210 protein-coding genes, 1 tRNA gene, 12 pseudogenes, 2 riboswitches and 1 other annotated feature (2 of these 226 cut by a window edge) are annotated in these 230,686 nt (G+C 36.8%); of the genes and pseudogenes, 53 read left to right on the forward strand and 170 right to left on the reverse strand.

Annotated features, from left to right (window positions below):
• The 4 genes from G7057_RS00595 to G7057_RS00610 form a co-directional block, all read right to left on the reverse strand.
• On the reverse strand, positions 1–601 hold the beginning of the coding sequence (locus tag G7057_RS00595) for an ABC transporter ATP-binding protein (protein WP_166160563.1). 1,130 nt of this gene lie to the left of the window's left edge; only the first 601 of its 1,731 coding nucleotides appear in the window; the start codon lies at positions 599–601; its stop codon lies beyond the left edge, outside the window.
• 21 nt (positions 602–622) lie between these two features.
• Complete coding sequence (locus tag G7057_RS00600; RefSeq protein WP_166160564.1) at positions 623–1,249, reverse strand: TetR family transcriptional regulator; 627 nt, start codon at positions 1,247–1,249, stop codon at positions 623–625.
• 127 nt (positions 1,250–1,376) lie between these two features.
• On the reverse strand, positions 1,377–2,573 hold the full coding sequence (locus tag G7057_RS00605; protein WP_166160565.1) for an AI-2E family transporter: 1,197 nt from the start codon (positions 2,571–2,573) through the stop codon (positions 1,377–1,379).
• A gap of 19 nt (positions 2,574–2,592) precedes the next feature.
• Positions 2,593–2,946 carry a PTS glucitol/sorbitol transporter subunit IIA gene (locus tag G7057_RS00610; RefSeq protein ID WP_166160566.1) on the reverse strand — a complete coding sequence of 118 codons (354 nt, stop codon included), beginning with the start codon at positions 2,944–2,946 and terminating at the stop codon, positions 2,593–2,595.
• A 161-nt stretch (positions 2,947–3,107) separates the two neighbouring features.
• On the opposite strand from G7057_RS00610, the gene G7057_RS00615 reads away from it, so the two are divergent.
• Positions 3,108–4,139 carry a lactonase family protein gene (locus tag G7057_RS00615; protein WP_166160567.1) on the forward strand — a complete coding sequence of 344 codons (1,032 nt, stop codon included), beginning with the start codon at positions 3,108–3,110 and terminating at the stop codon, positions 4,137–4,139.
• A 266-nt stretch (positions 4,140–4,405) separates the two neighbouring features.
• Here G7057_RS00615 and G7057_RS00620 read toward each other — a convergent pair whose 3' ends face one another.
• Positions 4,406–4,912: a PTS sugar transporter subunit IIA gene (locus G7057_RS00620; protein WP_076765583.1), complete on the reverse strand. Its 507-nt coding sequence runs from the start codon at positions 4,910–4,912 to the stop codon at positions 4,406–4,408.
• Positions 4,913–5,137: 225 nt separating this feature from the next.
• Here G7057_RS00620 and G7057_RS00625 point away from each other — a divergent pair, with 225 nt between their 5' ends.
• Together G7057_RS00625 and G7057_RS11780 are read left to right on the forward strand one after the other, a co-directional pair.
• Positions 5,138–6,796 carry a heavy metal translocating P-type ATPase gene (locus G7057_RS00625; protein ID WP_227004610.1) on the forward strand — a complete coding sequence of 553 codons (1,659 nt, stop codon included), beginning with the start codon at positions 5,138–5,140 and terminating at the stop codon, positions 6,794–6,796.
• The gene (locus G7057_RS11780) at positions 6,757–7,023 is read left to right on the forward strand and encodes a hypothetical protein (protein WP_227004611.1); all 267 of its coding nucleotides are present in this window, start codon (positions 6,757–6,759) and stop codon (positions 7,021–7,023) included. Before G7057_RS00625 ends, G7057_RS11780 begins: the two co-directional genes overlap by 40 nt.
• 25 nt (positions 7,024–7,048) lie before the next feature.
• On the opposite strand, the gene G7057_RS00630 is transcribed toward G7057_RS11780, so the two are convergent.
• From G7057_RS00630 to aroF, 7 genes are read right to left on the reverse strand one after another with little or no spacing between them, the layout of a single operon-like run.
• The gene (locus G7057_RS00630; protein WP_076765581.1) at positions 7,049–8,236 is read right to left on the reverse strand and encodes a pyridoxal phosphate-dependent aminotransferase; all 1,188 of its coding nucleotides are present in this window, start codon (positions 8,234–8,236) and stop codon (positions 7,049–7,051) included.
• Between the two features lie 5 nt (positions 8,237–8,241).
• Positions 8,242–8,754 (reverse strand): shikimate kinase, encoded by a 513-nt coding sequence (locus G7057_RS00635; RefSeq protein WP_076765579.1) that lies wholly within the window; start codon positions 8,752–8,754, stop codon positions 8,242–8,244.
• Positions 8,755–8,769: 15 nt separating this feature from the next.
• Positions 8,770–10,050, reverse strand: coding sequence for a 3-phosphoshikimate 1-carboxyvinyltransferase (gene aroA, locus G7057_RS00640; RefSeq protein WP_166160568.1), 1,281 nt, complete (start codon positions 10,048–10,050; stop codon positions 8,770–8,772).
• Between the two features lie 4 nt (positions 10,051–10,054).
• Positions 10,055–11,248, reverse strand: coding sequence for a chorismate synthase (aroC, locus tag G7057_RS00645; protein ID WP_166163977.1), 1,194 nt, complete (start codon positions 11,246–11,248; stop codon positions 10,055–10,057).
• A 25-nt stretch (positions 11,249–11,273) separates the two neighbouring features.
• On the reverse strand, positions 11,274–12,152 hold the full coding sequence (gene aroE / locus G7057_RS00650; RefSeq protein WP_166160569.1) for a shikimate dehydrogenase: 879 nt from the start codon (positions 12,150–12,152) through the stop codon (positions 11,274–11,276).
• Complete coding sequence (gene aroB / locus G7057_RS00655; RefSeq protein WP_166160570.1) at positions 12,136–13,230, reverse strand: 3-dehydroquinate synthase; 1,095 nt, start codon at positions 13,228–13,230, stop codon at positions 12,136–12,138. Before aroB ends, aroE begins: the two co-directional genes overlap by 17 nt.
• An 18-nt stretch (positions 13,231–13,248) precedes the next feature.
• The gene (aroF, locus tag G7057_RS00660) at positions 13,249–14,106 is read right to left on the reverse strand and encodes a 3-deoxy-7-phosphoheptulonate synthase (RefSeq protein WP_076765569.1); all 858 of its coding nucleotides are present in this window, start codon (positions 14,104–14,106) and stop codon (positions 13,249–13,251) included.
• 393 nt (positions 14,107–14,499) lie between these two features.
• On the opposite strand from aroF, the gene G7057_RS00665 reads away from it, so the two are divergent.
• Positions 14,500–14,763 carry a chorismate mutase gene (locus G7057_RS00665; RefSeq protein ID WP_166160571.1) on the forward strand — a complete coding sequence of 88 codons (264 nt, stop codon included), beginning with the start codon at positions 14,500–14,502 and terminating at the stop codon, positions 14,761–14,763.
• Between the two features lie 29 nt (positions 14,764–14,792).
• Here G7057_RS00665 and G7057_RS00670 read toward each other — a convergent pair whose 3' ends face one another.
• Positions 14,793–16,142, reverse strand: coding sequence for an aspartate kinase (locus G7057_RS00670; protein ID WP_076765563.1), 1,350 nt, complete (start codon positions 16,140–16,142; stop codon positions 14,793–14,795).
• A gap of 201 nt (positions 16,143–16,343) precedes the next feature.
• Between G7057_RS00670 and G7057_RS00675 the strand changes: the two genes are divergently transcribed.
• Positions 16,344–16,721 carry a DUF4828 domain-containing protein gene (locus G7057_RS00675; RefSeq protein WP_166160572.1) on the forward strand — a complete coding sequence of 126 codons (378 nt, stop codon included), beginning with the start codon at positions 16,344–16,346 and terminating at the stop codon, positions 16,719–16,721.
• A 50-nt stretch (positions 16,722–16,771) separates the two neighbouring features.
• Here the strand turns inward: G7057_RS00675 and G7057_RS00680 are convergent, their stop codons facing one another.
• The 7 genes and pseudogenes from G7057_RS00680 to G7057_RS00710 form a co-directional block, all read right to left on the reverse strand.
• Positions 16,772–19,213, reverse strand: coding sequence for a glycogen/starch/alpha-glucan phosphorylase (locus G7057_RS00680; RefSeq protein WP_166160573.1), 2,442 nt, complete (start codon positions 19,211–19,213; stop codon positions 16,772–16,774).
• 27 nt (positions 19,214–19,240) lie between these two features.
• A pseudogene (glgA, locus tag G7057_RS00685) lies at positions 19,241–20,676 on the reverse strand (glycogen synthase GlgA).
• A gap of 7 nt (positions 20,677–20,683) precedes the next feature.
• Positions 20,684–21,841: a glucose-1-phosphate adenylyltransferase subunit GlgD gene (glgD, locus tag G7057_RS00690; RefSeq protein ID WP_166160574.1), complete on the reverse strand. Its 1,158-nt coding sequence runs from the start codon at positions 21,839–21,841 to the stop codon at positions 20,684–20,686.
• Complete coding sequence (locus tag G7057_RS00695) at positions 21,828–22,976, reverse strand: glucose-1-phosphate adenylyltransferase (protein WP_166160575.1); 1,149 nt, start codon at positions 22,974–22,976, stop codon at positions 21,828–21,830. Before G7057_RS00695 ends, glgD begins: the two co-directional genes overlap by 14 nt.
• 34 nt (positions 22,977–23,010) lie before the next feature.
• Complete coding sequence (gene glgB, locus G7057_RS00700; RefSeq protein ID WP_166160576.1) at positions 23,011–24,918, reverse strand: 1,4-alpha-glucan branching protein GlgB; 1,908 nt, start codon at positions 24,916–24,918, stop codon at positions 23,011–23,013.
• A gap of 359 nt (positions 24,919–25,277) precedes the next feature.
• Entirely contained in the window at positions 25,278–26,582 is a 1,305-nt protein-coding gene (locus G7057_RS00705; protein WP_166160577.1) for an alkaline phosphatase family protein, read from the reverse strand.
• A 98-nt stretch (positions 26,583–26,680) separates the two neighbouring features.
• Positions 26,681–27,706 carry a DUF4349 domain-containing protein gene (locus G7057_RS00710; RefSeq protein WP_166160578.1) on the reverse strand — a complete coding sequence of 342 codons (1,026 nt, stop codon included), beginning with the start codon at positions 27,704–27,706 and terminating at the stop codon, positions 26,681–26,683.
• 403 nt (positions 27,707–28,109) lie between these two features.
• Between G7057_RS00710 and G7057_RS00715 the strand changes: the two genes are divergently transcribed.
• Positions 28,110–28,907 carry a hypothetical protein gene (locus G7057_RS00715; RefSeq protein WP_166160579.1) on the forward strand — a complete coding sequence of 266 codons (798 nt, stop codon included), beginning with the start codon at positions 28,110–28,112 and terminating at the stop codon, positions 28,905–28,907.
• Positions 28,908–28,942: 35 nt separating this feature from the next.
• Here the strand turns inward: G7057_RS00715 and G7057_RS00720 are convergent, their stop codons facing one another.
• A complete protein-coding gene (locus G7057_RS00720) occupies positions 28,943–29,350 on the reverse strand; it encodes a cytidine deaminase (protein WP_156892259.1) in 408 nt (135 codons plus the stop codon).
• Between the two features lie 80 nt (positions 29,351–29,430).
• Positions 29,431–30,537, reverse strand: a complete 1,107-nt coding sequence (locus tag G7057_RS00725; RefSeq protein WP_166160580.1) for an iron-containing alcohol dehydrogenase family protein — start codon at positions 30,535–30,537, stop codon at positions 29,431–29,433.
• A 126-nt stretch (positions 30,538–30,663) separates the two neighbouring features.
• Here G7057_RS00725 and G7057_RS00730 point away from each other — a divergent pair, with 126 nt between their 5' ends.
• Positions 30,664–31,578, forward strand: a complete 915-nt coding sequence (locus tag G7057_RS00730) for an AEC family transporter (RefSeq protein WP_227004674.1) — start codon at positions 30,664–30,666, stop codon at positions 31,576–31,578.
• A gap of 35 nt (positions 31,579–31,613) precedes the next feature.
• On the opposite strand, the gene G7057_RS00735 is transcribed toward G7057_RS00730, so the two are convergent.
• From G7057_RS00735 to G7057_RS00745, 3 genes are all read right to left on the reverse strand, one after another.
• Positions 31,614–32,585 carry a DUF1002 domain-containing protein gene (locus G7057_RS00735; protein ID WP_166160582.1) on the reverse strand — a complete coding sequence of 324 codons (972 nt, stop codon included), beginning with the start codon at positions 32,583–32,585 and terminating at the stop codon, positions 31,614–31,616.
• Positions 32,586–32,682: 97 nt separating this feature from the next.
• The gene (locus G7057_RS00740; protein ID WP_166160583.1) at positions 32,683–33,222 is read right to left on the reverse strand and encodes a hypothetical protein; all 540 of its coding nucleotides are present in this window, start codon (positions 33,220–33,222) and stop codon (positions 32,683–32,685) included.
• A gap of 108 nt (positions 33,223–33,330) precedes the next feature.
• Positions 33,331–33,849 carry a transcription repressor NadR gene (locus G7057_RS00745; protein ID WP_166160584.1) on the reverse strand — a complete coding sequence of 173 codons (519 nt, stop codon included), beginning with the start codon at positions 33,847–33,849 and terminating at the stop codon, positions 33,331–33,333.
• Positions 33,850–33,973: 124 nt separating this feature from the next.
• On the opposite strand from G7057_RS00745, the gene G7057_RS00750 reads away from it, so the two are divergent.
• From G7057_RS00750 to G7057_RS00765, 4 genes and pseudogenes are all read left to right on the forward strand, one after another.
• Positions 33,974–34,417, forward strand: coding sequence for a GNAT family N-acetyltransferase (locus G7057_RS00750; protein WP_166160585.1), 444 nt, complete (start codon positions 33,974–33,976; stop codon positions 34,415–34,417).
• A gap of 11 nt (positions 34,418–34,428) precedes the next feature.
• Positions 34,429–34,656 (forward strand): hypothetical protein, encoded by a 228-nt coding sequence (locus G7057_RS00755; protein ID WP_166160586.1) that lies wholly within the window; start codon positions 34,429–34,431, stop codon positions 34,654–34,656.
• A 129-nt stretch (positions 34,657–34,785) separates the two neighbouring features.
• A pseudogene (locus G7057_RS00760) lies at positions 34,786–36,177 on the forward strand (KUP/HAK/KT family potassium transporter); the annotation flags it as partial.
• 162 nt (positions 36,178–36,339) lie between these two features.
• Positions 36,340–37,784 (forward strand): IS3 family transposase gene (locus G7057_RS00765; protein ID WP_405002643.1). Its coding sequence is split into 2 segments (ribosomal slippage): positions 36,340–36,882 and positions 36,885–37,784, totalling 1,443 coding nucleotides; the frame shifts between segments, so codons are not numbered across the junction.
• A 205-nt stretch (positions 37,785–37,989) separates the two neighbouring features.
• Here the strand turns inward: G7057_RS00765 and G7057_RS00770 are convergent.
• The 3 genes from G7057_RS00770 to G7057_RS00780 all read right to left on the reverse strand — a co-directional run bounded on the left by G7057_RS00770 (position 37,990) and on the right by G7057_RS00780 (position 39,960).
• Positions 37,990–38,652, reverse strand: a complete 663-nt coding sequence (locus tag G7057_RS00770; RefSeq protein WP_166160587.1) for a YrrS family protein — start codon at positions 38,650–38,652, stop codon at positions 37,990–37,992.
• 85 nt (positions 38,653–38,737) lie between these two features.
• The gene (locus G7057_RS00775) at positions 38,738–39,196 is read right to left on the reverse strand and encodes a threonine/serine exporter family protein (protein WP_166160588.1); all 459 of its coding nucleotides are present in this window, start codon (positions 39,194–39,196) and stop codon (positions 38,738–38,740) included.
• Complete coding sequence (locus tag G7057_RS00780; protein ID WP_166160589.1) at positions 39,196–39,960, reverse strand: threonine/serine exporter family protein; 765 nt, start codon at positions 39,958–39,960, stop codon at positions 39,196–39,198. Before G7057_RS00780 ends, G7057_RS00775 begins: the two co-directional genes overlap by 1 nt.
• A gap of 159 nt (positions 39,961–40,119) precedes the next feature.
• Between G7057_RS00780 and G7057_RS00785 the strand changes: the two genes are divergently transcribed.
• From G7057_RS00785 to thiT, 3 genes are all read left to right on the forward strand, one after another.
• Positions 40,120–40,911, forward strand: a complete 792-nt coding sequence (locus G7057_RS00785; protein ID WP_166160590.1) for an NAD-dependent epimerase/dehydratase family protein — start codon at positions 40,120–40,122, stop codon at positions 40,909–40,911.
• Positions 40,912–40,987: 76 nt separating this feature from the next.
• Entirely contained in the window at positions 40,988–41,284 is a 297-nt protein-coding gene (locus G7057_RS00790; protein ID WP_076765519.1) for a hypothetical protein, read from the forward strand.
• Between the two features lie 69 nt (positions 41,285–41,353).
• Positions 41,354–41,457, forward strand: a riboswitch (TPP riboswitch).
• A gap of 65 nt (positions 41,458–41,522) precedes the next feature.
• Positions 41,523–42,098, forward strand: coding sequence for an energy-coupled thiamine transporter ThiT (gene thiT, locus G7057_RS00795; RefSeq protein WP_076765518.1), 576 nt, complete (start codon positions 41,523–41,525; stop codon positions 42,096–42,098).
• Between the two features lie 53 nt (positions 42,099–42,151).
• Here thiT and G7057_RS00800 read toward each other — a convergent pair.
• The 4 genes from G7057_RS00800 to G7057_RS00815 form a co-directional block, all read right to left on the reverse strand.
• Positions 42,152–42,234 (reverse strand) — tRNA-Leu (locus G7057_RS00800).
• A 121-nt stretch (positions 42,235–42,355) separates the two neighbouring features.
• Complete coding sequence (locus G7057_RS00805; RefSeq protein ID WP_166160591.1) at positions 42,356–43,210, reverse strand: DegV family protein; 855 nt, start codon at positions 43,208–43,210, stop codon at positions 42,356–42,358.
• Between the two features lie 63 nt (positions 43,211–43,273).
• A complete protein-coding gene (locus G7057_RS00810; protein WP_166160592.1) occupies positions 43,274–43,726 on the reverse strand; it encodes a SprT family protein in 453 nt (150 codons plus the stop codon).
• Positions 43,727–43,814: 88 nt separating this feature from the next.
• A complete protein-coding gene (locus tag G7057_RS00815) occupies positions 43,815–44,150 on the reverse strand; it encodes a DJ-1/PfpI family protein (RefSeq protein WP_166163979.1) in 336 nt (111 codons plus the stop codon).
• 32 nt (positions 44,151–44,182) lie between these two features.
• On the opposite strand from G7057_RS00815, the gene G7057_RS00820 reads away from it, so the two are divergent.
• Entirely contained in the window at positions 44,183–44,446 is a 264-nt protein-coding gene (locus G7057_RS00820; RefSeq protein WP_264372177.1) for a DUF421 domain-containing protein, read from the forward strand.
• Between the two features lie 48 nt (positions 44,447–44,494).
• Here the strand turns inward: G7057_RS00820 and G7057_RS00825 are convergent, their stop codons facing one another.
• A complete protein-coding gene (locus G7057_RS00825) occupies positions 44,495–46,675 on the reverse strand; it encodes a Tex family protein (protein ID WP_166160594.1) in 2,181 nt (726 codons plus the stop codon).
• A 20-nt stretch (positions 46,676–46,695) separates the two neighbouring features.
• Positions 46,696–47,439, reverse strand: coding sequence for a metallophosphoesterase (locus G7057_RS00830; RefSeq protein WP_166160595.1), 744 nt, complete (start codon positions 47,437–47,439; stop codon positions 46,696–46,698).
• 229 nt (positions 47,440–47,668) lie between these two features.
• Here G7057_RS00830 and G7057_RS00835 point away from each other — a divergent pair, with 229 nt between their 5' ends.
• Entirely contained in the window at positions 47,669–49,132 is a 1,464-nt protein-coding gene (locus G7057_RS00835; RefSeq protein ID WP_166160596.1) for an NCS2 family permease, read from the forward strand.
• 266 nt (positions 49,133–49,398) lie between these two features.
• Positions 49,399–52,062: a cation-translocating P-type ATPase gene (locus tag G7057_RS00840; protein ID WP_405002644.1), complete on the forward strand. Its 2,664-nt coding sequence runs from the start codon at positions 49,399–49,401 to the stop codon at positions 52,060–52,062.
• Positions 52,063–52,119: 57 nt separating this feature from the next.
• On the opposite strand, the gene G7057_RS00845 is transcribed toward G7057_RS00840, so the two are convergent.
• The 5 genes from G7057_RS00845 to G7057_RS00865 are packed head-to-tail and all read right to left on the reverse strand — an operon-like array spanning position 52,120 to position 55,752.
• Complete coding sequence (locus G7057_RS00845; protein WP_166160598.1) at positions 52,120–52,662, reverse strand: DNA-3-methyladenine glycosylase I; 543 nt, start codon at positions 52,660–52,662, stop codon at positions 52,120–52,122.
• Between the two features lie 11 nt (positions 52,663–52,673).
• Positions 52,674–54,023 carry a glutathione-disulfide reductase gene (gorA, locus tag G7057_RS00850; RefSeq protein WP_166160599.1) on the reverse strand — a complete coding sequence of 450 codons (1,350 nt, stop codon included), beginning with the start codon at positions 54,021–54,023 and terminating at the stop codon, positions 52,674–52,676.
• Positions 54,010–54,588, reverse strand: coding sequence for a dihydrolipoamide dehydrogenase (locus tag G7057_RS00855; RefSeq protein ID WP_166160600.1), 579 nt, complete (start codon positions 54,586–54,588; stop codon positions 54,010–54,012). The genes gorA and G7057_RS00855 overlap by 14 nt, the downstream gene beginning before the upstream one ends.
• Positions 54,589–54,606: 18 nt before the next feature.
• Complete coding sequence (locus tag G7057_RS00860; RefSeq protein WP_166160601.1) at positions 54,607–55,176, reverse strand: chromate transporter; 570 nt, start codon at positions 55,174–55,176, stop codon at positions 54,607–54,609.
• 3 nt (positions 55,177–55,179) lie between these two features.
• Complete coding sequence (locus tag G7057_RS00865) at positions 55,180–55,752, reverse strand: chromate transporter (protein WP_227004612.1); 573 nt, start codon at positions 55,750–55,752, stop codon at positions 55,180–55,182.
• A gap of 139 nt (positions 55,753–55,891) precedes the next feature.
• Here G7057_RS00865 and G7057_RS00870 point away from each other — a divergent pair, with 139 nt between their 5' ends.
• Positions 55,892–56,224 carry an iron-sulfur cluster biosynthesis family protein gene (locus G7057_RS00870; protein WP_166160603.1) on the forward strand — a complete coding sequence of 111 codons (333 nt, stop codon included), beginning with the start codon at positions 55,892–55,894 and terminating at the stop codon, positions 56,222–56,224.
• A 53-nt stretch (positions 56,225–56,277) separates the two neighbouring features.
• Here the strand turns inward: G7057_RS00870 and G7057_RS00875 are convergent, their stop codons facing one another.
• The 15 genes from G7057_RS00875 to gcvT form a co-directional block, all read right to left on the reverse strand.
• The gene (locus G7057_RS00875; protein ID WP_166160604.1) at positions 56,278–56,982 is read right to left on the reverse strand and encodes an MIP/aquaporin family protein; all 705 of its coding nucleotides are present in this window, start codon (positions 56,980–56,982) and stop codon (positions 56,278–56,280) included.
• Between the two features lie 85 nt (positions 56,983–57,067).
• A complete protein-coding gene (gene glpO / locus G7057_RS00880) occupies positions 57,068–58,894 on the reverse strand; it encodes a type 1 glycerol-3-phosphate oxidase (RefSeq protein WP_166163981.1) in 1,827 nt (608 codons plus the stop codon).
• 14 nt (positions 58,895–58,908) lie between these two features.
• A complete protein-coding gene (gene glpK / locus G7057_RS00885) occupies positions 58,909–60,423 on the reverse strand; it encodes a glycerol kinase GlpK (RefSeq protein WP_166160605.1) in 1,515 nt (504 codons plus the stop codon).
• 343 nt (positions 60,424–60,766) lie between these two features.
• The gene (locus tag G7057_RS00890; protein ID WP_166160606.1) at positions 60,767–62,227 is read right to left on the reverse strand and encodes a helix-turn-helix domain-containing protein; all 1,461 of its coding nucleotides are present in this window, start codon (positions 62,225–62,227) and stop codon (positions 60,767–60,769) included.
• Positions 62,205–63,584, reverse strand: coding sequence for an FAD-dependent oxidoreductase (locus G7057_RS00895; protein ID WP_166160607.1), 1,380 nt, complete (start codon positions 63,582–63,584; stop codon positions 62,205–62,207). Before G7057_RS00895 ends, G7057_RS00890 begins: the two co-directional genes overlap by 23 nt.
• 408 nt (positions 63,585–63,992) lie before the next feature.
• Complete coding sequence (gloA2, locus tag G7057_RS00900) at positions 63,993–64,373, reverse strand: SMU1112c/YaeR family gloxylase I-like metalloprotein (RefSeq protein WP_166160608.1); 381 nt, start codon at positions 64,371–64,373, stop codon at positions 63,993–63,995.
• A gap of 17 nt (positions 64,374–64,390) precedes the next feature.
• A complete protein-coding gene (locus G7057_RS00905; RefSeq protein WP_166160609.1) occupies positions 64,391–65,578 on the reverse strand; it encodes a hypothetical protein in 1,188 nt (395 codons plus the stop codon).
• 12 nt (positions 65,579–65,590) lie between these two features.
• Positions 65,591–66,418 carry a hypothetical protein gene (locus G7057_RS00910; RefSeq protein WP_166160610.1) on the reverse strand — a complete coding sequence of 276 codons (828 nt, stop codon included), beginning with the start codon at positions 66,416–66,418 and terminating at the stop codon, positions 65,591–65,593.
• The gene (locus tag G7057_RS00915; RefSeq protein WP_166160611.1) at positions 66,415–67,104 is read right to left on the reverse strand and encodes an ABC transporter ATP-binding protein; all 690 of its coding nucleotides are present in this window, start codon (positions 67,102–67,104) and stop codon (positions 66,415–66,417) included. Before G7057_RS00915 ends, G7057_RS00910 begins: the two co-directional genes overlap by 4 nt.
• Entirely contained in the window at positions 67,097–67,468 is a 372-nt protein-coding gene (locus tag G7057_RS00920; RefSeq protein WP_227004613.1) for a GntR family transcriptional regulator, read from the reverse strand. The genes G7057_RS00915 and G7057_RS00920 overlap by 8 nt, the downstream gene beginning before the upstream one ends.
• Before the next feature lie 146 nt (positions 67,469–67,614).
• A complete protein-coding gene (locus tag G7057_RS00925; RefSeq protein ID WP_076765473.1) occupies positions 67,615–68,313 on the reverse strand; it encodes a beta/alpha barrel domain-containing protein in 699 nt (232 codons plus the stop codon).
• 138 nt (positions 68,314–68,451) lie between these two features.
• Entirely contained in the window at positions 68,452–69,906 is a 1,455-nt protein-coding gene (gene gcvPB, locus G7057_RS00930) for an aminomethyl-transferring glycine dehydrogenase subunit GcvPB (protein WP_166160613.1), read from the reverse strand.
• Positions 69,899–71,254 (reverse strand): aminomethyl-transferring glycine dehydrogenase subunit GcvPA, encoded by a 1,356-nt coding sequence (gene gcvPA / locus G7057_RS00935; protein ID WP_166160614.1) that lies wholly within the window; start codon positions 71,252–71,254, stop codon positions 69,899–69,901. The genes gcvPB and gcvPA overlap by 8 nt, the downstream gene beginning before the upstream one ends.
• 3 nt (positions 71,255–71,257) lie before the next feature.
• Complete coding sequence (gcvH, locus tag G7057_RS00940) at positions 71,258–71,641, reverse strand: glycine cleavage system protein GcvH (protein WP_166160615.1); 384 nt, start codon at positions 71,639–71,641, stop codon at positions 71,258–71,260.
• Between the two features lie 22 nt (positions 71,642–71,663).
• On the reverse strand, positions 71,664–72,761 hold the full coding sequence (gene gcvT / locus G7057_RS00945; RefSeq protein WP_166160616.1) for a glycine cleavage system aminomethyltransferase GcvT: 1,098 nt from the start codon (positions 72,759–72,761) through the stop codon (positions 71,664–71,666).
• A gap of 275 nt (positions 72,762–73,036) precedes the next feature.
• On the opposite strand from gcvT, the gene G7057_RS00950 reads away from it, so the two are divergent.
• Positions 73,037–76,468 (forward strand): pyruvate carboxylase, encoded by a 3,432-nt coding sequence (locus G7057_RS00950; protein ID WP_166160617.1) that lies wholly within the window; start codon positions 73,037–73,039, stop codon positions 76,466–76,468.
• 65 nt (positions 76,469–76,533) lie between these two features.
• Positions 76,534–76,950, forward strand: coding sequence for an acyl-CoA thioesterase (locus tag G7057_RS00955; protein WP_227004614.1), 417 nt, complete (start codon positions 76,534–76,536; stop codon positions 76,948–76,950).
• A 34-nt stretch (positions 76,951–76,984) separates the two neighbouring features.
• Here G7057_RS00955 and G7057_RS00960 read toward each other — a convergent pair whose 3' ends face one another.
• From G7057_RS00960 to recQ, 5 genes are all read right to left on the reverse strand, one after another.
• Positions 76,985–77,599, reverse strand: a complete 615-nt coding sequence (locus G7057_RS00960; RefSeq protein ID WP_166160619.1) for an NUDIX hydrolase — start codon at positions 77,597–77,599, stop codon at positions 76,985–76,987.
• A 48-nt stretch (positions 77,600–77,647) separates the two neighbouring features.
• Positions 77,648–77,809 (reverse strand): hypothetical protein, encoded by a 162-nt coding sequence (locus G7057_RS00965; protein WP_166160620.1) that lies wholly within the window; start codon positions 77,807–77,809, stop codon positions 77,648–77,650.
• Positions 77,810–77,855: 46 nt separating this feature from the next.
• Positions 77,856–78,017 carry a tocopherol cyclase family protein gene (locus G7057_RS11965; RefSeq protein WP_405002623.1) on the reverse strand — a complete coding sequence of 54 codons (162 nt, stop codon included), beginning with the start codon at positions 78,015–78,017 and terminating at the stop codon, positions 77,856–77,858.
• Between the two features lie 463 nt (positions 78,018–78,480).
• Positions 78,481–80,064, reverse strand: coding sequence for a hypothetical protein (locus tag G7057_RS00975; protein WP_166160622.1), 1,584 nt, complete (start codon positions 80,062–80,064; stop codon positions 78,481–78,483).
• A gap of 123 nt (positions 80,065–80,187) precedes the next feature.
• Positions 80,188–82,011, reverse strand: a complete 1,824-nt coding sequence (gene recQ, locus G7057_RS00980; RefSeq protein ID WP_166160623.1) for a DNA helicase RecQ — start codon at positions 82,009–82,011, stop codon at positions 80,188–80,190.
• A gap of 93 nt (positions 82,012–82,104) precedes the next feature.
• On the opposite strand from recQ, the gene G7057_RS00985 reads away from it, so the two are divergent.
• The 6 genes and pseudogenes from G7057_RS00985 (at position 82,105) to G7057_RS01010 (ending at position 84,564) form a co-directional block, all read left to right on the forward strand.
• Positions 82,105–82,671 (forward strand): DUF1697 domain-containing protein, encoded by a 567-nt coding sequence (locus tag G7057_RS00985; RefSeq protein ID WP_166160624.1) that lies wholly within the window; start codon positions 82,105–82,107, stop codon positions 82,669–82,671.
• A gap of 20 nt (positions 82,672–82,691) precedes the next feature.
• The gene (locus tag G7057_RS00990) at positions 82,692–83,054 is read left to right on the forward strand and encodes a thioesterase family protein (protein WP_166160625.1); all 363 of its coding nucleotides are present in this window, start codon (positions 82,692–82,694) and stop codon (positions 83,052–83,054) included.
• A gap of 65 nt (positions 83,055–83,119) precedes the next feature.
• Positions 83,120–83,398, forward strand: a complete 279-nt coding sequence (locus G7057_RS00995) for a hypothetical protein (protein WP_166160626.1) — start codon at positions 83,120–83,122, stop codon at positions 83,396–83,398.
• A gap of 99 nt (positions 83,399–83,497) precedes the next feature.
• Positions 83,498–83,680: pseudogene (locus tag G7057_RS01000) on the forward strand (winged helix-turn-helix domain-containing protein); the annotation flags it as partial.
• Positions 83,653–84,006: pseudogene (locus tag G7057_RS01005) on the forward strand (ATP-binding cassette domain-containing protein); the annotation flags it as partial. The pseudogenes G7057_RS01000 and G7057_RS01005, both read left to right, overlap by 28 nt.
• Before the next feature lie 72 nt (positions 84,007–84,078).
• Positions 84,079–84,564 carry a nucleoside deaminase gene (locus tag G7057_RS01010; RefSeq protein WP_166160627.1) on the forward strand — a complete coding sequence of 162 codons (486 nt, stop codon included), beginning with the start codon at positions 84,079–84,081 and terminating at the stop codon, positions 84,562–84,564.
• A gap of 15 nt (positions 84,565–84,579) precedes the next feature.
• Here G7057_RS01010 and G7057_RS01015 read toward each other — a convergent pair whose 3' ends face one another.
• Complete coding sequence (locus G7057_RS01015; RefSeq protein ID WP_166160628.1) at positions 84,580–85,770, reverse strand: M20 family metallopeptidase; 1,191 nt, start codon at positions 85,768–85,770, stop codon at positions 84,580–84,582.
• A 67-nt stretch (positions 85,771–85,837) separates the two neighbouring features.
• Positions 85,838–86,071: a binding site (T-box leader), on the reverse strand.
• Between the two features lie 425 nt (positions 86,072–86,496).
• On the opposite strand from G7057_RS01015, the gene G7057_RS01020 reads away from it, so the two are divergent.
• Positions 86,497–87,645, forward strand: coding sequence for a cobalamin-independent methionine synthase II family protein (locus tag G7057_RS01020; RefSeq protein WP_166160629.1), 1,149 nt, complete (start codon positions 86,497–86,499; stop codon positions 87,643–87,645).
• Positions 87,646–88,006: 361 nt separating this feature from the next.
• Here the strand turns inward: G7057_RS01020 and G7057_RS01025 are convergent, their stop codons facing one another.
• The 3 genes from G7057_RS01025 to G7057_RS01035 form a co-directional block, all read right to left on the reverse strand.
• Complete coding sequence (locus G7057_RS01025; protein ID WP_227004615.1) at positions 88,007–88,528, reverse strand: FUSC family protein; 522 nt, start codon at positions 88,526–88,528, stop codon at positions 88,007–88,009.
• A 156-nt stretch (positions 88,529–88,684) separates the two neighbouring features.
• A complete protein-coding gene (gene spxB, locus G7057_RS01030; protein WP_166160630.1) occupies positions 88,685–90,466 on the reverse strand; it encodes a pyruvate oxidase in 1,782 nt (593 codons plus the stop codon).
• A gap of 572 nt (positions 90,467–91,038) precedes the next feature.
• Positions 91,039–91,263: a hypothetical protein gene (locus G7057_RS01035; RefSeq protein ID WP_166160631.1), complete on the reverse strand. Its 225-nt coding sequence runs from the start codon at positions 91,261–91,263 to the stop codon at positions 91,039–91,041.
• A 284-nt stretch (positions 91,264–91,547) separates the two neighbouring features.
• Here G7057_RS01035 and G7057_RS01040 point away from each other — a divergent pair, with 284 nt between their 5' ends.
• Positions 91,548–92,759 carry an MspI family type II restriction endonuclease gene (locus tag G7057_RS01040; protein WP_166160632.1) on the forward strand — a complete coding sequence of 404 codons (1,212 nt, stop codon included), beginning with the start codon at positions 91,548–91,550 and terminating at the stop codon, positions 92,757–92,759.
• A 42-nt stretch (positions 92,760–92,801) separates the two neighbouring features.
• Here the strand turns inward: G7057_RS01040 and G7057_RS01045 are convergent, their stop codons facing one another.
• The 10 genes from G7057_RS01045 to G7057_RS01090 all read right to left on the reverse strand — a co-directional run bounded on the left by G7057_RS01045 (position 92,802) and on the right by G7057_RS01090 (position 102,862).
• Positions 92,802–94,040, reverse strand: coding sequence for a DNA cytosine methyltransferase (locus G7057_RS01045; protein WP_166160633.1), 1,239 nt, complete (start codon positions 94,038–94,040; stop codon positions 92,802–92,804).
• Between the two features lie 203 nt (positions 94,041–94,243).
• A complete protein-coding gene (locus tag G7057_RS01050) occupies positions 94,244–96,037 on the reverse strand; it encodes a recombinase family protein (protein ID WP_227004676.1) in 1,794 nt (597 codons plus the stop codon).
• Positions 96,038–96,111: 74 nt separating this feature from the next.
• Positions 96,112–96,258 carry an SHOCT domain-containing protein gene (locus G7057_RS01055; RefSeq protein ID WP_166160635.1) on the reverse strand — a complete coding sequence of 49 codons (147 nt, stop codon included), beginning with the start codon at positions 96,256–96,258 and terminating at the stop codon, positions 96,112–96,114.
• A gap of 486 nt (positions 96,259–96,744) precedes the next feature.
• Positions 96,745–96,987 (reverse strand): helix-turn-helix domain-containing protein, encoded by a 243-nt coding sequence (locus G7057_RS01060; RefSeq protein ID WP_166160636.1) that lies wholly within the window; start codon positions 96,985–96,987, stop codon positions 96,745–96,747.
• Positions 96,962–97,684 (reverse strand): RNA polymerase sigma factor, encoded by a 723-nt coding sequence (locus tag G7057_RS01065; RefSeq protein WP_166160637.1) that lies wholly within the window; start codon positions 97,682–97,684, stop codon positions 96,962–96,964. The genes G7057_RS01060 and G7057_RS01065 overlap by 26 nt, the downstream gene beginning before the upstream one ends.
• A gap of 155 nt (positions 97,685–97,839) precedes the next feature.
• Positions 97,840–97,938 carry a cysteine-rich KTR domain-containing protein gene (locus tag G7057_RS12020; RefSeq protein WP_452170827.1) on the reverse strand — a complete coding sequence of 33 codons (99 nt, stop codon included), beginning with the start codon at positions 97,936–97,938 and terminating at the stop codon, positions 97,840–97,842.
• A gap of 92 nt (positions 97,939–98,030) precedes the next feature.
• Positions 98,031–98,774, reverse strand: a complete 744-nt coding sequence (locus G7057_RS01075) for an ABC transporter permease (RefSeq protein ID WP_166160638.1) — start codon at positions 98,772–98,774, stop codon at positions 98,031–98,033.
• On the reverse strand, positions 98,761–99,492 hold the full coding sequence (locus tag G7057_RS01080; RefSeq protein WP_166160639.1) for an ABC transporter ATP-binding protein: 732 nt from the start codon (positions 99,490–99,492) through the stop codon (positions 98,761–98,763). Before G7057_RS01080 ends, G7057_RS01075 begins: the two co-directional genes overlap by 14 nt.
• A gap of 94 nt (positions 99,493–99,586) precedes the next feature.
• Positions 99,587–102,043 (reverse strand): excinuclease ABC subunit UvrA, encoded by a 2,457-nt coding sequence (gene uvrA, locus G7057_RS01085; RefSeq protein ID WP_166160640.1) that lies wholly within the window; start codon positions 102,041–102,043, stop codon positions 99,587–99,589.
• Between the two features lie 69 nt (positions 102,044–102,112).
• Positions 102,113–102,862, reverse strand: coding sequence for a MerR family transcriptional regulator (locus tag G7057_RS01090; protein WP_166160641.1), 750 nt, complete (start codon positions 102,860–102,862; stop codon positions 102,113–102,115).
• Between the two features lie 194 nt (positions 102,863–103,056).
• On the opposite strand from G7057_RS01090, the gene G7057_RS01095 reads away from it, so the two are divergent.
• On the forward strand, positions 103,057–103,404 hold the full coding sequence (locus G7057_RS01095; RefSeq protein WP_166160642.1) for a helix-turn-helix transcriptional regulator: 348 nt from the start codon (positions 103,057–103,059) through the stop codon (positions 103,402–103,404).
• Between the two features lie 213 nt (positions 103,405–103,617).
• Here the strand turns inward: G7057_RS01095 and G7057_RS01100 are convergent, their stop codons facing one another.
• The 38 genes and pseudogenes from G7057_RS01100 to pdxS all read right to left on the reverse strand — a co-directional run bounded on the left by G7057_RS01100 (position 103,618) and on the right by pdxS (position 150,332).
• Positions 103,618–105,018, reverse strand: coding sequence for a relaxase/mobilization nuclease domain-containing protein (locus tag G7057_RS01100; RefSeq protein WP_166160643.1), 1,401 nt, complete (start codon positions 105,016–105,018; stop codon positions 103,618–103,620).
• 227 nt (positions 105,019–105,245) lie between these two features.
• Positions 105,246–107,000: a type I restriction-modification system subunit M gene (locus G7057_RS01105; protein WP_166160644.1), complete on the reverse strand. Its 1,755-nt coding sequence runs from the start codon at positions 106,998–107,000 to the stop codon at positions 105,246–105,248.
• Between the two features lie 11 nt (positions 107,001–107,011).
• The gene (locus G7057_RS01110; protein ID WP_166160645.1) at positions 107,012–108,313 is read right to left on the reverse strand and encodes an AAA family ATPase; all 1,302 of its coding nucleotides are present in this window, start codon (positions 108,311–108,313) and stop codon (positions 107,012–107,014) included.
• Positions 108,310–109,560 carry a restriction endonuclease subunit S gene (locus tag G7057_RS01115; protein ID WP_166160646.1) on the reverse strand — a complete coding sequence of 417 codons (1,251 nt, stop codon included), beginning with the start codon at positions 109,558–109,560 and terminating at the stop codon, positions 108,310–108,312. The genes G7057_RS01110 and G7057_RS01115 overlap by 4 nt, the downstream gene beginning before the upstream one ends.
• Positions 109,553–112,579, reverse strand: a complete 3,027-nt coding sequence (locus G7057_RS01120) for a type I restriction endonuclease subunit R (RefSeq protein WP_166160647.1) — start codon at positions 112,577–112,579, stop codon at positions 109,553–109,555. The genes G7057_RS01115 and G7057_RS01120 overlap by 8 nt, the downstream gene beginning before the upstream one ends.
• A 49-nt stretch (positions 112,580–112,628) precedes the next feature.
• Positions 112,629–112,844 (reverse strand): helix-turn-helix domain-containing protein, encoded by a 216-nt coding sequence (locus G7057_RS01125; RefSeq protein ID WP_166160648.1) that lies wholly within the window; start codon positions 112,842–112,844, stop codon positions 112,629–112,631.
• A gap of 323 nt (positions 112,845–113,167) precedes the next feature.
• Positions 113,168–113,455 carry a CD1845 family protein gene (locus G7057_RS01130; protein WP_166160649.1) on the reverse strand — a complete coding sequence of 96 codons (288 nt, stop codon included), beginning with the start codon at positions 113,453–113,455 and terminating at the stop codon, positions 113,168–113,170.
• Positions 113,456–113,529: 74 nt separating this feature from the next.
• Positions 113,530–113,865, reverse strand: a complete 336-nt coding sequence (locus tag G7057_RS01135) for a plasmid mobilization protein (RefSeq protein ID WP_166160650.1) — start codon at positions 113,863–113,865, stop codon at positions 113,530–113,532.
• Positions 113,865–115,760, reverse strand: a pseudogene (locus G7057_RS01140) (helicase-related protein); the annotation flags it as partial. The gene G7057_RS01135 and the pseudogene G7057_RS01140, both read right to left, overlap by 1 nt.
• A 111-nt stretch (positions 115,761–115,871) precedes the next feature.
• Entirely contained in the window at positions 115,872–117,680 is a 1,809-nt protein-coding gene (locus G7057_RS01145) for a reverse transcriptase/maturase family protein (protein ID WP_018579555.1), read from the reverse strand.
• A gap of 579 nt (positions 117,681–118,259) precedes the next feature.
• Positions 118,260–123,896 (reverse strand): DEAD/DEAH box helicase family protein, encoded by a 5,637-nt coding sequence (locus G7057_RS12025; protein ID WP_452170833.1) that lies wholly within the window; start codon positions 123,894–123,896, stop codon positions 118,260–118,262.
• A gap of 104 nt (positions 123,897–124,000) precedes the next feature.
• On the reverse strand, positions 124,001–124,246 hold the full coding sequence (locus tag G7057_RS01160) for a transposon-transfer assisting family protein (protein ID WP_166160653.1): 246 nt from the start codon (positions 124,244–124,246) through the stop codon (positions 124,001–124,003).
• Positions 124,247–124,248: 2 nt separating this feature from the next.
• Positions 124,249–124,974, reverse strand: a complete 726-nt coding sequence (locus G7057_RS01165; protein WP_227004678.1) for a DUF4316 domain-containing protein — start codon at positions 124,972–124,974, stop codon at positions 124,249–124,251.
• Between the two features lie 183 nt (positions 124,975–125,157).
• The gene (locus tag G7057_RS01175) at positions 125,158–125,649 is read right to left on the reverse strand and encodes a trimethoprim-resistant dihydrofolate reductase DfrK (protein WP_031775848.1); all 492 of its coding nucleotides are present in this window, start codon (positions 125,647–125,649) and stop codon (positions 125,158–125,160) included.
• A 119-nt stretch (positions 125,650–125,768) separates the two neighbouring features.
• Positions 125,769–126,146: a DUF6262 family protein gene (locus tag G7057_RS01180; RefSeq protein WP_020977319.1), complete on the reverse strand. Its 378-nt coding sequence runs from the start codon at positions 126,144–126,146 to the stop codon at positions 125,769–125,771.
• A gap of 6 nt (positions 126,147–126,152) precedes the next feature.
• On the reverse strand, positions 126,153–128,045 hold the full coding sequence (locus tag G7057_RS01185) for a site-specific integrase (RefSeq protein ID WP_031775849.1): 1,893 nt from the start codon (positions 128,043–128,045) through the stop codon (positions 126,153–126,155).
• Positions 128,042–129,127, reverse strand: a complete 1,086-nt coding sequence (locus G7057_RS01190) for a tyrosine-type recombinase/integrase (protein ID WP_031775850.1) — start codon at positions 129,125–129,127, stop codon at positions 128,042–128,044. The genes G7057_RS01185 and G7057_RS01190 overlap by 4 nt, the downstream gene beginning before the upstream one ends.
• Before the next feature lie 118 nt (positions 129,128–129,245).
• Positions 129,246–129,713 carry a JAB domain-containing protein gene (locus G7057_RS01195; protein WP_166160654.1) on the reverse strand — a complete coding sequence of 156 codons (468 nt, stop codon included), beginning with the start codon at positions 129,711–129,713 and terminating at the stop codon, positions 129,246–129,248.
• Between the two features lies 1 nt (position 129,714).
• On the reverse strand, positions 129,715–129,885 hold the full coding sequence (locus G7057_RS01200) for a hypothetical protein (protein WP_166160655.1): 171 nt from the start codon (positions 129,883–129,885) through the stop codon (positions 129,715–129,717).
• Between the two features lie 4 nt (positions 129,886–129,889).
• Complete coding sequence (locus G7057_RS01205) at positions 129,890–131,968, reverse strand: DNA topoisomerase 3 (RefSeq protein WP_166160656.1); 2,079 nt, start codon at positions 131,966–131,968, stop codon at positions 129,890–129,892.
• A gap of 169 nt (positions 131,969–132,137) precedes the next feature.
• The gene (locus G7057_RS01210; RefSeq protein ID WP_166160657.1) at positions 132,138–132,845 is read right to left on the reverse strand and encodes a DUF4366 domain-containing protein; all 708 of its coding nucleotides are present in this window, start codon (positions 132,843–132,845) and stop codon (positions 132,138–132,140) included.
• The gene (locus G7057_RS01215; RefSeq protein ID WP_166160659.1) at positions 132,835–133,083 is read right to left on the reverse strand and encodes a DUF4315 family protein; all 249 of its coding nucleotides are present in this window, start codon (positions 133,081–133,083) and stop codon (positions 132,835–132,837) included. The genes G7057_RS01210 and G7057_RS01215 overlap by 11 nt, the downstream gene beginning before the upstream one ends.
• Positions 133,084–133,094: 11 nt before the next feature.
• Positions 133,095–134,855, reverse strand: a complete 1,761-nt coding sequence (locus G7057_RS01220) for a C40 family peptidase (RefSeq protein ID WP_166160660.1) — start codon at positions 134,853–134,855, stop codon at positions 133,095–133,097.
• A 10-nt stretch (positions 134,856–134,865) separates the two neighbouring features.
• The gene (locus G7057_RS01225) at positions 134,866–137,208 is read right to left on the reverse strand and encodes a VirB4-like conjugal transfer ATPase, CD1110 family (RefSeq protein WP_452171074.1); all 2,343 of its coding nucleotides are present in this window, start codon (positions 137,206–137,208) and stop codon (positions 134,866–134,868) included.
• A complete protein-coding gene (locus G7057_RS01230) occupies positions 137,204–137,617 on the reverse strand; it encodes a PrgI family protein (RefSeq protein WP_166160664.1) in 414 nt (137 codons plus the stop codon). The genes G7057_RS01225 and G7057_RS01230 overlap by 5 nt, the downstream gene beginning before the upstream one ends.
• Positions 137,618–137,647: 30 nt before the next feature.
• Positions 137,648–138,517, reverse strand: coding sequence for a VirB6/TrbL-like conjugal transfer protein, CD1112 family (locus G7057_RS01235; protein ID WP_166160666.1), 870 nt, complete (start codon positions 138,515–138,517; stop codon positions 137,648–137,650).
• An 11-nt stretch (positions 138,518–138,528) separates the two neighbouring features.
• Positions 138,529–138,744 (reverse strand): Maff2 family mobile element protein, encoded by a 216-nt coding sequence (locus G7057_RS01240; protein ID WP_125143697.1) that lies wholly within the window; start codon positions 138,742–138,744, stop codon positions 138,529–138,531.
• 54 nt (positions 138,745–138,798) lie between these two features.
• Positions 138,799–140,397, reverse strand: a pseudogene (locus G7057_RS01245) (VirD4-like conjugal transfer protein, CD1115 family); the annotation flags it as partial.
• A gap of 161 nt (positions 140,398–140,558) precedes the next feature.
• The gene (locus tag G7057_RS01250; RefSeq protein ID WP_166160670.1) at positions 140,559–141,035 is read right to left on the reverse strand and encodes a PcfB family protein; all 477 of its coding nucleotides are present in this window, start codon (positions 141,033–141,035) and stop codon (positions 140,559–140,561) included.
• A gap of 75 nt (positions 141,036–141,110) precedes the next feature.
• Positions 141,111–142,040 carry a DUF6017 domain-containing protein gene (locus G7057_RS01255; protein WP_166160672.1) on the reverse strand — a complete coding sequence of 310 codons (930 nt, stop codon included), beginning with the start codon at positions 142,038–142,040 and terminating at the stop codon, positions 141,111–141,113.
• 31 nt (positions 142,041–142,071) lie between these two features.
• Positions 142,072–142,998: a ParB/RepB/Spo0J family partition protein gene (locus G7057_RS01260; protein ID WP_166160674.1), complete on the reverse strand. Its 927-nt coding sequence runs from the start codon at positions 142,996–142,998 to the stop codon at positions 142,072–142,074.
• Positions 142,955–143,776, reverse strand: coding sequence for a ParA family protein (locus tag G7057_RS01265; RefSeq protein ID WP_166160676.1), 822 nt, complete (start codon positions 143,774–143,776; stop codon positions 142,955–142,957). The genes G7057_RS01260 and G7057_RS01265 overlap by 44 nt, the downstream gene beginning before the upstream one ends.
• A gap of 173 nt (positions 143,777–143,949) precedes the next feature.
• Complete coding sequence (locus G7057_RS01270) at positions 143,950–145,389, reverse strand: ApeA N-terminal domain 1-containing protein (protein WP_166160678.1); 1,440 nt, start codon at positions 145,387–145,389, stop codon at positions 143,950–143,952.
• Positions 145,390–145,606: 217 nt separating this feature from the next.
• Positions 145,607–145,849 carry a DNA-binding protein gene (locus G7057_RS01275; RefSeq protein ID WP_166160680.1) on the reverse strand — a complete coding sequence of 81 codons (243 nt, stop codon included), beginning with the start codon at positions 145,847–145,849 and terminating at the stop codon, positions 145,607–145,609.
• A gap of 922 nt (positions 145,850–146,771) precedes the next feature.
• Complete coding sequence (locus G7057_RS01280; protein ID WP_166160682.1) at positions 146,772–148,382, reverse strand: hypothetical protein; 1,611 nt, start codon at positions 148,380–148,382, stop codon at positions 146,772–146,774.
• Between the two features lie 28 nt (positions 148,383–148,410).
• Positions 148,411–148,836: a hypothetical protein gene (locus tag G7057_RS01285; RefSeq protein ID WP_193566093.1), complete on the reverse strand. Its 426-nt coding sequence runs from the start codon at positions 148,834–148,836 to the stop codon at positions 148,411–148,413.
• A pseudogene (locus G7057_RS01290) lies at positions 148,820–149,197 on the reverse strand (transposase); the annotation flags it as partial. The pseudogene G7057_RS01290 and the gene G7057_RS01285, both read right to left, overlap by 17 nt.
• Positions 149,198–149,474: 277 nt before the next feature.
• A complete protein-coding gene (gene pdxS / locus G7057_RS01295) occupies positions 149,475–150,332 on the reverse strand; it encodes a pyridoxal 5'-phosphate synthase lyase subunit PdxS (RefSeq protein ID WP_166160684.1) in 858 nt (285 codons plus the stop codon).
• 134 nt (positions 150,333–150,466) lie between these two features.
• On the opposite strand from pdxS, the gene pdxR reads away from it, so the two are divergent.
• Positions 150,467–151,855 (forward strand): MocR-like pyridoxine biosynthesis transcription factor PdxR, encoded by a 1,389-nt coding sequence (gene pdxR, locus G7057_RS01300; protein WP_166160686.1) that lies wholly within the window; start codon positions 150,467–150,469, stop codon positions 151,853–151,855.
• Positions 151,856–152,273: 418 nt separating this feature from the next.
• Here pdxR and G7057_RS01305 read toward each other — a convergent pair.
• Positions 152,274–152,642 (reverse strand): annotated as a pseudogene (locus G7057_RS01305) (hypothetical protein); the annotation flags it as partial.
• Between the two features lie 111 nt (positions 152,643–152,753).
• Here G7057_RS01305 and G7057_RS01310 point away from each other — a divergent pair.
• The 4 genes from G7057_RS01310 to G7057_RS01325 all read left to right on the forward strand — a co-directional run bounded on the left by G7057_RS01310 (position 152,754) and on the right by G7057_RS01325 (position 156,745).
• Positions 152,754–153,761, forward strand: a complete 1,008-nt coding sequence (locus G7057_RS01310; protein ID WP_166160688.1) for an IS30 family transposase — start codon at positions 152,754–152,756, stop codon at positions 153,759–153,761.
• Between the two features lie 629 nt (positions 153,762–154,390).
• Positions 154,391–155,803, forward strand: coding sequence for a prepilin-type N-terminal cleavage/methylation domain-containing protein (locus G7057_RS01315; RefSeq protein ID WP_166160690.1), 1,413 nt, complete (start codon positions 154,391–154,393; stop codon positions 155,801–155,803).
• Between the two features lie 37 nt (positions 155,804–155,840).
• Entirely contained in the window at positions 155,841–156,302 is a 462-nt protein-coding gene (locus G7057_RS01320) for a prepilin-type N-terminal cleavage/methylation domain-containing protein (protein ID WP_166160692.1), read from the forward strand.
• A complete protein-coding gene (locus tag G7057_RS01325; protein WP_166160694.1) occupies positions 156,302–156,745 on the forward strand; it encodes a hypothetical protein in 444 nt (147 codons plus the stop codon). The genes G7057_RS01320 and G7057_RS01325 overlap by 1 nt, the downstream gene beginning before the upstream one ends.
• Positions 156,746–157,188: 443 nt before the next feature.
• Here the strand turns inward: G7057_RS01325 and G7057_RS01330 are convergent, their stop codons facing one another.
• The 11 genes and pseudogenes from G7057_RS01330 to G7057_RS01375 form a co-directional block, all read right to left on the reverse strand.
• Positions 157,189–157,692, reverse strand: coding sequence for an IS110 family transposase (locus G7057_RS01330; RefSeq protein WP_166160696.1), 504 nt, complete (start codon positions 157,690–157,692; stop codon positions 157,189–157,191).
• A 589-nt stretch (positions 157,693–158,281) separates the two neighbouring features.
• On the reverse strand, positions 158,282–158,950 hold the full coding sequence (locus G7057_RS01335; protein ID WP_166160698.1) for a P-II family nitrogen regulator: 669 nt from the start codon (positions 158,948–158,950) through the stop codon (positions 158,282–158,284).
• Positions 158,943–160,430, reverse strand: a complete 1,488-nt coding sequence (locus tag G7057_RS01340) for a DUF1538 domain-containing protein (protein WP_227004680.1) — start codon at positions 160,428–160,430, stop codon at positions 158,943–158,945. Before G7057_RS01340 ends, G7057_RS01335 begins: the two co-directional genes overlap by 8 nt.
• Before the next feature lie 288 nt (positions 160,431–160,718).
• A pseudogene (locus tag G7057_RS12030) lies at positions 160,719–160,973 on the reverse strand (transposase); the annotation flags it as partial.
• 133 nt (positions 160,974–161,106) lie between these two features.
• On the reverse strand, positions 161,107–162,273 hold the full coding sequence (locus G7057_RS01345; protein ID WP_166160700.1) for an alpha/beta fold hydrolase: 1,167 nt from the start codon (positions 162,271–162,273) through the stop codon (positions 161,107–161,109).
• Positions 162,274–162,308: 35 nt separating this feature from the next.
• Positions 162,309–162,506 carry a hypothetical protein gene (locus G7057_RS01350; RefSeq protein ID WP_078755709.1) on the reverse strand — a complete coding sequence of 66 codons (198 nt, stop codon included), beginning with the start codon at positions 162,504–162,506 and terminating at the stop codon, positions 162,309–162,311.
• A gap of 49 nt (positions 162,507–162,555) precedes the next feature.
• Positions 162,556–162,702: a hypothetical protein gene (locus tag G7057_RS11970; RefSeq protein ID WP_159443861.1), complete on the reverse strand. Its 147-nt coding sequence runs from the start codon at positions 162,700–162,702 to the stop codon at positions 162,556–162,558.
• A gap of 17 nt (positions 162,703–162,719) precedes the next feature.
• The gene (locus G7057_RS01360; RefSeq protein WP_078755708.1) at positions 162,720–163,313 is read right to left on the reverse strand and encodes a helix-turn-helix domain-containing protein; all 594 of its coding nucleotides are present in this window, start codon (positions 163,311–163,313) and stop codon (positions 162,720–162,722) included.
• Positions 163,314–163,833: 520 nt separating this feature from the next.
• Entirely contained in the window at positions 163,834–164,064 is a 231-nt protein-coding gene (locus tag G7057_RS01365; protein ID WP_078755707.1) for a hypothetical protein, read from the reverse strand.
• A 621-nt stretch (positions 164,065–164,685) separates the two neighbouring features.
• Positions 164,686–165,015, reverse strand: coding sequence for a hypothetical protein (locus G7057_RS01370; protein ID WP_227004616.1), 330 nt, complete (start codon positions 165,013–165,015; stop codon positions 164,686–164,688).
• A 185-nt stretch (positions 165,016–165,200) separates the two neighbouring features.
• Positions 165,201–165,764, reverse strand: a complete 564-nt coding sequence (locus tag G7057_RS01375; RefSeq protein WP_166160702.1) for a hypothetical protein — start codon at positions 165,762–165,764, stop codon at positions 165,201–165,203.
• Positions 165,765–166,019: 255 nt separating this feature from the next.
• Between G7057_RS01375 and G7057_RS11790 the strand changes: the two are divergent.
• A pseudogene (locus G7057_RS11790) lies at positions 166,020–166,214 on the forward strand (IS110 family transposase); the annotation flags it as partial.
• A gap of 51 nt (positions 166,215–166,265) precedes the next feature.
• Here G7057_RS11790 and G7057_RS11905 read toward each other — a convergent pair.
• The 8 genes from G7057_RS11905 to coaA form a co-directional block, all read right to left on the reverse strand.
• The gene (locus G7057_RS11905) at positions 166,266–166,394 is read right to left on the reverse strand and encodes a hypothetical protein (protein WP_264372198.1); all 129 of its coding nucleotides are present in this window, start codon (positions 166,392–166,394) and stop codon (positions 166,266–166,268) included.
• Positions 166,395–166,774: 380 nt separating this feature from the next.
• Entirely contained in the window at positions 166,775–166,999 is a 225-nt protein-coding gene (locus G7057_RS01385; RefSeq protein WP_024410017.1) for a hypothetical protein, read from the reverse strand.
• 106 nt (positions 167,000–167,105) lie between these two features.
• Positions 167,106–167,783 (reverse strand): hypothetical protein, encoded by a 678-nt coding sequence (locus G7057_RS01390; protein ID WP_166160706.1) that lies wholly within the window; start codon positions 167,781–167,783, stop codon positions 167,106–167,108.
• Between the two features lie 15 nt (positions 167,784–167,798).
• Entirely contained in the window at positions 167,799–168,023 is a 225-nt protein-coding gene (locus tag G7057_RS01395) for a helix-turn-helix domain-containing protein (protein ID WP_078755702.1), read from the reverse strand.
• A 204-nt stretch (positions 168,024–168,227) separates the two neighbouring features.
• Complete coding sequence (locus tag G7057_RS01400; protein ID WP_076765384.1) at positions 168,228–168,422, reverse strand: hypothetical protein; 195 nt, start codon at positions 168,420–168,422, stop codon at positions 168,228–168,230.
• A gap of 57 nt (positions 168,423–168,479) precedes the next feature.
• Entirely contained in the window at positions 168,480–168,938 is a 459-nt protein-coding gene (locus G7057_RS01405) for an NAD-dependent epimerase/dehydratase family protein (protein ID WP_078755701.1), read from the reverse strand.
• 156 nt (positions 168,939–169,094) lie between these two features.
• Complete coding sequence (gene guaA / locus G7057_RS01410) at positions 169,095–170,648, reverse strand: glutamine-hydrolyzing GMP synthase (RefSeq protein WP_076765350.1); 1,554 nt, start codon at positions 170,646–170,648, stop codon at positions 169,095–169,097.
• Between the two features lie 46 nt (positions 170,649–170,694).
• Positions 170,695–171,618, reverse strand: coding sequence for a type I pantothenate kinase (gene coaA / locus G7057_RS01415; RefSeq protein ID WP_076765348.1), 924 nt, complete (start codon positions 171,616–171,618; stop codon positions 170,695–170,697).
• Between the two features lie 333 nt (positions 171,619–171,951).
• Between coaA and mvk the strand changes: the two genes are divergently transcribed.
• Genes mvk through fni form a run of 4 tightly spaced genes read left to right on the forward strand, consistent with a single transcriptional unit; the run spans position 171,952 to position 176,064 of the window.
• Positions 171,952–172,896: a mevalonate kinase gene (gene mvk / locus G7057_RS01420; protein WP_193566094.1), complete on the forward strand. Its 945-nt coding sequence runs from the start codon at positions 171,952–171,954 to the stop codon at positions 172,894–172,896.
• Complete coding sequence (gene mvaD, locus G7057_RS01425) at positions 172,893–173,900, forward strand: diphosphomevalonate decarboxylase (protein ID WP_166160710.1); 1,008 nt, start codon at positions 172,893–172,895, stop codon at positions 173,898–173,900. The genes mvk and mvaD overlap by 4 nt, the downstream gene beginning before the upstream one ends.
• Positions 173,901–173,914: 14 nt before the next feature.
• A complete protein-coding gene (locus G7057_RS01430) occupies positions 173,915–174,991 on the forward strand; it encodes a phosphomevalonate kinase (RefSeq protein ID WP_166160712.1) in 1,077 nt (358 codons plus the stop codon).
• 14 nt (positions 174,992–175,005) lie between these two features.
• Positions 175,006–176,064 carry a type 2 isopentenyl-diphosphate Delta-isomerase gene (gene fni / locus G7057_RS01435; protein WP_166160714.1) on the forward strand — a complete coding sequence of 353 codons (1,059 nt, stop codon included), beginning with the start codon at positions 175,006–175,008 and terminating at the stop codon, positions 176,062–176,064.
• Positions 176,065–176,213: 149 nt separating this feature from the next.
• On the opposite strand, the gene G7057_RS01440 is transcribed toward fni, so the two are convergent.
• Positions 176,214–176,537 (reverse strand): AzlD domain-containing protein, encoded by a 324-nt coding sequence (locus G7057_RS01440; RefSeq protein WP_166160716.1) that lies wholly within the window; start codon positions 176,535–176,537, stop codon positions 176,214–176,216.
• Positions 176,527–177,234 carry an AzlC family ABC transporter permease gene (locus G7057_RS01445; protein ID WP_166160718.1) on the reverse strand — a complete coding sequence of 236 codons (708 nt, stop codon included), beginning with the start codon at positions 177,232–177,234 and terminating at the stop codon, positions 176,527–176,529. Before G7057_RS01445 ends, G7057_RS01440 begins: the two co-directional genes overlap by 11 nt.
• A 163-nt stretch (positions 177,235–177,397) precedes the next feature.
• Here G7057_RS01445 and G7057_RS01450 point away from each other — a divergent pair, with 163 nt between their 5' ends.
• Positions 177,398–178,099, forward strand: a complete 702-nt coding sequence (locus G7057_RS01450) for an MgtC/SapB family protein (protein WP_166160720.1) — start codon at positions 177,398–177,400, stop codon at positions 178,097–178,099.
• 133 nt (positions 178,100–178,232) lie between these two features.
• On the opposite strand, the gene G7057_RS01455 is transcribed toward G7057_RS01450, so the two are convergent.
• Together G7057_RS01455 and rpiA are read right to left on the reverse strand one after the other, a co-directional pair.
• Entirely contained in the window at positions 178,233–179,534 is a 1,302-nt protein-coding gene (locus G7057_RS01455) for a pyrimidine-nucleoside phosphorylase (protein ID WP_166160722.1), read from the reverse strand.
• 14 nt (positions 179,535–179,548) lie between these two features.
• Complete coding sequence (rpiA, locus tag G7057_RS01460) at positions 179,549–180,226, reverse strand: ribose-5-phosphate isomerase RpiA (protein WP_166160724.1); 678 nt, start codon at positions 180,224–180,226, stop codon at positions 179,549–179,551.
• Positions 180,227–180,397: 171 nt separating this feature from the next.
• Between rpiA and G7057_RS01465 the strand changes: the two genes are divergently transcribed.
• Positions 180,398–181,078, forward strand: coding sequence for a serine dehydratase beta chain (locus G7057_RS01465; protein WP_166160726.1), 681 nt, complete (start codon positions 180,398–180,400; stop codon positions 181,076–181,078).
• A gap of 10 nt (positions 181,079–181,088) precedes the next feature.
• The gene (sdaAA, locus tag G7057_RS01470) at positions 181,089–181,976 is read left to right on the forward strand and encodes an L-serine ammonia-lyase, iron-sulfur-dependent, subunit alpha (RefSeq protein ID WP_076765323.1); all 888 of its coding nucleotides are present in this window, start codon (positions 181,089–181,091) and stop codon (positions 181,974–181,976) included.
• 239 nt (positions 181,977–182,215) lie between these two features.
• Here sdaAA and G7057_RS01475 read toward each other — a convergent pair whose 3' ends face one another.
• The 7 genes from G7057_RS01475 to murB all read right to left on the reverse strand — a co-directional run bounded on the left by G7057_RS01475 (position 182,216) and on the right by murB (position 189,443).
• A complete protein-coding gene (locus G7057_RS01475) occupies positions 182,216–183,286 on the reverse strand; it encodes an ABC transporter substrate-binding protein (protein ID WP_166160728.1) in 1,071 nt (356 codons plus the stop codon).
• Positions 183,286–184,125, reverse strand: coding sequence for an ABC transporter permease (locus tag G7057_RS01480; protein ID WP_166160730.1), 840 nt, complete (start codon positions 184,123–184,125; stop codon positions 183,286–183,288). Before G7057_RS01480 ends, G7057_RS01475 begins: the two co-directional genes overlap by 1 nt.
• The gene (locus G7057_RS01485; protein WP_166160732.1) at positions 184,109–184,939 is read right to left on the reverse strand and encodes an ABC transporter permease; all 831 of its coding nucleotides are present in this window, start codon (positions 184,937–184,939) and stop codon (positions 184,109–184,111) included. The genes G7057_RS01480 and G7057_RS01485 overlap by 17 nt, the downstream gene beginning before the upstream one ends.
• Before the next feature lie 12 nt (positions 184,940–184,951).
• Positions 184,952–186,040 carry an ABC transporter ATP-binding protein gene (locus G7057_RS01490; RefSeq protein ID WP_166160734.1) on the reverse strand — a complete coding sequence of 363 codons (1,089 nt, stop codon included), beginning with the start codon at positions 186,038–186,040 and terminating at the stop codon, positions 184,952–184,954.
• Positions 186,041–186,066: 26 nt separating this feature from the next.
• Positions 186,067–186,609: a helix-turn-helix domain-containing protein gene (locus G7057_RS01495; protein WP_166160736.1), complete on the reverse strand. Its 543-nt coding sequence runs from the start codon at positions 186,607–186,609 to the stop codon at positions 186,067–186,069.
• A gap of 152 nt (positions 186,610–186,761) precedes the next feature.
• Positions 186,762–188,471, reverse strand: a complete 1,710-nt coding sequence (locus G7057_RS01500; RefSeq protein ID WP_166160738.1) for an ABC transporter ATP-binding protein — start codon at positions 188,469–188,471, stop codon at positions 186,762–186,764.
• A 24-nt stretch (positions 188,472–188,495) separates the two neighbouring features.
• A complete protein-coding gene (gene murB / locus G7057_RS01505; RefSeq protein WP_166163987.1) occupies positions 188,496–189,443 on the reverse strand; it encodes a UDP-N-acetylmuramate dehydrogenase in 948 nt (315 codons plus the stop codon).
• A gap of 255 nt (positions 189,444–189,698) precedes the next feature.
• On the opposite strand from murB, the gene G7057_RS01510 reads away from it, so the two are divergent.
• Complete coding sequence (locus G7057_RS01510; RefSeq protein WP_166160740.1) at positions 189,699–189,950, forward strand: hypothetical protein; 252 nt, start codon at positions 189,699–189,701, stop codon at positions 189,948–189,950.
• A gap of 59 nt (positions 189,951–190,009) precedes the next feature.
• Here G7057_RS01510 and G7057_RS01515 read toward each other — a convergent pair whose 3' ends face one another.
• The 9 genes and pseudogenes from G7057_RS01515 to G7057_RS01555 form a co-directional block, all read right to left on the reverse strand.
• The gene (locus G7057_RS01515) at positions 190,010–190,537 is read right to left on the reverse strand and encodes a GNAT family N-acetyltransferase (RefSeq protein WP_227004617.1); all 528 of its coding nucleotides are present in this window, start codon (positions 190,535–190,537) and stop codon (positions 190,010–190,012) included.
• The gene (tsaE, locus tag G7057_RS01520) at positions 190,527–191,021 is read right to left on the reverse strand and encodes a tRNA (adenosine(37)-N6)-threonylcarbamoyltransferase complex ATPase subunit type 1 TsaE (RefSeq protein WP_076765306.1); all 495 of its coding nucleotides are present in this window, start codon (positions 191,019–191,021) and stop codon (positions 190,527–190,529) included. Before tsaE ends, G7057_RS01515 begins: the two co-directional genes overlap by 11 nt.
• A 115-nt stretch (positions 191,022–191,136) precedes the next feature.
• A complete protein-coding gene (pta, locus tag G7057_RS01525; protein ID WP_166160744.1) occupies positions 191,137–192,117 on the reverse strand; it encodes a phosphate acetyltransferase in 981 nt (326 codons plus the stop codon).
• A 132-nt stretch (positions 192,118–192,249) separates the two neighbouring features.
• Positions 192,250–192,939: a DUF3413 domain-containing protein gene (locus tag G7057_RS01530; protein WP_166160746.1), complete on the reverse strand. Its 690-nt coding sequence runs from the start codon at positions 192,937–192,939 to the stop codon at positions 192,250–192,252.
• 89 nt (positions 192,940–193,028) lie between these two features.
• Positions 193,029–193,955, reverse strand: a pseudogene (locus G7057_RS01535) (MsnO8 family LLM class oxidoreductase); the annotation flags it as partial.
• Positions 193,956–194,049: 94 nt separating this feature from the next.
• The gene (locus G7057_RS01540; protein ID WP_166160750.1) at positions 194,050–194,922 is read right to left on the reverse strand and encodes a prephenate dehydrogenase; all 873 of its coding nucleotides are present in this window, start codon (positions 194,920–194,922) and stop codon (positions 194,050–194,052) included.
• A 6-nt stretch (positions 194,923–194,928) separates the two neighbouring features.
• Entirely contained in the window at positions 194,929–195,771 is an 843-nt protein-coding gene (locus tag G7057_RS01545; RefSeq protein ID WP_166160752.1) for a prephenate dehydratase, read from the reverse strand.
• Positions 195,772–196,095: 324 nt separating this feature from the next.
• The gene (locus G7057_RS01550) at positions 196,096–196,812 is read right to left on the reverse strand and encodes an alpha/beta fold hydrolase (protein WP_166160754.1); all 717 of its coding nucleotides are present in this window, start codon (positions 196,810–196,812) and stop codon (positions 196,096–196,098) included.
• On the reverse strand, positions 196,805–197,491 hold the full coding sequence (locus G7057_RS01555) for a uracil-DNA glycosylase (RefSeq protein WP_166160756.1): 687 nt from the start codon (positions 197,489–197,491) through the stop codon (positions 196,805–196,807). Before G7057_RS01555 ends, G7057_RS01550 begins: the two co-directional genes overlap by 8 nt.
• A 110-nt stretch (positions 197,492–197,601) precedes the next feature.
• Here G7057_RS01555 and G7057_RS01560 point away from each other — a divergent pair, with 110 nt between their 5' ends.
• The 3 genes from G7057_RS01560 to G7057_RS01570 all read left to right on the forward strand — a co-directional run bounded on the left by G7057_RS01560 (position 197,602) and on the right by G7057_RS01570 (position 199,566).
• A complete protein-coding gene (locus G7057_RS01560; RefSeq protein WP_166160758.1) occupies positions 197,602–198,471 on the forward strand; it encodes a Cof-type HAD-IIB family hydrolase in 870 nt (289 codons plus the stop codon).
• Positions 198,472–198,529: 58 nt separating this feature from the next.
• Positions 198,530–198,679: a YvrJ family protein gene (locus tag G7057_RS01565; protein ID WP_166160760.1), complete on the forward strand. Its 150-nt coding sequence runs from the start codon at positions 198,530–198,532 to the stop codon at positions 198,677–198,679.
• Positions 198,680–198,831: 152 nt separating this feature from the next.
• Complete coding sequence (locus tag G7057_RS01570; protein ID WP_166160762.1) at positions 198,832–199,566, forward strand: amino acid ABC transporter ATP-binding protein; 735 nt, start codon at positions 198,832–198,834, stop codon at positions 199,564–199,566.
• A 141-nt stretch (positions 199,567–199,707) separates the two neighbouring features.
• Here G7057_RS01570 and G7057_RS01575 read toward each other — a convergent pair whose 3' ends face one another.
• Entirely contained in the window at positions 199,708–200,907 is a 1,200-nt protein-coding gene (locus G7057_RS01575) for a 3D domain-containing protein (protein ID WP_166160764.1), read from the reverse strand.
• A gap of 200 nt (positions 200,908–201,107) precedes the next feature.
• Here G7057_RS01575 and G7057_RS01580 point away from each other — a divergent pair, with 200 nt between their 5' ends.
• The 3 genes from G7057_RS01580 to G7057_RS01590 all read left to right on the forward strand — a co-directional run bounded on the left by G7057_RS01580 (position 201,108) and on the right by G7057_RS01590 (position 205,657).
• The gene (locus G7057_RS01580) at positions 201,108–201,590 is read left to right on the forward strand and encodes a nucleoside 2-deoxyribosyltransferase (protein ID WP_076765278.1); all 483 of its coding nucleotides are present in this window, start codon (positions 201,108–201,110) and stop codon (positions 201,588–201,590) included.
• Positions 201,591–201,793: 203 nt separating this feature from the next.
• Positions 201,794–203,335 (forward strand): Ppx/GppA family phosphatase, encoded by a 1,542-nt coding sequence (locus tag G7057_RS01585; RefSeq protein WP_166160766.1) that lies wholly within the window; start codon positions 201,794–201,796, stop codon positions 203,333–203,335.
• A 27-nt stretch (positions 203,336–203,362) separates the two neighbouring features.
• Complete coding sequence (locus G7057_RS01590) at positions 203,363–205,657, forward strand: RNA degradosome polyphosphate kinase (protein WP_166160768.1); 2,295 nt, start codon at positions 203,363–203,365, stop codon at positions 205,655–205,657.
• 22 nt (positions 205,658–205,679) lie between these two features.
• On the opposite strand, the gene brnQ is transcribed toward G7057_RS01590, so the two are convergent.
• Complete coding sequence (brnQ, locus tag G7057_RS01595; RefSeq protein WP_166160770.1) at positions 205,680–207,020, reverse strand: branched-chain amino acid transport system II carrier protein; 1,341 nt, start codon at positions 207,018–207,020, stop codon at positions 205,680–205,682.
• 129 nt (positions 207,021–207,149) lie between these two features.
• On the opposite strand from brnQ, the gene G7057_RS01600 reads away from it, so the two are divergent.
• Both G7057_RS01600 and G7057_RS01605 read left to right on the forward strand, forming a co-directional pair.
• A complete protein-coding gene (locus G7057_RS01600) occupies positions 207,150–208,124 on the forward strand; it encodes a hypothetical protein (RefSeq protein WP_076765268.1) in 975 nt (324 codons plus the stop codon).
• Between the two features lie 80 nt (positions 208,125–208,204).
• Positions 208,205–209,830 carry an ABC-F family ATP-binding cassette domain-containing protein gene (locus G7057_RS01605; protein ID WP_166160772.1) on the forward strand — a complete coding sequence of 542 codons (1,626 nt, stop codon included), beginning with the start codon at positions 208,205–208,207 and terminating at the stop codon, positions 209,828–209,830.
• A gap of 250 nt (positions 209,831–210,080) precedes the next feature.
• On the opposite strand, the gene G7057_RS01610 is transcribed toward G7057_RS01605, so the two are convergent.
• Positions 210,081–211,256 (reverse strand): cation:proton antiporter, encoded by a 1,176-nt coding sequence (locus tag G7057_RS01610; protein WP_166160774.1) that lies wholly within the window; start codon positions 211,254–211,256, stop codon positions 210,081–210,083.
• 55 nt (positions 211,257–211,311) lie between these two features.
• A riboswitch (Fluoride riboswitch) is annotated at positions 211,312–211,387 on the reverse strand.
• A gap of 68 nt (positions 211,388–211,455) precedes the next feature.
• Positions 211,456–212,247, reverse strand: coding sequence for an SDR family oxidoreductase (locus tag G7057_RS01615; protein WP_166160776.1), 792 nt, complete (start codon positions 212,245–212,247; stop codon positions 211,456–211,458).
• Positions 212,248–212,328: 81 nt separating this feature from the next.
• Between G7057_RS01615 and G7057_RS01620 the strand changes: the two genes are divergently transcribed.
• Both G7057_RS01620 and G7057_RS01625 read left to right on the forward strand, forming a co-directional pair.
• The gene (locus tag G7057_RS01620; protein WP_166160777.1) at positions 212,329–213,462 is read left to right on the forward strand and encodes an exonuclease SbcCD subunit D; all 1,134 of its coding nucleotides are present in this window, start codon (positions 212,329–212,331) and stop codon (positions 213,460–213,462) included.
• Complete coding sequence (locus G7057_RS01625; RefSeq protein ID WP_166160779.1) at positions 213,459–216,518, forward strand: AAA family ATPase; 3,060 nt, start codon at positions 213,459–213,461, stop codon at positions 216,516–216,518. Before G7057_RS01620 ends, G7057_RS01625 begins: the two co-directional genes overlap by 4 nt.
• Before the next feature lie 73 nt (positions 216,519–216,591).
• On the opposite strand, the gene G7057_RS01630 is transcribed toward G7057_RS01625, so the two are convergent.
• From G7057_RS01630 to G7057_RS01700, 15 genes and pseudogenes are all read right to left on the reverse strand, one after another.
• Positions 216,592–217,002, reverse strand: a complete 411-nt coding sequence (locus G7057_RS01630; protein ID WP_166160781.1) for a universal stress protein — start codon at positions 217,000–217,002, stop codon at positions 216,592–216,594.
• A 107-nt stretch (positions 217,003–217,109) separates the two neighbouring features.
• Positions 217,110–218,234 (reverse strand): PfkB family carbohydrate kinase, encoded by a 1,125-nt coding sequence (locus G7057_RS01635; RefSeq protein WP_166160783.1) that lies wholly within the window; start codon positions 218,232–218,234, stop codon positions 217,110–217,112.
• Positions 218,235–218,337: 103 nt separating this feature from the next.
• Entirely contained in the window at positions 218,338–218,985 is a 648-nt protein-coding gene (locus G7057_RS01640) for a tetratricopeptide repeat protein (protein ID WP_166160785.1), read from the reverse strand.
• Between the two features lie 109 nt (positions 218,986–219,094).
• Entirely contained in the window at positions 219,095–219,358 is a 264-nt protein-coding gene (locus G7057_RS01645; protein WP_166160787.1) for a hypothetical protein, read from the reverse strand.
• A 229-nt stretch (positions 219,359–219,587) separates the two neighbouring features.
• Positions 219,588–220,763 carry a CapA family protein gene (locus G7057_RS01650; protein WP_166160789.1) on the reverse strand — a complete coding sequence of 392 codons (1,176 nt, stop codon included), beginning with the start codon at positions 220,761–220,763 and terminating at the stop codon, positions 219,588–219,590.
• Between the two features lie 70 nt (positions 220,764–220,833).
• On the reverse strand, positions 220,834–221,541 hold the full coding sequence (locus tag G7057_RS01655) for a hypothetical protein (protein WP_166160791.1): 708 nt from the start codon (positions 221,539–221,541) through the stop codon (positions 220,834–220,836).
• A 341-nt stretch (positions 221,542–221,882) separates the two neighbouring features.
• Entirely contained in the window at positions 221,883–222,863 is a 981-nt protein-coding gene (locus G7057_RS01660; protein WP_166160793.1) for an ABC transporter substrate-binding protein, read from the reverse strand.
• Between the two features lie 395 nt (positions 222,864–223,258).
• Positions 223,259–223,771: a biotin transporter BioY gene (locus G7057_RS01665; protein ID WP_166160795.1), complete on the reverse strand. Its 513-nt coding sequence runs from the start codon at positions 223,769–223,771 to the stop codon at positions 223,259–223,261.
• Complete coding sequence (locus G7057_RS01670) at positions 223,752–224,753, reverse strand: biotin--[acetyl-CoA-carboxylase] ligase (protein ID WP_166160797.1); 1,002 nt, start codon at positions 224,751–224,753, stop codon at positions 223,752–223,754. The genes G7057_RS01665 and G7057_RS01670 overlap by 20 nt, the downstream gene beginning before the upstream one ends.
• A gap of 123 nt (positions 224,754–224,876) precedes the next feature.
• A complete protein-coding gene (locus tag G7057_RS01675) occupies positions 224,877–225,620 on the reverse strand; it encodes a 3D domain-containing protein (protein WP_166160799.1) in 744 nt (247 codons plus the stop codon).
• Positions 225,621–225,998: 378 nt separating this feature from the next.
• Positions 225,999–226,202: a heavy-metal-associated domain-containing protein gene (locus G7057_RS01680; protein WP_076765242.1), complete on the reverse strand. Its 204-nt coding sequence runs from the start codon at positions 226,200–226,202 to the stop codon at positions 225,999–226,001.
• Positions 226,203–226,222: 20 nt separating this feature from the next.
• Positions 226,223–228,667 (reverse strand): heavy metal translocating P-type ATPase, encoded by a 2,445-nt coding sequence (locus G7057_RS01685; RefSeq protein ID WP_166160801.1) that lies wholly within the window; start codon positions 228,665–228,667, stop codon positions 226,223–226,225.
• Positions 228,668–228,683: 16 nt separating this feature from the next.
• On the reverse strand, positions 228,684–229,115 hold the full coding sequence (locus G7057_RS01690) for a CopY/TcrY family copper transport repressor (RefSeq protein ID WP_166160803.1): 432 nt from the start codon (positions 229,113–229,115) through the stop codon (positions 228,684–228,686).
• Positions 229,116–229,231: 116 nt separating this feature from the next.
• Positions 229,232–229,782 (reverse strand): annotated as a pseudogene (locus G7057_RS01695) (FAD-linked oxidase C-terminal domain-containing protein).
• 111 nt (positions 229,783–229,893) lie between these two features.
• Positions 229,894–230,686, reverse strand: partial view of a Cof-type HAD-IIB family hydrolase gene (locus G7057_RS01700; protein ID WP_166160805.1) — the 3' portion only. The gene runs 2 nt beyond the window's last position; only the last 793 of its 795 coding nucleotides appear in the window; its start codon straddles the right edge of the window (only 1 of its three bases is visible, at position 230,686); its stop codon occupies positions 229,894–229,896.

The raw sequence follows: 230,686 nt of genomic DNA on the forward strand, positions 1-230,686 counted from the left end.
GTACTCCCGTTAATCCTTCGCGGAAGATGAGGTTTAAACGGTCTGTCTTACTTTGAATCAGTTTAAAGAGTGGAATAGCCGCTCTCATAATGAGGAATAATAATACAATTAAAACGGGCACAGATACAAAGAAAATACGAGCCAAGTCTGGATTTTGTGTATAAGATAAAACCGCTGCTCCAATTCCCATTATCGGTGCAAACATCATCATTCTCAAAAACATCATAAAGACTAATTGAACTTGCTCAACATCGTTTGTAGAGCGTGTAATTAATGATGCGGCTCCAATATTATTCACTTTATCTTTTGATAAATACATGACTTTTTTATAAATATCACCACGAATTTGGCGACCTACTCGTTGCGCTTCTTGCGCAGAAATATATACCCCTACAATAGCAGCAGCAATCGTAATAGCTGTTAGTAAGAGCATTTTTATACCTGTACTCCAAATATGATCCAAGTCACCAGTTGCAATACCTTCATTGATAATACTTGATGTCATATTCGGAAGATTTAATTCAGCAAAAACCTGAATAATAATAAATAACACAGAAGCAAGAAATGCTTTCCATGACATTCGTTTCCCTAATTCAATCATAGAGAACCTCCTCCATTGTTTCTATTTTTTTCGAATACCATTTTCCAACCACGATAAGCGGTTGTTAATCATCCTAAACGCTTCTTCTTCTGAAAGGCTTTGGATAAAGACTTTAGACAGTGTCCAATGAATCATTTGAAAAATATATTGAACAAACTCATATAATTCCTCTTCACTACTAAAGCTCAAACTTGATTGGTCGATATGATCAACTAAGTGTTTATACCGACAAACAAGGTCTTTGCTTTGTTTATCCTCTGTCTCTTTTTCAAATATATTGCTACTTCTTCTGTACGACATATTGACGAAGAAGTGATGGTAAAACTGTTTATAGTCACTATGAACATAATAGTGATACAAAAACTTAAAGGTTAATCGTAATCCTTCTATCACATCGCCATTAGCTTGGACAAAACAATTCAAAATCCCTTCATTTTGATCTTTCTTTAAAAGATCAAGACAATAGAAATATAAATCTTCCTTGTCTTGAAAGTACTGGTAAAAACTCCCTCTTGAAATATCAGACTGCTGAATAATCACATTAATAGAGACCTCTTCTAATGGCATCTTAGAAAACTCATCATAGGCGGTCGACATTAAACGTTGACGTTTTTCATCTGATAAATTGAAAAAAGTTTTTTTAGGCAAACCCACACCTTCTTTCTATAAAATAAAAAAGTGACATCTTGTCACAACACATCCCCCCATTTTATGACAAGCTGTCACATGTGTCAAATCATATGCACAAAAAAAAGTGAAACGAAGTTTCACTTTTTTACTCTTCTTCTATTAAGTTAGATGCTGGTGGACTTTGGCTCTGCTCATGATACAAGCCAGAGTAGCCCTTATACCACTCAAATACGTGTAAGAAAACAACTTTTAAAACTGCATAGCCTGGTATACCGAGTACAAATCCGACTAAGCCGAATACTTTACCCGCCGTTAGTAACACAATCATAATGGTAACCGGATGAACAGATAAATTGCTCCCTAAAATTTGAGGTGAAATCACACGGCCTTCAATAAACTGTTCAATACTAAAAACAATCAGTACTTGAATTAACATAATCGGTGAATCAACTAGGCCTACAATAATAGCCGGAACCATAGCCAAAAAAGAGCCCAAATAAGGAATGACATTTAAGAATCCAGCTAGAACGCCAAGCACGATTCCATAATTTAACCCAATTATCGAATAACCAATGACAAACATTAAGCCTACGAAAAAGGCAACTGTAATTTGACCGCGAACATATTGACTGATTTGTAAATTAATTTTCGTCAGTAAATCCTTAATTGTTGAACGGTGGCGGGTTGGTAGGAAGGCAAGGATCTGGTTTGGAAACTTATCGCCCTCTTTTAATAAGTAATACAAAATAATCGGCATAGTAATCAGACCAACAAATACATTCGTTACAACGCCTAGCACACTACTAATTCCTGAGAAGGTATTGGACAGGAAGTTATTTGCCCACGATGATAAGGCATCAAAAATACTGGTATTAATCTCTTTAAACTGTTCTTGAAAAGAACGGAACCAGTCGTAGGTAAACAAATTGTTAAACAGCTCATTAATCTTAACCCAGAACTCAGGAATATCATCAATGATCCCTATCGTTTGCTCACGAATAACTGGAATTAAAATGGCTACTCCCCAGATGATTAATAAAATAAGAACGAGAAAAGCCATCCAAATTGCGGCTGTTCGATTTATTTTTTTCTTTTCCAACCAGTTCACCAATGGGTTCATTAAATAGTATAAAATGCCACTTAAAATCAATGGAAAGCCAATTACACTAAAAAAACTAGCTACCGGTTGAAACAGATGTGAAATTTTTGAAAAGATTAAAATGATTAATAAAATCAATAAGACAATCAATAAGGTCGTTACAATCTTATTATTTAAAAACCATCTTTCAAACCAAGATGTTTTCGTCACTTGGGAACGATGATTTGTTTGTTTTTTCTCCATTCCACTCACTCACTTTCACTTATTGATAAGTAATTGTCATTCCTGTCTCAATATGAGGCAATTGATGAGGAGTTAAGTAGACACTTGTTTCAATAAAGTTGTCTTCATCGAATTCTTTGAAAACAAGAGTCACATGCCCTAGCGCACGTAAATTAGCACTTACGTTTTCACCTACAAAGGTTATGGTGTAAACTTGGTCACCAATCGTAATAGTATGATTCAGTTTTAATTCAAAATCAGCATCCTTTTCTTTAAAGGACTGTAGAACTGATACATTTTTTATTGCAGGAGATGCATCTTCTCCAAATAAAATTAGAATATTTTCTTCGGTACTAACCGCTTCTTTTCCGATATGGACAATTTCGCTAATCATAGTTAAAAAGCTCCTTTATACGATGATACTGTTATTCTATCACAATAGTCGATAAAACAAAGTACCTGAGATTTTTTTGTTTTTTTATTCATTATAAAGCGTTTTTCTCGCATAATTTGATATACTATCACTAAGACTTATCCCCAAGGAGGAATTAATTGATGGAACACACATTATACCTAGGTTCTTATACAAAAAAAGCGAGTAAAGGGGTACACCAAATTACCCTTAATACAGAAACTCAGCAATTAGTTGACTACAAATTGATTGCAGAAGTCGATACACCAACTTATTTGACTTTTTCTGATGACAAAAAAACCATGTATACCATTTCTAAAGAAGAAAATGGCGGCGGGCTAACCGCTTTTGATTTAGATGAAAACGGAGATTATGTGAAACGTGCAGCAACAACTTCTGAAGACTCTGCACCTTGCTACATTTCCTATGACCAAAAACGCGGCTTATTGTTCACTGCCAACTATCACGGTGGTTTTGTCACTGTTTATAAAGAACAAGAAGATGGTCGTATCGTTCAAACAGACCGCAAACACCATCAAGGAAGTAGCGTTCACGAAAACCAAGCATCACCTCATGTTCATTACACAGATTATGCACCAGGTTCACAAACACTACTTGTCTGTGACTTAGGAACAGATACAATCGTCAGCTACGATGTATCTGATGCCGGCGAATTAAGCGAACGTGCCACTTATACAGCAAAAGCGGGTTCAGGCCCACGTCATTTAGTTTTCCACCCAAACAACAAAACTGTTTATTTAGTTTGCGAACTAAGTAACGAGATTGAAATCTTAACTTATGACGAAGCAACTGCTTCATTTACATATGTTGATCGCGTAGCGACTATCCCTGACACACACACATCATTTAACAGTGGTGCAGCGATTCGTGTGAGCAATGATGGTAAATTTGTTTACTTCTCAAATCGTGGTCATGATTCAATTGCAGTATTTGCAGTTTCTGAGGATGGCCAATCATTGGAATTACTAGAAATTGTTCCAACTGAAGGAAAAACACCGCGTGACTTTAATTTTTCACCGGACGAATTATATGTGATTGTCGGTCATCAAGATTCTGATAACTTGACATTATTCAAACGTGATCAAGAAAGCGGTCGTTTAACATTGCTAGATAAAGAAACATATGCAGCAGAGTGTGTTTGTGTGACATTTTAATAGTTAATTAAAATAAGTGTATGGAAGTAAAAACTTCCATACACTTATTTTTTTTATAGACTAGGGGATTATAAGTTCAGCCATCAACGTCTAGCTCCCAAGTCCTGGCCTACTGAAAAAAAGATAAATTTGCCCCATTGCGCGCTTCGCTGCTCGCTAACGCATATCATTCGACTAACCCGCTGAAGCGTGAAGTCTCCTGACAATTCAGGGTTAAATTTCCTATTTTTTCATAGGCCAAGGCGGACTTGTCCGCTTTTCTTATCTTATAAATGTTGAACGCTACCGACTGCTTGTTTAGCTTGAACATCAGCATGTTCGTCTAGAACAAACTCTTTTACCTTATCCATGTTTGTAATGACAACAACCATAGCATTATCTTTACCAGCCTCAGCTAATGAAGCTAAATCACATTTTGCTACTAATGTATCAGCAGTTAGCGTATCGCCTTCACTGACAAATGTCTCGAAAGGTTTACCATTCAATTCAACTGTATCTAATCCCATATGAATCAGAATTTCAATCCCGCTTGCCATTTGAATACCAATCGCGTGTTTCGTTGGAAAAACACTCAGTACCTTCCCTTCAACTGGTGAATAAATATCACCATCTGTTGGAATAACAGCATAACCGTCTCCCATCATTTTTTGAGAGAATACTGGATCAGCAACTTCTGTAACCGGAACAATTCTTCCGTTTGCAGGTGCATACAATGTCGCTTTTTCGACTGGTGCAACTGTTTCTTTTTTATCTTTCTTGAAGAAGTTAAACATATTAACGCCACCTTTACATATATTCATTTCAATAGTTTGATCTCTTCTTTTAATTAATGATACCACAAGTCATTTTATTTTCCTATTGATGTTGTTTGCTTTTTCGACCCATATATTTGAACAAATTATGATAAGTGAGAATGAGAGTCATTTACTATCTAACAAAATCATTAATCTTTCTATTTCTTTTTGTTAGACTTAAATAAGAAAGAATAGGTGATTGAAATGTTAAACGTCTTAAAAAGAAATAAAAAAATGGTAGCAACTCTCCTAAGTGGTATTTTAATTTTAATTGGTTTTTACGCTCAAACTATTCAATTAGATACAGAATCAGCCTTAATTTTTATCGGTGCTTTTTTAATCGGTGGCTATTCGCAAGCTAAAGAAGGCATTATTGATACCGTTAAAAATAAACGCTTGAATGTAGATGTGTTGATGGTTTTGGCTGCCATTGGTGCCTCATTGATCGGTTACTGGTTTGAAGGTGCCTTATTAATCTTTATTTTTTCTCTATCAGGTTCACTTGAACATTATGCGCAAATGAAAAGTAGCGATGCCATTCGGTCATTAATGACTATTGTTCCACAAACTGCTCAACGCTATCAACTAGATGGGAGTTTAGAGCAGGTGGATGTTAACGAATTAACGATCGGTGATCGTGTTTTTGTAGCTAAAGGAGAAAGTGTTCCTATTGATGGCTTATTAACAAGTGCATTTGGCATGTTCGATGAATCTTCTATTAATGGTGAGTCTATGCCAAGTGAGAAAACAAAGGACCAACAAGTTTATGCTGGCAGTATTAATCTGCAAGAAGCGGTTACGATTACCGTTAATAAACAAGCAGACGACACATTGTTTGCCCAAGTTATTCGTCTAGTCACAGAAGCTCAAAACACCCCTTCTAAAACTGCTCGCTTGATTACGAAACTTGAAAATTACTATGTATCAGCTGTCCTTATTTTTGTCAGCCTCATGTTATTTATTTTTTATTTTGTTCTAGACTGGGGATGGAGTGAATCCTTTTATCGCAGTATGGTTTTACTAACTGTAGCATCGCCTTGTGCCCTTGTTGCATCCGCAGTCCCCGCTACACTATCCGCCATTTCTAACGCTGCTAAAGCTGGAATCTTATTTAAAGGTGGGATCGCTATTGAGAATCTTGCCTATTTAGATTGCATCGCATTTGATAAAACAGCTACATTAACAAATGGCAAACCGGTTGTAACGGACTATGCTATTGATGACTGCTATGACGAAGAGGAAGTACTCAGTATTGTCTATGCCCTTGAAGAAGGATCAACGCATCCCATTGCTGCAGCATTTATCAACTTTATTGAAGAGAGACCCTTTCATACCCTATCTCTCCTTAATAAAATTGATTCAACCGGTTTTGGTTTATCGGCACATTATCATCAGATCGACTGGCGAATAGGAAAAGCTGATTTTATTGACGGTGTAAATCCTTTTTCAAAAGAAACACAACGCTTATCCGAAGAAGGAAAAACATTAATTTATTTGGCAGCAGATCATCAGATTATTGCCTATTTCGCCTTACTCGATACGGTCAAGGAAGAGGCAAAGGACGTTATTCGTTTCTTCAAAGCACGAGGCATCCAAACCGTTATGCTGACGGGAGATCAGTTTTATACGGCGCAAGCAATTGCCCACGAACTCGAACTAGATGATTATTATGCCAATTGCTTGCCCGCTGAAAAGGCAACGTTAATAGACGATTTACAAAAAAAGTACAAGCGTGTTGCTATGGTCGGGGATGGCATTAATGATGCACCCGCACTTGCTCATTCAGACATTGGGATTGCATGGGCCAAGGAACGGATATCGCTATGCAAACAGCTGATGTGGTTCTCATTAATAATAGCTTAAGTCTCCTTCCCTATTCCGTCTTATTGTCCAAACGTTTAAGGAAAATCACCCTACAAAATATTGTTTTTTCTTTGGCTGTGATTATCGTTCTGATTACTACTAACTTACTTCAATTGATTAATCTTCCGCTTGGTGTCGTTGGCCACGAAGGAAGCACCATTTTGGTTATTCTAAACGGTCTCCGTCTGCTCGCCTTTAAACATAAAGAAAGTCATCAGGATAGTTAAACCTCCTGATGACTTTCTTTATGACTTATTTTCTTTTCTTCTCAATAAACTCAGCAATTCGTCTAACACCTGCATGAAACGTCTCTTCTGAAGTCGCATAACTGAAACGAACATGGTTTGGCATTCCAAAACCACTTCCAGCAACAAGACCCACGTGAGCTTCTTCTAAAAGGGCCATGACAAAATCATCCACATTATCATAACCGGTTAATTTTGACGCTTCCTTGCAATCTGGAAACAGATAAAAGGCCCCTTGTGGTTTAGCGTGCAATTTGAAGCCCTCTAATGACGCAACGAGTGGGTAGGCATGATTGAGTCGGTCTTCAAATAAGGCTTGGTTGTATTTAAGAAAATCGGTTGCATTGGTTAAGGCAGCTAAAGCAGCATACTGACTAATTCCAGCTGGGTTCCCACTCGTCTGACTCGCTATTTTATCTAAAGCTTGAATAATCGTGGTGTCTGCCATCGCATAACCCATTCGCCATCCTGTCATCGCGAATGCTTTAGACATCCCATTAACAACAATGGTTTGTTTTTTGATAGCCTCTGACAGTGACGCCATAGATGGACTTGTCGCACCATTAAATACAAGTCGATTATAAATTTCATCTGAAATAATAAAAATATTATGCTTCACACAAAAGTTTCCTATTGTAGTCAACTGTTCCTTATTAAAAACCACACCAGATGGGTTGGACGGTGAATTTAAAATAAGCAGCTTTGTTTTTTTAGTGGTATAACGTTCCAGAAGTTCTTCTGTTACTGCGAAATCATCATCTATACGGGTTTCTATGAAAACAGGCACACCACCTGCTAGCTTAATTTGCTCGCTATAACTCACCCAGTAAGGTGTTGGAACAAGTACTTCATCGCCTTCATTAATTAGACTTTGAAAGAGGTAATATAAAACTAACTTAGCTCCTGCTGAAACGAATATTTGATCAGGTCTGTAGTCAATGTCATCATAGCTTTTATGGTATGTCGAGATTGCTTCTCTCAATTCGCTAATACCCGCACTAGCTGTATAATGATGACCCTTTCCTTCGTACATCGCTTGATTAGCCGCATCTAAAATATATGCTGGGGTATCAAAATCTGGTTCCCCTACTGTAAGAGAAATCACATCAATGCCCGCTTCCTTTAGCTCTCTTGTCTTTTGAGTTGCCGCTAATGTTGCGGATAGTTGAATCTGGTGAATACGATTTGAAATCAAGCAAATCACCCCTTTTTAGTATCAATACTGTCTGTTATCACACTTACTATTTCTTCTGTAGAAAGTTGATCCGTTTGAATGACATATGAAGCTGCAGCTTCGTATAAAGAAAGGCGTTTTTCAAGCAAGGCTTGAACAGTGTCTGTCTCTTTAGCTTGTGCAAGCGGACGTATATTGGTTGTATCTTGAATAATTCTCTGCCAAAGTGTCTCAAAACCAGCTTGTAAATAAATAACACAGTCATGATTTTGAAGGAGTTTTAGACAGTCGGCTGTTTCCACACAGCCACCACCTGTTGAAATCACTACGTTTTGATGGTGGTATTCCTTTAATGTCGCTGCTTCAATTTTTCTAAACGCTTGCTCGCCATATTGATCAAAGTAAGTCGCAATTGGCATATTAATCTGTTTCGTTATTTCTGCATCTAAATCTATAAAGGGTTTATTCAATGCCTTAGCTAATTGTATGCCGACACTTGTTTTCCCAGCACCCATAAAACCAATTAATATTTCAGCCATCACGCACCTTCCTTTCTAGGCCTGAACGAGTCTAGCAATCTCATCAAAGAAAGTCGGATAACTGATATTTACACAGTCCGCATCTTTCATATGAACCTCGCTTTGTGTTAATAACGCTGCGACTTGCAGCATCATCCCAATGCGATGGTCACCAAAACTATCTACTTCTGCTCCCTGTAATGAACTGCCTCCATGAATAATCATGCCGTCTTCCGTCTCATTAATGTGAGCATTCATCTTGTTTAATTGAGATGCTACCGCATGAATACGATCCGTTTCTTTTACTTTTAATTCTTCAGCATCTTCAATGACTGTATCACCTTCTGCCTGTGTTGCTAGAAGCGCAATGATCGGAATCTCATCAATTAATCGCGGAATCATTTCACCATTAATAGTAGTTGCTTTTAATTGGCTCGTTTGAACACGAATATCCGCACTAATCCCATTTGGACGCATGCTAATGGTTATATTACCACCCATATCTTTAATGACATCGATGATACCTGAACGTGTTTCGTTAATGCCTACATTTTTTAAAAGTAAGTCACTATTTGGTACAATTAAACCGGCAACAAGGAAAAAGGCTGCTGAGGAAATATCACCTGGCACTTCAATGGTTTGTCCTTTAAGTGTTTGTCCACCTTTTAGGCGGATTTCTTTCCCGTTCACATCGATTTGACCGCCGAATTGTTGTAACATTTCTTCTGTGTGGTTACGTGACCGTTCCTTTTCAATAACAACCGTCTCACCTTCAGCCTGCAAGCCAGCTAGGATAATGGCGGATTTCACTTGAGCGCTCGCAACTGGCATCTCATAGCGAATCGCTTGTAGGTGATCAACCGGTTCAATTGTTAGCGGCGGTAATTCGGTCCCTTCATGGCCATGAAGCTTTGCTCCCATTTGGCTTAAAGGCGTAATGACACGTTGCATAGGACGCTTATTTAAATACTGGTCACCTGCTAAAACACTCTTGAAGGGTTGTCCAGCTAAAAGTCCCGCTAACAAACGAATCGTCGTGCCAGAGTTTCCAACATCTAGTAACTCACTTGGAGCAGTGAGTCCATTCATTCCCTTACCTTCTACAACAATTTTCTCACCGTCATCATGAATGGTCGCACCTAACTGACGCATAACTTGAATCGTGCTCAAGCAATCTTCTGCCCGAAGAAAGCCTGTAATTCGAGTTTTACCTTCAGCAATCGCACCTAGCATAATACTACGGTGAGAAATAGACTTGTCGCCTGGTATCGTTAATGTTCCCTTTAGTTGTTTGGCATGGTGAATTAATGGTCTCATTTGTTTACTCCTCTTCTATCCACATATCCGGGTTTTTGCTGTATTCACGATAATCGCTAACTGCTTTTTTCAATTCATCAAAACTATCGTTAGGGAATTTTTCTAAAACAGCTTGAACTAATTCTGTCGCAACAACGGCTTGCGCAATAATACTTGCTGCTGGAACAGCGGTTGTATCGCTTCGTTCAATACTTGCTTGGTATTCTTCTTTTGAATAAATATCAACACTTTGTAGTGGACGGTAAAGCGTTGGAATTGGCTTTTTGACACCTCTAACAATGATTGGCATCCCATTTGTCATACCACCTTCAATACCACCCAAATGATTACTTAAACGGTAAAACCCTTGCTCTGGTGTATAAGCAATTTCATCCATTACTTCACTACCGTAACGTCTACCTACCTCAAAGCCGTCACCAAATTCAACACCTTTGAAAGCATTGATACTGACCATTGCTTGCGCAAGTCTAGCATCAATCTTTTTATCCCATTGAGTGTAACTTCCCAAACCAACTGGCAATCCTTCAGCAATAACTTCAACGACGCCACCTAATGTATTACCAGCTCTCTTCGTTTCATCAATCTTGTCTTTTACTTGTTGTTCTTTATCAGCATCGACCATTTTTACAGGTGATTGGTTAGCACGATCTCTAATTTCAGCTAATGGCATTTGTGACACATCTACTTGCCCTTTAATCCCACCAAGTTCGCAAACATAAGCAACCACTTCAACACCTAGTTGCTCTAATAATTGAGTTGCCACTGCACCAATCGCCACACGCATAGTCGTTTCTCTGGCAGAAGAGCGCTCTAAAACGTTTCTTAAGTCTTTATGGTGGTACTTAATTCCGCCTACTAAATCAGCGTGTCCTGGACGAGGACGGTGAACAACACGACTCTTCTTCTCTTTCTCTTCTTCAACAACTTCTGCACTCATGACACTTTGCCAGTTTTTATAGTCTTTATTGACAACGGATAGGGTCACAGGTGATCCTAAAGTTTTCCCATGGCGTACGCCTGCTGTGACTTGAATTTTATCCGTCTCAATTTTCATACGGTTTCCACGACCGTAACCTTCTTGGCGTTTAGCCAATGCTTGGTTAATTGCTTCAATATCAAATGGCATTCCTGCCGGCAATCCTTCAATTATCGTTGTTAATACTGGTCCATGTGATTCTCCTGCTGTAATAAATCTCAACATATCCATTCCCCTATTCTATCCATTATTTCGATTCTAATATTGAAAGTACATCAGCAACTGGCATCATTTCGCCTGTAAACAGCTGATAATTGAAACTGGCTTGGTAGACTAACATATGAATGCCACCTAACGTCTGACAGCCTCTCTTTTTCGCTTGCTTTAAAAATAATGTTTCTCTTGGTTCGTAAACGATATCGCAAACAAAGCTATTGGGATTTAACCAGTCACTATCCTTTAAAATAGACTGATCTTGATGAGGTGACATCCCAACTGACGTTGTTTGAACAACAATATCTGCTTCCCACAATGCTTGTTTGAGCTGCTCTTCATTCTGCTGATCAAGTAAGTTTATCTTTATAGTTGGATAATCGGCCTCTAATTGCCCGATAACGTCCTTGATGGCTAATGGCCGCTCCAAGCCGCGAGCAATAATTGTCACTTGCTTAGAGCCTTCAACAACTGCTTGCGCAAGAATCACTCTGGCTGTACTGCCTGAACCAAATAAAACAATTTTTTTATCAACTAACTCTTGTCCTTGTGCTTTAACAGATCCCCAAAAGCCCTTGCCATCCGTATTGTAGCCTGCCCACTGATTATTTTCTTTTACAATCATATTGATGGCTTGCACATAACGCGCAACGGGATCCAGTTTACTCACACACTGTAAAGCTTCCACCTTGCCTGGCATGGTCACGTTAATCCCTCTAGCACCAAGCGCTTGTAGCTGTCTTATTCGGTCAACTGTTTCTGATTCACTCGTTTCAAATGCTAGATAAACCATATTTAAGCCAGCATGGTCAAAGCAGTAGTTATAAATCGCTGGTGATTTTGAATGTTTAATAGGCTGTCCAATCACCGCAGCTAGTTCTGTTGTTGCACTAATATCACGAATCGATGTCATATGTTTGCCACTCCTTATCAAACCAGTCTAAGAAATACTGAACATCGTAATGAAATAAATCAGCCTTTCCAAATTCAGTCGGAAAAACAATGGTAATATCTTGATTTCGTCTCTTCTTATCATTAATCATCGCTTTAGCGAGCTCTTGACTGCTATAATGATATTTTTCATTTAGCAAATGATATTGCTTTAGCAAGTGATCAAATGTCTGTTTATAATCATCTGCAAGTTGATTGTCTTTATAAGCCATTTGTAGAAAAACAGACATCCCTTGTGCAATAGCCCGCCCATGGCTGATGTCATAATGGCTGACTTGTTCAAAGGCATGGCCCAATGTATGACCGTAGTTTAACAGTTGTCGTAAGCCATTATCGAACTCATCTTCAAGGACAACTTGTCGCTTCATTTCAACACATACCTTAACCATTTCGATAATATCGTCATCGCTAGCTTGAAGAGGACGCGGACGATTGATCAGAGCCTCCAAAAGACTAGGATTCATAATCATGCCGTACTTAATCAATTCACTACAACCATCCTCAAAAACCGATGGCTCCAAGGTTTGGAACGTATCCACATCGCAAAGCACTACCTTAGGATGATAAAAGGCACCCACTAAATTTTTTCCTTGTGGTAAATCAACGGCCGTTTTACCACCAACTGATGAATCAATTGCTGCAAGAAGTGTTGTCGGGATTTGAATAAAATCAATTCCTCTTAAATATATGCTAGCGACAAAACCAGCTAAGTCCCCAATAACGCCTCCTCCTAAAGCAATCACCATATCTTGTCTTGAAAAGTTATATTCAGCGAGTTTTTGGACCAATCTCACCACATTATCCATTGATTTTTGCGCTTCACCGGCTGGAAAAGCTACCACATGAATTCCAGCGGTAATATCTGATAAGGCTAATTGAAGTTGGTCAACATAGCCATGACTCATAACTGTTTCATCTGTAATAATCATAACGTGCTTATTTTCAACAAAAGCTGCTAAATGGCGGTCAGCCTCTCTTAACAACCCCCTGCCCATTTTGACATCATAGGGCTTATCAACCCCTATATGAACGGTTTCCATGGTGACACCTTCCTCTTCTTAAGCGTGTAGGTCTTTCATAAATGCGTGTAACTTCCATACTTTTTCAGTTAACGCTCTGTATTGTTCTGGGTATAACGATTGATCACCATCACTCGTTGCATTGGCTGGATCGGGATGAGTTTCGATAATTAAGCCATCCGCTCCGGCTGCAACAGCAGCTAGTGACAGAGATTCAATAATATCTCGTCGTCCCGCTGCATGACTTGGGTCAATAACAACTGGTAAATGACTGACTTGTTTGACGACCGCAATAGCCGATAAATCTTGTGTATTTCGCGTTTCTGTTTCAAAGGTTCGAATCCCTCGTTCACAAAGAATAACGTTCTCGTTACCTTCTGACATAATGTATTCTGCACTCATTAACCATTCTTCAATGGTTGCCGACAAACCTCTTTTTAATAGAATGGGTTTATTTGTCTTCCCTAATTCTTTTAGTAAGTCAAAGTTTTGCATATTTCGAGCACCAACTTGAAAAAGGTCAACATCTTCAAATAATTCAATCTGACTGATTGCCATCACTTCCGAAACAATAGGCATATCCAATTTCCCACCAATTTCATGCATCATGTCAAGACCTTCTTTACCTAAACCTTGGAATGAATAAGGAGAGGTACGGGGTTTAAATGCGCCACCACGAAGGGCATTACCACCTGCTGCTCTGACATAAGAAGCTGTTTCTTCTAATTGTTGGTAAGTTTCAATCGAACACGGTCCACCAATCATAGCGAAATGGCCGCCGCCGATTTTTATATTGCCAACATCTATGACACTGTCTTCTGGATGCAATGCGCGACTAGCTTTCTTGTATGGTAACTGAGCTAACTTATTTTCTGTTTCTTCTAATGTGATGATCATATTTTTTCCTCCCTATTCCTAAAACAAAAAAGTAGCCCAACGACAATGATCCCTATCCGGTGATCATCGTTGCTAGGCTACAGAGATTATTATCGTCATTATGTAAATACTGTTATGAGAAATGTTCGATGTAGTTATCCTATTTGTGTGCAACAAAAATCACTCTTACCTTTAAAAAAGTAAAAGTAAAAGTAGTTAAAATATGTAAATGCTGCACGTAGAACTAACTTCATCTTAACTTCCCCCTAAATGTTTTAGTGCTACTAATTTATCATTATATTTTAATGTTGTCAACAACTATTCTAATTTACGTTTCATTTTCGATTTTCATTGCTTTTTTTTATTCTTCTTTTATCATTAAGATAAGAATTGAAAATGAAGGAGTTTGATTGAATGTTAGAAAAGGAACGCCAAGCCATTACTGAAATTGATAAAGAACTAGTTGCTTTATTTGAAAAACGTATGCATGTCGCTAAAGAAATCGCTCTTGTAAAGGCAGAGAATCATTTTCCTGTTTATGATGCTGTTAGAGAGGCTGCTGTCATTGACGGTGTCTTGCAACATTTGTCGGACGACGGCCTAAGAGAAGAATTAACACAATTTTATAGTGATCTAATGACTATTTCTAAAAATTACCAATCTAAATTTATTCAATAAAAAAATCTGGGAAAATTTCCCAGATTTTTTTAGTTAAAGAATGAATCATAGATGGCCTTAACAGCCTTCTCTTCATCTTCTTCGATAATACCGAACATTAAACTAATTTCTGATGCGCCTTGGTTAATCATAACCAAGTTGACACCAGCGTCTGCTAGGGCTTGTGTTGCTTGCGCTGTTGTTCCGACAGAGGCAACCATACCTTCCCCTACAATCATGATTAAACAAACATCCCCTTGAACATGAACGTCATCTGCTCTTAGCTCGTTTTTCAAACGGTATAATAGTGCTGCCTGTTTTCCAGGCGTTAATTGATCTTTTCTAATAATAAAGGTAACTTCATCAATTCCAGATGGCATATGATCAATACTTAAACCAAGTTCCTCAAAAATTTGCGTTGATTTACGGATAAAGCCTAGCTCTCTATTTAACAAATATTTGCTAACATGGATACTAACAAAACCATTTGAAGAGGCAATCCCTGAAATAATATGTGATGTCTTAGGACGCGTCCGCGTAATTTTAGTTCCTTTACCTTCAGGGTTATTGGTATTCTTCACATGAACTGGAATACCGGCATGGAAAGCTGGTAACAAAGCTTCATCATGGAACACTGAGAAACCAGCATATGATAATTCGCGCATTTCAGTGTAAGTTAAATGGTGAATTTTTTCTGGATCAGGCACATGATTAGGATTTGCTACATAAATCGCATCGACATCTGTAAAGTTCTCATAAAGAGTCGCTTGAACACCATTGGCAACAATCGCTCCTGTAATATCAGATCCACCACGAGAGAATGTAATAATTTCATCGTTTTCGTTGTAGCCAAAGAATCCTGGAATAACTAATACTTCCTCTGTATCTCTTAGTTGGCTAAGGAAGTTATAGGATTCTGGCAAGATACGTGCATTACCAGGTTGACTTGTTACAAAGATACCCGCTTCTCTTGGATTTAAATAACGAGCTGGCAATCCTGATTTTTTGAAATAAGCTGCGATTAGTTTAGCATTGTTATCTTCTCCACTTGCTTTAAAGGCATCAATTTGCAAGTCTGTTGATCGAAATTCTGTTCGTAACAATTTTTCGAAATGATTTTCAATTTCAACTATTACTTGCTTATCGAGTTCTAGCTCTTCCGCAATATCAGCATAACGGCTAATAATATCTTCATAGACTACCTTATAAGATGACTGATTTTGAACCAACGTTGCCATTTTTATTAACTGATCGGTCACTTTCTTATCGTCTGAAAAACGTTTCCCAGGAGCTGATACAACGACAATACGTCTTTCGGGATCATCTTGAACAATTTTTAAAACTTTTCTAAGTTGTGTTCCATTCGCTAAGGAACTACCTCCAAATTTTATAACTTTCATCGCAATACCTCATCATTTTTCTTTTTCTAATCTATTTTTCATTTTAACAGTATCGTTAGGATAGCATGACACGGCTATAATCGCAATGGTAATTTTAGAAAAGAGTGAAATAAATGTAATCATTTTGTAGTCGAACTGTTTCAATCATTTTTTAACTTTACATGTATAATGGTAATAGAAATTAAAAAAGGATGAGCTTATTTGAAGTTAAAAAAAGCAAGTAAATATTTGTGGTTTATTTTTCCTCTTTTTATCGGTTTTATGCCCTTATGTCTGAGCAAGAAGAATTTAAAAAAGAAACATATCCCTTTAGCTAATAGCCATCCGCTTGATAAATATAACGGAAGATGGGCTTCTGCGGATAAACGCTCTACTATTGTCATAGAGTCTGATTCGGCAGTTTTAACAAATGACAAGCCTTTTCAATTGGCTTTCCAAGAAATCAGAGATAATCAAATTGTCTTTAAGGACCCGTTCGGTTACGATGTCATCATTGAAGATCATCAACCACAATCAATTAAGTTATTTGATGAAGCCGAAGAGGAAATTGTTATTTATTACAAAGAATATACTGACTAATTAAAAAAGCGATAGGAAAATAACCATTTCCTATCGCTTTTTATGATCCTTTATTCTGCTGGTTTTACTTTAGAGTAGATCGGCGTTGCATCATCCACTTGAGGCTCAATTTTCCAAATCTCATCTGCATATCGCAAGATTGTATAGTCAGAAGAGAACGGCCCTGAATGCGCAATATTTAAAAGAGCCATCTTATTCCACTTGTCTCTGCCTAAGAAATCAATATCAGCCTGTGTTTGGGCGTTGATATAAGAATCAAAGTCCTTCAATAAGAAGTACTCGTCATTAAATTTAACTAAGCTATCAAAAATATCCTGTCCTTCATTAAAGATGCCTGGAATAGAACCGTCAATTAACATATTTAAAACACGCTTCACACTGGCATTTCCTTCATAGATGGTTCGAGAATGATAACTTTGAGTTTGATAATATTTTTGAACCTCTTCGTTCTTAAGGCCAAAAATATAAATATTATCTTTGCCAACAGCATCATGGATTTCAATGGTTGCTCCATCCATTGTTGCCATCGTAACAGCACCATTTGCCATCAATTTCATATTACTTGTGCCAGAAGCTTCCTTTCCTGCTAGTGAAATTTGCTCACTAATATCAGCAGCTGGAATAATTAATTCTGCTAAGCTGACTCCGTAATTTTCCACAAAAACAACCTTAATTAAGTCTCTAATTTCTGGATCATTATTTACCATTTCAGCTACCGCATTGATTAATTTAATAATTTGTTTGGCATAATGGTAACTTGGCGCAGCCTTTGCTCCAAATATAAATACACGTTTTGGTAGAGCGATATCAGGGTTGTCCTTAATACGATTATAGCGTTCCAAAATATGCAAAACATTTAATAATTGACGCTTATAAGCATGGAGACGCTTGATTTGAACATCAAAGATGGCCGTTGGGTCAATCTCAATCCCCATCTCTTTCTTAACGTAAGCAGCAAAACGTTTCTTGTTTTCTAACTTTACTGTCTCCAGCCTGTCTAAGACTGTTTTATCATCTGCATGGGCTTTGAGTAAAATGAGTTCTTCTGGATTGCATTTCCAATCTGTTCCAATCGTATCGTCTAATAGCTCTGTTAAAGCCGGATTAGACAACTGTACCCACCGACGTTGCGTAATCCCATTAGTCTTATTATTAAATTTGTTTGGATACATGAGATAAAAATCATGCAATGTTTCATTAATCAGAATATTCGTATGTAGTTTAGCCACACCATTAATACTATGACTACCTATGATAGCAAGATTAGCCATCTTAATTTGATCGTGGTCAATAATAGCTGTTCGATAGGTTAATTCTTCACCATACAGCGGTAATTTCTTCTCAATGTGACGGTGATTAATCTCCACAATAATTTGGTAAATACGTGGTAATAAATGAGCCATCATATCAACTGGCCAGCGTTCCATCGCTTCTTGAAGAATAGTATGGTTGGTATAACTAATTGTTTTCTTAGTAATTTCCCAAGCTTGATTCCACGTTAAGCCTTCTTCATCAATTAAAATACGCATTAACTCAGGGACAACTAGCGCAGGATGAGTATCATTAATATGAATACCAATCTTGTCAGGCAATAAGCTCCAATCTTCATCCAATATCTTAAAGTAACGAATCACACTCTGGACACCTGCAGATGAGAAGAAATACTCTTGTCTCAATCGTAATAGTCTTCCTTCGTAATTAGAGTCATCCGGGTACAGAACTTCTGTAATTTGATTAACCGCATCACGTTCTTCCTCTGTTCGGAATAAATATTCTTCACCATAAGGGATCTCTGCCGACCATAAACGAAGATTATTAACAACACCATTTTTATAGCCAACCTGAGGAACGTCATAAGGAACAGCTAGAATATTTTGGGTATTTTCGTAACGCGGATAAAGGCGACCTGCTTCGTCTGGTTCAAGATAAACTTGACCACCAAAACGAACAATAACTGCTTTATTTTCTTTACGCACTTCCCAAACGTTACCGTTTCTCAGCCAATTTTCTGGTAATTCAATTTGGTAACCATCAATAAATTTTTGCTTAAAGAGACCATATTGATAACGAATACCGTTTCCATGACCTGCTAATCCTGTTGAAGCAATAGAGTCCATAAAACAAGAAGCTAAGCGACCTAATCCACCATTTCCAAGTGCAGGATCTGCTTCTCCTCGGCTCACTTCATCCAAATTGAGACCGAGTTCTTTCAATCCATCTTGAACAGTTTTCAAAACATCCAGATTAAGTAGGTTGCTCTTTAGCATTCTTCCTGGTAAAAACTCCATGGAGAAATAAAAGATTTGTTTCGTTTCATTCGTTTTATAATCAGAAATTGTTTGTTTCCAGTTATCCATATAGTAATTGCGAATGACTTCACCTAGGGCCAAAAATTGTTCTCTCGGTGTTCCCTCATCGTAGCTATAAGCATATAGCTGTTCAAACTCTTTGACAAAATCCTTTTTAAATTGCTGAATACTCACTTTTCCCATTTTACTCCTCCTCGTAACAGCTTTAGGTTACTGACATAGCGACTGATACAATTCGATATAGTGTTGACTTGGCTGTTTCCAACTGAAGTCTTTTTCCATAGCTTGTTTCATTAATAACTCCCAAGCTTGTGGTTGTTCTTCGTAAACATCAAGCGCACGATAAATCGTTCCTAACAAGTTATAACCGTTAAATCCATAGAAACTAAAGCCGGTTCCTTCTCCAGTGTAGGAGTTGTATGGTATGACGGTATCTTTTAAACCACCTGTTTCATGAACTAGGGGTAATGTGCCATAACGCATGGCAATCATTTGCGACAAGCCACATGGTTCAAAGGCTGACGGCATTAAAAACAAATCAGATGCCGCATAAATTTCCTGTGCTAAAGCAACATCAAAATCGATGAGCGCTCTAAATTTATCAGGATACTCATTTTGGAAATATCGGAATGAATCTTCAAATTGAGGATCTCCTGTTCCTAAAATAACCACCTGAACGTCTCGACTTCCCATTAATTCTTGCATTTTTTCTTGAATCAATTGGAAGCCTTTTTGATCGGTTAAGCGGCTAACACTCGCTAACAATGGAATAGACTCGTCTTGAGGAAGTCCTAATTTTTCTTGTAAAGCCAGTTTATTCTTAACCTTTCCTGAAAAATCGGTTAATGAAAAATGATGTGGAATTAAATTATCTGTTTCAGGATTGTTGATGTCATAATCAATGCCATTAATAATCCCTCTGATCTTCCAATTGTTGTATTGCAAGACACCTTCTAATCCTTCTCCAAACTCAGGTGTTTGAATTTCGTTAGCATAAGTCGGACTAACGGTTGTCACATAATCAGAGAAGTTAATACCGCCTTTTAGATAGTTAACATTATCACCGTACTTCACGCCATCTTCATGAAAGATATTCATACCTGTTCCGAAAACGCTCGATAAAATTTCAGGCGAATAAACACCTTGGAAACGAATATTATGGATGGTAATAACTTTGCGAATATGTTGATAGGCATCAATCCAATGGTACTTATCAACTAACAGCACGGGAACCATGGCTGTATGCCAGTCATTCACATGGAGTATGTCTGGAATAAAATCAATTTTTTCCATCATTTCAATAATCGCCATCGAAAAGAAACCAAAGCGTTCCCCATCGTCCCATTCACCGTACAGGTTACCTCGGAAAAAATAGTCTTGGTTATCAATAAAATAATAAGTGACACCCTCTAATTCTATTTTTTTTATTCCACAGTAGACGGTTTTCCAGCCTACTTTCATATCAAAATGGAGCACGTCTTCTGCCATGTCTTGATAGTTTTGAGGCATATTGCTGTAAAAAGGGAGAACAACACGAATATCTACTCCTTGTTTTACAAGTTCTTTAGGTAAAGCATAGGCAACATCACCCAGCCCCCTGTTTTAAAGAAGGGGGCTGCTTCAGCTGCTGCGAATAAAATTTTCATCTCTCACTCATCCTTTAGCTGTCACACGTTTATTTTTTTCAATGACAATCAGCTTATCTTTTGTTCCCTTTAATACAACTCCTGGTTCAATGGTGACATTTTTATCCAAAATACAATACTCTAAGATTGCACCTTTTCCAATTTTTGCACCTTGCATGATTAGTGAATGACGCACTTCTGCATCTTCCTCAACACATACTTTTCTAAAAACCAATGATTCTTCAACTGTTCCGGAAATAGAACAGCCTGTTGCAACAAGAGCACTATTCACATTCGCTTTAGGGTAGTAATACGTTGGTGCTTCACTTTTTGCCTTTGTAATAACGGGTTGACCTTCACAAAAGACTTTATCGTATTCGGCCTTGTCTAGTAAGCTCATATTAGCTTCAAAATAAGCCTCAATTGAATCTAAGTTTGACATTGGCCCTTTGTATTCATAAGCATTGACATTGAGCGATGGCAAGTAATAGGCAACTAATCGATCGATGTCCATATGGATTCCTTCACGATCAGCTCTTTCAATGATATCTAAGAGTGTTTTGACAGATAGTAGATACATATTCATACTCTGCCCAACAGTCTCTTGTGGGTAATTCCAATCTAAACTTGAAATCAAGCTCTTCAATTTATGTTTACTGTCTGCAATCACAATTTTTTCATAAGGATGGTCTTTAACAGCATCAACAGGAACCGTCTTATAGATAAGCGTTACGTCATCAGCTTGACTAGCATGAAAAGCTTGAACATTTTTTAAATTAACTTTAGCGACAATTTTTCCACCTGATACAAAGACATATTTAGCTAATGATTTGCGTAGAAATGCCTTATGATTCGCATAAAAATTATCATCTTCAAAACTTTCGTCACCCATTAACTGTTTCAGATAGGTTTGGGAGAATGTAAAAATCCCACCACGAAGTTTTGATTCTAATCCCCAAGCAGCGCCACTTCTAATGTGGTCATAAATAGATCGGCCACTTCCACCAATAAAGAGACCAACAGAGTCAACCCCACCGTGACTAATGCTAGAAAGTAAGAAGTCGATCACACGATAACGTCCAGCAAATGGCAGGCCTGCTACTGGTCTAAATCGTGTTAAAGGTTGTAAATCTTTACTACTTGAATCTGTTAAGCTTAAGAGCGCACACATACTATTTGTTTTCATTATCCGTTCCTCCAATCACTTCAGCGTATCCGATGACTTCTATCGCACCTTTTTTACCAATTATGCGGCTACCATCTTTAATTTCTGCTTGTTCACCAATAATGGCATAGGCAATTTCAACATTTTTTCCTATTTTCGCATTAGCCATAATAATACTATCTGATATTTGGCTATCTTGGCCAACTTGGACATTTTGAGAAACAATTGAATTTTCTACCAAACCATCAACATAACAGCCATCTGCTACCATCGCGTTGGTCACTTGCCCGCGTTCAGAAATATATTGTGGCGGTGCAATCGGACTTTTCGTATGAATACGCCATTCGTCATCACGAATATGCAGGCTGTGATCTGGGTTTAAAAATTCCATATTCGCTTCCCAGAGACTCTCGATGGTTCCAACATCTTTCCAATAACCATTGAAAGAATAAGCAAAGAGCTTTTCATTATTTTTTAGATAGGCAGGAATGACATCATGCCCAAAATCGACCATTTGTTTCCCATTTTTTTGGTCTTCAACCAAATATTTGCGGAGTTTATCCCATGTGAAAATATAAATACCCATTGAGGCTAAATTGCTCTTCGGCTCTGCAGGTTTCTCTTCAAATTCAACGATGGCATGGTCTTCATCTGTATTCATAATTCCAAAACGAGAAGCTTCTTCAATAGGTACGGGAATAACCCCTACTGTTAAGTCAGCTTGGCGCTCTTTATGGGAATCAAGCATTGTGGAATAGTTCATTTTGTAAATATGGTCTCCTGATAAAATCAGAACATATTCAGGATTTTGAGAATCAATATAAGGAATGTTTTGGGTGATGGCATTAGCTGTTCCTGTAAACCAGTTTTCGCCTTCGGAATTCGTATAAGGTTGTAAAATAGTCGCATTACGGTTGTGTCCACTTAACCCCCAAGATTCACCGTTACCAATATGGTCATTTAATTCAAGCGGTTCATATTGAGTGACAACACCAACTTGTTCAACCCCAGAATGCGCACAGTTACTTAAAACAAAATCAATTATTCGGTAACGTCCACCGAATGGTACTGCTGGTTTAGCTGTTTCACGTGTTAATTTTCCTAGCCGTGTTCCTTGTCCACCGGCTAAAATCATTGCGATCATTTCATTCTTCATATTTGTCAGGAAGATGTCTTCCCTTCCCCTCCTTCTATTTTTTACTTACACCATAAATACGTTTTGGTCTGATGTAGAGCGTTCCTGAAGCAGGAACAGTCACTTCTATTGTATGGCTGAATTGCTTATAGTTTTGTTCTGTCGTTTTCATGTCCGCTTGTTTAGTCGTCCAAGTACCACCAAATTCTTTCATTTCCGTGTTTAACAATTCCTCATATGTGCCTTCATAAGGAACACCTACGACAAATGACCGTCTCTCGATAGGTGTAAAATTACTAATAATGATTAAGAAATCACGTTCTTTTTCTGATTTTCTAATAAACGACAAGATGGTTTCAGCATGATTATCTGCATCGATTATTTCAACACCTGTATAAGAATCGTCGATTTCATGTAAAGCTTTCTGTTCTTTATAAAGCTGATTTAACTGTTTGATGAAGAATTGGTATTCGGTATTAAACGGCTGCTTAAGAACACCCCACTCTACCTCTTCATGGAATCGCCATTCTAAAAACTGACCAATTTCATTTCCCATAAAGTTAAGTTTCTTACCAGGATGAGCAAACATGTAGGCTTGTAAACTTCTTAGACCAGCAAATTGATTGTACCGATCACCTGGAATACGACCGAGCAAAGAACGTTTACCATGAACAACCTCATCATGAGAGATCGGCAATAAGAAGTTCTCATTAAAAGCGTACATAAAGGAAAAAGTGAGTAAATTAAAATGGTCCTTACGATAAAGAGGGTCAATTGAAAAGAACTTCAATGTATCGTTCATCCAACCCATATTCCATTTATAATTAAAGCCCAATCCACCCATTTCAACCGGTTTTGTGACATTTGCCCAAGATGTGCTCTCTTCGGCAATCATTAAGGTTGTGTCATCATAACCAAACGCTACGGTATTTAATTTCTTCAAAAAATTAACGCCTTGTTTATTGTCATTACTACCATCTTCATTAGGTGTCCAAGGACCTTCATCATAATCCAGGTAAAGCATGTTAGATACAGCATCTACTCTAATACCATCAACATGGCACTCTTTAATCCAGAAAATAGCATTGGAAATTAAGAAACTATGAACTTGATTCTTACCTAAATCAAAATTTAAGGTGCCCCATCTCACATTATTGGCCCGATTGATATCATGGTACTCAAAAGTCGGGCTACCATCGTAATAGGCCAGTGCGTAGTCATTACGACAAAAATGTCCTGGTACCCAATCAACAATGACACCTATACCATTTTTATGTGCCTCTTCTACAAAAGCTTGAAAGTCTTCGACTGTTCCATATCTAGCTGCAACAGCATAGTAACCTGTTATTTGATAACCCCATGATGCTTCTAAAGGATGTTCCATAACCGGCATGAATTCAATATGGGTATAGCCCATTTCTTTCACATACGGAATTAATTCAGCTGCTAACTCTTTGAAATTATATGAACGACCGTCAGGATGGCGGCGCCATGAAGCAAAATGAACTTCGTAGATATTAAGAGGTTTTTGATAGATTTTTTTTCGCTTTTTATTGGCCTGCCATCTGCCATCTCGCCATTTTCTATCAGGTAAATCGCTAACGAGTGAGGCATCTTTTGGAGGGACCTCAAAGGCATGAGCATAGGGATCAATCTTTAAGAAATGGCGGCCATGTTGGTCTTCAATCTGGTATTTATAGCAGTCTCCTTCTGTGGCTACTTGTGTGAACACCGACCAAGCTCCCGTATCACCTATTTTTTCCATTTCTATGCTTTCCCATTGAGAGAAATCGCCTACTAAACACACATTCTTCGCATGAGGTGCCCAAACTGTGAAACGCCAACCATCTAACTGATCTTCAAAACTACGTTTACTTCCAAAAACGTGATAACTCTCAAAATGATTACCATGATTAAACAAATAAAGTTCTTCTTCTAAATCTTGATAGATATTTCTTTTCATATTTACATAGCTCCTTTCTGCAAAAAAATGATGGTTTTACCACTTCTTTAAATGATAATGTCATTAAAATGATTATATTCATATAATAACACTGGAAAATCATTTCTGCTAATAATCTTGCAATTTTCATAGTCTTTTAACGAACAAATTGATAGGATTTGTTCACAGTTTTTTCATATAACAGCTTTCTAGTCAAATTGAAAGCACATTCAATATGTTTTTATCGTTTTTACAATATATGTATAGTCATGTAGATATCTCATGTATACATCACTAACATTTTAATGAGTTTTCTCCTCAAATGTTAAGATTTATATTTTTAATCAGTACAAACAAAAAAAGCAATAGCCATTATATGGCTATTGCTTTTGAATTGATTTATTCAAAAAAAGTTCATGCAAAATACGACCATCTGTTTTAGTTGGATAGTCCAGTCCAATCGCATGTAGAAAAGTTGGCCCTTCATCAATTAAGCGCGCACGATCAAGCCGCGCCTTTTCGTCTATACCTGGCCCCGATAAGAGCATCATAGTTGTGTAATTTTTCTTTTCAGGATGAAAGCCATGAGTTGCCTTCAGTAGCTTTCTACCTTTAACCGTCTTAGCTGTGCTCTCCATAAAAGGATAAGTAACATCATCAGCAAAATAGTAGCCTTTTTTGGCTTCAATCATAAAGATACAGTTGGAATCTGCTCCGTCCCACTTCATATCATCAGCTGTATAAATGTTATCAATTCGAGAATCAATACCTTTTAAAGCATCCAAAATCATCTTATTGGTAATAGACGGATCATTTCGGTAAATATAAGCTGCACCATCTGCAGACTTCACAATCACCTTCCATGATTTAATGGCATTTTTACGATTAACGGTCAGCCAGCCTTTGTCTAAAAACAAATAATTAGGACGTACAACCGTATGAGTGTCAATCTGATAATGATCTCCTAATACCGCAAGAATAGTATCCTCATAAGTCCCTGCTTCTTCCATAGCAGCTAACAATCGGCCTAATCGTTCATCCATTCTAATAATCGCTTCTCTAGCTTGGTTACTACGAACCCCGTACTCATGTCGCATACTGTCTAAGTCAACTAAATGAATCGCCATTAAATCTGGCTTCTTATTGATAATAGTATCTACCGCGACAGCCGTTACAAAATCATCTAATTCAGGTTGATCAATTCCATTTCTTAAATGCTTATACTTTTTATTCATTTCAAGGACATATTTTAGCGTAGAGGCATAAGCAGAAACCATGACTTGATTTTGCCACGGTTTATTAGGGAAGATTTCAGCGATATTATAATCAATTGACTTACTTCTCCCAGTTACTGGCCATAAAATAGATGCTGTTGTGTAACCTGCTTTTTTCGCAACGTCAAAAAAACTTGGTGTTTTGATTTCATCTGCATACCAATACCAGTCAGGATCTAAACGTTCTGGCTGTAAATGAGTATTATTAATAATACCATGTTTATCTGGATACATACCTGTCGCAATGGATGTATGTGCCATATAAGTAAGCGATGGATAAACCGTCCGCACACCCGTTACTTGAGCACTTTTAGCCATAATACGTTTAAAATGAGGTAGTGTTGCTGCATACTCCAAATCAGCATCACCAAACGCATCCAAAGATATCACACAAAGTTTCTTTTTAGTCATTTTCCAGCCCTCCTCTATTAAGATAATCATAACACAAGAACACCTAATATTGGCTATAAAAAGAAGGAGCATTTCTTATCGAAATGCTCCTTTCATAACTATTTACCTTGGTCTGAAGGCGGTGTTTCTTTTTTATCTTCGGCTTCTGTTGGCTGTTTTACTTTATTTTCGACAGGTTTTATTGACGGTGAGCTTGTACGTTTACGGTTTGCCAATCGCTCACGTTGTGCCACTAATGCTTTTTCTCTTCTTTCTTCCCTTTTCTTGTAGAAGCTTGTTTGTTGGAACCAATGGCTCACTCCCATGAAAAGCAACAGTAACAAGCCAATAATAATTAAGAATGGCAAAGCATAAACCAACCAAATAACCGCATCTTGTAACCAATAATAGAAAACAAAAATAGAATCTAGTACTGCTTCTTTTAACCGCGACCAGAAAGATATGCCACTACCGCGTGTCTCAGACAAACGTTGTCGTTCAGAAACGGTTAGATAAACTTCGGTATAGGCAATTAAATCATCCATCGATTCCAGTTGCGTCTGTAAACTCTCCCGTTCAGCGATTGTATTACTTAAATTATCCTCAATTTGCAGAATTTGTTCAATCGTCGTTGCTTCTGCTAATAATTCCGTTAAGCGCGTTTCCTTTTGATTCAATACTTCAATCCGTGCTTCTGTATCACGATAAGTTTGGGTCACATCTTCTGATCCAATTTGCTCACTTACCTTCGTTGCCTCCATTCCCTCAAGCCCTTTTAAAAAGTTACTTAAGTTTTCTGTTGGCACACGCAAGGTGTATTCAACACGTTTGTACTCTCTTGCATCAGGTCCAAATGTGCCTGATGGCGAGTAACTTGATTCATAAGAATATTCAATATATGCCTGGTGAGCATTAATTGTCTCTTGAATATGCGATAGTGTTTCGCTAAAGACTAGTGTTTCATAATTCAAAGTTACTGTCTTAATGACCTTTTCACCGATTAAATTCGATTCCCCATCCAAACTATTTTCTTGATAGTCACCAACCATACCAGGCGAATAACTATTCGTGCTCCCACCTTGGTCAGTACAAGCCGATAAAATAAATGCTAATAAAACAATAATGACACTAAGGCCCTTCTTCATGTTTTCTCCTCCTTTAAGTAACCCTTATTTCATATTAATTATAGCAGTGTAGCTATCGTTTAAGAAACAATATGAGTAGAAATAGAAAAAGAGCCACCACTCATTAAAATGAGTGATGGCTCTTTATTGCGGCATGATTACTCATGGATAAAGAATGGTTCACATCCATCTTTATCATACATCCACTTCCTGTGGTGTGCTAAGCACGTATGTCCCGCATCAACTGCAATGATTAACATTGCAAGTCGCCTCGTCGCATAAAAATCATTATAGCACCTTCTTATAAAAAAGAAAAGCTTTATTTTCAAGAATTTTGACTAGCTTTAAAAGTGATTTCTTCTTGTCTTTCAAATTAAACTCCTTTATGCTAGGTAAGAAGAGAATATAAAGGAGACCATGTCCGATGAAAGAATGTTATTTTTGCCAAAGTATTATCCCCGAGGATGCGACGGTTTGTCCGATGTGTGATTCTGACTTAACACAAGTTGAAAGCAAAGCTGTAGATGCAACACTAAATCCTGAACCTTATATCTTTAATCAAGAAGTTAAATCAAGAAAATTAGAAAAAAGCTTTAGTTTTACAAAACTAGCTCATGCAGTCGTTAGCTATGTGAACTACCATATTCATCGTTTCTCAGACCCCATTAGTGTTTCTGAAACGGAACATACAGCAGGTTTTGGCTATGTGTCCATTTTACTTGCCTCGTTACTCTCAGCAAGCATTGTCACCAAGGTCGTTGGCGCATTAGATGAGGCCTATCATTTTATGATGTCAATTTCCATTTTACCTACTCTGACTGTCAAATTTCAGCCTATGCAGTGGTTCTGGAAAGCGAGCGTCTTTTTTGTCATTTACTTCCTACTGCTAGCATTCTTTAGCTTCCTATTCAAAAAAGCAGCCGCGACTGAGCGGGTTAATTTTAATCACTGGGTAACGCAATATACAGCTAGCAATACCTTTTTCTTTTTTGTATTAATCATTACTTTCCTTTTAGCTTTGGTTTTACCTCTAGCGCTAGCTATTCCATGTCTGTTAATTGTTATCTTGCATGCTATTTCCTATGTTATTTCATTTATTAGTAGCCTGTTTACAATGGAACGGAAATCGACGGTTAACCGCACCTTTTACCAAAGTCTAGTTGGAATCAGTATCCATTTCTTAATCATGAGTTTTATCGCTTATTTCTTAATTAAATTGTAAAAAAAGCAGATCTGGGAAAAATCCCAGATCTGTTTTTAGTTATCTAATGTAGAAAATGCATACGGTACAAGTTCGTCAACCGTTACTTCCTTAATATCATTATTACCATTGGTCAAGTAAATGGGTGTATCTGCTTGGCAGAGTTCTACCATTACTTGGCGGCAAATACTACATGGTGTAATGTAATCCTTTGTATTAGCTGATACTGCAATCGCTACAATATCTTCCTTTGAATAGCCATTAGCAATTCCTGTAAACAAGGCTGTTCGCTCCGCACAATTGGTTGCTCCAAATGATACATTTTCAACGTTTACGCCTTGAATAATGGTGTCATCCTTGTAAAGAACTGCTGCACCAACTGGGAAATGTGAATAAGGAACATAGGCACGTTCTTTAATCGTTTGCGCCTTTTCAACTAACAACTTAATTTGATTCTCTTGAATTTTCAACGTTTGAAAGTCCTTTCGAATAGATGTGATGTTTATCCATTATACCTTATTTCAAATAAATATACCGCTAAAAATTAAAAAGATTCTAGCTTTTTAATAGCTTGAACAAGATTTTCAGCATTAACTGGATAAGGTAAGTTATGAACCGGTAGCTCTGGCAAGCTAGCACGATTGGCAATATCCGTTAAATCCTCATCTGTTAAATAATCCAGTTTCATATCAGCTAATGATATCGGAATAGCCAAGCTAGTATAAAACTGACGTAAGCGGGTAATTTCATCCCATTTTTCTTCCAAGGATAACTGCACTAGAATACCATAGCCCACTTTATGGCCATGAAGAAAGTGATGTGCTTCTGGATAAATTGTAAGAGCGTCATGAATTTCATGAGCAACTGTTGTTCGTGCCAAGTCATCACCAAATCCTCCTACTAACCCACTAATAGAAATAATAACCTCACTCACTGCAACAAAATCTGCCGTTAAGTGATTTTGATCAAGGTCCTCAAGTGCTTTCCCACCCTTTTCCAAGATGGTTTGTTGGCACAATTGCGCAGCTGTCTGAGCCATAGTTAAGAATGGTTGTGTTTGAAGATGAGGTTGACTTAAAATTTCATCTGATTCGTACCATTTAGCTAACGTATCTGCCATACCTGCAATAAAGTAATCCCTCGGCGCATCAAAAATTAAACGCGGTTCAATGAGTAAAAGCAAGGCTTGAATAGGAAGGACATCCAAGCGATCAAAGCTGCCATCTTCATGATAAAGAACACTCACCGGTGTCCAAGGTGCACAATTACTTGCTAAAGTTGGGACTAAAACAAATGGGCAACGATTAGCTAAATAAGCGGCATACTTAACCGTATCCATTATTTTCCCGCCACCTACTCCAATAACAACATCAGCATTGGACTCTTCAATCACTGTTTTAATGCTATTTATTGTCGGATCCGTACACTCGCCACTGAATTGGTATTCTTCAATTGAAAAGTTAGACCGGTAAATACTTTTAAAATAAGGGCGTGCTTTCTTCCATGATAAGTTTCCGTGAACAATCAGTATTTTTTTAGCTTTCATCTGGTAAAGTTGATGTGTTAATTCGTCAATGGCGCCTTCTTCACAACGATATTGCTGTGGTCCCACCCGAACGAATGACAAGGGCTGATTTTGCATCTGTGACATGCCTCCAAAACATTTGTTTTTATTACTTCCTTATTATAAAACAATTCTTCCATAAAATCTGTATTATCTTATGTTATTATAGGGCTATCATTCGTTTTTTCAAAGAAAGGAGCCTGTCATTTGAGTATGTTTGCTATTCTATTTAATCAGATGATGACGATGTCATTGTTGATTGCCTTTGGATTTGTACTTGTTCGAACGAAAGTGATAAACAGTGAGGGAGCGAGACAAATCTCCACTATTTTAGCCATGTTTGTTATGCCAGCATCTATGATCGCTTCATTTAATGCTAATTTTGATTTAGCTCGTTTAAAATTATTTGGTTGGGCCGTAGTTGCAGCACTCGCTACAATTATCGGTCGTATTTTTATCAATCAATTTATTTTCAAAAAAGACCAACGTATTGAAAAATATGCAGCAACTTTTGCAAATTCTGGTTTTTTTGGTATTCCCATTGTTATCGCACTTTTTGGTCATGAAGGTGTCTTTTTCTTAACGCCATATATTATGTGTAATAATATCTTGCAGTGGACGTATGGTCGCGCACTCATTTCAGGCGATAAAAAAGCTATGACTCCAAAGAAAGCCTTCACTAATCCTGGTATGATTGGGGCTGTCATTGGTCTTACTATCTACATCAGCCAGCTTCCCCTTCCTCAATTTATGTGGACGGCGGTTAGTAATGTCGCCTCCTTACAGACTGCACTAGCCATGATGATTATTGGTAGCTACCTTGCTAATAGTGACTTGATGACCATTTTTAAAAATAAGTCGGCCTATTTAACTGTCTTTATGCGACTAATTTTTACACCGCTTGTTGCTATTTTAATGATTTATCTGTTACCAATTAATAACTTTGAAGTAGAAATCGTCTTGACGATTGCTTCGGTAGCACCAGCAGCAGTTAATACGGCTATACTCGGTCGTTTGTTTGGTGGCGACTATGAATACGGCGCTAGAATTGTTGTTCTGACTTCTATATTCTCTATTTTTACGATTCCATTTATGATGCAGTTTGCAGAATTTATTTATACCTTATAAAAAAAGCTGTCCCCATGCGAAGGGACAGCTTTTTTCTAGTTAAATAGACCGGTTATCGCTTGCCAAATATCCTGGAAGAATTTAGCAATTTTATCCATAACGCCATTTTTTTCTGCTTTCGTAATTAAGTCAGAGACTTTGTCTTGTACACTATTTGCAAGGTCAGTTAGTTGGTCTTTTACTTCTTGCGAATCAATAGCAGAGGTTTGTTGGTATTTCTCAAATAAATCTAGCAAACGATCAAATTGCTCTTGAGTCACATAATCGCCTAAATTAGCATTAGCCAATGCTTCATTAATAATACGTTCAATATCTTCGCGGGTAGCTAGCTCACCTTGGCTTTCTTTCAGATCAGCTAATGATTGTTTAATTTCAATAATAGCTTGATCAAGTTGCGAGCCATCAAATCCTTCAACACCTTCATTTTCTTGAACGATTTGGTTCGTTGTTTCCAATTCTTCTTGAGCCACTTCCATACGGTCTTGTTCTAATTCTTCACCATTTGCATCAAATGCTTTATAAATACCTGTTAAGGCACTCTCACCTGTTACACGACTCACACTCGCCACACTAATCTTAGCGTCTGAAACCCCAGCTGTGATAGCGGCGTTGATGTATTGATCTGCTGTAATTTGAGTGATATTTTCAGGCGTTTGAATAACGACTTCCACACCCTTGCCTGCATCTTGCTTCTGCACAATAACAGATGAAATCATCGCTGATGTGTCCGTTTCACCATCGTTTAAATAATGCTGTAAATCCTCACCCGTAACAGCAAATGAATGAACATTATCAGGATTTTCAATGTTTAGCAGGGTCATCGTTTCTTCAATCTGAGCTTCTGACAAGCCTCCGCCATATACGAAAGTTGGTTTGCCCCATTTCTCATTAACAACCGTCGTATCAATACCATTTGAACTCGCTTGAGTATAGATAGGGAATATGGCACTACTTCCCATAGTTAATAGTGTTGTCAGTAATAATAATGATTTATTTCTTTTTCTCATTTTTCCTGACCTCCTTTTCTCCCTCATTTTAAACTAAATCTTCTTTTATTTCCTCAGCCCTGAGGCCGATTAAGAAAAGTTTAAAAAAGAAGAGGCCTTAGCCTCTTCTTTTTAGTGTTTTCCATACAATTTGAGCCAACCAAAAATCAACCATACTGTGAATCACTGTCCCAACACCAACGAGTAACATCACTGATGTGAGCAGTCCTTTATCGTAGTACGCTGCAGTTAAATTACCAGCAAAATAAAAAATACTAACCACAATAACTTCACAAGTCGCATGTAATAATCCAATTAATAAGTTAAATAACCAGCTCTTTTTAGTATCTATAATAAGTTCAGGCTTAGCTTCCAGATACTTAGCGCCAAGAAAGGCAAAAATCATATGGCTAGCTGCTCGCAATGCAATCACAATGGGAAATCCACCTAGAACAAATCCCATTGCTGTACCAAAAGCAACCGCAAGAGCGACATAGGGAGATATAAACATGGCAATAAATGTAGCCACATGACTTGCCAATGTAAAGGAGGCTGGCTCCAAAACAATTTTTAAGGGGGAAATCATAGGGATTAAAATGCCAACCGCAATTAATAAGGCGGCCGTTGTTAGTGTTCCTGTGCGTGATCGTTTATTCATAAATTAAAACCCTTCCTTCACATGTCATATTTACAGGTGTCAAGACACCTGCCCCATTTATTATAATACGACATATTAAAAAGTCAACACAGTTTTACCGATACCAAATTATTGATACAGGATACCCACCTTTTTTAAAGCATCTTGAATCTGATCAAAGGTTTGCTTGTCCTTGCATTTTACAGTGTGAATGTGAATACCGTCAGTCAGTGAAGATAACATCTTACTTTTATTGTTCACCATATCAACAATAAAGGCATCTACATCATGGATTGTTTTTATTCGCAAGACACCTGATAACAATCCATAGAGCGGGTGCTCAACTTGAACATCCAACACTTCCCCACCATGTCGAACAATAATATCTAACTCTTGACGGGTTTGACTTTCTGAGTGTTGACACACTAGCTTGGCTGTAAAGCCATTTAAAATAACGTCTTTGTCTCCGTATAAGTAGCCTCTTGGTGTTGATAAAATTTCATTCCCCTCAGCTCTTAACAAAGCAATGTCGCCCACAATAATTTGTCGACTCACTTGAAATTCATCTGCCAGTTGCCTTGCTGCAACTGGATTCGTTTCATTTTCTAAAATGGAAATAATAGCCTCTCTTCTTTTTGAAGCGCTCATAGGATTACCTACCTTTTCTAAAAAAATACGTTCTCTCTATGTCCTATCATACCATGTTGAGACTGACATTTCCCTTACATTCCTTTATAATAGTGTTACACATATTAGTAGAAAGGATGGTCGCATGGTTGACTTAGTTAATATTAGCAAAGAGAATATTGACGCTTGCTTAGCTCTATCACCACAAGCATGGCAAGAAAAATATAGCAAGTCCGTGGCAGAACATTTATCCCGTGCTTACATCGAACCCGAAACACTCATTCCATTAGCAGTTCAATTAAATAAAACAATTATCGGTTTCCTTATTTTCAGATTCGAAAACAATAAAAACCGTATTCGCATTGTTGATATTTTTATCGATCAATGGATGCAAGAAAAAGGTTATGGTAGACAAACTCTCATAAGCTTTTTAGAATTAGCTGAAAATTTTGAAAACTATGATAAAATATATAGTCTGGTCGACATGGGCAACTTAGAAGCGCGGAAAGCTTTTGAAGCTGCTGGTTTCATGCGTGGCATCGTCGATATCGAAAATCGACTAAACGAAATGATTTTTATTTTACGTTAGAAGGTGAAAAAATGAGAGCTGATCTTTATGAGGCTTATCAAGAATGGCGTTCTGGTATGCTTGATTTTCAAGATGACTTAAGTTGGGAAGAATCTGAGGAAGCAGACTTTGCTGTTTGGGATGCTGCAGACCACAATGCCAGAGACGATTTCAACTTGTTCTTAGCGTCAAAAGCACTTGATCAAGTGAGTTTTCAAGACATGAAGGCAATGGAAATTCAATATGATGCGGAAATGTAAATAATGTTCCGATAAAGCTTATAAACTCAAGGTTTATAAGCTTATTTTTTTTGAAAAAAATCAAGATATTTTGATTGACTAATCCCACTAAAAACCTATAATAAGCATTATTTTAGAGGAGTATCAAAAATGGAAAGCAAAACATCCGACAATCAGCAAAATAAATTAAAACTTGCTGGATTACTTGTCACAATCGGTATTGTCTATGGCGATATCGGTACATCACCATTGTATGTTATGAAATCACTCATTAGTGGGAATGGTGGATTGGCTTCAATTTCTAAGTAGTTTATTTACGGTTCGCTTTCACTCGTCTTTTGGACAATCACGCTTCTTACCACTGTCAAATATGTTGGAATCGCTCTGAGAGCCGACAACCACGGTGAAGGTGGTATTTTCTCTCTTTATGCGCTCATTCGTAAAAAAGCGAAATGGTTGATTATCCCCGCTATTATCGGCGGCTCGTCCCTTTTGGTTGATGGTATTTTAACACCAGCTGTTACTGTTACAACTGCTATAGAGGGGTTGCGAGGTATTCCATTTTATGTTGATACGTTTGGTAGTAGCCAACAAACGGTTATTATCATTACCTTAATTATTATTAGTTTTCTATTTTTGATTCAACGCTTTGGTACCGAACTAATTGGTCGCTTTTTTGGTCCCATTATGTTTTTATGGTTTTCTTGTATGGCTGTCGTTCTTTACTTCCAAAACTCTCATCATATGGAAGCCGCTTATGGATTAGCTATTACGATTACCATGTTAATGACGACGATTTTACTTTACAACTACTTAACAATGAAGCATATTTCAAAATTCATTTCTATTCCTATTTTATTATTTTTCGGTGGTTTAGAACTCGCCTTTTTCGCATCGAGTGTAACTAAATTCTTCCATGGTGGATTTGTTACCGTGATTATGGCACTCCTTATTATCGGTATCATGATGGTTTGGAACCGAGCATTTAATATTGAGCGTAATGTTGCAAAAGAAGTGCCACTAAGTGACTTCATAGACCGTATTAAAGCAATTAGAGATGACAACTCTATTCCGATGTATGCCACTAATTTGGTTTATTTAACGAGCAAGGCTAGACCTGGCTATGTGTATAGTAAAGTCATGTATTCCATCTTCGATAAGCAACCAAAGCGCGCTCAGGTGTATTGGTTTGTCAATGTAGATGTAACTGACCAACCAAGAACGATGGAATATGTCGTTGAAAAATTCGATACAAACTACATTATTAAAGTCCAATTGCATCTCGGTTTTAGAATTGAACAACAAGTCAGCACTTACTTGCGTCAGGTCGTTATTGATTTGATGAAAGCTGGTGAAATAGAAAATCAACCGCAGCCTTGGACAACTGCTGAATCAAATCGGAATGTGGGAGACTTCTGTTTTGTTCTTGTTCGTGAAGAGCTTTCCACTGACTCAGAACTATCTTCTCTCGACCGCTTTGTGATGCAGATTAAATTAACCATCAAAAAAATTGCCCTATCACCGATTAAATGGTTTGGCTTAGAGTATACAGACGTCAAACTCGAAACCGTTCCTCTTTTAGTTGGTAAACGTAAAAAAAACACAACTCAAACGTGTGTATCATTAATCAAAAAAAGCGGGTTGTGGAAGTGTAGAGGCCCCCAAAAGTTAGACCAAAAATCTAACTTTTGGGGGTTTATTTTTATGGCAAAATATTCACTAGAATTTAAATTGGAAATTGTAAAACATTATCTGGGGAACTATGGTGGCTACCTAGTGGTAGCAAAGAAATATAATATACAAGAATCTATTGTAAGAAGATGGGTTAATAGCTATCAACAATTTGGAATCGAAGGACTGAAACGTAGTAAGAATCAAACTCATTACTCTGTTGATTTTAAGCTTAGTGCTGTAAAATTATATGAAACAACAGAGATGAGTTATCGAGAAGTAGCCAATTCATTAGGGATGAATAACCCTAGTTTAATTTGTAATTGGCGCACTACTATCCTCAAGAAAGGCGTCGATGGCTTATCAGAACAGAGAGGTAGGCCACCGAAAATGGGTAGACGGAAGAAAGCTGATAAGAAAGTATTTCAGGATCCAAAGAATATAACTAGAGAAGATGTAAACGTTGAGCGTCTGAGACAACTTGAAAACGAAAATCGTGATTTGAGAATCGAGAATGAATTTTTAAAGGAATTAGGGAGATTGCAGGAAGCAGAGAAACAGCAACAAAGAAACAAATAGTTCAAGCAATCTACAATCTCCATAATATTAATAAATTCAAATTAGTTGATATTTTGAGAGTAACTGGCTTTCCAAAGGCAACTTATCACTATATTAGGAAGCAATCTAAACGCCCAGACAAGGATAAAGTTTACAAAGATGCTTTACTAAAACTAAGAGAGAAAAATAAAGATTATGGGTATAAAAGACTGACTCCCGAGTTAAAAAAATTAGGTTATCACATAAATCGGAAGAAAGTATTACGCTTAATGCGTGAATTAGGCATTCTTGTAACTGCCTTCTCACACAAAAGCAGAAAGTATAAGTCTTATAAGGGGACTGTAGGGAAAGTAGCATCAAATCGTTTAAAACGACGTTTTAACACATCAGTTCCACATCAAAAAATTACGACTGATACAACTGAATTCAAATACTATTATATGGACCAGTTAGGCAACACTCAGACAGGCAGACTTTATTTAGATCCTTATATGGATTTATTCAATAGCGAAATCATCAGTTTTCAAATAACAAAACGGCCTAACGGTGAAAGTATGATGGAAGCTTTGAAGACAGCTATAGAACGTACAAATGATTGCATATTCAGAAGAACGTTTCATTCAGACCAAGGCTGGGCTTATCAAATGAAACGGTATTCAAAAACTTTAAAAGATAATGATATCTTCCAAAGTATGTCTAGAAAAGGGAATTGTTATGACAATTCACCAATGGAAAATTTCTTTAGTATACTCAAACAAGAAATGTATTATGGTCAAACTTATCATAGTTTTGAAGAATTGGCTGAATCAATTACCACCTATATTAACTATTATAATGAAGAACGAATTAAAGAGAAACTAGGATGGCTAAGCCCCGTCCAGTATCGCAGCCAATATACTAATTCCATTGTCTTTTCATAGTTTCACATAAAGTTTCAATCTATCAAGAGTCGCTCCGCTACTACTCTTGACAGATTGAAATTTATGAGAAGTATTGTCGACAACAGGAATTAAGCCAAATTGCATGTATTAAAAAAGAGTTGACTAATCGGTCAACTCTCATAAAATTTAGTCTAACTTTTTGGGTCCACTATAAAGAAGCTAAATTCCACAATCCGCTTTTTATTTAAGATATTGCCTTTAATTCTTCATAACGTGTCGGCTGCCAACCTTCGTTAGCCACCCAAGATAAATAGACTTTATAGATTTGTCCACTCGTTGAATCAGTGAAAGTCACCGTTACCTTTTGTTCATCGTTATTTCTTCCGATCCAATTCACAACCATGTTAGCTACTGAAACACCTGTTGTTTGAGCGCTTGCTTCTTTCATCTCTGCCCAATCAACACTTGTCTCATCAAACTGAGTAACATGTGGTTCACTTTGTTGTGTTCCAATTGGCTCCCAAGTTCCAACATAAGCTCGAATAACATTCGAATCATCCGAAGGCACTTCATTGATTTCTGAATCATCAACCGAGTCACTCGAAGCTTCCTCATCATCACGCGTTTCTTCCTCTTCGTCGGAGGTTGTCTCTTCTTGGTCTGACTCTTCTTCGTCAGATGAATCGTCTAAGTGTGACGATGAGCTATCCTTTGGCGGTATAACAAACGATTGATTATCACCATTTTGTCCGAACTGACCAGAATCTTTGTCTGATCCTCCAAACAAGAACTCAAATCCTAATATTAGAGCAGCTACTACAACTAAACCAATCGATAATTTTTTTATTAAAGGTGATTGCTTATTTTTTTTATGGCGATTAACACGCGTTTCTTTTTCTTCAGACATCATTCTTCTCTCCCTCCGCATTATACTCTAGCATATTATAACACGTCATAAGTTATTAATTTGATTACGAGACTATTTCATTACATTACAATTTATTTTGCCGTTTCACTTTACTAATAACAATTAAGCGAGCTTGTAAACTAAATATCGCATCCACTACAAAAATCGCTAAGGCAATCGCACCTGATACCATAACTGCCTCTGTTAATTGCATCTCAGCATGGGGATAATCCCCATTTATAAATGAAAAAACGGCTCGATACACTGCTTCCCCCGGCACTAATGGAATAAAACCAGGTAAAAAGTAAACCGTTGCTGGTGTTTTTAAATAGCGAGCAAAATAATGGGATAAAAACGATACCACTACTGCCGCTAATAATGTTGAGGGAACTTTTTCATAAAACTGGCCTGCCAACAAGTAAACAAACCATGCACTTGCTCCTGTTAAAGCGGCGTATATTAACGAGCGTTTAGGAGCCTCCAAAAGAATGGCAAAGAAATAAACAGAAATAAAAGCCATCAGCGATTGCATTACAATCATCATTAGCCTATCCCTCCTACTACTAATCCTGCACCAATTCCAAGTGCGATAAAGATGGCAATCACAAACGCTTCAAGCACTTTTGCACCACCAGACATATAATCACCCTTAAAAATATCCCGAACCCCATTTGTCATGGCAGTACCAGGTAATAATGGCATGATTCCTGCAATAATTAATAAATCAAACTGGATATTAAAGGGCAAGACGCGTTGCATAAAGGTCGTCAGGACAGCGATAGAAAAACTAGCAACCATGTCTAGAATAAAGGGTCTAACCATCCATCTTCTTCCATAATGTGTAATGCATGCAATCGATGCAGATACTGGCATTAAGAAAACAAAGTCAAAGAAAGTTCCACCATACATTAAGAAAATCATTTGCACAAAAATAAAGGTTGCCAAATTTTTACGAAATGAATTGTATTGGATATCATCAATGTTTTGCAAAAATGAATAAGCCTCTTGAATCGTAATCGCACCTTCTGTAAATTTACGTGAGACATCATTAACCCGTGTTATTTTATTTAAATTAGTCGTTCGATTAGAAATGCGCTTAACGACCGTAATAGCATCCATATTTGAATTATCAAGTGTCGCAATCAAACCTGTTGTAATCGCAATAGCGTCAATCATTTCCAGGTCTGTTTTTTGAAGAATGCGTGTAACGGTCTCTTCCACACGGTAGGTCTCTGCATTACTTTCCAACATAATCTTGCCTGCTAAAACGGCAGTATCCATATATAATTCATAATCCATTTCCGGCATTTGATCACGCCCTCTCTCTTACATTCTGTTTTAGTATAACGCATTATCACTTTTCTTTCCTTATTTTAAAATTGCTTTTAAGGAAATGTTATCTTTTGACTTTTGATAGAAAGAAGCATACCTTATTGTTAGAAAGTAACCATATGAGGAGGATAAATAATGGCTAACATTTTGATAACCGGTGCTTCTGGAAATATTGGCACAGTTTTAACAGAACATCTAAAAGATAAACACGACTTAACCTTAGTTGATGTCGATCTCACTGATTTTCCTGATCATTTAAAAAATGGCTCGCGTTTAAAAGAAATAGACCTGATTGATCCTGAGAATGTCACTGGTTTACTAGACGGTATTGATTATCTGATTCATCTTGCTGGAGACCCTCGACCCGATGCAGATTTTTACGATTCTCTATTAGATTTAAATTACAAAGTACCCCATAATATGTTTAAAGAGGCAGTTAAGGAAGGCAGCTCTGTTAAACGAACTATTTTTGCCAGCTCTGTTCATGCCATAGGCGGCTATCCTGAAAACGTCCAAGTCAAAACGAGTGACTACCCTCATCCTGAAGATTTGTATGGCGTTTCTAAAGTCTATATGGAAGCTCTAGCTAGCTATCATGCCTATAAGTATGGGAAGGAATTTATTGGAATTCGTATCGGTGGCTTTGACAGCGATATTAGTCCCGGCGTAGCGAATGCTGATGGATTAGCGACACACCTTTCAAAAGGCGATATGTGTCATTTAATAGACTGTTGTTTAACAGCTGACTTAAAGCAACCCTTCCTACTAGTCAATGGCGTTTCTAACAATCGCTTCCCTCGTATGGATATTTCCCAAGCTTATTTTGATATTGGTTATGAGCCAAAAGATGATGCTTTTGAAATCCATGAGAATGGTCATTATGATTTTAAAGAAGAAGAACCGATTAAGATTGACCCAGAAGACTAATTTTTGAAAGGTTCACAAAATGAGCTTTTCTTGCTATCATAAGTAAGATCTTTTAGTTAGAAAGGACGATCTTACTGTGGCAAAACGAAAAAATAGTCAAATCCAAAAACGTAATATTCAACCTAAAGTAACAAGCGTATTCGATTCATCACGCTTGACGCCTGCTGAGGAGCAACTTCAAAAAGAGAACGAGAATACCTTCCTATTTACCATTATTGGGATGTTTTCAGGGATGGTCATTGGTCTTATTTTAAACCAAATGACGTTAGGCTTTATCATCGGTATCGCTATTGGAGCGGTTATTGACTTTATTATTAATCGCCAAAAACAAAAGAAACTGATGGCTAAACAGGATAACACTGATGAAAAATAAGACAGTTCTTGCTAAGGTGTTGCATTAGCAAATAGTCTGTGATAAAGTATGACTTAACTGAATAGAACACTTATCACAAAGGGGTGCCTTCACTGGCTGAGACTGAATGAAAATTCTAACCCTTCGAACCTGACTTCGTTAACACGAGCGTAGGGATTGTGTGAGTAAAGAACACGTTATGTATTCTTCTCCTTTGTAGTAGGTCTGTTCCATTCTACAATAAGGAGGAGATTTTTTTATGTCAAAAAATTTAAATATTTGGATTGAAGGAACCATTATGGCTGCCTTAGCAACCGCCCTTTCTTTCGTACCTTTAGATATTGGCCCTAGCTTTTCTATAACAGTTGGCCAACCTGTTTTGATCCTTTATAGTTTACGTCGTGGACTCGGCCCAGGATTTGTAGCAAGTTTCCTTTGGGGAGTCTTACACATTTTCGTCGGTAACGCTGATATTCTTACCCCTCTTCAAGGATTTATTGAGTATTTTATCGCCTTTGGGTTTTCAGGATTAGCGGGACTTTGGTCTACTCAAACTAAAGAAGCTATTGCGGCAAAAAACTGGGGCATGTCAACCATGTATATCACTATCGCTACTCTAGTTGGAGTCATTGGTCGCTACTTCTGGCATACGATTGCAGGCTATTATTTTTGGGGACAATATGCACCAGAAGATTGGAGCCCGTGGTTCTACTCTATCGTCTTGAATGGTGCTAGTGCATTGGCTACCGGCCTCTTTACCATTGTAGTCCTACTAGTTGTTTACAGAACCACACCCCAACTTTATACAGCAACTAACAGAAAGCATGGGTATTAACATAGAAAAAGCCTGTCCAATTTGGACAGGCTTTTTACCTATTCTGATTTTTATGCGGCCAAGAGGACTTGAACCTCCACGGGGTTGCCCCCACCAGCCCCTCAAGCTGGCGCGTCTGCCATTCCGCCATGACCGCTCTATAAACATTACAAGTAATATTATACAAATTTCTCATATATATTGCAACTGTTGTTTAAAGGGTGTTGTATAAATGAAAAGCGGTCTTTGAAAGCTATTTTTTGTTTGCAAAGACCGCTTTAGCTGTATTTTTTAAGGAAAGTTACACCGAGTGTTCCTAATCCAGTATGGGAACCGATTGTTGCGCCTACTGGGCGAGCAACAATGGCTTTGGGAGAGAACTTATCAGCAATAGCCGCTTCTAGCTTTTCTTTTGATTCTAAATCATTGCTATAAGCGATACCCACTGTCTGCAAGGACAGCTGATCGGCTTCTTCATCTAAAATATCGAGAATACGTTTCACAACGCGTTTTTTCCCTCTAATTTTTTCAGCAACTTCTACAGCCCCATCTACTAAAACAAGTACGGGATTAATTTGTAAGAGTGACCCAATTGAGGCAGACGTTTTAGAAATACGCCCTCCCTCTGCTAAATAATTGAGGTCAGTAATAGTAAATAAGGTCATCAAATTATCCGCCATAAATAATAAGCGGTTTTCAATAGTATCTAAATCTTTTCCAGCTTGTAAGTAGTCAACAGCTTCAATGACAATAACGCCTGTACCGATTGAACCACTTTTAGAATCGACAATTCTCAAGTCAAAGTCTGGGTAATCTTCTTTAACTGCGCGATAAGCTAATAAGGCTGTTTGGTGAGTTCCTGATAACTTCGACGACAAGCTAATATAAATACCACTCTCTCCTGCTTTTGCCATAGCGGAAAATTGGTCAACAAACTCAGATAAAGAAACCTGACTTGTTTTAGGGCGAATACCGGCTAAAATACTGTCGTAAATTTTATCAGTGGTTATTTCAAAAATATCGCGGTACTCATCTTCCCCAATGGAGATTGTCAAAGGGAAAAGGTGAATATTGTTTTCTTCTATATAAGATAGACTCAAATCACTTGCGGAGTCACATAAAATTTTCATCATCGTTCTCTCTTTCATTTATAGTTAATTTACATTTTAACTCATTATGTCGCTTTTGTGTACTGTTTATTTGTTTGAAAGTATAAGCTTGCCCTTGCACTTGCCACAAACATAGCGGCTCGTATCAATTTTTCTTTTCCGATGATACGATTGTTGGCAATCTTGGCAGAGATAAAGCTTGGTTTGCTCGAGTTCATTTTGGGTTCTTAAATTCTTAACGTAGCGGGTGCCGCCTGTCTTAGCTAGTAGATGTTTAAAATCTGCATCGGCATGCTTATAACCCTTCCCCATTAAATGGAGGTGATAATGGCAAAGTTCATGTTTAATGACAGCTAAAAATTCATCCATCCCATGTAATTCTAAAACACGAGCGTTAAATTCTAAATGGTGGCTCGCCAATAAATAGCGACCACCTGTGGTACGCAGTCGATTGTTGAACGTGGCTTGATGCTGAAACGGCATCTGGAAAAATTCTAACGAAATGGATTCAACAAGCGCTTGTAAGTCAGTTTGATTCAATGCAATGTGCCCCTTTCACATCGAACAATGTAACAAAAAATAACGATCTGTTCAACTCCAATAGGATGAGGAACAGATCGTTATATATTTATTCTGCTAATGCTTTAACAATCGCTTCATTAAAGACTGGTAAATCCTCTGGTGTGCAACTAGTAATGAGGCCGCTAGCGTCAATGACTAAGGCACTGTCTTCCCACTCTGCTCCAGCATTTTTTAAGTCAATGCCAACTTGTTTAACAGAGGTCATTTTTTTGCCTGCAACAATTTCTGCATTAATCATTAATTGCGGTCCGTGGCAAATCGTGAAAATAGGTTTCTTCTCAGTGTCAAAATGACGAACAAATGCGAAGAAACGATCATCAGCTCTTAATTTATCCGGTGAAAAACCACCCGGTATCAATAAGGCATCATAATCAGGAGGGATCTTTTTCTCTTCAAGAAGTTGATTATGCCATTATGGAAATTAACGGCCAAGTCTCTGTTATGAAAAAAAATGGCATTTCGGGACACTTCACGTACTTACTGATAGATGAAGGTGTTTTAGAAGATAAGGCATTAGCTGCCATTGAAAAAGATAGTAAGTGGCTCTATGATCAACTAGCTGAACTCGGCAGTTATCATGTTTCCGATATTGTTTATGCCGAATGGTCCCAAGATTATGGCTTTTACATTCAAACTTACGATATGACTTTAAATAGGACAATCGATATTGATGGCTAGAAGCCACGTAAAAAGGAGCTAGAATCTTCTCTAGCTCCTTTTTCGTCTTTAATTTTTTTCGTTCAACATGGTTAAAGCGATACGACCTTTTTTCAAGTCCACACCGTCAATCCATACTTTAACAATATCACCGACACTAACGACATCGGACGGGTGTTTCACAAATCGCTGGCTCAATTTTGAAATATGCACCATACCGTCTTGTTTAACACCGATATCAACAAAAGCACCGAAGTCGACCACATTACGAACGGTTCCTTCTAGCTCCATGCCAACCTTCAAATCTTCCATCGTTAAGACGTCTTGTCTTAATAGAGGCTGTGCCACCGCATCACGGAGGTCTCGGCCTGGTTTCGTTAGTCCTTCAATAATATCTTGCAAGGTTTCTTTTCCTAAGCCCGTTTCTGCCATGACAGTCTGGCGGTTTAAATCTGCTAGCGCTGTTCGTGCTGCATCCGTTCCGACATCCTTTAAGTCTAGTCCTGCTAATGCTAGAACTTGTTTGGCTTCTTTATAGCTTTCTGGATGGATATCGGTATTATCAAGGATATTTTTCCCACTGATAATACGTAAGAATCCTGCTGCTTGTTCGTAGGCTTTTGGTCCTAAACGAGCAACTTTTTTCAATTGCGTTCTACCTGTAAAGATGCCGTTCTCTTCTCTAAATGCAACAATGTTATTAGCGATTGTTTTATTTAAACCAGATACATGTTGTAAGAGTGGCGCGCTAGCTGTATTTAGGTTGACCCCAACTTGGTTTACTGCGGTTTCGACTACAAAGTCTAGCTGATCAGTCAGTTTCTTTTGCGATACGTCATGTTGGTATTGGCCAACACCAACAGACTTCGGATCAATCTTCACTAACTCCGCCAGTGGATCTTGTAGACGTCTTGCGATGCTGACAGCACTTCTTTCTTCTACTTGGAAATCTGGAAATTCTTGACGGGCAATATCACTAGCCGAGTAAACAGATGCACCCGCTTCATTCACAATCACATAATAAACCTGACGTTCAATTTTTTTGATTTGTTCAGAAACAAATACTTCTGATTCACGGCTAGCTGTACCATTACCAATAGCTACCATTTCAACGCCATACGTTTCAACTAAAGTGATAAATTCTGAACCAGCCGCTTCACGTTTATTAGCTGGCGCAGGTTTATGAGGATAAATGACTGATTTAGCTAGGACTTTACCTGTTTCATCCACAATGGCTAACTTACAACCAGTACGGTAAGCCGGGTCAAATCCCATAACGACTTTACCTTTCATTGGTGGTTGTAGTAAGAGATTTCTTAAGTTGTCGCCAAAGACATGAATAGCTTGCTCCTCTGCAACTTCTGTTAGCTCGTTACGAATTTCTCGTTCAATAGCTGGACCAATAAAACGGTTATAGGCATCGTTTATAGCTTCTTTTACATAAGGAGCTGTCACACTATCAGCGCTCGCAATCATTTGTTTATGAAGGTAAGCTTGTATTTTTTCAGCATCGACTAATAAATTTACTTTCAAAATGCCTTCTTTTTCACCACGATTCATGGCAAGCATACGGTGAGGTTGAACGGTTTTAACCGTTTGAGAAAAATCATAATACATTTCGTAAACTGCTTTTTCATCTTTATCACTATCTTTAGCTTTACTTGTAATTGAGCCATTCTGTTTAGTAAATGAACGGATTTTCTCACGGAAAGCTGGATTGTCACCGACAATTTCAGCTATAATCTCATGTCCGCCCTGTATAACATCACTAACATTTAAAAGCTCATGGTCTTCTGATAAATATTTTTCTGCCTCTGTTTCAATTGAAGCACTTTGAGGGAACGATAATAACCACTCGGCAAATGGTTCTAATCCTTTTTCCTTAGCAATAGCAGCTTTTGTACGTTTCTTTTGTTTGTAAGGCCGATACAGATCCTCTACTTGCTGCATTTTTTGGGCAGCACGAATGTCTTTCTCTAGTTCCTTCGTTAATTTATCTTGCGATTCAATTGTACGAATGACTTCTTCTTTTCTTGTTTCAAGGTTCAATATATAACTATGGCGTTCTTCAATCTCACGGATTTGAACTTCATCCAATGTTCCTGTCATTTCCTTACGGTAACGCGCAATAAAAGGGACCGTGTTTCCCTCTCCTAATAAGCGCAAAACCGTATCAATTTGTTTCGTTGAATACTGCTTGAGTTCTGTTTTTAGTAAGTGTAATACCATTTCGTTTGTAGCTTCAGACATGTGTGTGACTTCCTTTCAATCTACTGATAAGTTGTTGCTTGAATAAGGCCATTATCGTCCTTTTGAACACCATAATGGTGAACGATCCCAGTTTTATCTAAAACAAGACCATGTAGGATACCTCCAAATACAGCACCGCCATCAATACCAATTTTATGATCGCTTTGCCAAATTTGAAACTGGCTCTCATCTTGATGGAGACTAGGGGTAGGCGTATGACCAAAGACGATCGTTTTTCCAGTTCGGTTTTCGCCTTCATGAAAAGGCTGACGAATCCAAATAAATTCGTGAGGCTGAGTCATTTTCCAATCATCAAGTGTCAAATCAACACCAGCATGAACGAATACATAATTTTGCCACTCTATATAATAAGGAAGATTCTCAATAAATTCAGCTAACCACGGTAATTGTGTCATCACAGCTTCTGCCATCACGTGAGCCTGAGTCACAGTGACCAGGTCTTTACCAACGATACTCTCAATAGTCTTTAACCCACCATTCATCATATATAAGGCAGCCTTTTTTTCTGGTTGCTGTAAAAAATGGCGTAACATCTCCTCATGATTACCTCTCAGGCATAGGGCTCGACCTTCTTCAACGAGTTGGCGAACACGTTCAAGGACCTGTAAGGAGTTTTCTCCTCTATCTGTTAAGTCACCAATAAAAATGAGGTCTTGTTGGCTTTCATCCCAAAACGTTAGTAATTTCTCTAACATTTCATACTCGCCATGAACATCACCGATAACAAATCGTTGCTCTTTCATTCATACACCTCCCATTTTTAGCTAGCTTTTATTTTACCATAAAGACCCTTTTTATTCACTAACACCCAAATGCGAACATTTATTATGATAAATATATTAATCATTAACATTTTGTATTGAATTAGCTGAGGGTCTTGGGTATAATATAACAGTGCTAAAGCAAATATGAACGTTAAAAAGTCTATCATCTGCTTTTAGTAACATTTCTATAAAAGGAGCTTTCTATCTAATGGATAAGTTTTTTAAGTTAAAAGAACACGGTACAACAGTTTCGACTGAAATCGTGGCTGGTTTTACAACGTTTTTCGCGATGTCATATATTATTTTTGTTAATCCGAGCATTCTGTCATTATCAGGCATGCCATCGCAAGCAGTTTTCTTAGCAACAATTATTGCCGCTGCTATTAGTACATTAGTTATGGGATTATTCGCTAACGTGCCTTACGCATTAGCTCCAGGTATGGGGTTGAATGCCTTCTTCACTTACACAGTTGTTTTTGCACTAGGATTTACTTGGCAAGAAGCACTCGCAATGGTTTTCCTTTGTGGTGTGATTAACGTTCTTATTACCGTTACTCGAGTTAGAAAAATGATCATTAAATCAATTCCTGAATCGCTACAACATGCGATTAGTGCTGGTATTGGTGTTTTCATCTCATATATTGGAATTAAAAATGCTGGTTTCTTAGAATTTACATCTGATGCTGGTACTATGCTTTCAATTAATAATGGTGCTTTTGATCCAACGTTAGAAGTCTATGAAGGTGGCGTTAACACTGTTATTACTAGTGGTGGTATTGTTCCAGCTCTTGTTAACTTCACACAAAGTCCTGCTCTACTTGCTTTAATTGGTGTTGTTCTAACGATCATCTTAATGATTAAAAATGTTAGAGGTGCCATTATTATCGGTATTATCGTAACAACTCTACTAGGTATCCCAATGGGTGTTGTTCATATTTCGTCTGAAGTATTAGCTGCTAACTCATTAGGTACTGCTATTTCAGAATTAGGCGTAACATTCATGGCTGCTTTTGGTAAAGATGGTCTATTATCTTTACTATCTAAACCAGCTGAATACCCACTAATTCTAATGACTATTTTTGCGTTTAGTTTATCTGATACATTTGATACATTAGGAACATTCATTGGAACTGGCCGTCGTACTGGTATCTTCTCTTCTGAAGATGAAAAAGCACTAGAAGAAGGTTCAGGTTTCTCTTCAAAAATGGACAAAGCTTTGTTTGCAGATTCAATCGGTACAATTTTTGGTGCTATTTTTGGGACATCAAATACAACAACATTCGTTGAAAGTGCTGCTGGTATTGGTGCTGGCGGACGTACAGGTTTAACAGCTGTTGTCGTTGCTATTTTATTCGTTATTAGTGCATTCTTTGCGCCTTTAATCGGTGTTGTCCCTGCTGCAGCAACTGCTCCTTCATTAATTATTGTTGGGGTATTGATGATGGCATCGTTCAAAGATATTAACTGGACAGACCTTGAAGAAGCAATTCCTGCTTTCTTCGCTTCAATCTTTATGGGATTAACTTATAACATTTCTACAGGTATCGCTGCTGGATTCATTTTCTATGTGATTGTCAAAGTTGTTTTAGGAAAATCAAAAGAGATTCACCCTATTCTATGGGGATCAACTATTCTGTTCTTGATTAATTATGTGATTATGGCTTTCCTATAAAATTTCAATCATTTATTTCATGTTTTTTAGTTGCTAACCGAACATTTTATGGCTATAATGAGTTAAGTGTTAATCGGAATATCTCCATAGGGGAGTAACTAGCAGCTCCGGCTGTGGTAACATCAACAATAAGTAGAGTTTCACTATTCTGCTGGTGTTATCTTAAATGGTGAGACTTATGCATTTTGAAAATACCCGTAAAGGGTTAGTTCAGCGTGCATAGGTCTCTTTTCTTTTTAACACAAATAAACAAGAGAGAGGGAAAAATAGTGTCAAAAGAACAATTGCGTGAAAACTTCTACGCACAAGATGTTGAAACGGTCAAAAATAAATTTGGCGTTACAGCTGACGGATTATCCGAAGTAGAAGCTAAGAAAAGATTTGAGGAGTACGGTGCCAATGCCTTAGAAGAAGGAGAAACAAAAACTCTTCTTCAAAAATTCTTTGATCAATTCAAAGACTTTATGATTCTTGTATTATTAGCTGCTGCATTTATTTCAGGTGCACTTGGCGAACTTTCAGATGCTTTTATTATTTTAATTGTTGTTGTCCTTAATGCGGCACTTGGCGTTTTCCAAGAAGCTAAAGCTGAGGAAGCAATCAATGCGCTAAGACAAATGGCCTCTCCAATGGCACGTGTCAAACGTGGCGGAAGCGTTGTTTCAATCAAGAGTGAAGATATTGTCCCTGGTGACCTTGTTCTTCTAGAAGCAGGAGATGTAGTTCCTGCTGACCTACGTTTAATCGAAGCAAATTCTTTAAAGGTTGAAGAAGCTGCTTTAACAGGTGAATCTGTTCCTGTTGAGAAAGAAATGATTCTTGTTGAAGATGATGCCCCACTTGGTGACCGTGTTAACTTGGCATTCTCAAGTACAAATGTTACTTATGGACGTGGTGCTGGTGTCGTTATTGGTACTGGTATGAATACTGAAGTTGGTCATATTGCTAACATGTTGGCAAATGCTGAAGAAAGCAAAACACCACTTCAAGAAAACCAAGACCAATTAGGTAAATCTCTAACAGTTCTTATCCTAGCTATTGCTGCTATTATGTTCGTTGTTGGTTTATTAAATGGTCGTGATTGGTTAGAAATGTTACTAACTTCAATCTCTGTTGCAGTTGCTGCTATTCCTGAAGGTCTTCCAGCTATTACAACAATCATCCTTGCTCTTGGTACCCAAAAAATGGCTAAGAGAAATGCGTTGGTTCGTAAATTACCAGCAGTTGAAACACTTGGTGGTACTGAAGTAATCTGTTCAGATAAAACGGGTACATTAACCATGAACCAAATGACTGTTGAAAAAGTTTACTACAATGGTCAAATCCATGATGTTTCTGATGACATCAGCCTATCTATTCCTGTTATGAAAGTTATGAACTTTGCTAACGACACAGAAATCAGTAACGATGGCCGTCTAATCGGTGACCCTACTGAAACTGCTATGATTCAATTTGGTATCGACAAAGGTCTTAAACTAAAAGAAGAATTAGTTAAAGAACCACGTGTTGCTGAAGTACCTTTCGAATCAGACCGTAAATTGATGTCTACTATTCATGAGCAAGCTACTGGAAACTACTTTGTAGCGACAAAAGGTGCTCCTGATGAATTGCTAAAACGTTGTACACACATCGATGTTAATGGTGAAGTAAGAGAAATGACTGACGCAGATCGCGAAAGTATTCTTGACGCTAACCACTCTCTAGCTGTTCAAGCACTACGCGTGTTAGCTATGGCTTACAAATTTGTTGATGCTGTTCCTGCTACTATGGATAGTGCTTCAGTTGAGCATGACCTTGTATATGCTGGTATGATCGGTATGATCGACCCTGAGCGTCCAGAAGCTGCTGCTGCTATTGCAACTGCTAAAGGTGCTGGTATCCGTACAATTATGATCACTGGTGACCACAGAGACACTGCTCAAGCAATTGCTACTCGTTTAGGAATTATTGAAGAAGGACAAAGTGGTGCTGTATTAACTGGTGCTGAATTAAACGAGCAATCTGAAGAAGAATTTGCGCGTAATGTAGAGAAATACTCTGTATACGCACGTGTATCTCCTGAACATAAAGTTCGTATCGTTAAAGCATGGCAAAACCATGGTAAAGTTGTTTCAATGACTGGTGACGGTGTTAACGACGCTCCTTCATTGAAAACTGCTGATATTGGTGTTGGTATGGGTATCACTGGTACTGAAGTTTCTAAAGGTGCTTCTGACATGGTACTTGCTGACGACAACTTCCAAACAATCGTTGTTGCGGTTGAAGAAGGACGTAAAGTATTTGCTAACATCCAAAAAGCAGTTCAGTTCTTACTATCTGCTAACCTGGGTGAGGTTCTATCTCTATTCGTTGCTACTTTCCTAGGTTGGACAATCTTAGAGCCTGTTCATATTCTATGGATCAACTTGGTTACTGATACATTCCCTGCTATCGCATTAGGTCTTGAAGACGCTGAAGCGGACATCATGGAACAAAAACCACGTGGCCGTAGCTCGAACTTCTTCTCTAACGGTGTTGGTGGAGCAATTATCTATCAAGGTATCCTTGAAGGTGCTATTACACTATTCGTTTACTGGTGGGGTTCTTCAAACCCAATGCTTGAACACACAGGCGAATTAGCTCATATGGATGCTGAAACAATGGCATTTATTACATTGGGTATGATTCAATTGTTCCATGCATACAACTCTAAATCTGTTTACAAGTCAATCTTCCAAGTTGGAATTTTCAGTAACAAAACATTGGTATATGCAACAATCCTATCAGCTGTCTTGTTATTAGGGGTTATCTTAACACCTGTCTTGAACACATTCTTCGGAGTTTCTCAATTGACTGGCTTACAATGGGCTGTTTCAGTTGGTTCTGCATTCGCAATCGTACCAATTGTAGAGATCGTAAAAGCTATTCAACGTGCAATGGGTAAAAAATAATCACTCATAACAAAAAGACGCAAGGAAGTTAATCTTCCCTGCGTCTCTTTTATGCTTTTATTTAAACGTGCAGTTTGGGTCATGGTCATTGATGATACCTATTGCTTGCAAGTAAGAATAGATGGTGACACTTCCGACCCATTTAAACCCTCTTTTTTTCAAATCTGCCGTTATATTATCTGATAAGTCTGACTGGGTTAAACGCTCAGTAGACTGTCTCATAAGTGTTTTTTGGTCGGTAAAGGACCAAATGTACGTATCAAACTGTCCGAATTCTTCTTGGATAGCTAAGAAGGCTTTGGCATTTTGGATGCTTGCTTCTATTTTTCCACGATGGCGAACAATTGCTGAATTAGCCATCAGTTCTGCTATCTTTTCTTCTTGGTACTCTGACACAGTTAGAACATCGAATGAATCAAAGGCCTCTTCAAAAGCGGTCTTTTTTGATAGGATAATTTGCCATGATAAACCTGTGCTAAAAGTTTCTAAGACTAACCATTTAAACAAGTCTTGGTCATCATGACAGGCTTTTCCCCAAACTCTATCGTGATAATCGAGATAGAACTCTGGCTTCCCTTCTACCCACTCACAACGTTTCATAACGGACCTCCTTAACGCATCGTGACAAATTCTTCTGCGCCAGTTGGATGGATGGCAACGGTATTATCAAAATCAACCTTTGTAGCGCCCATTTTAACCGCTACAGAGAAGCCTTGAATCATTTCATCGACTCCGAATCCAATACCATGTAAACCAATCACTTTTTCTTCATCACCTAAGCAAACCATCTTCATGCGTACAGGTTGGCGATGAATCGTGACTGCTGTATACATAGATGCAAACGTTGAGGTATAGACTTTAATTTGGTCACTGCCATAAGTCGCTATTGCATCCTCTTCACTTAGTCCAACTGTTCCAATGGGTGGATGACTGAAAATAACTGTTGGAATATTATCGTAGTTTAATTTTTCATTTGGTTTATTATTAAATAAGCGCTCTGATAATCGTCTTCCTGCTGCAATAGCAACGGGCGTTAGCATCACATTGCCGGTCACATCTCCCACTGCGTAAATAGAGGGCTGGCTTGTAGTTTGAAATTCATCTACTTCAATAAAGCCATGTCTATCTTTCTTTACACCTGCTAAATCAAGATTTAATCCATCTGTATTAGGTGTACGGCCAATTGCCCAAATAATTTTATCGAAGCTGTCTTCTCTACCATCTTCTAATACTAGCGTTAATTGGCCATTTTTTTCTTTTCTAACTTCTTTAGGAATCGAACGAATATGGAGTTGTGGGCCGTCCTTCTCCATTTCTTGAACAAGTGCATCTATAATAAAGGAATCATAACTGCGTAATGGACGATCATGACGGACAAATAAATGCGTATCAACACCTAATGTATGTAGCACTCCAGCCAACTCAACCGCAATATAACCAGCTCCAACTAGAGCAACCTTTTCAGGTAATTCTTCCCATTCAAAGAAATCATCTGATGTTTCACCATACTCAGCACCTGGAATACTTGGAATAGCTGGTTTAGCACCACTAGCAATTAAGATATGTTTCGCTTTAATCGCTTCCCCGTTTACTTCAACCGTATGAGGGTCTAAAAAGCGTGCATATCCTTCAATCACTTCAACCTGTCTTCTTTCAAATCCTAGCTGATACGAATTTCGTGACCGTTCAATATAAGCATCTCGGTTTTTTAACAAGGTTTTAAAGTCAAAGGATGTTTTTTCATGGGTAAAGCCATAATCTGGGCCATATTTTTTAATAGCATCGGCAACTTCTGCCGCATACCACATAATTTTTTTAGGAACACATCCTATATTAACACACGTTCCTCCAAGTAGATTCCCTTCAATTACAGCTGTTTTTGCACCATATTCAGCAGCACGGTTCATTGTTGCAATACCACCGCTTCCTCCGCCAATAGCTATAAAATCAAATTCTCTCATAACATTCATCCTTCCACATTTCATTTTTTTCTAACCAGACACAAGCAATAGTCTGTGATGCTGCTACGACTGCCTTGTAACGCCCGTGATTATCGTAGGCACGAAAAAATAGCTTGCCTTCTTCGTTATAACCATACGCATAGACTAAGAGCCAATGATTTTTATAGGAACTATTCAATAACATATTCGTACCCACTATGACAGGTCCAGCACCTTCATCTAATAATTTGGGAACCGTTCGTTCAGCTATCAGAGCAGTTTTAACACGCCATTCTGGTATATCAGCTAAGAGACGCCTAATACCAAAAGCAAGATCCCAAAAATAAGTCCCCTTATAGGGAAGTAAATCATCAATAACTGTCTTCAAGCCATTTAATAACACATCCCGATTTAATGATTGTTTTGTTTCTTGATAAATGGCATCATGAATCAAAACTGCACTGCAATAAGTGCCACAGATGCCAGGTTTTTGTTTATTGATCCAGCTACGATATTTGATAAACCGAGATGGTGGCAGTCCATGCCAATGTTTGGGTTCGTTGCTTACCTTTTTATATTTCCCCATAGCTTAATTTACACTCCCCTACATTAATCCTAAAAAATGAAGTAATACACTAGCTAAGCCACATAGAAAAATAATAACAATTGAACCTACTCGATATTTCCTCAAAGTGATGAAGGCAATAGCGATCATAATCATTGCTGCAATATTTACGGTTATCGTTTGTATTCTGAGGCCTGATGTTTGAAAAACGGCTGTTATAAATAAACTAAATCCTGCTGCTGTAATCAAAGCGACTACCGCTGGACGAAGACCTGCTAAAACCCCCTGCATAGCATCGACATTTCGATATTTATCATACAGCTTTGCTAATAACATGGCGATAATAATTGATGGCAGAATTGTTCCGGCGGTTGCAACCAACGATCCCATAAGACCACCCGTTTTAGTGCCAACAAAAGTAGCTGAATTAATAGCGATTGGTCCGGGAGTTATCTGTGAAATAGTTACAATATCAAGATACTCTTGGTGTGTTAATAAAGCGTATTTATTTACGACTTCATTCTCAATCAAAGGAAGCGATGCATAGCCACCACCAATTGCAAAGAGACCAATTTTAAAAAAAGCGACAAACAAATTCCAGTAAATCATCTATTAACGCCTCCTTCTCAATCGTAATATGTTATTGATAAACCCCAATGTTCCAGCTACAAAAATAATTAAAATGACATTTATATCAAAAAAGACAGCAGCCATAAATGAGCCTATAAGAATAAGCGTGGTCACCCAATCTTTCATTTTAAGAACATCTTGTATCATTTTATAAACAACATTAGCAATAACTGCTACAACACCAATCTGCATTCCTACCATTAAAGCTGAAATTAACGGATTATCACGAAAAGCTAAATAAAAGTAGGAAATAATTGTAATAAGGAAGAGTGGTGGGCTAACTGTTCCCACTACTGTGACAATTGCACCTGAAACACCAGCTATTCTGTAACCAACTAATATAGATGTATTGACGGCTAGTGCACCTGGAATAGATTGCGCGATTGCTACAAGATCAAGCATTTCTTCGGTTTCAATCCATGCAAGTTCTTCAACAAATTTTTTCTGCATTAAGGGGACAATGACGTAGCCACCACCTACAGTAAATGCGCTTAAAACAAATGTCGTTTTTAATAATATCCAATAGGTCTCTCTTGTTTTTTCGTTTCGTTGCACATGATGACCTCCATAAAATTGATTCATATATCAATTTTAGCATTGTTGTATGTTATTGTAAAAAAACCTGTTTGAGCAAAATGGCCGAATCTATTGACTAAATATGATAAACTAAACGCAAGGAAAGGGGTTTTAAGTAATGAAACTAACATTTACAGACACCGCTATTGAAGCTTTAAAGAAACGTGACATGACCCAATCATTGAGTTTATTTTACTATACCGATTCGGATTGCGGATGCCCAAGTTCAGGGATTTTCGCATTAAGAAGTCATGATGATTTGGATACGATTTATGATGCGATTGTCGAAACAAATATAGGTGATATCATTGCTCAAAAATGGGCTCTTGTCTATTTAGATACTGACAATGTGATTGATTATAAAGAGAGTCAAGGAACATTTATTTTAAAGAGTGAACGTGGCTATTTAAATATGAATCTACCAGTTGAAGACAAGCGAAAAGACCATTAAAAAAATCCAGACCTACTGCCGTATAGCAGCATGGACTGGATTTTTTACTTTAATTAAATAATACCGTAAACAAGAACAGCTAGAATAGCTCCTAGGATCGGTCCAACAACTGGAATCCAAGCATATTTCCAGTCTGAATCACCTTTGTTAGGGATTGGTAGTAATGCGTGAGCGATACGAGGGCCTAGGTCACGAGCAGGGTTAATCGCATAACCTGTCGTACCACCTAATGATAACCCAATTCCGATAATTAAAACACCAGTAATCAAGTTACCTGCCCATGGGAATGTATCGTAGTTAGAGAATGATAAAATACCAAACATTAATACAAATGTTCCAATTGCTTCACTGATAACGTTGCTAATTGGGTTGTAAATTTCTGCTCCAGTAGAGAACGTTCCTAAAATAGCACCTTGATCTTCAGTAATGTCATAGTGAGATTTGTATTGTAGCCAAACAAGCACTGCACCAGCGAATGCTCCAAGCATTTGAGCTACGATGTAAGGTAAAACTGATCCCCATGCTAATGATCCATTAATAGCAAAAGCGATTGTTACTGCAGGGTTTAAATGAGCTGGACTCATGTAACCTGATACGAATGCACCAATTGTTACTGCGATACCCCATCCAATTGTAATAGACAGCCAACCCGCTCCATTACTCTTTGTTTTGCTTAGTAAATTACCTGCTACGATACCGTTTCCAAGTAATACTAAAACTAAAGTCCCTAGGAATTCTCCTAAAAATTCTACTCCCATATTCTTTTTCTCCTTATGAGATGGAAGTCTCAGCCCCTATTTAAGAGGCTGATCCTCATCTTTTTTATTTTTTTAAGCTAATTTATTAGTTTGCTGCTTTTAATTCTCTTAAATCACTTTCAGCCAAAACACGGTCCAATTCAGCAAGATGTGCTGCTTGTTCTTCTTCGCTCCAGCCTAGGTATTTCGCCATTTCATTTGCAATCGGTTGGATTAAATCATCCATTGTTTCGCGCATGAATAGCAAGTGATTTGTTCTTCTTAAGAAGTAGTCAACTGGTGTTAATACCATTTCTTCACGCATTGCATAGTGAAGAACAAGTGTATCACGTAGTGTTAAGCCTTCAACAGCCTCAAGTTCGTTTGCTAAATTAAAGACACGAGGTGCGTTTGAACCAAACACATTGGCAATGTAACGTGCATCTGCAATATCTAAGCCACGTTTCACACCAAGTTGTGCGAATGTTTCTAATTCGGATTCAACGTTAGCTGGGTTTAATTCGCCGCCTGAAACTGGGTATGTTTTTGAATTAATGAGTCTGTAGTGACGGCTGTGTTGCTCTGCTAATATCTCAATGATTTTACGCATAGCACCTTCTGCCATTTTACGGTAGTCAGTTATTTTACCACCTGCTAACGTTACTAAGCCGTTGTCATCAATATCAAGCGAGCTTCCGCGAGAAATAGATGATGGATTTTTCTCTGATGTATTGCTTTCTATTGCAAGAATTGATTCTGTTACATCATCACGACTCGCTTCTTTGTTTAAATAACGGCTAACTGTTGAAATCAAGTTATCGAAACTTTCTTCTGAGATTGAACCATTATCACCACCATTGTAATCAGACGCATTATTTCCTGAAATAAGTGGTCTTAGGCCTGCCCAGCTGCTTTCTATATCATCTAGTGTAATATTAACATCTGGGAAGCGGTTATTAACGATTCCTAATAGGTAGTCCACGTCTTCTTGGGTTACAATTGGGTGTTTCAAGTCACCCCTGTAATCTGTATCCGTTGTACCGAAGTAAGTTTTGTTTTCGCGTGGAATAACAAATACCATACGGCCGTCGCCTAAACCAGTATCAAAATATGTTGCATTAGGTACTTTAATTTTGCTGTTATCAATCACAAGGTGAACACCTTTAGTTGGGCGCATTTGTTGGATTTGTTGTTCATCGTTATCTAGGTTACGAACAACATCACTCCAAGGTCCTGTTGTATTGATCACGATACGAGCTTTAATCTCGAAATGATTTCCTGTGAGAACGTCCTCAGCTTTTACACCAATTACTTTGCCTTTTTCATCTTTCAAGTAGCCAACAGCTTTCACACGGCTAGCAACTAATGCACCATCTTGGTTAGCACGTTTAATATTTTCAATCACTAAGCGTGCATCGTTGTTACGATAGTCTAGGTATTCCCCCCCACCTAACAAGCCTTCTTGTTTTAACTGAGGAGCACGTTCTAGAACTTCTTCTTTTGTTAGTTCTTTATTTGCTAATGGTGTGCCTGTTACACCAGCTAACAAATCATACAAGTCCATTGCAACTTTCAAGCGGAATTGGCTGAATGTTGAGCCTGGCTCATCATAAACTGGTAATAGCATACGGTCTGCTTTAGGAATATGCGGTGCAATTTGTTGAACGACTGCTCTTTCTTTTACAGTATCTGAAACAACCTCAACATCAAATTGTTTCAAATAGCGGATACCACCGTGAACTAATTTAGTTGAACGGCTACTTGTTCCTTCTGCAAAGTCCTGCATCTCAATTAGACCTGTTTCCAATCCACTTGCTGCAGATTGCAAAGCAACACCTGCACCAGTGATTCCCCCACCAATGACTAGTAGGTCAAGTGTACGATCTTGCAACTTTTCAATTGCCCTTTGACGTGTTTCTTTTGAAAATCTCATCATTTAATCTCTCCTTATTCAGACTCTAGTTCTTCATCTTGTGAAAACACACGGGTTGCGTGAACAGCTTTTTTCCATCCACGGTAAAGTTGTTCTTTACGCGCATTATTCATCGATGGTGTAAATGTTTCGCCAGCTTCGTTTAGTTTTTTGATTTCTTCTAAATCTTCCCAGAATCCTACTGCTAAACCTGCTAGAAACGCTGCTCCTAGGGCTGTTGTTTCTAAATTTTTAGCACGAGCAATTTCAATTCCGATAATGTCTGATTGGAATTGCATTAGGTAGTTGTTCATCGCTGCTCCACCATCAACTTTTAATACTGGAATTTTGATGTCTGTATCGTCTTGCATTGTATCGATAACATCACGTACTTGGTAAGCAATTGATTGAAGAGTTGCCTTAACAAAATCTTCTCTATTCGTTCCTCGCGTCACACCAAATACGGACCCTCGTGCATTTGAATCCCAGTAAGGCGCGCCTAAACCAGTAAAGGCTGGTACAACATAAACTTCATCATTATTAGTTGATTGACGAGCAAGTGCTTCTGATTCTGCTGAGTCTTCAATCATCTTCAGACCATCACGTAACCATTGGATTGAGCTACCCGCAATAAAGATCGACCCTTCAAGCGCATAGTAAATTTTGCCATTGATTCCATAACCAATCGTTGTAAGTAAATTATTTTTAGACATTTGTACTTTGTCGCCAGTATTCATAATGATAAATGAACCTGTTCCATAAGTATTTTTTACCATACCTGGTTCAAATGCTAATTGTCCAAACAAGGCTGCTTGTTGGTCACCAGCCATACCACCAATTGGTACTTCGCCACCGTAAAAGTGGAATGGTATGGTTGTTCCGTATATTTCTGAGTTTGATTTTACTTCAGGTAATAGTTGCGTTGGGATGTTTAATAATTCTAAAATTTCTTCGTCCCATTTCAATTCCTTAATGTTGTATAACATTGTTCTTGCAGCATTTGAATAATCAGTTACGTGTTTAGCACCATTCGTTAATTTCCATACTAACCATGTATCGATGGTTCCGAATAGCAATTCGCCTTTTTCAGCACGTTCTTGTGCTCCTTCAACATTATCTAGAATCCAACGAATTTTTGTTGCTGAGAAGTAAGCATCAATGACAAGACCTGTTTTCTCATGAATCATTTTAGAATAGCCAGCATTTTTTAACTGGTCAGCGATATCAGCTGTTTGACGAGATTGCCATACAATGGCATTATAAATCGGTAGACCTGTCTTCTTATCCCAAATCACGGTTGTTTCACGTTGGTTTGTAATCCCAATACCGGCAATTTGTGTCGGTTTAATACCGCTTTCAATAAATGCCCCTGCAATAACAGATTGAACAGATGTCCAAATCTCATTGGCATTGTGCTCTACCCAACCAGCTTTTGGGAAAATCTGTGTAAATTCCTTTTGGTAGCTACTAACTTTCTCTCCTTTCTTATTGAAAATAATCGCTCTTGAGCTTGTTGTTCCTTGGTCGATGGATAAAATATACTTTTCCATTGAAAGACCCCCTGTTTAATTTTATGGATGATAATGCTTTCATTTGTATAGACAGTTTACCGTTTATCTGCTTGGTGTAACTATCGTTTTTTTTAAATTTTTTAAAAAAAATGAGAGCACTTTCATGAAAGCTTTACTGTATCAACGCTAAAACCAGTTTCTAACAGTGAGAAACTGGTTATTTTTTATAGACTAGGGGATTATAAGTTCAGCCATCAATGTCTAGCTCCCAAGTCCTGGCCTACTGAAAAAAAGATAAATTTGCCCCATTGCGCGCTTCGCTGCTCATTCAGGGTCAAATTTCCTATTTTTTCATAGGCCAAGGCGGACTTGTCCGCTTTTCTTACTTATTTTTATCAGATAAATAGCGATCAATGAGCGCTTCTAGTCGTTGAATATCAAATGAATTAGGCGCTCCCTTTAAAAAGTAATAGGGAAAATGATAGCTTTGATCGTAGACATTCGAAATAACAAGATCAAATTTCCTTTTTCTTTCAAATGGTTCAATCAAAACTAAGCGATTAACTTCGAGAGTCTGACGGAGCACTGATAGTACAGGTAATCGCTTCGTTTCAGACCCCGTCAAATCAACTCCAATCATCAAACTGCGAGGAGTTTGATAAATAACAAATGATAAGACTTCAATCAACCGCCATTTTATTTTGATGTATAAGTCGCCTAAAGCTTGTATCTTTTTTTGATAAAGGTCTTCTACAACTGACTGAATAATCTTCTCAGCTAAATCGGCGTACTCTAGATACATACTGCTCGCAACAATGGATAAATCTTGATTGGTTCGATAAGCGCGATCAAGTAAAGCGCCTTTAAAAAAATACAATTGACCTAGCACTTGATTAAGGGTATACATTCCCTGTTCACTTAAGTTTTCTTCTGAAGAAATAATCGTACGGACGACTCTTAATCCTGTCGTTGTTGCATCGCTCACTGGTCCGCCATAGCCGAGTTTGCGCTCCATAACATGAGGAGGCAAAATAGACATAGACGTCACAAATATAAATTGACACATGGCCTCTTCTTCTTCAATTTCTAGAGCATATCGGCTTAAATAGCGCAACATTTGTTGGCGTACTTGTTGGTAAAATCGATGGGGTAAATAGACCGTCATTAACTGCTTTAAGTGTTTAAAATTTTTCTTTCGAATACCTATCCGCTTTTTGGTAATTGAAAACCATAGGCCTAGCTTAAACTGGTTTGTTTTAGATATTTCACTCGCCCAAAATTGTTGCAGCGCATCCATAATCTCTGTAAATTGCGTTAACCGAAAACGGTGTGATAATTCTTTTTTAGGTATCGTTAGCCAAAAAAGTTGGTAAAAGAAATAACGAATCTGATGCTCTTCGCCTTTTAAACGGCCATTTTTGATACTAAGCCCAAACTCCTCTAACAAGCTATTGAGAGTCGACAGCTGACGGTGCAGTGTTGCTTCACTCACTAATAAGGCTTGAGCCAATTTTTGAACGGTAACTTCTTCGTACTGATAGAGATAGGTTAGAATTTTATTTTTGATTGAAAAAGGTAATAAGAGCTGGATGAGGTCTTCTTTAGTAACATGGTCACCCATCTGAAGCATGAGACGGTCATTTTCAAACTGAATCGACAGTTCAAACTGATTAGTTTGTGCTAATTCATTTAAATCGTCAATATATTTCAGTAATGTCGAACGTGATAGTGACGTTTTAGCCAACACGTCCTTTAATTCTGCCTCAATAGGTTGATTCATGAGCGTTGAAATAAGCATCAACTGGCTCTTTTCTCTCTTTTCAAATAGATCCTCTAGCTGCATCCTCATTCACCTCTTTCACTCGTTTTTCATAACATGAAAAAGCTGCTGCATACAAAACTGGATTAATCACAGACACCATAGAATAATACAGGCAATCTTGAAAAGCTAAATCACGATCAGTCATAGCTGCCTTTATTGCAATTGCAATGGTATCAGCTAAAGGCAAGATGTCAGTTTCTGAATAGAGCTGTGCCCCTAGCAACTGCCCACTTTCTTTTTTTACAATCAATTTAATGGTAACTGGAACTTGGTTGATATCTTCTTGTTGATAAATGCTTGTTCTAATATTGTGGTAAAGCTTGGCTTCTTCCTCCGTCAACCCCACGCTTGCCATAAACAAACCAAACAGCTGTGAACCAACAATACGAACAACATCCGTCATTTTCTCATTCATGCCTAACGCATTCATAGCTGCTAATCGACCAGTCATAATGGCATTATTAACAAAAGGAAGATAGTAATCCCTATTTGTTCCTGCATATGGCACACGAATTAAATCGCCTACTGCATAAATGTGGTCCGCACTAGTTTGCAAGTAATCATCAACAACGATTGTGCGATCGAGATGTGTTTCAAGTTTTTCTTCTATTAGTTGGCTGTTCGGCCGAAAATTATTGGCTAGAACAACATGATCTGATCGAAGTGCTTGTTGTTGAGTTGTGAAGGTAATCAAGCTACCCTTCTCTTCCTTAATCGCTTCGACTTGTTGATTTTTATAAATCGTAATACCACGATTAATTATCCGTTTTTCCAATTCCTCTACCATTTCTGGATCATAATATTTAAATGCCAAGCTCTCAAACGCTTCAACTATGGTCAGCTTTTTTCCAGCCGAATGATAGGCATCCGCTGCTTCTAGCCCTACTTGTCCACCGCCCACAATTAAAATATGTTTAGACTCTTCTAACTTAGCTTGGCTGTCTAGACTTGCAGCCCATGACTTAGTCGTTAAAACACGAGGGTGGTTGGCACCAATTATCCGCTCGGATGTTTGTCTCGCTCCCATCGCTAGAATTAATTTATTAAAATGAATCGTCTCTGTCTTTTCTTGATAATGAACCGCTAATTGTCGATTTTCCGTATCAATATCAACCACTTCATGTCCTAATAATAATTCAATGCCATTAACAACTAAACTTTCTTTATTCACCATCATTTTGTCATTAATCTGTTTTATTCTTCCTTTTAAAACCATATTAATACTACTCGGAATAAATCCCAATTGGTCTTCTCTGTCAATAAGTATGACCTTTGCAGATGGATTTAGTCTTTTTAAGGTTAAGGCACTGGATATGCCTGCAAAAGACGCACCAATAATCGCTATTGTTAATTGACTCATCACTGTCAATCCCTTCATCCTGTAATCGCTCTTATTATTCATCACTATCTTACCAATGTTTTCACTTCGATAGAATAGCGTATGCTAGAAATTGATAAACTTCTAATAAAAAGGTAAGTCATTAAAGGTGAAGAGTGACTAGAATCAAATTTTTATCGTCCTATTCACTCTAAATAAGAAAAGCGGACAAGTCCGCCTTGGCCTATGAAAAAATAGGAAATTTGACCCTAAATTGTCAGGAGACTTCACGCTTCAGCGGGTTAGTCGAATGATATGCGTTAGCGAGCAGCGAAGCGCGCAATGGGGCAAATTTATCTTTTTTTCAGTAGGCCAGGACTTGGGAGCTAGACATTGATGGCTGAACTTATAATCCCCTAGTCTATAAAAAATCAGGAAGCATTTAGCTTCCTGACTCCATTTAAATCATTATTCATGTAGTTCTAAAGGTAATTGATCGGGATCTCTGAAAAAAGTAAAGCGTTTATTATCCTTTTCATCAATCCGAATTGCTTCGCACGAAATACCATGACTCTCTAAATGCTTAATGGCCGCATCAAAATCCTCTACTTGAAAGCACAAATGTCTTAATCCGGTTGCTTCTGGACTAGTCGGACGTTGTGGCGGATTTGGAAAAGAGAATAATTCAATTTGGCTATTACCTAGCTGCAAATCTAACATATAAGAGTCTCTTTCTTTTCGATAGGTTTCTCTAATAACAGGCAACCCAAGTATTTCTGTATAAAAGTGTTTTGAAACTTGATAATCAGATGCGATAATCGCAACATGGTGAATCTGTTTAATATTCATAGTGGCTAACTCCCCTTTTAAAGTTTAAGAGATTTCACACTTAGAAATTGCCGGTCATCATCGTATTGACACTCTAAATAACCACTAAATTCCAACTCCAGCGTTTCGGGATTCAAAATCATCATCCCTATTTTATCATCCATTTCAACATCCCATTGAATCGTTGGCTCATATAAGAGGATAGACCCATCATTAGAATTTTTCTGAACATCTATATAGGCCCATTCAGTAAAAACTTCTGGATCAATCTCAACTTCTTTCTTCAATATAAATGATTCTGTCGCAATATCATAAACATGAACTACAATGGTTTTTCTATCTCTTACAAAATAGTATAGTTTACCATCTTGTCCATGTCTAATAGTCTCTTCATTATTTAAAATGGCTTCATTGTCAAAAAATAGCTCCTTAAAGCTTTGACTAACTATATTGTAGGAATATAGGTGATTTTCTTCTAACGTATCAGTTTCTTCATTGTAGCTTCTTGTTTCAAGAACAAAATCACCCTTTTTTTCATCTACTAAAAATAACTGTGAACTTCCCCAATCGCTAATATCTCCCGTATTAAACTGATCAATCACCTTAGCTGCTTTTGTATCATAGACATAATAATTATTATGATCATTATAACCTTCTGGATCAGTTAGTAAAACATCTAAGAGCAAATAGCCTTGCCACTCATAAATACCATAAAACACAACATTTTGAACAGCTTTCTCAAATTGAACATTAAATTCTTTAACAGTGATTTCGCCACTTTCCTTGTCTAACTCTTCAATATCAATTGATAACTCGGTTATCGCTTCATAACGACGACTACTATAAAAATCTTCGACATAATAAATGCTTGTGTCATTTTCAGCAAAATTTCCTAAATAAAGTGTTTTTCCTCTCATAAAAGACGGATAAGATTCTATGTACTGAGCGATTGAATCTTCATAGTTAAAATAACTACTTTTCATTTGATTATGTTCATCTAATGCCACTGTATCTTTTTTAATAATGATTGGCTTCCTCTGATTTGCTGTATACGAAACAAGATCCGCCTTTAAAACCATATGGTCTACTCGACTAGCATCACCTTCGAGGGTCGTAAACTGAACGTGTCCTAGATTATCTACTTCTTTGGAAGAAATATAGAATATTGTTATGGTAATGAGTGAACATAATACGACAAGCAAAGTAATCCATTTCTTTTGGTTCATCCTATTCTCCTCCTAAACTGATATTTTCTTTTCCAGTAAATAACGTCCAACAAAAATAGCTCCAATACTAATGCCTACTGATAAGACAATGATTAATAAAAGCCACTCAATTGGAAAAAGGTTAAACTGTAGTTCTACATAACTAATATAGATAACAGCTGAACAGGCAAGAATGATTGTCGCTGCACTGCATAATAAGCCCACCCATTTGTAACTTCTCTCCACTAAAATAATAAGGAACAGTACGGATAATGACCCTATGCCAACCGCATAATGAAGAATAAGATCAAGAACATAATTCGGTAAGATTATTCTTAACAATTGATGGGATTGAATAATCTGCCATACTGAGTTAGTTTGAAACACCTCTTTTGGGATCAGCAAGCTTAACAAACCCTGTTCTAAATAAACAAAAATAAGTTGCAAAGCCAATAAGATGACTAACATCACTAGAATAGTTGCTAACTTAGATAGGTAAATACTGATACGGTTACCTGGTAAACTAAGTAGGCGGTAAAAGAAGTTGTTTTTTCCAAACCAGTCTCGGTACCAGATGACAACACAGTAGCCTAGCAGACAAACAATTGCCAACATAATGGAAAAATAAAATATACTGCTCTCACTTATGTTATTAATCATACTAATTGGGCCATAGTCTCTAACGTAGTCCACAATATTCCCTTGCGATTCTCTTTTAAAATACGTCAAATTAGTTTTAAAATGGAAATATGTTAAAAATACTTGACCGATTTGTAAGCCAAAAATGGCAATAATTAACGCTATAAAGCCATATTTAACGCGGTCTAATTCATGAATGAGTAAATTTATAGTCTTATTCATCCTTGATAAACCTCCCTCATGACATCAATAATTGCTTTTCCTTCGTTTTCACGCATGTCCTCTGCATAAAAATCACGTTCAATTTTCCCCGCTTGAAGCATCACAATGCGATCAACTAAGACTTCAATTTCATCAATGTGATGGGTCGCAATTAAAACACCCTTACCATCGACAAACTGGCTAGTAAAGACATCTAGAATTTGTTCGCGAGCAAACACATCGACACCTGAAAAAGGTTCGTCCATTAAGTAGTAATCAGCATCTTGAGCAAGTCCTAGTAAGAAATTCGCCTTGGCTTGGTTACCTTTGGATAGATTTTTTAATTGGTCCTCAGGATTTAATCTGAAGAATGTGAGTAATTCATTTGCTTTCTTTTGATTCCAACGCTCATAGTAAATACTCATAAATTCCATGGCTTCTTTAATGGTCATTGATATTGGGACTGTTAAGCTATCCGCAATATAAGCAACCTTTTCAAAATCATTGTTGGTGATAGGTTGGTTATCAAGCATGATGTGTCCCTTATCAATCGGCATTAACCTCATAATACTATTCATTAATGTGGTTTTACCGGTCCCATTAATCCCTGTAATACAAGTGACTTCATTAGGTTTAATTGTAAATGACACACCATCTAATACTTTTTTTCGTCCAAAACGCTTGTAAACATCACGTATTTCAATCATGCTTAGTAACCTCCTCATAACGGTCATGAATGAGTACAGAAATTTCTTCAGAAGATAGACCGAGCTGTTTAGCTACTGACAGAAACTCATTTAAAGCAGAATCAATCAACTCAATTCGTAGTTTACCAATCGCCGTATTATCTTCTGTTATTCTACTTGGTGAGTTACCTTCTGTATAAATCAATCCCTGTTCCTCCATTTCCTTATAAGCTCTCTGAGCGGTGTTAGGGTTTATTTTAAATTGGGCAGCTAGCTCTCTTCTCGATGGAATTTCACTACCAGCTGCAAAGTTTCCAGCTGCAATCTGTTCTTTGAAATACTGAATAACCTGCTCATAAACGGGGCTTCGCCTATCGAATTCCATTTCTTCCCCACCTTTCTTTCTATGTATCAACCACTTAATACACATCTCTTGTTAACTGTATTATATGCACCATACACCCAACTGTCAATTAGATAATAAAAAAACGGGCTAGAAGTAAAAACTTCCAGCCAGTGTGTCATCCTGTATTATGCTTCTTCTTCGAATTTTTCTTTTTCAACTTCGCGGTATTCTTCCATCTTTTTCTTAAACATATCCGCTACTGAAGGAGGTGTGTAAGAAATTGCATTTGCACCTGCTTCAATGGTTGCTAAAATTTGTTCGTCTGTTCGACCACCTGTTGCAATAATTGGGATTGTTGGATAGTCCTTGCGAATGTTCTTCACAATTTCAACCGTATTCGCCCCACCACTCACATTTAAAATATCAGCTCCAGCATCAATTTTTTCTTGAATATCAGTATAGTCCGACACAACCGTTGCAATAACGGGAACATCAACCATATTATTAATCATACGAATCGTTTCTACAGGTGTTGGTCCGTTTACAACGACAGCTGTTGCACCTAACGATTCAGCAAATAAACTGATATTAGCTGAACGTGCACCATTTGTTTTGCCACCGCCAACTCCAGCAATTACAGGCATGGCTGCCACTGATGTAATGGCTTGAATAATACCAGGATGTGGTGTAAACGAATAAACGGCTAAAACCGCATCTGCATCTGTGTTACAGATAATGGCAATATCCGTTGTAAATAAAAAGGACTTTAATTTTCGTCCATTTATATTAATACCACTACATTTTGTTATAACCTCGGGAACTTCTACAATGTCTTTACGGAGGTCACTAATAACACCAGGAATATGTTTCTTTTCTCTAGCCATAAACACGCTCCTTTCTTTCTTTTCATAGTGTTATTATAGTTGATATTTCCTGAACTGACTAGCATTTGGTAAGTGAATAATGTTAAAAAAGAAGAAAGAATTGACCAGTTTGTGATCAATTCTTTCTTCTTAAATTAATTACTCGGCAAAGTAATTTACTTTAATTTGACGGGCTGCACGCGTTTCATCTAGTCTAGTGACTGGTTGAGTATGAGGTGCTTCTTGAACTAATTCAGGCGTTTGACGGACTTCTTCCGCAATCGCAAGCATTGTTTCAACAAATTCGTCTAATGTTTCTTTCGATTCTGTATCCGTTGGTTCGATCATCATCGCTTCTTCAACGATTAATGGGAAATATACAGTTGGCGCATAGAAATTATAGTCAAGCAAACGTTTAGCAATATCAGCTGTTCGAACACCTAATTTCTTCTGAAGCGTTCCTGATAATACAAACTCATGCTTGCAAATATAATCATATGGCAAGTGATAGGTATCTTTCAAGCGAGCAGCTAAATAGTTGGCATGGAGAACTGCACTTTCTGATGCTTTTCTCAATCCTACTGGTCCCATTGTACGAATATAAGTATAGGCACGAACAAGAACACCAAAGTTACCATAATAAGCTTTTACGCGACCAATGGTATCTGGAAAGTCAGTAACAAGTTCGTAGGTCTTTTCCTTTTTCTCAATTCTAGGAACGGGCAAAAATGGGATAATGTGTTTTTTAACACCCACAGGGCCAGCACCAGGTCCACCACCACCGTGAGGCGTTGAGAAGGTTTTATGCAAGTTTAAATGCACAATATCGAATCCCATTAAACCAGGTGACGTTTTAGACATGATCGCATTTAAGTTGGCACCATCGTAATAAACTAATCCGCCTGCTTCATGGACAATCGCTGCAATTTCAACAATGTCTTTTTCGAATAGGCCTAGCGTATTTGGATTGGTTAACATTAATGCCGCTGTGTCATCGCCAACCTTTTCTCTCAAAGCAACTGTATCAACAAGTCCCTTGTCATTAGTTGGAATACTAATCACATCGTAACCAGCGATATTTGCGCTCGATGGGTTAGTTCCATGAGCACTATCGGGTACAATGACTTTCGTTCGTTGACTCTGACCATTTTTTTCATGATAGGCACGAACCATCATCAGTCCTGTCCACTCACCATGAGCACCAGCAGCAGGTTGAAGCGAAACAGCATCCATGCCAGTGACAACTTTTAAGTCTTCTTGTAGCTCATGCATCAATTGCAAGGCACCTTGAACCGTACTAGCAGGTTGCAATGGATGGATGTTTGCAAAACCATCTAAGCGTGCTGTTACTTCATTTATTTTAGGATTGTATTTCATCGTACAAGAGCCTAATGGGTAAAAACCATTTTCAACACCAAAGTTTTGATGAGAAAGCTGCGTGTAATGGCGCATTAACTGTAGTTCACTCACTTCAGGCAAGCGAGCGGCCTCTTTACGAACTAAGTGGGCTGGCAGATGGTCTGCTAATTTTTTTTCAGCTACATCTGACTGAGGTAAACTATAGCCAACTCGGCCTGAACGACTTAATTCAAAAATTAATGGTTGTTTATTCATGACGTAACCCTCCTAAAATAGCAACAAATTGATCTAATTCAGCTTTTGTTCGCTTCTCTGTTGCACAAACTAAAAGATGGTTAGGTTTCTTGTAATCATTCGCCAATGAATAACCACCAATAATACCCATTTCTAATAACTTAGCATTGGCATGGTCAGCTGAAAATGGTAATTCCACAACAAATTCATTGAAGAATGGACCATCATTCATAATTGAAAAGCCCTTTTCTTTCAATTGATCAGCTAAGTAGCCTGCTTTATTTACATTAAGTTGTGCCATGTCTTGAATGCCTTGCTTGCCTAAAGAAGACATGAAAACTGCTGATGCTAGTGCATTCAATGCTTGATTTGAGGACATATATGAGGTCGCTTTTTCACGACGAATATGCTGTTCACGACTTTGTAAAGTTAATACAAAGCCACGCTTACCTTCTGAATCGACTGTTTCGCCGACCATTCTACCGGGAACACGGCGAACATCTGCCTTGTTTACAGAGAAGTAACCACAATGTGGACCGCCATAAGACATTGACAAGCCAAATGGTTGCGTATCTCCAACAACAATGTCAGCTCCTAAATGTCCCGGTGCTTCTAATAAAGCAAGTGCTAATGGGTTAGCTAGTACAATAAAGCGTGCTTTACTATCAGCTAATAAGTCTTTCACAGCTGCCAAATCTTCAATTGTTCCAAAGAAGTTAGGATATTGAATGACTACAGCAGCAGTGTCATCATTCAATTCTTTTTTCAAAGCTTCTAAGTCTGTATTATCTTTTAAAAGGGGAATCGTAATCATGTCAGTTCCTCTACCCGGTGAAGCAGTTTCAATCACTTCACGTGCTTGAGGATGAACAGCCTGCGAAATTAGAATGCGTTTTTTCTTAGTTGCCGCTTGTGCTAAGCCAACTGCTTCTCCTAGAGAAGCAAAGCCATCGTATAATGACGAGTTCGTTACTGCCATTCCTGTTAATTCACTAATCATCGTTTGGAATTCAAAAATAGCTTGTAATTCACCTTGACTCGCCTCAGCCTGATAAGGCGTATAAGCCGTATAGAATTCTGACCGTGAGATAACCGCATCAACAACAGATGGAATCATGTGGTCATAGCTTCCTGCTCCTAGGAAAATAGGCATTTCATTTGAACTTGTATTCTTTGCTGCTAGCTGTTGCATATGACGCAATAGCTCTCCTTCAGATAGGGGCTGTGGAATAGCAAGCTCTTCAGTCATTCGAATGTCTTGCGGAATATCTGCAAATAAACCGTCAATGGTTTCGACACCAATCGTTTCAAGCATGTCCTTAATATCTTCTTCTGTATCAGGTAAATAACGGAAGAACTGATCAGTCATTACTTATTCCTCCTCCACAAATGTTTGGTAAGCTTCTAAATCCATTAATTTATCAAGTTCACTAAGGTCAGATAAGACAATTTCAATCATCCATCCATCTTCCATAGCAGAATCATTAACTGTTTCTGGGCTGTCATTTAAAACATCATTTTGTTTTGTAATTTCTCCCGATACAGGTGCATAAACATCTGATACTGACTTAACAGATTCAACCGTTACAATGTCATCGCCTGCTGCAATATCGCCTAGTTCAGCAATAAAATCAATAAAGACAATATCACCTAATTGGCTTTGTGCATGGTCTGTAATACCTACTCGTGCAACGTTTTCGTCAATCAGTGTTACCCATTCATGTTCCTCTGTATAATATGTTTTTTGTTCTGCCATTTTAATTCCTCCTAAGTGTTTGTTAATTTAGAAATGTTTTACTCGTTACTTTAGCTGCCACAGTTTTATTTCTAATTTCAATTAGAATATCTGTTCCAATTTCACTATGATCACTTTGTATTAAAGCCATACCAATCCCTTTTTTCAAAGTTGGTGACTGTGTACCGGATGTCACTTCTCCAATCGGATGACCATCCTGATTCAATACGGTGTAACCATGACGAGGAATGCCACGTTCTGAAACTTCAAAGCCAACTACTTTATGAGTTGTGCCTTCTTCTCTTTGTTGTCGTAAAGCTGATTGACCAATAAAAGCTGCTGCTTTTTTGGTTTTAACAGCAAATCCTACTCCAGCCATAATCGGCGAAATATCTTCTGATAATTCTTGCCCATATAAAGGCAATCCTGCTTCGAGTCTTAGGGTATCTCGTGCACCTAACCCACAAGCTAATCCGCCAACAGCTTCACTGGCTTTTAGTATTTCTTCCCATACGGCAGTTGTGTCTTCCGCAGGCAAGTAAAGTTCAAACCCATCTTCCCCCGTATAACCTGTTCTTGATATAAATGATAAGCGGTAATCCGCAATACGTGCATCTTCAATAAAACGATGACGGCCTATCTCTGACAAAGGTTGGTCTGTTAATGACTGGAGCGCACTTTCTGCTAAAGGTCCTTGTACAGCAATCAGACCAATTGCAGCTGTTTTATTTTCAATCTGCGCATCCTTGGTTAGATAGCTTCCCATCCATGTCCACACGCGATCGGCGTTAGATGCATTTGGCACCACCACAAATTTTTCTTGATTAAAGCGATAAATCATCACATCATCAATGGCACCGCCATTTTCTTGACAAATAATATTATATTGCACTGACCCATCAGTCATCTTACTCACGTTATTAGTGACTAAATGATTCAAATAGGCTTCTGCTCCACTACCGCTTACCTCAATTTCCCCCATATGAGAACAATCAAATAATCCTAATCGCTCTCTTACAGCCTCATGTTCCTTAATGATACCAGTAAACTGAATAGGCATTGCCCATCCACCGAAATCAACAAGTTTCACCTGATTTTTTTGATAATAATCAAAAAGGGGCGTTTGTTTTAGCTCAGTCATTTCTTCCTCCTCCCATCTGCTTCTCAGCAAATAAAGTCTTTATTCTATTGTGATTTACTCTATTTTAGCATATTCTATTAATGAAGGACTAGACGCTATGTATCAAAAAAGAGATTTACTTCTCCATTTCATACACATTTTCTATTGTAGGACAAATTGTTTCATAGTAAAATAGTAAAATAACATTTTCTTAAATTTATGATTAGATTTCAATTAAAATCATTTTTCTGTTAAAATGGATAAATATCAAAATTATTATGGTAAGAGGTGGAACTGTGAAAAAAGTATTAGTAGCTAACCGTGGTGAAATTGCCATCCGTATTTTTAGAGCATTAAGCGAGTTGGACATTTCAACAGTTGGTGTATATGCACAAGAAGATGCTGGTGCTGTTCACCGCTTTAAAGCTGATGAAGCGTATCTTGTTGGAGAAGGCAAGAAACCAATTGAAGCCTATTTAGACATTGAAGGACTTATTAAAATCGCAAAAGACTCCGGTGCAGAAGCCATTCATCCTGGCTATGGATTCCTATCTGAAAACATTGACTTTGCACGCCGTTGTCAAGAAGAAGGTATTATTTTCATCGGTCCTAAATTAGAACACTTAGATATTTTTGGAGACAAAATTAAGGCAAAAAAAGCTGCTGTAGCTGCGGGTATTCAAGCGATTCCTGGTTCTGACGGCCCTGTCTCATCAGTTGATGATGTCGTGGCATTTGGAAACGAGCATGGCTATCCAATTATTATAAAGGCCGCACTTGGTGGTGGTGGACGTGGTATGCGTGTCGCTCATTCCGATGAAGAAGCAATTGAAGGCTTTAACCGTGCTAAAAGTGAAGCTCTATCATCATTTGGTAGTGATGAAATTTATGTTGAAAAATACATCAGTAATCCGAAACATATTGAGGTTCAAATTTTAGGGGACTTACATGGCAATGTCGTTCACCTTTATGAACGTGACTGTTCAGTTCAACGCCGCCACCAAAAAGTGGTTGAAGTTGCGCCTTGTATCAATATGTCAGACGACCTACGTAATGAGATTTGTGAGTCTGCTTTACAATTAATGCAGCATGTTGGCTATGTGAATGCTGGAACTGTTGAGTTTCTCGTTGAGGGAGATAAATTCTACTTCATTGAAGTTAACCCACGTGTTCAAGTTGAGCATACTATTACAGAATTAATTACAGGCATTGATATTGTTCAAGCCCAAATTCAAATTGCCCAAGGACTTGATATCCATAAAGATATTCAAATTCCTGAGCAAGCTAATATTCCATTGATTGGTGCAGCTATTCAGTGTCGTATTACAACAGAAGATCCATTGAATAACTTCTTCCCTGACACTGGGAAAATTAATACCTACCGTTCTCCAGGTGGTTTCGGAATCCGTCTCGACTCGGGTAATGGTTTCCAAGGTACAGTTGTCACACCTTTCTTCGACTCATTGCTCGTTAAGGCTTGTGTACATTCCTTGAACTTCCAGCAAGCGATCAAAAAAATGGACCGTGCGCTGACAGAATTCCGTATTCGTGGCGTTAAAACGAATATGCCATTTTTAAGAAATGTGATTCGTCACCCTGAATTTATTTCAGGCGATGCGAAAACAACTTTTATCGATTCAACACCTGACTTGTTTGTTTTCCCGAAAACATTGAATCGTGGGAATAAAACACTGTCTTATATTTCTAATATTACTGTCAATGGCTTCCCTGGTATTCCTCGTGGCGAAAAGAAATTCTATGAAACACCACGTTTACCAGAAAATATTCAACTACCTGAGAAAAAAATCATTACAGCTAAAACGATATTAGATGAAAAAGGCGCCGATGCCGTAAGTAAATGGGTATTAGAACAAGAAAATGTCTTACTAACTGATACGACTTTCCGTGATGCTCATCAAAGTTTACTAGCTACGCGTATTCGGACAAACGATTTATTAACTATCGCAGAATCAACACAAGCAGGAATCCCACAATTGTTCTCTAACGAGATGTGGGGAGGCGCAACCTTTGACGTGGCCTATCGCTTCCTAAACGAAGACCCTTGGGAACGTTTAGCCCGTTTACGTCAATTAATGCCGAATACTCTCTTCCAAATGTTGTTCCGTGGATCAAATGCTGTTGGTTATCAAAACTATCCTGATAATGGCATTGAAGCCTTTATTCAAGCAGCAGCTAAAAATGGCATCGATGTTTTCCGTATTTTTGATAGTTTAAACTGGACGAAACAAATGGAGAAAAGTATCCAATTTGTTCGTGATACGGGTAAGATTGCTGAAACGGCTATCTGTTATACAGGTGATATCAACGATCCAACTGAAACAAAATATACTGTTGACTACTACAAAAATATGGCGAAAGAATTGGAAAGTTTAGGTGCCCATATTATTGCTATTAAAGATATGGCTGGTTTATTAAAACCACAAGCAGCTTATCGCTTAGTATCAGAGCTGAAAGAAACAATTTCCTTACCAATTCATTTACATACTCACGATACAAGTGGCAATGGTATTTATACATTGGCTGCTGCAACACGTGCTGGCGTTGATATTGTCGATGTTGCACAAAGCGCGATGAGTGGCACAACTAGTCAACCTTCGATGAGTAGTTTCTACTATGCACTTGAAGGAACAGAACGTGCGCCTGAATTAAATATTAATAATGTTCAACAAATTAACCGCTATTGGGAAGATACACGTAAATACTACGATATTTTCGAAGCGGGTATCCATACAACGTCAACAGAAGTGTATAACCATCAAATGCCTGGTGGTCAATATACTAACTTGCAACAACAAGCAAAAGCTGTTGGTTTAGAAGACCAGTGGGATACAGTAAAAGAACGTTATTCTGTGGTTAATGAAATGTTTGGTGACATCGTTAAAGTAACACCTTCTTCAAAAGTAGTCGGCGATATGGCCCTATTTATGGTTCAAAATGACTTATCTGAAGAAGATGTCTATGAAAAAGGGCTTGAGATTGACTTCCCTGCTTCAGTTGTCAGCTTCTTCAAAGGTGACTTAGGTCAACCAGAAGGTGGCTTCCCTGAAAAACTTCAAGCAATTATCTTGAAAGATGAAGCACCGTTAACTGACCGACCTGGTAGTCTGCGTGAGCCAATTGATTTTGATGCACTTAAAAAAGAATTGGCTGATAAAATATCATGGGAACCGAGCGATGAAGACGTCCTTTCTTACTTAATGTATCCAGAAGTATTCCTTGGCTACGCACAAACTCATGACGCTTATGGTGATATTACAAAACTTGATACACCAACTTTCTTCCACGGCATGCGCTCTGGTGAGCAGATTGAAGTAACCATTGAAAAAGGTAAAACCTTAATTGTCAAACTCAACCAAGTTGGTGAGCCTGACGCTGAAGGTAAACGTGTCGTTTACTTTGAATTGAATGGTCAAGGACGTGAAGTCTTAGTGAAAGATGCAAGTATTACATCAACAAAAGCCATTCGTAAAAAAGCTGAGCCAACGAACAAACAACACGTTGCCGCAACTATGCCAGGGTCTGTTCTGGAATTCTTAGTTAAAAAAGGCGATCGTGTCCGCAAGGGTGACCCTTTAGTTATCACTGAAGCAATGAAGATGGAAACAACGATTCGTTCTTCTGCTAATGGTGTCGCTGATCAGTTCTACGTTATCGAAGGTGATCAAATTGATGCTGGCGATTTATTAATTGAGATTGCTAAAAAATAGCAAAATTGGGTTCACTCATTTAAAATGAGATGAGCCCGATTTTTTTATTGAAGGAGTTTTGCCTGTTGAATAAGCATTTTTATGAACATAAAACCCAATATTATGAGACTGACCAAATGAGAATTATCCACCACTCGAACTATATTCGTTGGTTTGAAGAAGCCCGCATTGACTTTATGGATCAAATGGGAATGAGCTACGACCAAATGGAAAAAATGGGAGTTATCATCCCTGTTCTTTCTGTTTCAGCTGACTATAAATCCATGGTTCGTTTTGGCGAAACAGTTATTATTCAAACAACTATTAGCTCGTATAACGGTGTGAAGCTGGCTTTGGATTATCAGGTTACTGATAAAGAAACAGGTGATTTGCGAACAATGGGTTCAAGCCTACATTGCTTCCTAAATGAAGCTGGACGTCCTGTTTCATTAAAACGAAGAGCGCCAGTCATTCATCAACTCTTTTTAGATGCTAGTAAGTAAAAATAAAACCAAGTAATCGAGTCAGTTTGCTCAATTACTTGGTTTTATTTTCTTCTAATATTTCTACAAAATGATCTGTTAAATTCGCGGTAAAGCCCCACAATGAATGCCCATTCAAATCATAGAACGGAATCAGATGTTGGCCAGTTTTAAATTGATAATTTTTCCCATTTGGAATACGGTCAAAAGGAAAATCTTCTGGATGATTTAATTGATAATCGGACACATAATAGGTTGGACGATTTTCTAAAAAATAGGATAGAGGAATCGTAAAAATGCTAGCAACTTCAGCTTTACTAAACTGAATTGAGTCAAATGGCTTATCAATGACACCTACAAAACAATGGATGACTGCAAACTCACTAACAATGTAGTCAATTTCTCCCAATACACGAATATCTGATTGTTCAACATTCAATTCTTCCATGGTTTCACGAACAGCTGCTTCTTCGAAACTCTCATTGGCTTCAACTGCCCCACCTGGAAATGAAGTTTCACCCGGTTGGGAAATACGTGTCCCTCTCACTTCATATAAAATATGCCATTCACCCTCTCGTTGAATCAAGGGTAACATAACTGAGAAAAAACGTTGTTTGCCTAATGGCTGACACGGACGATTTTTTAATAAGTCTTCTATTTGATCTAACATGCTGCACCTCCTCTGTTAAGAGTATTATAGCAAATAAAAAGAGATATTTCAAATTCGAAACATCTTCTGCAGTCGCATAAATAAAGGCATCTTCTTTCTCTTAATCACTCGATCTGCTTCTGTTGATTGATGATGGGACAATACTTCAAAATTTAGGACGCTTTCTGAGACACGCCAATACGACTGATTTTCAATTTCTGATTGATTCAATCCTACTATTCCTTTCAAGATTCGTCGACTAATTCAATACCTGCCATTATTCCCTTATCTTCAATCGTCTGTAAGGGATATGGGCATAAGAAAAAAATAAACTGCGTTGGTTATCATTGAAATGGTTGCTCTGAATCCAAATATAGTTTTTTGGAAAACTCCGACCCCAATCCTTTTCGATATAGCCCTTTCCAGTTGATGTCATCATCTTCTAAGTGAACTGAAATGAGACTTTCGCTAAATAAATTATCCGCAATTTTAACGACGAATGGGTCTTTTTGATAAACAAAATCATCTAAAGAAAAGCGACTATAGCCTGTTTTAGTGATTGATTTCCCTTCATTATTTTTTGAAACAAAAATGTATTGTATAAAGCTATGAGAATCCTCTTTTGTCACACTCATCCCCACTATTAAGCTGAGTGCCGTTTGTTGATTAGAGCTAACTTGTTTATAGTACCAGCCTTCAAAGTAAGGGCTTTTATTTTTATCTCCTTGGAAAGGCAAAAGATTCTTTCTCCACATGTCTGATACGCCACCTTCTTCGTTTCTCTTTTCTTCACTATGATGGACATCCGCCTTTATTGTCAAATAATAAGCCATAGTTCCTTCTTGAGTCTCCAAAATAAAAATAAGCGTCTCGGATTATTGTCCGAGACGCTTATTTAGCAGTTATTCTGTTAATTGAATACTTCTTACGTTTGTTTGTTCTACTTCTAAGATAACCCTATCCCCTGCTTTTATAAAAGGCAATTGGTTATAGAGACTAACTTTAGCGGCATAAACCAGATCAAGATTATTATCTAGTGTAAAATAATAATGAGTTTCACCATTGATGACGACAGCTTCAATGGCACTGATCTCACCAGTAACTTCTTCTGTTACAACAATCTCATCGTCATCTGCTTCGTCAGTAATCGTAACAGTCTCGCCGTTATAAGCATTCCAAGCTAGTTGTAAGCTATTACCGACTCCAACGCGTTGGTAATTCAAGGCATCAACAAAGGCATAGAGTTTAATTAAACCAGCTGAATCTTTTAGTGACAACTGGTAAACCGGCTTGCCATTCATATTAAAGAGTAACGGGAAGGTACTTTGATATTCTTTTTCCTGAACAGATCCTTCCGCACTCTCCATCGCACTCCATTCAGTTGCGGTAGAGATATTATAACGATAGGATTCTTTTGTACGTGAATTAACTAGTAAAAAGCCAATGTTTGACTCATCAGAAGCAACAGACGTTATGCCCGTATAAAGATATAAGTCATCATTCATCACTAAGTAATTATAACCCTCAGCATTTTGAATAACGCCGCGCTTAGTAATGACACTATTCCAATATCCGCTTTGGTATTGGCCGTTATAGTTGATTTGATCCATAATTAATTCAGCTGGGAAGACACGGTCTACCCATTCCGGAATAGCTGCTAAATCATATTTTTCAATATCACCGGTTGCGGCATCCACGACAAAGGCACCTACAACATCTTTAGGGCCAAAGAAACTAAATTGGCGCTCAACAATCGGTGCAATGTAGTAAGGATGGCCTGTTTCATCCACCTCAAAAGCTGGTTTCTCAAATAAAGTTGTCGGGTATCTTAAAAAGATATGACGGCTAATATCATCATTCAACAAACCAGAATGAGAATAACGAATGGTTTCATCTAAATCAACTAAGTCAGCCTCGCCTGTTACCATGTTAACTGAGACATAGTGTGGAATACCGTCACTACGGTTGCTAAACCAACGCCAAGCATTCACATACTCCAATGGCGACACACGAACTGATTCGCCCTGATAGGAAATCTGTGTAAATTCGTCAGCAACATTAAATTGAGACACCAAATCCAACACTTCACCGATCTTACGGCTTCCCAATCGTTCTGCCATATCACGGTCAATGGTTGGAATTTGGTTGGGGTTATTAATACTAACATCTTCTTCAAAATTTCCTTCTTCATGAGTGATTAAACCAGCATAATCTTTCGATCTAAAAATCGGCAAGCCAATCACACTTCCCACTAACAATGCTAAAACGCCCAATGCCATTAGTACGCCATTTATCCGAATAACACCGACACTCGTTTTAGGGTTTAGCGTATAAGCAAGGAATGCACTAATAGCAAAATAAATGAATAAGTTAATCCAAAATTCTAAAGATTGAAACGTTAATGGTGTTAGAGAAAAATACCAATAAATGATAAAACCAATCAATGGAACACCATAAGCTAAAGCCGTTGTTTGCCACTTTTTCATTAATTTTTCCACCTCTTTCTATAAAAATTATAACATAGTTCATTGTGCCAACGTTATTTTTATAAGAAAAGCGGACAAGTCCGCCTTGGCCTATGAAAAAAAGAGACCTAGCGGCCTCTCCTCTTAGTCGTTATTTCGTTGTCGTTCCTTTTCAACATCTAGCTGGTTGTCTTCGATAAAATCAGAGATGGTTGTCATAAAAGCTTCCCCATAATCTTCCAATTTACTCTGCCCGACTCCATGCGTATCTAAAAATTCTTCCTCTGTTAGAGGGAGTTTAGCTGCCATATCAATTAGTGAGCGGTCAGTAAAAACAATAAAAGGTGGTTTGCCAATTTCACTCGCTATTTCAGAACGTAAGTGGCGTAATTCGTCGAATAAAGATTCATTATAATCCTGAACATCTGCCCGATCTTTTTTAACTTTTTTGGGACTCTCTTCCACTACTTTTCGTGTCATTAATAAGGTCGTTTCCGATTTTAATAATTGGTTACTTTTTGCTGTGAGTGTGAGAATGGGATACTGATTGCCTGATAGCGCAAGGTATCCTTCACTGATGAGCAATGATATAATGTCTTTAATCATATCATCTTTATAATCAGACATAATTCCGTAAGTAGACAACTGAGTAAAATGCATACTTCTAATACGCTCGTTGTTTTTCCCTCTTAAAACGTCCGTTACCATCCCTGTTCCAAAACGTTGATTCATGCGGTAAATACAGGATAGGATTTTTTGGCTCTCGACCGTCACATCCATGGTTTCCGTTTCACCATTGCAATTCGAACATTGATCGCAAGCTTCCCAACTTGGCTCTTCATCAAAATAATTTAAAATATATCGTCTTAAACATTTACCCGTTTTACAATATGAAATGATGCGGTTCATTTTTTCTTTTGCGTGGGGTTGATTTCCCTGCTCAATTAAGAACGTATTCGTAATAATATCCTGACTCGAATAAAGGAGAACAGCCTCAGAAGGTGCACCGTCTCGTCCGGCACGTCCTGCTTCTTGGTAGTAACTCTCCATATCTAGTGGCATATTATAGTGAATGACTTTACGGACATTTGATTTATCAATTCCCATTCCAAAGGCATTTGTCGCGACCATAATTGATTTGCGGTCATAAATAAAATCATCTTGGTTTTTATTCCGTTCTTCTGCTGGAATACCCGCATGGTAATAGGTAACTGAGAATCCTTTTTTAGCCAAGCTATGGTAAACAGTCTCCACATTTTTCCGAGTATTACAATAAATAACGGCCGACTCCGAATCACTCACATATTTTAACAAGTCAGCTGATTTCTTCTTAGTCGGAATAACCGAAAAATACAGATTTGGTCGATCAAAACTGGCAACATATTCGTGCGGTTGCTTTAGCATTAACTGGCGCTTGATGTCTTCTTTTACTGTCGTTGTCGCTGTAGCCGTAAAAGCCGCAAATGGTACAGGGTAGTCCATACTATCTCTTAAGCGAGGGATATTTTGATAGCTCGGTCTAAAATCTTGACCCCACTGCGAAATACAGTGCGCTTCGTCAACTGCAATCAAGTTAATCTGCATGTTTGAAATGGTCGCCATAAAATGATCACTATCTAATCGCTCAGGAGCAATGTAAAGTAAGTCATAATAACCAAACATAGCTTTATCCATCGTATCTAAATAAGTATGTTTGTCCATTTGACTGTTAATATAGCCTGCTCGTACACCTATGGCTTGTAGGCTGTCCACTTGATCCTTCATCAATGAAATGAGGGGCGAAACAACGAGCGCTGTCCCCTGCATACAAATGGCAGGAATCTGATAACACAAAGATTTCCCGCCGCCTGTTGGCATGATGGCTAGAACATCTTCGCCATTCATAATAGCTTCAATTATATTTTCTTGCCCTGGTCGGAAAGAATCAAAACCATAATGTCTTTCTAACACGTTTTGTATTGTTTTCATTCGTTCCCTCCATGATTTTCTACTTATCTAGTATACATGAAAAACAAAAAATTTCACTGATCCTCGTCTGATTAAAATAAAAGGAGTGAGTTTATGGCATCTTATGTGGTTTTACTGCGTGGTATCAATGTTGGTGGCAAGAATAAGATTCTGATGGCAGACTTAAAAAAGCTATTGGTTGAAGACGGATTTGAAGCCGTTCAATCCTACATTCAAAGTGGAAACTTGATTATCCAATCGTCCTTATCAGCTGAAACGATTAGCCAGCGAATCGAAAATTTGCTACCGATTCACTTCAATCTCGATCGCTCACTGATTCGAGTACTAGTCATTCCTAGCCAAACCTACCAACAGATAATTGCTGCAGCACCAACAGATTTTGGACAAGACCCACTGTTCCGCTATGATGTTATTTTTTTAATGGGTGTCTCTATCAAAGAGGCCCTGTTGCAAGTCGAATTAAAAGACGGTGTGGATGAATGTTGGCCTTTTGAATCCGTCATTTTCTTTAAACGACCCGGTCCACAACACACTGATTACACTAAAAGTGCACTCTCTAAACTGGTTAAAAAGCCCATTTACCAGTCCATGACCATCCGTAATTGGAAAACAGCCACTCGCCTTCTCTTCCTCCTTGAAGAACATATTATGCTAGAATAAAGAAAAAAGGAGTGAGTATGTTGCATCAATCCATTTCAAAAAGATTTGAAGTCACGAGCGACCATTCTGCAGCTAGCGTTGGCTCAGGTGGTTTAGACGTTTTATCTACGCCATCATTAATTGCTTTTATGGAACAAACTGCTTACCAATTCATACAAGCTGATTTGCCTGATACAGAAACAACTGTTGGCTATGAAATAATGACTAAGCACCTAGCACCTTCTCTCATCGGACAAGCCGTTACAATTCATTGTCAGCTCGTTGAACAAAACAATAATCGCTATAGCTTTCAACTAGAAGCTTATGTAGCAGATCAAAAAATTGCGACAGCTAGCCATAAGAGAGCACGTGTTGTCATTGACCAATTTTTAAATAAGCGTTAATAGCTTATAGCGACACTTGTTTTGTGATAAAATGAACATAACCAAACTAGAGAGGATGAATGAGTATGACACAATCGATTTTAACTATTTGCCGTTATGAAACAACCATTGCACCAGGCGCCTACTTTCACTTAAAAACAGACTGGTTTGAAAGTGACCAAGAAATTAAAACCATTATTATTGATCAAGACCATGTCTTTTCTAAATTATTATCTCTCTATCCAAATGAATTCGTTATGTACCTTGAACAAGACCCCAATGGTAGTATTTATCGGACTAACTTCCCATTGTTTATTCAGGAAGGTAACGATTATTATGAAGTGGATTGGCAAGCAATGGTTTAATCAAACGCTCGTTTGACAGGTTCTTACTTGTCAAACGGGTTTTTTTATAGACTAGGGGATTATAAGTTCAGCCATCAATGTCTAGCTCCCAAGTCCTGACCTAGTAAAATTTTTACACGCATCCAATTAATGGATGACATTTGGAGTGTTGATTCAAATACTGGTTGGGAAACCGTCACCGTTCATATCGGACGGCTGCGTAAACGTTTTGAAGATTGGCCAGAATTTGAGCTAGAATCTGTACGTGGATTAGGTTATCGAAAGGATACGATACGGTTTTAAATGATCAAGTCTCCCTTTCAGAAGGACAAAAACAACAGATTACCATTGCACGTGCAATGATTGCAGATAAACCAATGTTGATTTTGGATGAAGCGACAAGTTCTGTTGATACGCGTACAGAAGTTAAAATCCAAGAAGCAATGGACCAATTAATGGTTGGCCGTACACCATTCATTATTGCCCACCGTTTATCTACTATTAAAAATGCCGATTTAATTTTAGTTATGAAAGACGGCGATATAATCGAAAGTGGTACACACGATGACTTGTTAGAACAAGGCCAGTTTTATGCTGACTTATACAACAGTCAATTCGAAGTTGCTTAATTAGATGAACCATCCTGCTTAAGGATGGTTCTTTTTTGCTATAATGAAGACAATATAAGGAGGCTAGATTCTATGATTAGTGAACAAGACAGATATTACTTAAAACGGGCAATTTCTTTAGCTAAAGAAGCCTTAGTAGTCGGTGATGAACCCTTTGGCTCTCTCCTGGTTTCTGAAGAAGGCGAGATTTTATTTGAAGATCATAATCATGTGTCTGGTGGCGACCACACCCAGCATCCTGAATTTGCCATTGCGCGTTGGGCAGCTAACCACCTATCCGCTGATGAACGGAAAAAAGCAACGGTTTACACTTCCGGTGAACACTGCCCCATGTGTGCCGCCGCTCATGGCTGGGTAGGCTTAGGGCGTATCGTTTATGCTTCTTCATCTTCGCAGTTAGCAGATTGGTTAGCTGAAATGGGTCTATCTCCCTCTCCTGTCAAAAATTTAGCTATTCAAGATGTTATTCGCCATGCTCATGTTGATGGACCCGATCCAGAATTAGCGCAAGTTGTTAAAGAGCTTCATGTAGAAAGACATAAAAATGGGCTAGCTTAGCGCTAACCCATTTTTTTAATCTTGATTTTTAACGTTTTCTGCGTGTTCTTCTTTAATAGCTTGTAATAAATCTGCATCCACAATCAAGTCATATGCGGTTTGAGCTAATACTTTTGCGCCTAGTGCAATCGAATCAAGTCCTTTTTCACTTCTAGATGCTGCTTTAAACTCAATACTATGACCAGCGATATAGCTATCTGAGATGCTAATATGAGGTTGGATTGTTGGTACAACTTGGCTAATATTCCCAACATCCGTTGAACCACCACCCTTTGCAGGGATTTCTTGAGTAATTTCTTCGCCATAAGCTAGCAAATGTTTTTCGTAGATCGCATCAAAGCTTGGCGTTAATACCGTATTATCGACACTATTTTGGAATAATCCAAATTTATAAGTTGCCCCTGTAGAAAGTGCTGCAGCTTTAACGATGTTTTCAAATTTTTCATAAACATCATTTAAAGTTGGACGACTAGCTGCTCTTAAATAGAACCGAGCGCTGGCATAGTCAGGCACCACATTCGCTGCATCGCCACCATGTGTAATCACACCGTGGATACGCACATCATCGGTTAAGTGTTGACGTAAGGCATTTACCGCATTGTAAACAAAAATAACAGCATCCAAAGCATTAATTCCTTTTTCAGGCGCTGCAGAAGCATGAGACGAACGTCCGAAAAATTCAACATCTACAGGATCATTCGCTAAAGATGGGCCTGTTAAACCATGGCCAAAACCAGGGTGAACACATAAAGCAGCGTCAACGTCATTTAAAAAGCCTTCTCTGACGAAACTACCTTTTGCACTACCATTCTCGCCACCCTCTTCACCAGGTGTCCCATAAACGCGAATTTCGCCACCAATCTCCTCAATCACACTCTTTAAAGCAACAGCAGCTAGAGAAGACGTTGTTCCAAAAATATTATGCCCACATGCATGTCCAATCCCTGGCAAGGCATCGTATTCTGCTAAGAACGCAATCGTTGGACCTGGTTTACTGCTCTTATAACGTGCATCAAATCCTGTTCTGTGACCTGCAACATCCACTTCAACTTCAAAGCCTTCTGCTTTTAATTTGTCTGATAATGTTTCGCAAGCAAAGAATTCATAATTACTCACTTCTGGTTTATCATGAATCGCCAAAGCGATTTCCTTATAAGTATTTAAACGCCCATCTACTTCTTGTTCAATTGTTTTAGCATGTGTCATTATATTTTCTCCCCTTTTATCTTGATATACAAAAAAAACCGTCCCCTTGCAATACACACTCGTACTGCAAAGGGACGGATTAAGTTCCGTGTTACCACCCTAATTCGTATCAGCCTCATGACTAATACCTCACTAGCTCCTATTGAAGCTCGGCAATATATCGGTTGCGACCGTTCAAAAAGCGTTAACCTTTTGAATACTCAGAGTTCATCTTCACTTGCGTCTTCAATCCCCTTTTTCACCTAACCGGGGTCTCTACTGATTAAAGCTGACAAGCTACTCTTCTCTTCATCGTTTCAATAAAATTAAATTTCAATTAGATATAAATGAGATTATAGGGTATCATTTTGAACTTGTCAACTGACTTTTTCTTTTTTCTTTAAAAACAAGGTAATCATCAACCATCATACTAATTAATGCCGCCACTGGTACCGAAATGATTGATAATAACTCCCGCATGATTAAATAATTGATAAATCAACAAGCCTCCACTAATCATTAACAACCATTCCGTTACTCGTTTCATGATTTGCCCTCCTTTCAACCTTTAAGCAATAGTCAATTTATCATACGATTTTTCTGTTTTAGAAACAAAAATCATCAGATTTCATTTTTTATGAATCATGTTATAGCTTAAAACTATTACTCCTCCCATTTTTAAAGTATTACCTATTTCTAGAAAGTGCTGATAGAATGACGTCATCACATTAAACGGAGGAATAACACATGACAACATCAAGATTTCAACTAGTAGGTTCCCTACTTCGCCCACAAGACTTATTGGATTACAAAACAAAAATTGAACATCGTGACGGCATTCAATATCCTTTCTATGACGCCTTCCCTGGATATAAAGAGACAGAGCAAGCTGCCATTGAAAAAATCATTGCAGATCAAGCAAAACACGATGTGGATGTGTTAACCGATGGCGAGCATGGTCGATCAATGTGGCATTTGGATTTCCTATGGGGGTTAGATGGTATTGAGCGTTACATCTCTAATAAGGGTTATACGTTTGAAGATTTAGATGGCGGTAACTTTGAAACACGTAAAGACATCGGTATTCGCATCAACGCACCTTTATCAGGTAAAAACCATCATTTTATTACTCTTTTCAACACCCTAAAAGAACAAGCTGGCGATAAACAAACCAAAATTACTGTTTGGGGTGCCGCACACGCTTTTACAGAACTAACGGTCTTTAACGACTCGTTCGGAGAAGACCACGTTTATAAAACAAAAGAAGACCTACGCGCAGGCTTAATTAATGCTTACAAGGAATTCCTAGATGACTACAAGGCTGCCGGCGGAGAGATTGTCCAATTTGATGACTGTTTATGGGAGTTATTTGCTGAGGACAATGATAAGAGCTTCTTTACTCAAGGTAACGATGCCTTAGAGAGCTTAGCAGATGAATTTATTGCCATTAATAACGAAGTGGCTGATTATGGCCATGAATTAGGCTTAAAAGTATGGACTCACAACTGTCGTGGTAACTACCAAAGCCGTCATGCTTCAAATGGGACATACAAGGCAATTGCTGAAAAATTCCTAGGTGAGCAACATTATGACCGCTTCTTCTTAGAGTGGGACGATGAGCGTGCAGGTGATATTTCTGCATTGGAAGTCTTAAAAGACAAGCCAAATGTAGAAGTTGTTCTTGGTTTACTATCAAGTAAAACAACATCATTAGATGACGAGAAACGTGTCTACGACCTATTAGATAAAGCTGCTACCATTCTTCCAAAAGAGCGACTCTTCTTATCTCATCAATGCGGTTTTGCATCATGTGACTGTGGAAACGAGCTATCTGAAGACCAACAATGGGCTAAAATTAAACAAGGACAAAAAATAGCTGCTAGCTATTGGGCATAATACAAGAGGGCTGGGGATTTTCTCCAGCCCTTTTTGTCGCGATGTCAGATACAGCCTAAAAAATAGCAACTGGATCTTACATTCAAGGTAAACGTATGCGATACAGCTCAATTTTTGAAGCTGTATCGCACACTTGGATAAATGAAAGAAGCTAAAAAAATTAGCAATGACATAATCAAAATTTCGATTATGTCATTGCCATTGTGTTATTTAAGGCTAGTTTTTGGTCTCTTCTTCACGATTTGGCGAATCAGCATTACTAATACTGTAATGCCAATAATAATCGGTATTCCTTTAGTTTATGTGTTGTTGAGATAGTCTCTATCGATGTCGATACAGCCCTTCTATATCATTCACATTATCATTTCAACAAACGATCAATACGTTCCCTCGTAATAACACGATTGATGGCGAGCGCAAAGATTACACCAATCGCTGTATCCAGCATCCGATTAAACGCATAAAAAATGTGGTTTGCGGGGGTACTGAACATGATGATGCAAAGTACAACACCACCCGGTTGCACCGCGCCTGGCCAACGGAATGCGACTGCTGACCACACTAAAATAATAATACCTAAGAAAACTAAACATACTTTTAGTCCATAATTGCCCTCTGGTTGAATGAGGTGTTCGAGCCAATAGGTCGTCATCCCCACTACTCCACCAATAATCGTTCCAATTAATCGATTACCACCATTTAATCGTGAATCTTCCATATTATTTCCCATTCCAAAAATAATACCAATACAAGCAAAGGTTGGCTCTCGGTTTAATGGATAATAGACTAGTGCCAGAACGACAGCAGCCAGTGCTGTTTTCAAACTCCGTTGCCCCAAGCCGGGAATCTTCGTTCGAATTGATTGATGTTGTTTCATAAACATTTATCCGTCCTATCCATTTTTTTGCTCATATTATATCATATTCTTCTAAAATAAAACTTATTAATTGTCGTAACAGCGTTTTCTTATGTGAAAAAAATAAAAAGGCGAACCACTTATCAAAGTGATTCGCCCTCTATTAATCGTTAACTCAGAAAATTATTTAGAAACTTTAGACGTTAGACCTTCAGCTTTTAAGAACTCGCTGAATGCTACTAATTCTTCTGCTTCATATTTTTCTTTATAAGCTTTGATTTCTTCTGCGCTGTATAATGATGGATCTAATTTCAATGTTTCAACTGGAATTGGACGATCTTTAGTAATCTTAGCATCAATAACAACAGTTTTACCTTCTTTGTAAGCTTTAACAGCGTCAGCCATTACTTGATCGATATCTTCGATACGGCTTACTGTGAAACCAACTGCTCCTTGTGCTTGACCAATCATAGCGTAGTCAACATCAGTAAATTCAGTACCAAACGTATTTTTGTTTGTGTCTTCATATTTGTTTTTGATGAAGCCGTATTCTGTGTTTGTGAATACTACGTTAATTACTGGCATGTTGTAACGTACGTTAGTTACCACATCAGGGTAAACCATGTTGAACGCGCCGTCACCCATTAAGTTCCATGCTTGACGATCTGGATAAACATTCTTAGCAGCAATACCACCAGGAAGTGCGATACCCATTGTTGCAAATAATGGAGAAGTTCTCCACATATTTTTAGGTGTCATGTGCAAGTGACGAATAGATGTTTGAGTTGAGTTACCAACATCAATTGAGTAGATTGCATCTTCGTCAGCGTATTTGTTAATAGCGTTGTACACTTGGTAAAGTTGTAGATCGCCACTTTCTTTTTGCTCTAACTTGTTCATGTAATCGCGCCAGTTTTGTACGTTTTTAACGTTAGCGTTCCACCAAGCTGATTCTTCAACTGGTGTTACTTTTTCAAGTAATGAATGAACTGCTTCACCAGCATCACCAAGAATTGCAACATCAGCATTGTGACGTTTACCTAACATTGTAGGGTTGTTGTCGATTTGGATAAAGTTTTTAATGTTTGAGAAAGTACCTTCGATTTCAGCAAACGGGAAGTTTGATCCAACGAATAATACAGTATCTGCTTCTTTAACAGCTTCGTTAGCTGGTTTCCAACCTACACGGTAAGTTGATCCAGTTAAAGCTTCAAAGTCCCACTCGAAAGTTTCAAAGTTTTTACCAGTTGTAATGATTGGCGCTTTGATTTTACGAGATAACTCTTGAACAGCAGGACCGTGTCCCATAGTTCCGATACCTGCATAAATGACAGTACGGTCTGAGTTGTTTAATACTTCAACTGCAGCATCGATGTCTGCTTCGTTAATTGCTGAAGAAACATAATCACGGTAGCTGTGACCAGTTGAGTAGAATGCATCGTTAGCAATTTCGTGGAAACCGAAATCTCCAGGAACTTCTAATACAGCTACACCACGTTTGGAGATAGCAGTACGAATAGCTTCGTCAACTAATTTTGGTAATTGTTCTGCGTATGCTACGCGACGATTGTAAACAGCAATGTTCGCAAACATTGGGTTTTGGTTTAACTCTTGGAAAGCATCCATGTTTAATTCTCTTTGTGGACGAGATCCCAAAATAGCTAATACAGGAGTATTATCCATTGCTGCATCATAAAGTCCGTTTGCTAAGTGAGTCGCACCAGGACCACCTGATCCAACACACACACCTAATTTACCTTTGTATTTCCATTGCATTACGGCTGCCATTGCGCCAACTTCTTCATGTTTTACTTGAAGAAATTTAATATCTGTTTCTTCTTGTTCACCCAAAGCTTCCATTAATGGTGCTAATGTTCCTGAAGGAATTCCGTAAATTGTATCTACATCCCATCCAGCTAACACCTTAAGCATAGCTGTACTAACTTTAGTTTTTCCGTCTGTCATTCTAACAATCTCCCCACATCAATCTTTGTAAAAATAATACATTTACGATACTATCATGTTCAATTTTAAATTCAAGGGAAAGTACTTATTTTAAGTAATTAGACTAACATAATGATGAATGGTCAGTTTAATTATAGAATATTATTTTAATAATGTCGTTAATTTGCAGTCATTTTTATTTCAATAGTGCGGTTTTTTCTCTGTTTCATCTGTGCTACAATCTGTACTAATATGTTGTTTATGAGATTTATTTCAGACTAGACGGTATGTTTATTATCGTTTTATAATCAAATACTCTCGTCTAAATCGAGTAACAACAGAGTTTTCTTTTCTTCATATATTAAGGATTTTAATGACACTTTTTGTTTGATGAACAAAGTATACCTTAGCAAAGCCACCTTGCCCAAGCAACTGATGGCCTACAATTTGATTTACCACCACAGTATTAAAATCTTGATTCCATCTCAAATCTTCTGAATCTAATATTTCATTGAACTTTATTATCGGCTCTCTAATTACGTCTTCTACATCTTCTCGTAAAAAACGTTCTTCAATTCTAAGATACTTAGATCTCAACATTGTATTGAAAAATTTTCTAAACCTATTGATTTAATTTTTTCGGATACATAATACCATCTAGAGGGAAAACCTTGTCCATATGTGTCACTAGAATTGAAATACTTATTGAAAAAATCTACTAATTCTCCGCCAGACTTATATCCATAAGTTCTTAATGAACCATCACCAATAAATTCTTCTGCAATACGCTTATATGTGTTATCTTCTAATATAATCATAATCACCTCTCAATATTCATGTGTTATTATATCAAAAAAGATACGAAGAACTATAATTCCGTTTAAATATAGTGATAATATTCTGTAATGTTACTCATGAAGCTTTATTTATAACTCATTTTGATTTTCAATGCAATTTAATAGATACTGAATTTTTAGAGGCAAATCATAATTTTCTTACTCTCTTTTAATGCAACCTAAAAATTATTTCCCATTTGAACATGTTCACCTCTCTGATATACTATTAACAACAAGTTTTGTAATCATATTAAAAGGAGTTTACCATGATATTTTTTGAAGAAAATCAAATCAAAAGTAAATCAGGCAAAGAAGTTAAAACACTTATTCACAATGTTTTACAACCTATTGCCGATGCTGAGCATTTTAAAGTAAATGTTTCAGCAAATTATGCTATTGGATATCCTGAAAAAAACAAACAGTTTAAAATGGATTTTCAAGTGGAATTTTCAGAATTTAATGATGAAAAGTGGTTAATCAAGGGTACTAGCTCTGCCAGATCTGATCGCATATATGGCAATGAATTTATGGCACAGAATATCAGAATAATTGATCCAAAGGTTTCAAAAATTTTTTTAGTCGTTCCAGATTCAATATCAAAATCAGAACAGAAAAGCGCAATTAATTATGCTAGTAAAATAAAAAGTGGCACTTATACATCTTTTATAACTGATGTCATCACTGTGAATGAATTAGCTAGAAAAATTATTAGCAAAGCCACAATAAATATGACACAAGGCACCAAATCAAATATTCTAGGTAACAATTCAGAACAAAGCATTGTAAATCTCTTAAACGATAAAAATAATATTGCTCTTTGGAATGATTACACTATTGCTTCTCGAACGACTAAATCATCTACTTACGTATTGTTTAAAACAATTTTATTAGCAGTCGGATTTGTAGAAGGTATTGATATTATTGAGAGTACAAAAGCATCAACTGATATTCCACGTTTATCAAATAATGGATATCCAAAGACTGATGTAACAGTAGAATTTAAAACTAAGGAAAAATTTTTCCGACAAAATATTAGTATAAAAAATACTGAAAGTAAAGAAGTCACAATACACGAAGGGGATATCAGAGACTTAATTAATGCATTAGAGATAGATTTTAGCTCACCTCTAGCATTAGCCCTATTAAATTTTCAAGAAGTAGGAAGTCGAAAAAGATTATTAGAAGAATACCCAGGCTCAGTAGAAATTTTAGATAATCAACTTCGTCATTACAATGAAACTTTATTAGGTTTCTTTGTTTTTGGCGATAAGAGCCCGTTAGTAACTGATTCGAAACAAATTGCTAATATGTTGATTTTCACTCATAACTTCGAAACATATACTAAATCAGAGTATATTCAATATTATCTTGAAGCCTATAAAAGTAAAGGTCAATTCGGTACACCGTTCAAATGGACATACCCAAGCAAAAAAAGAGGAAATAAATTTCAAATTAAAGGTTTCACTAATAATGCATAAAAAAAGGACGTTTTCCATAACAATGGATTAACGTCCTTTTAATTATAGTGTCAAACTTAATTGTTTTTCTAGTTGTATTGGCTTGTAATCTCCAGCTTGATTGATTACTTTTTTCATTTCATCTGCAACAGCCTTAACCATTGGAACCGCTACAGAGTTACCCAATTGGCGATACATTTGAGTTCTCGAAACTGGAATAATAAAATCATCAGGAAATCCCATCAAACGCTTGCACTCTAACTCACTTAATAATCTCAAGCCAGTTTCACCACCTTCAACAAATGTACCTGTTAATCTTTGAATTTTATGATAACTTGCGACTAGTGTATTCACTTGTATGTCACTTTTTTGATTTACTATCTGTGGTTTGCCATCATCTTTCTTAAACAAATAATTTTCTTGTAAATGCTTAGATATTGTATAACCGTCTGGGTCATTTTCTAATATATCTTTAACTGACACTTTTAAAGAATCGTCTCCCTGAGGCAATTCAAATTCATCTACTTCTAATTCCGGATGAAATCCAACAATAATTACTCGCTCACGTCTTTGAGGAACACCAAAGTTCTGAGCATCTAACACATCATAAAATACTGAGTAGCCTAATTCTTGAAGGCTTTTTATAATAATTTGAAAAGTTCTACCTTTATCATTATTAAGTAGACCTTTGACGTTTTCTAATAAGAACATCTTTGGTTGTTTGGCCTCTAATATTCTTAGTACATCAAAGAATAAAGTTCCTTGAGTTTCATGACCAAATCCTTCACGCTTTCCTATATTGCTAAAAGGTTGACAAGGAAATCCAGCCAATAAAACATCGTGATTGGGAACATCATTTTCATCTACCTTAGTAATATCACCGAAGGGTGTTTCATTATAATTCGCTTCATATGTTTTTACTGCAAATTGATCCCATTCAGAGCTGAAAACACATTGGTAATTCTCATCTTCAAAGGCTTTTCTTATTCCACCAATCCCAGAAAATAAATCAATAAATTTCATTTTTTTATCACTACCTTCAATTTGTTTTACACTAGTATATCTCTCGGCTTCTTCGCAAACCAAGGAATCATGAACGTCTGAAAACTCATTTATATTGATATTCTCAATTGCATAATTAATTAATTCTATGCATTTTTGACTAAAACTAGTGCATCCGTTAATATTAATACTTTCAATCTTTTCAACATCACTTTCGCTAAAATATATACTTCTAGGTTTTCTTTTTTGAGTTTTGGGTAGTCTGTTTCGTCCAGCACCCTCTCTAGCACCACCATGCATAAAAAAACACCTCGAATCTCTTTTAAATAATAGTATCATTACCCACTTGAATTTTCAATGTTTTTATTCAAGTTTAACCGTATAAAACGAAAAAGTAATGCATAAAAAAAGGTTAAAGTTACTTGACATGACACCTTCTAGTTTTTATCAGCTAGGTGCTAAAAGCTAAGTTATTTCAAAAAACAAATAAAAAAAACAGTCTTTCAAAATATTAAATAATCTTGAAAAGACTGATAATATAGCATTAAAGTTTTTATTTCTTTTCCATCAATACAACCGTCTCCACATGTGTCGGTTGAGGAATGGGAAGGCAAATCTTTCACATCATTTTGAGTTCTTTTTCTATTAATCTGCTTGTGCATTTTACTCTGTATTGAATTAGAGTATTCCGTTTTATAGATGAAAGTTAGCTTATATGGGTTAGTATCTCCATTCTCATCAACCTCTCCAATAATAACTTTCTCTACAATACTTTCAAATACACAACGATCAAACTCTGTTAAAACTTCATTTCTCTCAAGTACCTTCCTGAAATGTTCAATTCTTTTTTCCAAATCAATTTCTTCGTTTGAAGACCTCTCTAACTGCCCTTTCTCATCTAAAAGTCCTTCTAGGACTGATTCTATCTCTCCATACTTCTTTTCATAAGTTGATTTATCTATTACTTCTTCCAAACGCATATCAATCAGCCTGTTACGTTTTTGCTCTATAGATTGGATTTCATTTTCTATTTTAACCAATCGTTTTTGAAAATTATTATTACTCAAAACACTTTCCATTCTGTTTACAAGTTCATCTAATACATCAGAATTATTATAGCATAATAATTTATATGATTCTATAAAAGCATCTTCAAGAATTCTTTCTTCAATGGCTTTGCTATGAGGGCAATATTTTCTCCCTTTCTTTGTAGCCGTTACACACTGCCAGATTACTTTTTCATGCTTAGTACCACTATGCCAATTTCGCCTCGATAAATTGCTACCACAAGAGGCACATTCTAGCATACTACTAAAGGCATATTTTCTACTATATTTTTCGCGCTTCCCATTCTGAACACCTCGGCGTTTCGCACCTCTTTTATTTAGTATTGCTTGTGCTTTTTCAAATACTTCTTCACTAACAATAGGCTCATGATGATTTTTTATATAGAATTGATCCTCCTCACCATAATTATCTAGCCTTCTTTTTGAAATAGGGTCAACCGTAAAGGTTTTGCCCTGTAAAACATCGCCTTTATATTTTTCATTTTTTATGATTCCCAAAACTCCTGTATCATGCCATTGGCTATTTCCATATTTAGTTTTATATCCAAGCTTTGTTAACTCTTTTGCAATTACATAACCGCCAGCACCTTCTATATATCTATCAAAAATATACCTTACAATATCTGCCTCTGCCTCATTAATAGAAATACTCTTATCAACAGGATCATAATCATACCCTAAGCAACTTGCGAACCCAACCAGTTCACCACGCTTCATTTTCATCTTCAAGCCTTTTTTAACATTGGCTGAAATATTTTCCACTTCCTGCTGGGCAACAGAACTTAGTATGACAAGCAATAGCTCACCATCCATTGTCATGGTATTTATATTTTCTTCTTCAAAAAATACAGCAATATTTCTTTCTTTTAACATGCGTACATATTTTAATGTATCCAAGGTATTCCTTGCAAATCTTGATATGGACTTAGTAATAATCATATCGATTTTGCCATCCATACAATCATTAATCATCCTCTGAAAATTTTCACGCCTTGCTACTTGGGTTCCAGTTATAGACTCATCGGCATAAATATCTACAAGTACCCATTCTTTACGACTATTTACTAAGTCCTTATAGTACATAACCTGTGATTTATAACTACTTAACTGTTCTTCTGAATCCGTACTGACCCTTGCATAAGGAGCAACACGCAAAATATCATCTATTTTTCCCGCTGTACGTTCAGAAATTTTTCTACTTGCCCTAATTACTTCAACTTCACGCATTATAAAATCCTCCCTTCAGCTATTAATCATTACGGAATCAGTATAATAATTTATCTTATATATGACAATCATATGGATTATGATGTCAGGTCTGAAAGAACACCATAATCTTGCATCAGTCTATTTTTAATTATCGTAAATTCTTTTTCTGTTATAAGAGCCAAAGACAGTAGTTGTCCTAACATGGCAATCTGCATACTATATCGAATCAATCTATCTTTCATGAAAATCCCCCTTTCATTTCCAACGGACTAAAATAATTTTTCATATTATTTTGAATGATGAGGGCTTGGTAGCCTTATACCTGTTTTAATTCAATTTCAAATAAAACGGACGGCCGTTGGCACAGCTCCACGGGGTTTTACCCTTCCAGCATTCTGCCGAAACCCTACCCATTGCCTGCGACGCTTTTAACGCTCGGACGGTGGCTATAGGGGAGTATCATTATCTCATTTACATGTCATCGCCTACAAACTGCCATATCTGCTTTGAGGCTTGATATTATTCGCTCTCCATAAGTAGGGGTCTTGGCGTATCAGCCACTAGGCTCGATATAAATGAATGTATCCGCTTTATTTTCTACTGCAACAGCGTTATCTTCTGTGCTTTCTTTGTCAAGGTTCAAAATTCAATTTAGCAAGTTTCTAATGTTCAAATAGACCATAAGAAATATGGAAAGGGGTGGATACTTCTTCCTATGGATTTATCTATTAAGCTACATTAAAAGTTAGAATTTTTGTAATCAGTTTGGTTTCCAGCCTTCGGCGTAATACTTCATCCACACAAAAATGTGGATTACCACTTTCATCGTATAACTGCCTTGTAGATAGTGCAGCGATATATCCTTCATAATGTTTCAGAACAGAGTTAATAGCATCCACATCCCCACTAGAGGCTAATACGATAAGTGGGTAGGAAAGTAGATGATTATTTTTTCCTGTCTTTTTGCTCATGCACATCTCCCTCCATAAAAGTTTTTATCTGTTGTAAAGTTCTTGTCCTTTGGTACTGCACAGTAGAACGCAACATATTCAGCTTGTCCCCTATTTCTCTGTCAGATAGTTCAAGGAAATAGGAAAGTAGGATAATATCACGCTTGTATTTTGACAAACTTTGTAATGCCCCTGCAATAACATCATCTGTAACAATGACATCAAGACCTAAAACATTGAAAATCTGTTCAGTAACAAAGTATTTATCTACTGTGTAGAGCTGTTCCATCTCCTTTACAGACAAATCCGAAAAGGTATTTTCCCTTTTTCGTTGTCGTTGCAATTCATCGTAGTAATCCCTTGCTTCATGCTTAAGGATTTTTTTGCAAAAGCTGTCAAAGGTGTGTTGCTTACTTTGCTCATGGTTATTAGGTTTCATATTCTCACCCCCTTTCGGGTGGTGACTTCCTTGTTCCCCTTTCACCACTACTACGGTGGAAATTGCAAAACTGCCAAACTTTTGAGAAACTTTTTTAAAAAACTTGAAATTAAACGTAAAAATGCCCGACTGAAAATACAGTCGAGCATTAGCGGAACCATTTATGTCTATTAGATGATATGTGTATTCATACTGATAGCAGTAATATGCCGTTGGGGAGATATAGGCTTTTTTTAATGGATAGAATTTATATCTTCTATAGTAATTAAAAATAGACACGGCGATACCTCCTTGATACCGCCGTATCCTTAAAAATGGGCGAATTTAATATACCTTCCGAATATCCATCTTTGAAAATGAAAAACGGCGGTCGTGTAGTTGAAGTCATAGTGATAGCAAAAAACATAGCCACTAGCCATGATTTATCTCACATATTACTGGCTCTGCGTCTTTGCGTCTGACTCTTTTATAACTAATGTATTACATTGTTTTATATTAACTATGCTTTCTTGTCTACACTTTGGATAATACAATGGGAAATTTATGAGTATATTGTGTCTATTCGTATTTTCGTACGAGTTTTTTACTACAAATAGGGCAGTTTATCCATTCGTACTATTTAAATCTATTCCCATTTAAAAAACTTTAGAGAAATAGTAATGCAAATGACAGTAAGGGTAGATATAATAATAATAGGAATTAAAACGCTATCAACTGCCAAGCCCAAAGATGCAGCTTTAAGGAGTTTTATTCCCTGTGTCAGCGGTAAAATATCAGCAACCTTTTGAAGCGCTATGGGCATAACTTCATATGGCAGTGTGGCTCCGGAAAATATAAGCATGGGGAAATATAATATGCTTGCAATTACGCTTGCTATTTTACTGTTTGGAGCTATTCCACCCACCATCATTCCAATGCTGAACATAGATAGGATTACTAAAATATAACCTCCCAAGAAATAGAGCAATGAACCTTTAACCTTATAGCCAAAAAATATTGTTGCAGAGAAATAAAGCAGTATCAGTGAGGCAATTGCATACAACGTGTATATAACAACTTGAACCAATAAAATCATTGATGAGCTAACGGGTGTTACCTTAAAACGCTTTAATATTTTTTTACTGCGATAGTCTGAAATAACTAATGGCAGCCCCATAACACCGCCTGCACAAATTGCGATTGTTGCAAGTGCACCAAAAGACTGTTCCAAAAAGCTATATTCTGCGCCTTCAAATGCTGGCTTATTTCCGTAAATAATACCAAGAATTACTAACACTATAAGGGGCATACATATTGCAAATATAAACATATCCATTCCTCGTAGTGAGAGTTTCAATTCTGTTTTTAGCATTGTCTTAAAAGTTTTCATTCTTTCCCTCCTCTTCTGTGTACCAAAGATAAGTATCCTCCAATTTATCATAGGGGCTTGAGTTAATAGCCTCTGATACCGTACCGTAAAATACAATTTTCCCTTGTTTCAAAATACAAATGCAATCGCATAAGGCTTCTACTTCGTCCATAAAATGAGAAGTTAAAAAGATAGTTAGTCCTTTTGCTTTTAATTCAGAAAGAATTTTCCAAACATCCCGACGTGCTTTTGCGTCAAGTCCAGTTGTCAGCTCGTCTAAAAAAACAACTTCTGGATTAGGAATGAGGGCAAGAACAATAAACAAACGTTGTTTTTGTCCTCCTGATAACTCTGTTACAGGGCTTTTGAGCTTATCACAAATCCCAAATTTCGTTAACAAATCATAGAAATCTGCTGCTTTTTTATACAACGACGCCGTGACTTCACAAAGCTCTAATACAGTAATTTTATCTTGATAATTTGCTTCTTGAAATTGAACACCTACTTTTTCGAATAACTTTTTACGATCTGTTTGGGGATTCATATCTAAAATAGATACAGCTCCACCATCATACTTCTTCGTACCTAGTATGCATTCAATCGTTGTGCTTTTTCCTGCGCCGTTTGCACCTAGCAATCCGAAAACTTCACCACGACAAACAGTAATATTTATGTTTTCTACCGCTTTAACATTGTGGTAAGATTTGCTTAAATTTTCTACCTTAATTGTTACTTCCATATCCATTGTTCCTCCTTTTTTTATCGTACTCCAAAATTTTAACACCAGATATAAGTCTGGTGTTAAAATGTAGGGTACATTAACTTGTATTTTCCTATAAAAATTTACCTGTTACAGAATCAATAGAATTTTTTATTGTTTCAGGTGGTCCTTCAGCAATAATTTCTCCTCCATTTAGTCCACCTCCAAGACCCATATCTATAACCCAATCTGATGATCGTATAAAATCAACATTATGTTCAATAACAACTACAGAGTTTCCTTGAGCAACCATCCGCTTTAACATATAAATTAGACGTTCAACATCATGTGGGTGTAATCCTGTTGTCGGTTCATCCAAAAGATATAGTGAATCTACAGTTGATGGCTTTGCTAATTCCTTCGCTAATTTTACCCTTTGAGCTTCACCACCTGATAATGTAGATGCAGACTGTCCCAGAGAAAGATATCCAAGTCCTACTTCTTTAAGTATTTCAATCTTATCAGCTATTTGCCTCTCTCTTTTGAAAACATTATAAGCTTCATCAATAGACATCATAAGAATATCTGAAATATTATGAGATTTGTACTTTATCTCAAGAATATTATCTTTGTATCTTTTTCCTAAACATTCATGACATGAAACTTCTATATCTGGCATAAAGTGCATTGATACTTTTATTACCCCACTACCTTCACATTGCTCACATCTTCCACCTGGGGTATTAAATGAAAAGTCTTTAGCCTTTAACCCCATCTCCTTTGATATAGAGAGGTTAGCAAACAATTCACGGATTGATGTAAAAACATCAATATAGGTAGCTGCATTTGATCTACTGGAACGCCCAATAGGCATCTGGTCAATCATCAGTACCTCCTTTATATTATCTAGTCCATAAATACCTTCACACTCCTTAGGGGATAACTTTTTATTTTGAACATGCTGATATAATACATCAAGCAATAAGCTGGATTTCCCAGATCCAGATACTCCTGATATAGTTACCAATTTTCCTAATGGTATTTCGACATCTATATTCTTTAAATTATGAACCCGTGCTCCTTTTATTCGAATATATTTTCCATTTCCTTCATTCCTCTTATGAAAAATTATTGTTGCTTTGTTATTTAAATATTTACCTGTTACTGATTTATTATGATTAGCAACTTCATGAGGGGTTCCAGTAGTCACTATAGTTCCACCGTATTTACCCGCACCAGGTCCCATATCAATAACGTAATCACAGGCTTCTATGAAATCTATATCATGTTCTACAACCAATACAGTATTGCCCATATCCCGTAATCTTTTAAGCATTAAAATCAACTTTTTATTGTCTGCTGCATGAAGTCCAGTAGTTGGTTCATCTAACACATATAAAACTCCAGTTAAACCAGTTCCAAGAAGTGTAGAGAGTCGAATTCGCTGTAACTCTCCAGCTGAAAGAGTTGAGACTACTCTGTCTAAGCTTAGATACCCAACACCTATTTCCACAAGTCTACTAAACTTTTCTAAAATTACTAATATTATAGGAGAGACCATTTCTTTTACTCTGTCAGACAAAATCTCTAAAATGTGATTCATCCATTTATAACAATCTTCTATTTCCATCTTATTTATCTCTATTATATTTTTTCCATCAACCCTAACGTTTCGGCTTTCCTCTTTTAGTTTTGATCCCTTACATGCAGAACATATAGTTGAGACAAAGAATTTTTCTAGCTTTCCAACACCACTTTTCTTTTCAGAATAACGACGCATCAAATTTGTTACAACACCTTCATATTTGCCATCAGGTACAGTTCTAGGTGTTTTAATATCAGGATATATCTTTTTGAATTGATCCCCCTCAACCCCATGCAAGAGCAGAGCAATTTGTGTATCGTTGTAATCTCGAATGGGTAAATCCATACTAAATTCAAATCCATAATGTTTTCCTGCATTAACCATTGAATTTCCATATCTATTGATATATATCTCATCCCATCCTAATATTGCTCCATCCCGAATACTTTTGTTATAATCAATCAGCATTTCAAGATTTACTTCATTCGTGATTCCAAGACCATTGCAAACAGGGCACGCTCCTTCTGGTGTATTGAAAGAAAAATCTCTTTTTGTCAGTACTTCTACTGCCTTTTTGCAATTGGAACAATGGTGAACTTTGTTAATATCTTCTGCATTTATTTCAATCTGTGAAATAATCTCTCCACAATGAGAACATGGATATTCACCAATTTTAGAAAATAAAATTCTTAGAAATGATAAAACATCAGTAAAAGTCCCCACAGTAGATCGTGGATTCATGTTACCATGATGTTGTTCAATGCTGATTGAGGGTGATAGCCCTTCAATTTTATCTACTTTTGTTCTGGGTATTAAATCCACTGCCATTCCTAGTGATTCCATATAAAGTCTTTGGCATTCATGTTGAAGGGTTTCAAAAGCTAAAGTAGATTTGCCTGAACCAGACAAACCAGTTATAGCTACAAGTTTATTTTTGGGGATTTTAATAGAAATATTTTTTAAATTATTTCCTTTTGCTCCATTCACAACAATATATTCATTCATTTGCATCCTCCTTTTCTATGAAAAAATAATACCACCAAAACAAAGTCTGGTGGTAAAGTGTAGAGTTACTTAAAATCTTTCTTTAAACTCATAAAGTTGTTCTAATATAATTTTCATATTTCTTTCAGCAATTCTCAATGACGTTAATAGATTATCGCAGGCAGAAACAATATCTTCGTCATCTTGAGGTGTATCTATTACCAATTTTAAATTTGTTTTAGGATCTCGAGATAATGCACTTAACATACGTAAAATTGCCGTAAGAGAATAATTGGCACAGCGAAGTGATCGAATAATTTTCAATCGTTTGACATCTTCATCTGTGTATATCCTATATCCATTTTTCTTGCGCTTAATTCTCAAAAGACCATTTAATTCCCAATTCCTTAAAGTATCTATTGTAACTTGCAAATAGTCAGCTGCTTCCTTTCTTGTTAGACATAAATCGCTTGTCTCCTCTTCAACAACTGTGTCTAACAACATCTTTTTTACAATTCCAATGGCTTCTTCAGCATTTATCTGCTCTTTTCTAACTTGCTGCAAATAATCTTCAGCAAGAGAAATCGCTTCATCAAATTTCTTTTTCGCTGATAATCTAATAATCTCAACTGCTTTTTTGCGTAGACCATTCTGTAATACCTCTACTTCAAAAGCAGTTCGTGCAAGTTTGAATTGCTCTATATGAAAATCTGTAAAAACTCTATACCCATTTTTTTTACGTTCTGGTTTTGGTATAAGCTCATACGCTTCATAAAGTCTAACAGTATTCGGATGTATGCCTATTATCTGTGCGACCTCTGATGTTTTATATATTTTCATTAGTCATATCACCTCCTATAATTTGTATTATAGCACTCTATAAAAGTCTGGTGTTATAGTGGAGTGTTTTATAATACCAAAAATCTCGACTTATTTCAACTAATGTATGATTTATTACAGTCATATATGTGATATCTGTACTCATATCCAAAACGAAATGATGAACAGTAAAATGTAGTATGGTGAAATAAATTATGAAACAAAAAGTAGATAAATATGATTTCAAGGCTTTAGGTCAAGCAATAAAAGAAACAAGGAATGTGAAGGGATTATCAAGAAATCAATTAGCGGATAAGATGAACATTGCCCCTCGATATATTGCGTCTATTGAGAACAGCGGACAACATCCAAGCTTGCAAATTTTTTATGAACTGGTCACCCTTTTAGATGTATCAGTAGATCAATTCTTTTTTCCAAATAAAGAAACAGAAAAATCAACACAACGTAGACAACTTGAAAGTTTGATTGATGAAATGGATAGTAAAGATTTAATGATTATGACTGCTACTGCAAAGGGAATACAAGAATCCAAATCAGAGTAAAGAACGGAAATATCCGTTCTTTTTCTTATATGCTTTATATCCAAATAATAATGGCAAGCAGGGCAAGGTGGTACACACCTTGCGATTTTGCTCAAAATTTCCTTACGGGATTTTTGCAAATCTGCTTGTTGGGGAGTATCCCCAATCCCCATTGAACACACAATAAATTGTGTGGCTACGCTCCCTTTGGGAGCTGAAAAATCATAATCGAGATTACCTTTGTTCTTTGTGTTTTTCTTTTTCCTTATCTGGTATATTTTCACCTAAAAGGCGGTCAACATTTGCCTTTGCAGTCAATACATTTTTCATCTCTTTTTTTATGGAATGGTATCTTGCATAAGCCTTTTTCTTTTTAGAGAGCAGTTGAGAATATTCTGTTTGCAAAGCCTTTAGCGTGGATATTTTCTTACCCTCTAATTCATCAAATGCAGCCTTTGCAGCTTTGTGTAAAAGTAAATCAGTAGTATGTTCTTCATAGAATTTCTTAGAGTATCCTGCCTTACGATAAGCGGTATAAGTATCTCGGGTTTTTGAATAATTTATAATATGAGTTTTAAGGTTTCCTATCTCTGTCATACGCTTTTCAGTGGCTTTAATTTGAGCTGATAATTGATTGAATTTTTCGGTTGAAGTCTGTGCTTTTTTCTCTAAATCTTCATAGACAAGCAGATTGTTTTCCGTTAGAAAATTAATAGTCTGTGCCATCTGCTTCAGGTTAAAAATCTTTGCCCACCGTTCATAGCCAGCACCTTTTCCTGATTTTAATTTTGCCTGTATATCAACTAAAAGATTGATATGAGAATGTGACTTTTCAGGTGCTTTCTTTCTATTAATAAAAGGTTTTTTACCTTTAACGATTTCCTTAATTTCTTCCTCTAAATATCCCTCTCCAAGAGAGCGCAAACGGATAAATTTCTTTTGTTCCTTGTTCTTAAAGGCAAGATGTTTTCCATGTTTAATAGAGTAACCTTCCTGTTCCATTTGCAATAGGAAATCATCAAAATCTGAAGTCTTTTTTGAAAGTATTTCATCTATATTATCTCGTATTTTTTGTGAATGGGTAAGGGGTTTCTTATCTCCGAGCCATTTGCCATAATGGTTTTTCCCACGCTTTGGATTTTCAATAATAGAGAGTCCGTTTTCAAGGCAAAGGCGATCAGATATTTTCCGTACAGCTTTACCAGAACCTAAGAAATCTCTGAACTTTTTTGTACAGTCTAAAGAGGTGGAATTATATATGATGTGATTATGAATATGAGATTTATCTATATGGGTAGCCACAATAAATCCATGATTTCCTTTGGTAAACTTTAAGGCTAACTCATAACCGATTTTGTTAGCAAGCTCTGGTGTAACTTCACCTGGTTTAAAAGACTGCCGTATTTGATAAGCTATTACATCATTTGCTTGCTTTCTACCTGTAATATCAGAATAGATTCGCTTGGATAAAAGAATTTCTCCCTTTACGGTTTTGGGGTCGCATTCATAGGAGCTGATGTATTCACAATCATTGGTTTTATCAGGATTTAATGCATAATCTATGCGGTCTGCAAGACATTTTGCAATAGACTTCCCTTTGTTTTTATGCATAGAAATTAAGCGAGTCGTTGCCATAAGTATAACCTCCTTCTCAAATAAAAGTAGCATATCCAAATGTTCATTGGATATGCTCTCTTATGATATTATTAATTTCACACTGAATAAAATCCCTTCTCAAAGGTTATCTTGTGTAATAATGATATAAGCTATAACCCCTTAACTATAAAATAGCTACTCTTATAAATATAAATGATAATCGTTTAATTAATTATTGTCACAATCACATAATAAAGTAATTTACCTTATTTTAACTCTGGCAAACCAAGCTCTTTTAAAAACTGATTGTGTCTTATCTTAGCTTCATTTATATCCTCTTCAATCTTGTCTAAATTTTTCTTTACATTCGCAAGGTCAATAATTTCTTCTTCCTCAGCCGTGCTAACGTATCTTGATATATTTAGGTTAAAATCATTTTTTTCGATTTCTTCCATAGATACACGACGAGAATACTTTTTATCATCTTCTTTCCGGAATTGATATGTTTCTACGATTTTATCAATATGCTCAGGTAAGAGAACATTCTGGCGTTTACCTTTTTCAAAATATTCGCTCGCATTAATAAATAACACATCATTTTCTTTCTTACATTTTTTCAACACTAAAATACAAACTGGAATACCTGTTGAAAAAAATAAATTAGCGGGCAATCCTATTATTGTATCGATATTGCCATCTTTGAGTAATTTAGTTCTAATTTTTTCTTCCACACCACCACGAAATAAAACTCCATGAGGCAAGATAATAGCCATAGTGCCTTGTTCACTTAAAAAGTGAAAACCGTGCAATAAAAATGCAAAATCAGCTGCTGATTTTGGAGCAAGCCCATAACTTTTGAATCGGAAGTCTTCTGCAAGTGTATCTGTTGGATCCCAACGATAGCTAAAGGGTGGATTAGCAACCACAGCATCAAATTCTATTTTTTTTGCTGGATTCATTTCACTTAATATATCCCAATCATTCGTCAGTGAATCTCCATGAAATATTTGAAACTCAGTATCCTTGAATCCATGAAGAAGCATATTCATACGAGCAAGGTTGTAAGTTGTGATGTTCTTTTCTTGACCATATATTTGCCCAATACTATTTGGCTCTAGTTGTTTTTTAACATTTATTAGAAGTGAGCCCGAGCCACACGCAAAGTCCAATAAATTATTGATATATTTCTTTTTGCCATTTTCAGGTGTATGACTATCAAGTATAACGATTCGAGAAAGGATTGTTGAAACTTGTTGAGGAGTATAAAACTCTCCAGCTTTTTTGCCTGAACCTGCGGCAAACTGACCTATTAAGTATTCATAGGCATTTCCCAAAAGATCTATTTCATTTGAAAACTCAGAAAGTCCCTCTGCAATTTCTGTTATAATCGAGCACAGCATTTCATTTCTCAGTTCATATGTTTTACCAAGTTTATCAGAATCAAGATTAACTTCAGAGAACAAACCTCGAAAAGTACTATCAAAAGATTCATTCTCTATAAACTTAAATCCATCCTGTAAAGTCCTTAAAAGTAATTTACTTTGTGTTCGTGCTAACTCATAAATGTTACTCCAAAGGTATTGAGGCTTAATCACAAAATGTACTTTTCTGCGCATTTGTTTTTCAAATATAGTTACTTGATCTAGGTTTTTATTATACCAAAGAGCAAGTGGAGTAAGCTTATTGCTGTCAAGTAAATCATGATGTTCTTCAATTTTCTTTTTTTCCTCATTTTTTTCTAATTGTTGTGTATTGAAGTAATTTGCTACCTGTTCTTTTAAAAAATCAATAGTTTCATCCTTATTTCCACTACTATAGATTTTGTTAATTTCTTCTTCACATTGTACATAATCACTTCCAAGCTCTTTTCTCGCTGATTCCTCATAATTATCAGAAAGATAACGAAGAAAAAGAAAGGATAGCATATAGTCACGAAAGTCATCCGCATTCATTGCTCCCCGCAACTTATCAGCAATTCCCCACAGGGTTGCCCCTAATTGTTTTTGTTGTAAATCATTCATATCTGACCCTCCTAAACTTGATTATCTTCAAATAATTTCTTATTAAAATTATAGTCATCTAAAAAGTTATTTAATATATTCTTGAAATATTCTTTATTCTCTTCAACCATTTCTTTAGGATCAAACAAAGAATAATTACCATGGCTCAATAGATTTATTATTCTTGTGTAAACAGGCTCATCCTCATCCTCACCCTTTCTTATACATGCAGAAAAGTGTGCAAATCCATGAAAAGATGCCGTTTTTTCCAAAATATTCCTCAAAATGTTAAAGTGGTATGTATACAATTCTCCTGTATCAGATGCCTTTTTTAATTCCTTTAATAAAGCAACATGATGAAAAAACGGAGTTTTTCTGGTATCTTTTAAAACATACATACCATTAGTGATATCCTTTTGTAAGAATAATTGTTCAGCTTTATTTATCTCATTACATAGAACATTAAAAAATAATGTATGATGAGATGAAACAATGATTCTAATATCAGTACCACTCATTAATTGTGCTAGATGACTTGCAACTGCAATTACATTATTATCATCTAAAGAAGATATAGGATCATCAACAAAAATATACTTTACCCAATTGTATGATTCCACCTTATCCACCACTAGTTGAACGATTGCAATAAAAAAACACCAAACAAAGATATTTTCTTCTCCACGAGATATTTTAATATTATCAATTCTTTGTTGCATACCTGAGATAATCACATTTCTCCAAAACCTAATTTCCATTCTTTCGTAATCAATGGAGAAATCAATATCAACATACCTATGTAGTAGGGGTCGAATCCTACTTTCCATTTCGAGCTCTTTTAGACCTGCAAAAAAACGAGAACTACTATTTAGCTTTAGTATACGATCTGTATCATTTTCTAAATCATTATCCCAATAGAATAAATCTTCAGTAAAGGCATTGTAATACAGAGTATCAGCAGTCTTTTCCCCAGTTTCATCGTTTAGCTCTTGTCCTAATGATTTGAACTCTACTGAAAGTCTTGTTTTTCCTGTACCATTATAGGCAAACAGTACAATATACTTCTTTTCATCTAGCAATAACCTAAAATATTCAGCAGTTTCTTTCAATGAGTTAAATTGTTTATTCCCTATTCTTTTAAGTATAAAATCTATCTTTTCAAGTACTTCTGGAGATAAGCTATCTTTTAAAGCATATTCCTCTGAACCTTTAGGTCTTTTGTAATTTTCAGTAATTATCTTTTTATATTGCTGGAAATCATTATTGTTAAGTTTCTTGTTAGTTAGCTTATTAAATTCCTCTTTAGTAAATTTAGATGGAATGTCTATACTCATTCTCCCACCTCCTCTATAGAAAGAAATAGTCCTTGCATTAATCCTGCTTTATGGGTTTTCAAAGTTTCAATTTTCTCTATCTGTGCGTCAATGAGCTCGTCTATGCTAGAAAGACAATTCGCTATTTTTTGTTGTTCATGTTTAAAGGGCAGTCTTATTTTTAATTTCCTTATGTCACTACTATTAATTGCATCAAAAGTTCCACCTTGTGATACTTTATGCCATTGAGATTCAAAAGAAAATAACCATTGATAAATGAACTCCTGTGAATTATTCTTATTTGCTCTAATAGCTGCTATTCCCCGACCAATACAAGCGTGATGTATGGACATTGCAACAGTTCCAGCAGGAGCTCGGACACTAATAAGGATGTCACCTATTTGACACTCTTGAGTTAATTGCGATGTAAAAATTCTTGGAGCTGACACACGATTTTTTATATCTGCATTACCTTGTATTAAAGGTAAACCATTATTATTTTCGTTATAAAATTCAGACTTAGGAGAAGATCCCATTACAATCGTTGCTTCTTTATCCATTTCACTATAATTCCATTCCCCAGTGCTCCTAAACTCCGGAAATCTCCATTCAGGTAAAGCTTCGCCTTCAGTTGGGAAAAGCTTTTGCATTAAGCCTTTTTTATGTTCTCTAAGAGTCGATAACTTTTTATCCTCAGTAGCTATAAGCTCATCAAGGGAAGTTAGACAGTCTGCTATTTTTTGCTGTTCTTCAAATCTTGGTAATGCAATAGGCATATCCCACAAATGTTTAATGTTAAAGCTTAATGCACCATGGGCACGACCACCAACCTCAATATATTTTCGCAACCAAGAACCATGATAGTTATTTTGAAAAAGATGATCAAAAAACTTTAAATCGCATCCCCTATTTGCAATACGAAAACAAGTAAAAATGCTATTGGGTAATGCAGCTTCTTTATACCCCGTAAGCATCGAAATATAACCTTCTGGAAATTGCTTTGTAGCACTTTTATTATAAGCAAAGTCATTTTCCTTTATTACATAATAATTTTTATATGAACTCCCAGCAATTTCCCTGCCAAATTTTTCGACTTGGGGTACTAACCCTACGCCTGAAGTAACACTCATAAGAATGTATTTCTTTGTGCCTGCACGTTCATTTATAGCAACTGCTAAGTTGCCTAATTTATCAATGCTCCATGCAGGGTGATTTTTGAATTGAAAAAATCTTAATTTTGGAACTATCATTTTTTTATTCTTACTCATATGCTTTCAACCCCACAATCTCACGTCCATTTGCTATTTTCTTAAGCAACGGAATTAAATCATCCATTAGCTCTAGTTCTTTCTTAGTTCTTTCTCTCCAACCTAGACCAAGAGGTTCTAATAAGTCATTTAATTTTTCACCATCAAAAATCATGCGACCCATTATTCCGTCAACAAAAAATTCCAAATATTTTAGTTCAATACCATGTTTATTTGCTACTTCTTCTAATTCCTTTGATGATTTTTGTGCTTTAAACTTTTGATAACCCTCTCTTATCTCTATCTCATCTAAGCCCTTACCACCTTCAAACGTTTTAATATACTTATCAAGTTCTTCAATATATTCTTCAATATCCCTTCTTTCTTCCATCAAGTTGGATGTAGAGGCAATAAGATCTATTAATTCTTTCTTAGTCATTTTTTCTTTTTTAGGTACATCGGATTGTGTGTACTTTGAAATCAATGACATGATATAATCATAATCAATAATGGCAGAAGAGAAGAGAACAAACTCAAAATCGATCTCTTTGAGCTCTGGTGATTTATCCATAATATTCTTGACTTGTTGCTCCTTTAACCTTAAAGCAGTTTCAATATAAGCTCCGCGGAATGCACGCAAAGTATCCTCTGGCATCAATTCCTTAATTTTTTCAGTTTGTTCTTCTTTTATATCGGTATATTGGTCAAGCTGAGTCTTAAATCTTTGCACCTCTTTAAATTTCTCTATAAATCGTGCACGTGCTATATCTCCCTTTAAGTTGCTTACTTCTTCTGGTTTACACTCCAATCCCTGTGATTCCATAAATTTCCCAAGCTCTGAAATAGCTTTATCCAACTTTTTAACCACAGTAGGAGCTGGATCAACCAGCCAAATTTCCTTTACTTTCTCGCTGTTTTCCTTGCCAGAAAAAAGTGTGATAGCATCATTGACCTCATTTTCATGTCCTCTAAAATCAATGATATTACCATAAGGCTTTGTTGGATTTAAAACACGATTTGTTCTTGAAAAGGCCTGAATTAAGCCATGTTGTTTTAAGTTTTTATCCACATACAATGTATTTAAATACTTTGAATCAAAACCTGTTAATAGCATATCTACAACAATAATTATATCAATCTTGTTTTTATGTGGATAATCTGCATTTGTATATTGTTGGTCTTTAATACGCTTTTGCACATCCTGATAATACAAGTCAAATTCATTTATGCTGTGGGTAGTATTATATTTAATGCTATAATCATCAATAATATCTTTAAGTGCTTCCTTTTTCTTATCTGGCTCATGCTCATTATCAGTTTTTTCTTGAACAAGATCTTCTTGAAGCTGTTTCACATCTTTATTTCCCTCTGCTGGTGGAGAAAACACACACGCAATATTCAGTGGAATAAAGTCATCTTCATTTTTTTTGCGTTCTTCTTGTAATTCCTTAAATAATCCGAAATATTCAATTGCATCATTGATTGAAGCTGTAGCAAAAATTGCATTATACCGTCTGTTATAGGTTGCTGCATCATGTTTTGATAAAATCGCTTCAACAACTGCCTGTTTATATTCCTTTGAGGATATTTTTGCAGCTATTTTTTGATCTTCTGGTTTAAAATAATCAATATGAAAGCGTAGTACATTTCCATCATCAATCGCATTTGTTATGGTATAGGAATGAAGTTCTTGCTGAAAAACATCCTTTGTCGTTCTATAAGAGCCTACAGTACCATCTACTTGCTTAAATGTTGAGTTTGCTTCAAAAATCGGTGTCCCAGTAAAACCGAATAGCTGTGCTTTCGGGAAAAAGGTCTTTATTGCATCGTGGTTATCACCAAACTGAGAGCGATGGCATTCATCAAAAATAATGGCCATTCTCTTACCACTAAGTTTCTCTAACCTTTCTTTAAAAGTAAGTACACCTCTTTTCTTTTTATCCCTATTACGCTTGCTGTTATCATCAAGAGCAAGTCCAAGCTTTTGGATGGTGGTAACAATCACCTTATCTTTGTAATCATCAGATGTAAGACGCCTGACTAAACTTTCAGTATTTGTATTTTCCTCAACGCATCCTTCTTGAAATTTATTAAACTCTAAGCGTGTTTGCCTATCAAGGTCTTTTCTGTCCACAACGAATAAACATTTTTCTATTTCGGGGTTATCTTTCAAAAGTGTTGATGCCTTAAAAGAAGTGAGTGTTTTTCCACTTCCAGTTGTATGCCAAATATATCCGTTACCACGATTTTGGTCTATACAATTCATAATTTCCTTAACAGCATAAATCTGGTAAGGCCGCATAATCATCATCTTTTGCTCACTTACTACTAAAACCATATATCTACTAATTAATTGCCCCAGGGTGCATTTTTGTAAAAATCTATCTGCAAATTCGTACAAATTGGTTATCTTTCTGTTATCCTTATCAGCAAATTCATAGATTGGTAAAAATCTTTCATCTGCATTAAAGCAAAAATGTTCCTTGTGATTATTTGCAAAGTAGTATGTCTTTGTTTCATTGCTAACAATAAAAAGTTGCATAAAACAAAGAAGCGAATTGCTGTAACCATTTCCTTGATCGTTTTTATAATCTACAATTTGTTCCATTGCCTTTTTAGGTGTGATGTGGAGTGTCTTTAATTCAACCTGAACAACAGGAATCCCATTAATAAGAATAATTACATCATATCTATGGTTACTATTGTCTGTGTTTATACGTAACTGATTTATTATTTCAAATTCGTTTTTACACCAGTCTTTAATATTTACCAGAGTATATTGCAAGGGTGTGTCATCATCACGCTTAAAAGTATTGATTTCTCGTAATGTTTTAGCAGCAGCGAACACATCCGCTGTGATAATACTATCCTTTAATCGGGCAAATTCAGAATCACTTAATTTAACACGATTCAATCTTTCAAAATGTCTTCTAAAATTAACTTCAAGAGAAGATTTATCTCGAATATCTTCTCGATATGTATATTTTAAGTCTTGTAGTTTTTGAATAAATTCCAATTCAATTTGCTTTTCTGACTTCATAGCGGAACCTCCTTATATTCTGTATTTTCCATTTTCTAAACTATAATATCTATTTTGCTTCTAAAAACAAGGTAATTAATTCGGGTCTTATATTTTTATTTTTGCAAAGTTCAATTAAAGCATGGCGAGCAATTTGGTTTGGTTTTGTGCGATTGTTTTCCCATCGATTTACAGAAGTAAATCCAACATGAAGTTCCCGTGCAAGCCCTTCTTGGGATAGTCCCAATTCTAAACGTATAGTTTTAATTATTTCACTTAACTCCATTAACATCACCTCATCATAAGATAACTAATACAATATAGTATATCAAAAGCTATAGCATATTACAATATAATCTATTTATAAAGATAACATACTAAAAAGCAACCTCACATTATCTGCTTGGTTGCTCTAAATATGTTTATTTTATAATTAATTTTTGTTCATAAATTACATTTTTAGCTAATCTTTTTTATTTTTTTAAATAAGAATGAGTAAAAAAACTAATATAGATGCTATATCTAAATTTTGAAAACTATTTCGCTGGCACTCCTGCTGTGTGTCAGTTAAGGATGAAAGCCTAAAAATACCTCCACCCTTATTAATAATTAAATAGCTTTTAACCGTTCATTTACCTGCCCTATCTTTCCTATTAGCCAAGAGGCAAGGATAGGTATCCCAAAGGGACTAATAAGATAGGCAAGTACCATTGCTCTTAATCCATCCTTCATATCCTTTAAAATAATCATAGTCCCCAAGGCTAATGCAAATAAAAGTAGTGCTAAAATGGAAAGAAACATTGTTCCAAATAGGCATATAAATTCAGAAAATAGCAAGATAATAGTCAATGACAGGGTAATTGGAAATAATAATATTTTAAGTAGTATCCTCACCATCAAGTCCCCCTTTTTCTATGATACTTTATATAAAAAACATACCAAATAAAAATATATTGTCTATCATATGAATTTTAAATTGTAGAAAGTCTTAACAGTATTTCATCTGCCGTATCCCAAAGCCTGTCATAGCTTTCCCTAAGTGCCTCTATATCCTCACCATAGATATTTCCTGTCTGATGAACACGCTTTGTAAGCTGATTTAAGCTGTTGCTAGTACGACGAAGGAGTGTTACTAGCTCTCGTATATCTGATAGGTCTAGGTGGATAATATAGCCATCTATAGCCATTTTACGGAGATAGGCTCCCATGTTCTTTGTGCCAAGTTGAGCCATCTTTTCATCTATTAAACTGCGTTCATGCTCTGTTACCATAAAATGTAGTTGGACATTTCTTTTACGATTTACCATCACCTCACCTCCGCACATTTATCTTGTTTAACTTTAAATTCTCTATTTAGTTGTGGAGATTGTTTTAAGCCATTTAATACAGATGGGCGTTCAGGTTTAGGATTCTCTTTTTGTGCCTGTTCTTGCAAGCCTGATACTTCTATACCCATATTTAGCTCTGTATCAAGTACAGCTAACCTAGAAATTTTATCCTTTAATTCTTGCTCTTGTAGAAAGGGCTTACCAATCTCTGACTTTGCTGCTTCTTGCTGTTTAATGAGATTTTCAAGCTGATCTCTAACATGATTTAATCTACTTCCCATATTACTAAGGGTATTATCAATACGCGTAAGATTACCCCTTGCATCAGCTCCCAATTTGGCTATATGGCTCATTACTCCCTTTAAATTAAGTTGAAATTCATTATAAAAGCCATCATAGGATAGATACATGCTAAAACCACGATAGCCACCTATTTCCACTGGATCTTTGCCTCTTACTTCTTTACAAACTTCAAGTAAAGCAGCTCCTGCCTTCTCCTTATCTGTAAGGGTTCTATTTTTAATCACCATTGGCAAAAACTCACCTTCAGCTGGAATGTTTTCTGAAAGTGTCTTTAAATCCTGTTCAAATCCTTTAATAAATCCCTTGTTCTTTTCTATATTTTCAGGAAAGTATTTTAATAGATTATCCTCTAAACGGTACTGATTACTCTGATGGTTTGCTTTTAAAAGCTTTAGTTTTGCCACATCAATATCCAAATCCATCTTTTCTTTGATCTTTGGATTACCGGCACATAGGGCTTTAATTTCTGCATAAGATAAAGCCGCTTCATCCACATCTTCACAGGAACGAACAGGACTTTTTGAAGTCATAATCTGTGAGATATACTTCTGCTTATTTTCCACCGTTTGCCATAAATACGCATCAAATGTAGCCTCTGTTACATAGCGGAAAATATCTACTTCATCATTCATATTTCCCTGTCTTTCAATTCTTCCCGCTCTCTGTGTTAAGTCCCCTGGTCGCCACGGACAATCAAGGTCATGCAAGGCTACCAGACGGTCCTGTATATTTGTTCCCGCACCGCATTTTTGGGTACTACCAATAAGCACCCGAACATCTCCATTACGCACCTTAGAAAATAGTTCCTTCTTTCTAACTTCTGTATTTGCCTCATGGATAAAGGCTACTTCATGGGCAGGTACACCCTTTGCCACCAGCTTATCTCTAATATCATCATAGATATTGAATGTAGCTGTATAATTAGTTTTATCATGGGGTAAAGTTTCTGCTAAGGCATAAAGCTCTGTACCATTAATGGTTTTGTTTCCAGCTTCTGCCACCCTTTGTCCTTGTGCCTTTCTACCTTTTGGAGTAGATATATCGCAGAAAACAAGCTGGGTCAGTTTTTCAGGTTTACCTTTATCCCATATATTATAAATATTATTGATGCAGGCATTTACCTTACTACTTTCATCATCAGGAAGTAAAGGATTGACAATACGCTGATCAAGTCCTAGCTTCCGTCCATCCGATGTTATTTTCAACATATTGTCAACAGAAGGGTCAACCTTATTTGCATGAATATCAGCAGCTCTATCAGATAGATCTTTAACCATTTCCTCCTGTATTTCTGTAGGCTTTACCGCAATGGTATGATAATTTGCTTTAGGGGTAGGTAGATTTAACTGGTCAGCCGTTTTAATATCCGCCACCTCTTTAAACATTGCCATAAGTTCAGGAAGATTAAAGAATTTTGAGAATCTAGTCCTTGCCCTGTAGCCTGTCCCTTCAGGTGCAAGTTCAATAGCGGTCACAGTTTCTCCAAAGGTACTTGCCCAACTATCAAAGTGAACAAGTCCGTTACGCTGTAGCGTGGAATATTGAAGATATCGCATCATAGTATATAGTTCATAAGGTAGGCAACACCACGCCATACTAATTTTCATCAGCGGTCTTGGTGTAACCCCCTTCAGAACCGTGCTTACGCCTCTCAGCGTACACGGCTCGCCATTTTTCATAGTTTAAGTGATTTTTTTCTTTACTTCTTCATAACATTTTGGGCATAAAGCCAAAGATTTCCGTCTTTTTTCAATCATCAACAATTCAAATTTATTATCAGCATTTAAGTCTTTCATACGTTTTACATGGTGCATATATACTTTGATAGAGTTTGCTCCACAAGCTTCACAAACACCACTTTTAAGCCTACCAGCAAGACTGTTAGGTCTTATTTGGACTCTGTATTGTGGCATTATATCGGCAAATTGTGGGGCATCACTTTTATCCCTTTTAAATCCATCATTATAAAACTCACAGCGTTTTATTCCACTTTTTGTCTTATAATTAGCACCAAAGTCTGCATTTTTACTGCGATATTTTGTATACATTTTCATAACAGATGAGTTGTATTTAGCAGCCAATGTTTTTAGACAACTTCCACGCATAATAGAATGAAATTTACCTAAGTTGCAAGCATTGATTGCCATGCGATAATAATTGTATAGTCCTCTGATTTCTGAATTATATTTACTGATGATTGCAACTTCATCCAAGGGCATTAATGCACCCCTATGAATTGGTTTCCAGATTTCTTTACCATTTCCGTCTTTTTTGATTTTCAAAGCCTTGTATTCGTGCAACTTAGAAATCCATTTTTCTTTAGGTACATATAGTTGTACCTTCCCATACCATACACGTTGTAATCCTTTCTTGGTGCGTTTAAAATCTTGACTCCTAGATACTCTAATATCGTAACCTAGATATCGCACCATTTTAGAGGAGTGGGTAATATGAGTCTTTTCTTCTGACATCGTAAGCTTGAGGGTATCTTGTAAAAACACTCTTACTAACTCTTTTATTTTTTGTGCGTCTTCTTTTGAACCTGTTATGGAAATTAAAAAATCATCAGCATAACGGTTGTATTGTATACGCTTAAAACTATTATCCATTTCATCTAAATGTGGAGTAGACAACATAGTTTTTCGAGCTTCTTTAAATGTCTTTATATTTTCCTCATTACGATTATTTTCTAAGTTTTTCTTTGATTTTCTATAAGCCCAACGGACTTTCTCATGGTCTTCGTGTACCTTGCGCTTTCTTGTTTCTCCCATATCGAATTCATTTTTCAGCTCTTCCATAAATATATCAAGCTCATGTAAATATATATTTGATATTATCGGACTCATGCCCGACCCTTGTGGAGAGCCAGAGTATGTCGTATGGTATATCCATTGCTCCATATATCCTGCTCTTAGAAATTTCCACATTAGAGATATAAATGCCTCATCATCAATGCGTCTTCTTAGAAGATTTACGGTTACATGGTGGTCAAAACTATCGAAACAAGCCTTAATATCACCCTCAATTATCCATTTAGCACCAGTAAAAATTGTAACAACCTCTCTTAATGCCGTATGACAACTTCGGTTAGGTCTAAAACCATGTGAGTTATTAGAAAACGTTGGTTCATAGATTGCTTCTAATATCATTCTGATGACTTCTTGTATTAGCTTGTCATCAGTTGACGGAATACCCAAAGGTCGTTTTTTCTTGCTATTTTTCTTTGCAATGTAGACACGCCTTGCTGGGTTTGGTTGGTATGAGTGGTCTTTTAATCTTGCAATAATATTTTCAATACGCTCCATGCTCATACCATCAAGAGTAAGTCCATCTGACCCTGCTGTCATACTACCCTGTGAGATAGCAATATTTTGATATGCAAGTAGATAGAATTCTGGATTATATAGGTTGCGATATAACCTTTCAAACCTATAGTTTTCTTTTGTTGCTTGTTCACTTAAACTTTTCAATACATTTTCGGGACTTCTCATAATGCCTCACGCACCTTTCCTTTTTTATTGTATTGAAGAAAAACTGTCTCCCTTCGCCATGTGGACGGCTTTCCCGTCCTCGGACTACTACGAAGACTCTGTTACCCTAACAAATATTCAAAGTCGCTTTTTTTCATAGCACTTATAGCCAATTTATTGGCATTTTGTCTTAGGTAATCCCCTTTTAGAACTGTAATAACATAAGCTTGTTATGATTTCGGATGTGACTTTCGTCGTTTTCCACTTCTTGTGGCTAGTTTAATTTGGATATCTTGTGAATACGCATGACTGACTCATATTCACCAAAATACATGGGAGTTTAACTTCCATACCCATGGAGCAACATTTTGCCCAACCTCCGACTATCATTTAGGCAGTTTAGCTTTCATCCTTATTCATAACTTTTCATCACTACCACGCAAACGCCTTGGAAGTTTCGGTATTTCGTGTCCTCCGACATGCTGCACTCCCCGTCAGGTTTCCCATTTCGGATAAGTCGGGTGATGATAGGTTGTAGACTTTACATCTACTTTGATATCTTTACCTATTACTTGCTCAAGGTAAAATTATTACAGCCCCTTATGGGCGCACAGTCATGGAGTTTGAAACTGGAGTACCTGTAGCAAATACAATACCCTTACCACCTGTTAACTCATCCATATAACGGCATTTCATAAACATATCACTAGATTTTTTAGCGTCAGTGGTGGATAGTCCTGCTACATTACGCATTTTAGTATATAAAAATAGATTCTTGTAATTATGTGCCTCATCTACATATAGCCTATCAACACCCAATTGTTCAAAGGTTACAACATCATCTTTTCTTTCTTGGGATTGTAATTTTTCCAGCCTTTGCTCCAAGCCTTTTTTTGTTCTTTCCAACTGTTTAACAGTAAAGTGTTCACCGCCACTTGCTTTTACTTCTTCAATTCCTTCTAAGATTTCATCAATCTGTTCACGAAGTAGGCGTTCCTGCCTTTCAATGGACATAGGGATACGCTCAAATTGGCTGTGTCCAATGATTACTGCATCATATTCACCTGTAGAAATTCTGGCACAAAACTTCTTTCTATTCCTTGTTTCAAAATCTTTTTTTGTGGCCACTAAAATATTAGTGGCAGGGTAAAGTCTTAGAAATTCACTTGCCCATTGTTCTGTTAAATGATTGGGTACAACAAAGAGTGGTTTTTGGCAGAGTCCTAACCTTTTACTTTCCATAGCAGCAGCTACCATTTCAAAGGTTTTTCCTGCACCTACTTCATGGGCAAGGAGAACATTATCTCCATAAAGAATATGGGCAATGGCATCTACTTGATGGGGTCTTAATGTGATTTCAGGATTCATACCTACAAAATTAATATGCTTTCCATCGTATTCACGGGGACGGATAGAGTTAAACTTTTCATTGTAGGTTTTTACTAAGGTCTGCCGTCTATCTGCATCCTTCCAAATCCAATCCTGAAATTCATCCTTAATAGCTTGTTGTTTTTGTTGTGCCAAGGTGGTGGCATCCTTATTTAGTACACGCTTTTCCTTGCCATCAGCATCGGTAATAGTGTCATAAATACGAACATCTCTAAGATTTAAACTATCTTCTAAAATTTTATAAGCGTTGGCACGATCTGTTCCATAAGTAACATATGCGGCCACATTATTATATCCAACGGCATTTTTATTGCTTATATTCCATTCAGCAGTAAAAGGAGCATATTTAACTTCTACCTCTCCCTGAAATCTATAAGGGGTATCAAATAACTCATACATAAACTGCTGAATATATTCCTTATCAATCCAAGTAGCACCAAGACGGACATCTATTTCAGAGGCATCTAAATCCTTTGGCTGTGCAGCTTCTAAAGCCTCCACATTAGGTTTGAACATATCTGAAGATTGTGCTGCCAGCTTTGCAGTATGAAGCTTTTCTCTTACATTACCAGAAAGATATTCATCTGCTGTAACATAGTTTATGGAACTTTGGCTATCAAGAGGAGTAGGCAAAGGAAATATTACACCTCTTAAATCATTGGCAAGGTCTTCCTCAGTAAGTCCAGTCAGCTTACCCATATAATCTATATCTACCCTTGCTTTTTCAGCTATGGATAGTGCCAATGCCTCACTTGCAGTATCTACAGAATGGACTGTCATGCGCTTTTTAATGGTACGCTTGGTAAACATATCGGCTTTGGCTTTTAGATTGCCGTTTTCATCTATATCTTCAAGGGAGCAAAGGAGATAGTAAGAGTTGTCATCACTAAAGGCAAGGCTGTTGCCACGACTATTGATGAGTCCATATTTTGCAGTAAAGTTATCATAAAGCCGATTTAGGGTTTCCTGTTCCCCTTTAATGGTTTCCTCACTATAATCCTCCAGTTGATAGTAAATAAGATTATCTACACACTCCCTAAGCCCTATCATTCCTTTAATTCTTTCTTTTGCAGTTTCATTAGTATTTGGTTTTACCATACGAGAGTTCTCACGGTAATATACTTCCCCGTCTACAAGGGTATAGGAGAAGTTTTTAACTGTAGGGTCAGCAGGGATAGAATTATTTGTACCCACCTCCATATCAGGTAGTTCCATTTCTCTTATACTTCCTTCAATATTTTGAATAGCTAGATTTAACTGCTCTGCAAGGTCAGCATTGGGAAGGGGTATGCAAGTGCTTTCCATACCAAAGGGACCACTTTTCATCTCCATCCTTCCTAAAATCATTTCAGGATTATCTACAAAATAATTGTTTAGGACAATATCGTCCTCATTAGTATTAAGATGAATCCAATCCCTATCTATATCAATGAGTCTGTCCCGCTTTTGCAGAAAGATAATATCACTTGTAACCTCTGTCCCTGCATTTTTAAAGGCATTGTTAGGAAGTCTAATTGCACCAAGTAATTCAGCTCTCTGTGCAAGATATCGGCGAACATCTGGGCTTTGCTTATCCATTGTTCCCTTTGAGGTAATAAAGGCAACTACCCCTCCGGGACGGACTTTATCTAAGGTTTTTGCAAAGAAATGGTCGTGAATAAGGAAGTTAAGATTATCATATTTTTTCTCACTTAATTTGTAATTTCCAAAGGGTACATTGCCAATAGCAAGATCAAAAAAGCTATCAGGTAACTCTGTTTTTTCAAATCCAGATATAGATATATGAGCTTTGGGGTAAAGCTGTTTTGCAATTCTACCTGTAATACTATCTAATTCAATACCGTATAGATTAGAATTTTGCATTTTATCGGGGAGCATACCAAAGAAATTTCCAATTCCACAGGCAGGCTCTAATATATTACCTGTAGTAAATCCCATCCTATCTACTACATCATAAATAGCCTTAATAACTAGGGGGCTTGTATAGTGGGCATTTAAGGTAGATGCTCTTGCCATACTGTACTCATCTTCGGATAGTAAGGATTTTAACTGTGCATACTCGTTACTGAAACTATTGTTGTCCTTATCAAAGACTTCAGATAAACCACCCCAACCTACATAGTGAGATAGAATTTCTTGTCCTTCTTTCGTTGCAGGTCTTTGTTCTTTTTCTATGGTCTGCAAGGTAGTAATGGCATTTATATTTCCTGCAATTTTTTCTCTTTTACTCCCCTCACCCAGATACTCATCAGTGATACGAAAGTTTTCAGCTTTTTCCCCTGATACTTCTGATTGAGGATAACGCTCTAATAGTTGTAAGAAACTTTCTCTGCTTTCTGCCCTAAGTATAGGATATAGCAAAGATGGATCACGAAGTGTAATTCGATAATCCGTGATTTCTTCAATTAAAAAAGGCGTACCATTTTCTAGATATACGGTATCACCTTTACTATAGGGAATAGGGATAATTTCTTCTGTAATATCCTGTGCCATTTCTTGAGTTGTTTCTTCTTGTTTTAAACTTTCCTCCGAATTTACTATGGGGATAGTAGTGGGGCCGGAGTCAATAGGTCGTTCTATAGTATCTCTTGTATCAGAAACAGGTGGTCTTTCTATAATTCCAGCCTTTTCACGCTGTCTTTCTTCAAACCTTTCCTTTTCTCCAGCAGTCATATAGCGGTCAATGGAAATAAGATAGTCAATTCGTTTGGCAACTTTATCCCAGTTTAAAAGTAATTTATCATCCCCATCCCTACGGCTATATACAATGCCCTTTGCATCGTGCATTTGATTACTGTTATCTGCTCCTGAAAGAGCATGACTTCTGCCTCCTGTACCATACTCTTGTTTTAAGAAATCAGCTTTTTCTTTTGGACTGTGTGCTTGTGTGAAATATTCATAAATACGGTATTTTCCATTTTGAACACCACTTCCACTTGTAAATTCCTTGTCTACTTCGTCCTGTGTGATGAACATGGTAAAATCATCAATATTAGCAAGGTTAGAGGAAAATTCTCGTCTTGGTAAATCTAAATTCATCAAATTAGAGAGTAGCCTTTGTGGTTTATGAAAGTGAAAACGTAGGATTATAGGGTCTTGTTCATAAGTAGAGTTAAACTGTTTTAATATATCAATTATTGTTTCTCTTTCCTTGGGATCACCTAATAACTGTGTTATATGATTAGTGGAACTTGGAAAGCCACCTTTAAATATTTCTTCATCAAAAAATTTATTTCTTGCCTTATCAGAAAAATCCTGATGAAGATACCAAAGCCTTTGTGCAATCTCTTGTCTTTCATAGGCTCCTGCCTTGTCTAATATATCCTGTGGTACATATTGTCCATCTCTTAAAAGTTCTTCAATCCTTTCGGCAACTTCCGTCCAACTAATTACTTGCTTTGAATTAGAATAAAGAGCAGTTTCTCCCTTAGCCATATGAATACCATCATCATGAAACCATATAGATAGCTTTTGCTCTTCTATATAAAGTCCTTTTCCACCTTGGTATTCTTTTTGTAAAAAATCGGCCTTTTCTTCTAGTGATTTTTCCTTTTGATAGAATGAAACTATCCTTAGTAAGCTATTATTTTTATTACTTCCTGTCCTTAATATAGAGTCAATCTGATTTTGTTGCATAGAAAAAGCGGAGTAAGCAAAAGTGTTATTAATCCTTTCCTTCCCCGCTATTCTTTGTATCTGTTCTTGTTCTGTGGGGAAAAGACTTAGCTGTATATTAGTTCCGCCAGTATAATTTCCTCTGCTTGTGCCTTCAGGTTGTTCATGTATCCCACCCATTCCATCTGCTGTTTCATCTTGTCCGGTGGAGTCTGAGTCTGTGCTTTCTTTAAGTCCTTCATTATTTGTTCCATCCGTCTGTTTGCCGTCTTGTCTATCTCCAGCAGATGAAGGAACAGTTTCTCCGCTAGGAGTAGGGAATGGAATAATGGTTTCCTGTGTTCCTGAAGATATTGTTTCCTCATTCTTCCGTATTTGCCTAGTGGAATCTGTTTCTTCTTGTCCTTCTGCTCTGTCAATTGGATGTTGGGTATCAGATAATCCCCGTTCCTTTTGTAAGTTATTTCGTTCATATTCCTCGCTCCTTTCACGTTCTGATTTAATAATGGTAATAGCTATTTCTCTAAGTATCTCCTCTGATTGTTCACTAACTGCTGTACCTAATAGAGCTACGCTATCAGCAGTATTAAAATTAAAGACTGGTAAAAAATCCTCATGTTCAAAGTATTCATCAGTATCCAATCCACATCTTTTCATTAAGGTATATGCAGTGCTGACAGTTACTGCATCTTCAAAAGCCTTTTGTAGATTGTCCTCATCATATTCTTCTAAAAAGCTGTTTTCTATGAGATAGCCTACATCTATTTTATGATTATCATAATACTCCTTGGACATATTTCTTGCAATCTTATAAAAAGCATCAAAAAAATTATTTTCCTCTAAATTATACTTATCCTTTAGCATATCTAAAATCGGCTCTTTGTGATGTTCTTTCATGTCCCACAGATAAGGATAGCGAGAATTTTCTCTATTACTTGTATCAGAAACATCAAAAACATATCTTAATCTAAGGGTATCTCCAGCGGAGTCAAGTAATGCAATTCCCTTTGAGCCACGGCGTACATATCTATTCATGGTATTGTTCCACAGGTCATACTCTGCACAACCCGTAGCATCAGGTCTTTGTGCATAAATCATGAGCTGGTCATGATAAGGATATTTATATAGCCTTCCCACAGTGGTCAGAAAACCTGTCCAGTCTGCAAGGCTTCTAGTTAAGCTTTTAGCTGTATCTTCTGCCAATTGTGCATAGCTTTGTATTTTAGTTGCCATATTAGTCCTCCTTTACCTCTTGATGAAACACAAAAAGGTAACCTTGCCGTAAAAGACAGGGTTACCTATAAATCTTTATCATCTATAACAGTTATCAAGCATTCCTAATCAACTACTATAGGTTTATTAACCTGCTCAAAGTTACCAACAAGTCTCGGTATAATCCCATCAAAAGCACCATCACTCATAGCACTTATCTTATCCATAACTGACTTTGTAAGTTCTATAAGTTCCGTTTCATCCTCTTCTAAATGTGTCCGCATTTCAGATAGCTCATCAAGCAAGCCTTCCCTTGTACCTGTATTGTAGATACATATTAAATTTGTTTCTTCTATCGTAAATCTATCCATAATCATCGCTCCATTTCTGTACCTATTTGAGTTAGTTTTTTCTGCTTTTCTTTATCTATAGGTGGTTTTGTTTTAAGTTGTTTTACTACAGAAGTTTTCTTTTCTTCTCTTTCTGCCTTTACTGCATTTGCAAGATCCAATAATGAAATATTATCACCTGCTTTTACAGTCTGCTCCAATTCCTCTACTGTAGGCTTGTTGTTAATCACACCATCTATTTGGTTATAGTTTTGCTCTACTGATTTCTCAGCAGTTTCTAAATAATTTTGTTGGTCTACCCAATTGATAAGCTCAATCCCAAAGATACCATTGTGATTATTTATATCCTTCAAGTCAAAAGCAATTGCCTCAGAATCATCTTCATAAAGTAGAAATACAGGTAAATCCTTCTCAAATAATTCTGTGGCTCTTCCTTTTGATAGTGGTAGCATCTCATCATCTAAATATCCGTAGGAGTTTCTGTCTGAAATACTTATGTTAGGATCAGGCATGGGATAGCTATGCTCCTGTATAGGCATCATAAAATCAGATTCTCCTTCCTCTACTGATTGGGATACATTGATACCATAAGTTTCTACTGCTTCTAGTACTCCCTTTGCCTTAAAGGAATATACCTTATTCTGATTAATGCCATTGATAATCAAATGGTCTAAAACTTTGATACCTAAAAGATTACCTGTTTCTTTTAGCCTTCTTGTAATATTAATGTCCTCTGTACTTGGAGTAATATCTTATCAAGAGTAAATTACAAAAGAATCATTTAAATCAATACTTTCACTTTGAATACATGTATTTGAAGTGAAAGGTAATTATTTCAAAAATAGTAAAACCTGTATCTTAAATTACTTAATAGTAACATAAGATACAGGCTGATTTTTATTCATTGTTATTTAACTAAAGCACCCGTTAGTTCAATAAGCTTTTCGTTCATAAATATGAAAATAGTATGTATAAGGATTTTTTTCATCTGTTATTCCTTGTGTAACAGATACTTCGCTCCACTCTTCATAATTCACTTCTGGAAAGAATGTATCTCCTTCAAATTCGTAATGAATTTTTGTAATGTACATTTTCTCAACATATGGTAGAAACAAATTATAAATTTGTTCTCCCCCGAAAATGAAAATTTCCTCTTCGTTATTACATATCTCAAAAACATCTTCTATTGAATGGACAATTTCACAACCATTAAAGCTGAAACCCTTATCTCTTGTCAGAATAATATTTCTTCTTCCAGGTAATGCTCTTCCGATTGATTCAAGATTCTTCCTTCCTAATATAATTGGATATCCCTTTGTAGTATTTTTAACATACTCCCAATCCTTTGGGATTCTCCAAGGTATGTCATTCTCTTTACCTAATACCCTATTCTTATCCATCGCAGCAATTAAAGAAACTTTCATATATCACACAGCCTTTCTTAACTATTTTACCATTTAATTTCTTATTCCTTGTTAAGCTATCCTGCCCCGTTAGTTTAAGTGCATCCTTTCACAATCTGTCTACAGATTAATAATTAAAACTACTCTTTATTATACAGATCTCCATATAATTTTTGAATTTGGTTCTGTAATTTTTTATTTTCTTTTTCTAATTCCATAACTCTTCTTTTTAAGGTTTTAATAAGGATTTCCTCCGAACGAGAACTTTTCTTGGGTTTTGAGACTACATTTGATGTTATTTGACGCTCACGAAGGGATTCTATTCTTTGCCTAATATCGTGTTCCTTATAAAGCCATGATTTAGAAACATTAGCTTCCTTTGCTATTGAATTAAAATTAATAGCTTTACCTTCAATCGAAAATTTAGAAATCGCTTTGTCTACTTTTTCCCTTGTCTTTTGTGATTTCTGCTTCGCCAAACGTACAATTTCTGTTGTATTTCTAACTTGTTTATCCATTGATAATTACCCCGTCAAGCTTCCAATGATTTGTTCTAAACGCTCTTTAACACGGCTATTAGTCTCTATTTGTCTTTGCCATTGTTTATCCTTTGCTATGGTTAATAACTCTTCTGTACGCTCTAACTGTTCTTCGTGCTGTGGTAAGAATTGCTTACTGGTACAGAAGTGAGTGCAATCTAAGCATGCATTCGCATGTGGACAACCACCTGCTATTACTGGCAATCTACAATAACCATTTGGAAGCACTTGTGCATTTATATTTTTCTTGAACCATTGAAGCTCTACATCATCGACTTCACTATCATCATCTAGATTGAGCACATCTCCATTATTGGTAACCAGTTTTTCTTGAAATTTAGTAAATTCATTTTTTAGAGTTTCATCAAAGATATGAGCGTATCTGCTTGTCATTTCTGGGCTTTCATGTCCCAAAAATTTCTGCACAATATGCTGGGGCACCCCGTTGTTAATCATTCTTGTTCCTACTGTATGGCGAAAGGCATGGGCATGGAATCTATAAATCTCGCCTGATTTATCCACTATATTTTGCTCATAAGCTAATTTATTTAATTCGCCTCTAAATGTTTCTTGTTTTAATGGCGATCCATCTTTTCTTGGAAAGAGGTATTCACTATCTGGAAATTCCTCTGAAACTTTATCTTCCCGAACTTTAATAAGTAAAGCTACCTCTTTAGATATTGGAACTATATGCTCCTTTTTCATTTTCCATTGATAATACTTTAAAAAGTAATCTCCATCTTTGTCCTCTAATAGACAGCCTTTTTTCAAGGTGCACAATTCACTTATCCTCATTCCACATTCTTGAACAATCATAGTCATCGTAGCTATATATTCGGGTAATTTATCAAGATGACTGTTCAATTGCTCTAGAACGAATTCGTCTATAAAGCGAGGTTTTGCTCTTGGTATTTTCGGATAGTCCTCGGGATAAATTAATAATTTGGAAGGAACATCATCCCATTCTAGCCTATGAAGGGTACTAAATAGTCCTTCCAATATAGAGATCCTCCCAGTTATTGTACTAGGTTTTATCCCCATCATGTTTAGTTCACTTAAATATGCTTCAATTTCCACTCTCGTTAATTGGTGTACTCTCTGAACGTGTTTAAACTTTATGTCCAGAAAATTAAAGAACTCTTTAAGTTTTTGGGCAATATCACTTACATAGGAAAAGCTATCCATGTTCAATCTTAACTTACAATATCTTTTTACAAGCTGTTTAAAATATGTATTCCGAAACCCTTTAAAGTTAATTGTATATTCATATTGTGTTGGGTTAACCTTATCATCTGGCAAAGGTAAGTTTCGTCTATCCCAAACGTCTTTATCCCACTCCTCTCCATCAAAATAAAAATCCTCATAAAACTCAATAAATTGTTTTAGATTAGTAACATAGTAAGAATTAGCTTTTACAGGTGTTTTTTCTTGATTAGCAGTAATCTTATAATTAGTGGTGGTAATTCTAACACCCTGTTTTGTCAAATATGTTCTATACTCCGTCATTGCTTTATCAATAGGAACTTCAGTAATTGAAGTAATGCTGGGATACTTTAAATCTAAAAAATCCAACATTTTATTAATTACTGTTCCTTTTCTAATCCAGACAGTTTTTGCATTCCATATTCTATTGTTTAAATGGTAAAAATAAAAATATTTCAATTCTGTTCTTAACCACAGATTTTTAACACGTTCAAAACGAACCCAACGATTTCTTAAAGCAGGATTCTTACTTAATTCTATGGCAGAAGGATGTGGACATTTTCTTATATCCCAACTATTATTAGCCCAAAACCCTTGCATTTCTTCATTCATTACAGCTATTTTTTTGCTGATCTCACTCTGACTGATAATTTTCCTTTTACTAGAAGCATTCATTTCTTATGCTCCTTTCTCTCAAGGTATTTATTAAACTCATTTTTCATATCCTGATCTGAAAGATGAACATAGGTATTTAACGTTGTCTGAACATGTGCGTGACCTAATCTCTTTTGAACGAACGCAACATCCCATCCTTCCCTAATTAGCTGCGTTGCGTGAGTGTGGCGAAGCATATGCGATGTAAATTCTATTCCAGTCCTTTTAACTATTCTTCTAACTAGATCAAGAACACTTTGGTACTTTAGTGGTTTCCCAAAATAGCCTTCTTTTAAGGAAATAAAAACATAGTCATGCTCCAATTCCTCACTATACTCATATACCAAGTAATCTGTATAAAGTGACATCAGTTCTTTACTCACATGTATTGTTCTTTCCTTCCTTAATTTAATATAAGCTTCATTAACATTAACATCTCTAGGTGTTAAATGGATTTGATTGTCCCAAGTGGCAATATCTTCAAGCCTAAGCGATAACACTTCACCGATTCTTAAACCACCCTCATACATAAGCATTAAAATTAACTTATCTCTTTTCGTATGACAAGCGTCAATAATTTGCTTAACTTCCTCTGCTGTCAATGTTCTTATCTGTTTCTTTTTAACCCTTAACTTTAAGACATTCTTTTGGTATCTACCCTTATTAACATGATGTAAAAATCCTTTGAAGTTTCTTCCCTTTGCTTGTTTAAATACATCAATTGATTTAAATTCTCCTAATCTACTTAAATAATCAAGAAAACTCATAACGGCATTTAAAATTGTATTCACTGTCGTTTCTTCTCTTATGGCTTCTTTTGACTGAAGATCAATTACATTATTTGCTGTTGGATATCTCAACCAACCTACGAAGTCTGCTAACAACTCAAAGTTAATATCATTAAGAATAACGCCTCTCTGTTCCATGAACTCATACAGCAACTTTAAATGATAGCAGTATGCTTTAATGGTATTAGGAGACTTACCAGTATTATCTAAGTATTTAATAAATTTCATTACTGGTTCAATTAGCTGGTATTCTTTATCTAGTAATAAATACAATGGATACGGCTTATTCTCCACTTCTATCCTTTGAACCCTCACACACTCCCCCCTCTTTAAACACTTTAAGTACTACAAATTATAAACCTTGTTAAATTTTATTTAAAGTAAAATCTCCCTTTAACATCTCCTCCTAAACTACTTTAACTACTATTATTTATTATACTATGGTTAATAAATCCCCTGATGGATGATTATGGCAAAGTATCACGGCATTTGCTTTATTGATGATGGCATTTCTAAAGACTTCCCTTGGATGTACCAGTGAGCTGTTAATCGTTCCAATAGATACAACTTCATGGTCTATAATACGATTTTTGGTATTTAAAAATGCAACCACAAAGGCTTCCTTATCATATATCTCATCCATTACTGAATGAAAATAGGAGGAAGCCTTTTCCGGTGAATTGATTATAGGGTTTCTAGTATTGATGGTACTACTCATTCTATATAAATCAAGAAAAGCCTGATGTTTTTCCCTTTGGACAGGAGTAGAAAGAAGTTGAGTAGCATTGTCTACCAATGCATTTAATCCTTTCCTCTCAGCATATTCTATGGCAGCATCTTCTTTTACACCGATAATTCTTGCAAAGGCTTGAATATAACGAAGTTCATCAGTAGTTGTCATTTTATCCCACCTCCTGCTTATCCAGCAAATCTATGAGTAAAAATAAGTCCTTTAGCTTTTCAACATCCTCATTTTTAGTAACATATTTATTTGGATTATCACGCAGTTCTAATAAATCATCAGTATCTACTTCTATATCTAAAAGGGTCTTAATTAAATTTTTAATACTCATACTTTTACCTTCCTTTCTTAGTAGGAAACTCCATTTTAAAGTTTACATATTTACCCCCATTATCATCAAGGATAACAATAGCATCATAGGTTTTACCCGTCTTTTCTGAGTAGCAACCTGTAAGTTTTATCCTGCCATCTTTTAAAAGTTTAATGGCGATATCCTTTGTTAAAGTCTTTTTCTTTTTGGTAAAAAATTTATTTTCCTTCCAAAGTGCAAAACCACAATCCTTGTTTTCACAACAGAATCCTTTCCTATTTTCAATTACATTTCCACCACATCTAGGACAATTGCCGATACCTTTTTTATTAGATGGGAATAGATTTTCTGTCCCCTTTATTACCTCATAGGTTCTTACAAGGTTTTCTATCATTTGATTAATTTCCTGTAAAAACTCATCTGGAGAAAGACCACCCTGTTCAATCTGTTTTAACTTTTCTTCCCACTCAGCAGTCAATATAGGTGATTGGATGATTTCTGGCAAAATGGTAATAAGAGAAATACCTTTATACGTAGGCATAAAGTGTTTAGCTTTTTTATCCCCTTTACGCTCTGCAAAACCTGTCTTAATAAGCTTTTCTAAAATCCCTGCTCGGGTGGCAGGAGTCCCAATACCTTTTTGCTCCATATCTTCCAGTACATTATTGGCATTTTCCATAGCAGAAAGTAAGGTATCATCTGTAAAATGTTTTGGTGGACTGGTCTTACCTTCTTTAATCCCTGCTTTTACTGAAAATCCTTCTCCTTGGGAAATTGGTGGTAGGACTTTATCCTTATCATCTTTAGCTTGTTTCTTCTTATTTTTAAGATGTAAATTTTCAACTGCTTTAAATCCATCTGCAAGAACCGTCTTACCCTTTGCAGTAAACATAGTTTCATTACAGTTAGCTGTTACAATGGTTTCAGCATAACGGTAATTATCCCCCACGGCACAAATTAAGCGTGTAGCAATCATCTGTAATATTTCCTTTTCACCAAAGGGCAGGGAATGAATACCATAACTTTCAATACCCATAGTGGTAATTATTCCGTGATGATCACTTACCTTACTGTTATCAATTATCTGTTCTATATTTATGGGTAGGTTAATATCTTGGGATAAAAATATCCCTGCATTGGTATTTAGCAAGGCAGGGATACTTTCTTTCATATCTTCTGTTAAATAACGACTATCTGTACGGGGATAGGTAACAAGCTTTTTCTCATAAAGGCTTTGTGTATATTCAAGGGTCTGATTAGCAGTAAAGCCTAATTGTCTATTTGCTTCCCTTTGCAAAGTAGTTAAATCATATAGTTTTGGTGGCTTTTCTATCTTTTCTTTTTTCTCTAACTTTTCTATGGTAATACTTTGTCCATTACAGGATTTACAAAGTGTTTCAGCTATCCCTTTATCTTTTATCCTTTCACTTGAAAGAATAAAAACACCACAATCCAATTCTACTATATAAAATGGTTCTGCTTTAAATTCTGAAATATTTACTTGTCTTTCTACTATCATGGCAAGGGTTGGAGTCATTACCCTGCCTACATTTAGGGTCTGTCCGTAAAGAACAGAAAAGAGACGGGTTGCATTAATCCCTACAATCCAATCTGCCTTAGCCCTACAAAGTGCCGATTGATATAAACGCTCATAATCTGCCCCATTTCGCAGATTTTCAAATCCCTTGGCAATGGCACTTTCCTCCATTGAAGAAATCCATAATCTTTTAATGGGTTTCTTGCATCCTAATTTTTCATATACCAATCTAAAAATTAATTCTCCTTCACGCCCAGAATCTGTAGCCGCTATAATTTCTTTAACTTCCCTTCGCTTCATTAGTTGACCAATGATTTTCATTTGCTTTTCCTTATCATTTGAAATAACATACTTCCAGTTTTGTGGTAAGATAGGTAAATCTTTATATTGCCACTTGGCATATTTTTCATCATAGAAGTGTGCAGGGGCAAGTCCAACTAAATGTCCCACGCACCATGTTACAATATAACCGCTACCTTCCATATATCCATCTTTTCTACTATTAGCACCTAAAACAGCCCCAATACTTTGGGCTACAGATGGCTTTTCTGCAATAACTAGTCTCATATTTTTCCACTTCCTTCCTTTGGAAGAATAATCAATTTACGATATTTAAGTTTATCATCTATACCATTACTTACATTCTTATTTTTTGGGGCAGGAGTTTCTTTCTCCTGCCTATATCTTGGTCTTTGGGTCATCATTCGTTCATAAATGCTATCCGTAAAATAGGCCACTAAATATCAACCTCACTTTCATCTTCATCATCAATTTCAGTTTCGTATTCATACTCATCATCTTCTTCATCATCAAAATCATAATCATCAAGAAGGGTGTTTCCTTTGGTATTTTGCTTATCTTTTAACACCTTGAAATAATAAATTCCACCACCTGCCATACCTACTATCAGTAAGAGTAAGATACCTCCCATACCCTTATTTTTCTCCTTTTCAGGCTCAGGGGGAGATGTAGGAGTTAATGGTTTTCCTGTGCATTTAGTAAGGTCATTTCTGCAAAGGGAACAATTGGGGTCTATTTTTCCTTCCTCACAAAGATTAATACAGTTACATATCTGTGGGACTTCTTGCTGTTTTGGTTTATCTTCCTCAATTAAGGTAAGTAGATCTTCTTCATCTACAAGATTAAGGAAATATACATTTTGCCTATCCCCTGCACGGTCAATAACTAGGTAGAAATAGTTACCGTTCTTTGAAATAACAGTAACGAATTGTTTATCTTCTGCCTGTTCTCCTGAAACATCGTCTACTAGGGTTAAATTACCATCAGGTGTAAGGGCAGTTGGATTAGACTTCACTGGCTCATTAACTTCTGGAATAGTTGTAATTTCTTCCTCACCACCTCCTGCAAAGACTGCTGTTGAAAATGTGGTAAAGCAAAGCATAATTGTAAGCAAGGTAGCCAATATACGATTCTTATTCTTCATGACTTCTTTCCTCCTGTCTTTCAATTAAAAAAGACGCATCACCCTTTTCACGATACGCCTTTAAAAATATAGCAAGTTCACTGGTATTCATTTTTGTACCACGGACAAGTTCTACAATTTCCGTGTTTTCAAGTTCTGTTTTCTGATTTTCAAGTTGTCTCAGTTTACTTTGTAAATCAGATATTTTTTCCTTTGTCTTTTTAATATCTGAAATAACTTTTTGTTTTTTCTTACTCATCAAATTCCTCCTTAATTTAATCTTCCATAGGCATAGAAATGATCTGTCCAGTAGGAGCTATTAACTGAGGCATATTGTATGGGGTTGCCGCAATGGATCATCATACCATTTCCCACATAGATACCAACATGAGATACTGCACCACTACTTGCATAAGTGCCTGTAAAGAAAATAATATCTCCCGGCCTTGCTTCACTTGGTGGTATCTTAGCACATTGATTAAAAATACCTTGTGCCGTTGTCCTGCCAATGTTATAAACTCCCGATTGGTTCAGTACCCAACACACAAAGCCTGAGCAATCAAAGCTGGTAGAGGGAGAACTACCACCCCATACATAAGGGTATCCCAAATACTTTTCAGCCTCTTTAATAAGAGCAGCAAAGTCAGGGTCAGTCAGTGCATCTGGTGGTATATCATAGTCCGTATATTCACCCTTATTAGGAACATAAATATTTCCTGGAAATAAATAGGGCTTATTACCCTGTGTTTCCATATAAACCTCAAACATTTCATATTGGTCTGTGGTTAAATTATTCGAGGCAATAATACTAATATCCTTATTCTTAAGTGTTACATGGAGAATATAATAATCATAGGGTACTTCTACTGTATAGGTGTCACTATGGGTATTGCCATCACTGTCAGTCCATGTATCCGTGCGTGTTTCTGTCCGATAACGCACCTGTATTTCCTCATGGGTAGTTAAAGTATACTGCTCATTAAACAAGGCTTTTAACTCTGCCTGCACCTCTGACCTAGTGTAAACTTGTAGCTTTGCCGTTAGGTAGGAGGCTAGAGTAAAAGGGTTATGTCCAATTTCATCTAAATGATATTGGTATTCATCATAGCCTGGATATTCACTTTCTATATTATCAATTTCACCTTGCAGTTCTTTTTCCAGTTCTGCATAATCTTCATCTACGGCAATAATATCCTCATCTTCTGATGTGTAAGAAGTACCTACAACACTTTGAAGCCCACCCTCCAAGATAATGGAACAGGATGAAACAGCACTCATTAAAAATAAAAGTGCTAGCCCAATTCCAAGAATAATCAAGATGGCTTTATAGTTTTTAACAGCAAACTTTGTTATTTTCTCTGTTGTATCTGCTAGCTTTCCCACTGCTTTTTTAGTGTTTTTAACTGTCTCTTTGGTTGTTTTTGCACCCCTCCCATATCTTTTTGCAACGTATTCCTTTTTAATTGCCTGTTTTTGTTGCCAACGGGAAATTGGATTAGTAGTAGGCTTTGGATTGTCTCCTAAATTCTTTTTATAAAGATAGTTTACCTCTGCCTTAACTGTCTTTTTTTCTACCCTTGCAAGCTGTCTATAAGGTTTTAGCTTATGACTGTGATAACCACTTTTTATCCTATTAGCTACAAATTCTCCACCTTGTTCTGTTTTATGTGCAGCTTCTACTCCTACATTATCTTCCTCACCCTCTCTAATTTTCTTATGAATTTTAGCAAGGAGTTCCCTTTGTGGTATGGTTTTTAATTTATGAGATAGCTTAGAAGGTGGTTTAGGTTTATCGCTCTCTTCAAAATATAAACGCACCCTTTCTTTGCCTGTTTTGGCATCAACGGTGCGTTTGGTAACTAAACTTTTCTTTTTAGGAATTTTCTCATGTGCCTTTTCTAATTTATCCCCTGCCTTTTCCGCTTTCTTTAATGGTTTTTCAAGATTAGGATCAACCCTTTCCTCTTCTGTAAAGGTAAGTCTGGATACCTTACCAGCAGGACGGAATGGTTTTTTACTTTTTCGACTCATAAAGCACCCCCTATTCCCCTTTAATTTCATTTGGTTTGGTAGTCATAATACCATATAACTCTGTATCTTTTGGAAACTTATCAGTAAAGGGCAATATTACATTTCCATAAAACAAAAGTCCTTCTCCCTCACCTGAATGAGTTACATAGGACAATTGATGGGGTGAAATATTAAGTTGTTTGGCAAGGATTTGCCTATCCCCTGATGCTTGATTAAGCATATAGATAAAGTCGGAGTTTTCAAAGATATTCTCTACTTCACGAGAGGATAGTAGGTCTTTCACATTTTGGGTAATACCTGTTGGAATACCTCCCCATTTTCTAAACCTTTTCCAAATCTCTACGCTATAGGCTGCTGTCTGTTCCTCTTTTAATAGTAAGTGGAACTCATCCATATAATACCTTGTTGAACGCTTTTCTGCACGGTTTACTGTTACCCTATTCCATACTTGGTCTTGCACCACCAACATACCTAGTTTTTTAAGCTGTTTTCCTAATTCCTTAATGTCAAAGCAAACAAGGCGATTAGTTATATCTACATTGGTGCGATGATTAAATAGATTAAGGGAGCCTGTTACATAAATTTCAAGGGCAGCTCTTATATGCTGTGCTTCTTTTTCTTCTTGATTTTCTAGTGCATCATATAAATCTTCTAATATTGGCATCTTTTCAGGAACAGGGTCTGCAAGATAATCTGCATAAATTAATCGTACACATCTATCTATGATACTTTTTTCTACAGGCTTTAAACCATCTTTACCCCCTACAATTAACTCACATAAGGATAAGATAAAGTCTGATTTTAAAGATAAAGGATTTTCATCTTCAGAATAATTAAGATTAATATCCATAGGATTTACATAGTCAGGGGAAGTAGATGAAATCTTAATTACTTGCCCTTTTAGTCGGTTAACAAGGGGATAATACTCCGCTTCTGGATCACAAATAATAATGTCATCGGTGGTAATAAGAAAGATATTGGTAATCTCCCGCTTTGCTGAGAAGGATTTACCACTTCCCGGTGTTCCTAAGATTAAGCCATTGGGGTTTTTAAGTTTCTTACGGTCTACCATAATCAAATTGTTAGACAGGGCATTTAATCCGTAATATAAAGCCTCACCACTGGATTGAAATAACTCCTGTGTAGTAAAAGGCACAAATATTGCCGTAGCAGATGTGGTTAGACTTCTTTGTATCTCCACTTGATTTAGCCCAAGGGGCAGTGAGGATAAAAAGCCTTGTTCCTGCTGAAAATCTAGTCGCACCAACAGACAGTTATGTTTTTGGGCTATACCCGCCGCACCAAATACAATATTTTCAAGTTCCTGTTTCGTATCGGCTGTATTCATTACAAGGAATGTTAAAAGGAACATTCTCTCATTACGGCTTTGTAAGTCCTGTAATAATTTCTTTGCTTCTGCTCCATAGGTAGCAAGGTCTGAAGGAATAATATCCATATCATATCCAGCCCTTACCGCCTTCTTTTGTTCTTCTATTTTCATCTTATCAAGGTCGGTTATTTTTCTTTTAATGGTCTTTATGGCCTTTGTCTGGTCTACAGATTGAATGTGCATGGTCAGCAAAAGATTACTCTCCATATCAAGAAAATCTGCTAATATACGGTCATTTAATTCAGGAGCAAGTATCTGTAGGAAGGACATGGCACCAAACTTATTGCCTGTTTTAAAACTTCTTCCTTCTCTAAATTCAAAGGAAGATGGAGCAATAAAGTCTTTAGTAGATAAGCCTGATGGTGCAAGCCATTTCCATTCAAAATTAAAGGGTACATTACCATCCATATGCAAGATATTATGGCATAGCTTTAGTCTTTCCTTCCCTTCTATAGAATCTACTACCACCCCTAATCTTTTAAATCCATTCCAGAGATCATTTTCAATACGCTCTAAACGGGGTTTTGCAATTTTTATACTGTCCGCTTCAATTCCAAAGGTCAGGTACTTGCTTTTCATTAAGCCATTATTCCCCTTGGCAAGTTGATTATGAAGCATCTGGGTATATTCAGTACGGATACTATCAAAATCATCTTCCTGTGATTTAATATGAATACTACTTTCATAATCCTTTGTATTAGCCGTCATATTAAGAAAGGAAAGCTGAAACTTAATAGAGCTATCAAAATAGTTAAGAAAATCGCACCAACTTTCAAAGATGGATGTTTTATCTTCATTTTGAGCAAGCTGATAGTTTATATCCTGAAAACGGATTGTTTTGGTATATAGCTTATCCGTTACCCTGCAAATCCCTTCAGGATACATACGCTCATAGGGGATGGTATCCTGTGCTGATTGTTCCTTTTTACTTTTCCCCCTTGCTCTTACTATTGCAGTATTAATTGCTCTTTTTTCTTCTCTTGTTAGCTTGGGACTGCCTTGATTTTGCTTTTTTAACAATATACTTTACCTCCTCATCTAGCTGATTCTGCCTTATTATAAGGTTATAGAAGTTCTTTGTCTTATAAGGTCTGTATTTAGGTTTTATAAAACGCACCTCAATATAGTGCTTTAAAATAACTTCCAGTGGTTGCCCGTGTTTTTCATATATGCCGAACATAAAAAATGGCAACATAGAAAAAATCATTATGAGTGTGGCACTACTGGTTCCTGTATTATCCTTCATAAGAAAAAATATTGGTAAGCCTACCACAAGGGCAATGGAAAAACATATCGATTGCCTTTTAGTAAGGTTAAACATTACCTTAGTTTTCACGGTACTTAAATCTTTCGGTATAGGTACATATGCCATAAAATCCTCCTTTCCATTTAGCTTTTTATTTTAATGGGAACTAAAAATACTCTTTGCCAATGAGCCTGTCTTAAACAGGGTAAAGCAAAGTAAAACTGTATAGCCTACACAAGTCCATATTGCTCCCATAATATCAGCATCTGTAGCAATGGATTGTACCAAGACTGCGTAAATCCCTACACATACCATAATGAGAAAGGCTTGGAAGCCAAGAGCAAACATGGATTTTAAATAGTTTTGTCCCATACTGCCCCACTCCCTATTTGCCATTGTAGCAAAGGGAATAGGTGCAAGGGATGTCATTAAATATATCTCTACCATTCGCCCATAGATGACTACAAAAATACAGATGGTAAGTGCATTCATGGTAAATCCAACAAACATGCTTTGTAACCATAAGCCAAAGAGAGGTCCAAGTTCCATTGCCAAAAGCCGTGTTTCCATATCTGCTATGGCAGAACTTATATCTATATTGGTATCGCTAATAATAACACCAGCTGCACCTGAGACAACATGCTGGGACAAATCAAAAATTCCCATAATGATATTAAAGGTGTTGGTTATTATCATTACTGCCACAAAGGTTTTAAATATCCATTTGAAGAACATAAAGGTTTCAAAGTCATGCATATTATTCTTTTCTATGATCATTTGTATTAGTTCGTAGCACATGATAAAGGTCAAGATAATGCCGGCAATAGGAATAATCACTGTTTCGGAGAGGTTTTGTATCATGGAAAAGACACCGCCATTCCATACTGACGGTGTCATTCCTACTTCACCTGCGATTTCGCCAACCTTTTGGTTGACATTATCGAACATCCCCGACAAGTTATCCGTTATACCGCCAACTAATAGCTCCGTGAGCCACTGGGTAATACTGTCGATGATGCTTTGCATAGTATCTTACCTTAACCAAATAACCCTGAAAGAAGGGGTACAAGGGTCATGCCAATCAGTGCTACGCCACCGCCTGCCATGAGTTGTTTCATCCCTTGAGATTTTGCACCAGGGTTATCATTACCATAACCTTCTAAAAGATTAATAACTCCCCAGATACCAAGTCCTGCACCAAGAGCAATAACCAATGTCTGTAATACATCTACTGCTGAATTAAAAAATTCCATAAGAAATCCTCCTATTTTTTATTTTGGGTAATAAAATAACCGCTATTATGCGGTTTAACTTTCATCTGCAATGTCTATTTCATAAACATCAAAAACCTCACTAGATTTTACTTTTAATTTTGTGGACAGATATTTTTCAATGTTAAAGGTGTTTCTTTTATCAAAGTCCGATAAGTATTTGTAATTAGGATGCTTTGTAATGTCATACTTATCTGATAGAAATGGGCGAACACCCCTTAGCTGTAAAATGCACTTGCCTCCATCCATAACCGCAAGTTCATCCATACTCATAAGCTCCTTTCCCAGCTTTTGATAATTAAGCCCATAGCTCCTTTGGGAACCTCTTGTGTCCGAAATATTGAACATATCAATAGTTTCTTTTCCAAGGGTTTCTGATAAATCCTTGAGAGTGGTTTTTTCCTTACCACCAAGGAAGATCATACTGTCGCAATTGCCGATAATGGTATCCGCATTGTCCTTATATAAAGCCTTTAACTGACTTTGTGCCTGTAATACAAGACAAGCTGAAATCTCTCTTGAACGAATGGTAGCCATTAACTTTTCTAGTTTTGGAATCTGCCCAATATTTGCTGCTTCATCAATCAGGCATCTTACATGGATGGGAAGCCTTCCACCATATACATCATCTGCCCTATCACAAAGTAAATTGAAAAGTTGAGTATATGCCATTGATACCAAGAAATTAAAGGTGTCATCTGTATCACTGATGATAATAAACAAGGCTGTTTTTCTGTCCCCTAAAGTATCTAGTTCCATTTCATCATAGGCAGTAATTTCTCTTAATTCCCTAATATCAAAGGGAGCTAGTCTTGCTCCGCAGGATATAAGAATAGATTTAGCAGTTTTACCTGCTGCTAACTTATATTTCTTGTACTGCCTAACCGCAAAATGCTCTGGGTCTTTTTCTTCCAAGGCATCAAACATTAAGTCTACTGGATTTTTAAAGTCCTCATCATCTTCCCTTACCTCAGATGCATTGATAAATTCAATAAGGGTAGAGAAGTTCTGCTCATCCTCTGGAGCCTCAAAATAGATATAGCCAATAAGGGCAGTATAGAGCAAAGTTTCTGCTTTTACCCAAAAATCATCACCTGCCTTCCCATCTCCTTTTGTATTGGCAATAAGTGTAGTAACCAGTTTCAAAATATCTTTTTCACTTTTAATATAGGCAAAGGGATTATAGTGCATAGACTTTTTAAAATTGATGGTGTTAAGAATCTTAATTTTATATCCCCTACGCTGTAACAACTTCCCGCACTCCACCACAATACTGCCCTTTGGATCAGTAACCACATAGGAACTATGACACTGCATCAGATTTGGCTTTAACCAGAATCTTGTTTTACCTGAACCAGAGCCGCCTACTATTAACACATTTTTATTTCGTGAGTTCTTTGGATTTTTAGGGCGGTTAGACATCATAAGCCTTTCTGTTTCAGTTAATATCACATTATTTTGGAATACGGGGTCTTGAAAAGGGTGAATATCCTCCCTGTTGCCCCAACGAGCAGAGCCGTACTCTATCCCTTTTCTATATTTCTTAGCATTCTTACCCTTTAGATAAACTACAAGACGAATAGTAAGAGCTATAGCTATACCAAATAGCAAGTCTTTTGGGTTTAAACTTGGAAGTGGGTTATCAAATGCTAACCTAAAGCCATTCATTAGATTTAGAATCTTCTGTCCCATATCATATCCAAAGGCAAGTCTCCATGCCTGTGATACCTTGGTAAAAAACAAGGCAAGAAATAGATAAGGGATATTTAGAATTAGTATTTTTTTTAGTCTTGTATTCATAAGCTCTGCCCCCTATCTTTACTTTTCACCCTATCTGTGACTGTGTTCTTCACAAGCTGGGTAAACTTTTTAAGCTGTGAAATTACGGAAGGTCTTTCTGCTCTTTTTACCATTTTAGCTGTAAAATCCGTAAATGCGGCAGTAATGGCATCTGCATCCCTGCCCTTGAAAAAGACAAGATATTTAGATGGCTTTACACTTCTATCTTTCTTAATGGCAAAATCTACACCGTATTTTCTTGCTGATCTTTCAAAGCTTTTAATGTTTTTATCTGTAATCTCAATATTAGTCATTCCTGCATTTTGCCTGGCAAGGTCTTTAAGGCTTTGCTTGCCTTGGGGAATTCCAGGGTAGTTTTTCTTATCCTTACGCCATGCTAAATATTTTAAAATAGATGCCTTTAAACTTCTTGCCGTAAGCTTTGTACCGCTTATCACAAGTGCTACTGTTCTATTTTCTACTTCTTCCTGCATAGGAAGCTCCTCCCTTCTGTTTTTGACATAGAAAAAGGCATTTTGTAATCCTTTCGTATCAGGTACAAAATGCCTTTAGGGGTTTCTGTTTAAATCATGATTTACCAATGCTGAGTAATAACTATCTATAGTTGATGGTGCATTAAACAAGGTAGCAAGTAAATACCTTCTGATGTTACGGATGTAGGTAGTGGTCTTATCAAGACATTCAAAGACATAGTCAATGTGCAGACAATTTATCCTTAGTAACTTTTCTTTTACAAGTTGTGCTGGGTAATCATCCCCAGCAACATTGATGGTGGCTTTTGTGGAACATAGAGTTTCTACCATTAGGTCTACGATTTCATCTAAACGCTCGCGGTTATGATTATTCTTGATATATTCATATTCAATGTTTTTCAAAACTATTTTTTTAATTTCTGCTAGGCTATCATATCCTATCCCATCATATCTCATCTTTTTTTCTTGTGGCTCTTTATTTGATTGATACGGATTTGATGGATAAGGATTTAATACCTCCGTATTTAATAAATCAGTATTTAATGAATTAGTATTTAATATATTAGTACTTAATTGGTGGGGGTTTTCCAAGGTAGGCTCATCCTGTTTAGGTTTTTCCAATATTGGTTTATCCTGCTCTGGGTTATCCAAGATGGGATTATCCAGTATTGGATTTTCCCCTTTAGGTGGAGTATCTCCAGTACCAAGGGTTTGGGGCTGTTCAAAAATGGTATATTCTGTAGTAGTCAGTTGTCCTTTTTCATTCCTTAACCGTCTACGAACAACATAGCCATTAGTCTCCAATTCCTTTATCCCACTGTTAATACTATCTATGCCATCCTTACATATCATAGAAAGTCCCTTAGTCGTATAATCCCAATTCTCTGGTAAAGAAAGCATCAGGGATAATAAGCCTTTTGCTTTTAAGGAAAGGTCTGTATTTCTTAAATGATGGTTTGACATCACTGTATAATCCCTTGTTTTTTCTACTCTAAAAACTGCCATCTCTATCACCTCTTTTCCTGCTTATATTTATCTATCTTTCTTGATCCCTAGTTCGTTTTTTATACCATCCTTCAAGGAGTTTTATAATGGTTTCCTCCATTTGTTTAGGTGTATATGATTTTGGGAAATATCTTTTTAGCTTATCTCCAGTAAGGGTTACCTTATCTAAGTCCCCCTTCTTTTCCTCACTCATTATGGCACTCATAACTTCAAGGCTTAACTTCCCCTCATTACTAAATTTCTTTAATCTTTGTGCCTGTGAAAGTGAAGGTGTTGCCTGTTCCATATCCATAGCTTCAAGTAAATCAATTTGTTCCTCATCTTTAAGGAAGGATAGTTCCACAGCAGGATTAAAGGCTATTTTCTTCTCATCTACCATTGAAAGTATTTCTGGTATAAGGTGGGTAAGACGGATGAAACGCTGTACCTGTCTGCCACTATCTCCACCTTCCTTACCTACAATATCTGCTGTTTCTAACTTCCCGACAACTTGTCGGGAAGTTAAATCATTCCTAGCACCCTGATTTTTTATAGCATCTAATTTCATTTTATAAGCAAAGGCCCTTTCACTTGGTAAGATATTTTCTCTTTGCAAGTTGCTGTCAACCATGATAATAATAGCGGCATCATCGTCAAGATTACGGACTATGACAGGCATTGTTTCTAGTTCTGCAAGTTCACAGGCTCTTTTTCTTCGGTGTCCTGCCACAAGTTCATAGCCACCTTCATCACGAGGTCTTGCAATGGCAGGAACTAGAACCCCATATTGTTTGACACTTTCTGCCGTATCAAACATAGCTTCATTATCAATTACCTTAAATGGGTGGTCTTGAAAGGGATGTAATTCTGTTAAAGGAATTTCAATTATCTTTTCTCGGTTTTCATCAGCCCTACTTTCCTCTGTGGAAAATAAATCATCTACTGATGCCAGCTTTATGTTTTTGGCGGAGCTTTTCAATTTTCAACACCTCCTTGGTTAAATTCCCATACCCTTCTGCAACTTTCCCTTTTGGGTCATGGGCAAAAATACTTTTTCCCTCTGCACTGATTTCAGCGGCTTTTACGGAACGAGGTATATCTGCCTTAAATACTTTAATACTGCCTTCATAAGTTTCCCTTACTAAGGTGCTAATGTCCCTTGCAAAATTAGTACGCCCATCTACCATAGTCAGTAAAATACCATCAATTTTTAGTTTCGGATTTATCTGCCTGCGTACCTTTCCAATGGTCTGTAAAAGCTGTTCTAATCCCTTTGTAGGTAGATAATCAGCCTGTACAGGAATGATTACACTATCGGATGCAGCAAGGGCATTAATCGTTAGCATACCTAAATATGGCATACAGTCTAAAAGTATATAATCGTAATCCTTCTTTACCGTATCAAGGTATTGTTTAAGTATGGTTTCCCTACTCATAGCATTAACAAGGGATACTTCCATACCAGATAATTCAATATTTGCTGGGAGTAAGTCCACTCCCTCATGATGTTGTAAGATACCCTCTCTAGGTTCAATAGTCGTATCTGTAATAACCTTTCCCATTACAGTTGCAATGGTTATGGGTATCTTATCCGGCTGTGGGAATCCTAAACTAATGGATAAACTGCCTTGTGGATCTGCGTCTATCAGTAAGACTTTCTTGTTTTTCATAGCTAAACCTATGCCTAAATTAGCACAGGTGGTTGTTTTGCCAACGCCACCTTTTTGGTTGGCTATGGCAATTATCTTTGCATTCAATTCTGTTCCTCCTTTCAATTTCTGGTACAAAAAAAGAGCTAGTCATATAAACTAACTCCTTGTTACAATGTTACTATTCAATTTTTATATAAAAAATGTATTTAGATCTTCACATATTTTAAAACCTTTTTAAGTCCCCCAATACCATAACTATAAGGAGTGGTTGAACTCTACTATTTTCTCATCGATGCAGCCCTGACTTCAAACCCCGTTCTAACATCCTTAAGAGCCTCCCATACTTTTTCTCTTCTAAATTGAAAGTCATTAAATCCTAATTCATCAAGTAAATAATATTCTAAAATTGACATTAAAATATGAACGTACGGAACTAAATGCTCTCTTTCTATTATTTTACCTCTGAGATTCTCATCGTAATGAGTGTAATAATTCCGTGATTTTGCGATAACTTCAGGAAATTTATTGTAGTCTATCTCTCCCGTATAAAAATGCACTTCAAATTCTGATAACAATAATTCAGCTAATCTACTTTCTAATGTTACAAAGTATTTAGAGTTAGCCATAAGAAATTTTTTGTCATCTTCTTTAAATGCAGTAGGCCGATTTTTTAGGATTATTTTATCTATTCTTTTTTTAAACTCCGGAATTGTTCCATTAAACTTAAATCTAGAATGGTATGTTTCTAAAGCTTGTGTAATATTCAAAAATGCACGAACTGCTGTAGTATCAGTTGATAATATCGTATCTAAATATAAATCAATAATCGGTTCTAACTTTTCGCAATTCCCTACATATTTATTAAAATCACCGTAATCAAGAACTTCTTTAAGCGAAAATAAATAACTATGGCTATCTATAAACTTAGTGTTTTCTTTTTCCCTTCGTTTAATTAAATAGCCATTTACATTAATTGGAGATTCATGTTTTATTTCATTTATTTCAAATATATGACTTGGAGAAAAAGCCTGTATTTTTATTGAATGAATTTCTTTTTTTATTGCTATCTCTATAAATTGTTTAATTATATTATACTTAGTTAAAAAGTAATTAAAATTTTGAGATTTTCTAGCCTTTATTATAATTACAGGCTCTTGAGTTAATTTAATTTCTTCTACCAGCAAAAAACTTTCATGCACTGGTAACATTGTTCCAGATACAAAATATTCAATAGAATAATCATTATCTGCATAAATTTCTATACTTTCATTATCATCGTTATTGTTTAAACTAAATTGATTCATGTCAATTTTATAACTAGAAGCTTCACCCCAAAGTATAATATCAGACATAGTAAAGATTACTTGAGAAAATTTATCTTGCTCTAATTTAGGTATTTCTATACCTTCAAACATAAATTGTGCTTCATAAGTAAATGTATCCTTTGACCCGATAAAACTCTGCATTTTTGTTCTATTACATTTATATAATGTAAGTTTAAAACCATTAGTTAATTCCCCTGAAATGTAATCTGTTTTTAGTGGTAATGTCAGATAACTTAATGGTCCTCCAGTATTTTTTATTTCAATTTTTAGTAGAATTCCCCCTTGTTCAGAATTTAAATATAGATTACCATAATAGGTTTCGTCTTGGTTACCGAGCTTAAAGTATCCACTACCTGAAAAATCTAAATTCAATATTAATTCACCTTCTTTCACTTTTAAATTTTCCTGATCACATCTTTTTACATAAAAACTCTGTGTCATTCAAAATAAATTATAACATGTAATAAAATAAATACATTACTTTTCCCCTAATGACCATCATAATATATAGACTTCAATAGCTTAATTCTATCACGAAACAATTCAGATATCCAAGCTATTTATATATTCTATATGTCAAAATATATATTGAGGAAAACTATATTTTTACTTATATTTGAACCTTTAAGCCATATTTATATTCCGCATAATGTTCGCCTGTCACATAGTCAATTACATATTCTTTGGGTATCATATAGGCATCTCTTATATAAAAGTGTTTAACCTTTTTTGCTCTCATAAGCTTTCTTGCAGTAGAGTGACCAATGCCACCGAGCATTTCTCTAAATTGTTCAAGGGTTACAACATCAGGATAATCTTTAAACTTTTCACGGTAATATTGTTCATTCCTCATTTTAAGTCAGCTCCTTATATCATTTTGTCAGTGATAGATGCTGACTGCATAATCTAAAGTTTTACTGTAACTTATTGCCAATAGATAATAAAATCCCCTCATATCCCTCCTAATATCCCTCCAACGTGATTTTTTTCGTTTAATAATGGATTTTCATATACAACGGTAATTACAAGGGAATTATGCCTATCAAGCTCTGAATCGCTTGATTTCATGCGAGTTTTAAGGGTTCTAAGTTCCTACTTGTTCCACTACATTCCAATTACTTCTGAATGACTTGTAAAACTCAAAATCCATCGGTGACGACACCGTACCGGTTCAAATCTGGTCATCACCACCACTTATAGAAACTCTTTAGTTCATACTATAGGATTCATATTTTTTATTGCATGCATTTTTTTGTATTTGGAGATTAAGCAATATGTTTCCATAGGTATGCCCTCCTCCATAGCATGAAAAAAGAGCTTCCATATGGAGATTATTTTTGCATTCAAATTTATTCCTCCTTTCGATTTTTGGTACAAAAAAACCGCTTACTTTATTTTTCAATAAAGAAAACGGCTTTTTCAATTTATACTTAATTTAATTTTACTTAGTATTACATGGTATAAATATTGCTGAATATGTTGATTTAATCATCTATCAACATATCTACACACTCCATATCTAAAACTACTGATACTTCAATTTTATTTTTCAATTCCTTATTTCTAAAATCATAACCATCTTTAGTAAAAGTAACATACCTCGTAAAGTGTTGAAAATTAAGGATTTCTACGTATCTTTCCTTTGCATTCCTATTACGCATTCGATATGGGACGAGTTGATAGAATTGATGTATTTTCAATTTTTAACAATACGGTCGTATGCGGAAACATATCGACTATTTCGTACGTTCGTGGGAACAGGTCAAGTCACTACCTTAATAACCATTTAGTGTCAACTTACCTTTAATTATTTCTGTACTAAACTTAGATGAAATTTCATATTTTATATATGGTGGACTCTCCCTAAACATAAGAGCAGAAGGGAGTGCCATTGTAGTATTATGCTTCAAATAATTAACATGAAATAACACTACATCATTATTTTCATTTTCAAATGTCTTATAACAAAATAGATAATCAAACTCAGATAAAAATTCATCTTTATAATCGTCATATTCTTGTTCTATACTTCTTTGGTTAAATAACAATGGATCTTTTAAATGACTTGATATGTTTAAAGGATAGGTAGGATAGCCAGAATATTCGTCCATTGATTCAGTTTCTTCAATAGAAAAAATGTAATCAATAAATTTCATATCAATTAATTCTTTTATAATATTTATTCCTGGCATAGGTAGGTCTGAATAATTAATTAAATATTTTTTTGGAATTATAAATTTTATATCAATATCCTCATCAAATGTTGTTCCATTATTAGATATTGCTAATTTCAATAAATTAATCTTATCAATTTCTTCAAAATAAATTATATATTCATTATAAGTTCGGATGTCCCAGTATAATTTTTCAATCTGTTTGAATCTTGCCTTTTCCGCTTCCGAACCTTCATACGTAGGACCCCCAGTCCCAAAAGGACCAGCTATTTTTAACTGTAATGTAGATTTCTTTAAATTACCTAAATTCCAAAAATCCTCTTCAATAAAGATTTGATTAACTTCTACAAACTCTTTAATTACCTTTTTAATATCCTTATCTACTGTTACATCAACATAAAAACTCTTTTTTGTTATGTTTTTAAAAAGTTCTGCTTGCTGTAATTCAATTCCTGAAATTTCAACTTTCTTTAAATTTTCTTCAGTATCAATGTCACTACCTTCTACTATTTCATTAAATGGTAAACTAGTTCTTTTCAATTCAGCAATATCTTCAATTATTTTTTCTTTCTGTTCAACAATAAATTTACTTTCTAACAAATTGGTCCTATGTACAGTATAAAATGTTTCCGAAAAATCCTCTATATTTCTTATGTTTAATTCTGGTTTTTCTTTATTATTAGTCGTTACATTTTCTCCCGAAATAATTGGAATAAAATGCATAGCTAAATGATTTGATAATTCTCTTTGCAATTCATGCTTGTCTTTTATTACCGAATAAAGTCCCTTTTCCTTGTATTTACTCTTAAAATCTAATACCTTCTGATATTGTTCCATATCAATCTCAGAAGGATTAATTGGTAAGTCTAAAAAATACATGAATACTTGTTTTCCTGAATTTAACATTACTTCTATCTCTTCCTCTGTTCCAGAACCGTATTCATCAGTTGGTGTCCCAAAACGCGTCCAAAAGATTGCAATTGCTGCATCACAGTCGTTAACAAATTGTTGGTTTAGTAATTCCTGTGGTTTATCACCTGACTGCGGATAGCTATTCTTTGACCAATGCTTTGTTACAAGAGTAATATTATTCAATTCACCAAACATCCTATTAAAATTATCGATACTGTGATTTACTACTTCTAAATAATCAGATACATCACCTGGACAAGATATTAATAAATCATATGCTGTAATCCCCGGTCTTGGCATAATAATTCTTCCCTCCATACTAATTATGTTAATTATCTATTTTTTTATAATTTAATATTACCGCCTTATCAGTATTACTCAATAAATCATCAGGATATTTTTCTAAGTCTCGAATCCAATTGGCCTTTTCCATCGCCCATCTATATTCCTCTGAATCTTCTTCCATTTCTGCTGCAACATACTCCTGAACTAATTTAGAGTAGAAGTAATTCAAGGAATTGCTTCTAAGTTGCTGTGTTTTTGTGTATTCATTGTCCCGCTTTTCCTGTGAGATTAATCTTTCTTCCTCCTCTTTCAAACGTTGTTTTTCTTGTATTATATACTCCTTTTCTCGCTCATCAATTATTTCTGGTAATGAAAATATATAGACAAAAACTTTTCTCAAAAGATCTTCTGTCGTCATTCTTTTTGTTTGATTAATATTTTTTTCATTTCTACCCCAACATTTTCTCAATGAAGTCTGCGATTTCCGACATGGTAATACCTTTTCGGAAGAGGTAAATGACGGTCTCCTCTAAGGTATCATTCGTCCGTCTATAAGCAGGAACAGTCTGTTGCTTGAACTCGCCGTTGCGGTCGCGCGGAATCTGTAGATGAAGTTCCCCGTACTCGGTCTTGACCGTACAGTCATAGGAGCCGTTACGAGAATTACCCGTGTTAAAACCAATGCGATCGTACTTTTCGTAATCGAGGAAAGCCGTTAACTCCGTTTTGAGAAGCGTATTGACAGCTTTTTCCAAATGGACACGGAATAATTCATTCAAATCGCCTTTGTTCGCTAGAGTCTTTAGAATTTCTGTAGTAAAATCGTTCATATGGAAGTCCTCTTTTCTGTGAATGTGTTGTGGTAACTCTATTCTACAGAAGGGACTTCCTTTTTTCTATTTACACAAAATATTTTACACTCTCGAGAGTTTATATTTAGATACAGCTATACCATACTCTCTATTACAAATATCATTCAGAGTGGTGTTAAGTAACACTCCTTGATAACTAACTCCCCACGGAAGAGGAGCTCCCAGACGGCTTAGGACAAAATAAAAAAGTCAGTAGACCAAGCCCACTGACTTTTGAAACCCTCGTTTTTAATGGTTAACGCTTAGACATGATGACTTCAATTTCGTCTTCATTAATACCTACCATCGCTTCGCCTAAATCAGTTGAGATTTCGGCTAATTTGGTAGCATCTTTGTAATGGGCTACTGCTTCAACTATGGCTTTGGCACGTTTTTCTGGATTACCTGATTTGAAAATACCTGAACCAACGAAAACTCCTTCAGCACCTAATTGCATCATTAAAGCCGCATCAGCAGGTGTCGCCACCCCGCCAGCTGAAAAGTTCAACACAGGTAATTTACCAGTATCATGGACTCGCTTTAATAAATCATAAGAGACGCCTAATTCCTTAGCTTGGTTAAAGAGCTCATCATCTTGTAACGAAGCCACATAGCGGATTTGTTCATGGATTTTTCTTAAGTGACTAACCGCTTGACTGACATCCCCCGTTCCTGCTTCACCTTTAGTACGAATCATTTTAGCCCCTTCTTGAATACGGCGTAAAGCTTCACCTAAATCTCTAGCTCCACAAACGAAAGGTGTTTCAAATGGTTGTTTATCAATATGATAAACATGATCAGCTACTGATAAGACTTCTGATTCATCAATATAGTCAATTTGTAAACTTTCTAAGATTTGAGCTTCGACAAAGTGGCCAATTCTTACTTTCGCCATGACTGGTATAGAAACTGCTGCTTGAATTTCTTTTATCATTTGTGGGTCACTCATCCGACTAATACCACCAGCAGCTCGAATGTCTGCCGGAACTCTTTCTAAAGCCATGACCGCTACGGCACCAGCTGCTTCAGCAATTTTAGCTTGTTCCACATTTACCACGTCCATGATGACGCCACCAGCTAATTGTTTATGTACTTCTTCAATTGATCGTTTCATTTTGATTACTCCTTTACAAATATTGTCTCCACTTTAACAGTCTTTTGGATATTTATTAAGATGCAAAAACAGATATTTTTATGGGTCCAACTAGTTTTTTATTGTATAATGGATAATACGAGAGGAGGAAAAACATGATTACAGTGAACTTTAACGAAGACCAACACCTCTACTTACAAATAGTCGATGAAGTCATCCGGCAAATTGCCCAAGGACATTTAAAAAGTGGTGACCAACTCCCCTCACGGAGGGCCTTGGCAGATCATTTAAAAGTCAGTCTTAATACGGTCATTAACGCTTATGACCAACTGACTGATGAAGGCTATATAGTGCCGAGAGAAAGATCTGGTTATTATGTGGATTTACTAGAAATTGATATGTTGCCCTCTGAGGGAATCGAGACAAAGCCGCTAAAACATGAACATTCTCAAATAAGTGAAGCCAGCCCATATACTTATGATTTCCACTTTGCCAACCGTGATATATCTACTTTAAATCCCAAACAATTATTACAGTATGCACCCGAAGCGCTAGCCAGAAGCGTGGTTAATTGTAATTTTAAAGATGACTTGGGTGCTCTCTCTTTACGCTTGGCTATTGCTAATTATTTACGTAAATACCGGGGAGTGATGACTTCAGCTGACAATATCATCATTACAGGTGGCCATACGGCTAGCTTACAGACTCTATTTGCCTTATTAGAAGATGCGGTTTATGCCTTAGAAGATCCTGGCTATTATAAAAATTTAGATCTCTTTAAGGACTATCAGAAAAAGACTATTCGAATTCCGATTGATAAATATGGTTTCTCAGTTAAAGATTTGGAGACTACCTCAGCTAACATCGTGATAACTACTCCCAGCCATCAGTTTCCCACTGGCATTATCATGGGGATGCGTCGACGTCAGCGTTTATTAAAATGGGCCTATCAGGCAGAAAACCGTTATATTATTGAAAATGACTACTATAATGAGTTCCGCCTTAAGGGCCGTCCTGTTCCTGCTTTGACTAGTCTGGACGACCAAGAGCGAGTCATTTTATTAGGGGCCTTTCGTCAAAGTATGGGGTCAATTTTTAAGATGTCTTATTTAGTTTTACCCGATCAATTAATGAATAAATTCCATCAAGCTAAATTAAAAACCAGTGATATTTCCAGCTTTGAGCAATATTTAATGACTGATTTTCTCAATTCTGCCCATTTTCCTAAATATATTAATAGCCTGCGGACTAATTACCGTCGTAAGGAAAAAGCGGTTCTTGCAGCGCTTAACCAAACCCAACTCCCCCTAACCATTAAGGAAGCAGGGGCTGGACTTTTCTTTATTATTAACATTGAGGGTGAGATTCCACCGACTGACGTGATTCAAGCTAGGCTAGCTGAAAATAAGATCCGCTTACAACCGGTCAACCACTACGCTAAATTAAAGAACCGGTTCGACCAAAGTTATATTTTAGGTTATGGTGGGCTAGAGCTTGATGAAATTGATCACGCTATTCAAGCTTTAGTCACTATTTTTAAATAAAGCAAAAGACTCAGTAAGTCAGCGAAAAGATGACTTACTGAGTCTTTTAATTAGATTAAACGACATTCAACGAGATAAACGACGATTACCGATACCGTCAAAACTGCTAATGTCACATAGTGTACCTATACTCACGTGCTGATTACTTTCTTCATCAGTTTGATAATTTTCCTATCCAACTTAACACCCTTACTCTTAATGACTAGTTCCCATAGACATACCCCGACTAGTATAATAAAAAAGAGTCACTTAATCTTAAAACTAAGTTTACTCCTCTTAATATTAGTGGAAGTTCTTATGCGGTCCATCAAGAACATTATAACATTAAAATTTTAGTCTCTGACCTTTTGCATCTCACTAAATTTCGTAATCCTTTCGTTTTATTTTTTGACACTGTAAATTTAACTCTGTTTTCGCTTCATATTTTGGGTGGAAAAGTTTTAACTGTTGTTGAAATACTTTTCCAAATCAAACATCTGTCTTCAACTGATGTGACTGGATCAAATTTGAACTCACCTTTAAATTTATACATGATATGCCCTAAAGGTCCTTTAACTTTAGCGAATACAATTCTTTTATGTTTTTGATTTTGAATCACTTCGTTTATGTGATTATCAATTTTATCTTCATGTACATTTTTTTCTCTAATTATTTTTCCATCTGGAGAAATCGAGTTATCCCACTCACCATTTGGAAATAACTTAGGAAACCAAATCATAATATCATCATAGTAGGGATGAGTAGTGCCACCCTTTTGATATCCTTTATAATTATGACCAAATACATTTGCAACATCTTTAGGTAAATTGTAAAATGAAGTGAGAGTTCAATAAAAAAATCCATAAGGAATTCCTGTATAATTAAACTAACCAAACCAAAAAGTACAGGAGGACTCCTGATGAACTTTAATAAGTTTACCAATTCAATACGTAAAAAGAAAGAAAAACATCTAAAGTTTGAAGATCGAGTAAAAATTGAAAACCCAATCAAAGCTAATCGTATATTACCAAAAAATAAACAAATAACGAGAAAAGAAATGGCTGAGATCATAGGTTGTGGTGTTTCTAGTCTATATCGAGAGTTACGCCGTGGGAAAGTGATTTTGAAAGACTCGGCATGGAAAGATTATCAGTCTTATTCAGCGAATGTTGCTCAAGAAGATTATGACCTTCAAGCAACGAGTAAGGGTCCTGAGTTAAAGATTCGAGATGATCATAAGTTCGTAGAGTATATTGAATCTAAAATACTAGAAGAAAAGTGGTCTCCAGATGCCATTATTATGGACTTAGAAAAGAATGGTAATCCTTTTGATACAGAAATCAGTACTCGAACTCTTTATTACTATATCGAGAATAATATGTTCTTAAATGTAGAAATAACTGATTTACCACGACGTGGTGAAATAAAAAAAAGAAAGAAAAGAAAGGTTAAGCCTCGACAGAAAGTGCCTTTCGGGAAAGATATTACACATCGTCCTAAAGAAGCCGAAGAACGACTAGAGACAGGTCATTGGGAGATGGACACTGTAGAGTCAGGAAAGAAGTTAGGCACTGCCTGCCTCCTTACCCTAGTTGAACGAAAACATAGATCAACACTTATCTTTAAATTGAGGGCTCAGACTCAAAAAGAAGTGCACAGAGTATTGGATAATTTAGAGAAACAGCTAGGAACCGAAGATTTTTCAAATACATTTAAAACAATTACTGTGGATAATGGGACAGAATTTCTAGATTCAGAAACATTAGAAAAATCCATTAAAGAGAGTTCTAAGCCGCGAACAAATATTTACTATTGTCATCCATATGCTTCTTATGAAAGAGAAAGTAACGAACAGATGCACACATTGATTCGTCGATTCATTCCGAAAGGAAGTGCCATCAGTGAATATTCGAAGGAACGTGTATAAGAAATTCAAAACTGGATAAATAACTATCCTAGAAGAATACTAAAAGCAAATACTTCGATGCAGTTGTTAACTAGAGAATATATTCCAAGTGTTCAACAGATTTTTCAAGAATCTGCCTAAAAATGTTGTACAGGAAAAAGACTCTCACTTTAAGTTGCATTTAACAAGGGAATAACTGCACCGAGAAAAAATTGACAATGACAAATCATTATGAAACAATATACCGAAGGTGAGGTGGAGCATTTAAATACACTTGATTTTGATCCTTTGTTTGTTTAACTTTATAAAATGACAAATTGTGGATGGGGCTACTCTTTGTTCGCTGTTCACTTTTTTTATTTTAAAATCGAACGGCAGATGGTAATTTTTAACTATATTTGTTTGGAACATAATTTAATGATTTGACAACTGTAAAATGTTTTTATGCAATGCTAATGATCATATTAATATAAGTAAACTAACTTTCCCTTTTTCAAATAAATAGTTGGCAGATTATTAAGTGTATATTACATTAGGTAAAACAAACTAAAATTGTGCAACCGATTCCATAGACTTTAGTTTTATATAAGTCAATTTGTTATCAAAAACTACGAAGACTTACACAAAAATATGTAAAGGAGGTGATTTTGATGAACAAACACTTTTTAAATGAAAAAGGTATAACACTTGTCGAACTACTGGCAGCCCTCTCTCTTTTTGCGATTGTAAGCGCATTAGTTATGACAGTCCTCTTTAACGTCTTTCTAAACAGTAAAAACATAAGTGATAACGCCCAATTACGTCAAGATGCCAATTTACTTGTCTCAACATTGAGAAGTCATTATAACCAAGACGATCTTGAAGAAGACGAATTTGAAGTAAGTCTAGAGAATGGCAACATTCTTTTAATTGACGGACAGGAAGTAAACTCGTCAATGACTAGTTCAATTGATGAATTAGAACTAAAAAATGGGGAGAATTCAATCTCGGCAGTAAATCCGGCAGTGAATCAAAGTATGATTGTTAAAGCTGATGGTACACCCTTGTCAATTGATTTAACGTTGAAAAATGAAGCTGGGCAAACTTATAACCTTTTCACGACGATCGAAAAACCAGAAGAACTAGCGATTGCATTGCCAGTTTTCGAGAAAATCGATGTACCCAATCGACCTGATCCACCTGATACAAACGATTATACAAAAGTATTCCCGCCCGTTTATCCTATTGATATTCCTATTACTGGAAACATAAAATATGTTTCCAGTAATGGCTACCAACTTATTCCTGATGGTTGTGGAGATATAAAGATTGATGGAGACGTATGGCTTTATAATACTAATCCTCATAACGTCGTTGAAATGAAACATGATGCACCAAAATTTATTGTTACAAAAAACTTATTTGTCGATTCGGTATTTAAAATCCATAATTATCACCCTATGGATGTCCAAGGTCACGCTTTATTCTATACTAACCTAGAGCTCATAGATAGAGGGAAATTTACAGCTACAAATATTCATGCTGTTGGTGGTGATCATAATGGTAATGGGATTGTGGTAGGTAATCAAACTCGATTAGAGGCTAGAGAAAGTATCGATGTCGGTAAAACTTTCTACATTAATGGTAATACTTTTGTGGATGAAAATAATCAAACCATTTTGAGTAAAGATGTTTTGAGTGAAGGTGAAGGTCATGTTATAATAGGTAAAAACCTTATTGCCAATACAGTTGAGGCTGTCAATGATTCCATTATAAACATAAATGGTTCTGCATCAATTTCTAACAAACTATTAGCTAAAGGTAGGTCATTAATTAAGATAGGTAAAAACCTTATAATTGATGGGGATCTTGAAATGTCTGGTAACGTAAAAATAATCGTAGAAGGAAGTGCTAGAATCGATGGTGATCTGATTCTAGGTGGAACCTCAATTTTAAAGGTTAAAGGTAATTTGACGGTTACAGGTGACGTTGAACCAGATGGCGAGGGAAATAAAGGAACTTTAGACGTAGAAGGAAAAACCAACTTTTCAAAAGGAAAACCATCATGGTTAGTTGAGGATTAATATAAACAACGATTATTAAGAAGTGCAGGTGTAGATCATGAAAACTGGAAAATCTGAAGAAGGCTTTACATTGATAGAAATATTAGCATCGATTTCGTTGATAACGATAATTATCATTGCCGTCTCTACAGCTTTTATTAATTATGCTAATTTCACAAAAATATTAGAGAATAAACTCACTTCAGTACATGTTGCAGAAAAACTCGTCACTGAAATAAAAGACAATAACGAGTTAGCCCAATTATTAAATAGCCTAAATAAAAACAATACTGATCCTAATTATTGGGCTACACCAAGACAATTTTCTTCAGATGAATTACCTAATGTTTTAGCTACTTATAAACTTAATAATAGCCAATATAAACCGACTATTAGTATCTGCCAATCTCCAGATGAAAAGAAGTTAGATTTATATCGAGTAAAAATTAACATTGCTGATGCAAGTGGGACCGATCAGGCAAGTTTATTCACATACTTTCATTTAGGAAGTGAAACATAATGAAGCGATTAAAAAATGAGAATGGCTCAACTTTAATTATCGTTTTGTTAGTTTTAGTGATATTCACTATTTCCGTTTCTTTGTTATCTTTTCAAATTAACAATATGTCCGCGCAATTTAAAAAAACAGAAGCAGTTATTGAAGCGAAGCATTTGGCAGATATGGGGGAAGAATATTACAAAGCCTATGTCAATAAAAAGGTTAAAGATGAACCTGATTCAGTCGATTCAGATTTTTTAAATGATAAATTTAAATATATAGACCCTATAGAAGTTACGATTGATTCGGAGCCTTATTCCGGCTTTACAATTATGCCCGCCATAGATATTTCGGAGGATGACGTTAACAATACATTTACTATTGAATATGAAATAATAGGTACTGTTGGAACAGAAGAAGCTGTTAATAATTCTAAAATTGAGATAAAAATAGTTATCAATTGAGGTTAATCGTGCTCAATTAAGGAGCCCATAAAAAAAAGGTTGTGCAATAAATAGCGTCGGTGAGTAAAAATGATAACTCACTAACGCTATTTTATTTGACTGTCTATCGAAATAACTTTATTGACTAGAAAACACGAAACATTGACTGGGAGGTTACGCGGTGATTTCCACTCTAGGCGGACGCTTTCGGGCCTACAGGATGTAGGTCATGCAAGCGTCGTCACAAATGTTTTCGGTGGGACGAGTAACCGCAGTCCCACGACGTGACGGTTTTAGCTTGCCTTCCTTAAACTCAGCTAATTGATAAAAGCTTTCCAAGCTTTTATCACTGGATCTTCGGACACGATTGTTCCCGATGGAGTCGCCGCCTGCCGTTCCAATCACTTAATTCAGCTTCTTCAGTTATAGGTGACACGACAACCTAACCTGGTGCTATTCGTGTTTTAACCACATTTACTATGATAAAATGAAGTCATTTGTCCAGAAGTAGTTATAGTATATTGTAATTCACTGTGCAGATAGTTTCTGTTTACCAATAATTCGTCATGAACTTGATGATATGAAAATGACATTGCTTTAAGTTCTTTGTGCCGAAGAGAAGGTGGGATAGTGATTTGACGGTTGAATTTTAGATGAGATAAGGCGAGTCGATGAGCGTCAGCTTGATCTGTTTTCATCTGTCTAAGTGTAGCTGTTTGGAAACTTGCTTCCAATGGGTTTAAGCAATAATAATCGAAGCCATTGGTTTCAAATAAATGTTCTAACGGTTTAGAATAGACACCTGTGGCTTCGAAAACTAACTCAACTTCATTTCTTTTTAAAAAAGGCAATAGTTCATTGAATGCCGTTGGATTATGAGGAATTTCACCTTCATAAATCAAATCTTGATTTTTATAAAGGACTATATAACTTTTTCCTTTACTTACATCAAATGCCATAATATACATGATTTTACCTCCTTTCGCTTAATCTGAAGTCTTCACTAAGATTTGTCTATCTATTTTCCTAAATTCGATCTTATAGACCAACATACTATAAACAAATTAAACAAAAATAGTGAAGTGGACCTGTTTGACATACGGATTTAAAACCCTTTGGTGTTGTCGGTCTCAAATACTTCACATCTACTATAAAAAAAATAGTAGTGTAATACCACCGTCGTGGATATTACACTACTAATCTTAGTATGTTTGACAAAGAACCTATAAACCCTGCTATATCAATACTTCAATTGCCGATGTAATTATTCCCTTGACATCAATACAACCGTCTCCACATGTTTTGAGATGAGTTTATAGCTGTCAAATTCATTGTTTCAAACCCCATTTTTATTAAGGCTCGTTCTTGGAAACATATCCAAGATTGACTGTCGTTTGCGGGAACAAATCAACCGCTAATAAATATCGGAGTAAGATTCTAAATCACTATCCAATCTTTTAACTCTTTCTATAAACCTAGATAATGCTCCTTTATCAAAGCATTCACATAAAGGAGCATATCAATTCGATTATCATCTCTGCACTACTTAAACATCTATTACTCATAAACACCATAAGCTTTATTTATATTTTGAATAAAAACGATCCCATTTCCTGGCTTATCAATTTCAAGTTTTTCTCGTATTGACGTTACAATGGCCTCAGTAATATCCTCTTTTGATAGGATAATAACTATTTCTTTTTCAGGTTCTATATCCATATTAAATAGTTTACTCGTTTCATTTACCCCCGAGCCTCTTGCATTAATTATTGTGCCACCCTTTGAGCCAGCTTCTTTTGCTGCTTCAATTACTTCCTCAGCTTTACCTCTATTAACAATGATTATAATATTTTGATACATTAGCTTATTAACACCTCTTCCTTCTTCGTTTTCTTCAGACTTATAACACCTAGATCCTACAATTTCACAAGCACTTGTGGTAAAGACAATACCATGATTTGGTTTTTCAAACTTGAATTCTTTGTTTAGTTCAACTAATGCATGGTCTGCAGTATGGTAATCTGTTCCCAATAAGACTATTTCCTTTCTTTCATCGTATAAAGATAAGAAATTTAACAGGGAATTATTTATAGTTCCCTTTCCAAGGAAAATGGTCCCACCAGAAATACCATGTTCTTTTGCCTTCTGTAATATCCTGCTACCCATTCCATAGTTAACAACTACATATATTAATTCAAAAATCGGTATACTGTTATAATTAGTCATCCCTCTTTTCAACTCCTTTTGTTTTTGATTTTATAGCAAACACCAAGCCCAAAGCTTCTAAAGTGATAATTGGTGTCATGGCAACCATCGCAATCATTCCAAAGCCATCAACCATTAGATCCGCCCCCTCAAAAGCATGTGCTGCCCCTTGTATAAATGCCAAAATAAAAGTTGCAGTTATAGGACCAGTAGCCACCCCACCAGCATCAAATGCAATTCCTACAAAGAGCTTTGGTATGAAAAACATCATTGACAGACATATGATGTACCCAGGTAGCAAGTAATGCCATAACTGTATCCCAGGCACTAATACACGTATAACCGATAAAGCCACGGCAAAACCAACTCCAATTGCCAGCGGAATTAGAACTGCTTTTCTCTTTACATAACCGCTTGTTACATCTTCAATCTGTTGAGTTAAAACATAAACAGCCGGTTCTGCTAAAATTGTTACAACCCCAAGAACAAAACCAATGATTATGATATAAGCTTTATTATCCAACAAAGCCAAATTATTACCAATGCTCGTTCCTACATCCATAAAACCTGCATTTACACCTATTAGGAATACAAGCAAACCTGTAAATGCAAATGCAAATCCCGTAAGTAGTTTTCGAAGTTCTTTTTTCTTTAGTTTAAAAGATATTTTCTGCAAAACTAATAATATTACTAGCAATGGTAAGATTGCCATAAAACTTTCTATTAAGTAATCAGGAATTATATCTATAAATGGTCTGATGATTGAATTTGAATCAGAAATTCCTGAATCAAGTGCAGCAGAGAACTCATTTGTTTTTGAAAATATGTCTAAGAGCAATACGGACATTATTGCACCAGTTGACGCGATGGCAACCAATCCGAAACTATCTTTTTCTGATGCCTTGCTATCCTTTTTTAGCTTTGATATACCCACTGATAAGGATAAAATAAATGGTACTGCTAGTATTCCTGTTGTTGATCCCGAAGCATCAAAAGATATCGCCAAGAATTCACGTGAAGCAAAAACTGCGAATCCAAAAATAATTAAATATAAAGCAAACAGCACTTTATATAAAGGAACATTGTAGAATATTCTTAAAAAACCTAATGCTAGCATTATTGCTAACCCTATTGACACAATAATAAGTATACTAATTCCTGATATTTGACCTGATGTCACTAGATTGACTTGATTTGCAAGAACCATTAAACCAGGCTCCGCAATTGATATAAAAAACCCAAGTATTAATCCTGCGATCAAAACAATCCATAGCTTGTTTGATTTAGCAAGTGATGTTCCTGTAAACCCTCCAAGAGGAGTAATACCAATGTCTACTCCTATCAAAAAAATGGTCAGACCCAATACCACAAAAAAAGAACCAATAAGAAATCGAATAATTAATATTGTGTCTATCGGAGAAACAGTAAAATTTAACACTAAAACCAATAATGTAATTGGAAGAACAGAAAATAGCACTTCTTTAAATTTTGAAACAATCACATTCAATGCAGTCATCCTTTCTTTATGCTAATTATGCTTCTATGATGTAAGCATCGCCTCACTTATAAATTTCAATTGTATTTTGTCTCATAATTATTTATGTAAATTTCAAGTTTAAGTTAGCCACTTGATATTAATTAATTCCTTGTGAAATTGTTAGTCGTTTCGCCTAGATAGTGAGGGCTTGATAATGAGCTGAGACATGATAGTCTTTTGACAAGCTGGCCTAGTCCAGCTTTCCAGCATTCAAGTCATGTCGAAGGAGGCTCGTTGTCAAGCCCTCACGGGTTAAGCCGCTTGCCGTTCTGACCTTAGCGCATGAACAAAACAGTCGTGTGGTGTTCTGTAGCCTAGTATTTTTCTTGGATAATCGTTCATCCATTGTTGTATACGTAAGCACTGAACGTCCGCGATTTGGCTGATGGGCTTCCCTTTAGGAATGAACCGTCGAATAAATTTGTGTTGATTCTCACTCGTGCCTCGTTCAAATGAGGCATAGGGGTGACTGAAATAGACATCCAGCGAGTCCTTCAGAGCGTCATGTGAATTCATCCTGTCTATTGAGAGTTAGTGGTAACTTCAATATAACATGAAATTCACATGGCGTTTTTTATGTTAGCTTAAGTGGCTAACTTTATTATAAAATCCAGTAACTATAACATAACTTAATTGACGTTTAATTACTCTCTATCTGCTGTTGCAACCAGTCATCTATGTAAGAAAACACTTCCTCGTTATTTAGTTCATTTACCAATTCATGCCGGGCATCTTTAAATAACTTAAGTTTTACATTTTCCAAATCTAATTGAACATATTGCTCATATAATGCTTGAACTGCTTCGCCATACTTACCAACAGGGTCCATATCACCAGAAATAATTAAGAGGGGTAAATCTTTTTCAATTTTTTCTAGTCGTTTTGTTTGATATAGCAATTTAAAAGCGTGGAAGAGTTCATAGTAAAAATTTATCGGAGAAACGAAACCAGACAATTCATCTTTCTTATATTGATCCACAATTCTAGCATCTCTTGTTAACCAACTAGATGTCGGTGTCTGATTTTGAAACTTCTTATTGAATGACCCAAAAGATAATTTATCAATCAATTTAGCTTCTTTTTTATTATCGAATACAATATTTTGGAAGGTAGCCAATATTCTTCCCATTTTTACGTCCAGTCCATTTTGTTTGGCTGAACCAGAAAGAATGATCCCATCTATTTTTTCAGAATTTTGAATGATATACTCCTGCCCGATAAATGAACCAAAACTATGAGCAAAAATAAATAAAGGTAGCTTTGGATATTTCTTTTTTATCAACTCAGAAATTAGTTGTTCATCTTTAACAATTTTTTGAAAACCATTCTCACCAATATACCCAAAAACTTCTTCTTCTGTTAAAGAATGACCATGACCGCGATGATCATCCGCATAAACAATATAACCTTTCTTATTCAAAAAACATGCAAAAGTTTCATATCGTGCAGAATGTTCGGCCATTCCATGAATAATTTGAACGATTCCTTTTGGTTTTTCTACTTGATCCCATATACGTAAAAATATCTTTTGGCCATCATGGGAAGAAGTATATATAGTTGTATGTTCCATTTTCCTGCTCCTATCAAATTTAATTTTATTTAGTATAATACAAAACAAATTATTAATTATTGTCAAGTGGCGGTTTATATAATCTTTTTCAATCTCATCATTTTGTTTCTTCACAATCCAGGTAGGTGTGAACACCTCTGCTTTTGATTTGGTTCGTTCTTTTTGCATCTCCTTAGATTTGAGAGCACGCGGTTTAATGATATTTCCCATTCGCCCTGTAACTAATTCAGGTAACATCTGAGCAGTTGCCGCATAAGCTTTCGAGCCGAACTTCACATAATTTTCGTTTGCCCATATAATATTTTTTTCTTCTTCGAAGTTGATGTCGTTCGATCAATTAACAAAATATCCAATATGCCAGGCATTTGTTCACGTATTGTATTTTCAAGAATATCGGTCGAGCTAATCGAAACGATATTTCTATTTTTATTTTCTTCAATTGAATTAATCATAGTATCTCCTACAAACAAATAATTGCCTCCTCTCGCCATGGTTTAATCATCTCAACTACAGTCTTAATTATGATAGTAGATGTCCAAAATTCTCCACCAGCTTTTCCTTCAAAGCTGGCAAACTATTCGCTTCTTTAGGAACCCAGATGATATTCTCTGCTTCGTATTCATCTCGGTCTTCTTCAAATCCTATGTTTCCTGTTTTCTCGGTCATCTTTTTCCTTCAAATGTTTAATAGTTATGATCTTCAAAGACTTCAAATATTTCACCTTCAAAGCCTTCTTGTTCTGGTTCGCTACTTAACCAATCAGGTAAGACTTCGTAATAGTGAGCCAATGCTTCAACCGTTTTGTGTAGAACAGGTTCATGCTGTACTTTTTCAAGTAGTTCTACGATGAGACTATAGGTCTCCAAGTATGGATTATTATCTACTATATCCATTGCAGCCTTAAACCTTGATATGAGTTTTGCTTTTTCAATATCTCGTTCGATGGCATTCATTTCTTCTTTATCGTAAATGGGAACTTCAACAAGATCATTAATCTCTCCCAAAGAATACTGCTGTTCATGCTTTTTGATTACAGGCTTCAGATCTCTTTTCAGCTTTTCCTTCTGGATTTCTAACTGATCAATTTCACTAAGCTCACGTCCAAAGTAAGACTGATCAATACCAAAGAGTTCTTCTAATACCGGTAGATATTTCTTTGGAATGTTCTGTCGCCCTTTCACCCACATGTTAATATTTTGTTTTTTTATGCCAAGTTTTTCTGCAAGTTCTATATGTTGAAGGTTATAGAGATTTAAAACATATTCTAATCCTATCAAGTTCTCACCTCCTGGTGCAGAGCTATAATTCCACCTAATATCTATTGTACTTCGTTTTATTGACTCGGTCAATAAAACGTGTAAATGTTTTCTGACTTTTTGACAGCAATTCTATCAACTCACCATTGTTTTGCCAATCATCTTATCAACTCACCACATCAACAATTATTTCGGCTGATTTTTTTTTTATTTCATCATTCTTGGATAACTTCCCTCAAAGCAAAAATCCGTGATTATCCTTCCGGCTTGGAGCCAGATCTCAAATCACGGAAAGTCCTTATTTACACATGTTTCTACTCTATCACTTGTCTACCCTTGACATCAATACTACCGTCTCCACATGCCTTGAGGTGACAATAAATATGCCATGAAGACCCAGTGGCTCCTTGATGTCAGCTTATTTCCCATAAATCTCCACTTGAAAGCATAAATATTGGTATTAGCACGAAAAACAAAGTATGAAAAATCTGTCCAACAAGGCATTTTATTTTCGGAATACTTTTTTAATACATCACACTGCTTATGCAAGTGTAAAATATCCCATACAAAGAGCTATAGTTGACAGGATATAAAGAGAAGCCTGTAACCATTCTTTATCTTTTATATTTATAATCACATTCAGGCTTCCAACAACTATAACAGCAGTAACAACAATTAACCATGTGAACATTCCTCTAAGAAAGATAAACTCTAAAGCTGTTAGAGTTCCCACAACTAAAAATGCAATTTGAAAATATTTAGCTACCCTCATAATGATCTCCCTTTCTAAACAAATATTAATTTACTCTAGACTTTAAGTCTCCTCGATACTATTTCAAAAGTATTTTTTTCATAGATATAATAATGATTTTATCACTATTAAACTAAGTCTTCAACAGCCAAGTTGTAACTATTGCTAAATAGTTTTCTGATGTTTTCATCAATCTAAACATATATTAATCTCATTCGAACACATCTATTTATAATTTTAATTAGATTTTGATTATTTTTTACTTTTTTAAAATACAGTGGCGTGGGCGACTCATTGTAATTAGCAATATCAACCTTATATTCAGCAACTGTATAATTAGATACTAGCCCATTTCCATCATAATGTTTCTAGATATCCTTCTTCTATAAACATTATGGCATAATTTTTCCAGCTTCACAACTGCTTCAACATGTTTTGAGATGAGGGGATAGCTGTCAATTTCATTCTCATTAGCTCATTTTTTATCAATGCTCGTACTGGGAAACATATCTAAGATTGTCAGTCGTATGTAGGAAAATATCAAAAGAGGTTAGCCACTATAGAAAATAGTATGGAATACCCTCCTCTAATAATTGAGATTTCTTATCTTATCAGAATCATAACCAACTTTCTTAAACACACTTAATACCAGCGGCTCTTCATATCCTCATCGTAAGCAGCTAATATTCGCTTATACTCTACAGGATCATCGTTCTCACAATCCAATTTTATTGTTCGATCTACAATAGGCTCTAAGGAATCAGGATTATACCAAGGTTCCTTAATGGATAAATAAATAATCTTCTTAGTTTTTTGTCGTCCCGCCATTTCTTTCAGCATCTGAATTTCTTTTTCATTTTTAGTTACACTTTGTATCGGCCATACAATCATAAAATCGAAAGCATAATCATCATATTTATCACTATTACTTTTAGTGGTTAAATTATTAAAGAATATTTTTAGATTTGACAATTTCATTCCCTGCCCATATTTTTGGGGCACTTTGACTTTATAGAGTTCTGCCCATCGGAAAAAGTCCTCCATACCATTTTTTGATGTATGAATAGCACTTAGGTTAAGACTTAAGTGTTTTTATTTTGAAAAAATATAATTTAGAAATAAAAAAAACCACCGAGTGGTGGCTTTTAGCTTTCAATTTAATTATCTTCTTCTACCATTTCTAAACATTCATCTAAATCAAATTCTTCTGTGAATTCTGGATCCATATGGGTTAAGAAGTGCCAATCTTCTGAATCTTTTTTTCTAAATAGGATTGCTTCTCCGTCTTCTGATCCGAAGTAGGCTCTTTCTACTTGGTAGCCTTCCTTTTCTAGATTTTTCTTTACTTCTAAATAATTATTTTCTCTCGCTTCGATATGTTCTCTTAAATCTGAATTCGCTACTGTGTAGGCATCCACTCTAGTTGCACCTTCTACGATTCCTGTTCCTTTTTTAGATAAGTTTGGAATTTCTTTCCAATATACTTCTACATCGCCATCTTCTGTAAACATAAACTTAGTTAGTGGTACTATGTTGCCGTTTATTTCTAGTTCCATGTAGTCTGAGATGGAATCTAGCTTTATAGTTTCGTATTCAAATCCGTCTATCTCTTCAAATTTGTATCCTTTAAGTTGAGATACAAATTTTCTTCCTTCTTCTATGGTGTCAAATAGTCCTAGCTCTGTGCTCATTCTATCTTGGCATAATTCTAATATAAACATTTTTTTCTCCTTGTATAATGAACACATAGTAAATTAGTGTTCTATTTGTTCTTTTTATCTTTTTACTATATGATAAGCATAGGCCTGTGGATTGGTTATTTCTCCTATAGTATGACTATTTTATTAAGGTTCCAACCACAATTCTATGTTTATTTGTTTATGAGTTAGATAACGCTTGATGTTTTATCTCGTGCAAGGATACGATACATAGTTTTTTGTGAATGACCACAGTCATTTTTTCAAAGGTGTGTTTTTATGTTTCTTGTAGGTATCGATGTTGCTAAAGACAAACATGATTGTTTTATTTGTGATTCTGAAGGCAATGTTCTTAAAGATGTTTTTACTTTTTCTAATGACAGGCATGGTTTTCATTTGCTACTATCGTTTTTGCCTTCGTCTTCTGAAAATGTAAAAGTGGGGCTTGAAGCTACTGGACATTACCGCTTGAATTTAATCAACTTTTTGATTGATAATGGCTACTCCCCAGTAGTTTTCAATCCTTTACAAATTATTATCAAAGATATTTCCGAGGACCACACCAATCCCTGCACCCAAAGAAAGTCCAAGTCCAACACCTAAAGCAATTGCATTCCCTTGTTTGTCTTCATTTTTCTTTTTATCATCATTCATTTCGATTCTCCTATTGCACCTAAAAATTCGGTCGGAACCATTTACAAACTTCAATTCATACACAAAGTTGTCCTTGCACATGCTCTTTTCCAGTGGTGCATTTCCATGAAGAGCATGAAATGTATTGATTTCACTAGCACTCAATCGCGAGCGGGGCAGGAGAACCGTCCCCTGTCCCGGTAGTTCGTAGTTATTCCTTTCTCCCTAAAAGCACCACAAGTTCCGCATGTTTTGAGATGAAGTCATAGCTGTCAAAGGGCAATTTCCATTTTACTTTTTTACTAAATTCCCTTTGAGGGAAGATATCCACTGTGGGTTTTCGTATGAGGGAAGATATCCACTGTGGGTTTTCGTATGAGGGAAGATATCATTGTTCCCTCTTAGCTATCAGACAGTTCCTCCAGAATATTAATTGCTTTGTACACCTTCCCACAACTTGTACATTTCCAATTGCTATTGCTTTTCTTCGCTTTTTTATGCATGTAATCCAACATGCCTCCACATAGTGGACATGGCTGTGGTTCTTCTGCCCAGAGACTTTTTAGGAATCGAACTGCCTCATCTCTAGTTTCTAAGTGAAGTTCTTTCAACATATCATTTTTCATATTCTCATCCTTATAATTTTCTATTTTACATACTCAAAGCAGCTCATAACTAGTGTTAGTATAATGTTTTTCAAAACTTCTTCCTTATTACTTTAACCAATCAAATCTACCCATCCAAATCCTCCTCAGTAACATCAATGCCAAATAGTCTCTGGAACTTATCAAAGTTATAAGGGTAAGAGTTATCGCCATCAAATCTTACTGGCTTATGGCCATTACTATATTCAAATTCCAACTCCCACTGTGTTCCATCAAGTACCATGTATCCGAAGCGTTTAGTTGTATAATGTCTTCGCCACTCACCGATGTGAAGTTCCTTAAGTGCAGCAATGTAGCTATTCTTTGTAAATGGCTCCTCATTATCATCCAACAATACAAGTGGTTCTACATCTTCCCATAACTTTGTATAGGCTTTCAATTCTTCGGATAGCTCTACAATATAGGTGCTATAACCGCCAAAGTAACCACCAATGTTAAAGGTAATCTTGCAGATAGCATTTATGTTCGCATCAAAATCGGCTGCCTTTTCTTCAGACTTTGATAAAGTGTATGTTCCGCCAGCCTCAACATAGGCTTGCTTGGCTTTATCCAAATATTTACGGCTCCAATGAAGGCGGGTATCTTCACTTGGATGCATAACAGTTTTAATGTCATTATACGGGTTTTCCATAGAATTTTTGAGGTAACCTATTTCTTGCTTAAGTCCTCGGATGGCGGTCATTATTTCTTCTTTTGTTTTTCCTTTGAGATACTCTTCATAGTAACTTTCCGGACTAATCATCATATTTGACTGCCTCCTTTATTCGTTAGATATTTTTATTTCTTCTCCATCTGGTAAAATAAATGCCTGCACAAACTTGACACCTAGCACATCAGCAATGACTTTCAACTCATCCAAGGTTACCGTTTCTCGTTGTAATTTTTTATTGAAATTCTGTGGAGTCTGGCCAATACGTCTAGCAAGTTCGGAAACACTTATATTCATTTGCTCACACAGTTCTTTAATCATTTCTGCCGTAGTCATACAGCACCTCCAAGTTTACGCTAAGAATATTATAAACCATTTGGTTGATAAACACAATAGTTATTAAAATATTATTATAATCAGCAAGCAAAAGAAAACCCACAACTCTACTGTAGAGTCATGGGCTATCGGAAATTTATTTTTTATTTCTTGCCCTTATATAAAAACAAGAAGTAATCCTTCAAGAAATGAATTTATCATTATCTACGATTTGCTATCATCTTTCATTATTCTATCAGCTCTACCGAGACTTGAATATAGGATCACTATTGATAACCCTGAAGATAACACCCAATAACTAATATCGTAAATTGCTAATAGTATTGCAGTAATTGCTAATACCATAGCTGAAATTAATCCAATCACTACTTTTTTATCTTTCAAAACTTTATAATTCATTATTTGCTTCACCTCGCTGGATTTGAAGTTGTATTTAGTTATTCGACTTTTCGAACTTTAGCTTACCACTTGGAAAGGTGCTTGGGTGAACAACACTTGTTCTGCTTGACGCTTGCCTTCACCGTAATCAACCGTTTTGTTTGGATCAATATCATAGGTTAATGGATCAAAGTCCGCCTCTACATATCCGTCTTTATTTCCCGCATAGGTTGCCAATGAAGAGGTAAAGTAATAGTGTTTCAATTGTTGACCAAATTTTTCAATACGGATTCGTGCATCCTCAGCGTTATAACAGATATTATCGAATACTGCATCCCACTGTTGTGCTTGAACTGCTTGCCAACCAGCATGAGCTGCATCGCTCGCATCTAACACAATATGTTGCACCTGACCCTCAAACGGAACAGGATTGTTACCTCGCGTCGCAACAGTCACGTCATAGCCTTTATCTAATAGTAATTGGACAGTTTTTTTACCAAAAAAATTCGTTCCACCTAACACAAGTATTTGTTTCATTTCCTTCACCTTTTCTGATTTTATTTAATTTATTTTTAGAATAGTCCTAGACTATCCAACTAACTCAAAGTTGTCTACTTTAACATACTAACTGCTATCTATTAAAAACAGCGACACCCTTTTTAGATAAAAGGTTGTCGCTGTTTTACTTCTATTTTATTCCCACTCGATCGTCGCTGGTGGCTTGCTCGTAATGTCATACACGATACGGTTAACGTGTGCAACTTCATTAACGATTCGTTTTGAAATAGTTTCAAGGACTTCGTAAGGAATACGTGCCCACTCTGATGTCATACCATCGATAGATGTTACGGCACGGATACCAACTGTATAATCATAAGTACGGCCGTCTCCCATAACACCAACACTTCTAATACCTGGTAAAACTGTAAAGTATTGCCAGACATCGCGTTCTAAACCAGCATTTGCAATTTCTTCACGAAGAATTGCGTCTGACTCACGAACGATTTCAAGTTTTTCTTCTGTAATTTCACCTAGTACGCGGATACCTAGTCCTGGTCCTGGGAATGGTTGGCGCCAAACAATGCTATCAGGCATACCTAATTCTGTTCCTAATTCACGAACTTCATCTTTGAATAAGGTATTCAATGGTTCGATTAGTTTGAATTGCATATCTTCTGGTAGTCCACCAACGTTGTGGTGAGATTTGATTGTTTGAGCAGTTTCTGTTCCACTTTCAATAACGTCTGTGTAAAGTGTGCCTTGTGCTAGGAATTCAATCCCGTTCAATTTAGTTGCTTCGTCATCGAATACGTAGATAAATTCGTTACCAATAATTTTACGTTTTTGTTCTGGATCGCTAACGCCAGCTAGTTTAGACAAGAAGCGTTCTTTAGCATCCACTAAAATAATGTTCAAGCCGAATTTACCAGATAGGCTTTCCATTACTTGGTCTGCTTCGCCTTTACGTAGTAAACCATGGTCAACAAAGATACATGTTAATTGGTCACCGATTGCTTTTTGAAGTAACACACCGACTACTGATGAGTCAACACCACCTGAAAGGCCTAGCAAGACTTTTTTGTCCCCTACTGTTTCACGGATTTTTTCAATTTCAACGTCAATGAAGTTTGCGATTGACCAGTCAGCTTTACAGCCACAGATGTCGAAGGCAAAGCTGCGTAACATATCATTACCATGTTCAGAAGCACGTACTTCTGGATGGAATTGAACACCGTATAGGTTTTTTTCTTCGTTTGCAAATGCGGCAACTGGGCATTGTGCGTTTGTTGCTGTTACTTTAAAGCCTACTGGAACATCTTTAATTAGGTCACCATGGCTCATTAATACCGTTTCAGAGCGGTCTAATCCTTTAAAAATACCACTTTCCACATCTAAAATTTCAATTGCTGATTGGCCATACTCGCGTTGCCCAGCAGCTTCTACTGTTCCTCCGAATTGTGCAGTCATTAATTGCATGCCGTAGCAAACGCCTAAGACGGGAATCCCTAAATCATAAATGGCTGGATCCACTGTAAATGAACCTTCTTCATACACGCTATTTGGTCCACCTGAAAATACAATCCCTTTTACGTGATCCATTTTCTTAATATCTTCTGCTGTTGTGCGGTGTGATAGTAATTCTGAGAACACACCGAATTCACGAATTCGACGAGTCAATAATTGGTTATATTGACTCCCAAAATCCAAAACGATAATTTTTTCCATTGATGATAAATCTGTAGTCATTTGAAATGGTCCCTCCATGCTTCTTTTTTAAATGTTATTACCATAATTAATATTTTTTGATCTGAAGATAGTCGATAAAGTGATTATCAGATTTATGAATAATCAGATCGGCACGCGTCATTGTCGGTGCAATATATTCTTCGAGGTTCTTTAAGTTGACAGACCGCCAAACTGCCTTAGCCATGTTAATCGCATCTTGCCGGTCTCCTATGGCATAGTTGTAGTAGTAGTTATCGGGATGGTCTTTAGCCCGATCCATCAGCATTTCGAAGCGTTCTAAATACCACTTTTCAACATTTTCAATATCCGCATCCACGTAAATTGAAAAATCGAAAAAGTCACTCACATAGATTTGCTGGTTGGATGGTAATTGTAACACATTAATCCCTTCAACTATCAGTATATCAGGACGATCGACAACATCAAACTCATTCGGCACAATATCATAAATATGATGCGAATAAACAGGTGACTTCACATGGCGCTTACCAGTTTTCACATCTAATAGGAATTCAATCAGACGCTCCATATCATAGCTTTCAGGGAATCCTTTTCTGCCAAGGATGCCATTTTCGATTAAATGAGCATTTGGATATAAAAAGCCATCGGTTGTCATCATTGCGATATTTTTATCTGGATAGAATTTTTGCAATAAGTTTTGGAGAACACGCGCTGTTGTACTTTTCCCAACTGCCACACTTCCGGTTATCCCTATCATCAGTGGTGCTGGTTCATAAGGGTAACCTAAAAAATTACTTTTCATTTTCCTTAGTTTTCGATAATTTTTTTGATAAAGATCGATCATCTCAACGAGAGGGACATAAATATCACGAACATCTTCTACAGAAAGCTTATCGTTTAAGGATGTCAGACTTTCTATTTTTTGTTCAGATATTAGTGGAATGGACTCTTCGTGGAAGGTTTTCCATTTGCTCCTATCGATTTGATAGTAGTTGCTAGTCGTATACATGCTAACGTCCTTTCATTTCATGAACATTTTCAGCTATTGTAACACATTTATTTTGCTTTTTACTACAGAAAGTTACGATTTAAATGATGATTATTCGTTTAACAGTTAATTAGTCACTATTAGGCAATTAAGTTTTTATAAATTAATACTTGTTTAATTTACTTTATTGACATCCTCCGATAAAATTAAGGAGAATAAGAGTTTACGACCACTTTTAAAACAGTTCAAAATGCTGTTTTAATCTGATGATTTAAGGTATGATAAATGAGTTTGATTTGACGATTTTATCCGCTCTGTTTGATGATGATATCGTAGCAAAGGAAGATGTATATAATGACGACAAATATAGGAAAAGCTCACGGAAAAATTATCCTGATGGGAGAGCATGCGGTTGTATATGGCGAACCCTCCATTGCCCTCCCCTTTCCCGCTGTTGAAATGATCGCAAGTGTCTCAGCCTATGAAGGTCCAGTTCGACTAGACTGTTCGTATTACCACGGCATCGCCGATGATATGCCGGAAATTTTACAAAGTCTAAAAAAAGCCATTGAATTGGCTCTCGAATCATTGAAGCAACCTTATGAGAACTTAGCTATTAACATTGAAAGTGCCATTCCACCTGAAAGAGGGATGGGATCAAGTGCTGCTGTTGCTGTTGCTGTCACACGAGCCATTTATAATTATTTTAATGCTGATTTAGATCATGGTCGCTTGATGCACATGGTTAATATTTCTGAAAAAATTGCTCATGGTAATCCAAGCGGGTTAGATGCCCTCACAACCAGTAGTTTGTCGCCCGTTTACTATCGTAAAGGCGCTGACATTATTCCTTTTTCACTGAAAATGGATGCTTATCTTGTTGTAGGTGATACTGGTGTAACTGGTCAAACCAAAGAGGCGGTGCAAAGTATTGCCGATCGTATTGAAAAAGAAGCTCAGCCGATTAGTCGAGAGAAAATTGCATTGTTGGGTAAACTAGCTAACCATGCTAAGGGTTTCCTCGAACGAAATGAAGCTAAAGAGCTAGGCGAAGCCATGAATCAAGCCCATCTTTTATTAGCTGAACTCGGTGTTTCCAATAAAGAGTTGGATAACCTAGTTTCAGCAGCAAGAGAAGCTGGTGCTCTAGGCGCAAAGCTGACTGGTGGAGGACGTGGTGGCTGTATGATTGCTTTAGCTAACAATCAAAGTGAGACTGAAAAAATCCGTCTTGCTCTATTAAATGCTGGTGCGGTAACAACTTGGATGACATCATTAAATCAGGAGGAAGGTCTATGACACAAGCAGCTGTAAGAGCTCATACAAATATTGCATTAATTAAATATTGGGGGAAAAGAGACGAAGCGCTCTTCTTGCCGACTAACAGTAGTTTGTCGTTAACGCTCGAAAAGCTTTATACTGATACATTGGTTCGGTTTGATGACAGCTTAAGTCAAGACCATTTTATTTTGAATGGTCAGCCCCAAGCCGAGAAAGAAACACAAAAAATTAGCCGTTTCTTAGATCGTTTTAGAAAAGAAGCTGGTATAACAACCTTTGCTCATGTTGAGAGTATTAATCATGTTCCAACAGCAGCTGGTTTAGCCTCTTCTGCTTCTGCTTTTGCTGCACTAGCGGGGGCTGCTAATATTGCTAGTGGATTAAACTTAGATTTAAAGACATTATCAACCTATGCAAGACAAGGCAGTGGTAGTGCAACGAGAAGTATTTACGGTGGTTTTGTTGAATGGAACAAAGGAACCTCTTCTGACGATTCATGTGCGATTCCTGTTGATGATGCAGATTGGGATATTGGGATGCTAGTTGTGGCCGTTAACCGTTCTGAGAAGAAGATTTCTAGTCGGGTTGGCATGAAACAAACCATTGAAACCTCTCCTTATTATCCGTCTTGGGTTGAAACAGCTGAAACAGATATTCAAGCCATTAAAGAAGCCATTAAAGAACGCAACTTTGAACGAATGGGTGAAATTGCCGAACATAGTGCGATGAAAATGCATGCCTCTATGTTAGCAGCACAACCCCCTATTATTTACTTCGAACCAGCTAGTATGAAAGCTATCCAAATCGCTCACCAACTGCGTGACCAAGGCATTCCGTGTTATGTTACAATGGATGCTGGCCCAAATGTGAAGGTGCTCTGCCGCCTCTCACAAGCTGAACAAATAAAAAATGCTTTTAAAGAACATTTTTCTGAAGAACAATTAATGATTACAGGACCAGGCCAAGGTATTCGTCAACTAACAAATGAAGAATATCGCGCCAATAACTGGTCATTGAACTAGAGAGGAAGAGAACATTGGTACAAGCGAGTGCACCAGGAAAACTATTTATTGCAGGTGAATATGCCGTTGTGACAAGCGCACACCCAGCCATCTTAGTTGCCGTGAATCAATTCATCACAGTTACTGTCGAACAGGCAGAAGAAGAAGGAACCATCCACTCCGCTCTAAATGGCGGATTACCAATTCCTTGGACAAGACTGGATGGCAAACTTTATATTGATGAACGTGAAAATCCCTTCTTCTATATTACTCAAGCAGTCAAATATACGGAACAATACATTTTAGAAGCTGGAAAAGAGCTTCACTTTTTCCACTTATCAGTTGAGAGTGAACTTGATAATGCTAAAGGAAAAAAATACGGCTTAGGCTCTAGCGGAGCTGTGACCGTTGCGACTATTAAAGCTTTGCTAAAATTTTATGATTTAGAGGTAACTGCTGAACTAATCTATAAACTCGCTTCACTAGCTCACCTGTCTGTTAATTCGAATGGCTCATTTGGTGATATTGCAGCCAGCAGCTATACGGGTTGGATTGCCTATGCTTGTTTTGACCGTAAGTGGGTTCTAGAACAAGAACAACACCTATCTATTACAGAATTAGTCCAAAGTGACTGGCCTGACATGATGGTGAAGCAATTACAAGTGCCTGAGAAATTGAAATTGTTAATAGGCTGGACCGGTTCACCTGCTTCAACAGCTCATTTAGTTGATAAGGTCAATTTAAAACGTAGCAAACTAGAAGACTTTTTCCCTATTTTCCTAAGAAAGAGTAAGACTTGTGTAAGTGCTCTGATTGATGCCTTTGAAACAGGTGACGTGGATGCTATTAAGATTGGGATTAAGCGAAATCGTGAGTTGTTACAACGTCTCGCTTCTAAAACAGGTGTTAAAATTGAAACAGAATTGCTAGCGAAACTGATTGAAATTGCCGAAAAATTTGAAGGTGCTGGAAAATCATCTGGTGCTGGTGGTGGCGACTGCGGAATCGTTCTAGTAGAAGAAGATAAAAATATTTCATTATTACTTTCTGATTGGCGTAATTCTGGTATTCAGCCACTGCCATTAGAAGTCTTTTATGAACAAAAGAATTAAAGGAGCCCGTTATTATGACTATTGATTCAATTCGTAAAGATGAGCACGTTGACTTAGCTGAAAAACAATATCAAGCAGCTAGTCAATCTGACTTTCAAAAAATTCGTTTTGTTCATCACTCATTGCCACAAATGGCAACAACTGATGTCTCTCTGGCATCACATTTACTCGGTTATGATATGCCCCTTCCCTTTTATATTAATGGGATGACAGGTGGGAGTGATAAGACCAAAGTAATTAACCAGCAACTAGCTGAAGTGGCTAAAGCAAGCGGTCTTGTGATGGCATCAGGATCAGTTAGTGCGGCGATTAAACATCCAGAACTCTCTGATAGTTTTAAAGTGATCCGTGAGGTTAACCCAGATGGGATTGTGCTTGCTAACTTAGGCGCTCACCATACGGTTGAAAATGCGAAGCGTGCCGTTGATATTTTACAGGCTAACGGTATGCAAATTCATATTAATGCACCTCAAGAACTAGTTATGCCAGAAGGCGATCGTGATTTTTCAATGTGGTTAAGTCAAATCGAAGCCATCGTTAAAGGTGTTGGCGTTCCGGTTATGGTTAAGGAAGTCGGTTTTGGAATGAGCCGTGAAACCATTAAGCAACTAACTGATGTTGGTGTGGAGTGGATTGATGTATCCGGTCGTGGCGGAACAAACTTTGCTGCTATTGAGAATGCACGCCGTAGCACCTTCTCTTATGATGATCTAGAAAATTGGGGACAATCAACTGTCGTATCTCTATTAGAAGCAGCTGATCTTAAAAATGATGCTCACATTTTAGCATCTGGTGGGATTAAAACGCCTTATGACATTGTTAAAGCCTTGAGTTTAGGCGCAGAAGCAGTTGGTCTATCAGGTCAATTCCTTCATATGGTTTTAGAAAATGGTCCTGAAAAAACAGTGGCAACCATCGAAAGCTGGAAAGAAAAAATCACTGCCATTATGACACTGTTGGGAGCAAAATCAGTTGCTGATTTGCAAAAAACTGATTTAATGTTCCACCGTGACTTAATTGACTGGTGCGATATGCGCAGTATTGACTATAAAGCATACGGAAAACGATCATAAAAAACTTGGCCGCAAAAGCGTCCAAGTTTTTTTGTAGACTAGGGGATTATAAGTTCAGCCATCAATGTCTAGCTCCCTAGTCGACATGTTTCTTCGTTTTTATGTCAAGTGGGCCATTATTTTGTACTCACTCGACATAATGAGCTTATTTATTGCATCCATACCATGATACTAATGGCTATTACTCCGGCCAGTATCGAATAAATCATATTCTTTGTTTTGTAAGCTACTAAAATGGTCATCAATGATGGTAGTAATTTCGGATTTGTTAAAACATTCAGCTCAACCGCGTCTTCATAGAAAAATACATCGGTTGCAATCAAAGCTGCGAAAATGGAAATCGGGATATAGCCCATCCACTTTCGGAACCACATCGGTAAATTAGCATTTCGTAATAAATAAATCGGTAAAAACCGAGGGATATAAGTCACCACTGCAGCGAAAATAATTAATAAGAGCAAACTACGATTCATGAACAACTTCCTCCTTACGTGCCTTTAAGTTAGCTAGTCCTAAGCCAACTAAAGAAGCAATAATAGAGGCAATTAAAATAGCAACCCCATTTTTTAAAACGACTTTCAGTATAACAGCGCTCACCATTGCAAAAATCGTTGTCCAAAATAATACCCAGTTTTCAATTTGAGAAACTAATAAAAAAATGAACATTGCTGTCAGCATGTAGTTCATCACAACGGTTGAAATAGAAACACTACTACCGAGTAAAGCACCAATCGTTGTACTGCTTGCCCAAGTCACATATGTGGCTACGCCAGCTGTCATTGCTTTGTTCGCTGTCCACGACGGGTCGATTTTAAATTTCATCATGTTTACTGCATAAGATTCGTCAGTTATCGACTGAGCGAATGCCAGATTGAAGAGATTGGATTTATTTTTTAAGTGACCAGCTATCGTAGAGCTCATTAACAGGTGTCTTAAGTTGATGAAAAAGACCATTAGGACAATTTCAATAAATCCAACACCACTGATGGTCATAGATGCAATCATAAATTGAGATGCCCCACCATAGACCAGTAAACTCATTAATAATACTGCTATGCTATTAAAGCCTGCTTGTTGAAGTAAAACACCACAAGCAAGTCCAATTGGAAAATAACTAATGCAGACGGGAATTATTGCTTTAAAACCGTCACGCCATTCTTCTTTTTTCACGTTATACCTCCTTATGTTGGTGATAAGTAATTGTATTCTATCATAGTTTTTTAACATTAAATCGTTTAAAATGATATTTTTCTAATGAAACCCTTTTCCTAACTTTGACTTTCTATCTACTAGAAAATAGATTAGAATAAATAGAAAGAAGGGAGCATCGCTGATGTATGATTTAAACTATGTTGAAGTGACTATTCGTTTAGTCATTGCTATTATGATCGGAGCAGCGATTGGTATGGAACGCGAGACTAACCACCAATCTGCGGGACTACGAACGAATATTGTCGTTTGCGTTTCTGCTTGTTTGCTAACCATTATCCAAAAAGAAACCTCTTATATGGTCATTCGAATGAGCATGGAGAATCCTGATTTACAATCGGTTTTGTCAACTGACTTTACACGATTGACTGCTCAAATCGTTAGTGGTATTGGTTTTCTTGGAGCTGGTGCTATTTTAACAACACGCTCGGATACCGTTTCAGGCTTGACGACGGCAGCAACGATTTGGGGCGTCGCAGGTCTAGGTATTGCAGTTGGTATGGGCTTATACTATTTAGCAATTGTTACCTGCGTTATTTTATTAATTGTCTTATATGTTTTAAAACGCATTGTAAAAATTGGAGAGCTATTCCAACTTGATATAAAGGTTACTGACCGATCTGCCATTGAAAAATTCAATCAGTTTTTCAAAGACCATAACTTAAAAACAACCGATGAAGATTTTAAAATGCTAAAGACAACAGAAGGCGTTATTTTTCATCTCAATTATAAAATTTATATCCCCCACTCTGTTAATCATAATGATATGATTGAATCCTTTTTAAAACTGAGTGACAGTATAATCGAAATTTCATTTCAAGACTAAAACGATTGCACGTTTGAGTGATCGTTTTTTGTTTGGGCTCAAATGGTCGTTACAACGAATTTATGCGTTTTGTACGTTACATTTGATAATAAAAAAAGCCGGAACGATTAAACGTTCCGACTTTTCCGACTAATTATTCTGTGATTGTTTCATGAATCAATGTTGGTTCAACTGATGTTGATGAAAATTTGTAGGCTTGATGAACTAGCGATTCTGCTTCTGAGAAATCTTTATCATTAGCATATAGTGTCACTAGAAGATCACCTTTAGCAACTTTTTCGCCTACTTTTTTATGAAGCATTAAACCAGCTGCTAAATCAATTTCCGATTCTTTAGTTGCGCGGCCAGCACCTAGTGACATAGCTGCAACACCAATCGCATCGGCATCAATTTCAGCGACGTAACCACTTTCTTCGGCATAAACCTCTTTCTTATCTTTCGCTTGTGGCATCAAGCTGTAGTCATTGACTACTTCTGGATTACCATACTGAGCAGCAATAAATTCCTTAAACTTCTCAAGCGCTTCGCCGTTATGAAGTTTTTCTTTTAGCAACTCTCGTGCCTCTTCCAAGCTAGTCGCTTTTTCACCCAAATAAACCATTTGAGCGCCTAATTCTAAACATAGCTCCTCCAAATCGGCAGGGCCTTGACCTTTTAATGTTTCAATAGCCTCTTCGATTTCAAGGGTGTTTCCTACTGCATAGCCTAATGGTTGGCTCATATCTGAAATAATTGCCATCGTATTACGACCTGCTAGGTTTCCAATTGCTACCATTGCATGGGCCAATTCTTCTGCATCTTCAATGGATTTCATAAAGGCACCTGCCCCAACTTTAACGTCAAGGACAATTGCATCAGCACCAGCTGCAATTTTTTTACTCATAATTGACCCTGCGATTAACGGCAATGAATTAACCGTTCCTGTTACATCACGCAAGGCATATAGTTTTTTATCAGCTGGGCACAGATCGCCAGATTGACCAATTACAGCTACTTTATTTTTGTTAACAAGTTCAATAAAGTCTTCTTCAGAAATTTCAATTTTAAATCCCGGAATAGATTCTAATTTATCAAGCGTTCCACCAGTATGACCTAAACCACGGCCACTCATTTTAGCAACTGGTACGCCTAAACTTGCTACTAACGGTGCTAAGACAAGGGTTGTTGTATCGCCAACACCACCGGTTGAGTGTTTATCAACTTTAATGCCATCGATTTCTGATAAATCAATTTGGTCACCTGATTCAGCGATTGCCATTGTGAATTCCACACGTTCGCGGTCCGTCATATCTTGAAAATAAACAGCCATTGCGAATGCACTCATTTGATAATCGGGAACAGAACCATCTGTATAACCTTCAATTAAAAAGCGAATTTCTTCCTTTGTTAGCTCTTTTCCTTCTTGCTTTTTAATAATTAAATCAACCATTCTCATGTCTGCTATTCCTCCTATCGATTTGCTTCTTTAACGGTGACACCATCTACCGAACCAATTAAAACTGTATTTACACAATCAATAAAGAGGCCGTGTTCGACAACACCTGTCATACCGTCTAATTCGATTGCTAAGGCAGCAGGATTTTCAATTTGTCCAAGGTGAAGATCAATAATATAGTTTTCTTCATCCGTTAAATAAAGGCTGCCATCATCATGTTTACGAAATGTTGGCTTGTAACCTTTCGTTTCAAAACGATTGAATACTTGTTGTGAGCCGTATTTTACAACTTCAATGGGAAGTGGGAATTGACCTAATTTTTCAACCATTTTACTGTCATCCACAATCCAAATCACTTTTTTAGAGTGGTTGGCAACAATTTTTTCATAAAGATGAGCGGCACCGCCACCTTTAATCCCTTGGAAATCATCACTGATTTCATCTGCGCCATCAACGGTTACATCAATCGATGCTACTTCATCAACGCTCTTTAATGGAATACCCAAGCCTTCAGCCTGTTCTTTTGTTCGAATGGAAGTTGTTACAGCTACAATATCAAGGCCTTCTTCCTTCATTCGTCTACCGATTTCTTCAACAAAATAGTAAGCTGTTGAGCCTGTTCCCAAACCAACAATCATACCGCTTTCTATATAGTCTGCTGCTTTAATACCAACTGCTTTTTTGAGTTCCATATGCCACCTATTCCTTCATGCTTATTATTGATTTTATTATAGCATAGCCATCATTCTTTTTAGAGTTAAACAACATGAGAGATTGATGAGTTTATCCATGATAACAGATTCATTAAATCCAGCTTTTTTTCTGCTATAATGACTGTGACTTAAGCAGAAAGAGGTGACCTCATGGCGGATACATTTCGCAGTGTTTTTGATATTATCGGACCAATTATGGTAGGTCCTTCAAGCTCACACACAGCTGGAGCATTGATGCTCGGTAAAGCAGCGTCACAATTATTTCAATTGCAAGCTAAAAAAGTAACCATCCACTACTATGAATCCTTTGCTGAAACACACTTAGGACATGGGACGGACTTTGCTATATTAGGTGGGATTCTCGGTCTATCAACAGAAGATCCTATGCTCCCCCACTCATTAAAGATGGCAGAATCACAACACATTGATGTCCAGTTTATTGAAGAAAAAGGACCTTCTCCAGTTGGTCATCCTAATACAGCGACCATGATTTTAGAACGAGAAGACAGACGCATTTCAGCTACAGGTTGTTCCATCGGTGGTGGCTCAATCCAATTGAATGAAGTAGAGCTTGATCAGATTAACATGACCATTGATGGCTATTTGCCCTTATATTTTATTAAACAAAATAATCTCCATAATGACTTGTATACAATGGATGACTGGTACGCCTTCTTTGATCACTATAACTATAAATTATCAGACATTCGTATTTTTCAAGAAAATGAGGTTGAATGGGTTGTTCTTTATATGGAGACCGCTCCATCAAGTCAGATGATGACAGACATTAACGACCTTATTTTTGTAGAGGAAGCCATTTTAATTAGTTAGGAGAATAAGCATGTATCAATCTATTGAAGCCTTAGTCGCAGATGCACAACTCAAACAGCTGCCTATTTCTGAATTAATGGTTCAACAAGAGATGGCTACATCGCATCGCTCGCGAGAAGAAATTTGGGAACAAATGCGCCGTAACTATCGTGTTATGAAAGACGCCGTTGAAAAAGGACTAACAGGAGACGGTGTGTTTTCACCAACTGGCCTAACTGGTGGCGAGGCAGTGAAGCTACAACGTTACCGCCAAAAAGGGAAGACACTCTCTGGCAATGACCTGCTCTTAGCGGTTGAAAATGCCATTGCGACAAACGAAGTGAATGCCTCTTTAGGTATCATTTGTGCCACCCCAACAGCTGGCTCATCGGGTACCCTACCCGGTGTCATGTTTGGGATAAAAGATAAGCTAGAATTAAGCGAAGATCAAATGGTACAAATGTTATTTTGTGCGAGTGGATTCGGGATGGTAGTTGCTAACCAAGCGATGATTTCAGGGGCTGCTGGCGGTTGCCAAGCAGAAGTTGGGAGTGCCTCAGGAATGGCTGCAGCTGCTGCTGTAGAAATTGCTGGTGGTAGCCCGAACGAAGCTTCGGAAGCCTTTGCGATGGCTATTAGCAACTTACTCGGTCTTGTTTGCGATCCCGTTGCTGGTCTTGTAGAAATTCCTTGTGTGAAACGTAATGCTATCGGTGCTGCTAACGCTTTATTATGTGCTGATATGGGACTGGCTGGTTTAACCAATAAAATCCCTGCGGATGATGTTATTGATGCCATGAGACGAGTTGGCAAAAGCCTTCCGCCATCATTAAGAGAAACTGGTCTAGGCGGATTAGCTGCTACTCGAGAAGGTATGAAACTGAAAATGCAGATTTTTGGAACTGAAATTAAGATTTAAGTGTTTTTGAAAATAATTAGCGAAATTGTTATTAATCGTTTTATTTATGTGATAGGATAATTTTCGCATTAAATTATTGCGTATAATGGATCGTGGATTAGACTAGGACACAGTTCACTTCAACCGATCGCGAGAAAAATTTTGTTTGCCATCCATACAAAAGCAGACGCAGCTCAAAAAGCATAATAAAAATAGGAGCCGGAATTTTTCCGGGCTCCTATTTTTTTCACACTCATTTTTTAATTTCTAAACATTTTCACTTCTAGGAACAAGTCATTGTAAATACCTAATAACTCAGCGCCTAAGTTTTCGTAAACTTCCATATGAGCGACATCTTCATCTGATGGATAAAAGTTTTCGTCTTCAACAACTTCTGGATCCATCAATGACAGAGCTGCCTCGTTTGGTGTCGAATAGCCAACATAGTCAGCATTAACTGCAGCATTTTCTGGATCGAGCATAAAGTTGATGAAGGCATATGCACCTTCAACGTTACGTGCTGTTTTTGGAATAACAATGTTATCAAACCACAAGTTTGTTCCTTCTTCTGGAATCACATAATGGAGGTTTTCATTTTCCCATAGCATTTCACTTGCCTCACCAGAAAAGGTTACCGCAATTGCTGCTTCTTCTTGAATCATATACATTTTGATTTCGTCAGCTACAATCGCCTTCACATTAGGTGTCAATTCTTTTAAGTATTCAGCAATACTTTCTAAAATTTCAGGGTCCTTCTCGTTCAACGAATAGCCCTGACTTTGTAAACCTAGACCCATGATTTCACGGGCGCCATCAATGAGCATTAATTTATGACGGTATTCTTCATTCCATAAATCGTTCCACGATTCAGGTGCTTGATCAATAAATTTGTCATTATAAACAATGCCTAATGTCCCCCAGAAATAAGGAATAGAGTAACGGTTCCCCTCATCAAAACTTAAATCTAAGAAACGGTCACCAATGTTCTCTAGCCCATCGATTTTAGCGTGATCAAGTTCCAACAACATGTCTTCTTCAATCATCTTATCAATCATATACTCAGATGGTACCGCAATATCATACGATGTTCCACCTTGGTTAATCTTCGTATACATGGCCTCATTCGAATCAAAGGTCTCATAAGACACTTTATAGCCTGTTTCTTCTTCAAACTGACTAATGAGTTCTGGTTCAATATAATCGCCCCAGTTGTAGATTGTTAGCGTGTTATCACCTGTAAAGCCTTGTGATCGGTTTAAGTAATCAATCCCAAAAGCTAGGCCTAAACAAACCAGTAAAATCGTCCCCATGCTAATAACCAATCGCTTCATTAATTGATCACCTCGCTTTGGCTAAAGGTCATTGCTTTTATTTCTTTTTCTTTTTTCTTTTGTCCAGAAAGTTGGATAACGTTATAGCCTAATACAAGTAATAAGGTAAAGATAAACATCAACGCACTTAGGGCATTAATTTCTAAACTAACGCCTCGACGAGCTCTTGAGTAAATCTCAACAGCTAACGTACTAAAGCCATTCCCTGTTACAAAGAACGTTACCGCAAAGTCATCTAACGAGTATGTAAAGGCCATGAAGAAGCCACTTAAAATACCTGGTGTAATTGACGGTAACAAAATGCGGGTAAGCACTTGCCATGAATTGGCACCTAAATCTTGGGCTGCGCTAATCATTGAATCTTTCATCTCATAAAGTTTTGGCAATACCATTAAAACAACAATTGGAATAGAAAAGGCAACATGAGCCAATAGAACAGACGTAAAACCGAGTGAAAAGCCAACAATTGTAAATAAAATCAATAAGCTGGCACCAATAATAACGTCTGGAGATACCATCAAAATATTATTTAAGCTCAGTAAGGCTTGTCTTGTCTGTCTCTTTTTAGTGTAGTAAATATAAATGGCACCAAATGTCCCGATAATAGTCGCTAATAAAGATGACAATAACGCAACTAATAAGGTGTTTAAAACAATCCCGATTAATCGTTTGTCTTCAAATACAGCTTGGTAGTGTTCCCAAGTAAAACCTGTAAATTCATTCATTGTTCCACCCTCGTTAAAAGAGTAGAAAATTAAATAGAAAATGGGCAAGTATAAAACAAGGAAAACGGCTACTAAAAATAAGTTATTCCATTTTGAGTTACTTGATACTTTCACTTTGTTTTACGCCTCGCTTTCCATTCTTTTCACCTGTTAATCGCATAATGATAAACATGGAAATAATTAAGATGACACCAATAGTTGATCCCATCCCCCAGTTTTGAGTCACTAAGAAATGTTGTTCAACTGCTGTTCCTAGCGTAATCACTCGGTTACCACCGATTAAACGAGTCAACATGAAGAGTGATAGTGATGGAATAAAGACTGCTTGTACCCCACTTCTAACTCCTCTTAAGCTTAATGGAAAAATCACGCGTTTAATGGTTTCCCAACGTGTCGCTCCTAAGTCATAACTCGCCATTTCGAGTGATGGATTAATCTCTTGGATAGAGTTGAAAATAGGTAAAATCATAAATGGTAATTCAATATAAGCTGCTACAAATAGGAAGCTAAAGTCCGTAAATAAAATCTGGTAAGGTCCGATTCCCATAAAACCAAGGAAGTTATTAACCGTACCACTTTGGCTGAAAATCCCAATAAAGGCATAAGCTTTTAGCAACAGGTTAATCCATGTTGGTAAAATGATTAAGGATAACCACATTTGTTTATGTTTCGTACGACTTAAAAATAAAGCCGTTGGATAACTAATTAAAAACGTAATCAGCGTAATTAAAAAGGCATAGAAAAATGAATTTAATGTCATTGCCAAATAGTTGCCTGATTGAAAATAAGTGGCATAGTTGGCCAGTGTGAACTGCCCTGAAATATCAAAAAATGATTGGTATAAAATCAATAACATTGGTGCAATAACGAACAGCACTAGCCATACAATATAGGGTACGGAGAACCATCCTTTTGAAGTTTTTGTCATCTATGCTCCCCCCTATGCTTCATAGCTTTCAAGTCGAGCATCAAACTCTTCTTCTGTTTCACCTAAGCGCATAACGTGGATGTCTTGCGGTTCAAAATAAAGACCGACATCTTGTCCGATTTGAGCTTTCTTAGTGGAATGAACCATCCATTCGTTGCCATCTTTATCATAACCAACGATTTCATAGTGAACCCCTCTAAAGAGTTGACTATCAACATTGATAACAATTTTACCTTTTTCTACCGATGTCAGTTCCAAATCTTCTGGACGAATAACGATTTCAATACGCTCTCCAGCAGTAATCCCTGCATCCGCACATTCAAATTCTTTACCGACAATCTTAACTTTGTAGTCTTCTACCATCGTTCCAGCAACAATGTTACTTTCACCAATAAAGTCTGCAACAAAGCGGTTAATTGGCTCATCGTAAATATCTACTGGCGTTCCACTTTGGACAATTTTCCCTTTATCCATAACAAAAATCCAATCACTCATCGCCAATGCTTCTTCCTGATCGTGCGTAACGAAAATAAAGGTAATGCCCAAACGACGTTGGAGTTCACGTAATTCGTATTGCATATCAGTTCGTAATTTCAAGTCAAGTGCTGACAATGGTTCGTCTAATAATAACACTTCAGGCTCGTTAACAATCGCACGCGCAATGGCAACACGCTGCTGCTGTCCACCAGACATTTCACGAATTTCACGATTTTCATAACCTGACAATTGAACCATTTTCAAAGCATCTTTTACTTTTTGTTGAATATCTGCTTTTGATAATTTTTTCAAAGATAAACCAAAAGCAATGTTGTCAAATACATTCATATGCGGGAAAAGAGCATAATCTTGAAATACTGTATTGACCTTACGTTTATTAGGCGGTACGTCATTCACACGCTCACCATTAATCTTAATCGTCCCATTCGTTGCTTCAGTAAAACCTGCAATTAAACGTAAAATGGTTGTTTTACCACAGCCAGATGGCCCTAATAGAGTATAAAACTTCCCTTTTTCAATTTCAAAGTCAATGTCGTGTAAGACGACATCGTCATCATATGATTTATTAATACCTTCAAAGACGATGTTGATATTATTTGTCATTTACTACACCTGCGCTTTCTAAAAGTTTATAAATATGAATCTGTTACAACTAAAAGAACTTTAGTTGTCTGTTTAGATGCGTTACAAATATGGTGAGACTCTGTTGCCTCGTAATAAAAAGACTGACCCTTCTTCACTTGATAATGCTGATCACCGATAACTAATTCAAGCGTTCCAGCCAAAACATAGCCAAAGGTCTCTGATAGAGACGGTGGAAATTGTTTAAATTCACCTTTCTCCTTTAATGTTATCATAACCGGCTCCATTTCCTTATCATTTGAATCGGAAATCAACCATGTCATCGCATAGCCCTTCTCATCATCTTCAAAAACGGTCACATCATTCTTACTATAAACCACTGACTGACCTTCCTTATCAGAATCAAAGAATTCTTTCGGTGTCGTTCCTAGTACTTCCAACACATCAAAAAATGTTTCCATTGATGGGGAGCTTAAATTATTTTCTAATTGGGAGATATACCCTTTGGTTAGATCAGTACGCTCACCTAATTCTTCTTGCGTTAGATTTTTTTGAAGACGTAACTGTTTTAACTTTTTACCGATTTCCAAGGTAAACCCTCTTTTCTCGTTTATTAGTTTACTAATACTAATCTTTAAGTTTAGGCACGAGTAAAATTATAATCGTATTTTCAAAAAATACAAGCCTTAACAAACAAAAAAACCAAAACGAGTATCAACTTGTTTTGGTTTGCTTGATTTGATTAGAATAACCGAGCAACTCGGTCGTAGTGAATGAATTTTTCTGTAAACACATAAGGGTCATTCATACCAATGTGTTTAGAGAATGTATATAAACTCGTTTCTTTCAGTGAGGAGTTTGCAATAATTTCTGGGCTTGCCAAAATATAAACCGGACTGGCATCAGCTAAAATCTTCCCTTCGGATACAACTACTGCACGTTTGGTATATTCCAACATCAAATGAATATCATGGGTCACCAATAATACGGTAATACCTTGTAAATGAATGGATTGCAAGAAGTTTAAAATTTCTGTATAGCGCATGAAGTCCTGACCAGCTGTTGGTTCATCCACAATAATCATCTTAGGACTGAGTGCTAAGACCGATGCAATCGCTACACGTCTGAGTTGCCCAAAACTTAAGGCACTCATCGGTAACTGACGAATATATTGTAAGCTACATACTTCAATCACTTTTTCCACACGGCGGTAAATTTCATCTTCTGAATACTGTTGCTCACGCAATCTAAATGATAATTCATCATCAATATTATCTTGAGTAATTGTTTCAAGTGGGTTTTGAGGGACGTAGCCGACAAGATGTTTCATCTTATCAGCGTTCAAATCAGTGATTTCCTCGCCCTTCCAAATTAATTTACCAGAAGCAATCCGCTCTTGGCCTGAAAGTAGCTTCACTAAGGTTGTTTTACCCGACCCATTCGGGCCTATTAGACTGAGTATTTCACCTTCCATAATTTTAAAACTAATATGGTCGACAATATTTTGTTTATTCCATGGATACTTAAAACTCACATCTTCTACTTCAAGAAGAACATCCTCATTAGGGGGATAGTGGAATTGAGGCAAATAAGATAGCCAGCGTTCCATATCTTCTTTTAGATTCGGACCATTCACTTGATGAACATTGTCCAAATGATGCGTATGTTCCAAATTCACGCCTGCATATCGCATAGCTGTAATATAAAGGGGTTCGCGAATACCAATATCACTTAAGATATCGGTTTTTAAAACATCCGATGGATTCCCATCGGCAATGATACGCCCTTCTGAAAAAAGAATTAGGCGGTCAATCGGATAAGCTAGTGCATCTTCTAAGCGATGCTCAATAATCATAACCGTTGAATCCGTCTCTTGCTCTAGCGTATCAATAAATGCCATTGTCGCGTCACCCGATTTAGGGTCAAGATTAGCTAATGGCTCGTCAAAAATAAGCAGCGGTTTATCTTCGATAAATAGCCCTGCTGTCTTCATTTGTTCAAATTGATTGTCTGTCAGCTGATTAAAGCTTTGCTGGACTGAAGGTGATTTACTTAGGAACCACTTCATGCCTGCTAATTTTTTCTGCTGCAGATAGGTTTGAAACGGCTGGCTAGCAGATGAAACGCCTGAAGAGATTTCTTTTTCTTTCTCTCTTACTGCTTCACTACTATCTTCCATATTAATCGCTAGTTCATTGGGCAAAAAATTAGAAATATGCTTATTCTCAATTTGATCGCCATAGCTAATAGTACCTGTATAATCATCATGGTCCTTACTTGGTAAAATACCTGAAATACATCGTGCAAAGGTGGACTTCCCTGAACCACTTGGTCCGATAACAAGAATTTTTTCCCCTTCGTATATCGTGACATTAATTTCTTTAAGAATCGGTACAGATTGATCGGAATAGGTAAATGTAAAATCTTGAAGCGTAATAAGTGGTTTTTTCATCGAAGCCACCTCCTTTTGCTGTATTTAGGAAGACATTCTTTCTGATGCATGATCAACTGAATCAGGAACAGGGTCTTCACCAATTATTCTTACTTCTGTTTCTAATTTTACATGATAAACATTCCAAATAACCTCTTGGATATGAGCAATTAATTCAATATAATCTGTTGCAGAAGCATGGTTAACATTAACAATAAAGCCTGCATGCTTCGTTGAGATTTGTGCGCCTCCCCATGTTTTACCTTGTAAACCAGCATCTTGAATCAGTTTACCAGTGAAATAACCAGTTGGGCGCTTAAAGACACTCCCGCAGGATGGGTATTCTAAAGGTTGCTTAGAGGTTCTCAACTCTGTTAATTCAGCCATTTTTTCAGCCATTTTTTCTTTGTTACCTTTTTCTAAAGTAAAAACAGTTTCAATAACAATTTCGCCACTTTCTTGTAATTTACTGTGACGGTAGCTAAAATCTAGTTCTTCATTTTTGTATGTTTTAATCTCGCCCCTTGGCGTAATCACTTCGACGGTTTCAATAACAGTTTTCACTTCACCACCATATGCACCTGCGTTCATATAGACCGCACCACCAACGCTTCCTGGAATACCACAAGCAAATTCTAGTCCAGATAGCTGTTCGTAAAGAGCACGATTAGAAGCATCGATTAATCTTGCCCCACTTTGGACAATCAAGCGATTCTTTTTCACTTGCATACCATTTAATTCGGTCAGAATCATGACTACGCCACGAATGCCACCATCACGAATAATGACATTGCTGGAATTCCCTAAAATAGTCAGTGGTATTTGATTTGTATTCGTCCATGTTACAACAGCTTGAACATCCTCTTTAGAGACTGGAAAAACAAGCGCATCCACTGGACCTCCCGTTTTTGTATAGGTATAAGCGTCTAAACGTTCGTTCTCTTTAATGATGACAGTAGGAAACTCCTGTTTAAGCTTCTGTGCCAACGTCATTTTTTCTTGCAATCTTTTCCCCTCACTAAATCTTCACATTAAATTTCTTCATACTATATATTTAGTAATACTAACATAATTTTTTAGAATAACTACTGATGTCTTTTAATTGTAACATATATTAATTGTATAATAAGCTATTATTTAGCCCACTGTCCAGTTATTTAGAGAGCCTTGCCAACAAAATTCTATTCCCAGCAGAATTTTACTGTAAAATATGCTAGAATAGTTCGGTACAGTAAAGGAGGAACTTCTTTGTCTAATAAAAAATTAAAAAACGCAACCGTATTTACCTTACTCAGCATTCTATACCCTGTTTATTTATTCTCAACAAAAGACCCTGACAGTATCGCAACCATTTCACTTGTGCTTGCTTTATTTTTCCCAGTTGTTGGTGTTATTTTTGGTTTAAACGTCGAAGACAACCGTTTTAAATGGGCATTTGTGATTATCAATATCCTTGTCCTGTCTATCTTTTCAAATTACGCACTAACTATTTTATTTTAGTTGGTCCAAATAGATAAAACCGTTAAGAAGTTTACGCTTCCTAACGGTTTTTATATTAATTAATCAATCAGTAAGCTCATCATGATACCATCGACAAATTCACCATCAATCTGCATCACACGCGCTAATCTACCTTCCACTTGATAACCCATTTTTTCATAAAGTGAGATTGCTCGCTCGTTACCAGCATGAACGGTTAGCTCCAAACGGCGGATAACGCCACTTTCTTGTGCCCAAATCTCAATTTCTTCCATTAAAATACTACCAATTCCAAAGCCCCAAAATTCTTTTTCAACCGTGATACCAACTTCACCAACGTGTTGTGTTTTTGGCTTATCATTTGATCCGACCGATGCCATTCCAATAATTTCATGATCATTGATGGTCGCAACTAACATAATAGCATTATCCTTCTCTAGTAATCCTTCAAGATACATTTCTTCAAACGCTTCTGATAGTTCCAAACCTTCTGATCCGTATGTTAAGAAGTCTGTTTCGCTTCCTGTTTTTTTACTAAAGGCAATAATTTCACCAGCATCGCTGGGAATTGCTTCACGAATGGTAATTTCTAATTTTTCAGTTCCCAATGGTTTGACCCTCTTTCCAGCTTTGCTCCCATTGAAGCAGTAGCTGTTCATATGTTGTTCCTTTAGCACTAATATCAAAGTGGCGTTCGTGTGAGTAATCGCCGATACGCGTAATCGCTATCTTCAACCAATCTGAAGGGAGTTCCTCTTCAATAAAGGTCGACCATTCAATCACACTGACTCCATCACCATAAAAGTATTCTTCTAGCCCTAACTCTTCGCCACCGCCTTCTTCCAAACGGTAAACGTCGAGGTGGTAAAGTGGCAATCGTCCCTTACCATATTCTCTAATAATAGTATAGGTTGGACTTTTAATAACTTGCTCAATTCCCATTCCTTTAGCTAGTCCTTTGGTGAACGTTGTTTTACCTGCTCCAAGGTCGCCCTCTAAAAGAACGACTGTTTTTGCGGTCACTAGTTCACCTAACAGTTCTCCCAGTCGCAGCGTCTCTTCTTCATTTCTTATATCTATACTGAATGCCATCGATTGGGCACCTCACTTTTACTTTTTTATTATTATAACGTATTTTAACAGGACTGTGTATGAGCAAGCAAAAAAACGCCCATTTCAGAACTTCTGAATGGGCGTTTCACTATTATTAACCGATTAATGTTTGGTTTGCTGTAATAATCGCTGTCTTATAAACGTCTTCTTCCACACAACCACGTGACAAGTCAGAGATTGGTTTGTTCAACCCTTGTAAGATTGGTCCTACTGCTTCAAACGCACCAAAACGTTGCGCGATCTTGTAACCAATGTTACCTGATTGAATTTCTGGGAATACGAATACAGTAGCTTCTCCAGCAACTTTTGAGTCAGGTGCTTTTTGGCTAGCTACAGCTGGAACAAAGGCAGCGTCAAACTGTAATTCACCATCAATGTTGTATTGAGGAGCTAGTTCTTGAGCAATCTTAGTTGCTTCAGCAACTTTCTCTTGTTCTGGTGAAGATGCAGATCCTTTTGTTGAGAAGCTTAATAGTGCAATGTTTGGTTCGATGCCAAACATTTCTGCTGTTTTAGCTGATTCAACGGCAATTTCTGCTAATTCTTGTGCGTTAGGGTTGATGTTGATGGCGCAGTCAGCAAACAAGTATTTCTCTTGTCCACGTCCACGTAACATGATGAAAGCACCACTTGTACGGCTAACACCTGGTTTTGTTTTAATAATTTGTAGAGCCGGACGAACTGTGTCACCCGTTGAGTGAACAGCACCACTTACTAAACCATCTGCTAGTCCCATATGAATGAGCATTGTTCCGAAGTAGTTCTCTTCTTTAAGGATGTTTCTTGCTTGCTCTTCAGTTGCTTTGCCCTTCCGACGTTCTACGAAAGATGCAATCATTTCATCCATTTGATCGTAGTTTTCTGGGTCATAAATTTGAACACCATCAATATCGAATCCGCGTTCTTTAGCAGCTAATGTAACAGCCTCTTGGTTCCCAATTAAAATAGGTTCAACTAAATTTTCAGATTTTAAACGTACGACTGCTCCTAAAATACGAGTTTCAGTTCCTTCTGGGAAAACAATTTTGATGTTTTTCCCTACGATTTTTTCTGTTAAACTTTCAAACATTTCCACGATAATACCCTCCTAAAGGATTTTATTTACACTCCTATCATACAACATTCTCAAACAGATTTCACTAGTTTTCATTGAAACAGCATAAAAAACTGTTATATTCTTCACACTTTGAACTCATTTTGTGATTTTTTAATAATAAGGGAATGTCCAATCATAAAATGCCTCTTTTGTACTAGCCGCAAGGCTCTTATCTTCAACTTGGTAGCTCTTTCCTTCATCTTTTTCATTGATAACAATTCGGTCATAAAAAACATAGTTTGTATCTTGAAATCCGATTGTTTTAAAGCGATCATCTTTTAGGTAGTACAGATACCCCACTAAGACTGCCTGATCTGCCGATTCATCAAAATAGACACTCGCTTCATATTGGCGAAAGACTTGACCATCATGCTCAAAATAATGATGACGGCCTTCTTTCCCCAAATAAATCAATTCTTCGATTACTTCTTCTTTTTCATAGAGGCCGGTTGCCTCTACTCCTTCTGGGTCATGGAATCGATTATAAAAATCCGTTTGTGTCCGTGATTTAGGTTGGTAACCGGAAAATAATGTGTATTCACTTGTTCGAATGGCTGGCGTGACATGACTCGCTGGTTCTAGATAAGCTTCATAGCGGCGATTATTAATTAAGAGAAAACACCCTAAAGCGGCAACTACTACAGCGGAAATCGATAAGAATCGCTTCCCAAATGGGGTCTTTCGTTTTGGAATCACAAAACACATCGCAAAAATAATAAAGATACCAATACCAAAAACGACACCTGCATAGCCTTCATACCATTTTTCAGCACTAAGCCAATAGTCAAAACTTAATGACATTCTGTTTACTCCTTGTTAGTTAGTTTCATTGCTTCTGCAATCAAGCGGTAAGAATTGAGGCGAACCTCATGCGGTTGGGTAATGCTAATAATCATTGCTTCATCAAACTGATAAAGTCGTTGTTGTTCAAGGAGCTGTTCGACAATCTTGTCTGCTGTTCCTACCAAATGACTTTCACTTATCTTTTCAAGCAAGGTTTTGTCTAAATCACTTAAGGGATAGTCTGCCGCTTCTTCAGGACTTAGAAATTTCTCTAGCCGTTCTCCTTTAGCTAATTTCATCTTAAAAATAGCATATGGTCGTTCATAATAACGCGCTTCCTCTTCCGTCTCACAAGCCAAAGCAAAGAAAGCAACACTCAACTTTTTCTCTGGCATAAAGTCTGATGGTTGAAAACGACTGTTATAAATTTCAAAAGCCTCTTGATTCATTTGACCGTGGAAAAATTGTGCATAGGAATAACCCATTCCTCTCACTGCAGCCTGTAAAGCACTATCACCACTTGAACCTAACAACCAACTTGATGGGTAATGGTTAATAGCAGGTGTAGCCGCTGTATGTTGGTAAAGCTCGTTTTCTGGTAATTCATTCTTCAGCAATGAATGAATCGTATCTATTTTATTGTATAAATGATCCAGCTGTGGCGCTCGACCTTCCGACAAAGCAAAGATAGCATGACGATCTCCACCCGGTGCCCGTCCTAATCCAAGATCAATCCGTCCGGGATAAAAAGCTGCTAATGTTTTAAAGACTTCTGCGATTTTCAACGGTGAATAGTGCATCATCATAATGCCACCAGAACCAACGTTAATATGGTTTGTCTTAGCCGCAACTTGACCAATCACGATTTCAGGTGCCGAAGAAGCGAGTGATTCACCACCATGATGCTCCGCGTACCAAACTCGTTTGTAGCCATATTTTTCACCTTGTTGGGCAAGAGACACGGCATTGTCGAGCGCTTGTTTGGCTGATTCATTTTTAAAAATTGGAATTTGATCCAAAATACTTAAATCCATGCATATTCCTCATTTCATCTTCTTTTTCTATCTTAAGGGTAACACATTTTAAGCAAAATATGACAACTGAGACATTGAAAAAAAGCTGAATGTATCATTCAGCTTTTTGTTTACGATCTGCTTGCTCTAATTGTGTGCGTCGTTTAGTTGATTCCTTAAACATATTTGCCAATTCGTCGACATTATCTTCTTGAATGGCTTGCTTCATCAGTTGAAATTGTTTCTCGAAGCCTTCAACTGCAGCTAGTAACTCATCTTTATTTTCAATAAATAGTTCTGACCACAAGCTATCATTGATTTTAGCAATCCGTGTTAAATCACGGTAACTGTCACCAATAAACTTTACCGTATCACGATTTGGATCATCGCTATTAATTAAAGACACAGCAATAACATGGCAAAGTTGACTTGTAAAGGCAATCATTTCATCATGCTTTTCTGGCTGCACAATGGTCACCCGTTTGAAACCAATTCGTTTAATCAGCTGTTCTAGCCACTCGATATTCTCGGGCTGATTATCAGCTGTTGGTGTGAGTAGATAGTTGGCACCTTCAAAAACATCTGCATCTGAATAAGCATAACCTCTGTTCTCGCGTCCTGCCATGGGATGTCCATAAATAAAATCAACATGTTCAGGAATTTCAGCCTTTAACTGCTCGACTAGCACCCCTTTAACACCAGCTACATCTGTTAAAATTGCCCCTTTTTTAAAGTCATTACGGTGTTTTATTATAAAATCCTTTAATGCTCTAGGGTAAAGACCGATAATGACTAGATCTGCTTGTTGTAAAATCGTTTCGTTAGCAGTCTCCCCGTAGTCAATCATTCCTTCACTTAGAGCCGTTTGTAGTGTTTCTTCATCTGGATCAATTGCTAAAACACGTTCACCAGCTTGGGGGTATTTTTTTAATGCCTTGGCGAAGGAACCGCCAACGACACCTAGACCTACAATTGCAATAGTTGTCATCTCTTTCTATCCCTTCTTATTGGTTAATGCGGAATCAAACCTTCCTAATACTTGAAGGTGTTCAGAAACCTGTTCTAAGGTTTGCCATAATAATTCGAATGGGACAGTAGATTTTGAAACATCCACTTCCATAAAGAACCCGTAAGCAAATGGTTTACCAGCAATTGGACGCGCGTTAAGTGATTCCATATTACAGTCAAATAAGGTAAAAACTTGGAGTAGCTTAGCTAATGCGCCTGATTCGTGTTTGGTCTCAATGTAAAGCGATAAAATGTCGCCTTTTAGGGTGACTTTTTCATTCGGAGCCATAATATAAAAACGAGTGGTATTCATGGATTCTGTTTGAACACTAGCTGCTAGTTGCTTTAAGCCATAGAGTTCACCCGCTCGTTTACTTGCTAAGGCGGCTTGGTGAATACTACCTTCTTCCGCTATAAACTGGGCAGATTTAGCTGTATCTTCATAAGCTTTAGCTGTGATATGCGGATGATTAGCGAAAAAGGTATCGCACTGAGATAGGGCTTCTGGATGCGAATAAGCTTCTGTAATGGTGTTAATCTCGCTAGTCTCTAGCCCCCATAAATAGTGCTGGATGGATTGATAATTTTCGTCAATTGCTACTAGAGACCGATAACGTAACAAATCAACCGTTCGAGCGATAAGGCCTGTCGTCGAATTTTCGACTGGTATGACGATTAAATCAAGATGGCCGTCTTCTATCTCATCGATTAATGCTTTAAAAGATGAATAACCAATCGCTGTCGCATCTTGCAATTGATGTGCTTGTTTATATTCTTGTAAGGCTGTTTCACTATAAGATCCCGGAACACCTTGATAACCAATTTTCATTATAATTCCCCCTATTTCAATAAAAAAACTCTACCCAGAAATAATCTAAGTAGAGTACATAAGGTTTTCTCCCGTTGTTACAACATATCAGGAATTACCTTGCCGTTCAGCCACTTTGTTATTTCAAGCGGCAATCAAACGCAGATAAGCCACCTTAGATATGATGAAAAAATCATTCGCTCATACCACAGGTTGGCATGAACGCTATCTAAAGTAGCTAAAATATGTGATTGATTGACTAGCAAGTTTAATAGACATGATATAACCTCTTTTCATTTATGCTTCCATCCTACATGAGTTTTAGCTAAAAAACAAGATATTTTCTCATTTATTTCTCATCTGATTGTAAAAGTTTATCACTGAGTCAATTAGAGCACTCGGCTGTGCAATAAAAAAGTCATGTTGACCATTGGGAACAATCGTCAAATCTGCATTTGGTATCAGAGTCGCCATTTGTTTCGTATGACTGAGCGGAATAACATCTAACTCCCCCGCCATCACTAAAACAGGGCAACTAATCGCTTTTAAATCAGACTCTTCTAAGGCTAGTTGGTCTAACATTAATCGCAAGATGCTCTCTTTTCTTTTTTGCTCTTCAGATGGCGCTAGCTGTCTTAACTGCTTTAACTCTTCCAACAATTCACTGTATAAAGGTTCAACTAATGCGGTTTGATCATAGTTAGCTCCCATAATGGTTAGTGACGTTACACGCTTTGGATAATGGGCTGCTAAATAGAGACCAATATTACCACCATCGCTAAATCCAATGATATGAACGGATTTCAACTGATTAGCATCCATTAAACAGACAATATCTTCTGCAATTTGTTGAAAAGTCAACAACTCAACAGCAAAGTCTGATTTGCCATGACCTCTTGTGTCGAGCGCATAAACCGCGTAATTCTCGGTAAAGGCGTCAAAAATACCTGAAAAAATATCAGCATTCTCATTGTTACCATGTAGAAAGAGGATGGCCTCCCCTTCGCCAGCTTGTAGGTAACGTAATTTACCTAGCTTTGTTTCAAGGTAGTGTTCATTCATCTAGATTATCCTCAAGCTGCCAATCGATTGGTGTCTTTCCTCGTTTTATTAATTCTTCATTTATTTTTGAGAAAGGTTTTGTTCCAAAAAACCCACGATGAGCAGACAAGGGACTCGGATGGGGTGCCGTTAAAATAATGTGTTTTTCACTATCAATTAAGGCTGTCTTAGCAATCGAGGCATTTCCCCATAAGACAAAAATAACCGGTTCTTGCCGCTTGTTAAGTGCACGAATAACCGCATCCGTCAGCATCTCCCAACCTTTACCGCGGTGGGAATAAGCTTGACCTTGTCGAACAGTGAGAACGGTATTGAGTAGGAAGACACCTTGATCTGCCCATTTTCTCAAGTCGCCATGGTTGGCAGCTTTGATTCCTAAATCAGATGCTAATTCCTTATATATATTTCTCAATGATGGTGGTATAGCGACACCTTTTTGAACAGAGAAGCTTAGCCCATGAGCTTGGTTAGGTCCATGATATGGATCCTGCCCTAAAATGACCACTTTCACTGCTTGGTAAGGGGTCCGTTCAAAAGCTTCCCAAATGTGGTCCATCTCTGGATAGATGGTTTGCGTTTGATATTCTTCTTTTAAAAAGTTCCGCAACTGTTGGTAGTAGGCGGACTGAAATTCCTCTTCTAGGAGATTTTGCCAATCATTATGAATGATTTGTTTCATTTTTAGCACCTCTCGTCCTTATTTGTTATATTTTAACACACTTCAGATTGTCCATTTTCTTCTATTTAATGATAAACTAGTAGCAGAACACTATAATGGGAGGTTTTTTCGTGATTGAATTAATTGTTTCAGATATGGATGGTACCTTATTAAATAATAAATTAGCTGTTTCTGATACCAATCGTGAAGCGATTGAATATGCAGAACGTAAAGGCATTAAGTTTATGGTTGCAACTGGACGTGGGTATACAGAAGCCGTTCCTGCCTTAAAAGAAGCAGGTATTTCTTGTCCTATGATTACCGTTAATGGCGGCCAACTCTTCGATGAAGCGGGTAACTTGATCGCTAATATTGGGATTGATAAAGCACGGATTCGCCGTATCCTTGATTTTGTGAGATCAAAAGGATTATATGCCGAAATCGTTACGACAAAAGGTGTCTTTTCAGATGATAAGGTCGGTCGTATCGAAACGATGACAACCTTATTACAAACAACTAATCCTGATACAACCTTTAAAATGGCACTTGTCTTAGCTCTAAGTCGTCTGGAATTATTGAATATTCATTACGTGAATCATTTTGATGAGGTTTTAGATGACGATAGTTCTCAAATATTAAAAGTGTTAGTCTTTAGTAATATCGGACAACCCGAATTGCAAGTCATTCGAGAAGAATTTGAAACAGATGAGGAACTGATTATTACCTCTTCTTTCTTTAACAATATTGAAATTAACCATGTTGAAGCACAAAAAGGAATTGCGGTTGAACGCTTCGCTAAAGAAATGGGTATTTCAATGGAAAATGTGATGACAATTGGTGATAACTTTAACGATGCATCTATGCTTAAAAATGCAGGTGTCAGCTTTGCGATGGGAAATGCTGAAGAAGGCGTTAAAGCGATTGCCAAATATGTGACATCAACCAATAATGAGAATGGCGTAGCTGATGCTATTTTCAGAGCAATTAACGAAAAATTATAATTAAGGTAACACTTTGCTCCCCTTCTTCGTCTTTAAAGATAGAAGGGAGTTGTTAAAAATGGACCAATACATGGAATTAATTAGCAATACGGGCTTTCCAATCGTTATTTCTCTCTACTTATTAAGTAGAATGGAGAAAAAATTGGATTCTCTCGTTAATGCGATTGATAAGCTGTGCGAGTCTTACACGACAGCGAATAAGCGTTAAACTCGGCGAGACCTCTTTCATTTTTGAAAGTGGTCTTTTTCATTTCTCATTTTTTTCTCATTGTGTTCTTTTTAAATGGTGGTTTTTTTGATAGAATGGTTAGGAGTAATGGAAATGGGCTTGCAAACAGCTTGCCTGAAAGGAGAATCATGATGGCAGACGCAAAAGTTCTGGTTCAAGATTTAAAAAAGAGTTTCGGAGATAATGAAGTATTAAAAGGTATTGATATGACAATTACAGAAGGTGAAGTCGTTTGTATTATTGGTCCTTCTGGTTCTGGGAAAAGTACATTCCTCCGTTGTTTAAATGGTTTGGAAGAAATCTCTGGTGGAGCAGTTCTCGTCGATAATGTTGACATTACCAATCCTAAAACAGATATTAATAAAGTTCGAGAAGAGATTGGTATGGTTTTCCAACATTTTAATCTTTTCCCTCACTTAACGGTAGCTGAAAATATTACACTTGCTCCTGTTGAATTAAAACGAATGTCTAAAGAAGAAGCAAAGAAAAAAGCTTTGGAATTATTGCAAACAGTTGGCTTAGTCGAAAAAGCAGATGTTTTCCCTAATTCACTATCAGGTGGACAAAAACAACGTGTCGCTATTGCACGTGCTCTTGCTATGAATCCTGATATTATGCTGTTTGATGAACCAACATCAGCACTAGACCCTGAAATGGTTGGGGAAGTTTTAGAAGTTATGAAGCAGCTTGCTAAAGATGGGATGACAATGGTTGTCGTTACCCATGAGATGGGCTTTGCCCGCGAAGTTGGTGACCGGGTGATTTTTATGGATGGTGGTTATATCGTTGAAGAAGGTACACCAGTTGATGTCTTCCAAAATCCGCAGCATCTACGTACTCAAGATTTCTTAAATAAAGTGCTATAATTAGAAAAAGTCGAGAAGGATGATCTTCTCGACTTTTTTTGCAGATAAATGTGAGTTGAATAGATTGCTTGGCTTTCTACTTACTCTACCGTTCGCAATGTCAAACAGAAAAGCACAACCGCTAAACGGTTGTGCTTTGTTTTAGTTCAATATTTTAATTGTTAATGTTTGACGACCAAAGTCATAGCAAGCTTGTAAGTCTTCCATATGAAGGTCAATTTTATTTCCAATGATTGCTGATCCGGTATCTCCTGCAATAGCAATTCCGTATCCTGGTACTTCAACAATTGACCCTAGAGGAACAACACTTGGGTCAACAGCAATAACCATTGGATTCACTCTTAAGTCAATACCTGTACGCGTAAAATTGGTTAAGTATGGCTCATTACGAGAATAGGCAGTTGCGACAACTGTTAAGGTCTTTCCATCTGTACTTGGAGTTGGGGTTTCTGCAATCGTGTCCTCTTTTTCAGTAGGATTAGTTGTTTGAACAGGCGTCTTGTTTACCGATTCTTTAGCTGCAGCTTCTTCAGCTCTTGCCCGTTCTTCTGCTTTAGCTTGAGCAGCTAATACAGCGCGTTCTGCTTCTTCTTGTGCATGAATTTCAGCTTGTTTGGCAGCTTCTTCAGCAGCGATGCGATCAGCTTCTGCTTTCTCAGCTGCTTCTTTTTCTTGACGGGCCACTTCAGCTAGACGATTTTCTTCGGTTGTTTTATCAGTTAAAATTTCTTGCAAGACAAGCTCATTATTAGATAAAACGGTCTGAAGTTCTTCCAATTCAGTATGAAGAGAGTCCGTTTCGATACGAGCCAATTCAGCCTTGGCTTTTCCATCTGCAACTTCTTGAGCGAGACGATTTTCCAAAGCAATCATTTTCTTTTCTTCTTCTATGGCTAATTCGATTCGTTCGTTATCAGCTGCTTGAAGTTGGCCAATTAGAATAAACTTAGCTAAAAAGTCTGAAAAGTTATCTGACTTTAGCAACATTAAAATACGGTTGTCAGAAGATGGGCTTGTTTGTAAAGCGACTAATCGTTCTTTCAATTGATTTTTCCGAGCTGCTATGACTTCTTTTTGCTTGTCAATTTCTTCTAATGTTTTTTCTTGCTGGGTTTCTATCTCTGCTACTTCAAGATTTAAGCTGTCTAGTTCAGATTTTCGCTCATTAATCGACATCAGCATCGTGCTAATATCGCCTTGTAATGCTTGAATTTCTTCCGTTTTCTTTTGTTCTTGCGCATTCAACTGCTCTAATGTTGACGCATGAATCGGTGTTGCTAACAACAGTTGTCCTGCTAAACTAGCAAGAAGAACTTTTCCGAGCTTACGACTTTTACTCACTTGGGCTCGCCTCTTTCTTTTCAGATTCCTATCCATTATACGCTTTGTTATGGAGTGGGGGGTTTCATTTCTCTTACGATTCAATGTCAAAACGACTGTTTTGTAACAAGTTTGTAATATAGTTTAGTTCGAAATTCCTTTGCTTCCACACTCTCAGATTGCTATCATAGAAGAATATACAAGTGAAAAGGAGATTAACTATGTCTAAAAAAGCTTATTATGCAGCCCCTCTTTTTTCAGAAATGGAACTGCAATACAACCGTTATTTAACCGATTTAATAAAAAAAGAATTCTCAGATTTAGATATTTATATCCCTCAAGATCAAGGCGATATCAACGATAAAAATGCCTACGCTGATTCAATAATGATTGCAAAATATGATACAGATGCCCTTCTTGCTTCTGATATTATGATTGCTGTTTTAGATGGCGCAACAATTGATGTTGGTGTTGCAACTGAAATTGGTGTTGCTTATCAAGCAGGTATTCCCGTTATCGGCTTGTACACGGATTCTCGCCAACAAGGAGCAACTAATCCTCAAAAATTAGAAGCGCTACAAACGATTGCCGAGTCACAATTTTCATACGCAAACTTGTATACAATCGGTCTTATCAAAACAAATGGTATAGTTGTCGGCAACTCAACAGACCTACTCAAAGAAATTCATCGTTATCTAAACTAACATAGCGGCATCAGGAAGAATTGACTTCCTGATGCCGCTTTTTTTATGTTGATGGTTAAAACTGTCGAGTGGGCGATTATAAAGCAACCACTCGACACTTTTTAAGAGTTTAACACTTTTCGTGAATTGAAAATGATAATTTCATGACAAAATGCCTTTCTTTCTATAAAATGACCTTAAGAGAATACTTAGGAGGACGCTTTATGAATTCAGAAATGATTAGTTTAATTGATATCGGATCAAATACGATTCGCTTGGTTATCTTTGAAATTGGGGAAGATTACCGTCTATATGAACTGCAGAATATCAAAACCCCTGCTCGTCTCTCACAATACCTCAACGAGGATAAAGTGATGTCTCAGGACGGTATTGATGTTTTAGTCAATGTTCTTGATAATTTTTACGACGTTTCGAAGCGTTATAAGGTTTCAAAACTGATGCCAATGGCGACGGCTGCCATTCGTCAAGCCGCTAATCAAGCCGACATTTTGAAGCAGGTCAAAAAGAAAGTTGGCATTCAGATACAGATCATTCCTGAAGAAAAAGAAGCTTTTTATGGTAGTTACGCTGTGGCCCGTACCACCCAAACAAAAAACAGTGTTACCGTTGATATTGGAGGGGGAAGTACGGAAATTACCCTTTTCGAAAATAAAAAAGTCATTAACTACCATAGTTTTCCCTTTGGCGTCGTGACCTTGAAGCAACTCTTTTTTTCCGACAAAGACCACAACAATGACAAGGCCATTGTGAAAATGACTCAGTTCGTTAAAGAGCAATTCAAATCTTTAAAATGGCTAAAAAAATGTCAACTTCCGATAACTGCAATAGGTGGATCTGCTAGAAGCATTGCCAATGTTCATCAGAGAACTGTCGACTATCCGCTAGGTGGTGTACACGGTTATCAAATGTCAGCTAATGATTTAAATGATACCTTAGAACTCTTCAAATCATTAACAATTCCTGAATTGCAAAATCTAGACGGGCTCAGCCAAGATCGTGCTGATATTATTATTCCAGCCAACGTTGTTTTTAAGAGCTTGTTTGAAGAGGTGAAGGCACCCGTCTTTATCTTTAGCAATAAGGGGCTTCGCGAAGGAATCATTATGGATTATATTAATGAAAAAACTGATCAAACGGCCTTTTCTACTCAAAATGTAGCTAACCAAAGTATTTACAGACTTGGGCTTGCTTACCATACTCAAGATCATGTTGCTGACTACAGAGGTTTTTTAGTTAGTGCGCTCTATGAGGAACTTTGTAAGCAGAATATTTTTGAAAAAGATGGCCAAATCGCACGTCTTTTACAGTATGGCAGCTACCTATATTATATGGGGGAATACATTGAAAATAGCGCTGGATCTCAGCATACCTTTTATATTATTTCCAATAGTGAATTAGATGGCGTATCTCATCAAGACCGTGTCGTTATTAGTTTGCTAGCTAGCTATAAAAACAAATCTCTTTTCAATCAATATATTAAGCCATTTCATCATTGGTTTAATGTCAGCTACATCGACCATATCCGCCATTTAGGTGGTGTCATTAAATTTGCTAATGCCTTGAACGATTCGCATATGTCTGTGATTAAAAAAATATCCTTAGTTAAAACGAAGGATGGATACGACTTACAACTCTTCCATAACGGTCCTGTTATCGCTGAACGGTACCGCGCATCTCGACAAAAAAAACATTTAGATCGCTTATTGAGAAAAGATTTAAACCTATCATTTATTGAATTACCCTAATCTTATTCTATTGGAGGCATTTATCACATGACTCAAGAAACTCTCATTAATCTTGCTTCACCAGATTTTTACTTTAATCGAGAATTGAGCTGGCTCGATTTTAATCGCCGGGTGATTTTAGAAGCGCGTGATTCGCATAATCCCCTCCTAGAACGGATGAATTTCCTAGCCATTGGCAGTTCAAACCTCGACGAATTTTTCATGGTACGTGTTGCTGGTCTCCAAGATCAATTGAAATTTGGCTTTGATCAGCCAGACTCTAAAACATTGATGACATCAGACCAACAACTCAATGCCATCTCAGAAAAGAACCGAAAAAATGTCGCCCTTCAATACGACAGCTACGAATCATTGCGAGAAGAAGCCTGTCAGTATCAGCTTCAATTTGTTTCCATTGAGGACTTAACTGAAGATGAGTACACGGAAGTGAATCACTACTACTATGAGTCGCTCTTGCCTATTTTAACACCACTAAGAATTGATGCTTACCACCCCTTCCCGCATTTAAATAATAAGATGCTGCATCTCTTTGTACGGTTGAAGCAAGGTAAGAACGGGCAAAATGCCGTTATTCCTATACCGACACTGACTAGCCGTTACTACGTGATTCAAAACGGTGACCAACGAAAGTTTGTTTTTCTCGAAGATATTATCGCTAACTATTTGTATACGCTCTTTCCCGGTATCGAAATCGTTGATTATTTTGTTTTTCGTATCACTCGAAATGCAGATTTAGATATTAATGAAGATGGCGCCGAAGATTTATTATTAGTCATTGAAGATTTTTTAAAGCAACGTAAAAATGGATCAGCTGTCCGACTAGAAGTTGATCACCGTCATTCTAAAACAGATGTTTCTGAGAGTATTCAGTTTCTAATGGACGAACTAGAATTAAAAGAACGTGACTATTATTCAATCAATGGTCCACTCGACTTAACCTTTATTTTCCAAATCAGTAGCATGTTGAAGGCAGATTTCCCCGAGCTAGCTTATCAGCCCTTCCAACCGACTATACCTACTGAATTAAAGGATAACGATTTATTCGAGGTCATTGAGAAACAAGATGTCTTCCTACACCACCCCTATGATTCCTTTGACCCAGTCATTGCCTTTATTAATGAGGCAGCCGACGACAAGGATACTTGGGCGATTAAACAAACACTCTATCGCGTCTCCAAAGATTCACCTATTGTCGGTGCGCTTAAGCGAGCTGCTGAAAACGGTATTCAAGTGACTGTTCTCGTTGAATTGAAGGCTCGTTTTGACGAAGAAAATAACCTCCACTGGGCTAAAGAATTAGAAGAATCTGGCGCCAACGTTCTTTATGGTATGTCTGATTTAAAAACGCATAGTAAAATCGCTCTTGTCGTTAAAAAGAAAAATGGGAAAATGATTCGTTATGTTCATCTTGGAACTGGAAACTATAATGACCAAACCGCTAAACTTTATGAGGATATGGGTATTATGACAACTAACCAAGAAATTGGTGAAGATGCCACACTCTTTTTTAATTACTTAAGTGGCTATTCAGAAACACCTGTTTACAAGCATCTCTATGTTTCGCCTGACCGGATTCGCTTATCCTTTTTCAATTACATTGAAAAAGAAATTGCCCTTCATAAAAAATATCAAAGCGGTCGTATTATTGCCAAAATGAATTCATTGACTGATAAAAAGATTATTATGAAACTTTATGAAGCTAGCCAAGCTGGTGTTCAAATTGATCTAATTATTCGAGGTATTTGTTGCTTAAGAGCCGGCATTCCAGGGGTAAGTGAGAATATTCGGGTGAGAAGTATTGTTGGTCGCTTTTTAGAACACAGTCGCATTTACTATTTCCATCAAAATGGCAAACGGCATCTCTTTTTGTCATCCGCTGATATGATGACGCGTAATATGGTTGACCGTGTTGAAATTGAATTTCCTGTTTTAGATGAAGCAATCAAGGATGAAATTTTGTCGATTATTGATTATTATTTGGCAGATAATGTCAAAGCGAGAGAACTACTAGCAGATGGCAAATATGACTATATTAGAAATGACCAGGAACAAATAGTCGCTCAAGATTACTTTATGCTCCTATCCCAACCAAAAGAGGCTATTATCGAGCCATTAGAAAAACCATTGGATACGCTAGTGGAAACAGCAGCTGACTCTTCTATTCCGGTTCAAACATTTCTACCATTACTAATATTAGCAAGCTTTCTACTGGGTGTTATTTTAGCCCAAGTGATTGATTTAATCCCACTCATTATCGCAACCTTTCTTGCTGTTTTAGTTACCATTCTTGTTATAAGCTTAAAAAAACGCCCATTCAGTTAAATCTGAACGGGCGTTTCGTTTATTATTTTTTTACTTTAGCAAGAACTAAACCAATGACAAAGCCGATGGTAGCTGGGATGAGCCAACCCATGCCATAATTAAATAAAGGAATGTAGGCCTGTGCCCACTCAGAAAGAAAACCAATTCTAAAAAAAGTTTTAGCTTCAACTGGCAAGGCATGACTAAAATCAACAATCGCAAACGGCATAGTAAAAACGGTCGTTACCTGATAAACAATCGCATGATCTTTAAACAGCGGACTGACTAATGCCACTAAAATCAAAGTAATCGCTAATGGGTAAAGGAACATCAAAACTGGAACTGAATAGGCAATTATTTGTGATAAACCTAGATTGGCAACTCCAAATGAAATAGCTGTAAACAGAAACACAAATTGATTGTAACTTAGTTTGTTTGGAAATAACGTAACGAACATTTCGCTAATGGCTGTAATTAGCCCCACTGCAGTTTTAAAACAAGCTACAGTAATAATGATAGCTAGGAAAATTGCTCCGAAACTTCCAAAGTAATGATGAGAAATTTCAGCTAATGCTATCCCACCATTTTCACTAACATTGAAAATACCTTGACTAGAAGCTCCGATATAAACAAGGCTGGTATAAATGACAATCATTAATAGCATACTAAATACACCTGCAATAACGGTATCACGTGCAATGCGTGATGGTTTAGTAACGCCTAAACTTTGAATGGTACGAACCACAATAATCCCAAATGCCAGTGATGCTAAAGCATCCATCGTGTTATAACCTTCTAAAAAACCAGTGAAGAATGCACCGCTTTGATAGGCTTCTGCTACAGCTACTGTGCTAACGTCTCCCATTGGTTTCAATAAAGAAAAGATAATCATTAATGCCAATGACCCTAAGAAGATTGGATTAAGGATTTTCCCAACCCATGTTAAAATACCAGATGGTCGTAAAGAGAACCACAAGGACGCTCCAAAAAATAAGAAAGAAAAGATAAATAAAAATAAGGCTAGTTGATTGGCATCTAAATATGGCGCTAGTGCCACTTCAAACGATACTGTAGCAGTACGAGGTGTCGAAAAGAAAGGCCCAATTGTTAAGTACAAGGCGATTGTAAAAAACAAACCATACTTATGACTGATTTTGCTCGCTAGGACATACAGACTGTCTTTTCGAGAAAGACCCATTGCCACAATTCCTAAAAAGGGTAACCCAACTGCTGTAATAATAAAGCCCAGTGTTGCTTGTATCATCTGAGAACCAGACATTTGTCCCATTTGAATAGGAAAAATTAAATTTCCAGCCCCAAAAAACAAACCAAAGAGCATTGATCCAATAAATAAATATTCTTTTAGTGTTAATTTTTTATCCATAATAACTCCTCTATCACAATGAAAATCACACGCCGATTAATTGTAACATCTTTTTTAGCCTTCTACCACCTGCCCTAAAAAATGTTATAATGTTGGTATTGAAGACTTTTTTATGAAAGGAGTATTTCCTTGGAAAAAGATAACTTACTGATGACCGAGGTGACCATTCAAGGGCGTTTTTATGATATGGCTCTTTATAGCGGCAAGCTTTATTTATGGGGAAATGATCAGACATTACACATTTATCGTTGGAATAAGTGGATGGAGTCAGTTGTTTTTTCAGACTTACCCATTTATCAATATGCACTTTCAACACAATTTCTATCTTTAAACATATCAAATCTAGCTCCCTTCTTAGTAAAAGAAGTGGTTATTTCACCACATATGCGCGATTTTGTCATTTTCAATCATACGCTCTATCTGATAACAGATGATGGCTTCTACAGTTTAGATACGGATCAGGCAGAGCCTCACTTAAATAAAATCCAATCAGGTAGTTTCCACCTTCTATCCTTAAGTGAAAAGAACCGTATGATTTTAGTTTCTAATGAGACGGGTGTTTATGAATATCGATCTGAACAACAAAAAATGATTCATTGGGACGATACACCGACCGCTTCAATTGTTTGGGATAATCATCATATTTTACAACTTGATGACGCTAAGCAGCCCTTACAGCTTTTGCGTTTCCATGTCAGTAAAAAGGAACCCATTCTTTTAAGCAAGGTGTCAAAAGACCAACTCTATACCCAGCAGCTCTATAGCAATACATCATTGCTGCAATCACATAGAAAAGAAGAAACGAGCAACTTATTTGGATATTTATCATCAGAAGAAACTGCTAGTTTAGATAGCCTGCTTGAAATTGTTGTTGTTCAGAACGTACCCCACCCTTATTTGTCAACACCAACCCTTGACGAAAATAGTTTATATATTGAAGAATCAGATGGCCTGTATCTCCTACTCGATGATAAGCCCTATCTTATTGCTCAGCAGGATTACCAAAAATACCGAACCTTTTATAAATCACGTAACTATAAGCACTATCTTCATTATCTAACTCGAGACACATTAACCATACTGATTTTCCATAAACGGACTTAATTCTGGGAAGTGGCTTACTTTTATGACAGAATGTGTTAGAATGTGAAAGGAAAATAACAAAGAATTGAGGAATGCCAAAAATGATTACTGTATCAAACGTCAGTCTATTGTTTTCTGACCGTAAACTTTTTGACAATGTAAACATAAAATTCACACCGGGTAACTGTTATGGTGTTATCGGAGCAAACGGTGCAGGGAAATCTACATTCTTGAAGATCCTTTCTGGAGACGTTCAACCGACAACAGGTGATGTGATCATGGATCCAAACGAACGTTTATCTGTTTTAAACCAGGACCACTATGGTTTTGAGGACCATCAAGTTTTAGACACTGTTGTAATGGGTAACAAACGCCTATACGAAGTTCGCCAAGAAAAAGACGCTATTTATATGAAGGAAGAATTTACTGATGCTGACGGTATTCGTGCCGGCGAGCTTGAGGGTGAATTTGCTGAATTAAATGGTTGGGAAGCTGAAGCTGATGCAGCTAGCTTGCTACAAGGTTTAGGAATTACAGAAGACCTTCACGACAAAAAAATGAGCGAATTAATTGAGCCACAAAAAGTAAAAGTACTTTTAGCACAAGCTTTGTTTGGTCAACCAGACGTTCTACTATTGGACGAGCCGACAAACGGTTTGGACAAACAATCGATTGAATGGTTGTCAGAATTCTTAATTAACTTCCCAAATACTGTTATCGTTGTATCCCATGACCGTCACTTCTTAAACACAGTGTGTACGCACATGGCTGACGTTGACTTTGGTAAGATTCAACTTTACGTTGGTAACTACGATTTCTGGTTACAATCAAGCCAATTGGCAGCTAAATTAGCAGCTGACCAAAACTCTAAAAAAGAAGAAAAAATCAAAGAATTACAAGACTTTATTGCGCGCTTTAGTGCGAATGCTTCTAAATCTAAACAAGCAACTTCTCGTAAGAAAATGCTTGATAAGATTACATTAGATGACATTCAACCTTCTTCACGTAAATACCCATTCGTTGGTTTCTCACCAGAACGTGAAATCGGAAATGACCTTTTAATCGTTGATGGTATTTCAAAAACTATCGATGGCGAAAAAGTTTTGGATAACGTTAGCTTTACATTAAGCCGTACAGATAAAGTTGCCTTCACAAGTCGTCGTGACATTGCGATTTCAACGCTATTCCAAATTTTAATGGGTGAAATGGAAGCTGACTCTGGTACATTCAAATGGGGTGTCACAACGTCACGTAGCTACTTGCCAAAAGACCATTCATCAGAATTCCCTAATCCTGAGATGAACATCTTAGATTGGTTACGTCAATTCGCTGGTAAAGAAGAAGATGACAATACTTTCCTACGTAGTTTCTTAGGCCGTATGTTATTCTCAGGCGATGAAGTAATGAAGAAATTGTCTGTTCTTTCTGGGGGAGAAAAAGTACGTGTTATCTTATCTAAGATGATGTTATCAAAATCAAACGTACTCATTCTTGATGATCCAACAAACCACTTGGACTTGGAATCAATCACAGCATTGAACGACGGATTAATTGCCTTCAAGGGCGCTATGCTATTCTCTTCTCATGACTACGAGTTTGTTAATACAACAGCTAATCGTATCATTGAAGTAAGTGCAAATGGTGTTGTTGACCGCTTGAATACAACTTATGAAGAATTCTTAAATGACAAAGATGTTCAAAAACGCGTTGACGCATTATACGAATAGTTAAACTGAAAAACTTGTAGGAAGAATTTATCTCCCTACAAGTTTTTTTGTTATAGACTAGGGGATTATAAGTTCAGCCATCAATGTCTAGCTCCCAAGTCCTGACCTAGTGAAAAAAAGATAAATTTGCCCCATTGCGCGCTTCGCTGCTCATTCAGGGTCAAATTTCCTATTTTTTCATAGGCCAAGGCGGACTTGTCCGCTTTTCTTACTAATGGTCGATACAGCTCCTGAATTTGGGCTGTATCGACTATTTTGTTAGCAATCGCTGATACGTATGGTCAATTAACCATGCGCCAAGTGGTGCCGTTAGTAAAATCGCCAAAATAGAAACTGCTAAAATAACTTCGCCATAAGGTAACCCCATCGCCAGTGGTATTCCTCCAATAGCTGCTTGCACAGTTGCTTTAGGAGTATAAGCAAGCATAGTAAAATATTTTTCTTTTGCTTTAAATGTCGTTGGCAAAATAGAAACATACACGCCCAGCATTCGAACAACTAGCGCTAGTCCGATTAATAAAACAGCTGAGATTCCTAAGCTAAAGACATAAGTAAGGTTCAAGCTAGCACCAACTAATACAAATAAAAAGACTTCCGAAACCACCCACAACTGATCATATTTCACAGATAGGCGTTTTGATAAACGGGGATAGCTAGCATAAATCGCCGCTCCCATTGCCATAATCGCTAACAAAGCTGAGAATGGTAGCCATTGACTAATTTGTGCTTCAACTTCTAATAATAAAAAAGAAATAGCTAGCATAATGGCTAGTTTCACTGAATCTCTCATCCGATAATATCTAAATAACCAGCTGACACCTTTTCCAACCACATAACCGACTGCAACTCCAGCTATAATCGATAATGGAATCGATAACAGTGTCTTTAGTTGCAAATCCTGACTTAACGATAAGGAACTAAAAGCAGTAAATAGAACAATGACAAAGACATCATCTAAAGAGGCTCCTGAAATAATTAATTGCGGAACCGCAGCCTCCTTACCATATCCTTCGTCTATCAATTTCAACATGCGCGGCACAACTACCGCTGGTGAAACTGCTGCTAATACCGCACCTAAAACAAGCGCACTCACTAAATTCATTCCTAATAATAATGGTGCTAACACAGCAATGCTAACTATTTCAAAAGTCGCCGGCAGAAAACTCATCAATAAGGCAGAAGTCCCGACTTTTTTTAATTGCTTTAAATCGAGTGATAGGCCAGCTCTGGTTAAAATAACAATTAGGGCGACTTGGCGTAGCTCTGCTGATAAGTCTAGTAAGCTGGTGCTAAAGGTATTGAGGCCAAATGGACCTAATAGGACACCTGCCACCATCATCCCAATTAAAGCCGGTAATCCTATGCGTTTACAGATACGGCCAAAAAATAAGCCGACTACTAATAATAATCCGATACTCGTTAACATTTTTCTATCCCCTTTATCACATTAAAAAACAAAAAAAGCCGACACTCCTCCTGTTAAACAGGTAGAAGTCATCAGCTTTAAGCGGTTCAAGTTTATTTCAACTTCGGGAGACGATCATTCCCTCTTTTATTTGCTTTTCAATGTGTTCGTGATTACTCAAAAAATTATAGCACAGTTTCTAATGGCTGACTAGCCGTTTTTAAGAGGCAATGACCTTAGCTGCGCCACCATCAATCAATAAGGTTGTTCCAGTAATATACGAATTTGCATCTGATAAAATAAAGGCCACTGCCTTAGCAAATTCTTCCGGTTCGCCCAAACGACCAAGTGGAATGTCTTTCATTGTTGCAGCTTTAACATCTTCAACGCTTGTTCCCGCTTTATCAGCGCGGTCTTGGTTCAATTGCTGAATCCGGCCCGTTTCGATTGTACCTGGTGCAACTACATTAATTAAGATATTATCCGGTCCCAATTCTTCTGCTAGTGATTTCGTCAAGCCAACAATGGCATTGCGGAAGGTATTGGATAAAATGAGATTTGGAATCGGTCGTTTAACAGAACTTGATGCCACATTGGCAATGCGACCGCCACTTTCTTTTAAGTCAGGCAAGACTTCACGTATCATACGCACATAACTTAATAAGTTCAATTCAAAGGCTGCTTCCCAGTCTTGGTCTTCAAAATCATCAAAGACGCCGCTCGGAGGTCCACCAGCATTATTTAGCAAAATATCAATTTTACCTAGACGCTTTCTTGTTTCAGCTACTAGTGCTTTAATATCATCAACTTTCGTAATATCGCATGCATAATAAGCAACTGTTCCACTGGCAACTTGCTCGATTTCGCTCTTAGCTTCCTGTAATGACGCTTCGTTCCGACTTGTCAGCATCACATTAGCCCCTTCTTTCGCTAATTCCATTGCGACAGCCTTCCCCAATCCTTGACTTGACGCCACAACGAGGGCATTCTTTCCTCTTAATCCCAAATCCATTAAAATTCCTCCTTCTTTCCGAATATACGTTTGCTATAATAGTCATAACTAATTAAATGATACCACAAAGGAGATGCCCGCTTGAAACTATTACATACCGCCGACTGGCACTTAGGGAAAATCGTCAACGAATTTTCTATGCTCGACGACCAGCGTTATTTTTTAGAAACACTTATTGAAAAAATAAAACCACTTGAGCTCGACCTCATTATTATTGCCGGAGACCTTTACGACCGGTCTTTACCTTCCAAAGAAGCCGTCGCTCTGGCAGATGATATTCTAACGCGCCTTATTAAAGAAGTTAAGGTACCCGTTTTGGTTATTGCTGGCAACCATGACAGTAATGAACGCATTGAATATGGGTCACAGCTATTTACTCAAAATGGTCTCTACATGGAGGGAACTGTAAAACCAATTACCAACAAAGTCACTATCAATGGGGTAAATTTTTATTTAGTTCCCTTTGCTGACCCTGCCCAAGTTCGCGAAATTGTCGGTAATCCTGATATTCGAACGATGGAAGATATTAGCCACCATCAAATAAACGCCATTAAAGAAACACTTAATCCAGATGAGCTAAATGTGTATATCGGCCATGGTTATGTCATTAATGGCCAGCCCCAATCCATAGAAGCTTCTGATTCAGAACGCCCATTAACGATTGGAACTGCTGAATATGTGCCTGTTGAATTATTTGAATGCTTTGATTATGTCGCTCTTGGTCATATTCATAAACCACAAAAAATTAAATATGAGCATATTCGTTACAGCGGATCGATTTTGAAATATTCTAAATCAGAAGTCTTCCATAAAAAACAAATATCTATTGTAGATTTAGAGAAAGGACGGGTGTCTGTCAGCCCTCTTTATATCGAAGCTAAGCGTGATATGCGTGTGATACGTGGTTATTTCGATGACATTATCTCTGGTCAATCCGATGATTATATCTTTTTTGAATTAGAAGATAATCAGCTTATTTCAGATACCATGAACCGACTGCGCCAACGCTATCCTTATGCTATGGGGCTGGAATACCTTCATCAGCGAGATAACAACCATTCTAAACTAAGTCATACCCAAGATGATTTGAAACAGCTTGCTTATCCAGAGTTATTTGAAGCCTTCTATGAAGAACACACTGAAACAAATTTAACTGAGCATGAGAAAAAAATCATTAAACAAGCCTTTCATGCGGCAGAAAGGAGCCTGTCATGAAACCAATACAACTAGAAATGACTGCTTTTGGTCCCTATAAAGAAAAAACAACGATTGATTTTGCTAGTTTCAGCCATCAAAATCTCTTCTTAATTAGTGGCGCGACTGGTGCAGGCAAAACAACGATTTTCGATGCTATTGCCTATGCCCTTTACGATGATGCCAGCGGGAATAGTCGAAGTAAAGACAACTTTAAATCAGATTTTGCAACGGACCAAGAGCTTTGCCAAGTTAGCTTCATTTTTGAAATCAATGGAAAAGAATACAAAGTTGAGCGTTCACCGAGACAAATGGGGCCCGGCAAGCGAAGCGCTAGTAAACAATACGAGTCGACCGTTGCCTTCTACCATGACACTGGTGTTACAACAAAAATTAAAGATGCTAATCAAGAAATTGAAGCCTTGTTAGCAATGTCCTATGATCAATTCAAACAAATTGTCATGCTCCCACAAGGTGAATTTAAAAAATTACTTGAATCGGATAGTAAAGATAAAGAACAGATTTTTAGAAATATTTTCCAAACTGACGTCATTCTTGCCTTTCAAGATCATCTCAAAAAACAAGTTGCTGACTTGAAAAAAGACGCTGATGAAGCGTCCGTATCGTTAAAAACATCTTTACGTTATTTAACTGATATTGAAGATGCGCCTTTACAGGATGCGATTGCAATTGAAGATATTGATACGATTCTTGATCGCTTATCATACCTTAACCACCTATTTTCGGAGCAACTTACTGAACAAGAGGCTTTACACCAACACAAACAAGAAAAAGTAAAACAGCTTGATCAACAAATGGCTGATCTTAGCCATTACGAAAGTCTAAAAAAAGAGCAAATTGCTTTACTGCAACAAAAAGAAGCATTTGCCCAAATAAAGCAAAACTTAGTTCATTTTGAAAAAGCCCAACAGTGTTTAGAAGCCAAGCAACTCATCGAAGGTGAGCAAGCAAAAATCAGCTCACTAAAAGGCCAGCTTTCAACAACTGTTGAAAATCTTGAGGACTTAAAAAAAGAAGCCAACTTAAAACAAGTAGCTTTTGAAAAACTAAATGAACAATACAAACAACTACCAGATTGGCGAAAACAAGAAAAAGAATACGAGAAGCAATTAGAAGCCTTTGAGCAAGTCGAAAACAAGCAAGCTGAAAAAGAAAATCTAGAAAAGCTTATTCGGACAAATCAAGATGAATTGAAACAAACCAACCAATTACTTGAACAGTTACAAAAAGAGAAACAAACAAGCCAAGAAGCTATTCAGACTGTTAATGACGCAAAAAAAGCAAAAGAAAGTTTAGAAAAAGATAAGCAAGAGACAGAAAAGCAACGTGATAATAGCCTGCTGAGATTGAAGAACTTAGAAGAATTCATAAAGCTCACTAATCAATGGCAATCAGAATCAGATCAACTCATTCAACTCAGAAAAGATGCGACATATTCTCATAAGCAACTACAAGAGATGCGACAACTTTACTATGATAATTTAGCAGGTCTTTTAGCGTCAGATCTGAAAGTAGACCTTGCTTGTCCAGTTTGTGGCTCGTTTGATCACCCTCATTTGGCTGAAACAAACCCACAAGCACCGACTAAAGAAGATTTGGACCGTTACCACGCGGAAAATGAACAGATACAAGCCGAATACGCCCGCTTGGCAAGCCGTGTAGGAAGTTTATTGGAGCAGATAAAGGAAAAAGAAGACCAGCTAGACATTATTCAAGCCGATTGTGAAAATGAAAAAACAGTGACGCAACTCGCTTACAATCAAGATTTAGAAAAGCTAAATGAATTAAACCAAAAAGAAACAAGCTTGTTACAACAAATAGAAAAACTTGATCACTTAAATAGTCTTTTTGATAAGCTCCTCGAAGATGAGCGTCAATGTGAATTGAAGCTAACGCGATTAACAACCTTGCTTAGCAATCAAGAAACACAAATAAAAGATGTCAGTGAGCAAATAAACCAACTAATTGTGTCATTACCATCAACAGATAAGCAGGCAACGACTAATTTATTACGTGAGCTTACTCAACAAATCCATAGAATCGAATCCAACTATCCCCTTCTTCAAAATGAATTAAATCGGATTGAAAAGGAAACTGCGATTTGTTCGACAGAGCAAACCAGCTACAACAACCAGCTGGAAACAGCCATTCAGTCGCTTAACGCTGCAGAATTAGCTTTCAAAGAAAAATTAAAGTCTGCCAATATGGCTGAAGACTTTGAGGAGCATTTACTGAGTGAGGCAGACTATCAACGTCTTTATAAAGAGCATGAAACTTACGATCAGCGACTTAAAACGAATCAAAGTAATTTAATCAAACAAGAGCAGCGACTCGCTGAATTTGATTCAACCGATATTGAACAACTAGAGATAACACAAGGTCTGCTAGCGGAAGAAATTAATCAAATTAATGCCTTACTGCAAAAACTATTTATGCAGAAACAAAATGGCGAGAAAAGTCACGCTGCAATTATGGAAACCTATGAAAGCTTAAAGGATTTTAGAAATAAATATAGCCAAATCAAACGCTTAGCCGACGTGGCAAATGGTAGTTCAAAAGAGACAGGTCGTCTTTCTTTCGAACGTTATGTTCTAGCTATTTACTACGAAGAAATCGTCAAGGCTGCTAACTTACGATTAAAAGACATGACAGGTGGGCGCTATTTACTGCGTCGCTCTGAAGAGATGGGTAAAGGAGTCGGGGCTAAAGGACTCGAGCTTGATGTCTTTGACCATTTTACTAGTCAAACGAGAAGTGTTAAAACGTTATCTGGTGGGGAAAGCTTTAAAGCTTCCCTTGCACTTGCATTAGGATTAAGTGATGTTATGCAGCAACAAAGTGGTGGCGTTCATATTGATACTCTCTTTATTGATGAAGGATTTGGATCACTGGACTCTGAATCACTCGATCATGCCATACAAACCTTAATGGACTTAAACGCCTTAGGAAGAATGGTCGGAGTTATTTCCCACGTTGACGAGCTTAAAAATCGGATTTCAACCCATATTGAGGTAAGTCATTCCGCGAAAGGTAGTTCATTAACCATTAAGTATTAAATAGGAATAAGGCTTGGACAATTGTCCAAGCCTTATTTAACGTTTACTATGTGTAATGGAAACTGATAACCGATTATTTAACAATTAGAACGTCGCATCTAGCATGACGCGTCACATGATTAGTGATGGAGCCCACAACGAGTTTGGCTATTCTACCTTTTCCCGTTGCTCCCATGATAATCAAATCAATCGACCAGTCTTTTACTAAATCTTCTGCTATTAATTTCTTAGCATTTCCAAACTTGATATCTTTTTCAATGGTCAAGTTTTCTTTGCTAGCATGGGCTTCTAAAGATTTGAATAGACTTTCTTTATCACGCTCAATGCTGGCAGCTTCTTCAGGATCATTCCTTTTGTCGACAACTGTTACAAGGTGCAAAATGGCGTCATTGCGTTTGGCAATTTGAACTGCTTTTTTAAACGCATTGATCGATTGTTGCGAACCGTCTACAGGAATTAAAATATGTTTGTAATCATGACTCATATGATCCAACTCCTCTCAACTCACACAGAAAACGCTTCCTTCATCTTTATTTTACACCAAAATAAGATAAAGGCAAAACAGTTTTTGCTTTTTTGAGATACAGATTCTTATATTTTTTCAAATTCTAATTCGCCAAATTCCTTAATATCTTTTTCAAGTTGTGCCTGCGATAAGTCGTGACGTACTTTATAGAAGGATTTTGTCGTTTTAGCCGCATTGACAATCCCTGTCATCACCACATCAATCAAGTTCTTGGTATGCATATAACGATAGAGCATACCTGATATCAGTGCCTCATTCGTTCCCCACACATAAGATTCTGAATCTGTATTTCGTAAATCGAAACGAATCATACCTTGTTTAGAACTCGCATACTGCACCCGTTTACTTTTATCCATAATAATAACATGCTCGCAACCACGATCCAAAAAGTGATTCATTGCTCTTTTTAAGGATTCATCATCCGAAATCGTCATATTCAAGATGAGCTCTGCTTCCTTCTGAGTGGTAATAAATATTTTGACACCCTTCAAATTTTCTGGAATATTATGAGCTTTAAGGGCGGAAACAGTCATCATAGCGAGTGGAATTTTATTTTTTGAAGCAATATCAATCAATAATTCACATGTTTCCTTTGGTAAATTAGTATCCACGCATATTCCTTTAGCTTGTTTTAATAACGATGCCCGCTTCATCAACCAGTTAGGATCCATCTGATCATAAATATCCATTTCAGAAAGCCCAACGACCATCTCACCCTGCTTATTTAAAACTTCCATATATGTCCCTGTTGATTGACCTGGAAGTTCTTCCACCTCATTCATCTTCATAAAGGGTAGCATATTTTTCTTAATTGATTTCGCTTCTTGATCATCACCTAAAAGTGATAAGAGAACAACATCTTCTTGAAGTCTACCTAAATTTTCAGCGACACTGAGGGCGGCTCCTCCAAATGTCACTTGAGAGGTAACTTTGTTTGATTCTCCTGTAATCAACTCATCTTCAATAAAATATCTTCGATCAATTGCTGCCGCACCGATACAGATAATCGGTCTTGTTTCATTTACTACATAGGCTTTTCCTAATAAATAGCCTCTTTTTACTAACCCAGAAATAATATTTGCCACTGCTGGCCGAGATAAACCAATCTTATCAGCCAAGTCTTGTTGGGAAATAAAAGGATCTTCCTTTATATAAGTAAAAACTCTGGATTCTTTCTCATTCAGAATCATATGGCATTCCCCTTTTTGTATTCAATCATACCGTCTATCATATCAATTCCGTTTTGCCTTCGCAATTAGTAAAAAGAAATCGTTAGGAGATTGTAACAATCCATCAACCACCAAGGATTGATTCAATCACAGCTATTTCCAGTCTTTTATCTAACTGTTTAAATTTTTGTAGACTTTCTTCATAATATTGTATTGCTTGTTCTGATTGCTTATTTTTCTGATAAAAATCACCCATCGTCATTAATAAATAGGCTAGCCCCTCTTCATCGTCTGCCTGTTTTGCATAGGCCAATGCCTGTATTAGTGCTTCTTCACTTTTTTTAGGGTGATTTTCCTCCATATAGATTATTGCTTTCTCAAACCAAGTCGCAGAAAGAGAACTCCTATCATTTGGAGCATATTGTTCTCGATACAGAATTTCTTCCTCTAATAATAGTTTTGCTGAATCGTAGTCTTTTGTGGTTCTGGAAGTTTTGACTAATTCGCGAAGCATATCCATCTCAAAGTCAACATTATTGGCTTTGCGAGCATTTACACGCCCTTCTTCAAAGCAACTCCTAGCACCATCATAGTTTCCTTGCAAACTGTAGTTTACTCCTAATCCATAAACAAGTAATTGATAGAGCTGGCTATCTTTATCATCAATCAAATAAAGCGCCTCCAAAAACAACCGTTCCGCTTCTGCATAGTCCTCCTTTTCATGTAATGTCATTGCCTTATCGGCCAACTCTTTAATTTGATTCATTGTCATACCGTTTCACCCCTTCATTATTTAATGAGGATGTTCTCTTCTTCATCGTACATGAGAGAAATGGCCTTGTAAAATACATTGTGTGTTTCCTTAGTCTTTCAAGCTATATTTACACTGATAAGGATACAGCCGCACCCCTTATTACTAGCAAACTGAGTAGAGTCATCAGTCTGTTTACAAAAATTTGTTTTCTCACCGATTCGTCTAGCTCGGTATCTAAAAACTTTAAAATAATTTTCATAACATCCTCACTCTTAAAATCAGCTGTATAACTAATTGTTGCGATTTCACTATCATCAGCGCCACTAACATTTGTTAGAAACGCTACTGCAGCTGGAAAGCGGCTTAAGAATGATTGATCCATTGCTGTCAATGACCGACGCTTCGCATAAACTAATATCCGTCGGTTGTTAACCCGATAAGGATGGCAAGATAGTAATGTTAATAAATCTTCTCCTCGATTGTCATTTTATTAAATTGATTTTAAATAAAGAGTTCAGAAATTGAGCATATTACTCAACTTCTGAATAAGAAAACGTTTTTTAACATTACTATCAACCTTATCGATTCTTCTTCACAAATAAATTTGTGAAAACATTTGTTTACTTAAGGAACTCTTTTGGAATAATTGAATCGACCATATCTTGATAATGTTCTTGAGAAATAACGATGCCATTGTAACCATTTAAACCGTGTTCTCCTGCAATTTCATCTGTGTAATCTTTTAATTTATAGATTTTAAACCCTCTTCTTGTTTGCTCAATATTCTGATGATCAGCCGTATAATGACTGACAGTTGGTTCGAAAAAGACGTTGTCAATTCCAATTTGCTCATCTTCCACTACAAAATCAAAATGTATCATCCCACCTAATGTATTAAAGTCTTCTAGCGAATGGGCAACCAGATTTCCTAGAGAATAAATAACCAATGTTTGATTACCACCCTCCCCTTCAAGCCATTCTATCGGTTGTAAAATATGCGGATGGGTTCCAACAACGACATCAACTTCTAAATCGGCGAATAATTGGGCATAATAACGTTGAAAGTCATTAATCTCAGACGTATTTTCGTCTCCCCAGTGGGCAGAAACAATGACAACATCACTCACTTCTTTTGCTCGTTTTACATCATCACGAATAAGTTTCTCATCAAAGTAGGATACACGCCAATCCGTATCTGGTTCAATGCCATTCGTTCCATAAGTATAGGACAAAAATGAAAAGGTAACCCCTTTTCGCTCAATAGTCGGAATTCTTAACCGATCAGCTTCGCTTAAATAAGTTCCTGTATAGATAAGATCAGGATAGTTACTCCAAACTTCAATAGCGTGAATAGCACCAGGATAATCGTAATCAAGCGTATGATTCGTTGCACCATTAACTAAATCAAAGCCTAAATCAGCCATATTTCCAGCCATTTCATTAGGCGTATTAAAAGCAGGATAGCCCGTATATGGATAATCTGTCCCAGCCAAAATGGTTTCCTGATTTAAAAAGGCTAAATCTGCATCTTGAATGTCGGTCGCAATATGCTCGTAGATTGGCGTGAAATCATAACTGCCATCCTCTTGATACACATCGGCGATAATTGAATCGTGTATTAGATTATCTCCCACTCCAACAAATGAAATGATGACTGCTTCTTCGCTTTCTTCTTCTGAACTAGCCTCCACATTATTTGTAACCTCAATATCTGATGATGTTTGTTCATCAATCTGTTCATTGGATTGGCAAGATGCTAGAAAGATTGCTAATATCACCATCGCTATTTTTTTCATTTTATCACCTCAACGGAAATGCTATAAAAAATCTCCTTTAAAAACAAGCTCGTTTCTAAAGGAAATCTGTTTATAGCGGTAATGTTTTTGTTGTTACAAATCTTCTCCATGCTAGAATAACTCCCACACTACCTATTAAAAGAACTTGCCATAAAGGTAAATGATAAAGAGTTAGCCGCAATCGTAATAATCCATAGGCTGCTAAGAAAGACACAACGATTAGGGAATAGCTGATATAGTCTCTGTATGTAGTAAACTGTTTGCTAGTTCGATACAACAATTTTGCTTTTTGACGTTGGTAAAACAAATAGACATAGGCAAAAACTAAAACAAAAAAGTTCAGTAAAACACCTAGTAGACTAAAAGGAATCGGTATAACCATCGTCTCACTAAAGCTATAGCCGTACCAAGCTCCTAACAAGAAAGCAAAAAACGCATAGGCGACTAAATAAAGAGAGAACGCATACAACGGAAACTGAAAACGATCCTTAATAATGTTAATAGGATGTAGCTTATTTCTCTTGTAGATGACTTTCTCAACAAACAATCTGTGGTCAACACCGAATTCTTCATCTGCTCGCTTGCCATCTAATTGTGCCTCTTTAATTTTTAATAACACAAGTTGGCAAATTTCTAATTTAAAGGCTTGTGGTTTTGATTCTGATAATGAATCTAATTCTAATAAACATTTTTTATAGTAGGCTTCATTGTAAGGTAATAACTCTTCTGGATTAAGCTTTTGATTGTAATTTGTAGGAATAACGTCTCTAATAAACATGACAAACGCCCCTCTCTCAAATCATCATTCAATCTATATAAGTATATTATAAATGAAGTGTCTGAAAAAATGAACAAAAACGACTAATAAGAAAAGCGGACAAGTCCGCCTTGGCCTATGAAAAAATAGGAAATTTGACCCTGAATTGTCAGGAGACTTCACGCTTCAGCGGGTTAGCCGAATGATATGCGTTAGCGAGCAGCGAAGCGCGCAATGGGGCAAATTTATCTTTTTTTCACTAGGTCAGGACTTGGGAGCTAGACATTGATGGCTGAACTTATAATCCCCTAGTCTATAAGAAAAACCGTGTAGCTACTTTCTGCTACACGGCATTATTTTTATTATTCAGGTACAGTGATTGAAGCCGGGTCAATACCCAAGGCCTCTGCCATTTCCTCATTTACGACCAATTCTAAATTTTTAGAAGACTGTACTGCCATATCAGCAGTTGTCGCTCCATTTTCTAGAATGTCTAGTGCCATCTCACCAGTTTGGCGACCTAATTCGTAGTAATCAATTCCGTAAGTTGCTAGACCACCATCTAACACTTGGTCTGCTGCTGCTGCAACAACCGGTAGCTTATAATTTTTTGCTACTTGTGCTACGGTTGCCATTGTACTTGCCAGCGTATTATCTGTCGGAATATAAACACCATCAACATCTTGAGCCAGAGACTCCATAGCTTGTTGTACATCATTAGTTGAAGATACAGTTAAAACAACCACATTTTGATCATTTTCTTCAAGAATTGCTTTCGCTTGATCAGCTTGAATAACAGAATTTGGCTCACTAGAATTGTAGATGATACCGATATTCTCAGCATCTTCTGCAACAGATAATAGTAATTTGACTTGCTCCTCAATCGGACCTGCATCCGTTGTACCTGTAATATTTGCACCTGGTTTTTCTAAGCTAGCAACAAGTCCTGCGTCCACTGGATCAGTGACTGCCGTGAATAAAATTGGTGTGTCTTTTTCTATATTGGCTAGTGATTGAACAGCTGGTGTTGCAATCGCTAAAATCAAATCATTATCCCCTGCTAAACGTTCAGACATGGTTTGAAGATTGGCTTGGTCACCTTGTGCATTTTGATAGTCTAATGTCAGGTTCTCACCTTCTACATAACCTGCTTCTTCTAATACATCGACAAAGCCTTGGCGTGATGCGTTTAATGATTCATGATCCATTAGTTGTAAAATACCAATAGCAAGTTCCTTGTTAGCACCATCGTTCGCTGCATTTTCATCTGATCCGCCACAAGCTGCAAGCAAGACGCCTGCTCCTAATGTCAAACCTATTCTCTTCATCCATTGTTTCATCATCTCTATATTCCTCCCAGAATGTTGTGAGTATCTCTTATGAAATAAAACCAAAAAACCCATTCAGATTTTAAATCATCTGAATGGGTTCATAAATCTCTATTAGTAACCAATAAAATCAGTTTTACTAACACCACTCAGATTTTCATCTATGTGGCATTTGCTCATGCAAAGTAACTCTAGCCTCATAGATACAAACGTTGTTTGCCACGTTTGCATCCATGAATTCATGTCTACAAACGTTACCTAAAGAAGCTAAAGTAAAAGCTATGCAATTGATTAAGTGATTTTATTTTGATTTTCATAGAAATTCCTCACATCTTTTATTTAGTAATGCCATCATACTGGAGTTATCATGAGAAGTCAATGATAAAATTAAAACTAAATGAGCAAAAAACCTAATGTTTGATAATTTTTCTTAATCGATTGGCTAAAACTACCGCTAATACAGCCTTTATGCCATCTCCCGGTAAAAACAATAACACACCGCTTATTAATAATTGGCTAAAAGATAAACCAAGCTCTAAGAAGACATTCAATATAATTGCCATATATGGTGTTCCGATGACGTAAATAAGCCCGGTAGCTAGTATAACTAAATAACGATCAGCCGTCACTTTCCCAGTCTTTTTTAAGTAAGAAATAACAGGGGCCACGATTATAAATGCAATTAAAAAACCAAAACTAGGACTTAGAAAAATTTGCCCTCCTCTTACTAGGACAGATAAAAGTAAATGTAATAGTTGTGCAAAAAAAGCGCTTTGTGGGTTTAACAATAGTGCCGTTAATAGAACAAATAAGGTCTGAAGAGTCACTGGAACAGGACCAATAGGAATGCTAATGAAGCTCCCAATAAAACTTAAGGCTGCCATTAAACTGATTTTTGATAAATCACGAGTATTTAGTTTCATAAAATCCTTCTCCTTCTCGCATTTGAATGCTAATTTCTCCATATGATAATATCTTATGACTACCATCTTCTAGGCGAACAACTAATCCACCATCATTGTCTATCTCTTCCGCAACCGCTCTAACTTGTTCTTGTTTTTGCTTAAACGTAATTGTTTTGCCTAAAACAAAGCACCTTTTCCGATAGTCCTCTAAAAAAGTTCTGCTATTAATGTTCTGATAAATCGCTAAGAAGTTATTAATGATGCTGACAGTCAAATCATTACGATTAATTGTGCCACTTGAGTGATTGCTTAATCCACCAACTTTATTTTTTAAGTCATCAGGTAATTGCTCTCTATCCACTGAAATATTAATGCCAATACCTAAAATAATGGACTCAACTGACTGAGTTTCGAAATTCATTATCCCTTCCGTTAAAATACCGCAAATTTTTCGTCCATTTAGGAAAATATCATTAACCCACTTAATTTTAGGGCTTAACGAGGTCATCTCCTCAATAGACTGACAAACTGCTACTGCAGCAGCTGTCGTCAGCAGTGCCGCATCAACTTCTGAAGAAATATGCTGGAGGGCAAGACTCATATATAAGCCTGTTTTTTCAGGAGAATGAAAAAAGCGTCCGTGTCTCCCTCGCCCAGCTGTTTGTTCATCACTAACGACTAAAAAATTACCACTAAGTTGGGTCTCTAACAATCGCTTAGCTTCTGAATTAGTAGAATCAATACTAGCATATGCTATAACGGTCACATCATGGTCTAGTTTCGATTGAATCTGCTCTTGGTTTAATACATCTGATTGAGAAGATAGTCGATAACCGTTGTTGGTTCCAGACTCTATTAGGTAGCCTTCCGCTCGCAAACTTTGGATCGCCTTCCAAACTGACGTCCGACTCACACCTAGCTGTGTTGCAATCAGCTGTCCGGAATAGATTTTTTCTTTATTATGTTCAAGTAATGCTAGTACTTTATCTTTCGTTGACATCCTACCACCTCATTTTTCACTTATTTTATAGAATCGGTTACCCATTGTCAACTGTTTTTACAAAACAGGTTAACAATATACGCAAAAAAAGAGAGCAGATTAGCTCTCTTCTGTTATATTCTATTAAGGTAAAACTGTGATTGTCATTGTTTGGCGACCAAATGCCCAAGCAGCATTTAAATCAGTAATATGAACATCAATTCTGTTTCCAACGATTGCTGAACCAGTATCTCCAGCAATAAATGTGCCATATCCTGGAATAACTACTGTTGAACCTAATGGAATAACACTTGGGTCAACCGCAATAACGTTTGGTGTTTGACGTAAGTTAATGCCAGTATAAGTGTAGTCACTTAATGATGGTTGGTTTGTTGAGTAAGCTGTTGCTTCAACAGTTATTGTATAACCTTCTGAAGTTGCAGGTGCTGTTTCTTCAACGACTACTTCTTCAACAACTGGTGTTTCTACGACAGTTTCTACAACTGGCGTTTCTACTTCTACAATTTCTTCCTCATGGCTAACATCGTATGAACGTGTTTCTTCACCTTCTCCAACCGTTACAATTGCTTTGTCAGATGACAGAGAAATTTTGTTTCCTACAATGATCATATCCGCATTTGAAATGTTATTTACTTCTACTAGTGTATCTAATGAAATTTCTGTTGCTGCTGCGATAGCTGATAAAGTATCGCCCCATGTTACCATGTAGTTGCTACCATTTTCATCTTCTTGAATATCTTGTTTGATCTCCTCAACTGAACGTGCTGTCCAAGTAGCTGCACTTGCTTCAGTTGGGTTTGCGAATGCTAAAATACCTGAAAAAGCAATTGAAGCACCTGCTACGAATAATTTTCTTTTGATTGTCATGTTTATATTTCTTTCCTTTCTTAGAAACCGTGGCTGTTATTCAGCCTGCTATATACAAATTTCATCACCTTTTGTTCCTTTCAAAAAGGGATGTCTTTCAAAGCCAAAGTAATCCTAACACTTTTTTTTGCTATTATGGGCATTTACACCTTATTGTCAACATGCCTTAATGGTTTTGTATTAAGAAAGGGTGTTCATTACAAAACAAACTCAAATATTACATAGATTTCAAGAAACATTTGTTTTTGTAACATTAGAATTGTCATTATTTTCTAATTTTTATTGATAAGACAAGACTTCTTATGTTTTTTTTCCAAACAAAAGTTTGCACAAAAAAAGTCGACGTTTGAACGTCGACTTTTTTACACAATATTTACTTTATTTAACGACCGTAAACTTGGTTTCTGCTAATGCATTTGAGAATTCTAGCTCTTCAATTGGTCTAGAGCTATCAACTACTGCTTTTTTGGCTTCGCGATCAACTGTAACGTTTGTGACACCTTCAATTGATTCAAACCGTTCTTTAACAGTTGTTGCGCAACCCTCGCACTTCATACCATCAATTTTTATTTCTACTGCCATTATTTCTCTCCCCTTTCATTTTATTTCTTAGCTTTAAATCGTTTCAAACGCAATGCATTGAGTAATACTGAAACAGAGCTGAAGCTCATCGCCGCTCCAGCAATCATCGGATTAAGTAACGGGCCACCAAAAATATGTAATAACCCCATAGCAACTGGAATCCCTAACACATTATAGGCAAAGGCCCAGAATAAGTTTTCCTTGATATTTTTAATAGTTGCTCGGCTTAATTCAATTGCGGTTGGTACATCTGTTAAATCACTGTGCATCAGAACAATATCTGCTGACTCAATTGCAACATCCGTCCCACTTCCAATTGCCATACCAATATCTGCCTGTGCCAGAGCTGGGGCATCATTAATACCATCTCCGACCATCGCAACTTTTTTGCCTTCTTTTTGTAATTCACTGACATGGAAGGCTTTATCTTCTGGTAAAACATCGCTTAATACACGCTTGATACCGACTTCTCTTGCAATTGCTTCTGCTGTTTGTTTATTATCGCCTGTCATCATGACAACTTCAAGTCCCATTTGTTGTAAAGTTCGAACAGCCTCTTTGCTGTTCACTTTTAAAGTATCTGCAACAGCAACAATGCCTTGAATTTCATTATCTAACGCTAAATACATCGGTGTTTTTCCTTGTGAGGCTAGTTGATGAGCAGACGTCTCTAAGTGGCCTAACTCGATCTGGTTATCACTCATCAGTTTTAAGTTTCCGAGTAGAACTGTTTTTTCTTCTATAGAAACACTGATACCATGACCCGGAATTGCCTGAAAATGACTTGTTTTTTCTAAAGTTAGTTGACGGTTTAAGGCTTCCCTCACAATAGCTTCCCCTAAAGGATGTTCCGATCCAACTTCTGCTGATGCAGCGAGGCCTAATAAATCATTCTCTGATAAATCTGCTAAAGTGATGATATCCGTTACTTTGGGCTTACCTTCTGTGATTGTTCCCGTTTTATCGAGAACAACGGTTTGAATACTGTGTGTTGTTTCGAGTGCTTCACCACTTTTAATCAACACGCCATTCTCAGCACCCTTTCCTGTTCCAACCATAATCGCTGTTGGCGTTGCAAGCCCTAGTGCACATGGACAGGCAATAACTAATACAGAAATAGTAATGGTCAATGCAAAAACCCAAGATTCTTGGCCTAAGAAATACCAAGCTAAGCCAGATAAAATTGCTAATCCGATGACAATAGGAACAAATATTCCTGAAATTTTATCAGCCATTTTAGCAATGGGAGCTTTTGAACCTTGAGCATTTTCAACAAGCGTAATGATTTGAGATAGCACTGTGTCTTTTCCAACCTTAGTTGCTTCATAAGTGATGGTTCCATTTTGATTAATCGATGCCCCAATAACCTGATCGCCTACTTGCTTCTCAACAGGTAGACTTTCCCCAGTCAACATAGCTTCGTCAATAGACGTTCTTCCTTCTACAATCACACCGTCCACAGCGATTTTTTCTCCTGGTCTTACTACAAGCTGATCGCCTACTTCTACAGCATCTATTGGAATCTCAACTTCCTTACCTTCTCTCATAACTCGAGCTGTTTTAGGAGCTAATCCCATCAGCGTTTTTATAGCTTCAGATGTTTTACCTTTGGATACTGCTTCAAAATATTTTCCGAGTGTAATGAGAGTCAAGATAACAGCTGCCGACTCATAATAGAGTGCCATCGCAAAATCTGCTTCACCATTAAAAATACGAACAGTCGCATATACACTATAAAGAAAGGCAGCACTTGTTCCTAGTGAAACGAGAGAATCCATATTAGGATGTCCCTTAACAAGGGCCTTGAATCCTGATGTAAAGAATTTTTTACCGATTATCATAACAGGCAGAGTTAAAATAAATTGAATGACTGCGAATGCCGTAGCATGATGCATGGGATCAATCACACTTGGAATAGGTAACCCAATCATATGTCCCATTGAAATATAGAATAATGGAATGGTAAAGATGGCTGATAACCAAAATCGCCGCCACATTCCTTTAATATGTTCTTGTTTCTTTTCACGATCTTGATCAACCGTATCGATAACTTCCTTCGCTTGGTAACCTGATTCATGAACTGCATCCATAATCGCCTTTGTAGAAATACGATCAGCCGGATATTGAACTGATAATTTTTCTGTGGCTAAGTTAACAGAAGCATAGCCTTCTCCAACTAATTTCCCAACTGCCTTTTCTACGGTCTGGGCACAGCTAGCACAGGACATTCCTTCTATATCAAATACTTTAGTTGTCAGCGGTTCGATAGCTTTATAACCAGCTTCAGTTATCGCTCGCTCAATTTGGGTAAAATCAATAGCATGTTTTGAAGAAACAGTTAGTTTTTCAGTTGCTAAGTTAACAGAGGCTTGATCAACCCCTGCCACTTTAACTGCAGCTTTTTCTACTGCCTGAGCGCAACTCGCACAAGACATTCCTTCTATATTATAAGTCTCTTGTTTCATGGTCTCACTCCTTTTATTAACAGTGGCACTGGCCGGGTATACAGTTACAGGCAACAGAAGATGGCGCTGTCTGTCGTTTTTCTTGAATAATAGTAGCTAGTTTGTCTAAATCTGCTTGACTCAGTTGAGAGTCTTCCACCAAATTAGCTAATACATGTCCTACCTTTGTTGAACAAATATGATTAAGAACAGCTGAGGTCATTGACTGAATACTTTCTTCTTCAGTTTGGATTGCTGAGTAAAGATATTTATTACCTTCTTGTTCAGTAGAAACAACGCCTTTATCCACTAGACGTCCAATTAATGTTTTTATTGTTGCAGCTTTCCAACTCATTTTTTCCATTAATACATTGCTAATAAAACGACTCGTTACAGGTTGGTTTGTCCAAATCACTCGCATAATTTCCCACTCTGCATCAGATATTTTGCTTTCAATTGCTTGTTGCATCGTACGATTACCGCCTTTCGTTTACATTTGTAATCAACTCATATTTATAGTTTACATCCGTAAACGATTTTTGTCAACAAAAAAACCACTAACCTATTAGCTAGTGGTTTCTTGTCTTATAAAACTTTACCTGGATTTAACAGATGGTTAGGATCAAACACCGATTTGATATTCCTCATCAATTCAAGATTAACATCAGCTGTCATTTGATGGAAATAGTTTTTTTAATGACTCCAATCCCATGTTCTGAAGATGGTAATCCACCAAGTTCATGGATTTTTTGATAGATTTTTTTAAGAACAAAGTCACGTTTTTCTTCCCATACAGCCTGACTTTGGATATCACCTCTCGTAATACAAGTGTGTAAATTCCCGTCACCAGCATGGCCGAAACTAATTAGCTTCAAGCCGCTCTCTTCCTCTAATACTTTCGTATAGTTATAGAGGGTAGCGATATGATTAACTGGAACAACCTCATCCATTGTCACCTGTTCCGAATAACTCACAACAGATGTGAGCAATTGATCTCTTAAAAACCATGCTGTATGCTCTTGGCTAGGATCAGTCAGTGGTAATAATTCAATACAATGATGGTTTAAAACACTTTGTTCAAGCAATTTAACCCTTTGTTCAATCGATTCATTACTATCTCCATCTAATGTTATCAAGAGATAGGCTTATCCTTTTTGATTTGGAAAAGCTAATTTATTTTCTTTTTTACCTCATGCAATGGCTCCTCTTTATTTGCAAAATCTACCATAATATAGTCTCCCTTTTATCTAGTTTAAAAGTTCTTCTATTGTGTCTAACAAGCTTTCTGTTTCATTACTGCCAATTTCAGTTTTTGATACGGCCTTCACATCAGGATGGCCATTTGACATAACAAAGCTATGACCAACTTCTGTTAGCATTTCAATATCATTTGGGCTATCTCCAAAAGCAGCTGATTCTTCCTTTGTGATACCCCATTTTTCTTGAAGGATACGGATCCCACGCCCTTTATGCATACCTGGTTGAATCAAATCAACAAAACCAAAGCCACTCGCTACTGGGATTAAATCACCATTTAGTTCACCATGTAAATAATCTAGTACTTTAGGAACTTCTTCTTCTGGAAATGCTGTAGCAAATTTAAAAATATCATCGTTAATATTATCAAAGTTAGTAACTTGAACAAGGTTACGGAAATATTTTTGGAACATTTTATAGTAATCACTAGGAATATCGGTATGAACATAGGCACCATTTTTACCACATAAGATAAACGGCACGTTTCCATACTCTCTAAGTGTGTGTATCGCATGACTAACCACGTCCATCGAGATAAGAGCACTATCTAATTCTTTCCCATTTTCAATAATATAAGCACCATTTTCTGCGATAAAAGTCATTTGATCATGGTAGTCTTCTAAATAATATTTTAATTGGGGAAACTGATTACCGCTCGCACATACAAAGCGAACGTTTTTTTCTTTCATTTGAGTAAACAGTTTTGAAAACCGTTCTCTATTATATTCTTTTTCTGAATTTAAAAAGGTACCGTCCATATCTACTGCAATTAATTTTACTGCC

Origin of the sequence: Jeotgalibaca arthritidis, from assembly GCF_011100465.1 — a bacterium.
GTDB classification, from domain to species: domain Bacteria; phylum Bacillota; class Bacilli; order Lactobacillales; family Aerococcaceae; genus Jeotgalibaca; species Jeotgalibaca arthritidis.

Excerpts from the sequence above, each read along its gene's own strand:
- G7057_RS00605 (WP_166160565.1), bottom strand. The coding sequence starts at position 2,573 with ATGGAGAAAAAACAAACAAATCATCGTTCCCAAGTGACGAAAACATCT.
- G7057_RS00610 (WP_166160566.1), bottom strand. The coding sequence starts at position 2,946 with ATGATTAGCGAAATTGTCCATATCGGAAAAGAAGCGGTTAGTACCGAA.
- G7057_RS00615 (WP_166160567.1), top strand. The coding sequence starts at position 3,108 with ATGGAACACACATTATACCTAGGTTCTTATACAAAAAAAGCGAGTAAA.
- G7057_RS00620 (WP_076765583.1), bottom strand. The coding sequence starts at position 4,912 with ATGTTTAACTTCTTCAAGAAAGATAAAAAAGAAACAGTTGCACCAGTC.
- G7057_RS00625 (WP_227004610.1), top strand. The coding sequence starts at position 5,138 with ATGTTAAACGTCTTAAAAAGAAATAAAAAAATGGTAGCAACTCTCCTA.
- G7057_RS11780 (WP_227004611.1), top strand. The coding sequence starts at position 6,757 with ATGCAAACAGCTGATGTGGTTCTCATTAATAATAGCTTAAGTCTCCTT.
- G7057_RS00635 (WP_076765579.1), bottom strand. The coding sequence starts at position 8,754 with ATGGCTGAAATATTAATTGGTTTTATGGGTGCTGGGAAAACAAGTGTC.
- aroA (WP_166160568.1), bottom strand. The coding sequence starts at position 10,050 with ATGAGACCATTAATTCACCATGCCAAACAACTAAAGGGAACATTAACG.
- aroE (WP_166160569.1), bottom strand. The coding sequence starts at position 12,152 with ATGACATCGATTCGTGATATTAGTGCAACAACAGAACTAGCTGCGGTG.
- aroB (WP_166160570.1), bottom strand. The coding sequence starts at position 13,230 with ATGGAAACCGTTCATATAGGGGTTGATAAGCCCTATGATGTCAAAATG.
- aroF (WP_076765569.1), bottom strand. The coding sequence starts at position 14,106 with ATGATCATCACATTAGAAGAAACAGAAAATAAGTTAGCTCAGTTACCA.
- G7057_RS00665 (WP_166160571.1), top strand. The coding sequence starts at position 14,500 with ATGTTAGAAAAGGAACGCCAAGCCATTACTGAAATTGATAAAGAACTA.
- G7057_RS00670 (WP_076765563.1), bottom strand. The coding sequence starts at position 16,142 with ATGAAAGTTATAAAATTTGGAGGTAGTTCCTTAGCGAATGGAACACAA.
- G7057_RS00680 (WP_166160573.1), bottom strand. The coding sequence starts at position 19,213 with ATGGGAAAAGTGAGTATTCAGCAATTTAAAAAGGATTTTGTCAAAGAG.
- glgD (WP_166160574.1), bottom strand. The coding sequence starts at position 21,841 with ATGAAAACAAATAGTATGTGTGCGCTCTTAAGCTTAACAGATTCAAGT.
- G7057_RS00695 (WP_166160575.1), bottom strand. The coding sequence starts at position 22,976 with ATGAAGAATGAAATGATCGCAATGATTTTAGCCGGTGGACAAGGAACA.
- glgB (WP_166160576.1), bottom strand. The coding sequence starts at position 24,918 with ATGAAAAGAAATATCTATCAAGATTTAGAAGAAGAACTTTATTTGTTT.
- G7057_RS00705 (WP_166160577.1), bottom strand. The coding sequence starts at position 26,582 with ATGACTAAAAAGAAACTTTGTGTGATATCTTTGGATGCGTTTGGTGAT.
- G7057_RS00710 (WP_166160578.1), bottom strand. The coding sequence starts at position 27,706 with ATGAAGAAGGGCCTTAGTGTCATTATTGTTTTATTAGCATTTATTTTA.
- G7057_RS00715 (WP_166160579.1), top strand. The coding sequence starts at position 28,110 with ATGAAAGAATGTTATTTTTGCCAAAGTATTATCCCCGAGGATGCGACG.
- G7057_RS00725 (WP_166160580.1), bottom strand. The coding sequence starts at position 30,537 with ATGTCACAGATGCAAAATCAGCCCTTGTCATTCGTTCGGGTGGGACCA.
- G7057_RS00730 (WP_227004674.1), top strand. The coding sequence starts at position 30,664 with ATGTTTGCTATTCTATTTAATCAGATGATGACGATGTCATTGTTGATT.
- G7057_RS00735 (WP_166160582.1), bottom strand. The coding sequence starts at position 32,585 with ATGAGAAAAAGAAATAAATCATTATTATTACTGACAACACTATTAACT.
- G7057_RS00740 (WP_166160583.1), bottom strand. The coding sequence starts at position 33,222 with ATGAATAAACGATCACGCACAGGAACACTAACAACGGCCGCCTTATTA.
- G7057_RS00745 (WP_166160584.1), bottom strand. The coding sequence starts at position 33,849 with ATGAGCGCTTCAAAAAGAAGAGAGGCTATTATTTCCATTTTAGAAAAT.
- G7057_RS00750 (WP_166160585.1), top strand. The coding sequence starts at position 33,974 with ATGGTTGACTTAGTTAATATTAGCAAAGAGAATATTGACGCTTGCTTA.
- G7057_RS00755 (WP_166160586.1), top strand. The coding sequence starts at position 34,429 with ATGAGAGCTGATCTTTATGAGGCTTATCAAGAATGGCGTTCTGGTATG.
- G7057_RS00770 (WP_166160587.1), bottom strand. The coding sequence starts at position 38,652 with ATGTCTGAAGAAAAAGAAACGCGTGTTAATCGCCATAAAAAAAATAAG.
- G7057_RS00775 (WP_166160588.1), bottom strand. The coding sequence starts at position 39,196 with ATGATGATTGTAATGCAATCGCTGATGGCTTTTATTTCTGTTTATTTC.
- G7057_RS00780 (WP_166160589.1), bottom strand. The coding sequence starts at position 39,960 with ATGCCGGAAATGGATTATGAATTATATATGGATACTGCCGTTTTAGCA.
- G7057_RS00785 (WP_166160590.1), top strand. The coding sequence starts at position 40,120 with ATGGCTAACATTTTGATAACCGGTGCTTCTGGAAATATTGGCACAGTT.
- thiT (WP_076765518.1), top strand. The coding sequence starts at position 41,523 with ATGTCAAAAAATTTAAATATTTGGATTGAAGGAACCATTATGGCTGCC.
- G7057_RS00805 (WP_166160591.1), bottom strand. The coding sequence starts at position 43,210 with ATGATGAAAATTTTATGTGACTCCGCAAGTGATTTGAGTCTATCTTAT.
- G7057_RS00820 (WP_264372177.1), top strand. The coding sequence starts at position 44,183 with ATGGAAATTAACGGCCAAGTCTCTGTTATGAAAAAAAATGGCATTTCG.
- G7057_RS00825 (WP_166160594.1), bottom strand. The coding sequence starts at position 46,675 with ATGTCTGAAGCTACAAACGAAATGGTATTACACTTACTAAAAACAGAA.
- G7057_RS00830 (WP_166160595.1), bottom strand. The coding sequence starts at position 47,439 with ATGAAAGAGCAACGATTTGTTATCGGTGATGTTCATGGCGAGTATGAA.
- G7057_RS00835 (WP_166160596.1), top strand. The coding sequence starts at position 47,669 with ATGGATAAGTTTTTTAAGTTAAAAGAACACGGTACAACAGTTTCGACT.
- G7057_RS00845 (WP_166160598.1), bottom strand. The coding sequence starts at position 52,662 with ATGAAACGTTGTGAGTGGGTAGAAGGGAAGCCAGAGTTCTATCTCGAT.
- gorA (WP_166160599.1), bottom strand. The coding sequence starts at position 54,023 with ATGAGAGAATTTGATTTTATAGCTATTGGCGGAGGAAGCGGTGGTATT.
- G7057_RS00855 (WP_166160600.1), bottom strand. The coding sequence starts at position 54,588 with ATGGGGAAATATAAAAAGGTAAGCAACGAACCCAAACATTGGCATGGA.
- G7057_RS00860 (WP_166160601.1), bottom strand. The coding sequence starts at position 55,176 with ATGATTTACTGGAATTTGTTTGTCGCTTTTTTTAAAATTGGTCTCTTT.
- G7057_RS00870 (WP_166160603.1), top strand. The coding sequence starts at position 55,892 with ATGAAACTAACATTTACAGACACCGCTATTGAAGCTTTAAAGAAACGT.
- G7057_RS00875 (WP_166160604.1), bottom strand. The coding sequence starts at position 56,982 with ATGGGAGTAGAATTTTTAGGAGAATTCCTAGGGACTTTAGTTTTAGTA.
- glpO (WP_166163981.1), bottom strand. The coding sequence starts at position 58,894 with ATGAGATTTTCAAAAGAAACACGTCAAAGGGCAATTGAAAAGTTGCAA.
- glpK (WP_166160605.1), bottom strand. The coding sequence starts at position 60,423 with ATGGAAAAGTATATTTTATCCATCGACCAAGGAACAACAAGCTCAAGA.
- G7057_RS00890 (WP_166160606.1), bottom strand. The coding sequence starts at position 62,227 with ATGCAGCTAGAGGATCTATTTGAAAAGAGAGAAAAGAGCCAGTTGATG.
- G7057_RS00895 (WP_166160607.1), bottom strand. The coding sequence starts at position 63,584 with ATGAAGGGATTGACAGTGATGAGTCAATTAACAATAGCGATTATTGGT.
- gloA2 (WP_166160608.1), bottom strand. The coding sequence starts at position 64,373 with ATGAATATTAAACAGATTCACCATGTTGCGATTATCGCATCTGATTAT.
- G7057_RS00905 (WP_166160609.1), bottom strand. The coding sequence starts at position 65,578 with ATGAACCAAAAGAAATGGATTACTTTGCTTGTCGTATTATGTTCACTC.
- G7057_RS00910 (WP_166160610.1), bottom strand. The coding sequence starts at position 66,418 with ATGAATAAGACTATAAATTTACTCATTCATGAATTAGACCGCGTTAAA.
- G7057_RS00915 (WP_166160611.1), bottom strand. The coding sequence starts at position 67,104 with ATGATTGAAATACGTGATGTTTACAAGCGTTTTGGACGAAAAAAAGTA.
- G7057_RS00920 (WP_227004613.1), bottom strand. The coding sequence starts at position 67,468 with ATGGAATTCGATAGGCGAAGCCCCGTTTATGAGCAGGTTATTCAGTAT.
- G7057_RS00925 (WP_076765473.1), bottom strand. The coding sequence starts at position 68,313 with ATGGCTAGAGAAAAGAAACATATTCCTGGTGTTATTAGTGACCTCCGT.
- gcvPB (WP_166160613.1), bottom strand. The coding sequence starts at position 69,906 with ATGAATAAACAACCATTAATTTTTGAATTAAGTCGTTCAGGCCGAGTT.
- gcvPA (WP_166160614.1), bottom strand. The coding sequence starts at position 71,254 with ATGACTGATCAGTTCTTCCGTTATTTACCTGATACAGAAGAAGATATT.
- gcvH (WP_166160615.1), bottom strand. The coding sequence starts at position 71,641 with ATGGCAGAACAAAAAACATATTATACAGAGGAACATGAATGGGTAACA.
- gcvT (WP_166160616.1), bottom strand. The coding sequence starts at position 72,761 with ATGACTGAGCTAAAACAAACGCCCCTTTTTGATTATTATCAAAAAAAT.
- G7057_RS00960 (WP_166160619.1), bottom strand. The coding sequence starts at position 77,599 with ATGTTAGATCAAATAGAAGACTTATTAAAAAATCGTCCGTGTCAGCCA.
- G7057_RS11965 (WP_405002623.1), bottom strand. The coding sequence starts at position 78,017 with ATGATGACATCAACTGGAAAGGGCTATATCGAAAAGGATTGGGGTCGG.
- G7057_RS00975 (WP_166160622.1), bottom strand. The coding sequence starts at position 80,064 with ATGAAAAAGTGGCAAACAACGGCTTTAGCTTATGGTGTTCCATTGATT.
- recQ (WP_166160623.1), bottom strand. The coding sequence starts at position 82,011 with ATGAAAACAATACAAAACGTGTTAGAAAGACATTATGGTTTTGATTCT.
- G7057_RS00985 (WP_166160624.1), top strand. The coding sequence starts at position 82,105 with ATGGCATCTTATGTGGTTTTACTGCGTGGTATCAATGTTGGTGGCAAG.
- G7057_RS00995 (WP_166160626.1), top strand. The coding sequence starts at position 83,120 with ATGACACAATCGATTTTAACTATTTGCCGTTATGAAACAACCATTGCA.
- G7057_RS01010 (WP_166160627.1), top strand. The coding sequence starts at position 84,079 with ATGATTAGTGAACAAGACAGATATTACTTAAAACGGGCAATTTCTTTA.
- G7057_RS01015 (WP_166160628.1), bottom strand. The coding sequence starts at position 85,770 with ATGACACATGCTAAAACAATTGAACAAGAAGTAGATGGGCGTTTAAAT.
- G7057_RS01020 (WP_166160629.1), top strand. The coding sequence starts at position 86,497 with ATGACAACATCAAGATTTCAACTAGTAGGTTCCCTACTTCGCCCACAA.
- G7057_RS01025 (WP_227004615.1), bottom strand. The coding sequence starts at position 88,528 with ATGTTTATGAAACAACATCAATCAATTCGAACGAAGATTCCCGGCTTG.
- spxB (WP_166160630.1), bottom strand. The coding sequence starts at position 90,466 with ATGACAGACGGAAAAACTAAAGTTAGTACAGCTATGCTTAAGGTGTTA.
- G7057_RS01035 (WP_166160631.1), bottom strand. The coding sequence starts at position 91,263 with ATGATTATATTAGAAGATAACACATATAAGCGTATTGCAGAAGAATTT.
- G7057_RS01040 (WP_166160632.1), top strand. The coding sequence starts at position 91,548 with ATGATATTTTTTGAAGAAAATCAAATCAAAAGTAAATCAGGCAAAGAA.
- G7057_RS01045 (WP_166160633.1), bottom strand. The coding sequence starts at position 94,040 with ATGCATGGTGGTGCTAGAGAGGGTGCTGGACGAAACAGACTACCCAAA.
- G7057_RS01055 (WP_166160635.1), bottom strand. The coding sequence starts at position 96,258 with ATGAAAGATAGATTGATTCGATATAGTATGCAGATTGCCATGTTAGGA.
- G7057_RS01060 (WP_166160636.1), bottom strand. The coding sequence starts at position 96,987 with ATGAGCAAAAAGACAGGAAAAAATAATCATCTACTTTCCTACCCACTT.
- G7057_RS01075 (WP_166160638.1), bottom strand. The coding sequence starts at position 98,774 with ATGAAAACTTTTAAGACAATGCTAAAAACAGAATTGAAACTCTCACTA.
- G7057_RS01080 (WP_166160639.1), bottom strand. The coding sequence starts at position 99,492 with ATGGAAGTAACAATTAAGGTAGAAAATTTAAGCAAATCTTACCACAAT.
- uvrA (WP_166160640.1), bottom strand. The coding sequence starts at position 102,043 with ATGAATGAATATATTGTTGTGAATGGAGCAAAAGGAAATAATTTAAAA.
- G7057_RS01090 (WP_166160641.1), bottom strand. The coding sequence starts at position 102,862 with ATGAAAATATATAAAACATCAGAGGTCGCACAGATAATAGGCATACAT.
- G7057_RS01095 (WP_166160642.1), top strand. The coding sequence starts at position 103,057 with ATGAAACAAAAAGTAGATAAATATGATTTCAAGGCTTTAGGTCAAGCA.
- G7057_RS01100 (WP_166160643.1), bottom strand. The coding sequence starts at position 105,018 with ATGGCAACGACTCGCTTAATTTCTATGCATAAAAACAAAGGGAAGTCT.
- G7057_RS01105 (WP_166160644.1), bottom strand. The coding sequence starts at position 107,000 with ATGAATGATTTACAACAAAAACAATTAGGGGCAACCCTGTGGGGAATT.
- G7057_RS01110 (WP_166160645.1), bottom strand. The coding sequence starts at position 108,313 with ATGAGTATAGACATTCCATCTAAATTTACTAAAGAGGAATTTAATAAG.
- G7057_RS01115 (WP_166160646.1), bottom strand. The coding sequence starts at position 109,560 with ATGAGTAAGAATAAAAAAATGATAGTTCCAAAATTAAGATTTTTTCAA.
- G7057_RS01120 (WP_166160647.1), bottom strand. The coding sequence starts at position 112,579 with ATGAAGTCAGAAAAGCAAATTGAATTGGAATTTATTCAAAAACTACAA.
- G7057_RS01125 (WP_166160648.1), bottom strand. The coding sequence starts at position 112,844 with ATGGAGTTAAGTGAAATAATTAAAACTATACGTTTAGAATTGGGACTA.
- G7057_RS01130 (WP_166160649.1), bottom strand. The coding sequence starts at position 113,455 with ATGGTGAGGATACTACTTAAAATATTATTATTTCCAATTACCCTGTCA.
- G7057_RS01135 (WP_166160650.1), bottom strand. The coding sequence starts at position 113,865 with ATGGTAAATCGTAAAAGAAATGTCCAACTACATTTTATGGTAACAGAG.
- G7057_RS01145 (WP_018579555.1), bottom strand. The coding sequence starts at position 117,680 with ATGAGAAGTCCCGAAAATGTATTGAAAAGTTTAAGTGAACAAGCAACA.
- G7057_RS12025 (WP_452170833.1), bottom strand. The coding sequence starts at position 123,896 with ATGGCAACTAAAATACAAAGCTATGCACAATTGGCAGAAGATACAGCT.
- G7057_RS01160 (WP_166160653.1), bottom strand. The coding sequence starts at position 124,246 with ATGGATAGATTTACGATAGAAGAAACAAATTTAATATGTATCTACAAT.
- G7057_RS01175 (WP_031775848.1), bottom strand. The coding sequence starts at position 125,649 with ATGAAAGTTTCTTTAATTGCTGCGATGGATAAGAATAGGGTATTAGGT.
- G7057_RS01180 (WP_020977319.1), bottom strand. The coding sequence starts at position 126,146 with ATGGATAAACAAGTTAGAAATACAACAGAAATTGTACGTTTGGCGAAG.
- G7057_RS01185 (WP_031775849.1), bottom strand. The coding sequence starts at position 128,045 with ATGAATGCTTCTAGTAAAAGGAAAATTATCAGTCAGAGTGAGATCAGC.
- G7057_RS01195 (WP_166160654.1), bottom strand. The coding sequence starts at position 129,713 with ATGACAACTACTGATGAACTTCGTTATATTCAAGCCTTTGCAAGAATT.
- G7057_RS01200 (WP_166160655.1), bottom strand. The coding sequence starts at position 129,885 with ATGAGTATTAAAAATTTAATTAAGACCCTTTTAGATATAGAAGTAGAT.
- G7057_RS01205 (WP_166160656.1), bottom strand. The coding sequence starts at position 131,968 with ATGAGACTAGTTATTGCAGAAAAGCCATCTGTAGCCCAAAGTATTGGG.
- G7057_RS01210 (WP_166160657.1), bottom strand. The coding sequence starts at position 132,845 with ATGAAGAATAAGAATCGTATATTGGCTACCTTGCTTACAATTATGCTT.
- G7057_RS01215 (WP_166160659.1), bottom strand. The coding sequence starts at position 133,083 with ATGAGTAAGAAAAAACAAAAAGTTATTTCAGATATTAAAAAGACAAAG.
- G7057_RS01220 (WP_166160660.1), bottom strand. The coding sequence starts at position 134,855 with ATGAGTCGAAAAAGTAAAAAACCATTCCGTCCTGCTGGTAAGGTATCC.
- G7057_RS01230 (WP_166160664.1), bottom strand. The coding sequence starts at position 137,617 with ATGGCATATGTACCTATACCGAAAGATTTAAGTACCGTGAAAACTAAG.
- G7057_RS01235 (WP_166160666.1), bottom strand. The coding sequence starts at position 138,517 with ATGCAAAGCATCATCGACAGTATTACCCAGTGGCTCACGGAGCTATTA.
- G7057_RS01240 (WP_125143697.1), bottom strand. The coding sequence starts at position 138,744 with ATGGAATTTTTTAATTCAGCAGTAGATGTATTACAGACATTGGTTATT.
- G7057_RS01250 (WP_166160670.1), bottom strand. The coding sequence starts at position 141,035 with ATGCAGGAAGAAGTAGAAAATAGAACAGTAGCACTTGTGATAAGCGGT.
- G7057_RS01255 (WP_166160672.1), bottom strand. The coding sequence starts at position 142,040 with ATGGCAGTTTTTAGAGTAGAAAAAACAAGGGATTATACAGTGATGTCA.
- G7057_RS01275 (WP_166160680.1), bottom strand. The coding sequence starts at position 145,849 with ATGAGGAATGAACAATATTACCGTGAAAAGTTTAAAGATTATCCTGAT.
- G7057_RS01280 (WP_166160682.1), bottom strand. The coding sequence starts at position 148,382 with ATGCCAAGACCGGGGATTACAGCATATGATTTATTAATATCTTGTCCA.
- pdxS (WP_166160684.1), bottom strand. The coding sequence starts at position 150,332 with ATGAAACGATCAATTGAAGAAGTACATAAACAATTAGCTGGTGGCGTC.
- pdxR (WP_166160686.1), top strand. The coding sequence starts at position 150,467 with ATGATTACAGTGAACTTTAACGAAGACCAACACCTCTACTTACAAATA.
- G7057_RS01310 (WP_166160688.1), top strand. The coding sequence starts at position 152,754 with ATGAACTTTAATAAGTTTACCAATTCAATACGTAAAAAGAAAGAAAAA.
- G7057_RS01315 (WP_166160690.1), top strand. The coding sequence starts at position 154,391 with ATGAACAAACACTTTTTAAATGAAAAAGGTATAACACTTGTCGAACTA.
- G7057_RS01320 (WP_166160692.1), top strand. The coding sequence starts at position 155,841 with ATGAAAACTGGAAAATCTGAAGAAGGCTTTACATTGATAGAAATATTA.
- G7057_RS01325 (WP_166160694.1), top strand. The coding sequence starts at position 156,302 with ATGAAGCGATTAAAAAATGAGAATGGCTCAACTTTAATTATCGTTTTG.
- G7057_RS01330 (WP_166160696.1), bottom strand. The coding sequence starts at position 157,692 with ATGTATATTATGGCATTTGATGTAAGTAAAGGAAAAAGTTATATAGTC.
- G7057_RS01335 (WP_166160698.1), bottom strand. The coding sequence starts at position 158,950 with ATGACTAATTATAACAGTATACCGATTTTTGAATTAATATATGTAGTT.
- G7057_RS01345 (WP_166160700.1), bottom strand. The coding sequence starts at position 162,273 with ATGTTACCTGAATTAGTTACAGGGCGAATGGGAAATATCATTAAACCG.
- G7057_RS11970 (WP_159443861.1), bottom strand. The coding sequence starts at position 162,702 with ATGACCGAGAAAACAGGAAACATAGGATTTGAAGAAGACCGAGATGAA.
- G7057_RS01365 (WP_078755707.1), bottom strand. The coding sequence starts at position 164,064 with ATGAGGGTAGCTAAATATTTTCAAATTGCATTTTTAGTTGTGGGAACT.
- G7057_RS01375 (WP_166160702.1), bottom strand. The coding sequence starts at position 165,764 with ATGTTTATATTAGAATTATGCCAAGATAGAATGAGCACAGAGCTAGGA.
- G7057_RS11905 (WP_264372198.1), bottom strand. The coding sequence starts at position 166,394 with ATGAATGATGATAAAAAGAAAAATGAAGACAAACAAGGGAATGCAATT.
- G7057_RS01385 (WP_024410017.1), bottom strand. The coding sequence starts at position 166,999 with ATGAAAAATGATATGTTGAAAGAACTTCACTTAGAAACTAGAGATGAG.
- G7057_RS01390 (WP_166160706.1), bottom strand. The coding sequence starts at position 167,783 with ATGATGATTAGTCCGGAAAGTTACTATGAAGAGTATCTCAAAGGAAAA.
- G7057_RS01395 (WP_078755702.1), bottom strand. The coding sequence starts at position 168,023 with ATGACTACGGCAGAAATGATTAAAGAACTGTGTGAGCAAATGAATATA.
- G7057_RS01400 (WP_076765384.1), bottom strand. The coding sequence starts at position 168,422 with ATGAATTATAAAGTTTTGAAAGATAAAAAAGTAGTGATTGGATTAATT.
- G7057_RS01405 (WP_078755701.1), bottom strand. The coding sequence starts at position 168,938 with ATGAAACAAATACTTGTGTTAGGTGGAACGAATTTTTTTGGTAAAAAA.
- guaA (WP_076765350.1), bottom strand. The coding sequence starts at position 170,648 with ATGACTACAGATTTATCATCAATGGAAAAAATTATCGTTTTGGATTTT.
- coaA (WP_076765348.1), bottom strand. The coding sequence starts at position 171,618 with ATGTATACGACTAGCAACTACTATCAAATCGATAGGAGCAAATGGAAA.
- mvk (WP_193566094.1), top strand. The coding sequence starts at position 171,952 with ATGACGACAAATATAGGAAAAGCTCACGGAAAAATTATCCTGATGGGA.
- mvaD (WP_166160710.1), top strand. The coding sequence starts at position 172,893 with ATGACACAAGCAGCTGTAAGAGCTCATACAAATATTGCATTAATTAAA.
- fni (WP_166160714.1), top strand. The coding sequence starts at position 175,006 with ATGACTATTGATTCAATTCGTAAAGATGAGCACGTTGACTTAGCTGAA.
- G7057_RS01440 (WP_166160716.1), bottom strand. The coding sequence starts at position 176,537 with ATGAATCGTAGTTTGCTCTTATTAATTATTTTCGCTGCAGTGGTGACT.
- G7057_RS01450 (WP_166160720.1), top strand. The coding sequence starts at position 177,398 with ATGTATGATTTAAACTATGTTGAAGTGACTATTCGTTTAGTCATTGCT.
- G7057_RS01455 (WP_166160722.1), bottom strand. The coding sequence starts at position 179,534 with ATGAGAATGGTTGATTTAATTATTAAAAAGCAAGAAGGAAAAGAGCTA.
- rpiA (WP_166160724.1), bottom strand. The coding sequence starts at position 180,226 with ATGGAACTCAAAAAAGCAGTTGGTATTAAAGCAGCAGACTATATAGAA.
- G7057_RS01465 (WP_166160726.1), top strand. The coding sequence starts at position 180,398 with ATGGCGGATACATTTCGCAGTGTTTTTGATATTATCGGACCAATTATG.
- sdaAA (WP_076765323.1), top strand. The coding sequence starts at position 181,089 with ATGTATCAATCTATTGAAGCCTTAGTCGCAGATGCACAACTCAAACAG.
- G7057_RS01475 (WP_166160728.1), bottom strand. The coding sequence starts at position 183,286 with ATGAAGCGATTGGTTATTAGCATGGGGACGATTTTACTGGTTTGTTTA.
- G7057_RS01485 (WP_166160732.1), bottom strand. The coding sequence starts at position 184,939 with ATGACAAAAACTTCAAAAGGATGGTTCTCCGTACCCTATATTGTATGG.
- G7057_RS01490 (WP_166160734.1), bottom strand. The coding sequence starts at position 186,040 with ATGACAAATAATATCAACATCGTCTTTGAAGGTATTAATAAATCATAT.
- G7057_RS01500 (WP_166160738.1), bottom strand. The coding sequence starts at position 188,471 with ATGAAAAAACCACTTATTACGCTTCAAGATTTTACATTTACCTATTCC.
- murB (WP_166163987.1), bottom strand. The coding sequence starts at position 189,443 with ATGACGTTGGCACAGAAGCTTAAACAGGAGTTTCCTACTGTCATCATT.
- tsaE (WP_076765306.1), bottom strand. The coding sequence starts at position 191,021 with ATGGCATTCAGTATAGATATAAGAAATGAAGAAGAGACGCTGCGACTG.
- G7057_RS01530 (WP_166160746.1), bottom strand. The coding sequence starts at position 192,939 with ATGTCATTAAGTTTTGACTATTGGCTTAGTGCTGAAAAATGGTATGAA.
- G7057_RS01540 (WP_166160750.1), bottom strand. The coding sequence starts at position 194,922 with ATGACAACTATTGCAATTGTAGGTCTAGGTGTCGTTGGCGGTTCCTTC.
- G7057_RS01545 (WP_166160752.1), bottom strand. The coding sequence starts at position 195,771 with ATGAAAATTGGTTATCAAGGTGTTCCGGGATCTTATAGTGAAACAGCC.
- G7057_RS01550 (WP_166160754.1), bottom strand. The coding sequence starts at position 196,812 with ATGAATGAACACTACCTTGAAACAAAGCTAGGTAAATTACGTTACCTA.
- G7057_RS01555 (WP_166160756.1), bottom strand. The coding sequence starts at position 197,491 with ATGAAACAAATCATTCATAATGATTGGCAAAATCTCCTAGAAGAGGAA.
- G7057_RS01565 (WP_166160760.1), top strand. The coding sequence starts at position 198,530 with ATGGACCAATACATGGAATTAATTAGCAATACGGGCTTTCCAATCGTT.
- G7057_RS01570 (WP_166160762.1), top strand. The coding sequence starts at position 198,832 with ATGGCAGACGCAAAAGTTCTGGTTCAAGATTTAAAAAAGAGTTTCGGA.
- G7057_RS01580 (WP_076765278.1), top strand. The coding sequence starts at position 201,108 with ATGTCTAAAAAAGCTTATTATGCAGCCCCTCTTTTTTCAGAAATGGAA.
- G7057_RS01585 (WP_166160766.1), top strand. The coding sequence starts at position 201,794 with ATGAATTCAGAAATGATTAGTTTAATTGATATCGGATCAAATACGATT.
- G7057_RS01590 (WP_166160768.1), top strand. The coding sequence starts at position 203,363 with ATGACTCAAGAAACTCTCATTAATCTTGCTTCACCAGATTTTTACTTT.
- brnQ (WP_166160770.1), bottom strand. The coding sequence starts at position 207,020 with ATGGATAAAAAATTAACACTAAAAGAATATTTATTTATTGGATCAATG.
- G7057_RS01605 (WP_166160772.1), top strand. The coding sequence starts at position 208,205 with ATGATTACTGTATCAAACGTCAGTCTATTGTTTTCTGACCGTAAACTT.
- G7057_RS01610 (WP_166160774.1), bottom strand. The coding sequence starts at position 211,256 with ATGTTAACGAGTATCGGATTATTATTAGTAGTCGGCTTATTTTTTGGC.
- G7057_RS01615 (WP_166160776.1), bottom strand. The coding sequence starts at position 212,247 with ATGGATTTGGGATTAAGAGGAAAGAATGCCCTCGTTGTGGCGTCAAGT.
- G7057_RS01625 (WP_166160779.1), top strand. The coding sequence starts at position 213,459 with ATGAAACCAATACAACTAGAAATGACTGCTTTTGGTCCCTATAAAGAA.
- G7057_RS01630 (WP_166160781.1), bottom strand. The coding sequence starts at position 217,002 with ATGAGTCATGATTACAAACATATTTTAATTCCTGTAGACGGTTCGCAA.
- G7057_RS01635 (WP_166160783.1), bottom strand. The coding sequence starts at position 218,234 with ATGATTCTGAATGAGAAAGAATCCAGAGTTTTTACTTATATAAAGGAA.
- G7057_RS01640 (WP_166160785.1), bottom strand. The coding sequence starts at position 218,985 with ATGACAATGAATCAAATTAAAGAGTTGGCCGATAAGGCAATGACATTA.
- G7057_RS01650 (WP_166160789.1), bottom strand. The coding sequence starts at position 220,763 with ATGAAAAAAATAGCGATGGTGATATTAGCAATCTTTCTAGCATCTTGC.
- G7057_RS01655 (WP_166160791.1), bottom strand. The coding sequence starts at position 221,541 with ATGTTTATTAGAGACGTTATTCCTACAAATTACAATCAAAAGCTTAAT.
- G7057_RS01660 (WP_166160793.1), bottom strand. The coding sequence starts at position 222,863 with ATGATGAAACAATGGATGAAGAGAATAGGTTTGACATTAGGAGCAGGC.
- G7057_RS01665 (WP_166160795.1), bottom strand. The coding sequence starts at position 223,771 with ATGAAACTAAATACTCGTGATTTATCAAAAATCAGTTTAATGGCAGCC.
- G7057_RS01670 (WP_166160797.1), bottom strand. The coding sequence starts at position 224,753 with ATGTCAACGAAAGATAAAGTACTAGCATTACTTGAACATAATAAAGAA.
- G7057_RS01675 (WP_166160799.1), bottom strand. The coding sequence starts at position 225,620 with ATGACAATCAAAAGAAAATTATTCGTAGCAGGTGCTTCAATTGCTTTT.
- G7057_RS01680 (WP_076765242.1), bottom strand. The coding sequence starts at position 226,202 with ATGGCAGTAGAAATAAAAATTGATGGTATGAAGTGCGAGGGTTGCGCA.
- G7057_RS01685 (WP_166160801.1), bottom strand. The coding sequence starts at position 228,667 with ATGAAACAAGAGACTTATAATATAGAAGGAATGTCTTGTGCGAGTTGC.
- G7057_RS01690 (WP_166160803.1), bottom strand. The coding sequence starts at position 229,115 with ATGCAACAAGCAATTGAAAGCAAAATATCTGATGCAGAGTGGGAAATT.